Annotated in this window: 195 protein-coding genes, 1 tRNA gene and 49 pseudogenes (2 of these 245 cut by a window edge); 129 read left to right on the forward strand and 116 right to left on the reverse strand. The window is 69.3% G+C overall.

Going from position 1 to position 224694, the window contains the following annotated elements; genetic code table 11:
* On the forward strand, positions 1-54 hold the 3' end of the coding sequence (locus tag HK415_RS01105) for an MlaA family lipoprotein (protein ID WP_171556458.1). The gene continues 696 nt to the left of window position 1, outside the view; 54 of the gene's 750 nt are visible here — the last part of the coding sequence; the start codon falls outside the window, past its left edge; the stop codon is at positions 52-54.
* A gap of 20 nt (positions 55-74) precedes the next feature.
* Positions 75-629, forward strand: coding sequence for an NADPH-dependent FMN reductase (locus HK415_RS01110; protein ID WP_171556459.1), 555 nt, complete (start codon positions 75-77; stop codon positions 627-629).
* On the opposite strand, the gene HK415_RS01115 is transcribed toward HK415_RS01110, so the two are convergent.
* The 5 genes from HK415_RS01115 to HK415_RS01135 form a co-directional block, all read right to left on the reverse strand.
* The gene (locus HK415_RS01115; RefSeq protein WP_171556460.1) at positions 547-1647 is read right to left on the reverse strand and encodes an AI-2E family transporter; all 1101 of its coding nucleotides are present in this window, start codon (positions 1645-1647) and stop codon (positions 547-549) included. The two genes, HK415_RS01110 and HK415_RS01115, sit on opposite strands and share 83 nt — an antisense overlap.
* Before the next feature lie 147 nt (positions 1648-1794).
* On the reverse strand, positions 1795-2133 hold the full coding sequence (locus HK415_RS01120; RefSeq protein WP_171556461.1) for a hypothetical protein: 339 nt from the start codon (positions 2131-2133) through the stop codon (positions 1795-1797).
* A 9-nt stretch (positions 2134-2142) separates the two neighbouring features.
* Complete coding sequence (locus HK415_RS01125) at positions 2143-2919, reverse strand: SDR family NAD(P)-dependent oxidoreductase (RefSeq protein ID WP_171556462.1); 777 nt, start codon at positions 2917-2919, stop codon at positions 2143-2145.
* 13 nt (positions 2920-2932) lie between these two features.
* A complete protein-coding gene (locus HK415_RS01130) occupies positions 2933-3778 on the reverse strand; it encodes a GNAT family N-acetyltransferase (protein ID WP_171556463.1) in 846 nt (281 codons plus the stop codon).
* 41 nt (positions 3779-3819) lie between these two features.
* A complete protein-coding gene (locus HK415_RS01135; RefSeq protein WP_171563047.1) occupies positions 3820-4338 on the reverse strand; it encodes a MarR family winged helix-turn-helix transcriptional regulator in 519 nt (172 codons plus the stop codon).
* A 130-nt stretch (positions 4339-4468) separates the two neighbouring features.
* Between HK415_RS01135 and badH the strand changes: the two genes are divergently transcribed.
* The 10 genes and pseudogenes from badH to HK415_RS01185 all read left to right on the forward strand — a co-directional run bounded on the left by badH (position 4469) and on the right by HK415_RS01185 (position 15561).
* The gene (gene badH, locus HK415_RS01140) at positions 4469-5236 is read left to right on the forward strand and encodes a 2-hydroxycyclohexanecarboxyl-CoA dehydrogenase (protein ID WP_171563050.1); all 768 of its coding nucleotides are present in this window, start codon (positions 4469-4471) and stop codon (positions 5234-5236) included.
* Positions 5237-5273: 37 nt separating this feature from the next.
* Complete coding sequence (gene badI / locus HK415_RS01145) at positions 5274-6056, forward strand: 2-ketocyclohexanecarboxyl-CoA hydrolase (protein ID WP_171556464.1); 783 nt, start codon at positions 5274-5276, stop codon at positions 6054-6056.
* A gap of 16 nt (positions 6057-6072) precedes the next feature.
* Positions 6073-7228, forward strand: a pseudogene (gene aliB, locus HK415_RS01150) (cyclohexanecarboxyl-CoA dehydrogenase).
* 27 nt (positions 7229-7255) lie between these two features.
* Positions 7256-8898 (forward strand): annotated as a pseudogene (gene aliA, locus HK415_RS01155) (cyclohexanecarboxylate-CoA ligase).
* A gap of 305 nt (positions 8899-9203) precedes the next feature.
* Positions 9204-9935, forward strand: coding sequence for a tripartite tricarboxylate transporter substrate binding protein (locus tag HK415_RS01160; protein ID WP_309246535.1), 732 nt, complete (start codon positions 9204-9206; stop codon positions 9933-9935).
* Between the two features lie 19 nt (positions 9936-9954).
* Positions 9955-10746, forward strand: coding sequence for an enoyl-CoA hydratase (locus HK415_RS01165; RefSeq protein ID WP_253261719.1), 792 nt, complete (start codon positions 9955-9957; stop codon positions 10744-10746).
* Positions 10747-10802: 56 nt separating this feature from the next.
* Positions 10803-11987, forward strand: a complete 1185-nt coding sequence (locus HK415_RS01170) for an acyl-CoA dehydrogenase (RefSeq protein WP_171556465.1) — start codon at positions 10803-10805, stop codon at positions 11985-11987.
* Between the two features lie 44 nt (positions 11988-12031).
* Positions 12032-13996: an AMP-binding protein gene (locus HK415_RS01175; RefSeq protein ID WP_171556466.1), complete on the forward strand. Its 1965-nt coding sequence runs from the start codon at positions 12032-12034 to the stop codon at positions 13994-13996.
* A 44-nt stretch (positions 13997-14040) separates the two neighbouring features.
* A pseudogene (locus HK415_RS01180) lies at positions 14041-15170 on the forward strand (DSD1 family PLP-dependent enzyme).
* A gap of 1 nt (position 15171) precedes the next feature.
* Positions 15172-15561, forward strand: coding sequence for a RidA family protein (locus tag HK415_RS01185; protein WP_253261720.1), 390 nt, complete (start codon positions 15172-15174; stop codon positions 15559-15561).
* A 21-nt stretch (positions 15562-15582) separates the two neighbouring features.
* Here HK415_RS01185 and HK415_RS01190 read toward each other — a convergent pair whose 3' ends face one another.
* The 3 genes from HK415_RS01190 to HK415_RS01200 all read right to left on the reverse strand — a co-directional run bounded on the left by HK415_RS01190 (position 15583) and on the right by HK415_RS01200 (position 17449).
* Positions 15583-15915 (reverse strand): hypothetical protein, encoded by a 333-nt coding sequence (locus tag HK415_RS01190; protein ID WP_171556468.1) that lies wholly within the window; start codon positions 15913-15915, stop codon positions 15583-15585.
* Between the two features lie 141 nt (positions 15916-16056).
* A complete protein-coding gene (locus HK415_RS01195; RefSeq protein WP_171556469.1) occupies positions 16057-16665 on the reverse strand; it encodes a M15 family metallopeptidase in 609 nt (202 codons plus the stop codon).
* A 1-nt stretch (position 16666) separates the two neighbouring features.
* On the reverse strand, positions 16667-17449 hold the full coding sequence (locus HK415_RS01200; RefSeq protein WP_171556470.1) for a YecA/YgfB family protein: 783 nt from the start codon (positions 17447-17449) through the stop codon (positions 16667-16669).
* Between the two features lie 92 nt (positions 17450-17541).
* Here HK415_RS01200 and HK415_RS01205 point away from each other — a divergent pair, with 92 nt between their 5' ends.
* Positions 17542-17868, forward strand: a complete 327-nt coding sequence (locus HK415_RS01205; RefSeq protein WP_171556471.1) for a hypothetical protein — start codon at positions 17542-17544, stop codon at positions 17866-17868.
* A 57-nt stretch (positions 17869-17925) separates the two neighbouring features.
* On the opposite strand, the gene HK415_RS01210 is transcribed toward HK415_RS01205, so the two are convergent.
* A complete protein-coding gene (locus HK415_RS01210; RefSeq protein ID WP_171556472.1) occupies positions 17926-18102 on the reverse strand; it encodes a hypothetical protein in 177 nt (58 codons plus the stop codon).
* Between the two features lie 162 nt (positions 18103-18264).
* Between HK415_RS01210 and HK415_RS01215 the strand changes: the two are divergent.
* Positions 18265-19028 (forward strand): annotated as a pseudogene (locus tag HK415_RS01215) (SDR family NAD(P)-dependent oxidoreductase).
* Between the two features lie 378 nt (positions 19029-19406).
* A pseudogene (locus HK415_RS24280) lies at positions 19407-20113 on the forward strand (MBL fold metallo-hydrolase).
* Here the strand turns inward: HK415_RS24280 and wrbA are convergent.
* Positions 20110-20712: an NAD(P)H:quinone oxidoreductase gene (gene wrbA / locus HK415_RS01225; protein WP_171556473.1), complete on the reverse strand. Its 603-nt coding sequence runs from the start codon at positions 20710-20712 to the stop codon at positions 20110-20112. The pseudogene HK415_RS24280 and the gene wrbA sit on opposite strands and share 4 nt — an antisense overlap.
* Positions 20713-20773: 61 nt before the next feature.
* Complete coding sequence (locus tag HK415_RS01230) at positions 20774-21679, reverse strand: LysR family transcriptional regulator (protein WP_171556474.1); 906 nt, start codon at positions 21677-21679, stop codon at positions 20774-20776.
* A gap of 138 nt (positions 21680-21817) precedes the next feature.
* On the opposite strand from HK415_RS01230, the gene HK415_RS01235 reads away from it, so the two are divergent.
* Positions 21818-21958 carry a hypothetical protein gene (locus HK415_RS01235; RefSeq protein ID WP_171556475.1) on the forward strand — a complete coding sequence of 47 codons (141 nt, stop codon included), beginning with the start codon at positions 21818-21820 and terminating at the stop codon, positions 21956-21958.
* Positions 21934-22143: a hypothetical protein gene (locus HK415_RS01240; protein WP_171556476.1), complete on the forward strand. Its 210-nt coding sequence runs from the start codon at positions 21934-21936 to the stop codon at positions 22141-22143. Before HK415_RS01235 ends, HK415_RS01240 begins: the two co-directional genes overlap by 25 nt.
* Before the next feature lie 4 nt (positions 22144-22147).
* Here the strand turns inward: HK415_RS01240 and HK415_RS01245 are convergent.
* The 15 genes and pseudogenes from HK415_RS01245 to HK415_RS01315 form a co-directional block, all read right to left on the reverse strand.
* Positions 22148-23139: pseudogene (locus HK415_RS01245) on the reverse strand (NAD(P)-dependent oxidoreductase).
* 82 nt (positions 23140-23221) lie between these two features.
* Positions 23222-24005, reverse strand: a pseudogene (locus HK415_RS01250) (class II aldolase/adducin family protein).
* Positions 24006-24081: 76 nt separating this feature from the next.
* The gene (locus tag HK415_RS01255) at positions 24082-24717 is read right to left on the reverse strand and encodes a trimeric intracellular cation channel family protein (protein ID WP_171556477.1); all 636 of its coding nucleotides are present in this window, start codon (positions 24715-24717) and stop codon (positions 24082-24084) included.
* Positions 24718-24774: 57 nt separating this feature from the next.
* Positions 24775-25167: a hypothetical protein gene (locus HK415_RS01260; RefSeq protein ID WP_171556478.1), complete on the reverse strand. Its 393-nt coding sequence runs from the start codon at positions 25165-25167 to the stop codon at positions 24775-24777.
* Between the two features lie 13 nt (positions 25168-25180).
* Positions 25181-25255 carry a hypothetical protein gene (locus HK415_RS26780; protein WP_373684628.1) on the reverse strand — a complete coding sequence of 25 codons (75 nt, stop codon included), beginning with the start codon at positions 25253-25255 and terminating at the stop codon, positions 25181-25183.
* 109 nt (positions 25256-25364) lie between these two features.
* Positions 25365-25945, reverse strand: a pseudogene (locus HK415_RS01270) (NapC/NirT family cytochrome c).
* A 99-nt stretch (positions 25946-26044) separates the two neighbouring features.
* A pseudogene (locus tag HK415_RS01275) lies at positions 26045-26455 on the reverse strand (nitrate reductase cytochrome c-type subunit); the annotation flags it as partial.
* Between the two features lies 1 nt (position 26456).
* A pseudogene (napA, locus tag HK415_RS01280) lies at positions 26457-28964 on the reverse strand (periplasmic nitrate reductase subunit alpha).
* Positions 28936-29211 (reverse strand): chaperone NapD, encoded by a 276-nt coding sequence (locus HK415_RS01285; RefSeq protein ID WP_171556479.1) that lies wholly within the window; start codon positions 29209-29211, stop codon positions 28936-28938. Before HK415_RS01285 ends, napA begins: the two are co-directional and overlap by 29 nt.
* A gap of 547 nt (positions 29212-29758) precedes the next feature.
* Positions 29759-31126: a hypothetical protein gene (locus HK415_RS01290; protein ID WP_171556284.1), complete on the reverse strand. Its 1368-nt coding sequence runs from the start codon at positions 31124-31126 to the stop codon at positions 29759-29761.
* A gap of 26 nt (positions 31127-31152) precedes the next feature.
* A complete protein-coding gene (locus HK415_RS01295; RefSeq protein WP_171556480.1) occupies positions 31153-31539 on the reverse strand; it encodes a hypothetical protein in 387 nt (128 codons plus the stop codon).
* 23 nt (positions 31540-31562) lie between these two features.
* Positions 31563-32030, reverse strand: a complete 468-nt coding sequence (locus HK415_RS01300) for a BON domain-containing protein (protein WP_171556481.1) — start codon at positions 32028-32030, stop codon at positions 31563-31565.
* A gap of 19 nt (positions 32031-32049) precedes the next feature.
* Positions 32050-33036 carry a non-homologous end joining protein Ku gene (ku, locus tag HK415_RS01305; RefSeq protein WP_171556482.1) on the reverse strand — a complete coding sequence of 329 codons (987 nt, stop codon included), beginning with the start codon at positions 33034-33036 and terminating at the stop codon, positions 32050-32052.
* 41 nt (positions 33037-33077) lie between these two features.
* Positions 33078-33428: a hypothetical protein gene (locus tag HK415_RS01310; protein ID WP_171556483.1), complete on the reverse strand. Its 351-nt coding sequence runs from the start codon at positions 33426-33428 to the stop codon at positions 33078-33080.
* Between the two features lie 85 nt (positions 33429-33513).
* A complete protein-coding gene (locus HK415_RS01315) occupies positions 33514-33744 on the reverse strand; it encodes a KGG domain-containing protein (RefSeq protein WP_171556484.1) in 231 nt (76 codons plus the stop codon).
* A 210-nt stretch (positions 33745-33954) separates the two neighbouring features.
* Between HK415_RS01315 and HK415_RS01320 the strand changes: the two genes are divergently transcribed.
* On the forward strand, positions 33955-35370 hold the full coding sequence (locus HK415_RS01320; RefSeq protein ID WP_171556485.1) for a sensor histidine kinase: 1416 nt from the start codon (positions 33955-33957) through the stop codon (positions 35368-35370).
* On the opposite strand, the gene HK415_RS01325 is transcribed toward HK415_RS01320, so the two are convergent.
* The 7 genes and pseudogenes from HK415_RS01325 to pcp form a co-directional block, all read right to left on the reverse strand.
* Complete coding sequence (locus HK415_RS01325; RefSeq protein ID WP_171556486.1) at positions 35349-35942, reverse strand: response regulator transcription factor; 594 nt, start codon at positions 35940-35942, stop codon at positions 35349-35351. The genes HK415_RS01320 and HK415_RS01325 overlap by 22 nt on opposite strands.
* A gap of 78 nt (positions 35943-36020) precedes the next feature.
* Positions 36021-37311, reverse strand: a pseudogene (locus HK415_RS01330) (tryptophan--tRNA ligase).
* Between the two features lies 1 nt (position 37312).
* Positions 37313-37981, reverse strand: a complete 669-nt coding sequence (locus tag HK415_RS01335; protein ID WP_171556487.1) for a site-2 protease family protein — start codon at positions 37979-37981, stop codon at positions 37313-37315.
* Between the two features lie 22 nt (positions 37982-38003).
* Positions 38004-38639 (reverse strand): L-threonylcarbamoyladenylate synthase, encoded by a 636-nt coding sequence (locus HK415_RS01340; protein ID WP_171556488.1) that lies wholly within the window; start codon positions 38637-38639, stop codon positions 38004-38006.
* A 16-nt stretch (positions 38640-38655) separates the two neighbouring features.
* Positions 38656-39519: pseudogene (locus tag HK415_RS01345) on the reverse strand (DMT family transporter); the annotation flags it as partial.
* Positions 39520-39542: 23 nt separating this feature from the next.
* Positions 39543-40394: a 3',5'-nucleoside bisphosphate phosphatase gene (locus tag HK415_RS01350; protein WP_171556489.1), complete on the reverse strand. Its 852-nt coding sequence runs from the start codon at positions 40392-40394 to the stop codon at positions 39543-39545.
* 43 nt (positions 40395-40437) lie between these two features.
* Positions 40438-41105 (reverse strand): annotated as a pseudogene (gene pcp, locus HK415_RS01355) (pyroglutamyl-peptidase I).
* A gap of 28 nt (positions 41106-41133) precedes the next feature.
* Between pcp and ypfJ the strand changes: the two are divergent.
* On the forward strand, positions 41134-42003 hold the full coding sequence (gene ypfJ / locus HK415_RS01360; protein ID WP_171556490.1) for a KPN_02809 family neutral zinc metallopeptidase: 870 nt from the start codon (positions 41134-41136) through the stop codon (positions 42001-42003).
* Between the two features lie 89 nt (positions 42004-42092).
* Entirely contained in the window at positions 42093-43505 is a 1413-nt protein-coding gene (locus HK415_RS01365) for a DEAD/DEAH box helicase (RefSeq protein ID WP_171563054.1), read from the forward strand.
* Here the strand turns inward: HK415_RS01365 and HK415_RS01370 are convergent.
* Positions 43489-44346 carry a symmetrical bis(5'-nucleosyl)-tetraphosphatase gene (locus tag HK415_RS01370; RefSeq protein ID WP_171556491.1) on the reverse strand — a complete coding sequence of 286 codons (858 nt, stop codon included), beginning with the start codon at positions 44344-44346 and terminating at the stop codon, positions 43489-43491. The genes HK415_RS01365 and HK415_RS01370 overlap by 17 nt on opposite strands.
* A 2-nt stretch (positions 44347-44348) precedes the next feature.
* Positions 44349-45257 carry a DUF2971 domain-containing protein gene (locus HK415_RS01375; protein WP_171556492.1) on the reverse strand — a complete coding sequence of 303 codons (909 nt, stop codon included), beginning with the start codon at positions 45255-45257 and terminating at the stop codon, positions 44349-44351.
* An 85-nt stretch (positions 45258-45342) separates the two neighbouring features.
* Here HK415_RS01375 and HK415_RS01380 point away from each other — a divergent pair, with 85 nt between their 5' ends.
* On the forward strand, positions 45343-46647 hold the full coding sequence (locus HK415_RS01380) for a hemolysin family protein (RefSeq protein WP_171556493.1): 1305 nt from the start codon (positions 45343-45345) through the stop codon (positions 46645-46647).
* A gap of 25 nt (positions 46648-46672) precedes the next feature.
* Here the strand turns inward: HK415_RS01380 and HK415_RS01385 are convergent, their stop codons facing one another.
* The 5 genes from HK415_RS01385 to hppD all read right to left on the reverse strand — a co-directional run bounded on the left by HK415_RS01385 (position 46673) and on the right by hppD (position 49843).
* Positions 46673-46834 carry a hypothetical protein gene (locus tag HK415_RS01385; protein ID WP_171556494.1) on the reverse strand — a complete coding sequence of 54 codons (162 nt, stop codon included), beginning with the start codon at positions 46832-46834 and terminating at the stop codon, positions 46673-46675.
* A 269-nt stretch (positions 46835-47103) separates the two neighbouring features.
* The gene (gene crcB, locus HK415_RS01390; protein WP_171563057.1) at positions 47104-47481 is read right to left on the reverse strand and encodes a fluoride efflux transporter CrcB; all 378 of its coding nucleotides are present in this window, start codon (positions 47479-47481) and stop codon (positions 47104-47106) included.
* A gap of 11 nt (positions 47482-47492) precedes the next feature.
* A complete protein-coding gene (locus HK415_RS01395) occupies positions 47493-48176 on the reverse strand; it encodes a response regulator transcription factor (protein ID WP_171556495.1) in 684 nt (227 codons plus the stop codon).
* A 94-nt stretch (positions 48177-48270) separates the two neighbouring features.
* On the reverse strand, positions 48271-48486 hold the full coding sequence (locus HK415_RS01400; protein ID WP_171556496.1) for a hypothetical protein: 216 nt from the start codon (positions 48484-48486) through the stop codon (positions 48271-48273).
* A gap of 274 nt (positions 48487-48760) precedes the next feature.
* Positions 48761-49843, reverse strand: a complete 1083-nt coding sequence (gene hppD / locus HK415_RS01405) for a 4-hydroxyphenylpyruvate dioxygenase (protein WP_171556497.1) — start codon at positions 49841-49843, stop codon at positions 48761-48763.
* A 275-nt stretch (positions 49844-50118) separates the two neighbouring features.
* On the opposite strand from hppD, the gene HK415_RS01410 reads away from it, so the two are divergent.
* From HK415_RS01410 to rhmD, 11 genes and pseudogenes are all read left to right on the forward strand, one after another.
* Positions 50119-50700: a YitT family protein gene (locus HK415_RS01410; protein WP_256373077.1), complete on the forward strand. Its 582-nt coding sequence runs from the start codon at positions 50119-50121 to the stop codon at positions 50698-50700.
* Between the two features lie 34 nt (positions 50701-50734).
* A complete protein-coding gene (locus HK415_RS01415; RefSeq protein WP_171556498.1) occupies positions 50735-51409 on the forward strand; it encodes a response regulator in 675 nt (224 codons plus the stop codon).
* Positions 51396-52796 carry a sensor histidine kinase gene (locus tag HK415_RS01420; protein ID WP_171556499.1) on the forward strand — a complete coding sequence of 467 codons (1401 nt, stop codon included), beginning with the start codon at positions 51396-51398 and terminating at the stop codon, positions 52794-52796. The genes HK415_RS01415 and HK415_RS01420 overlap by 14 nt, the downstream gene beginning before the upstream one ends.
* Before the next feature lie 142 nt (positions 52797-52938).
* Positions 52939-53649 carry a TerC family protein gene (locus tag HK415_RS01425; RefSeq protein ID WP_171556500.1) on the forward strand — a complete coding sequence of 237 codons (711 nt, stop codon included), beginning with the start codon at positions 52939-52941 and terminating at the stop codon, positions 53647-53649.
* Positions 53650-53659: 10 nt separating this feature from the next.
* Positions 53660-54091, forward strand: a complete 432-nt coding sequence (locus tag HK415_RS01430) for a universal stress protein (RefSeq protein WP_171556501.1) — start codon at positions 53660-53662, stop codon at positions 54089-54091.
* A gap of 129 nt (positions 54092-54220) precedes the next feature.
* Positions 54221-55792 carry an acyl-CoA synthetase gene (locus HK415_RS01435; RefSeq protein WP_171556502.1) on the forward strand — a complete coding sequence of 524 codons (1572 nt, stop codon included), beginning with the start codon at positions 54221-54223 and terminating at the stop codon, positions 55790-55792.
* Positions 55789-57244, forward strand: a pseudogene (locus HK415_RS01440) (amidase). The gene HK415_RS01435 and the pseudogene HK415_RS01440 overlap by 4 nt, the downstream one beginning before the upstream one ends.
* A 91-nt stretch (positions 57245-57335) precedes the next feature.
* Entirely contained in the window at positions 57336-58313 is a 978-nt protein-coding gene (locus HK415_RS01445) for a Bug family tripartite tricarboxylate transporter substrate binding protein (protein WP_171556503.1), read from the forward strand.
* Between the two features lie 37 nt (positions 58314-58350).
* Positions 58351-59690 (forward strand): annotated as a pseudogene (locus HK415_RS01450) (acyclic terpene utilization AtuA family protein).
* A gap of 9 nt (positions 59691-59699) precedes the next feature.
* A complete protein-coding gene (locus tag HK415_RS01455) occupies positions 59700-60020 on the forward strand; it encodes an AtuA-related protein (protein ID WP_171556504.1) in 321 nt (106 codons plus the stop codon).
* 1 nt (position 60021) lies between these two features.
* A pseudogene (gene rhmD / locus HK415_RS01460) lies at positions 60022-61208 on the forward strand (L-rhamnonate dehydratase).
* Between the two features lie 3 nt (positions 61209-61211).
* Here the strand turns inward: rhmD and HK415_RS01465 are convergent.
* Positions 61212-61475 carry a hypothetical protein gene (locus tag HK415_RS01465; protein WP_171556505.1) on the reverse strand — a complete coding sequence of 88 codons (264 nt, stop codon included), beginning with the start codon at positions 61473-61475 and terminating at the stop codon, positions 61212-61214.
* Between the two features lie 255 nt (positions 61476-61730).
* Between HK415_RS01465 and HK415_RS01470 the strand changes: the two genes are divergently transcribed.
* Positions 61731-62000: a YkvA family protein gene (locus tag HK415_RS01470; RefSeq protein ID WP_171556506.1), complete on the forward strand. Its 270-nt coding sequence runs from the start codon at positions 61731-61733 to the stop codon at positions 61998-62000.
* Between the two features lie 76 nt (positions 62001-62076).
* A complete protein-coding gene (locus tag HK415_RS01475; RefSeq protein ID WP_171556507.1) occupies positions 62077-63045 on the forward strand; it encodes a Bug family tripartite tricarboxylate transporter substrate binding protein in 969 nt (322 codons plus the stop codon).
* 149 nt (positions 63046-63194) lie between these two features.
* Here the strand turns inward: HK415_RS01475 and HK415_RS01480 are convergent, their stop codons facing one another.
* A complete protein-coding gene (locus HK415_RS01480) occupies positions 63195-63698 on the reverse strand; it encodes a cupin domain-containing protein (RefSeq protein WP_171563065.1) in 504 nt (167 codons plus the stop codon).
* 25 nt (positions 63699-63723) lie between these two features.
* Here HK415_RS01480 and HK415_RS01485 point away from each other — a divergent pair, with 25 nt between their 5' ends.
* The 4 genes from HK415_RS01485 to HK415_RS01500 all read left to right on the forward strand — a co-directional run bounded on the left by HK415_RS01485 (position 63724) and on the right by HK415_RS01500 (position 65310).
* Positions 63724-64122 (forward strand): hypothetical protein, encoded by a 399-nt coding sequence (locus HK415_RS01485; RefSeq protein WP_171556508.1) that lies wholly within the window; start codon positions 63724-63726, stop codon positions 64120-64122.
* Positions 64123-64240: 118 nt separating this feature from the next.
* Positions 64241-64396 carry a hypothetical protein gene (locus HK415_RS01490; RefSeq protein ID WP_171556509.1) on the forward strand — a complete coding sequence of 52 codons (156 nt, stop codon included), beginning with the start codon at positions 64241-64243 and terminating at the stop codon, positions 64394-64396.
* 143 nt (positions 64397-64539) lie between these two features.
* Positions 64540-64740: a hypothetical protein gene (locus tag HK415_RS01495; RefSeq protein ID WP_171556510.1), complete on the forward strand. Its 201-nt coding sequence runs from the start codon at positions 64540-64542 to the stop codon at positions 64738-64740.
* A gap of 132 nt (positions 64741-64872) precedes the next feature.
* Positions 64873-65310, forward strand: coding sequence for a hypothetical protein (locus HK415_RS01500; RefSeq protein ID WP_171556511.1), 438 nt, complete (start codon positions 64873-64875; stop codon positions 65308-65310).
* Positions 65311-65340: 30 nt separating this feature from the next.
* Here the strand turns inward: HK415_RS01500 and HK415_RS01505 are convergent, their stop codons facing one another.
* Entirely contained in the window at positions 65341-65958 is a 618-nt protein-coding gene (locus tag HK415_RS01505) for a TetR family transcriptional regulator (protein WP_171556512.1), read from the reverse strand.
* Between the two features lie 107 nt (positions 65959-66065).
* Here HK415_RS01505 and HK415_RS01510 point away from each other — a divergent pair, with 107 nt between their 5' ends.
* The 5 genes and pseudogenes from HK415_RS01510 to HK415_RS01530 all read left to right on the forward strand — a co-directional run bounded on the left by HK415_RS01510 (position 66066) and on the right by HK415_RS01530 (position 74075).
* Positions 66066-67307: an efflux RND transporter periplasmic adaptor subunit gene (locus HK415_RS01510; protein ID WP_171556513.1), complete on the forward strand. Its 1242-nt coding sequence runs from the start codon at positions 66066-66068 to the stop codon at positions 67305-67307.
* A gap of 9 nt (positions 67308-67316) precedes the next feature.
* On the forward strand, positions 67317-70487 hold the full coding sequence (locus HK415_RS01515; protein WP_171556514.1) for an efflux RND transporter permease subunit: 3171 nt from the start codon (positions 67317-67319) through the stop codon (positions 70485-70487).
* Positions 70484-71864 (forward strand): annotated as a pseudogene (locus HK415_RS01520) (efflux transporter outer membrane subunit). Before HK415_RS01515 ends, HK415_RS01520 begins: the two are co-directional and overlap by 4 nt.
* A 479-nt stretch (positions 71865-72343) precedes the next feature.
* Positions 72344-72499 (forward strand): annotated as a pseudogene (locus tag HK415_RS01525) (Tar ligand binding domain-containing protein); the annotation flags it as partial.
* A 136-nt stretch (positions 72500-72635) separates the two neighbouring features.
* Positions 72636-74075, forward strand: a complete 1440-nt coding sequence (locus tag HK415_RS01530) for a methyl-accepting chemotaxis protein (protein WP_309246537.1) — start codon at positions 72636-72638, stop codon at positions 74073-74075.
* A gap of 7 nt (positions 74076-74082) precedes the next feature.
* Here the strand turns inward: HK415_RS01530 and HK415_RS01535 are convergent, their stop codons facing one another.
* Positions 74083-74379: a hypothetical protein gene (locus HK415_RS01535; RefSeq protein ID WP_216369705.1), complete on the reverse strand. Its 297-nt coding sequence runs from the start codon at positions 74377-74379 to the stop codon at positions 74083-74085.
* A gap of 108 nt (positions 74380-74487) precedes the next feature.
* On the opposite strand from HK415_RS01535, the gene HK415_RS01540 reads away from it, so the two are divergent.
* A complete protein-coding gene (locus HK415_RS01540; RefSeq protein WP_171556517.1) occupies positions 74488-74886 on the forward strand; it encodes a response regulator in 399 nt (132 codons plus the stop codon).
* A 10-nt stretch (positions 74887-74896) separates the two neighbouring features.
* Here HK415_RS01540 and HK415_RS01545 read toward each other — a convergent pair.
* The 3 genes and pseudogenes from HK415_RS01545 to HK415_RS01555 form a co-directional block, all read right to left on the reverse strand.
* Positions 74897-75681, reverse strand: a pseudogene (locus tag HK415_RS01545) (SDR family NAD(P)-dependent oxidoreductase).
* A gap of 10 nt (positions 75682-75691) precedes the next feature.
* Entirely contained in the window at positions 75692-76678 is a 987-nt protein-coding gene (locus tag HK415_RS01550; protein ID WP_171556518.1) for an NADPH:quinone reductase, read from the reverse strand.
* Positions 76679-76710: 32 nt separating this feature from the next.
* On the reverse strand, positions 76711-77925 hold the full coding sequence (locus tag HK415_RS01555) for an MFS transporter (protein ID WP_309246538.1): 1215 nt from the start codon (positions 77923-77925) through the stop codon (positions 76711-76713).
* Positions 77926-78019: 94 nt separating this feature from the next.
* On the opposite strand from HK415_RS01555, the gene HK415_RS01560 reads away from it, so the two are divergent.
* Genes HK415_RS01560 through glgX form a run of 3 tightly spaced genes read left to right on the forward strand, consistent with a single transcriptional unit; the run spans position 78020 to position 80543 of the window.
* Positions 78020-78391, forward strand: a complete 372-nt coding sequence (locus HK415_RS01560; RefSeq protein WP_253261722.1) for a DUF192 domain-containing protein — start codon at positions 78020-78022, stop codon at positions 78389-78391.
* A gap of 5 nt (positions 78392-78396) precedes the next feature.
* Positions 78397-78930, forward strand: coding sequence for a hypothetical protein (locus tag HK415_RS24285; RefSeq protein ID WP_253261723.1), 534 nt, complete (start codon positions 78397-78399; stop codon positions 78928-78930).
* Positions 78900-80543: a glycogen debranching protein GlgX gene (gene glgX / locus HK415_RS01565; RefSeq protein WP_309246539.1), complete on the forward strand. Its 1644-nt coding sequence runs from the start codon at positions 78900-78902 to the stop codon at positions 80541-80543. Before HK415_RS24285 ends, glgX begins: the two co-directional genes overlap by 31 nt.
* A gap of 3 nt (positions 80544-80546) precedes the next feature.
* On the opposite strand, the pseudogene HK415_RS01570 reads toward glgX, so the two are convergent.
* Positions 80547-81325, reverse strand: a pseudogene (locus HK415_RS01570) (alpha/beta fold hydrolase).
* Positions 81326-81349: 24 nt separating this feature from the next.
* On the opposite strand from HK415_RS01570, the gene HK415_RS01575 reads away from it, so the two are divergent.
* Positions 81350-82456, forward strand: coding sequence for a 3-deoxy-7-phosphoheptulonate synthase (locus tag HK415_RS01575; protein ID WP_309246540.1), 1107 nt, complete (start codon positions 81350-81352; stop codon positions 82454-82456).
* Between the two features lie 71 nt (positions 82457-82527).
* Here the strand turns inward: HK415_RS01575 and HK415_RS24290 are convergent, their stop codons facing one another.
* From HK415_RS24290 to HK415_RS01600, 5 genes and pseudogenes are all read right to left on the reverse strand, one after another.
* Positions 82528-82884 (reverse strand): SpoIIAA family protein, encoded by a 357-nt coding sequence (locus HK415_RS24290; RefSeq protein WP_171556520.1) that lies wholly within the window; start codon positions 82882-82884, stop codon positions 82528-82530.
* 23 nt (positions 82885-82907) lie between these two features.
* Complete coding sequence (gene icmF, locus HK415_RS01585) at positions 82908-86201, reverse strand: fused isobutyryl-CoA mutase/GTPase IcmF (RefSeq protein ID WP_171556521.1); 3294 nt, start codon at positions 86199-86201, stop codon at positions 82908-82910.
* Between the two features lie 115 nt (positions 86202-86316).
* Positions 86317-88336 (reverse strand): annotated as a pseudogene (locus tag HK415_RS01590) (TRAP transporter large permease).
* Complete coding sequence (locus HK415_RS01595) at positions 88336-88971, reverse strand: TRAP transporter small permease subunit (protein ID WP_171556522.1); 636 nt, start codon at positions 88969-88971, stop codon at positions 88336-88338. The pseudogene HK415_RS01590 and the gene HK415_RS01595 overlap by 1 nt, the downstream one beginning before the upstream one ends.
* 80 nt (positions 88972-89051) lie before the next feature.
* Positions 89052-90110, reverse strand: coding sequence for a TRAP transporter substrate-binding protein (locus HK415_RS01600; RefSeq protein WP_171556523.1), 1059 nt, complete (start codon positions 90108-90110; stop codon positions 89052-89054).
* 230 nt (positions 90111-90340) lie between these two features.
* On the opposite strand from HK415_RS01600, the gene HK415_RS01605 reads away from it, so the two are divergent.
* The 5 genes from HK415_RS01605 to HK415_RS01625 are packed head-to-tail and all read left to right on the forward strand — an operon-like array spanning position 90341 to position 94193.
* Complete coding sequence (locus HK415_RS01605) at positions 90341-91126, forward strand: fumarylacetoacetate hydrolase family protein (protein ID WP_171556524.1); 786 nt, start codon at positions 90341-90343, stop codon at positions 91124-91126.
* 35 nt (positions 91127-91161) lie between these two features.
* Positions 91162-91599 (forward strand): rhodanese-like domain-containing protein, encoded by a 438-nt coding sequence (locus HK415_RS01610; RefSeq protein ID WP_171556525.1) that lies wholly within the window; start codon positions 91162-91164, stop codon positions 91597-91599.
* Between the two features lie 34 nt (positions 91600-91633).
* Positions 91634-92860 (forward strand): bifunctional glutamate N-acetyltransferase/amino-acid acetyltransferase ArgJ, encoded by a 1227-nt coding sequence (gene argJ / locus HK415_RS01615; protein ID WP_171556526.1) that lies wholly within the window; start codon positions 91634-91636, stop codon positions 92858-92860.
* The gene (locus tag HK415_RS01620; RefSeq protein ID WP_171556527.1) at positions 92857-93729 is read left to right on the forward strand and encodes an ATP-binding protein; all 873 of its coding nucleotides are present in this window, start codon (positions 92857-92859) and stop codon (positions 93727-93729) included. Before argJ ends, HK415_RS01620 begins: the two co-directional genes overlap by 4 nt.
* Positions 93726-94193, forward strand: a complete 468-nt coding sequence (locus tag HK415_RS01625) for an NUDIX domain-containing protein (protein ID WP_171556528.1) — start codon at positions 93726-93728, stop codon at positions 94191-94193. Before HK415_RS01620 ends, HK415_RS01625 begins: the two co-directional genes overlap by 4 nt.
* A gap of 4 nt (positions 94194-94197) precedes the next feature.
* On the opposite strand, the gene HK415_RS01630 is transcribed toward HK415_RS01625, so the two are convergent.
* From HK415_RS01630 to HK415_RS01665, 8 genes and pseudogenes are all read right to left on the reverse strand, one after another.
* Complete coding sequence (locus tag HK415_RS01630; protein WP_171556529.1) at positions 94198-94404, reverse strand: DNA gyrase inhibitor YacG; 207 nt, start codon at positions 94402-94404, stop codon at positions 94198-94200.
* Between the two features lie 8 nt (positions 94405-94412).
* Entirely contained in the window at positions 94413-95165 is a 753-nt protein-coding gene (zapD, locus tag HK415_RS01635) for a cell division protein ZapD (protein WP_171556530.1), read from the reverse strand.
* Between the two features lie 45 nt (positions 95166-95210).
* Entirely contained in the window at positions 95211-95813 is a 603-nt protein-coding gene (coaE, locus tag HK415_RS01640; protein WP_171556531.1) for a dephospho-CoA kinase, read from the reverse strand.
* Between the two features lie 7 nt (positions 95814-95820).
* A pseudogene (locus HK415_RS01645) lies at positions 95821-96688 on the reverse strand (prepilin peptidase).
* Positions 96688-97902, reverse strand: coding sequence for a type II secretion system F family protein (locus HK415_RS01650; RefSeq protein ID WP_171556532.1), 1215 nt, complete (start codon positions 97900-97902; stop codon positions 96688-96690). Before HK415_RS01650 ends, HK415_RS01645 begins: the two are co-directional and overlap by 1 nt.
* Before the next feature lie 27 nt (positions 97903-97929).
* A pseudogene (pilB, locus tag HK415_RS01655) lies at positions 97930-99658 on the reverse strand (type IV-A pilus assembly ATPase PilB).
* A 241-nt stretch (positions 99659-99899) separates the two neighbouring features.
* Positions 99900-99976: transfer RNA gene (locus HK415_RS01660), tRNA-Pro, on the reverse strand.
* A gap of 42 nt (positions 99977-100018) precedes the next feature.
* Positions 100019-100948 (reverse strand): polyprenyl synthetase family protein, encoded by a 930-nt coding sequence (locus tag HK415_RS01665; RefSeq protein WP_171563073.1) that lies wholly within the window; start codon positions 100946-100948, stop codon positions 100019-100021.
* A 234-nt stretch (positions 100949-101182) separates the two neighbouring features.
* On the opposite strand from HK415_RS01665, the gene rplU reads away from it, so the two are divergent.
* The 4 genes and pseudogenes from rplU to proB all read left to right on the forward strand — a co-directional run bounded on the left by rplU (position 101183) and on the right by proB (position 104037).
* A complete protein-coding gene (gene rplU, locus HK415_RS01670; RefSeq protein WP_171556533.1) occupies positions 101183-101494 on the forward strand; it encodes a 50S ribosomal protein L21 in 312 nt (103 codons plus the stop codon).
* The gene (rpmA, locus tag HK415_RS01675) at positions 101458-101763 is read left to right on the forward strand and encodes a 50S ribosomal protein L27 (protein ID WP_171563075.1); all 306 of its coding nucleotides are present in this window, start codon (positions 101458-101460) and stop codon (positions 101761-101763) included. The genes rplU and rpmA overlap by 37 nt, the downstream gene beginning before the upstream one ends.
* A 65-nt stretch (positions 101764-101828) precedes the next feature.
* Positions 101829-102904, forward strand: a pseudogene (gene cgtA / locus HK415_RS01680) (Obg family GTPase CgtA).
* Complete coding sequence (gene proB, locus HK415_RS01685) at positions 102901-104037, forward strand: glutamate 5-kinase (RefSeq protein ID WP_171556534.1); 1137 nt, start codon at positions 102901-102903, stop codon at positions 104035-104037. Before cgtA ends, proB begins: the two are co-directional and overlap by 4 nt.
* Before the next feature lie 13 nt (positions 104038-104050).
* On the opposite strand, the gene HK415_RS01690 is transcribed toward proB, so the two are convergent.
* Both HK415_RS01690 and HK415_RS01695 read right to left on the reverse strand, forming a co-directional pair.
* Complete coding sequence (locus tag HK415_RS01690) at positions 104051-104566, reverse strand: CNP1-like family protein (RefSeq protein WP_171556535.1); 516 nt, start codon at positions 104564-104566, stop codon at positions 104051-104053.
* Positions 104556-105214, reverse strand: a pseudogene (locus HK415_RS01695) (RNA pyrophosphohydrolase). The gene HK415_RS01690 and the pseudogene HK415_RS01695 overlap by 11 nt, the downstream one beginning before the upstream one ends.
* Positions 105215-105307: 93 nt before the next feature.
* Here HK415_RS01695 and HK415_RS01700 point away from each other — a divergent pair.
* Positions 105308-107053 (forward strand): proline--tRNA ligase, encoded by a 1746-nt coding sequence (locus tag HK415_RS01700; RefSeq protein ID WP_171556536.1) that lies wholly within the window; start codon positions 105308-105310, stop codon positions 107051-107053.
* Positions 107050-107741, forward strand: a pseudogene (locus HK415_RS01705) (lytic transglycosylase domain-containing protein). The gene HK415_RS01700 and the pseudogene HK415_RS01705 overlap by 4 nt, the downstream one beginning before the upstream one ends.
* A gap of 57 nt (positions 107742-107798) precedes the next feature.
* Here HK415_RS01705 and HK415_RS01710 read toward each other — a convergent pair.
* From HK415_RS01710 to hemA, 5 genes and pseudogenes are all read right to left on the reverse strand, one after another.
* Positions 107799-108794, reverse strand: coding sequence for an AAA family ATPase (locus tag HK415_RS01710; RefSeq protein WP_171556537.1), 996 nt, complete (start codon positions 108792-108794; stop codon positions 107799-107801).
* Between the two features lie 149 nt (positions 108795-108943).
* Positions 108944-109273 carry a Grx4 family monothiol glutaredoxin gene (gene grxD / locus HK415_RS01715; RefSeq protein WP_171556538.1) on the reverse strand — a complete coding sequence of 110 codons (330 nt, stop codon included), beginning with the start codon at positions 109271-109273 and terminating at the stop codon, positions 108944-108946.
* A gap of 42 nt (positions 109274-109315) precedes the next feature.
* A pseudogene (gene prmC / locus HK415_RS01720) lies at positions 109316-110138 on the reverse strand (peptide chain release factor N(5)-glutamine methyltransferase).
* Positions 110135-111231: pseudogene (gene prfA, locus HK415_RS01725) on the reverse strand (peptide chain release factor 1). Before prfA ends, prmC begins: the two co-directional pseudogenes overlap by 4 nt.
* A 90-nt stretch (positions 111232-111321) precedes the next feature.
* Positions 111322-112593, reverse strand: coding sequence for a glutamyl-tRNA reductase (hemA, locus tag HK415_RS01730; protein ID WP_171556539.1), 1272 nt, complete (start codon positions 112591-112593; stop codon positions 111322-111324).
* A 112-nt stretch (positions 112594-112705) separates the two neighbouring features.
* Between hemA and HK415_RS01735 the strand changes: the two genes are divergently transcribed.
* Genes HK415_RS01735 through queF form a run of 5 tightly spaced genes read left to right on the forward strand, consistent with a single transcriptional unit; the run spans position 112706 to position 116361 of the window.
* Positions 112706-112954, forward strand: coding sequence for a hypothetical protein (locus HK415_RS01735; RefSeq protein WP_253261726.1), 249 nt, complete (start codon positions 112706-112708; stop codon positions 112952-112954).
* Between the two features lie 24 nt (positions 112955-112978).
* Positions 112979-113755: a peroxide stress protein YaaA gene (yaaA, locus tag HK415_RS01740; protein WP_171556541.1), complete on the forward strand. Its 777-nt coding sequence runs from the start codon at positions 112979-112981 to the stop codon at positions 113753-113755.
* Positions 113752-114618, forward strand: a complete 867-nt coding sequence (locus tag HK415_RS01745) for a 2OG-Fe(II) oxygenase (protein WP_171556542.1) — start codon at positions 113752-113754, stop codon at positions 114616-114618. Before yaaA ends, HK415_RS01745 begins: the two co-directional genes overlap by 4 nt.
* Positions 114619-114622: 4 nt before the next feature.
* On the forward strand, positions 114623-115504 hold the full coding sequence (locus HK415_RS01750; protein ID WP_171556543.1) for an alpha/beta fold hydrolase: 882 nt from the start codon (positions 114623-114625) through the stop codon (positions 115502-115504).
* 11 nt (positions 115505-115515) lie between these two features.
* Positions 115516-116361, forward strand: coding sequence for an NADPH-dependent 7-cyano-7-deazaguanine reductase QueF (gene queF / locus HK415_RS01755; protein WP_171556544.1), 846 nt, complete (start codon positions 115516-115518; stop codon positions 116359-116361).
* Between the two features lie 7 nt (positions 116362-116368).
* Here the strand turns inward: queF and HK415_RS01760 are convergent, their stop codons facing one another.
* The gene (locus tag HK415_RS01760; protein ID WP_171556545.1) at positions 116369-116632 is read right to left on the reverse strand and encodes a hypothetical protein; all 264 of its coding nucleotides are present in this window, start codon (positions 116630-116632) and stop codon (positions 116369-116371) included.
* A 98-nt stretch (positions 116633-116730) separates the two neighbouring features.
* On the reverse strand, positions 116731-117969 hold the full coding sequence (dinB, locus tag HK415_RS01765; RefSeq protein ID WP_171556546.1) for a DNA polymerase IV: 1239 nt from the start codon (positions 117967-117969) through the stop codon (positions 116731-116733).
* 133 nt (positions 117970-118102) lie between these two features.
* On the opposite strand from dinB, the gene HK415_RS01770 reads away from it, so the two are divergent.
* The gene (locus HK415_RS01770) at positions 118103-119074 is read left to right on the forward strand and encodes a BLUF domain-containing protein (protein WP_171556547.1); all 972 of its coding nucleotides are present in this window, start codon (positions 118103-118105) and stop codon (positions 119072-119074) included.
* Here HK415_RS01770 and HK415_RS01775 read toward each other — a convergent pair.
* Positions 119068-120216 carry an alpha-hydroxy acid oxidase gene (locus HK415_RS01775; protein WP_171556548.1) on the reverse strand — a complete coding sequence of 383 codons (1149 nt, stop codon included), beginning with the start codon at positions 120214-120216 and terminating at the stop codon, positions 119068-119070. The genes HK415_RS01770 and HK415_RS01775 overlap by 7 nt on opposite strands.
* A gap of 107 nt (positions 120217-120323) precedes the next feature.
* Positions 120324-121720: pseudogene (argH, locus tag HK415_RS01780) on the reverse strand (argininosuccinate lyase).
* A 108-nt stretch (positions 121721-121828) separates the two neighbouring features.
* On the opposite strand from argH, the gene HK415_RS01785 reads away from it, so the two are divergent.
* The 3 genes and pseudogenes from HK415_RS01785 (at position 121829) to HK415_RS01795 (ending at position 124882) form a co-directional block, all read left to right on the forward strand.
* Positions 121829-122866, forward strand: a complete 1038-nt coding sequence (locus tag HK415_RS01785) for a sensor histidine kinase (RefSeq protein ID WP_171556549.1) — start codon at positions 121829-121831, stop codon at positions 122864-122866.
* 25 nt (positions 122867-122891) lie between these two features.
* Positions 122892-123630: pseudogene (locus HK415_RS01790) on the forward strand (LytR/AlgR family response regulator transcription factor).
* A gap of 43 nt (positions 123631-123673) precedes the next feature.
* Positions 123674-124882 (forward strand): AI-2E family transporter, encoded by a 1209-nt coding sequence (locus HK415_RS01795; protein ID WP_309246541.1) that lies wholly within the window; start codon positions 123674-123676, stop codon positions 124880-124882.
* Here HK415_RS01795 and HK415_RS01800 read toward each other — a convergent pair.
* From HK415_RS01800 to HK415_RS01825, 6 genes are all read right to left on the reverse strand, one after another.
* Positions 124879-125349 (reverse strand): AAC(3)-I family aminoglycoside N-acetyltransferase, encoded by a 471-nt coding sequence (locus tag HK415_RS01800; protein ID WP_171556550.1) that lies wholly within the window; start codon positions 125347-125349, stop codon positions 124879-124881. The two genes, HK415_RS01795 and HK415_RS01800, sit on opposite strands and share 4 nt — an antisense overlap.
* A gap of 2 nt (positions 125350-125351) precedes the next feature.
* Positions 125352-125705 carry a hypothetical protein gene (locus HK415_RS01805; RefSeq protein WP_171556551.1) on the reverse strand — a complete coding sequence of 118 codons (354 nt, stop codon included), beginning with the start codon at positions 125703-125705 and terminating at the stop codon, positions 125352-125354.
* Positions 125706-125768: 63 nt separating this feature from the next.
* Positions 125769-126179, reverse strand: a complete 411-nt coding sequence (locus HK415_RS01810; protein ID WP_171556552.1) for a hypothetical protein — start codon at positions 126177-126179, stop codon at positions 125769-125771.
* A gap of 28 nt (positions 126180-126207) precedes the next feature.
* Positions 126208-126639, reverse strand: a complete 432-nt coding sequence (locus HK415_RS01815) for a DUF1579 family protein (RefSeq protein WP_171556553.1) — start codon at positions 126637-126639, stop codon at positions 126208-126210.
* A gap of 22 nt (positions 126640-126661) precedes the next feature.
* Positions 126662-126865, reverse strand: coding sequence for a hypothetical protein (locus tag HK415_RS01820; protein WP_171556554.1), 204 nt, complete (start codon positions 126863-126865; stop codon positions 126662-126664).
* Positions 126846-127061, reverse strand: coding sequence for a methyltransferase family protein (locus HK415_RS01825; protein ID WP_171556555.1), 216 nt, complete (start codon positions 127059-127061; stop codon positions 126846-126848). The genes HK415_RS01820 and HK415_RS01825 overlap by 20 nt, the downstream gene beginning before the upstream one ends.
* 105 nt (positions 127062-127166) lie before the next feature.
* Between HK415_RS01825 and HK415_RS01830 the strand changes: the two genes are divergently transcribed.
* Positions 127167-127817 carry a hypothetical protein gene (locus HK415_RS01830; protein WP_171556556.1) on the forward strand — a complete coding sequence of 217 codons (651 nt, stop codon included), beginning with the start codon at positions 127167-127169 and terminating at the stop codon, positions 127815-127817.
* An 11-nt stretch (positions 127818-127828) separates the two neighbouring features.
* Here the strand turns inward: HK415_RS01830 and HK415_RS26785 are convergent, their stop codons facing one another.
* The 6 genes from HK415_RS26785 to HK415_RS01855 all read right to left on the reverse strand — a co-directional run bounded on the left by HK415_RS26785 (position 127829) and on the right by HK415_RS01855 (position 130988).
* Positions 127829-128197: a 4-fold beta flower protein gene (locus HK415_RS26785; protein ID WP_373684521.1), complete on the reverse strand. Its 369-nt coding sequence runs from the start codon at positions 128195-128197 to the stop codon at positions 127829-127831.
* 24 nt (positions 128198-128221) lie between these two features.
* Positions 128222-128917, reverse strand: a complete 696-nt coding sequence (locus tag HK415_RS01835) for a HEPN domain-containing protein (RefSeq protein WP_171556557.1) — start codon at positions 128915-128917, stop codon at positions 128222-128224.
* Positions 128918-129014: 97 nt separating this feature from the next.
* A complete protein-coding gene (locus HK415_RS01840; protein ID WP_171556558.1) occupies positions 129015-129455 on the reverse strand; it encodes a hypothetical protein in 441 nt (146 codons plus the stop codon).
* Positions 129430-129915, reverse strand: a complete 486-nt coding sequence (locus tag HK415_RS01845; protein ID WP_171556559.1) for a hypothetical protein — start codon at positions 129913-129915, stop codon at positions 129430-129432. The genes HK415_RS01840 and HK415_RS01845 overlap by 26 nt, the downstream gene beginning before the upstream one ends.
* A gap of 36 nt (positions 129916-129951) precedes the next feature.
* Positions 129952-130200, reverse strand: coding sequence for a hypothetical protein (locus HK415_RS01850; RefSeq protein WP_171556560.1), 249 nt, complete (start codon positions 130198-130200; stop codon positions 129952-129954).
* Between the two features lie 263 nt (positions 130201-130463).
* Positions 130464-130988, reverse strand: coding sequence for a hypothetical protein (locus HK415_RS01855; RefSeq protein ID WP_216369706.1), 525 nt, complete (start codon positions 130986-130988; stop codon positions 130464-130466).
* 375 nt (positions 130989-131363) lie between these two features.
* Between HK415_RS01855 and HK415_RS01860 the strand changes: the two genes are divergently transcribed.
* Positions 131364-131654 carry a DUF3297 family protein gene (locus tag HK415_RS01860; RefSeq protein ID WP_171556561.1) on the forward strand — a complete coding sequence of 97 codons (291 nt, stop codon included), beginning with the start codon at positions 131364-131366 and terminating at the stop codon, positions 131652-131654.
* A gap of 6 nt (positions 131655-131660) precedes the next feature.
* Here the strand turns inward: HK415_RS01860 and ppc are convergent, their stop codons facing one another.
* Positions 131661-134405, reverse strand: coding sequence for a phosphoenolpyruvate carboxylase (ppc, locus tag HK415_RS01865; protein ID WP_171563083.1), 2745 nt, complete (start codon positions 134403-134405; stop codon positions 131661-131663).
* A 125-nt stretch (positions 134406-134530) separates the two neighbouring features.
* Here ppc and hemC point away from each other — a divergent pair.
* The 4 genes and pseudogenes from hemC (at position 134531) to HK415_RS01885 (ending at position 138532) form a co-directional block, all read left to right on the forward strand.
* Positions 134531-135432: pseudogene (gene hemC / locus HK415_RS01870) on the forward strand (hydroxymethylbilane synthase).
* Positions 135433-135440: 8 nt separating this feature from the next.
* Positions 135441-136195 (forward strand): annotated as a pseudogene (locus HK415_RS01875) (uroporphyrinogen-III synthase).
* A 52-nt stretch (positions 136196-136247) separates the two neighbouring features.
* A complete protein-coding gene (locus tag HK415_RS01880; RefSeq protein WP_373684522.1) occupies positions 136248-137276 on the forward strand; it encodes a uroporphyrinogen-III C-methyltransferase in 1029 nt (342 codons plus the stop codon).
* A 2-nt stretch (positions 137277-137278) separates the two neighbouring features.
* Positions 137279-138532 carry a heme biosynthesis HemY N-terminal domain-containing protein gene (locus HK415_RS01885; protein WP_171556562.1) on the forward strand — a complete coding sequence of 418 codons (1254 nt, stop codon included), beginning with the start codon at positions 137279-137281 and terminating at the stop codon, positions 138530-138532.
* A gap of 113 nt (positions 138533-138645) precedes the next feature.
* Here the strand turns inward: HK415_RS01885 and HK415_RS01890 are convergent.
* A pseudogene (locus tag HK415_RS01890) lies at positions 138646-141801 on the reverse strand (Rne/Rng family ribonuclease).
* A gap of 500 nt (positions 141802-142301) precedes the next feature.
* Here HK415_RS01890 and HK415_RS01895 point away from each other — a divergent pair.
* From HK415_RS01895 to HK415_RS01910, 4 genes and pseudogenes are all read left to right on the forward strand, one after another.
* Positions 142302-143292, forward strand: a pseudogene (locus HK415_RS01895) (RluA family pseudouridine synthase); the annotation flags it as partial.
* A gap of 9 nt (positions 143293-143301) precedes the next feature.
* Complete coding sequence (locus HK415_RS01900) at positions 143302-143970, forward strand: HAD family hydrolase (RefSeq protein WP_171563087.1); 669 nt, start codon at positions 143302-143304, stop codon at positions 143968-143970.
* Positions 143967-144349, forward strand: a pseudogene (locus tag HK415_RS01905) (Rieske (2Fe-2S) protein). Before HK415_RS01900 ends, HK415_RS01905 begins: the two are co-directional and overlap by 4 nt.
* Entirely contained in the window at positions 144346-145368 is a 1023-nt protein-coding gene (locus HK415_RS01910) for a S49 family peptidase (protein ID WP_253262021.1), read from the forward strand. The pseudogene HK415_RS01905 and the gene HK415_RS01910 overlap by 4 nt, the downstream one beginning before the upstream one ends.
* Before the next feature lie 3 nt (positions 145369-145371).
* Here the strand turns inward: HK415_RS01910 and HK415_RS01915 are convergent, their stop codons facing one another.
* Together HK415_RS01915 and HK415_RS01920 are read right to left on the reverse strand one after the other, a co-directional pair.
* Positions 145372-146133: an SAM-dependent methyltransferase gene (locus HK415_RS01915; protein WP_171556564.1), complete on the reverse strand. Its 762-nt coding sequence runs from the start codon at positions 146131-146133 to the stop codon at positions 145372-145374.
* Positions 146133-146738 carry a Maf family nucleotide pyrophosphatase gene (locus HK415_RS01920; protein WP_171556565.1) on the reverse strand — a complete coding sequence of 202 codons (606 nt, stop codon included), beginning with the start codon at positions 146736-146738 and terminating at the stop codon, positions 146133-146135. Before HK415_RS01920 ends, HK415_RS01915 begins: the two co-directional genes overlap by 1 nt.
* Before the next feature lie 25 nt (positions 146739-146763).
* Here HK415_RS01920 and HK415_RS01925 point away from each other — a divergent pair.
* The 23 genes and pseudogenes from HK415_RS01925 to nagZ all read left to right on the forward strand — a co-directional run bounded on the left by HK415_RS01925 (position 146764) and on the right by nagZ (position 166301).
* A pseudogene (locus tag HK415_RS01925) lies at positions 146764-147305 on the forward strand (YceD family protein).
* 149 nt (positions 147306-147454) lie between these two features.
* Positions 147455-147637 (forward strand): 50S ribosomal protein L32, encoded by a 183-nt coding sequence (gene rpmF, locus HK415_RS01930; protein ID WP_027101192.1) that lies wholly within the window; start codon positions 147455-147457, stop codon positions 147635-147637.
* A 112-nt stretch (positions 147638-147749) separates the two neighbouring features.
* Complete coding sequence (gene plsX, locus HK415_RS01935) at positions 147750-148802, forward strand: phosphate acyltransferase PlsX (protein ID WP_171556566.1); 1053 nt, start codon at positions 147750-147752, stop codon at positions 148800-148802.
* Between the two features lie 3 nt (positions 148803-148805).
* Complete coding sequence (locus HK415_RS01940) at positions 148806-149783, forward strand: beta-ketoacyl-ACP synthase III (protein WP_171556567.1); 978 nt, start codon at positions 148806-148808, stop codon at positions 149781-149783.
* A gap of 37 nt (positions 149784-149820) precedes the next feature.
* Positions 149821-150769 (forward strand): annotated as a pseudogene (gene fabD / locus HK415_RS01945) (ACP S-malonyltransferase).
* Positions 150766-151516, forward strand: a pseudogene (fabG, locus tag HK415_RS01950) (3-oxoacyl-ACP reductase FabG). The pseudogenes fabD and fabG overlap by 4 nt, the downstream one beginning before the upstream one ends.
* A 96-nt stretch (positions 151517-151612) precedes the next feature.
* Positions 151613-151852 (forward strand): acyl carrier protein, encoded by a 240-nt coding sequence (gene acpP, locus HK415_RS01955; RefSeq protein ID WP_055900628.1) that lies wholly within the window; start codon positions 151613-151615, stop codon positions 151850-151852.
* Positions 151853-151858: 6 nt separating this feature from the next.
* Positions 151859-153100 (forward strand): beta-ketoacyl-ACP synthase II, encoded by a 1242-nt coding sequence (gene fabF / locus HK415_RS01960; RefSeq protein WP_171556568.1) that lies wholly within the window; start codon positions 151859-151861, stop codon positions 153098-153100.
* A gap of 6 nt (positions 153101-153106) precedes the next feature.
* On the forward strand, positions 153107-153574 hold the full coding sequence (locus HK415_RS01965) for a hypothetical protein (RefSeq protein WP_171556569.1): 468 nt from the start codon (positions 153107-153109) through the stop codon (positions 153572-153574).
* Positions 153575-153623: 49 nt separating this feature from the next.
* Positions 153624-154210: pseudogene (gene rpoE, locus HK415_RS01970) on the forward strand (RNA polymerase sigma factor RpoE).
* Between the two features lie 7 nt (positions 154211-154217).
* Positions 154218-154700 (forward strand): RseA family anti-sigma factor, encoded by a 483-nt coding sequence (locus HK415_RS01975; protein WP_309246542.1) that lies wholly within the window; start codon positions 154218-154220, stop codon positions 154698-154700.
* A 91-nt stretch (positions 154701-154791) separates the two neighbouring features.
* Entirely contained in the window at positions 154792-155844 is a 1053-nt protein-coding gene (locus tag HK415_RS01980; RefSeq protein ID WP_253261727.1) for a MucB/RseB C-terminal domain-containing protein, read from the forward strand.
* Positions 155845-155981: 137 nt separating this feature from the next.
* Positions 155982-157508 (forward strand): DegQ family serine endoprotease, encoded by a 1527-nt coding sequence (locus tag HK415_RS01985; protein ID WP_171556570.1) that lies wholly within the window; start codon positions 155982-155984, stop codon positions 157506-157508.
* Positions 157509-158017: 509 nt separating this feature from the next.
* Positions 158018-159825 (forward strand): annotated as a pseudogene (lepA, locus tag HK415_RS01990) (translation elongation factor 4).
* Between the two features lie 8 nt (positions 159826-159833).
* Positions 159834-160799, forward strand: coding sequence for a signal peptidase I (gene lepB, locus HK415_RS01995; protein WP_171563092.1), 966 nt, complete (start codon positions 159834-159836; stop codon positions 160797-160799).
* Positions 160800-160819: 20 nt separating this feature from the next.
* Complete coding sequence (locus tag HK415_RS02000) at positions 160820-161176, forward strand: DUF4845 domain-containing protein (protein WP_171556571.1); 357 nt, start codon at positions 160820-160822, stop codon at positions 161174-161176.
* Positions 161177-161186: 10 nt separating this feature from the next.
* Positions 161187-161870, forward strand: a complete 684-nt coding sequence (gene rnc / locus HK415_RS02005) for a ribonuclease III (RefSeq protein WP_171556572.1) — start codon at positions 161187-161189, stop codon at positions 161868-161870.
* The gene (era, locus tag HK415_RS02010; protein ID WP_171556573.1) at positions 161867-162817 is read left to right on the forward strand and encodes a GTPase Era; all 951 of its coding nucleotides are present in this window, start codon (positions 161867-161869) and stop codon (positions 162815-162817) included. Before rnc ends, era begins: the two co-directional genes overlap by 4 nt.
* 17 nt (positions 162818-162834) lie before the next feature.
* Positions 162835-163323, forward strand: a complete 489-nt coding sequence (locus HK415_RS02015; protein ID WP_171556574.1) for a Crp/Fnr family transcriptional regulator — start codon at positions 162835-162837, stop codon at positions 163321-163323.
* Between the two features lie 9 nt (positions 163324-163332).
* Positions 163333-164076 carry a DNA repair protein RecO gene (gene recO, locus HK415_RS02020; RefSeq protein WP_171556575.1) on the forward strand — a complete coding sequence of 248 codons (744 nt, stop codon included), beginning with the start codon at positions 163333-163335 and terminating at the stop codon, positions 164074-164076.
* Positions 164073-164816 carry a pyridoxine 5'-phosphate synthase gene (locus HK415_RS02025; RefSeq protein WP_171556576.1) on the forward strand — a complete coding sequence of 248 codons (744 nt, stop codon included), beginning with the start codon at positions 164073-164075 and terminating at the stop codon, positions 164814-164816. Before recO ends, HK415_RS02025 begins: the two co-directional genes overlap by 4 nt.
* Positions 164813-165217: a holo-ACP synthase gene (gene acpS / locus HK415_RS02030; protein WP_171556577.1), complete on the forward strand. Its 405-nt coding sequence runs from the start codon at positions 164813-164815 to the stop codon at positions 165215-165217. Before HK415_RS02025 ends, acpS begins: the two co-directional genes overlap by 4 nt.
* A pseudogene (gene nagZ / locus HK415_RS02035) lies at positions 165214-166301 on the forward strand (beta-N-acetylhexosaminidase). The gene acpS and the pseudogene nagZ overlap by 4 nt, the downstream one beginning before the upstream one ends.
* On the opposite strand, the gene HK415_RS02040 reads toward nagZ, so the two are convergent.
* Positions 166271-167572: an Hsp70 family protein gene (locus HK415_RS02040; protein WP_309246543.1), complete on the reverse strand. Its 1302-nt coding sequence runs from the start codon at positions 167570-167572 to the stop codon at positions 166271-166273. The pseudogene nagZ and the gene HK415_RS02040 overlap by 31 nt on opposite strands.
* Positions 167572-169103: pseudogene (lysS, locus tag HK415_RS02045) on the reverse strand (lysine--tRNA ligase). The gene HK415_RS02040 and the pseudogene lysS overlap by 1 nt, the downstream one beginning before the upstream one ends.
* 90 nt (positions 169104-169193) lie before the next feature.
* Here lysS and HK415_RS02050 point away from each other — a divergent pair.
* From HK415_RS02050 to HK415_RS02110, 14 genes and pseudogenes are all read left to right on the forward strand, one after another.
* Positions 169194-170648 (forward strand): lipid II flippase MurJ, encoded by a 1455-nt coding sequence (locus HK415_RS02050; protein WP_171556578.1) that lies wholly within the window; start codon positions 169194-169196, stop codon positions 170646-170648.
* Positions 170649-170659: 11 nt separating this feature from the next.
* Positions 170660-171463, forward strand: coding sequence for an aldolase/citrate lyase family protein (locus HK415_RS02055; protein ID WP_171556579.1), 804 nt, complete (start codon positions 170660-170662; stop codon positions 171461-171463).
* An 8-nt stretch (positions 171464-171471) separates the two neighbouring features.
* Complete coding sequence (asnB, locus tag HK415_RS02060; RefSeq protein ID WP_216369707.1) at positions 171472-173796, forward strand: asparagine synthase (glutamine-hydrolyzing); 2325 nt, start codon at positions 171472-171474, stop codon at positions 173794-173796.
* Complete coding sequence (locus HK415_RS02065) at positions 173793-175040, forward strand: glycosyltransferase family protein (protein ID WP_171556581.1); 1248 nt, start codon at positions 173793-173795, stop codon at positions 175038-175040. Before asnB ends, HK415_RS02065 begins: the two co-directional genes overlap by 4 nt.
* Complete coding sequence (locus tag HK415_RS02070) at positions 175037-175723, forward strand: acylneuraminate cytidylyltransferase family protein (RefSeq protein ID WP_171556582.1); 687 nt, start codon at positions 175037-175039, stop codon at positions 175721-175723. Before HK415_RS02065 ends, HK415_RS02070 begins: the two co-directional genes overlap by 4 nt.
* A 25-nt stretch (positions 175724-175748) precedes the next feature.
* Complete coding sequence (locus HK415_RS02075) at positions 175749-176723, forward strand: Gfo/Idh/MocA family protein (protein WP_171556583.1); 975 nt, start codon at positions 175749-175751, stop codon at positions 176721-176723.
* A complete protein-coding gene (locus tag HK415_RS23710; protein WP_216369708.1) occupies positions 176720-177040 on the forward strand; it encodes a PLP-dependent aminotransferase family protein in 321 nt (106 codons plus the stop codon). Before HK415_RS02075 ends, HK415_RS23710 begins: the two co-directional genes overlap by 4 nt.
* A complete protein-coding gene (locus HK415_RS02080) occupies positions 177010-178074 on the forward strand; it encodes an aminotransferase class III-fold pyridoxal phosphate-dependent enzyme (protein WP_216369709.1) in 1065 nt (354 codons plus the stop codon). The genes HK415_RS23710 and HK415_RS02080 overlap by 31 nt, the downstream gene beginning before the upstream one ends.
* Before the next feature lies 1 nt (position 178075).
* Entirely contained in the window at positions 178076-178864 is a 789-nt protein-coding gene (locus HK415_RS02085; RefSeq protein ID WP_171556584.1) for an SDR family oxidoreductase, read from the forward strand.
* Positions 178865-178967: 103 nt separating this feature from the next.
* The gene (locus HK415_RS02090) at positions 178968-179888 is read left to right on the forward strand and encodes an N-acetylneuraminate synthase family protein (protein ID WP_309246544.1); all 921 of its coding nucleotides are present in this window, start codon (positions 178968-178970) and stop codon (positions 179886-179888) included.
* 3 nt (positions 179889-179891) lie between these two features.
* Positions 179892-181028, forward strand: a complete 1137-nt coding sequence (gene neuC / locus HK415_RS02095) for a UDP-N-acetylglucosamine 2-epimerase (protein ID WP_171556585.1) — start codon at positions 179892-179894, stop codon at positions 181026-181028.
* A 1-nt stretch (position 181029) separates the two neighbouring features.
* Entirely contained in the window at positions 181030-181647 is a 618-nt protein-coding gene (locus tag HK415_RS02100) for a NeuD/PglB/VioB family sugar acetyltransferase (protein WP_171556586.1), read from the forward strand.
* Between the two features lie 65 nt (positions 181648-181712).
* Positions 181713-182939 (forward strand): annotated as a pseudogene (locus HK415_RS02105) (aminotransferase class I/II-fold pyridoxal phosphate-dependent enzyme); the annotation flags it as partial.
* Between the two features lie 197 nt (positions 182940-183136).
* Positions 183137-184942 (forward strand): polysaccharide biosynthesis protein, encoded by a 1806-nt coding sequence (locus HK415_RS02110; protein ID WP_309246545.1) that lies wholly within the window; start codon positions 183137-183139, stop codon positions 184940-184942.
* Positions 184943-185033: 91 nt separating this feature from the next.
* On the opposite strand, the gene HK415_RS02115 is transcribed toward HK415_RS02110, so the two are convergent.
* Positions 185034-185666: an LON peptidase substrate-binding domain-containing protein gene (locus HK415_RS02115; protein ID WP_171556587.1), complete on the reverse strand. Its 633-nt coding sequence runs from the start codon at positions 185664-185666 to the stop codon at positions 185034-185036.
* Between the two features lie 48 nt (positions 185667-185714).
* On the opposite strand from HK415_RS02115, the gene HK415_RS02120 reads away from it, so the two are divergent.
* Positions 185715-186257, forward strand: coding sequence for a YggT family protein (locus HK415_RS02120; RefSeq protein WP_171556588.1), 543 nt, complete (start codon positions 185715-185717; stop codon positions 186255-186257).
* Here the strand turns inward: HK415_RS02120 and accD are convergent, their stop codons facing one another.
* The 12 genes and pseudogenes from accD to HK415_RS02180 form a co-directional block, all read right to left on the reverse strand.
* Complete coding sequence (gene accD / locus HK415_RS02125) at positions 186258-187130, reverse strand: acetyl-CoA carboxylase, carboxyltransferase subunit beta (RefSeq protein WP_171556589.1); 873 nt, start codon at positions 187128-187130, stop codon at positions 186258-186260. It lies immediately after the preceding gene.
* 11 nt (positions 187131-187141) lie between these two features.
* A pseudogene (gene trpA / locus HK415_RS02130) lies at positions 187142-187902 on the reverse strand (tryptophan synthase subunit alpha).
* A 140-nt stretch (positions 187903-188042) separates the two neighbouring features.
* On the reverse strand, positions 188043-189293 hold the full coding sequence (gene trpB / locus HK415_RS02135; protein ID WP_171556590.1) for a tryptophan synthase subunit beta: 1251 nt from the start codon (positions 189291-189293) through the stop codon (positions 188043-188045).
* Entirely contained in the window at positions 189271-189978 is a 708-nt protein-coding gene (locus tag HK415_RS02140) for a phosphoribosylanthranilate isomerase (RefSeq protein WP_171556591.1), read from the reverse strand. The genes trpB and HK415_RS02140 overlap by 23 nt, the downstream gene beginning before the upstream one ends.
* Positions 189975-190757: a tRNA pseudouridine(38-40) synthase TruA gene (truA, locus tag HK415_RS02145; protein WP_171556592.1), complete on the reverse strand. Its 783-nt coding sequence runs from the start codon at positions 190755-190757 to the stop codon at positions 189975-189977. Before truA ends, HK415_RS02140 begins: the two co-directional genes overlap by 4 nt.
* A 99-nt stretch (positions 190758-190856) precedes the next feature.
* Positions 190857-193811 carry a motility hub landmark protein FimV gene (locus HK415_RS02150; protein ID WP_171556593.1) on the reverse strand — a complete coding sequence of 985 codons (2955 nt, stop codon included), beginning with the start codon at positions 193809-193811 and terminating at the stop codon, positions 190857-190859.
* A 180-nt stretch (positions 193812-193991) separates the two neighbouring features.
* The gene (asd, locus tag HK415_RS02155; RefSeq protein WP_171556594.1) at positions 193992-195140 is read right to left on the reverse strand and encodes an aspartate-semialdehyde dehydrogenase; all 1149 of its coding nucleotides are present in this window, start codon (positions 195138-195140) and stop codon (positions 193992-193994) included.
* Positions 195141-195217: 77 nt separating this feature from the next.
* Positions 195218-196307, reverse strand: a pseudogene (gene leuB / locus HK415_RS02160) (3-isopropylmalate dehydrogenase).
* Positions 196308-196334: 27 nt separating this feature from the next.
* Complete coding sequence (gene leuD, locus HK415_RS02165; protein WP_171556595.1) at positions 196335-196985, reverse strand: 3-isopropylmalate dehydratase small subunit; 651 nt, start codon at positions 196983-196985, stop codon at positions 196335-196337.
* A 2-nt stretch (positions 196986-196987) separates the two neighbouring features.
* Complete coding sequence (locus HK415_RS02170) at positions 196988-197116, reverse strand: entericidin A/B family lipoprotein (RefSeq protein WP_171556596.1); 129 nt, start codon at positions 197114-197116, stop codon at positions 196988-196990.
* A 17-nt stretch (positions 197117-197133) separates the two neighbouring features.
* Positions 197134-198555 (reverse strand): 3-isopropylmalate dehydratase large subunit, encoded by a 1422-nt coding sequence (gene leuC, locus HK415_RS02175; RefSeq protein ID WP_171556597.1) that lies wholly within the window; start codon positions 198553-198555, stop codon positions 197134-197136.
* A 23-nt stretch (positions 198556-198578) separates the two neighbouring features.
* Positions 198579-199523, reverse strand: coding sequence for a LysR family transcriptional regulator (locus HK415_RS02180; RefSeq protein WP_171556598.1), 945 nt, complete (start codon positions 199521-199523; stop codon positions 198579-198581).
* A 315-nt stretch (positions 199524-199838) separates the two neighbouring features.
* On the opposite strand from HK415_RS02180, the gene HK415_RS02185 reads away from it, so the two are divergent.
* The 7 genes and pseudogenes from HK415_RS02185 to HK415_RS02210 all read left to right on the forward strand — a co-directional run bounded on the left by HK415_RS02185 (position 199839) and on the right by HK415_RS02210 (position 206551).
* Positions 199839-201575: a PQQ-dependent methanol/ethanol family dehydrogenase gene (locus tag HK415_RS02185; protein WP_171556599.1), complete on the forward strand. Its 1737-nt coding sequence runs from the start codon at positions 199839-199841 to the stop codon at positions 201573-201575.
* Positions 201576-201734: 159 nt separating this feature from the next.
* Positions 201735-202208, forward strand: coding sequence for a cytochrome c-550 PedF (gene pedF, locus HK415_RS02190; RefSeq protein ID WP_171556600.1), 474 nt, complete (start codon positions 201735-201737; stop codon positions 202206-202208).
* Positions 202205-203035 carry a substrate-binding periplasmic protein gene (locus HK415_RS02195; RefSeq protein WP_309246546.1) on the forward strand — a complete coding sequence of 277 codons (831 nt, stop codon included), beginning with the start codon at positions 202205-202207 and terminating at the stop codon, positions 203033-203035. The genes pedF and HK415_RS02195 overlap by 4 nt, the downstream gene beginning before the upstream one ends.
* A gap of 10 nt (positions 203036-203045) precedes the next feature.
* Positions 203046-205150 (forward strand): annotated as a pseudogene (locus tag HK415_RS26790) (TonB-dependent receptor family protein).
* A gap of 2 nt (positions 205151-205152) precedes the next feature.
* Positions 205153-205281: a hypothetical protein gene (locus HK415_RS25830; protein WP_256373035.1), complete on the forward strand. Its 129-nt coding sequence runs from the start codon at positions 205153-205155 to the stop codon at positions 205279-205281.
* Positions 205278-205682: a cytochrome b gene (locus HK415_RS02205; RefSeq protein ID WP_171556602.1), complete on the forward strand. Its 405-nt coding sequence runs from the start codon at positions 205278-205280 to the stop codon at positions 205680-205682. Before HK415_RS25830 ends, HK415_RS02205 begins: the two co-directional genes overlap by 4 nt.
* Positions 205679-206551, forward strand: coding sequence for a beta-propeller fold lactonase family protein (locus HK415_RS02210; protein WP_253261729.1), 873 nt, complete (start codon positions 205679-205681; stop codon positions 206549-206551). The genes HK415_RS02205 and HK415_RS02210 overlap by 4 nt, the downstream gene beginning before the upstream one ends.
* Before the next feature lie 91 nt (positions 206552-206642).
* Here the strand turns inward: HK415_RS02210 and HK415_RS27395 are convergent, their stop codons facing one another.
* The 3 genes from HK415_RS27395 to adh all read right to left on the reverse strand — a co-directional run bounded on the left by HK415_RS27395 (position 206643) and on the right by adh (position 210388).
* Positions 206643-208109, reverse strand: a complete 1467-nt coding sequence (locus HK415_RS27395) for a sigma-54-dependent Fis family transcriptional regulator (RefSeq protein ID WP_444965403.1) — start codon at positions 208107-208109, stop codon at positions 206643-206645.
* Positions 208097-208618 carry a GAF domain-containing protein gene (locus HK415_RS26105; RefSeq protein WP_309246548.1) on the reverse strand — a complete coding sequence of 174 codons (522 nt, stop codon included), beginning with the start codon at positions 208616-208618 and terminating at the stop codon, positions 208097-208099. Before HK415_RS26105 ends, HK415_RS27395 begins: the two co-directional genes overlap by 13 nt.
* A 249-nt stretch (positions 208619-208867) precedes the next feature.
* A complete protein-coding gene (adh, locus tag HK415_RS02220) occupies positions 208868-210388 on the reverse strand; it encodes an aldehyde dehydrogenase (protein ID WP_171556603.1) in 1521 nt (506 codons plus the stop codon).
* A gap of 251 nt (positions 210389-210639) precedes the next feature.
* On the opposite strand from adh, the gene HK415_RS02225 reads away from it, so the two are divergent.
* Both HK415_RS02225 and HK415_RS02230 read left to right on the forward strand, forming a co-directional pair.
* Positions 210640-211119, forward strand: a complete 480-nt coding sequence (locus HK415_RS02225) for a BON domain-containing protein (RefSeq protein ID WP_171556604.1) — start codon at positions 210640-210642, stop codon at positions 211117-211119.
* Positions 211116-212225: a serine hydrolase domain-containing protein gene (locus tag HK415_RS02230; RefSeq protein WP_171556605.1), complete on the forward strand. Its 1110-nt coding sequence runs from the start codon at positions 211116-211118 to the stop codon at positions 212223-212225. Before HK415_RS02225 ends, HK415_RS02230 begins: the two co-directional genes overlap by 4 nt.
* Here the strand turns inward: HK415_RS02230 and gltA are convergent.
* The 7 genes and pseudogenes from gltA to HK415_RS02265 all read right to left on the reverse strand — a co-directional run bounded on the left by gltA (position 212179) and on the right by HK415_RS02265 (position 218101).
* A complete protein-coding gene (gene gltA, locus HK415_RS02235) occupies positions 212179-213489 on the reverse strand; it encodes a citrate synthase (protein ID WP_171556606.1) in 1311 nt (436 codons plus the stop codon). The two genes, HK415_RS02230 and gltA, sit on opposite strands and share 47 nt — an antisense overlap.
* A 20-nt stretch (positions 213490-213509) precedes the next feature.
* Positions 213510-213791, reverse strand: a complete 282-nt coding sequence (locus HK415_RS02240; protein ID WP_171556607.1) for an FAD assembly factor SdhE — start codon at positions 213789-213791, stop codon at positions 213510-213512.
* Between the two features lie 14 nt (positions 213792-213805).
* A complete protein-coding gene (locus tag HK415_RS02245; protein WP_171556608.1) occupies positions 213806-214510 on the reverse strand; it encodes a succinate dehydrogenase iron-sulfur subunit in 705 nt (234 codons plus the stop codon).
* A gap of 54 nt (positions 214511-214564) precedes the next feature.
* Positions 214565-216372 (reverse strand): annotated as a pseudogene (gene sdhA, locus HK415_RS02250) (succinate dehydrogenase flavoprotein subunit).
* An 11-nt stretch (positions 216373-216383) separates the two neighbouring features.
* Positions 216384-216749, reverse strand: coding sequence for a succinate dehydrogenase, hydrophobic membrane anchor protein (sdhD, locus tag HK415_RS02255; RefSeq protein ID WP_171556609.1), 366 nt, complete (start codon positions 216747-216749; stop codon positions 216384-216386).
* Positions 216750-216772: 23 nt separating this feature from the next.
* Positions 216773-217194: pseudogene (gene sdhC, locus HK415_RS02260) on the reverse strand (succinate dehydrogenase, cytochrome b556 subunit).
* Positions 217195-217324: 130 nt separating this feature from the next.
* Positions 217325-218101 (reverse strand): GntR family transcriptional regulator, encoded by a 777-nt coding sequence (locus HK415_RS02265; RefSeq protein ID WP_171556610.1) that lies wholly within the window; start codon positions 218099-218101, stop codon positions 217325-217327.
* 189 nt (positions 218102-218290) lie between these two features.
* Here HK415_RS02265 and HK415_RS02270 point away from each other — a divergent pair, with 189 nt between their 5' ends.
* From HK415_RS02270 to HK415_RS02285, 4 genes and pseudogenes are all read left to right on the forward strand, one after another.
* Complete coding sequence (locus HK415_RS02270; RefSeq protein WP_171556611.1) at positions 218291-219277, forward strand: malate dehydrogenase; 987 nt, start codon at positions 218291-218293, stop codon at positions 219275-219277.
* Between the two features lie 7 nt (positions 219278-219284).
* On the forward strand, positions 219285-220268 hold the full coding sequence (locus tag HK415_RS02275; protein ID WP_309246549.1) for an HpcH/HpaI aldolase/citrate lyase family protein: 984 nt from the start codon (positions 219285-219287) through the stop codon (positions 220266-220268).
* Between the two features lie 19 nt (positions 220269-220287).
* Positions 220288-220809, forward strand: coding sequence for a hypothetical protein (locus HK415_RS02280; RefSeq protein WP_171556612.1), 522 nt, complete (start codon positions 220288-220290; stop codon positions 220807-220809).
* A gap of 46 nt (positions 220810-220855) precedes the next feature.
* A pseudogene (locus tag HK415_RS02285) lies at positions 220856-223445 on the forward strand (bifunctional aconitate hydratase 2/2-methylisocitrate dehydratase).
* Positions 223446-223500: 55 nt separating this feature from the next.
* On the opposite strand, the gene HK415_RS02290 reads toward HK415_RS02285, so the two are convergent.
* The 3 genes from HK415_RS02290 to HK415_RS23725 form a co-directional block, all read right to left on the reverse strand.
* On the reverse strand, positions 223501-223833 hold the full coding sequence (locus HK415_RS02290) for a hypothetical protein (protein WP_171556613.1): 333 nt from the start codon (positions 223831-223833) through the stop codon (positions 223501-223503).
* A gap of 368 nt (positions 223834-224201) precedes the next feature.
* Positions 224202-224456 (reverse strand): hypothetical protein, encoded by a 255-nt coding sequence (locus tag HK415_RS23720; protein ID WP_216369710.1) that lies wholly within the window; start codon positions 224454-224456, stop codon positions 224202-224204.
* Positions 224453-224694, reverse strand: the end of a protein-coding gene (locus tag HK415_RS23725) for a hypothetical protein (RefSeq protein WP_216369711.1). Its footprint extends 553 nt past the window's final position; 242 of the gene's 795 nt are visible here — the last part of the coding sequence; its start codon lies beyond the right edge, outside the window; the stop codon is at positions 224453-224455. The genes HK415_RS23720 and HK415_RS23725 overlap by 4 nt, the downstream gene beginning before the upstream one ends.

Below are 224694 nucleotides of genomic sequence, written 5' to 3' on the forward strand. Positions count from 1 at the left end.
GATGCAGAGCCGGTCGCCGCGGACGGCGCCGACCCGGACATCCAAGCCAACTGAATTGAAAAGGAGCCTGTAAATTGGAACAGCATGACGTCGCCCTCATCGTGGGCAGCAACCGCCGCGAGTCGATCAACGCGCAGCTCGCCCGCGCCCTGGTCGCGCTCGCACCTGCGCACCTGCGTTTCGTGCCGGTGCAGATCGACGACCTGCCCATGTACAACCCCGACCGCGACCCGGAGGGGGAAGCGGCCGTGCGGCGGCTGAAGACGGACGTGGGCCGTTGCTCGGGCCTGCTGGTCGTCACGCCGGAACACAACCGCTCCATTCCCGCGGTGCTGAAGAACGCGATCGACTGGGGCTCCAAGCCGATGCCCGCCAGCGTGTGGCGCGACAAGGCGGTGGCCATTGCGGGCACCAGCCCCGGCGCGATCGGCACGGCGGTGGGGCAGCAGCACCTGCGCCAGATCCTGGGCGTGTTGGGCGGCCTCGTGCTGGGTGGCGAGGCCTACGTGCAGTGCAAGCCCGGATTCTTCGATGCTTCCGGCGGGATCACGGATGAATCGACGGAGGCGTTCCTTCAGGCGTACATGGAGCGCTTCGGCGACCTGGTGCGGAAGATGGCGCGGAACTGAGTGCGTGCAGCCGCTGCTCCCCCATTTCCCTGGCGAGGCTGAGGACCACCGGGCCGACCACGAGGCCGGCCAGGCCCAGCATGCCGAAGCCGCCGAGGCAGGCCATCAGCACCCACACGAAGGGCAGGTGGACGCCCTCGCGCGCGACGAAGGGGCGCAGCAGCTTGTCCCCGCACAGGAGGACGGCGCATCCCAGGAGCAGCGAGGCGAGCGCGGGCGACGCCGCGCCTTGCAGCGCCAGCTGCAGCACCAGCGCACTGACCGCCAGGTAGCCCAGGAAGGGGACGGTGGCCAGGGCGCCCGTGATCGCGCCCCACACCAGCGCGCGCGGCGCGCCCGCGGCGGTGTACGCGCCCGCGGTCATGACGGCATCGAACAGGCCCACTGCCAGCATGCTGTGAACCGAGGAGCGCACCGCCCGGCTCGCCACTTCCATGTAGCGATCGGCCCCGCCGCCCACCAGGCGCCGCAGGGCGCCCGCGAGCGCGCCCGCGAGCGCCGCACCCTGGCGGTAGAGGAAGCAGAGCAGCAGGATGGTGAAGACGATGGTGAGCAGGTGCCGCATCGTGAACTCCCCGAGCGACTGGGCCCAGCCCAGGACCGCCTGCGGCGTTGCGTGCTGCGTCAGCAGTCCCAGCGCTCCCGGCTGCCAGCGCGCGGCCAGCCACGGCCCCACCACAGGAGCCTCGGCCAGCCACGCAGGCACGCCGATGCCCGCGCGATCCGCCGCGGCCAGTCCCACAAGCAGGGCATGCGCTTCGGTGAGCAGCGCCCAGCACGCGAAGACGAGGGGCGCGAGCACGAAGACCGTGAGCGCGCTCGTGAACAGCACCGGCGCGGCGGCCCGGACGGTGCCGCGTGGCAGGCGCGCCGCGAAGCGCGCATAGAGCGGCCAGCTCGCGGTGGCGATCACGCACGCGGCCAGGATCGCTTCCAGGAACATGTGCAGGACCCACAGCGAGAGGACCGCGAGCAGGGCGCCGAGGATGCGCGCCGGCGTGAGTCGGAGGTCGGTCATGGTTGCGGCATCGCCTGGTGTTCCGGAAGCCAGGAAGCGTAAGCCGCGACGGTGGCCGCGTCGTCCGGAAACCGTCCCTGTTCGGTCCGGATCGCGGCCGGACCGAAGCGGTCAACCCCAGGGCGCTGATCGAGCGTATCCGGGGCGCTACCTGAACTCCTCGCACTTGCGCGCCATCTCCGGCGTGCGTTGCAGCCGCGCGTTCGCGCACACCGACTTCGCCGCTGCCTGGCAGGCGCGGGCGGCCACGTCCTGTTCTTCCTTGTTCTGTCGCTTCAGTCCCGGGATGACGAAGGGGCGGAAGGTCCTGCCGCATTCGCCGCCGAGGCCGGCATCGCGGTTGTGCCGCGCGATGTCGGTCACGGCGTCCCAGGCGCGATAGGCCACGTCGAACGGGGGTGCGGGCGATGCCGGCTGCGCGGTTGCTCCCTGCACGAGGACGGCAGCGAAGCAAGTCAGCGCCACGAAGAACAGGGCGGATCTCATGACGCCTGCCTACTGCGCGAGATACCCACCATCCACCGCAAGCACGTGCCCGGTGACCATTGCGGCGGCGGGACTGGCCAGGAACAGGATCGCGTTGGCCACTTCCTGCGGCTGCGCCAGGCGGCCCAGCGGCGTGACGCTGCGGATGCGGTCCATCAGCTCGGGGTTGGCTTTCAGGCTGCCGATGAAGTCCGTGTCCACCCAGGTCGGCGCCACCGCATTGACGCGGATGCCGCCGCCGGCCCATTCGACGGCCAGCGCCCGCGTCATGTTCACCACCGCGCCCTTGGTCGCCTGGTAGGAGATGTTGGGGTAGAGCCCGCCGCCCGACACGCCCATGATGGAGGCGGTGTTGACGATCGCGCCGCCGCCGCTGCGCAGCATGTGGCCCGCCGCCGCGCGGGCGCACAGGAACACGCCGGTCATGTTGACGTCGACCACGCGCTGCCAGTCGGCAAGCGACAGTTCGGTGCTGGGGCGGCGCAGCGCCATTCCGGCGTTGTTCACGAGGATGTCGATGCGGCCGCGCGCGGCCGCGATCTCGCCGAACACGCGGTTCACGTCACCTTCCACGGAGACATCCAGCTGCATCGAGGAGGCCAGCGGTCCCAGCGTGGCAGCGGCCTGGGCGGCGGCCGCTTCGTCTACGTCCAGCAGCACCGTTCGCGCGCCGGCGGCAGTGAACAGCTGTGCCGTCGCGTAGCCGATGCCGCGCGCGCCGCCGGTGACGACGGCCACGCGGCCGTCGAGGCGGAAGGCGTCGAGCAGGGAGGCTTGTTCTTTCATGGCGATGCTTCCTTCAGGCCAGGGGACGCCGCAGCCAGAGCTGGTGCAGCGCCAGGCGCTCGAAGCCCAGGCTTTCCAGGGCGGCGCCGCCCACCACCTGCCTCTGCAACTGCGGCACGTGGATGGCCTGGCGAGGGTAACGCGAGAAGAGGGCCGCGACCAGCGCGCGTGCGTCCTCTTGCGCCGGGTCGCGGTCGACCAGGCTGTGCACCTGGAGGCGCGTGTCCGCGCTTTCGGAGAAGACGATCTGTGCGTCGCCGCGGCGCCAGGCCTGCAGCGTGACCGGCAGGGCGCGCAGCGAACGCGGCGTGACCTGCAAGGGCAGGGCGATGCCCGCGGCGGGGCACGCGCCCAGCCAGGCGAAGGCATCCGGCAGTTCGATCGGCGCAGGGATGTCCGTGGATCCGTTTGCCGAGCCGCCCGCGTGCCGCCAGCCGTGGAGCGCATCGACTTCGCGGAAGCCGCGGCCCTCGTACAAGCGCAGGGCCCGCGTGTTCTGTGCGAAGCACTCCAGTTCCACGCTGCCCACGCCCGCCGCCTGTGCCCGCGCAACGAAGTCGTCGAGCAAGGCCGGCGCGGTCCCACTGCCGCGCGCCGCCGGCAGCGCGCCCATGGTGCCCAGCCGCCAGCTGTCGGTTTCCGGCCGCGGCGCCGCGAGGCAGAAGGCGATCGGTTCGCCACGCTGCACCGCGACCCGGCTCTCGGCGAGCTCCACGCCCTGCCGCGCGAGGAACTGCGGCCACTGGGCCGGCGCGAGTTCGAAGGGGCCGATCAGGTAGTCGGCGAAGGCGGCGGTGAAGGCCGCGTGCAGGCGTGCCGGATCCAGGGCCCCGGCCGCGACGATCTCGAAACTGGACATGCGGTGAGTATCCCGCAGGGGCGGCCAGCGGGCCGCGAGCGCTACGCCGCCCCGTCCTCCTCCTCGCCCGCCCCCATCCAGGCCTCGTCCAGCCGCTGCATGTTCTCCAGCATCTTGAGCATGTAGTGCAGCATGTGGGTGAGGTCGTTGACCGAGAAGTCGCCCAGGATCTCTTCGTAGTAGGCGCGGATCTTCGGCAGCGCCAGCGCATGCCACACATGCCGGCCCGACTTGGTCATGGTCACCACGCGCGAGCGGCGGTCCTGCCCGTCGGGCGCGATCGCCACGTGCCCGTCGCGTTCCATGCGGCCGATCAGGCCCGACAGGTTCTGCCGGCTCACCATCAGGTACTTGGCGAGGTCGCCGATGCTCATGCCGGCCTCCGCCTTCTCCCGCGACAAGGCTCCCAGCACCGCCCACTGCTGCGTCGTCAGGCCCTCGGCTTCGACGGCCCGAGAGCCCGTTTTATGCAACATATTGGCGCATTGGTACAGCCGGAAGAACAGGCGGTTGGCCAGTTCCGTCCGCGCCTCGGCCGTAGATTCATTGGGGTAAACCATCATGTTTCCAAGGATATCGCACTTGCGCCCGCCGCGGCAAACGCTTAAACTTGCGTAAACATATTGACCTATTCCAGATCCGAGGCCCGGCTGGAGGCGGTCCGCAACGCAACCCATCGAAAGGATCATGATGCAACGCTTCCAGGACCAGACCGTGGTCGTCACCGGCGGTGGCGGCGGAATCGGCGGCGCCACCTGCCGGCGCTTCGCCGGCGAGGGCGCCCGCGTGGCGGTCTTCGACCTCAACCTCGACGCCGCGGAGACGGTCGCCGCCGCGATCCGTGACGCGGGCGGCCGCGCGCAGGCCTTCCGCTGCGACATCACCGACCGTGCCAGCGTCGACGCGGCGGTGGCCGAAACCGAGAAGGCGCTGGGCCCGATCGACGTGCTCGTCAACAACGCGGGCTGGGACGTCTTCAAGCCCTTCACCAAGACCGAGCCCGCGCAGTGGGACAAGCTGATCGCGATCAACCTGACCGGCGCGCTGCACATGCACCACGCGGTGCTGCCCGGCATGGCCGCCCGCAAGAAGGGGCGCATCGTCAACATCGCCTCCGATGCGGCGCGCGTCGGCTCCTCGGGCGAGGCGGTCTACGCGGCCTGCAAGGGCGGCCTGGTGTCCTTCTCCAAGACCATCGCCCGCGAGCACGCGCGCCAGGGCATCACCGTCAACGTGGTCTGCCCGGGCCCGACCGACACCGCCCTGTTCGCCGACTACAAGGAAGGCGCGGGCAATCCCGAGAAGCTGGTGGAGGCCTTCACGCGCTCCATCCCGCTCGGCCGCATCGGCCAGCCCGGCGACCTGCCGGGCGCCGTGCTCTTCTTCGCCAGCGAGGACGCCGCCTTCGTCACCGGCCAGGTGCTCAGCGTCTCCGGCGGCCTGACCATGAACGGCTGAAGCCGTTTCCCACCTCCCCACTTCCTGGAGACGACCCATGAACTTCGAAGACATCCTGTACGAGGTCCGCAACGGCGTGGCCTGGATCACCATCAACCGCCCGGAGAAGATGAACGCCTTCCGCGGCACCACCTGCGACGAGCTGATCAAGGCGCTGAACAAGGCCGGCTACGACCGCGACGTGGGCTGCATCGTGCTGGCCGGCGCCGGCGAGAAGGCCTTCTGCACGGGCGGCGACCAGTCCGCGCACGACGGCAACTACGACGGCCGCGGCACCATCGGCCTGCCGATGGAGGAACTGCACACCGCCATCCGCGACGTGCCCAAGCCGGTGATCGCGCGCGTGCAGGGCTTCGCCATCGGCGGCGGCAACGTGCTGTGCACCATCTGCGACCTGACCATCTGCTCCGACAAGGCCGTGTTCGGCCAGGTCGGCCCGAAGATGGGTTCGGTGGATCCCGGCTACGGCACCGCCTTCCTGGCCCGCGTGGTGGGCGAGAAGAAGGCGCGCGAGATCTGGTACCTGAACAAGCGCTACTCCGGGCAGGAAGCGGTGGCGATGGGGCTGGCCAATGTCTGCGTGCCGCACGAGCAGCTCGACGCCGAAGTGCAGCAGTGGGCCGAGACGATCTGCGAACGCAGCCCCACGGCCATCGCCATCGCCAAGCGCAGCTTCAACATGGACACGGCGCACCAGAGCGGCATCGCCGGCATGGGCATGTACGCGCTCAAGCTGTTCTACGACACCGAGGAATCCCGCGAAGGCGTCGCCGCCTTGAAGGACAAGCGCAAGCCCGATTTCCGCAAGTACGCGAAGTGAGCCGGAGAGCGCAACGATGAACCCGAACCCCTACATCGACGAGGACCTGCAGGCGCTGGCGGAGACCGCTCGCCGCTTCGCTGACGAGCGCGTCAAGCCCGGTTTCCAGGAACGCGACAGGACGCGCGTGCTGGATCGCGCGCTGCTGCGCGAGATGGGGAAGCTCGGGTTCATCTGCCCCGAACTTCCCGAGCAGTTCGGAGGCATGGGCCTGGGCTGCCTGGCCGCGGGTGTGATCCACGAGGAAATCGCCCGTGCCGACCTGAGCTTCTCGTACCTCAATCTGCTGGCTTCCCTGAACAGCCAGATCCTGTCGAAGTACGGACAGCCGGAGGTCGTCGGCCCCTGGCTGAAGAAGATCGTCCAGGGCGAGGCGATATGCGCCATCGCGCTCACCGAACCGCGTGGCGGCTCGGACGCCGCCAACCTGCGCCTGCGCATCGAGCGTGACGGGGAGTTCCGTCATCAACGGAGAGAAGACCTCCATCTCCGCCGCCGATCAGGCCGACATCACCGTGGTGTTCGGCCGTACCGGAACGCCCGAGTCCGCGGCGCACGGCGTGACCGCCCTGCTGGTGCCCATGGACGCTCCGGGCCTCACCACCAATCGCTTCGATTGCCACGGCCAGCGCGCCATCGGCCGCGGGTCGATCTTCTTCGAGAACGTGCGCGTGCCGGTGAACCACCGCCTCGGCGAAGAGAACAAGGGCTTCGTTCAGGTGATGCACGGCTTCGACTTCTCGCGCTCGCTGATCGGCCTTCAATGCCTGGCGGTGGCGCGCGTGGCGCTGGAAGAGACCTGGGAGTACATCACTCAGCGCCAGGCCTTCGGCCAGCCGCTGTCGGCCTTCCAGGGCGTGACGCACCCGCTCGCGCAGTTTGACACCGAGGTGGAAGGCGCGCGCCTGGTCTGCCTGCAAGGGCTGTGGCTCAAGGACAAGGGTCTGCCGCACTCCGCCGAGGCCGGCATGGCCAAGTGGTGGGGCCCCAAGCTGGCCTACGACGTGATCCACCAGTGCCTGCTTTGCTTCGGCCACGGCGGCTACGACCGCGGGCCCATGGAACAGCGCCTGCGCGACGTGCTGGGCTTCCAGATCGGCGACGGTACCGCCCAGATCATGAAAACCATCATCGCCCGCACCCGTGCCGGACGCAAGTTCGTACCGGCCTGACCACAACAAGACACCTGGAGACAAACCATGGAGTTCGACGCCGTCCTTTTACCCCCCGCCGTGCGGAAAGCATCGCCCGCGGCTGGTGGCATGACCGCACGATCAACGACGACCTGGACGCCTGTGTCACCGCCTGTCCGGACAAGCTCGCGCTGACAGCTGTGCGCGTCGATTCGGGCGAGGTGCGCCGGTTCAGCTACAGCGAACTTGCGGCGCTGGCCGACCGCGTGGCGGTGGGTCTGGCGCGCCTGGGTGTGGGCCGCAACGACGTCGTGGCCATGCAGTTGCCGAACTGGTGGCACTTCAGCGTGCTGTACCTGGCCTGTTCGCGCATCGGTGCGGTGCTCAATCCATTGATGCACATCTTCCGCGAGCGCGAGCTGTCCTTCATGCTCAGGCATGGCGAGGCCAAGGTGCTCGTGGTGCCGAAACTGTTCCGGGGCTTCGATCACGAAGCCATGGCCCGCGGCCTCAAGCACAGTCTCCCGCATCTGCAACGCATCGTCGTGGTCGGCGGCGACGGCGCCGATGACTTCGACGCCCTGCTGACGGAGCCAGCGTGGGAGAGCGAGCCGGATGCGCGCGAGATCCTGGCGCGCCACCGCCCCGGCCCGGACGACATCACACAGCTGATCTACACCTCCGGCACGACCGGCGAGCCCAAGGGCGTGATGCACTCTGCGAACACGCTGAGGGCCAACATCGTGCCGTACGCCGAGCGCCTGGGCTTGCGGCACGACGACATCGTTCTCATGGCTTCGCCGATGGCACACCAGACCGGCTTCATGTACGGCCTCATCATGCCTATCATGCTGCGCGCGAGCGTGGTGCTGCAGGACCAGTGGGAGCCGAAGAAAGCGATCGAGCTCATCCGGGCTGAGCGAGTGAGCTTCTCCATGGCCTCGACGCCGTTCCTGACCGACTTGACCAAGGGCGTGCAGGAGGCCGCAACGGCGGTCCCCACCCTGAGGACTTTCCTGTGTGCCGGCGCACCGATCCCGGGGCCGCTGGTCGAGCAGGCGCGCAAGGTGCTCGGCAGCAAGATCGTATCGGCCTGGGGCATGACGGAAAACGGGGCCGTCACGCTCACCAAGCTCGACGACGACGACCAGCTCGCCTGCAGCACGGACGGTTGCCCGCTGCCCGGCGTCGAGGTCAAGGTCGTCGACTTCGACGGCCTGCAGGTACGCACGGACGAAGTCGGCAAGCTGCTGGTGCGGTCCTGCTCCAACTTCGGCGGCTACCTGCGCCGCCCGCAGTTGAACGGCACCGATCACGAGGGCTGGTTCGACACCGGCGACCTGGCCACGCTCGACGCGAAGGGCTACATCCGCATCAGCGGCCGCAGCAAGGACGTGATCATCCGCGGCGGCGAGAACATTCCGGTCTTCGAGATCGAGGTGCTGCTCTACAAGCACCCGGCCGTCGCGCAGGCCGCGATCGTCGCCTACGCCGACGAGCGCCTGGGCGAACGCGCCTGCGCCGTGGTGGTGCCCAAGGCCGGCCAGACGCTGGACCTGGCCGGCATGGTCATGTTCCTGAAGTCGCAGAAGGTCGCGTTGCAGTACATCCCCGAGCGCCTGATCGTACGGGACGCGATGCCGGCCACCCCGTCCGGAAAGATCCAGAAATTCAAGTTGCGCGAGATGCTGCGCGACGGCAGCTTGTGATCCCCCACACAGCAGGACCAACGGAGACAACCCCATGAGCCACCCCATCCACAGCGCCGCCACCCCGTGGCGCCGAGCCTTCCTCGCTGCCGCCTGCTCTTTCAGCCTGATGGGCGCCAGCAGTCCTGCCTTGGCGCAAGCCGCCTGGCCGGCCAAGGGCGTGCGCATCGTCGTCGGTTTCGCCCCCGGCGGCACCACCGACGTGATGGCACGTGTCGTTGCGCAGGGACTGTCCGAGGCACTGGGCCAGACGGTGATCGTCGACAACAAGCCGGGCGCCAGCGGCAAACATTGCCGCCGGCGAGGTGATCAAGGCGGCACCGGACGGCTACACGCTGTTTGTCGCACCCACCTCCGTGGAGACGGCCAACCCGTCGCTGTTCAAGTCGAACATCCTGCCGTCGCGCGACCTCACTCCGGTCACTACCATCGGGCGCACGCAGATGTACCTGATCACGCGCCCGGGCCTCGAGGTCAAAGACGCGAAGCAGCTCATCGCGATGGCCAAGGCCAACCCGGGCAAGCTGTCCTACGCATCGTCGGGCACCGGCACGCCGCCGCAACTGGCAGGCGAACTCTTCAAACAGAGCACCGGCACGTTCATCACCCACGTGCCTTACCGCGGCTCCGCGCCTGCCTTGCAGGACGTGATGGCCAGCCAGGCCGACATGGCCTTCGACCCGGGCATCGCGTTTCCGCATATCAGGTCGGGCAAGGTCAAGCTCCTCGCAGTGGCCAGCGACAAGAAGTCTCCGTTCTTTCCCGACGTGCCAACCTATGCCGACCTCGGCATCAAGGACGCCAGCCTCGACATCTGGTTCGGTCTCTGGGTGCCGAACAACACGCCCGCGGAGGTCACCGCGCGACTGACGCGGGAACTGGCCAAGGTGCTGGCCACCCCGCTGGTGAAGCAGCGCTTCGGCCAACTCGGTGCCGAGCCAGTGATGCTGGAGAGCGCCGAGTTCAAGAAATTGCTGGCGCAGGAGGGCAAGACCCTTTCCACGCTGATCCGCGACCGCAAGATCGTCGTCGAGTGAAGGGGCTGCCGGAGTGACGATGAGCGATGCGATGACCACCGACGCCCCCATCCTGACCGAGACGGTCGGCCGTGTCGGCGTGATCACGCTGAACCGTCCGCAGCAACTCAATGCGCTCAACGACGCCCTGATGGACGCGCTGGGCGAGGCTCTGCTCGGTTTCGACGCGGACGCCGGCATCGGCGCGATCGTGATCACGGGCAGCGCCAAGGCTTTCGCGGCGGGGGCCGACATTGCGGCCATGGCCGATTGGACCTACATGGATGTCTACCGCAGCGAATTCGTCACGCGGAACTGGGAAACCATCCGACGCGTGCGCAAGCCGGTGATCGCCGCGGTGGCGGGTTTCGCGATGGGCGGCGGCTGCGAACTGGCGCTCGCATGTGACATCGTCCTCGCGGCAGACACTGCGAAGTTCGCCCTGCCGGAAATCAAGCTCGCCATGATGCCGGGCGCCGGCGGAACGCAGCGGCTGCCGCGGGTGGTCGGCAAGGCCAAGGCAATGGACATGTGCCTGTCGGCGCGCACGCTCGACGCCGCCGAGGCGGACCGCTACGGGCTGGTCTCACGCGTCGTGACCAGCGAACGGCTGCGCGATGAGGCCCTGGCCCTCGCCACCACGATCGCAGGCTTCTCGCTGCCCGCGCTGATGGCCATCAAGGAGTCCGTCAACCGTGCCTACGAGGGCTCGCTGGCAGAGGGCATCGGCTTCGAGCGCCGCCAGTTGCACGCCCGTTTCGCCAGCGACGACGCCCACGAAGGCATGAAGGCCTTTCTCGAGAAGCGCAAGCCCGTCTTCGGGCATCGCTGAGGCCGAAAACCGGCCGCGCCCAAGCCCCCGACAACATGGCACTCGATCGGACATCCATGGCTCTCAACCGCACCCCCTTTTCTTCCGATGACCCGCTCGCCCTGAGTGAACAGCTCACCGCCGACGAACGCGCGATCGCCGACGCGGCACGCTCGTACTGCCAGGGCCAGCTGCTGCCGCGCGTGCAGGACGCCTTCCGGCACGAGCAGACCGACCCCGCGATCTTCCGCGAGATGGGTGAGATCGGCCTGCTGGGGCCGACCATTCCCGAAGCCTACGGCGGCTCGGGCCTCAACTACGTGAGCTACGGCCTGATCGCGCGCGAAGTGGAGCGCGTGGACTCCGGCTACCGCTCGATGATGAGCGTGCAGTCCTCGCTGGTCATGGTGCCGATCAACGAATTCGGCACCGAGGCGCAGAAGCAGAAGTACCTGCCCAAGCTCGCGTCGGGAAAGTGGATCGGCTGCTTCGGCCTGACCGAACCCAACCACGGCTCGGACCCCGGCAGCATGATCACCCGCGCCCGCAAGGTGCCCGGCGGCTACAGCCTCACGGGTTCCAAGATGTGGATCACCAACTCGCCGATCGCCGACGTGTTCGTGGTCTGGGCCAAGGACGACGAGGGCGCCATCCGCGGCTTCGTGCTGCAGAAGGGCGCCAAGGGCCTGAGCGCGCCGGCCATCCACGGCAAGGTGGGCCTGCGCGCCAGCATCACCGGCGAGATCGTGATGGACGAGGTGTTCTGTCCCGAGGAAGATGCCTTTCCGGAAGTGCGCGGACTCAAGGGCCCGTTCACCTGCCTGAACAGCGCGCGCTACGGCATCGCCTGGGGCGCACTCGGTGCCGCCGAGGACTGCTACCAGCGAGCGCGCCAGTACGTGCTGGACCGCAAGCAGTTCGGCCGGCCGCTGGCGGCCAACCAGCTGGTGCAGAAGAAGCTGGCCGACATGCTGACCGACATCTCGCTGGGCCTGCAGGGCTGCCTGCGGCTCGGGCGCATGAAGGACGAAGGCCATGCACCGGTGGAGGTCACCTCGATCATGAAGCGCAACAGCTGCGGCAAGGCGCTGGACATCGCCCGCGTGGCGCGCGACATGATGGGCGGCAACGGCATCAGCGACGAGTTCGGCGTGGCCCGCCACCTGGTGAACCTGGAGGTGGTGAACACCTACGAAGGCACCCACGACGTGCACGCGCTGATCCTCGGCCGCGCCATCACCGGCATCGCCGCGTTCAACTGAAGCGGGTCACCGGGGCGCTTCGCCCCACCGAGAGGAGCGCGTACATGCAAGCCGAACTTCCCGCGTCCGCCGCCGTCGTGTGGCGCCCCGACGCCGCCATGGTCGAAGGGGCCAACCTCACCCGCTTCATGCGCGCGCTGGGCGTGGCGAGCTTCGAGGCACTCAATGCCCGCGCTGCGCAGGACCCGGCCTGGTTCCACGATGCACTGATCCGCTTCCTGGACTACCGCTTCGAGCGTCCCTACGAGCGCGTGCTGGACCTCTCCGAGGGCCAGCCCTTCGCGCACTGGTGCGTGGGCGGCGTGACCAACGTGGTGTCCAACTGCATCGACCGCCGGCGCGGCACGCCGCGCTACGAGCAGGAGGTGCTGGTGTGGGAAGGCGAAGACGGCGCGACCACCCGCTGGTCCTTCGCCGACCTGGACCGCGAGACCTGCCGCCTCGCCTGGGGCCTGCGGCGCCTCGGCCTCGGCCGCGGCGACGTGGTCGGCATGGTCCTGCCCAACCTGCCGCACGCGGCCGCCGCGATGCTGGCCGTGGCGAAGGTCGGCGCGATCGTGCTGCCCATGTTCTCTGGCTTCGGCGCGGACGCGATCGCGCAGCGCGTGAACGACGGCCACGCCAAGGCGCTGATCACGGTCGATGGATCGCTGCGCCGCGGCAAGCCGGTCGGCGCCAAGTCCGTGGTCGACGAAGCGCTGGCCCACTGCCCCGGCGTGCGCCACGTGATCGTCTTGCAGCACCTGGAAACCCGCCACGAGTGGACGCCGGGGCGCGACCACTGGTGGCACGAGCTCACCGCCGGCGCCCCCGCCGACGTCGCCGCCGTGCCCACCGAGCCGATGCCGGCCGACGATCCCTTCCTGCTGATGTTCACCTCGGGCACCAGCGGCAAGCCCAAGGGCGTGGTGCATTCGCATTGCGGCTTCCCGGTGAAGACGGCGCTGGACCTGTCCATCTGCATGGACCTCAAGCCCGAGGACCGCTTCCTGTGGATGTCGGACATGGGCTGGCTGGTCGGGCCCATCCTGGTGTTCGGCGGCCTGCTGGTCGGCTCCACGGTGATGCTGGCCGAAGGCGCGCCCAACTATCCCGAGCCGGACCGGCTGTGGCGGCTGGTCGAGCGCCACCGCGTGACTTACCTGGGACTGGCGCCGACGGTCGCGCGCCTGTCGATGTCGCAGGGCGAGGACGCGCTGGCCGGCCGCGACCTCTCCTCGCTGCGCGTGATCATCTCCACCGGCGAGCCCTGGACGCCCGAGGCCTGGCACTGGACCTTCGAGCGCGTGGGCCGCGGCCGCGTGCCGCTGCTCAATTACTCCGGCGGCACGGAAGTCGGCGGCATCCTCACCGGCACCGTGATCCATCCGCTCAAGCCCTGCGCCTTCGCAGGCCCCGTGCCCGGCACTGGCGCCGACGTGGTGGACGCGGACGGTGGGTCGGTCGGACCTGGCGTCACCGGCGAACTCGTGATGCGCACGCCGAGCATCGGCCTCACGCGCGGCCTCTGGCACGACCGGGAGCGTTACCTCCAGAGCTACTGGTCGCGCCTGCCGGGTGTCTGGGTGCACGGCGACTTCGCCAGCCGCGATGCCGACGGCATGTGGTACGTGCACGGCCGCTCGGACGACACGCTCAAGATCGCCGGCAAGCGCACCGGGCCTTCCGAGATCGAGGCGCTGCTGATGGCCACCGGCCTGCTGGTGGACGCCGTTGCCGTGGGAACGCCCGATCCGGTCAAGGGCACGGCTGTCGTCTGTGTCTGCGTCCCGCGGCCCGGCATCGACGAGGCCGCGGCGGTGAAGGCGCTGTCGGCGGCGGTCGTCGCGGGCCTGGGCGGCGCGTTCCGGCCGGCCGAGGTGGCGCTGGTGGCCGACCTGCCGCGCACCCGCAACATGAAGGTGATGCGGCGCGTGATCCGCGCGGCCTGGCTCGGCGAGGATCCGGGCGACCTCAGCACCCTGGTGAATCCGGAATCCGTGCAGGCGGTGCGGGCCGCGCGCCACTGAGGGCATCGCCGGTCGGGCGCCCGGCGATGCCGGATACTGTGGCCATGACGCTCGACCAACTCAACACCCCCGCGGCGCTGGTGGACGTGGACCGCATGCAGCGCAACATCGCGCGCATGCAGGAGCAGCTCGACCGCCTCGGTGTCCGTTTCCGCCCCCACGTCAAGACCTCCAAATGCGTGCAGGTGGTGGAGATGCAGCGCGCCGCCGGCGCCCGCGGCATCACCGTGTCCACCCTGCGGGAAGCCGAGCAGTTCTTCGCCGCCGGCGAAACAGACATCCTGTACGCCGTGGGCATGGTCCCGTCAAGTTGCCGCAGGCGCTGGCCCTGCGCCGCAAGGGATGCGACCTCAAGCTGGTCACCGACAACGTGGACGGCGCGAACGCCATCGCAGCCTTCGGCCGCGAACAGGGCGAGACCTTCGAGACCTGGATCGAGATCGACTGCGACGGCCATCGCTCCGGCATCAAGCCGGAAGCACCGCTGCTGCTGGAAGTCGGCGCCGCGCTGGCGCAGCCTGGCGCGTGGCTCGGTGGCGTGATGACGCACGCCGGCGCCAGTTACGACCTCAACGAGCCCGAGGCGCTCGCCGCCATGGCGGAACAGGAGCGCTCCGCCTGCGTCCGCGCGGCGGAGCGCCTGCGCGCGGCCGGCCATGCCTGCCCCAACGTGAGCGTGGGTTCCACCCCCACGGCGCTGTCGGCGCGATCGCTGGCGGGCGTCACCGAGGTGCGCGCCGGCGTCTACGTGTTCTTCGACCTGGTGATGGCGAACGTCGGCGTGTGCAGCCTCGGCGACATCGCGCTGAGCGTGCTGACCACCGTGATCGGGCACCAGGCCGAGAAGGGCTGGGCGATCGTGGATGCGGGCTGGATGGCGATGAGCCGCGACCTGGGCACGCAGAAGCAGCGGCGCAACTACGGCTACGGGCAGGTGTGCGCCCTCGACGGCACGCCGCTGGAGGGCTACATCCTCAGCGGGGCGAACCAGGAGCACGGCATCCTGTCGCACCCGGGCGAACCGGATCCCGGGATCGTGCAGCGCTTCCCGGTGGGCACGCGCCTGCGCGTGCTGCCCAACCACGCGTGCGCCACGGCGGCCCAATTCCCCGAATACCAGGCCGTTGCCGCAGACGACTCGGTGTCGGCCTGGCCGCGCTTCTATGGATGGTGAGATGAAGCCGCCGCAACGCGTGGACCCGGACACCGTCGCCCGGCCGGGCGGCCACTACAGCCATGCGACCGTCGCGCAGGGCCTGGTGTTCGTTTCCGGCCAGCTGCCGATCACGGCGGAGGGCGTGAAGCTGGTCGATGCCGGCTTCGAGCAGCAGGCGGAACAGGTGCTGGCCAACGTGCGCAACATCCTGCTGGCCTGCGGCAGCGACGTGGACCGCCTGGTGCAGGTGCGCGTCTACATCGACGACATGGCGAACTGGCCGGCCTTCAACGCCGTCTATGCGCGCTGGGCCGGCGACACGAAACCGGCCCGCGCGGTGGTGCCCACCGGCGCCTTGCACTTCGGGCTGAAGCTGGAGGTGGAGGCGGTCGCCCAGGTGGGAGCCTAGGCGCGCCTCCTGCCACCTGCGTCAGCGATAGCGCGCGTCCTGCGGATAGCGATCGTACTGGTTGGCGATGCCGTCGCCGTCGAGGTCGTACGAGGGAGCCACGGCATAGGTGCCCGGCACGGTGGCATACGGGTCCAGCGGGATGTGCCGGCCGGCGGCATCCACCTGGAAGCGTCGCCCGTAGGCATCGGTGTAGACGTGCGTGATGGGCGCGGCGACCGACGGATACGGGTTGTACGGCACGCCGAAAATGCGCGAGATGGTGTTCCCCACGCTGTCGATCACGTCGGCCTGCGCACCGCCGCCGATGGCGAGCGCCGCCACTGTCATTGCGGACAAGATGAACTTCTTCATGAGCTACTCCTGCGCGGATCTTTTTCCGCTTGCAGTCATTGCAGCGCGAAGCGCGCACCGAGGGCAGCGGTGCTGTGGCCGACCGCCTGTGCGCCGATTCCCGCTCGGCTGTAGGCCTCGCCGCCTGAGCGCTGGCGCGGCTCAGTCCACCCGCGTGAAGGTCTGCCGCACGTGCCGGCGCTCCAGCATGTCGAAGTGCCACCACTCGTTGTCTATGCCCTGGAAGCCGCTGCCCACCAGCACCTCGCGCAGCAGCTCGCGGTGGCGGTGCTGCCGGGGCGTGAGTTCGCCGGTGGCGAGATGGTGCGCATCGAGCCGGGGATGCGAGAGCTCGCGCATCTCGTCGTAGCCGGTCCCCATGTCGAGCTCGCGCCCGTCCGGGCCCAGCAGCGTCACGTCCAGCGCCATGCCGAAGGAATGGATGGAACCGAGGGCCGGGTCGGCGACGTACTGGCGCAGGTCCGTGCCTTCGAGGTAGTCCCACAGCTCGATCTGCACGCGGTGCGGCCGCAGCGCGTCCAGCACCAGCAGGCGATGGCCCGGCGCCGCTTGGGACAGCAGCTTGGACGCGTTCTCCAGCCCCGTGGCGGCCAGGTGATGCAGCCAGGCGCAGTCGAGCGTGCCGTACAGGTCGCGCCCGACGAAGTTGTCCACGCCGGCATAGCGCAGGTCCACCGCGATGTCGCGCAGGGTCGAAAGGTGCCGGAATTCGGCGTGGGTGGCGACGTCCTCGCAGCGTACGGAGTTCATGTCAGCCCGCCCCGTGGCACTTCTTGTACTTCTTCCCGCTGCCGCAGGGGCAGGGGTCGTTGCGGCCCGGCTCCTCGGGCTTGCGCACGGGGTCCACGCGCGGGCCCAGGCTGCGCCAGAGCTGGCGCATGTCGTACACGGCCCAGATGCCCGCGGCCAGCGCGTCCAGGCGCTCGTTGCTCACACTGGGCGGACCGTCCTCGGTGTACATCGACAGGGCCGGCAGGCCCGCATCGTCCTCGGTGAGCGCGACGATGTCCTGCAGCGCCGCGTCCAGCATCTGCGCGCCCTCGGGGTCGCGCGGCGGCAGCCAGTCCTCGGGCCAGGATTCCACGGCGTACATGAAGCCCAGGGCCCACACCTGCGCGTAGGCCGGCAGGCTCGCGATGTCGCCCTCGATGCGCTCCTCGGCGGGCAATGACAGCATGGCGCCGCGCGTGTCGATCGCTTCCGGGTGGTAGGTGCGCTCGTCCTCCAGCACGTCCACCGGCTGGTCGAGCGCGAACGCGATCTCCTGCCAGCGGCGGCGCCAGCGCCAGACGAACTCCATGTGCTCCATCGGCCGGAAGTCCTCGCCCAGCAGCACGGGCCAGTATTCCTCGGGCGGCACCTCGCGGCGCATGCACACGAGCGCGGCGAGGAAACCCTCGCAGAATTCCCACTGCGGGATTTCCTCGTCCTGCTGGCGCAGCAGGTCGAGTTCGTCGTCGAGCGCGTCGAAGTCTTCGGGGGTCAGGGGGCCGGACGGCGGGGCGGTGGCGGCGGAAGGCGGGGTGGGGGTCATCGGGGAGAAACGCGCGCGGCGGGGCTGGTCAGGGATTATCAGGCCCGCACCCCCGTCGTCGCGGCCGGGGCTGGCTGCGCTAGAGTCGCCCCATGAACTGGCTGCGCGCGCGCATCGCACGATCCCCGAGGCACGCCCTCATCCTCGGCAAGGTGCTGTTCCTGGCCGGCGCCATCGCGATCGTGGGCGCGGTGTTCGCGCGCGCCGCGCTGATGAACGTCAATGCCGTGCGCAGCGAGGCCAGGCTGGAGCCGCTGCGGACCCTGGCGCAGGCCTATCCGCAGTACGCGACGTGGATCGTGCCGGAAGGGCCGGTCGGCTACACGATTTGCGCGCTCCTGGTTCTCGTCGGCATGGCCCTGACGGTGATGGCTTCGGAGGCGCAGAAGCAGGAGGAGGCTCGCAAGCGCGGCTGGTGACGAAGCCTCGGCGGGACCTGTACGCGACCCGATGCTTCCCCTCGCCTCGGCCGCGCCTCACTCCTGCTGCCGCTTGTTGTCTTCCGTCTGGTCGCCCTGGTCGCGCGCCTGGCCGCTCTCGGAATCTTCGTCGTCCGTGTTCAGCGGCTCGGGGCGCTTGTCGAGCTTGTCCTGGCGTTGCGCGCTGTCGGGATTCGTGGGATCGCTGCGGTCGTCACTCGTTGGGCGGGTCATGGCCATCTCCGGAGGTGGATGGCCAGTGTCGGACAACTCGCGCGCAATGGGGGCCCGCTGTAACGGACGGCCTCCGCCCGGCAGGCGCGGGATAATCCGCGCGGCCGGCCCCCCACGCGCCAGGCAAGGAGACGACATGCCTGACCCCACCCCCGCGTCGCGGTGGTCACCGGCGCCGCGCGCGGCATCGGGCTGGCGATCGCCAGCATGTTCCTGGCGCGCGGCGACACTGTCGTGCTGCTCGACATCGACGCGCCCGTGCTGGCCGACGCCGGTGCCGCGCTGGCGCGCGAACATGGCGAGCGCGTGCTGGCGATCACCTGCGACGTCTCGGACCCGCAGCAGGTCTCCCGGGCCTTCGCGCAGGCGGCGCAGCGCTTCGGCCGCATCGACGCGCTGGTGAACAACGCCGGCGTCGCCGTCTTCAAGCCGCTGACCGAAACCAGCTTCGAGGAATGGCGCCACGTCATGGCCACCAACCTCGACGGCGTCTTCCTGTGCAGCCAGGCCTGCGTGCCCCTCATGCGCGCAAGCGGGGGCGGCAGCATCGTCAACATCGCTTCGATCTCGGGCCTGCGGGCCAGCACGCTGCGCGTGGCCTACGGCACCAGCAAGGCCGCGGTCGTGCACTTCACCAAGCAGCAGGCGGTGGAACTCGCGATGCACGGCATCCGCTCCAACGCGGTGGCGCCGGGACCGGTCGAGACCGCGATGGCGAAGAAGGTGCACTCCGCGGCGATCCGCAAGGACTACCACGATGCCGTCCCGCTCGCGCGCTACGGCACCGAGGAAGAGATTGCCGAAGCGGTCTTGTTCCTCTGCTCCGACCAGGCGCGCTACGTGACGGGCCAGGTGCTGGCGGTCGACGGGGATTCGACGCGGCCGGTGTCGGCCTGCCGACGCTGCGCGAGCAGGCCGGCCGATGAGGCGGCTTGCGATCGCCTGCCTGCTGGCGCTGCCCGGCGTCCTGGTGGCGCCGGCTGCATCGGCGGAAGAATGCGACCCCCGCTTCCTGAAGTCGCCGCAGTTCATCGCCGAGGACTGCACCTTCCGCAACCCGCCCAATCCCGATGCCAAGCCTGGCCTCTCCAGCTGGCAGAACTGGCGGCGCTTCCTGCTGCAGAAGAAGGAAGGCACGGTGCCGGTGGACCCGATCCCGGTGCGCATGCTGGAACGCGCGGCGCTGGACGCGCTCGATCCCGCGGCCAACCACATCATCCGCCTGGGGCACTCGTCGCACCTGCTGAAGCTTGCGCGGCAAGTGGTGGCTGGTCGACCCCGTGTTCGGCCAGCGTGCCTCGCCAGTGTCCTTCGCGGGACCCAAGCGTTTCCATCCGCCGCCGCTGGCACTGGAGGACCTGCCGCCGATCGAGGCCATGATCCTCTCGCACGACCACTACGACCACCTCGACGTGCCGACCATCGAGGTGCTGAAGGACCGCGTGCAGCGCTACTTCGTGCCGCTGGGCGTCGGCGCGCACCTGCGCCGCTGGGGCGTGCCGGCCGAGCGCATCGAGGAGTTCGACTGGTGGCAGCAGGGGCAGTGGGGCGAGGTCGTGGTCACGGCCGCGCCCGCGCAGCACTCTCGGGCCGCACCCTGTGGGACCGCAACAAGACGTTGTGGGCCTCTTGGTCCATCGCGAGCGGCGCCGAACGCATCTTTTTCAGCGGCGACACCGGCTACTTCCCCGGCTTCCGCGAGATCGGACAGCGGCTGGGCCCGATCGACATCGCCTTGCTGGAGAACGGCGCCTACGACAGCGGCTGGCCCACCGTGCACCTGACGCCCGAGCAGACGGTGCAGGCTTTCGAGGAACTCGGCGCGCGCACGCTCTACCTGGTGCACAACAGCACCTTCGACCTGGCCTTCCACGGCTGGCGCGAGCCGCTCGAGCGCGTGGCCGCGATCGCCCTGGCCAAAGGGATCGCGCTGGCCACGCCGGAGATCGGCGAGGTGCTGACGCTCGGCAAGCCGCGCGTCAACCGTCGCTGGTGGGAAGGCCTGCGCTAACCGAACAGCTTGGTGGCGATGGTCGTGACGTGCTTGCCCTGGAAGGCGGCCATCCCGAGTTCCTGCTCGCTGGGCATGCGCTCGCCGCTGGCGCCCGCGATGGTGGATGCGCAGTAGGGACTGCCGCCCTTGATCTCGTCCAGGCCCATCTGCCGCTGCTCCGCGTAGGGCAGGCCGACGACGATCATGCCGTGGTGCATCAGCGTGGGGATGAAGGTGAGGATGGTGCTTTCCTGGCCGCCGTGCTGCGTGGCCGACGAAGTGAAGACCGAGCCCACCTTGCCCACCAGCGCGCCCGACATCCACAGCGCGCCGGTCTGGTCGAGGAAGTTGCGCATCTGGCCCGTCATGTTGCCGAAGCGCGTGGGCGTGCCGAACACGATCGCGTCGTAGTTGGCCAATTCCGCGGGCTGCGCGATCGGCGCGGCCTGGTTGGCCTTGCCGCCCGCCTTCGCGAACACGTCGGCCGGCATGGTCTCGGGCACGCGCTTGATCTCCACCTTGGCGCCGCCGACTTCGCGCGCGCCTTTCGCGACCGCCTCCGCCATCGCCTCGATGTGACCGTAGAAGCTGTGGTACAGCACAAGGACCTTTGCCATCGCGTTCTCCTGAAGGGGTCCGTCCAATATAGCGACAAGCCTGCGCGCGGGGGAGCCCGGATCAGCGCTTGCCTGCCGCTGCCTCGCGGCCGAGCGCCGCCGCGAGGTAGTCGATGAGCAGGCGCACCTTGGGCAGCAGGTGCTTGCGCGAGGGGTACACCGCGTACACGCCCAGCTCGTGCGACCTGTATTCGGGCAACAGCTCCACCAGCCGGCCGGCACGCAGCTCGTGTTCCACCAGGAACAGGGGCTGCAGCACGATGCCCTGGTGGGCCACGGCGACTTCGCGGCAGGTGTCGCCGCTGTTGGTCTTCATGCGCGGCTGCACCTTCACCGACACGGGTCCGTCGGGACCCTGGAACTCCCAGGTGTCGCCCACCGCGAGCAGGCTGTAGGCCAGCACGGTGTGGGCCGCCAGGTCCGACGGATGCTTCGGCTTGCCGTGCGCCTTCAGGTAGCGCGGCGACGCGCACAGCACCATGCGCGTGGAGGACAGTCTGCGGCTCACCAGCGAGGAGCTCTCCAGCCGCGCGATGCGCACGGCCAGGTCGAAGCCTTCGTCCACCAGGTCCACGAAGCGGTCCGACAGCGTGATCTCCAGCTGGATCTGCGGATGGGCCGCGAGGAAGTCTCCCCACAGCGGAGCCAGTCGCAGCACGCCGAAGGAGAAGGGCGCGCTCACCTTCAGCACGCCGACGGCGTGGCCGCTGCGTTCGGTGATCTCGGCCTCTGCCTCCTCGACGCCGGCCAGCAGCTCCTTGCAGCGCGCGAAGAACACCTCGCCTTCCGCCGTGAGCGACAACCTGCGCGTGGTGCGATGGAGCAGCCGCACGCCCAGCCGCAGTTCGAGTTCGGAAACGAGGCGGGACACCGCGGCCTTCGACAGGTCCAGTTCGTCGGCCGCGCCCACGAAGCTGCCGGCGTCCACCACGGCGGCGAAGACACGCATCTCCTGGAAGCGATCCATGGCAGGCCCTTCGATTGTTCAGGATCCGTTGATAGTCAATCAAACTGAGCCTAGTTTATCCCGGGAGCAATGAACAATACATTCGAATCACGGTGCAGCGATGGCGCTGCCCCGAACCGACCCACCAAGGAAACCACCATGAACCGCAAGTCCCTGATCGCCGCCCTCGTCCTCGCCGCCACCGCCGCCGGCGCCTCCGCCGAGAGCTATGAGGAGTACAACACCCCTTCGTGTCCGCCGCGCCCGGCGCCGTCGTGGAATACGTGCGAGGCGGCGTGAATCCCTGGTCCACCAGCTACAACCCGCTGGCGCAGTTCCGCAGCACGACGACGCGCGACCAGGCCACCGCCGACTACATCTCGGCGCGCGAAGTGGTCAACGCCTTCACCGGCGAAGACAGCGGCTCCGGCTACCTGGCCGGCCGCCCGGCCGCCGCCGGCGAAACCCGCCTGGCCGGCAAGTGATCGCTCAGGCGAGGTTCGCCAGGACCTCGCCGCGCGTCCACCTGGCGAGGTTGTCCAGGAACATGGCCGCGACCCGTTCCTCGTTGCCGTCCGAAAAACCCGCGCTGTGCGGTGTCGCGATCACGTTGGGCAGCTCCCACAGCGGCGAGTCCTCAGTCAGCGGTTCCTGCGCGAACACATCCAGGTAGGCGCCCGCGAGCCGCTGCCCGCGCAGCGCCTCGATCAAGGCCGGCTCGTCCACGATCTCCCCGCGCGCGACATTCACCAGGCCGCAGTGTGCCGGCAGCAAGGCCAGTTCCGCCGCACCGATCAGGCCGCGCGTGCGATCGGTGAGCGGGCAGGCGAGCAACAGCCAGTCGGCTTGCGGCAGCACCGTGCGCAAGTCGGTGTCGGCCACCGTGCGGATGCCTTCGGCGGCCGCTGCGGCACTGCGCCGCACCACCACCACCTGCAGGCCCAGCGCCTGCAGCAGGCGCGCCAGTTCCCGTCCCACCGGGCCCCAGCCGACCACCACCGCCGTCTGCCGCTGCAGGTCGCGCGGCAGGCCGCTCGCGATCAGCGGCGACCAGCGCCGCTCCGCTGCGCGCGCAACAGCAGCGGCCACTGGCGTGCCAGTGCCAGCAGCCCGAGCAGCGCGGTCTGCGCCACGACCGGTGCGTTCGCGCCGGAGGAAGTACAGACCTGCACGCCGCGCGCGATCAGTTCCTGGTAGATGGCGCGGTCCGCGCCGGCGGAATGGATGTGGATCCAGCGCAGGCCGGGCGCGGCGCGCAGCGCGTCGTGCATGCGCTGCGTGTCGGGCAGCACGCGGTGCTTGGTCGACAGGCCGGTGACGTCGCGCGATACGAAGGCGATGTCCGCGCCGGCCGCGTCGGCGTCTTGCGGGGCGAGCAGCACGTGCGGGCGCTGCGCCAGCACGCGCGCGATCTCCGGCGCCAGCGTTCCGGCCGCCTCCCGCGACAGCAGGATGCGCAGGGGCGCGTTCTGCGCATTCAAGGGGCGCTGGCTCCGGAAGCTCGCAGCACCAGCAGGCGCCACTTCCCGTATCGCGTACCGCGTCCCATGCCCGTCTCCTTCCTCAGCGGCGGTAGCCCGGATCCAGGCGATCCAGCTTGCGCAGCAGCGCCGGCCACTCCATCACCCCATAGGGGCGGCGGGTGCCGGGCTGGTAGTTGTTCCAGGTCTCCTCCAGCACTTCCGGCGGCACGGGGCGCAGCTTCGTGTTGCAGGACATGGCGGCGATCTGCGAGCGGCAGGCCAGTTCGAGCCGGTGCGTCCAGTTGAAGGCCTCGCCCACCGTGCGCCCGACCACCAGCGCGCCGTGGTTGCGCAGGATCAGCGCCTCGCCCTGGCCGAGGTCGCGCACCCAGCGACGCCTTCTCGCCGTCATCCAGCACGACGCCCTCGTACTCGTGGTAGCCGATCTTGAGGAAACGCATGGCGGTCTGCGTGATCGGCAGCAGCCCGCAATCGAGCGCGGAGACCGCCATCGATGCCCAGCTGTGCGTGTGGATCACGCAGCCGACCTCGGGCCGCGCCTCGTGCACCGCGCTGTGGATCACGTAGCCGGCCTTGTTGATGCCGTAGTTGAGCGCACCGAAGTCCGGTTTCGCGAGGATGTTGCCGGCCAGGTCCACCTTGACCAGGCAGGAGGCGGTGATCTCCTCGTACATCATCCCGTAGGGATTGATCAGGAAGGCTTCCGCGCCGGGAACGCGCGAGGAGATGTGGTTGGCCATCATGTCGGACATGCCGAACAGGTCCACGAGCCGGTAGCAGGCGGCCAGGTCCACGCGCGCCTGCCACTCCTCGGGCGAGCACCTGCCCTGCATGGATGGGATCTTCAGCACGCCTTCGCTCATCGAATCGCCTCCAGGGTTTTCAGTCGATTCCGGCATGCAGCCGGTCCGGCCACGGCGCAGCAGCCGATGGCGCGGTTCACGACGACCACCGCGGCAAGCTGAAGCCGGTGGCCAGCGCCAGCGCGCGCAGGCCGGTGGCCGTGGCCGCGGCCAGCACCAGCGCCGCCCCCGCCGGCATGTCCGCCTGCTGCGCGCCCACCAGCACCCAGCCGCCGGCGAAGGCGCACACCGCATAAGGCTGGTGGTCGCGCAGCGCCGTGGGGATCTCGTTGCAGACGATGTCGCGCAGCACGCCGCCGAAGGTCGCGGTGATCACGCCCATCAGCACGGCGACGATGCCGGGCAGGTCCTGCGCCAGCGCGAGCTGCGTGCCGCTGGCGCTGAACAGGCCCAGGCCCAGCGCGTCGGGCCACTGCATCGCGCGCTCGGTCGGCGCGAAGTGGCGCGCGCGCAGGAAGGCCATCGCGGCGATGCACAGGGCCAGCAATCCCCACAGCCATTCCGGATGCGCGACCCAGAAGAAGGGCCGGCGGTCCAGCAGCACGTCGCGCAGCGTGCCGCCGCCGTAGGCCGCGAGGCCGGCCACGACGCAGACGCCCACGGCATCGAGCTTCTTGCGCGCGGCTTCGAGCAGGCCGGACAGGGCGAAGGCGAGGGTGGCGCCGGCCTCGACGAGGGTCTGCAGCAAAGGCAGCAGGGAGGTGTTAGCCATGCAGGGATTGTCCCTGCTCCGCGAGCCGGCGCCGGAACACGCGCGCCGACGGGCGTTTCAGGGCCGCCGCGGCGTGCTCGCCGCGCCGGCCGCGCCGGGCGCGTTCCCGCTCACCGCCGGTTGCCCCGGACCACCGGCGCCGCCGCCGGCGTCCGGCCCTTGCAGTCCGCCGACCTCGGTGCCCGAGCCGGCACCGGTGCGCGCGGGATCGCCGCCCACCGAAGGCCCGCTCGGCACGTTGGCCACCGGCGCCCCGGTGCCCGGGCGCGGTTCGCTGGGCACGCCGGACATCGCTTCGGACTGCTGCGCCGGCGCGGTGCTGGTCTCCGCGGGGGCGAGCGGGGCTGCCGGAGGGGCCGCGGTCGAAGGCGCGGGTTCGGTCTTCGGGCCGCAGGCCGCGAGCGCCAGTGCCGCGAACAGGGCCAGCGCCAGGGATGCAGTCTTCGCCATGGTGTTCCCCTCGCTAGTGGTAGGTGGGCGGGCCGACGACCATCTGGGTGATCCAGACGATGAAGCCGAAACCGGCCACGATCACCACGGCGAGCAGGGGGCCATCACCACGGTGAGGAAGAACCAGGTGCGGAACTCCTCCTTGCGGCGCTGGCGGTCCTCCAGCACGGGCATGCGCGGGTCTACCGGTTTTTCCCTCATGGAACCTCCGCCATGTTCGGCAGTCGATGGGCGATGCCCTTGTGGCAGTCGATGCAGGTCCTGGTGCCCTGTTCGAGCGCGGTGGAGTGCGCGAACTGCGCGCGCCGGGTCTGGCGCGTGAAGTCCATCGAGTCGAACAGGTGGCAGTTGCGGCATTCCAGCGAGTCGTTGGCCTTCAGCCGCGCCCATTCGCGCCCGGCCAGCTCAGGCGCTTGTCGAGGAACTTGTCGCGCGTGTTGATGGTGCCGAAGACCCAGCCCCACACTTCCTTGGACGCCTGCATCTTGCGCGCCATCTTGTTCGTCCAGTCGTGCGGCACGTGGCAGTCCGAGCACTTCGCGCGCACGCCGGAGCGGTTGGTGAAGTGGATGGTGGGCTGCAGTTCCTGGTAGGGGTTGTCGCGCATCTCGTGGCAGGAGGTGCAGAACCGCTCGGTGTTGGTGAACTCCAGCGCGGTGTTGAAGCCGCCCCAGAACAGGACGCCGCCGATGAAGCCGCCGATGGTGAGGAAGCCCAGGCTGTAGTGCACGCTGGGGCGCCACAGGGTGCGCCAGTAACGCCGCAGGAGGTCGATCATCGCGCGCTTACTTCCTCGGCGCCGGAGCCGCCGGATTCGCGCGCGCGCGCGCGCCTCGGCGCGGGTGCGCGGCACCAGCGCGTCCACGTCCTCGAAGCGGTTCTCCACGACCGGGTTCACGTCCATCTGCACGACATGGCAGGTGTCGCAGAAGTAGCGCCGTGGCGCGACGTCGGCCAGGAAGTTGTTGCCCCGGTCGGTGTAGTGCGTGATGCTGATCGGCGTGGCCTGGCTCTCGCCGGCGCGGGTGCGCGCGTGGCACATCAGGCACTTGTTGGCGAAGCGGTCGATCTGGTAGTTGTCGATCGCGTGCGGGATGGTCGGCGGCTGCATCGCATAGGAGCGCACGCGCCGCACGTCGCGGTTTTCGGCGCCCACCAGCGGCGGCGGGCGCGGCTGGTCGCTGAAGGCGGAGTCGCCACGGAACGGGTCCTTGTGCGGCACGGGATCGGCGGCGGATGCCGCGGTGACGCAGCACAGGGCGAGCAGGAGGGTGAGCAGGGCGCGCATGTCAGGCCACCTTCACGATCCGGCAGCCGCACTTCTTGAAGTCGGTCTGCAGCGAGATGGGATCGGTCGCGTCCAGAGTCAGCTTGTTGATCAACTGGCTGGAGTCGAACCAGGGCACGAACACGACGCCCGGCGGCGGCCGGTTGCGCCCGCGCGTTTCCACCCGCGTGCGCATGGCGCCCCGGCGGGACTGCAGCTCCACCTCGGAGCCGCGCCGCACGCCCAGCGCCTTCGCATCCTCGGGGTGCATGAAGACCACCGCGTTCGGCACGGCGCGATGCAGCTCGGGCACGCGCCGCGTCATCGAACCCGAGTGCCAGTGTTCCAGCACGCGGCCGGTGACCAGCCACAGGGGGAAGTCCTTGTCCGGCGACTCCGCCGGCGGCTCGTAGGGGAAGGCGAAGATGTTGGCCTTGCCGTCCGGGTTGCCGTAGAACTGGAAGCCGGTGCCGGCCTTGACATAGGAGTCGGTCCCTTCGCGGTAGCGCCAGAGCGTCTCCTTGCCGTTGACCACCGGCCAGCGCAACCCGCGCACCTGGTGGTAGGTGTCGAAGGGGCGCGAGGTCGTGGCCGTGGCCGCGGCCGAAGCCGGCGTATTCCTCGAACAGGCCCTTCTGCACGTAGAAGCCGAAGTGCTTCGATTCGACATTGTTGTAGGTGGGGTCGGTCTGCGACAGCGGGAACTGGTCCACCTGGCCGTTGCGGAACAGCACCTCGTACATGGTCTTGCCGCGGTACTCCGGTTTCTGGTCCAGCAGTTCCTTGGGCCAGACCTCCTCCATCTTGAATCGCTTGGTGAACTCCATGACCTGCCACAGGTCGGAGCGCGCCTCGCCGGGCGCGTCCACCAGCTGCCGCCAGAACTGCGTGCGGCGCTCCGCGTTGCCGAAGGCGCCTTCCTTCTCCACCCACATCGCCGCCGGCAGGATCAGGTCCGCGGCCGCGGAGGTGACCGTGGGGTACACCTCGGAGACGACGATGAAGTTGGCGGGATTGCGGAAGCCCGGCAGGCCTTCGTGGTTCAGGTTGGCCGCGGCCTGCAGGTTGTTGGTGGTCTGCGTCCAGTAGCAATTGAGCTTGCCGTCTTTCAGCATCCGGCTTTGCAGCACGGCGTGGTAGCCGGGCTTGTCGGGGATGGTGCCGGGCGGCAGCTTCCACGCCTGTTCCACGGTGGCGCGGTGCTTGGGGTTGGTCACCACCATGTCGGCGGGCAGGCGGTGCGCGAAGGTGCCGACCTCGCGCGCGGTGCCGCAGGCGGAGGGCTGCCCCGTGAGCGAGAAGGGGCTGTTGCCCGGCGTGGCGATCTTGCCGGTCAGCAGGTGCAGGTTGTAGATCTGGTGGTTGGCCCAGACGCCGCGCGTGTGCTGGTTGAAGCCCATCGTCCAGAAGGACATCACCTTGACCTTGGGATCCGCGTACAGGCGCGCCAGCTTCTCCAGCTTGTCCTTGGGCACCCCGAGATCTTCGTCGTGTACTCGGCGTCGAAGCGCGACACGAAGCGGGCGAACTCGTCGAAGCTCATGGGCCTGGAGCCGCCCGCGTCCGCGGCGTTCTTCGCCGCCTTCTGCAGCGGGTGGTCCGGACGCAGCCCGTAGCCGATGTCGGTGTTGCCCTGCTTGAAGTTGACGTGCTTCGAGATGAAGTCGCGGTTGACCGCCTTGTGGGTGATCAGGTAGTTGGCGATGTAGTTCAGGATCGCCAGGTCCGACTGCGGCGTGAAGATCACGGGCACGTCGGCCAGTTCGAAGCTGCGGTGCTCGTACGTGGACAGCACCGCCACCTGCACGTGCGGCGCGGCCAGGCGGCGTGCGCCGATGCGCTGCCACAGGATCGGGTGCATCTCCGCCATGTTCGAGCCCCACAGCACGAAGGCGTCGGCCTGCTCGATGTCGTCGTAGCAGCCCATGGGTTCGTCCATGCCGAAGGTGCGCATGAAGGCCACCGCGGCCGAGGCCATGCAGTGGCGCGCGTTCGGGTCCAGGTTGTTGGAGCGGAAGCCCGCCTTCATCATCTTGACGGCGGCGTAGCCTTCCCACACCGTCCACTGGCCCGAGCCGAACATGCCGATCGCGCTGGGGCCCTTGTCGCGCAGTGCCTGCTTCCACTTCTGCGCCATCAGGTCGAAGGCCTGGTCCCAGCTGATCGGCGTGAAGTCGCCGTCCTTGTGGTACTGGCCGTTCTTCATGCGCAGCAGCGGCGTGGTCAGCCGGTCCTGCCCGTACATGATCTTGGACAGGAAGTAGCCCTTGACGCAGTTCACGCCGCGGTTCACTTCCGCATCGGGGTCGCCGTGCGTGGCCACCACCTTGCCGGCCTTCACCGCCACGCTGACGCCGCAGCCGGTGCCGCAGAAGCGGCAGGGCGCCTTGGACCAGCGCAGCTGGCTGGACTCCGCGTCCATCATCACGTTCTGGGCCGCCGCGGGCAGCGCGATGCCGGCGGCCGCGGCGGTGGCGGCCGCGGCCGACTCCCTCATGAAGTCACGGCGGGTCTTGGGGGAGCAGGTCATGCGGGATCACCTCATTGGCCGCCGCGAGCGGCGTCGAGTGTTCGGAGACGAGGACGGCGGAGACGACGCCCTCCATGTGCTGCAACCGGGTGATCCGGTCGACGATGAACGAGGGGTCTTCGGATTCGAGGGTGACGACGAGCTTGCCGCCTTCGCACGCGTGGACCTGGGAACCGGGCCAGCCGAGGATCTCGCCGGTGACTTCCTCGGTGGCGGCCGCAAGCGCCTGCACCAGCACGCCGGCCACGTGGAAATGAGGAGCTGGGGTCCCTGCCATGCGCTGCGTGCTCTGGATGGATGCTTCTTTGCGGGGCATTCTAGGAGTCATCGCGCGTACGGGGCGATGGGAACCTGTGCACGGGCCCAAAAAAGAAACCCGCCCCCAGGCGAGTTTCTCCATGTTTCCGTCCCGCCGGCCTCGGCGACCCTTCAGGACCGCCGTCGGCACGCCTTCACCATTCAGCCCGCGCGTCCGGCAGGAAAAAGAGCCCCGCTCGCGCGGGGCTTCCCCTCAAAGACCCTGCTTGCACTCAGGGTCGTTCCCCAACGACGTTCCGGCTGGCGCTTGCGACGCCGGGGCCGGAAACCCACTTGCCCCCAACTACCTGTCCTGCCGCACCTTGCGTGCCTGCAAGTGTTTCAAGAAGTATCCAGCACCCTCCGTTTCCGGCCAAGCCCGCCCGCCTGCCCCCTCGGGCCGTTCGTCGTGGTGGCCGCACGCCAGCGTGAAGAAGTTGCGGGCGCGCATGAAAAAGCCCCGCCGAAGCGGGGCCTGGAGGAAGGACTTGCTCGCGTCAGCCCTGGCGCTGGATCAGCGTGAGCCGTTCCTCGGCGGTCTGGCCGCCGCTGGTCGACGTCAGCTTCACGTCGTAGCGGCTGCCGGGAATCGGCAGGCCGCGCGGGGCGAGGTTGACGCTGAAGTTGCCGTTGCCGTCGGCCTGCACGGTCTGGTCGAACACCGGCTGGCTCACGCCCAGCAGGCCGCCGACGTTGGCCACCGACTCGACCTGCACGCGCACGCTGGCGAAGGGGACCGTGCGGCCCTGGATGCTCAGGTTGCCGCGGGCATCGACCACCGCGTTGTCGCGATGGCTGGTCACGGTCAGCGGCAGCGGGCCGGCGCCGACGCGGTCGGCCATCACGTCGAAGGACCAGGTCTTGGTGGTGGAGTTGCCGGCGCGGTCACGCACCGTCAGTTCGGCGGTGTGGCGGCCGGCCGGGAGGTCGGCGCGGAAGCGCACGTCTTCCTCGGACACGCGCAGCTCGGGGCCCGCGTCGCGGCCGTTGATGCGCAGGCGCACGCTGTCGCGGTCGATGCCGGTGCCCTGGTCGGCCAGGCGGGCCGAGATCAGCGTGCGGCCACGCTCGCCCACGCGCTCGCCGTTGGCCGGCGTCATGTCGGTGATCTGCGGCGACACGGCATCGCGGCCGGGAACCGGCGCGGGCGCGGGCGCCTCGCCGAAGTCCTGGTCGCGGCCGCGGATGTCCACGCGCTGGGTGGCGGTCTGGTTGCCGCTGCGCAGGGTGGCCCTGGCGCGGCTGAACGCGTTCACGTCGTCACGGCGGCGCACGGTGTAGGTGCCTTCGTAGACGCCGGGTCGCACTTCGACCAGGTCGACACCGCGGATCACGCCGGGGATGTCGAGCCAGGCGTCGGCGCCGGGCGTGCCGACCAGGCGGAAGCGCAGTTCGCGGCCGGCTTCGAGGCGGCCCATCGGTCGCATCACGAAGCGCTCGATCGCCATGCTGGAAGGTGCCGACCCCATGGCCAGGGCCTGGAACGCCGTCGGGTAGTTGAATTGGCGCGAGTAGGTGCGCTCGCCGAAGGTCACGCGCGCGGTCAGCAACTGCGTGGGATCGATGCGGTCCGCGCGGCGCACCACGTAGGAGCCGACGTACTTGCCGGGGGTCTGCTGGCGCAGCGTCATGGTGACGCCGCTGTCGCCCAGCGTGAGCGTGGAGCGGCGCGCGTTCGGCGTGGCGATCACTTCGGCGCGCAGCGTGGCGCCGGCGGACAGGCCGGCGTCCGAGTTCAGCGCCATGTTGGTGATGGAGGGCGTGGCGACGGTGGCGCGGGTCTGCGCCTGCACCGGCTGTGCGAGGAAGGCGACGGGCGCCAGCAGCATGGCCGCGGCGACGGTCGATCGGATTTTTGCTTGCATGCAGATCTCCCCAAACGTTGAATGGATCACTGCAACATAGGTTCGCCAGCTGATCTGCTGTGTAGGCGGCGAGTGCCGTCCCGGGTCGGAGGGCACCGGCAGTGCGGGGCGCACCGCCGTGGCTGATCAGTGCCGCGGGTCCTGCGACTCGCGCGGGGGATGGTGCGATCGACCGGCATCTCGCTCGGGGAGCCGACGTGGAAGCTGGTCAGGCGCGTGTCCTCGCCCAGGTCGCCGAAGAACTTCTCGGCCGCCTCGCCGCGCGCCACCTGCACGCGGTACCAGGCGTAGCCGCCCGCCGCCAGCGCCAGCAGCGCGAAGCCGCCCCAGGAGTGCAGGTACAGCGACAGCGCGACGACCCCCAGCGCGCCGATGGCGGCGGCGGCGATCAACAGGGTCCTGGTGTGTTTCATGGCGGCAGTCGGGCCGCCTGATCCTAACGGTTCGTGACCTCTTGCGAAACGGCCGGATCGCTGCGCGCCGCGATTTCCTGCGGGTTGTCGTGCGCCGTCATCGCGTTCACCAGTTTCTGCACGCCGGGCATCTCGTGCACCTGCGCCAGCAGGTCGTCGCGTTCCTTGGCGAGCACGCCGCCGCTGAGGCGCACCACGCCGTTGTCCACGTCGACGCTGATGGCGCCGGGATGGCTCACCATCCGGCCCAGGCGCTGCTGGATGCGATCGCGCAGTTCGGCGTCGCTGCGCGGATCGGCGTGCGTCGCGCGCAGGTAGGCGCGGCGGGCCTGCCGCGAACGCGCCGCGGCCTGGCGTCGCTCGCCGGGCAAGCCGCTGCGCAGCAGGTCGGCCAGCAGCGCGCGCCGGCGGGCGCCGAGCTCGGGGTCGAGGTAATACATGGCCAGGGCGCCGGCGGCAAGCGCGCCGAGGGTGTTCAGGGGCCTGTTCATGGTGTCCTCCGGTTCATTGTCAATCCTCAGGCCGCGCGGCGGGCGCGCGGCTTGTTGGTCTTGTTGGTCTTGGTGGCCGTGCCGCTGCGTTTGCGGGGGCGGCAGCGACCGCGCGCTCCTCGTTCGCCTTGCGGCTGCGGGTGTTCTTGCCGGCGGTGGCTCGGGTCGCCGCCGGTGCGGTGGCCTTGGCGCCGCCCTTCAGGCTGCGGCGCAGCAGTTCGGTCAGGTCGATCACGTCGGCCCCCTGCATCTGCGGCGCTTCCTCCAGCGGTGCCACGGTCTCCGTGCCGCCCGCCCTGGCCTTGGCCTCCACCAGCTTCATGATGGCGTCGTGGAAGTCGTCGCGGAAGTCGCTGGCGCTCCACTTGCCGCTCATTTCCTCGATCAGGTGCCTGGCCATCTTCAGTTCGGCATCCTTGATGCCGGCCTTGCCGGCGGCAGGCAGCGGCAGGTCCGCCCAGGAACGGACCTCGCCGCCCCAGCGCAGCAGGTTCAGCACCAGCGCCGGGCCGCAGGGCAGCACCACCGCCAGGTGCTGCTTGCCGTGGATCACCACGCGCGCCAGGCCGGCCTTGCCGGTTTCCTTCAGCGCCTCGCGCAGCAGCGCGTAGACCTTCTCGCCCTTGTTGATCGGGGCTGTGTAGTAGGGCTTCTCGAGGTAGACGAAGGGGACCTCGCCGACATCGATGAAGCTTTCGATCTCGATGGTCTGCGTCGTGCGCGGATAGGCCTCGGCGATCTCCTCCGGCGTGAGCACCACGTAGTGGCCCTTGCCGTGCTCGACGCCCTTGACCACGTCTCCCTTGTCGATCTCGCGGCCGGTGCGCTTGTTGATGCGCTTGTAGCCCACCGGGTCCATGGTCCGCCGGTCCAGCCAGTCGAAGTCCACGTCGGTCTCCTCGGTCGCCGAGTAGAGGCCGATCGGGATGTGCACCAGCCCGAAAGTGATGGCGCCCTTCCACAAGGAGCGCGTGGAGGTTTTCGCCATGCCCTTGGTGTCAGCCATGGATTCCGCGTATGGATGTTTTCCGGCAGTTTGCGACGGTGTCAGGAGAACAGGTCGAACAGGCCGGCGCGCGCGGGCTTCGGGGTGGGGGACAGCTGCTCGGCGCGGGCCTGCCAGCGGGCGGCCAGCCGGGTGAAGCTGGAACGGCAGCCGGTGTCGAAGCAGTCCTGCCGCGAAAGGGTGTCGAAGTTGCGGGAAATGCGCCGCGCCAGCAGGTAGCGGTGGGCGGGGGCCTGGGTCTGCATGAACGCGGTCATCAGTGACAGGGTGGCGGCCCAGAGGGCGCGGTTGGCTTGCGCCAGCTGAAACGCCGGCGAGACGTGGGTCCCGGCCGGCGTGTGTTCGTTCGCGCGATGCGCGGGCGTTCCCGCGGCGACCTCGGTGGATGGCATGGAGCCATCCTAGCCAGCGTGGACGGCGGGACCTGTCAGCCCCGTGGCCCAGCCAGGGACCGCCGCGTCCTACGCCCGGCGGGTTTCAGGCGCGGGGAGCTTCGCTCTGCGCGGCGGCGCGGGCGTGGCGCTTCTTGCCGGCGGCGCGGGCTTCCTCGCTGGTGAACTCGTGGGCATGGCCGCTCTGGTGGGCCGCACGGCCGCCCAGGGAGGCGATTTCACGCTGGCGCTGCGGGTCCATTGCAGCGAAACCGCGCAGGGACTTCTTGGGGGCGGGCTTGACGTTGTCGGTGTCGTGGGCGGTCTGGGAATCCATGGGGTCCTCGTCTAGGTTGGTCTGCGAACATCAAGGGCAGCTGCCCGTGTCCAGGGTGTGCGCTGCCGGCTTGTAGGCGTCAGGTCAACGCAACGGCAGAGTCTGTTCGCATTGGCCAGCCCGGCTTGTAGGACGATGCCCATAGCTGTGTCGGCGTGGTCCTTCCTTCGCGCGGGCCCTGTCGGAAGTGGTGTTCTAGACTCCCGGCGCATGAAACCCGAGATGCTTCCGGCCCCGACGCCGTCCGCCGAGGCCCACTGGGTGGAGGGGGAGCTGGTACGCAGCCTGATGCGCACGCAGCGCGATACCCAGTGGGTGGGGCTGCTGTTGATGGCGGTGATCGTCGGCGTCCTGTGGGGGGATGCCTCGCCACCGCTGCTCGCCGCGTGGGTCCTGCTCGGAGCCGCGGCCGCCGGCTGGCGCTACTGGATCCTGCGCCGCTACGAGCGCGAGGTGGTGCACCAGGGCAGCGACGAACACCTCGCCTTCCTGCGCCGCTACCAGCTCGCCTTTCCCTTGTCGGCGCTGGTGTGGGGCCTGACCACCTTGCTCTATTTCGACCGCTCGTCGCTGGCCGACCAGTTCATCTGCTGGCTGATGATGGCGGGCCTGGCGATGTACTCCGTCAACGGCCTCTCCAGCCAGCTGCCGACCCTGCGCGCCTACCTGGACACCCTGGCGGTGACGGCGCTGGCGGTGCTGGCCTGGCGCATGGGCGTGGAGCTGCGCCTGCAGGGGCCGGCCTACCACTGGTGGCTGGTGGTGCTGCTGCTGGTGTTCTGGCAGGTGCTGCGCCACGCGGGGCTGCGGCTGCACGAGACCTACAGGCGCAACTTCGAGCTGCAGTTCCGCAACGCGCAGCTGATCGAGTCGCTCACCCGCCAGACGCAGGCGGCGCTGGACGCGGTGGAGATCAAGAACCGCTTCCTGGCGAGCGCGGCGCACGACATCCGCCAGCCGGTGCACGCGCTGGGCCTCTATGCCGACTGGCTGGGGACCGAGCCGGAACTGGTGCACGAACTGGCGCCCAAGATCGTCGAATCGACCAAGGCGGTGAACCAGCTGTTCGACTCGCTGTTCGACCTGGCGCGGCTGGACTCCGGCAAGATCCGCCTGAACATCGAGCCGGTCGACGTGGCCAAGCTGCTGCGTGACCTGGAACTGCAGTACCGGCCGCTGTGCGAGGCACGCGGCCTGCAGTTCCGCGTGCGGGTGCGGCCCGGGACGGCGGTGACCGACCCGATCCTCCTGCAGCGCATCCTGGGCAACCTGATCTCCAACGCGGTGAAGTACACGCAGCAAGGCGGCATCCTGCTGGCCGCGCGCACGACGCGCGAAGGCCTGCGGGTGGAGATCTGGGACACCGGCGTGGGCATCGCGCCGGTGCACCAGCGCGAGATCTTCCGTGAGTTCTACAAGGTCCCCAGCCACCCCGGCACCGAGGACGGCTTCGGCCTGGGCCTGTACATCGTGGGGCGCCTCACGCACATCCTGGGCCACCCGCTGTCGCTGCAGTCGCGCGTGGGCCGCGGCACCGTGTTCCGGCTGGCGCTGCATCCCACCGACCCAGCGGCGGCGGCCGACCGCGCCGTCGCCTCGATCGCTCAGCTTGTCAGCAGGCCGTGAACGCGCGCGTAGTGGATCGTCTGCGTGCGGCTCTTGACGCCCAGGCGGCGGAACAGCCGCCACAGGTGCACCTTCACGGTGTGCTCGCTGATCCCCAGTTCGTCGGCGATCTCGCGGTTGGACAGGCCGCGATCGAGCATCACGATCAGCTGCTTCTGGCGCTTGGACAGCTTGTTGTCGGTGGGCGCGAGTTCCTCGAACTGGCCGTCGGCCGAGAGCAGGGCGCGCAGCGCGTTGCCGATCTCCTGCCCGCCCGAGGACTTCTCGATGTAGATGTCGGCGCCGGCCTCGATGCACTGCTCCTCCGCGTCGGCCGCCGGCGAGGCGGAGAGCACGGCCAGCGGCGTGTCGGGGAAGCGCTTCTTCAGTTCGTGCACGCCGGAGGTGCCGGTCGTGTCCGGCAGCTTCAGGTCCAGCGTGATCAGGTCGGGAGTGCCGTGCTGCTGCACCGCCGCCTCGACGCCGCCCATGCGGTCCAGTTCGACGATGTTGGCGCCCGGGCGCATGCGTCGCAGCAGCATCACCACGGCCTCGCGCATCAGCGGGTGGTCGTCGATGACGTACACGTTCATGTTTTTTGACAAATGTTGTTCCGCGGAAATGACAGCAAAGGATACCGCGTCGGACATGAAGTCCTACGCGCTAACTCCTTAGTTTCCGCTGTCGGACAGATCGCGCAGGGCCTGGACCACCTGATCCGCCGACACCCCATCCGCGGGCACGGCCGGGCCACCCGCGGGCAGGGACTGCGACTGCTTGAGGGTGGCGATGCACTGTCCCGCCTCCTTCGGCGAAGCGAAGCCGGTGCTTTGCAGCAGCAGCCGGCCCTGGGCATCGACGAACTTGAAATAGAACAGGCCATCCGCTTCGCGGTACTGCTTGAAGCTGGGCAGGGCCGTCTTCGCCTTGTCCTTCTTGCCGGCGCTCGCCACGCTGGACAGCTTGCGCAGGCCGACCGCATGGCGCATCTCGCGCAGCAGCGGCGTGGCGCGGCCGCGGGCCTTGGCGGCGCCGGCCTGCAGGATGGCCTCCAGTTCCTGCGGGTGGTCCACCAGGTGCTGGTAGCGCTCGCGCATGGGCGCGATCTCGCGGTCGATGCGCTCGAACAGCAGCTGCTTGGCATCGGCCCAGGAGATGCCGCCGGCATAGGCCTGGCGCAGCCTGGCCGTCTCTTCGGCGGAGGCGAAGGCCTGGTAGATCTGGAACAGGGCCGAGCCTTCCACCTGCTTGGGCTCGCCGGGCGCGCGCGAATCGGTGACGATGGAGAAGATCTGCTTGCGGACCTGCTCGCGCGGCGCGAACAGGCCGATCACGTTGTCGTAGCTCTTGCTCATCTTGCGGCCGTCCAGCCCCGGCAGCAGCGCCACCGACTCGTCCACGGCCGCCTCCGGCAGCACCAGGTGCTCGCCGTACAGGTGGTTGAAGCTCTGCGCCATGTCGCGCGCCATCTCGATGTGCTGGATCTGGTCGCGCCCCACCGGGATCTTGTGCGCCTTGAACATCAGGATGTCGGCCGCCATGAGCACCGGGTACATGAAGAGGCCCATGGTGACGTCGGCGTCGACGTCCACGCCGGCCGCGGTGTTCTTGTCCACCTGCGCCTTGTAGGCATGCGCGCGATTGAGCACGCCCTTGCCGGTCGCAGGTCAGCAGCCAGGTCAGCTCGGTCACCTCGGGGATGTCCGACTGGCGGTAGAAGAACACCTGCTCCGGGTCGAGTCCCGCGGCCAGCCAGCAGGCCGCGATCTCCAGCGTCGAGCGCTGGATGCGCGCCGGCTCGTCGCACTTGATCAGCGCGTGGTAGTCGGCCAGGAAGTAGAAGTTTTCGGTGCCGGGGCGGCGGCTCGCCTGCACCGCGGGGCGGATCGCGCCCACGTAGTTGCCCAGGTGCGGCGTGCCGGTGGTGGTGATGCCGGTGAGGTAGCGGACGACGGGGCTCATGTCAGGTCAGGAGGGATTGCAGGGGCGCCAGAATCATGCGCAGCACCCAGTAGCCGAAGGCCATCAGCGGACGCAGCCAGTAGGTGCTGACGATGCCGAGCAGCACCAGGCCCAGCACGATGAAGAAGCCCCAGGGTTCGATGCGCGAGAGCGCATAGGCGGGCCGCGGCGGCAGCAGGCCGACCAGCACGCGCCCGCCATCCAGCGGCGGCAGGGGGAACAGGTTGAAGGCCCACATCACCAGGTTCACCAGCACGCCGGCCTTGGCCATCTCGAGGAAGAAACGCTCGTTCACGCCCGTGCCCACCAGGAGGGCGTACAGCAGGGCCCACAGGATCGCCTGGATGAAGTTGGAGGCGGGGCCGGCCAGCGCCACCCAGATCATGTCGCGCTTGGGGCGCTTCAGGTGGCCGAAGTTCACCGGCACCGGCTTGGCATAGCCGAAGAGGAAGGCGCCGGAAGTGGCGAAGTACAGCATCAGCGGCATCAGGATGGTGCCGATGGGATCGATGTGCTTGAAGGGGTTGAGCGTGACGCGGCCCATCATGTAGGCCGTGTTGTCGCCGAAGTGGCGCGCCACGTAGCCGTGGGCCGCCTCGTGCACGGTGATCGCGAAGAGCACCGGCAGGGCGAAGATCAGGATGGTCTGGATCGTCTGTTCGAAGTTCACGCGGGCATTTTGTCAGACGGTGTCACAGCCCCACGAGCACGGGGTCTCCGCGCCCCTGGCGCACCAGCACCGCGTCGCCACCGGTGCCCATGGGCGTGAGGTCCACCACCGTGGTCGGCTGGTCCGGGCAGGGGCCGGCGCCGATCACCGCGTCGAGCACCTTCTGGAAGCGCTCGCGGATGCGGTCCGGGTCGTTCAGCGGCTCGGTGTCGCTCGGGTCGATCAGCGTGGTGGCCAGCAGCGGCGCGCCGTGCAGCGCCAGCAGTTCCTGCAGCACCTTGTGGTCCGGCACGCGCAGGCCGATGGTCTTGCGCTGCGGATGGCTCACCCGCCGCGGCACCTCCCGCGTGGCGTCCAGGATGAAGGTGAAGGGGCCGGGCGTCGCCGACTTCAGCAGCCGGTACTGCTTGTTGTCCACGCGCGCGTAGTTCGACAGCTCGCTCAGGTCGCGGCACAGGAGCGTCAGGTGGTGCTTCTCGTCGACCCGGCGGATCAGCCGCAGGCGGTCGGCCGCGGCCTTGTCGTCCAGGTGGCAGGCGATGGCATAGCTGGAGTCGGTGGGCACCGCCACCACGCCGCCGGCGTCTAGGATGGCCGTCGCCTGTTTCAACAGGCGCGGCTGCGGGTTTTCCGGATGCAGTTCGAAGTATTGAGCCATGTTTCGCCAGCCCGCGGCGCCGCTCGCGCACCGTGAGCCAGGCACCCGCCGCGCCGCAGAACGCGATCATGACGATGCCGGCCAGCGAGAGATGGTCCGGCACGTGCGAGAACACGATCGCCCCGCCCAGCATGGCGAAGGCGATCTGGCTGTACAGGTAAGGCGTGAGCGTGGCCGCCGGCGCGCGGTAGTAGGCCAGGATCAGCATGAAATGGCCCACGGTGGCCATCAGGCCCATGAAGAACAGGCCGGCCCACAGCCAGGGATCCGTCAGCGTGGTCCACACGAAGGGCAGGGCCAGCGAGGCGATCAGGGTGCCGGTCCAGCCCGTGTACAGGTGCATGGTCACCGGGTCCTCGGTGCGCGCGAGCTTGCTGGTGAGCACCTGGAACCAGGAGTTGCTGGCCACCAGGGCGATCGGCAGCAGGCTGCTCCAGCCGAAGCTGCTGCCGCCCGGGCGGATGATGATCAGCGTCCCGAGGAAGCCGCCGGCCACCAGCAGCCAGCGCAGCAGCGACACCTGCTCCTTGAGCATGGTCGCGGCCAGCAGCGTGATCGCCAGCGGCGTGATCATCACGATGGCGGTGAACTCGCCCACCGGCATGTAGCGCAGGCTCAGGAAGGCGAGGAAGCTGCTCGTGAGCAGCAGCACGCCGCGCAGCAGGTGCCAGGGCATGCGGTGCGTGCGCCAGACGGCGCGTCCGCGCTGCGGCAGCACGATCGCGGTGGTCGCCACCGCCTGGAACAGGTAGCGGAACCACAGCGCCATCAGCAGCGGCACGGCGGCGCTCACGTACTTGGTGGTGGTGTCCAGCGCGGCGAAGCAGGCGCCCGCCGCGATCACCAGCGCGATGCCGGCGAGCGCGTGCGGCTGGCGCAGCGGGAGCGCGGCCGGCTCGCTGCTCACTGGATGCGGTCGGCCAGCAGTTCCCACACCGGCGTCAGCTCGCCGGGCAGGTAGGGCAGCTTGCCCAGGTCGGTGTGGCTCTCGTCCGGGCTGTGGAAGTCGCTGCCGCGCGAGGCGGCCAGGCCGAATTCGCGCGCGGTCTCGGCGTACTTCACGTATTCGGCGGCGGTGTGGCTGCCGGTCACCACTTCGACGCCGCGGCCGCCGTGGGCCTTGAACTCGGTGAAGAGGGCATATTCCTCGTTGGCCGTGAACTTGTAACGGGCCGGATGGGCGATCACGGCGATGCCGCCGGCGTCCGCGATCCAGTTCACTGCGTGCTTCAGCGACGCCCAGCGATGGGGCACGTAGCCGGGCTTGCCTTCGGTGAGGTAGCGGCGGAACACCTCGCTGGTGTCCTTGCAGGCGCCGATCTCCACCAGGAAGCGGGCGAAGTGCGTGCGCGAGATCAGTTCCGGGTTGCCGACGTACCTCAGCGCGCCCTCGTAGGCGTCCTTGATCCCCACCTGCCCCAGGCCGGCGGCGATTTCCTTCGCGCGCTCACCCCGGCCGCCCCGCGTTTCTTCCAGGCCGCGCTTCATCTGTGCATCGTCCGCATCGAAGCCCAGGCCGACGATGTGCACCGTCTCGCCCGCGAAGGTGACCGAGATCTCGGTGCCCGTGAGGTAGCGCATGCCGTGCGCGCGGGCCGCGGCGGCCGCGCGGTGCTGGCCGCCGATCTCGTCGTGGTCGGTCAGGGCCCAGAGCTCGACGCCGTTGGCCGCCGCGCGCGCCGCCAGCACCTCGGGTTCGAGCGTGCCGTCGGAGACCACGGAGTGGCAGTGGAGGTCGGCGTTGAGGATGGACACGCCTCGATTCTAGGCGTGGGGGTGCGCGCTCGCCCGCGCAAGGTCAATTCAGGGCGCCTGCTTCCTTGCGGATGTCGTGGTGCGTGGACAGCGCGCAGGAGATCGCCAGTTCGAGCCCGCGCACGATCTCCTCCACGCGCATCGAGGGCTGTCCCTGTTCCGGCAGCCAGGGCACGTGGATCAGGCCGCCGCGCACCCCCTGCCACCTCGGCTGGGCCAGAAGGTGCATCAAACCGTAAAAAGTCTGGTTGCAGACGAAGGTGCCGGCCGTCTGCGAAACCTCGGCCCGCACCCCGTTGTCCAGGAGGATCTGCAGCATGGCCTTGATCGGCAGGCTGGTGAAGTAGGCCGCCGGACCGTCGGGCACGATGGGCACGTCGATGGGCTTGGCGCCCATGTTGTCCGGAATGCGTGCATCGTTCACGTTGATCGCCACCCGCTCCAGCGAAATCGAGCCGCGGCCCCCGCCTGGCCGGTACAAATCACGAGCCGGGGCTGGTACTCTTCCACCAGCGCCTCCAGCCGCCGCAGCGAGGCGCCGAACACGGTCGGGATCTCGCCGCCGATGACGGCGTGGCCCGAGATGGTGCGGCCGTGCAGGGCATGGACGGCATCCCAGCTGGGGTTCACCGGGCTTCCGCCGAACGGGTCGAAGCCCGTGACCAAAACCGTTCCCGGCTTACGTGCGGAAGTGCTGGGGTTGGCTAGCATCGGATCACTCTACAGCAGGAGACACACCATGCGTTGGGAAGGTAACCGGACATCGTCGAACGTCGAGGACCGCCGCGCCGGCGGGGGCGGCGGCATCGGCATCGGCGGCGGCACCATCGGCATCGGCACGATCGTGATCGCGCTGATCGGCGGCGCCGTGCTCGGCGTCAACCCGCTCACCATCCTGGGCATGCTGACCGGCGGCGGCGCGCCGCAGGTGCAGCAGCAGGGGCCTGCACCGGCGCCGCCGGCGAACGACAAGATGGGCCAGTTCGTCTCCACCGTGCTGGCCGACACCGAGGACGTGTGGAAGCAGCAGTTCCAGCAGGGCGGCGCCACCTATGTGGAACCCAAGCTGGTGCTGTTCCGCGGCGCGGTGCGCACCGCCTGCGGCGCGGGCCAGGCCGCCATGGGGCCGTTCTACTGCCCGGCGGACCAGAAGGTGTACATCGACCTGAGCTTCTACGAGACCATGAAGACCCGCATGGGCGCGGGCGGCGACTTCGCCCAGGCCTATGTGATCGCGCACGAGGTGGGTCACCACGTGCAGAACGTGCTGGGCATCAGCGAGAAGGTGCAGCGGGCCCAGGCCAGCGGCAGCCGCGCCGAAGGGAATGCGCTGAGCGTGCGGCTGGAGCTGCAGGCCGACTGCTTCGCCGGCGTCTGGGGCCATCACGCCCACAACCAGCGCCAGATCCTGGAGCAGGGCGACGTGGAAGAGGCGATGAACGCCGCGGCCAAGATCGGCGACGACGCGCTGCAGGCCAACGCCGGCCGGGCCGTGGTGCCGGAGAGCTTCACCCACGGGACCAGCGAGCAGCGCCAGCGCTGGTTCGCCACCGGCCTGAAGACCGGCAGCGTCAAGTCCTGCGATACGTTCAGCGCGCGCAACCTCTGAGGGTGGCGCGCCCCGGCGGGCACCGCTGAGCCAGCTCCCGAAACCCGGGACTGGCCCGGTTTTTGCGGCGGTGCGACAATAGCAGGTTGATGTCCGAATCCGCCTTCTCCCACCTCTCGCTGGCCGAACCCCTTGCCCGGGCCGTGGCCGAAATGGGCTACGAGTCCATGACGCCCATCCAGGCGCAGGCCATCCCCGTGGTCCTGCAGGGCCGGGATGTCATGGGCGCCGCCCAGACCGGCACCGGCAAGACGGCCGCCTTTTCGCTGCCGCTGCTGCAGCGCCTGCTGAAGCACGAGAACGCCTCCACCTCGCCCGCCCGGCACCCGGTGCGCGCGCTGGTGCTGCTGCCCACGCGCGAGCTGGCCGACCAGGTGGCCCAGCAGGTCAAGCTCTATGCCAAGTTCACCAACCTGCGCAGCGCGGTGGTGTTCGGCGGCATGGACATGAAGCCGCAGACCGCGGAACTCAAGCGCGGCGTCGAGGTGCTGGTCGCCACGCCCGGCCGCCTGCTGGATCACATCGAAGCCAAGAACGCGGTGCTGAACCAGGTCGAGTACGTGGTGCTGGACGAGGCGGACCGCATGCTGGACATCGGCTTCCTGCCGGACCTGCAGCGCATCCTGTCCTACCTGCCCAAGCAGCGCACCACGCTGCTGTTCTCCGCGACCTTCTCGCCCGAGATCAAGCGCCTGGCCTCGAGCTACCTGCAGGACCCGGTGACCATCGAGGTCTCGCGGCCCAACACCACCGCCTCCACGGTGGAACAGCACTTCTACAACGTGGTGGACGACGACAAGCGCCGGGCGGTCAAGCAGATCGTGCGCCAGCGCGGGATCACGCAGGCCTTCGTGTTCGTGAACAGCAAGCTCGGTTGCGCGCGGCTGGCGCGTTCGCTGGAGCGCGAGGGCCTCAAGACCACCGCGCTGCACGGCGACAAGAGCCAGGACGAACGCCTGAAGGCCCTCGACGCCTTCAAGAAGGGCGAGGTCGACCTGCTGGTGGCCACCGACGTCGCGGCGCGCGGCCTGGACATCAAGGACGTGCCGGCGGTCTTCAACTTCGACGTGCCCTTCAACGCCGAGGACTACATCCACCGCATCGGCCGCACCGGCCGTGCCGGCGCCTCGGGCCTGGCGGTCACGCTGGTGTCGCCCAGCGACACCCGGCTGATGGCGGACCTGGAAAAGCTGCTGAAGCGCAAGATCGAGATCGAGCCGCTGGAGTTCGACGACGAGCGCCCGCGCGGCCGCATCAACGACGGCCGCCGCGCCTGGCGCGAGCAGGACGAGGACCGCGCCCCGCGCTTCGAGGAACGCCGCCGTGAAAGCCGCAGTCCCGCGTCCGCGCCCAGGGACCCCTTCTTCGAGCAGCCCTACGAGCCGCCCCAAGGCGAGGAAGTGCCCGCCTGGGAGGCCAACGTCAAGCCGGCCGGCGCGCGGATCTCGGCCAACATCAAGCCCAAGCGCAAGGTCGCGGCGCTGTTCAAGTCGACGCAGTGAGCGCCCGGGGGCTATTCCCCGGCACCTGCGCCTGCTCGCATTCCACCTGGATCAATTCGTGGTTGCCATCGGCAGCGAGCTTCAGCGCGCTCAGGCAGCCGCCCCACACGCAGCCCGTGTCCAGTGAAATGATGTCCGGCCGGCGCAGGTAGCCCAGCGTGGACCAGTGGCCGAAGGCGATGGGCGTGCCCGCGCTCCGGCGGCCCGGCACGTCGAACCACGCGTGCATGCCCGGCGGCGCCTGCTCCAGCTTGCCCGCGGCCTTGAGGTCCATCACGCCGTCGGCCGTGCAGAAACGCAGCCGCGTCAGCGCGTTGACGATCACGCGCAGGCGGTCGGCGCCGGCCAGGCTCTCGTCCCACCGGTCCGGCTGGTTGCCCCACATGTGCGCGAGGAAGCCGGTGAGGTCCGGCCCGCGCAGCACCGATTCCAGTTCGCCGGCCAGCGCCAGCGTCTGCTCCAGGTCCCATTGCGGCAGCACGCCGCCGTGCACCATCAGGATCCCGTGCGCGTGCAGCGCCATGGCGCGGTGGCGCAGCCAGTCCAGCATCGCCTCGCGGTCGGGTGCCGCCAGGATGTCGTCCATGGTGTCGTTGCGGTGCGGCGCGCGGTGTCCGTGCGCCACGGCCAGCAGGCTCAGGTCGTGGTTGCCCAGCAGGCTGTGCGCGGCATCGCCGTACGCCATCAGCCGCCGCAGCACCGCCGCCGACTGCGGCCCGCGGTTTACCAGGTCGCCCAGCAGGTAGAGGGTGTCGCGGCTGGGCGAGAAGGCGATCTTCTCCAGCAGCCTTGCCAGCGGTGCGTCGCAGCCCTGGATGTCGCCGATCAGGTAGCGCGCCATCGTCAGCGCTGCGCGCGGTAGGGCGTGCTGGAGCGGGCCACGCGGTCGGCCCAGGCAGGCTGGTACAGCTCCAGCATCCGGACCACAGAGCGCAGCGCCAGCGGCGTCGCCAGCACCGGGCCGAGGATGATCCGCCGCACCATGTGCTCCAGGCTCGGGCGGGTCTCCGGCGTGCCCAGCGCCTCGGTGATGAAGCGCAGGCGCGGCTCGATGCCGCGCGGGCCGATGGCGTAGTGCAGCTGCTGCGTGAACAGGCCGTCGCGGTCCTGTTCGCGCAGGTACACGATGCGCCACTCGCGCTCCTCGTGGAAGCCGCGGTGCTTGGTGAACAGGGCGAACAGCTTGATGCGCTCGAACAGCAGCGCCGCGGCCTGCTTCATGTCCTCGACCGGCCCGCCGACGCGCTGCAGGGCCTGCGCGAAGTGCTGCAGCTTGTCCTCCATCCAGGCCTCGCTCGCCTCGTACGACAGGTACTGCACCTGCCGCACCAGCAGCGGCGAATGCGCCAGCAGCAGCGGTCCCATGTCGAACACGATGGCCACGCCGTTGCCGTCGCCACCGTAGCCGCGCCACATGGACAGCAGGCCGTCGTCGCCGATGTTGTCGTCGTGCTCCGAGCAGCTGAAGACGTACACGTCGAAGGCGGAGTCGCCGTCGAAGGCCGTGTAGAGGCCGTCGAAGGCGTCGAGCAGCGCGTTGTAGTGCGCCGGCGGGCAGGCCTGGCGCAGGCCGGCGTGGCTGCGCACGGCGTGCAGGCCGAGGTTCATGCCGTAGCGCAGCTCGTCCACGTCGTTCATGTACAGCGGGTTGGAGAACCAGATCTCGCCGGTCTGCGCGATGCGCTCCAGCGTCCCGATGGACGTGTAGTGCGCCAGGAGCGGCAGCTCGCCGGCGGCGGGCTCGCGTTGCATGTCGGACCAGAGTACCTGGGCCAGTGATTCTTCAGGCACGGTGGCGTTGCAGTAAAGTGCAGTCCCTGCGATTCTGTCCTGTTTCATGGATTTCCTGCTGATCGCGTTCCTGACACTGCTCAACGGCCTGTTCGCCATGTCCGAGATGGCGCTGGCCTCGACCCGCAGGGCGCGGCTCGCCGCGATGGCCGAAGAGGGCGACGGCGGCGCGCAGGCGGCGCTGAAGCTGCTGGAGCAGCCCACCCAGTTCCTGTCCACCGTGCAGGTGGGCATCACCTCCATCGGCGTCATCAACGGCATCATCGGCGAGGCCGCGTTCAGCGCCGACCTGGCCCAGTGGCTGCGCGAGACGGGCGTGCCGCCGCGCTTTTCCGCGGTCACCGCCACGGCCATCGTCGTGGCCATCATCACCTACATCACCATCATCTTCGGCGAGCTGGTGCCCAAGCGCATCGGCCAGATCTACCCGGAGCAGATCGCGCGCTGGATGTCGCGGCCCATGCGCTGGCTGTCCAAGGCGGCGGGCCCCTTCGTGAGGCTGCTGTCGGCCTCCACCCAGGCGATCCTGAAGGTGCTGGCGATCGACACGCGGGCGCGCCTCATGACCGAGGAGGAGATCGCGCACAGCCTGGAGGAGGGCGTGGAGGCCGGCGTGATCGAGCAGCACGAGCACCAGATGGTGCGCAACGTGTTCCACCTGGACGACCGGCCGCTCACTTCCATGATGGTGCCGCGCTCGGACGTGCAGTGGCTCGACGCCGCCACCACCGTGCGCGAGGCGCTGCGGCGCGCGGGCGAGGGCGAGGTGCATTCCTGGTACCCGGTGTGCCGCGGCTCGCTCGACGACGTGGTGGGCATCGTCAGCGTCGCCAAGCTGATCTCGCTGGGGCCCGACCACGAAGGCGTGCTGGAGCCGCACGCGCAGTCCGCGCCCTTCGTGCCCGAGACCCTCAGCGGCATGGAGCTGCTGGAGCAGTTCCGCATCCGGTCCGCCCGGCTGGTGTTCGTGGTGGACGAATACGGGGTCGTGCAGGGCCTGATCACGCCGCACGACCTGCTGGAGGCGATCACGGGCGAACTGCAGCCGGCGGAGCAGACCGAGGCCTGGGCGACGCAGCGCGAAGACGGCTCCTGGCTGCTGGATGGCCTGATGCCCGTGTCCGAGCTCAAGGCGCGCCTGGAGATCCGCGACCTGCCGGAGGAGGACAAGGGCCGCTACAACACGCTGGCGGGGCTGCTGATGGCCGTCTCGGGCCACCTGCCGGGGCCGGGCGAGCGCATCGACTGCGGCGAGTGGGTGTTCGAGGTGGTGGACCTCGACGGCCGGCGCATCGACAAGGTCCTCGCGCAGGCGGTGCGCGAGCCGGCCGACGCGGCCGCCGGCGACTGAGCGCGCGGGCCCTAGGCGGCCACCTTCAGCACCCCCGCGGGGGGGCTTCGCGCTCCGCGAAGCGGGCGGGGTCGATCACTTCCAGCGCGCCTTCGCGCACCAGCTGCACCAGCAGGGCATCGAGCTGCTGCGTCGGCAGCCGGCTGCGTTCCACCAGCCACCGGCGGTTGACAGGCTGGCTGCTCATGACGGAGAGCATGCGGTAGATCTCCGCGGTGCGGCCGGACTCGGGCAGTTGCGGCCAGGCTTTCAGGCGGAAGATGAGGTCAGCGCCGCGGACGTGCGCGGCGGGACCGGCCGGCCGGGTAGCCAGGAAATGGGGGAGCGGGCTTCCTTGCGCTTGGCCCCCAACAACCTGCGAAGCGTCAATGTAAGCATGCGTACAGTGTCCATCGCGGATGAGCACGGCTTCTAGGTGAAAGGGTTGCCCAACCTTAGTTCGTTTGCCTAAACGTCCTATGACAAGGCGCGGACCGTCGCCAGCCCCAGGCCGGTGAGCACGACCGAGCCCAGCAAGTGAGCACCGGCTACCAGCAGCGCCCATCCCATGCGCCCGCCTTCCAGGTGCGAGAACACTTCGGCGGAAAAGGTGGAGAAGGTCGTGAGGCCGCCCAGCAGGCCCGTCACGAGGAACAGGCGCACCTGCGGCGGCAGCTCCGGATGCTGCGACAGCCAGCCCAGCACGAGGCCGATCGCATAGCCGCCCACGAGGTTCGCGGCCAGGGTTCCCAAGGGGAGCGCCGGCAGCAGCGGGTTCAGCCGCAGGGCCAGCAGCCAGCGCAGCAGGGCGCCGAGGGACGCCCCCAGGCTGATGGCCGCGACCGACGCCAGCAGGCCGGCGCCGTTCAAGGCTTGCCGTCCTCCGGGATGCGGTAGCCCACGCCGCGCACCGTCTGGATGATGTCGTCGCCGAGCTTCTTGCGCAGGTGGTGCACGTGCACTTCCACCGCGCCGCCTTCGCCCACGCGGTTGCCGGTGCGCGCCTGGATGTCGGCCCGGCTCAAGGCGCGGGGCCGGTCCTCCAGCAGCGCCAGCAGCACCGAGAATTCCTGTTCCGTCAGTTCGATGGTGGTGCCCGCGCGCTGCACGAAGCGGCTGTTGGGGTCCAGCACCAGGTCCCTGTACAGGATCTGGCCGGCCGACAGGGTGGTGCGGCGGCGCAGGAAGGCGCGCATCACCGCGCCCACTTCGTCCAGGTGCACCGGCTTGATGACGTAGCCGTCGGCGCCCAGGTCCAGCGCGCTCAGGCGCGAGCGCAGCTGGGAGCGCGCGGAGATCACCAGCACCGGGGTCTTGGGGTCGGGAAGTTCGCCCGCCGGCGTGCGGCGCAGCTTCTGCAGCAGGTCGGTGCCTTCGCCATCGGGCAGGCTGAGATCGAGCAGCAGCATGTCGAAGGGGCCGCCGCGCAGTGCGGTCCAGGCCGACGCGAGGTCTTCCCGGACTTCGGCCTGCCAGTTCTGCTTCCTCACCAGCCCGGAGAGTGCGGTGGAAGTGGTGGGGTCATCCTCGACGATCAGCACGCGGTTCATGTCATCCGTGGGTTGCGCCCCGGAGGATAGTGCATGCCGCGACGGGCAGTCGGCGGTCAGGCTCCGCGCATGCGGCGCCTGCCGGTGGCGTGGCTCAGGCGGACAGTTCGGGCTTCAGCTCGTGGGCGGGGATGATGCCCTGGTCGCCGTCCTCGTACACGAGGTAGGCGGCGTTGCCCATCATGCGCCAGCAGGCCTGGAAACGCTGGCCCTGGAACACGGCGGAGGCGGCGCGGAATTCCTTCGCCACGGCCGGCTCGAGGCGGCTCAGCACGAGTTCGCTCTTGCAGTTGGCTTCGGACAGGCGCACGGAATCGTCCCCTGGCGGGCGATCAGATCCTGGGCGAAAGCAGGTGCCACCGCGAAAGTGGCAAGGGCGGCACAGAACACGACGGCTTTCATCACGATCTCCATGAGAGGTGAGCGCGATCAGCGTCTTCGGGATGAGGACTGGAGTTCTGCGCTACTGGGGCCCATGGTGGGGCCCAGCCGCGAATGGCCCTGTAGGAAAGGCGGCGCGGACCTCGTCCGCCAAGTCCGTGTTGCCGCCTAGTCGGCACGGAAGCAGTGCCAGCGCTGGCCGCTTACGCCTGCGCCACCGTCAGCGCGCCGCGCCGGATCTGGTCGCGCTCCAGCGACTCGAACAGGGCCTTGAAGTTGCCCTCGCCGAAGCCGTCGTCGCCTTCGCGCTGGATGAACTCGAAGAACACCGGGCCCAGCAGGGTCTGGGAGAAGATCTGCAGCAGCAACCGCTTCCTGCCCCCTTCGGTCGAGCCATCGAGCAGGATGCCGCGCGCCTGCAGCTCAGGCACGGGCTGGCCGTGCCCGGGCAGCCGCTCCTGCAGCATCTCGTAATACACCTCGTTGGGCGCGGTCATCAGCGGGATGCCGCTCATCTGCAGTTCGTCCACGGTCTTCAGGAGGTCGTCGGTGAGCAGCGCCACGTGCTGGATGCCCTCGCCGTTGAACTTCATCAGGAACTCCTCGATCTGCCCGGCGCCCTGCGAGGATTCCTCGTTCAGCGGGATGCGGATCCGGCCGTCCGGCGCGGTCATGGCCTTGGAGGTGAGGCCCGTGTACTCGCCCTGGATGTCGAAGTAGCGGATCTCGCGGAAGTTGAACAGCTTCTCGTAGAACGCCGCCCAGAAGGCCATGCGCCCGCGGTACACGTTGTGCGTGAGGTGGTCCACCACCTTCAGGCCCACGCCGCGCGGATGCCGGTCCACGCCCTCGAGGAACTCGAAGTCGATGTCGTAGATCGACTTGCCGTCCTCGTAGCGGTCGATCAGGTACAGGGGCGCGCCGCCGATGCCCTTGATCGCCGGCAGCCGCAGCTCCATCGGGCCGGTGGGAATGTCGATCGGCTGCGCCCCGAGCTCGAGGGCGCGGTAGTACGCCTTGTGCGCGTCGCGCACGCGGAAGCCCAGCCCGCAGGCGGAAGGCCCGTGCTCCGCGGCGAAATAGGCCGCGAGGCTCTTCGGTTCGCGGTTGACGATGAAGTTGATGTCGCCCTGCCGGTACAGCAGCACGTCCTTGGACCGGTGGCGCGCCACCAGCGAGAAACCCATCTTCCCGAACAGCGTCTCCAGCTGGTTGGGAACGGGGGAAGCGAACTCGACGAACTCGAACCCCATCAGGCCCATGGGGTTGTCGAACAGATCAGCCATGCGAAGCTCCTGCAAAAACGAAAGCGAACGGGAAGAAGACGAACCGGGGCGCGCGCGGGTGCGCGGTGTCGTCAGGCAGGAGGGGCGCCGGGGATGCCCCGCACGCTGCGTGCGAGGTGGTCGCCCATGAAGAGTGCGAAGCACATGGAAGGCCGATTGTCGGGCCTGCCGGGTTTTGCGGCAAGCGTCCCTGACCTGGGTCAAGGCCGCGGCGGCGGCTGCACGTTATCGTTCGCGCCCATGGCAGCCGTCTTCCTCCCCGGCCGCGCAGCCACCTGCAGGACGACGCGCAGGGGCTGCTGACCGGCACCCTGTTCGCCGCCCTCGGCGTGTTCCTCATGCAGCACGCCGGGCTCGTTCCCGGCGGCACCGTCGGCATCGCGCTGATGCTGCACTACGCCTCGGGCATCGACGTGGGCCTGGCGCTGTTCCTGGTGAACCTGCCTTTCTACCTGCTCGCCTGGATGCGCCTGGGCAAGGCCTTCACCATCCGCACCGCACTCGCCGTCAGCCTGCTGTCGCTGCTGTCCTGGTGGCTGCCGCGCGCGATCTCGCTGCAGCAGATCGACGGCGTGCTGGCCGCCGTGCTCGGCGGGCTGCTGTGCGGAGCGGGCATGCTGTTCCTGTTCCGGCACGGGGCCAGCCTGGGCGGCCTCAACGTGCTGGTGCTGCGGCTGCACGACCGCTTCGGCTGGTCCACCGGCAAGGTGCAGTTCGTCTTCGATGCCCTGATCGTGCTGGCCGGCGCCCTGGTCACGGCCGACCTGCGCCGCCTGGGCCTGTCGGTGCTGGCGGTGGTGGCGCTCAACCTCGTGCTGGTCTTCAACCACCGCAAGGGCAGCTACCAGCCTTCGTGAGGCGCGCACGGAGGACGCGTTAGCATCCCCTCCCATGCGCATCCTGCTGGTCGAAGACGACAAGGTCCTGGCCGACGCGCTTTCCCGCGCGCTGGTGCAGTCCGCCCATGCCGTGGACATCGTGTCCACGGGGGAGGAGGCCGACCACGCGCTGGCGCTCGCCATCTACGACCTCTGCATCCTCGACATCGGCCTGCCGGGATTGAGCGGCCTGGACGTGCTCAAGCGCCTGCGCGGGCGCAAGTCCACCATGCCGGTGCTGATGCTCACCGCCTTCGACACGCTGGAAGACCGCGTGCGCGGCCTGGACCTGGGCGCCGACGACTACCTGGCCAAGCCCTTCGACCTGCCGGAGCTGGAGGCGCGCGTGCGCGCCCTGCTGCGCCGGGGCACCAACTCCACGCCCTACCTGGAACACGGCCTGCTGCGCTTCGACACGGTCGGCCGGCGGGTCTTCTACGACAAGAAGCCGCTGGAGCTGTCGCCGCGCGAACTGGCCGTGCTCGAATTGCTGCTGATGCGCGAGGGCCGCGTGGTCAGCAAGGAGCAGATGGTCAACCACCTCTATGGCTGGGGCGACGAGGTGGGCGACAACGCGATCGAGGTGTACGTGTACCGCCTGCGCAAGAAGTTCGAGCCGCTGGGCATCGAGATCCGCACGGTGCGCGGCATGGGCTACCTGATGGAACGCGGCGATGCGGAAGGCTGAGCCGCGCCTGCAGCGCAAGCTGCTCGCCTGGCTGCTGGGTCCGCTGCTGCTGCTGCTGGTGCTGGACACCGCGGCCGCCTACTGGGTGTCGCAGCGTTTCGCCAACCTCGCCTACGACCGCGCGCTGCACGAGATCGCGCGCGAGATCGTGCTGCACGCGCGCCCCGGCGAGGCGGGCCGGCCGCGCCTGGAGATGTCGGAGGCGACGGCCAACGTGCTGCTGACCGATGCGCAGGACCGCCTGTTCTTCCGCGTGGACGCGCCCGACGGCGGGCTGCTCGGGGGCGACCCCTCGCTGCCGCGCGCGCGCCTGGCCCCGGGGCGCGGCGCCGACCCGCGCTTCTACGAGGACAGCGTGCGCGACGAGCGCGTGCGCATGGTCGCTGCCTGGATGCCGATCAACGAGGCGGCGGGCGCGCCCATGGTGCAGGTGCAGGTGGCCGAGACCCTGAACAAGCGCAAGCGCCTGGCCCTGGAGATGCTGGCCAGCGTGGTGGTGCCGCAGCTGCTGCTGATCCTGCTGGCCACCGCGGTGGTCTGGATCGGCGTGTCGCGCGGCCTGCAACCGCTGCAGCGCCTGCGCCACGCGGTGTCCGACCGCTCGCACCTGGACCTGAGTCCCATCGACACCCACGACGTGCCCGGCGAAGTCCGCCCGCTGGTCGACGAGGTCAACGAGCTGATGGCCCGCCTGGGCAAGACCTTCGACTTCCAGAACCGCTTCGTGGCCGACGCCGCGCACCAGCTGAAGACGCCGGTCAGCGGGCTGAAGGCGCAGATCGAACTGGCGCTGCGCGAGAGCGATCCGGAGCGCGTGCGCCACTCGCTGGCGCAGCTTTACATCAGCGCCGACCGCCTGTCGCGCCTGGTGCGCCAACTGCTTTCGCTGGCGCGCAACGAGCCGGGGGCGCTCGACACCGTGCAGCTGCAGCCGCTGGACCTGAACGCCTTCGCGCTGGAAGTCGGCATGGACTGGGTGCCGCATGCGATCAAGCGCAGCATCGACCTGGGCTTCGAGGGCGTGGAGCACCCGCTCATGATCGCCGCCGACCGCGACCGCCTGCGCGAGTTGATCAACAACCTGGTGGACAACGCGATCCGCTACAGCCCGCCGGGCGGCCGGGTGACGGTGCGCGCCAGCGACACGGGCGACGGGCACGCGCGGCTGGCGATCAGCGACGACGGCCCCAGCATCCCGGTGGAGGAGCGCCAGCGGATCTTCGAGCGTTTCCACCGGCTGCTGGGGACGCAGGAGGACGGCAGCGGCCTGGGGCTGGCCATCGTCAGCGAGATCGCCACCCTGCACGAGGCGCGCATCGAGCTGGAGGAGGACGTCGACGGGGTCGGCAACACCTTCAGCGTGCTGTTCCGGCTGCGCCACGCCTGACCCGCGCGCCGCACCTGACGGCGCCGTCACCCGGCGTTCAGCTGGCCGACAGCTGGCGTCCATGAAGGCGACAGCGCGCCTGCGTAGCCTCCCGGAGGTCGGAACCGAAACCGGATTCCGCATCCATCGAGGAGACAAACCAATGGCCTTCCTGTCCAGCCCGGAGTTCTGGGTTGCCCTTTCGCAGATCATCCTGATCAACATCGTCCTGTCGGGGGACAACGCGGTCGTGATCGCGCTGGCCTGCCGTTCGCTGCCGCCGAAGCAGCAGCGCAACGCGATCATCTTCGGCAGCGTCGGCGCGATCGTGCTGCGCGTGATCCTGACCTTCTTCGCCGTCTACCTGCTCACGCTCCCCTACCTGAAACTGATCGGCGCGGCGCTGCTGCTGTGGATCGGCGTCGGCCTGCTCAAGGGCGAGGACGAGGAGGAGCACATGGACGACAACTCCAACCTCGCCGCCGCCATCAAGACCATCATCATCGCGGACCTGGTGATGAGCCTGGACAACGTGATCGGCGTGGCCGCCGCGGCCAAGGGCAACGTGCCGCTGCTGGTGTTCGGCTTGGTGATCAGCATCCCGCTGATCATCTTCGGCAGCAAGATCATCCTGAAGCTGATGAACCGCTTCCCGGTCATCATCACCCTGGGCGCGGGCCTGCTCGGTTGGGTGGCCGGCGAGATGTTCCTGACCGATCCCGCGATCCACGACTTCATCGAGAAGCATCACTACCTGCACAACATCCTGCCGGCGCTGGGCGCGGCGATGGTGGTGGGCGTCGGCAAGTACCTGGGCAGCCGTGGCCGCCGGGAAGGCGCCCGGGAAGGTGCTCCCGCCGACCAGGCCGCGTGAGGGGGCTGCCATGAGGCAAATCCTGATCGCCGTGGACCCCCACAGCCCGGCGCGGACCCGGTCGGCCGTCGAACAGGCGGTGCGCATCTGGCGCGAGGAATTCGTGGGCATCCGCCTGGTGCGCGTGCAGCCTCGCCTGTCGGGCCACGTGTCCATGTTCTTCGGCACCCGCGAGCTGCAGAAGATGCAGCTGGAGGAGGGCGCCGAGGAACTGAAGTTCGCGCAGGGCCTGCTGGATGCGGGCGGCGTGCCCTACACCAGCACGGTGCTGATCGGCCGCAGCGCCGAGACCATCGCGCAGGCCGCGCGCGAGTTCGGCTGCGACCGCATCCTGTTCGGCGAGGAAGGTCCCAGCCTCGCCGGCCGGATGTTCGGCTCGCTGGCGGAGCAGGTGCGCCACCTGCTCGGCCCGGGAACGGCCTACCAGGTGCTCGGTTCCTGAGTCGCGCCCGACCGGATGAAGGCGGCCTGCGGGCCGCTTTTTTTTTCTTGCGCGGCGCCGCCATGGGGAAGTCCATGGCCCCGCGGCGGCGGCGCCTGGGGCACCATACGGCGACACCAAGGAGATCCCGTGGACACCGCCATCCGCCGCCAGACCCTGGCCGACCTGCTGCGCCGCAGTGCCAAGCGCTTTCCCCGCAAGACCGCGATCGAGTGCGGCGCCACGCGCTGGAGCTTCGCCGAATTCGATGCGCTCACGGACCGGCTGGCGGCGGGGCTCGCGCGCATGGGCATCGCCAAGGGCGCGCGCGTGGCCGTGCTGGCGCGCAACTCGCACGGCTTCGCCGCGCTGCGCTTCGCGCTGGCGCGCCTCGGGGCCGTGCTGGTGCCGATCAACTTCATGCTCAAGGCCGAAGAGGTCGCCTACATCCTGCGGCACGCGGGCGCCGCGGTGCTGGCCACCGATTCGGGACTGGCCGAGCTCGCGCGCAGCGCCGCTGCGCTGGACACGCGGGTGCGGCAGTTCATCTGGCTGCCCTCGGAAGATCCCACGCAGCCGGTCGCCGGCATGACGGGCTTCGACGAACTGGTCGAGACGCGTGAGACGCCGCCGCCGGTGGACCTGAAGGGCGAGGACCTCGCGCAGATCGTCTACACCAGCGGTACCGAGTCCATGCCGAAAGGGGCGATGCTCACCCACGATGCGGTGATCTGGCAGTACGCGAGCTGCGCGGTCGACGCCAGCATCGCGTCCGGCGACATCATGCTGCATGCGCTGCCGCTGTACCACTGCGCGCAGCTCGACGTGTTCCTGGGACCCATGATCTATGTCGGCGGCACCAGCATCGTCACCGCCAAGCCGACGCCGGAGAACCTGCTGCCGCTGATCGCCAAGCACCGCATCACCTCCTTCTTCGCGCCGCCCACGGTGTGGATCTCGCTGCTGCGCTCGCCGCTGTTCGACCAGGTGGACCTGTCCTCGCTGCGCAAGGGCTATTACGGCGCATCGATCATGCCGGTGGAGGTGCTGCGCGAACTGGCGCGCCGCCTGCCGGACGTGGGCTTCTGGAACCTCTACGGCCAGACCGAGATCGCGCCCCTGGCCACCATGCTCGGCCCCGAGGACCAGCTGCGCAAGCCCGGCTCCTGCGGCCGCGCGGTGCTCAACGTGGAGACGCGCGTGGTCGACGACGCCATGCGCGACGTGCAGCCGGGCGAGATCGGCGAGATCGTGCACCGCTCGCCGCACCTGATGCTGGGCTACTTCCACGACGACGAGCGCACGCGCGCCGCCTTCGAGGGCGGCTGGTTCCACTCGGGCGACCTCGCCACCATCGACGATGAAGGCTTCATCACGGTGGTGGACCGCAAGAAGGACATGATCAAGACCGGCGGCGAGAACGTGGCCAGCCGCGAGGTGGAGGAGGCGATCTACCGGCTGCCGCAGGTGTCGGAAGTGGCGGTGGTCGGCGTGCCCCATCCGCGCTGGGTGGAAGCCGTGGTGGCGGTGGTCGTGCCCAAGCCGGGCCAGGCGCTCAGCGAGGACGAGGTGCTCGCGCATTGCCGCAACGCGCTCGCGGGCTTCAAGGCGCCGAAAGCAGTGGTCTTCACCGACGCGCTGCCCAAGAATCCCAGCGGCAAGCTCCTCAAGCGCGAGCTGCGCCAGCGCTACCAGCAACGTTTCGCGGAGGGCAGCGCGTGACCACTGCCGCCGGCCTGCTGCTGCTGGATGCCACGACCCTGTCGCGCCGCGTCGCCGCGCGCGAAGTGTCCTGCCGCGAACTGATGCAGGCGAGCCTCGCCCGCATCGCCGCCCTGAACCCCGTCCACAACGCCATCGTGTCGCTGCGCGACGGCGAGGAACTGCTGGCGGAGGCGGACGCCTGCGACGCGACGCTCGCGCGTGGCGAGATCACCGGCTGGATGCACGGCTTCCCGGTGGCGGTGAAGGACCTGAGCGACGTGGCCGGCCTGCCGACGACGCAGGGCTCGCTGGCCATCGGCAAGCGCGTCCCGACGGCCGATGCGCTGTTCGTGCAGCGCATGAAGAAGGCCGGCGCGATCGTGATCGGCAAGACCAACACGCCGGAGTTCGGGCTCGGATCGCACACCTTCAACAACGTGTTCGGCATCACGCGCAACGCCTGGGACGCCACGCGATCCGCCGGCGGCAGCAGCGGCGGTGCCGCCGTGGCGCTGGCGCTGGGCATGGTGCCGGTGGCCGACGGCAGCGACATGGGCGGTTCGCTGCGCAATCCCGCCGCCTTCAACAACGTGGTGGGCTTCCGGCCCTCGCGCGGCCGCGTGCCGGCGGTCCCAGCGGAAGACGCCTTCTTCCAGCAAGCTGGGCACCGAAGGGCCGATGGGCCGCACCACCGAGGACGTGGCTCGCCTGCTGTGCACCATCGGCGGCTGGGACGAACGGGCGCCGCTGTCGCTGGCCGACGTGCTGCCGGACCCGGCGGGCGAGGACCCGATCGGCTGCGAGCCGGGCAGGCGTATCGGCTGGTTGGGCAGCCTCTGGCCGGACCTGCCCCTGGAGCCCGGCATCCGCGAGCTGTGCGAAGCGGCGCTGCGCAGGCTGGAAGGCGAGGGCTTCACCGTGGAGCCGTGCACGCTGGACGTCGCGCGCGAAGTGAACTGGAGCGCCTGGCTGCGCCTGCGCCAGATGCTGGTGGGCGGCAAGCTGGGCGCGATCCACGCGCAGCCGCGCCTGCGCGCACTGATGAAGCCGGAGGCGCAGTGGGAGGTCGAACAGAGCTTCCAGCTCACCGCCGCGCACTTGTACCAGGCGACCGTGCAGCGCACCGCGGTCTACCATGCGTTCCGCCGGCTGTTCGAACGCTACGACTACGTGGTGGCGCCCACCGCGCAGGTCTTTCCCTTCCCTGCGGAACAGCACTGGCCGCACGAGATTGCCGGGGTGGCGATGGACACCTACCACCGCTGGATGGAGATCGTCACGCCCTTCACGCTCGCGGGCCTGCCCGTGGCCAGCGTGCCCGTGGGCTTCAACGGCGAGGGCCTGCCCATGGGCATGCAGCTCGCGGGCCCGGCGCGCTCCGACCTGCGCGTGCTGGCCCTGGCGCGCGCCTGGGAGCGCATCGCGCCCTGGCATGGGCAGCGGCCGCCGGCCGTCGCGCGGCTGGCCTGAGCGCGGTCGCGCGGGACGCGGGTTGCCTCGGAGGCGCCCGGGCCCGTACAGGAAGCACAATGCGGGGCTCCAGCCATTGAGGAGACTTCGCATGAACAAGCGCCAGCTGCTGCGCGCCGGCCTGTTGGGACTGTCCGCCCTTGCGCTCGCGGGCGCCGGCCACGCCCAGGACTTCCCGCCGAAGAAGGCGGTCACCATGATGGTGGGCTTCGCTCCCGGCGGTGCCGCCGATGCCGCCGCACGCCTGATCGCCAAGAAGCTCGGCGAGAACGTCGGCCAGACCATCGTGGTGGACAACAAGGCGGGCGCGGGCGGCAACATCGCGCACCAGCTCACGGCCAACGGGCCCACCGACGGCTCCATGCTGCTGTTCGGATCGATCGGCCCGCTGACGATCGCGCCGCACATGATGAAGCTGCCCTACGACCCGTTCAAGGACCTGGCGCCGGTGTCGGGCGGCGTGCACTTCCCCAACGTGCTGGTGGTGAACGCCAATTCGGGCATCAAGTCGCTGGCCGACTTCGTGGCGGCCGCGCGCAAGCAGGCCGATGCGGTGTCCTTCGCCTCCACCGGGTCCGGCTCGGCCTCGCACCTCACCGGCGAACTGTTCGCGCAGGCGATCAAGGCGGAGATGCTGCACGTGCCCTACAAGGGCGGCGCGCCCGCCATGCAGGACCTGCTGGCCGGCCGCTTCACCGGCTACTTCGCGGCGCCGCCGACGGCGCTGCCGCACATCGAAAGCGGCAAGCTCACGCCGCTGGCCACCACCGGCCTCGTGCGGCCGGCCTACATGCCCAGCATTCCCACCGTCGCCGAGTCGGGCTACCCGGGCTTCGAGGCGCTGAACTGGTACGCCTTCGTCGCCCCGGCGAAGACGCCCACGCCCATCCTGGACCGCTGGAACCAGGAGATCGTGAAGGTCCTCAACGACCGCGAGGTGCGCGAGGCCCTCGGCAAGCTCGGCCTCACGCCGCATCCCACGGCGCGCAGCGAGCTGACCGACTTCATGCGCAAGGAGTCGGCCAAGTGGGGCGCGATCGTGCGCGAACGCAAGATCACGGCGGAGTAAGGGAGCGCGCGCGCCGCCCGCAAGCGAGAATCGCTGCATGGAAACACTCGCAGTGGGTTGCGGCGCCGGCTTCTCCGGTGACCGCACGGACGCCGCGCCGCCCGTGGTGCGCACGCTGGTCGAACGCGGCGGGCCGGCCGCGCTGATCTTCGAGAACCTGGCGGAGCGCACGCTGGCCCTGCAGCAGCTGGCGCGCCGCCGGGATGCGGCGCTGGGCTACGAGCCGCTGCTGCAGCAGGAGCTGCGTCCCATCCTGGCCGACTGCCTCGCGCACGGCATCACCATCGTCGGCAACTTCGGCGCGGCGAATCCCGCGGCGCGGCCGACGCGATCCGGCGCCTCGCCGCGGAGCTCGGGCTGGCCGCGCCCCGCATCGGCGTGGTCGAGGGCGACGACCTGTCCGGCGAGGAGGCGCGCGGCATCGTGCGCGAGCGCCTGGGCGCGGACTTCGACGCGGCGCGCTTCGTCTGCGCCAACGCCTACCAGGGCGCGATGGAAATCGCCGCCGCCATCCGCGCCGGTGCCCAGGTGGTGGTGACCGGGCGCGTGGCCGATCCCTCGCTGGTGCTGGGCCCGGCCGTCGCCCATTTCGGCTGGAGCGCCACCGACTGGGACCGCCTGGCCGGCGGCACGATGGCGGGGCACCTGCTGGAGTGCGGCGCCCAGGTCACCGGCGGCTACTTCGCCGATCCCGGCCGCAAGGACGTGCCCGGCACCGAGAACATCGGCTTCCCGATCGCGGAGATCGCCGCCGACGGCAGCTGCATCGTCGGCAAGGCCGCGGGCACCGGCGGGCTGGTGGATTGCCGCACGGTCAAGGAGCAGCTTTTGTACGAGGTGCACGACCCCGCTGCGTACGTCACGCCCGACGTGGTCGCCGACATCACGCAGGCCTCGGTGGAGCAGGTGGGGCCGGACCGTGTTCGCCTCTCGGGCGTGAAAGGACATCCGCGCACGACGACGCTCAAGGTGCTGGCCTTCTTCGACGGCGGCTGGCTGGGCGAGGCGGAGATCTCCTATGCCGGCCCGAACGCGGAAGCGCGCGCGCGCCTGGCCATGGACATGATGAAGAAGCGGCTGGGCGCGGACATGCCGCTGCGCTGCGACCTGATCGGCGTCAGCAGCATCTTCGCGGACGACGATGGCGAGATGCTCGCGCGCCAGCCGCGCGGGCAGGCGATGGACGTGCGCCTGCGGGCGGCGAGCCGCCACGGGGACATGGAGCGCATCGACCGCCTGCTGCGCGAGGTCACCGCGCTGTGGACCGGCGGGCCGGCGGGCGGCGGCGGCGTGCGCACGGCCAAGCGCCAGCGCCTGTCCAGCCGCGCCTGCCTGGTGCCGCGCGAGCTGGTCCCCGCCAGCTGGCAACTCGCCTGAGGAGACGCGATGGCGCAGATCCCGCTCTACGACCTGGCCCATGCGCGCACCGGCGACAAGGGCAACACCATCAACATCAGCCTGATCGCCTACCGCGACGAGGACTACGCGCTGCTGGCAGAACAGGTGACGCCGGAGCGCGTCGCCGCCTGGTTCGCGCACCGCCATCCCACCGGCGTGCGGCGCTACCTGCTGCCCAGGCTGGGCGCGATGAACTTCGTGCTGGACGAGGTGCTCGATGGCGGCGTCAACGATTCGCTGAACCTGGACATGCACGGCAAGGCCCTGTCCTTCCACCTGCTGGCCATGACGATCCCCGGGCAAGGCTGACATGAACACACCCACCATCCGCCACGTGCGCGCCTTCACCCTGCGCGGCGCAGGGGCCGACTACCACGACCAGGACGCCGGCCACTGGATCGACGACCACATCGCCACGCCGATGGCGAAGTACCCGCAGTACCGGCAGAGCCGCCAGAGCTTCGGCCTGAACGTGCTGGGCACGCTGGTGGTGGAGATCGAGGCCAGCGACGGCAGCGTCGGCTTCGCCGTCACCACCGGCGGCGAGATCGGCTGCTGGATCGTGGAGAAGCACCTGGCGCGCTTCCTCGAAGGCCAGAAGGTCACCGACATCGAGAAGATGTGGGACCAGATGTACCACGCCACGCTGTTCTACGGCCGCCGGGGCATCGTGCTGAACACGATCTCCGGCGTGGACCTCGCGCTGTGGGACCTGCTGGGCGTGGTGCGGCAGGAGCCGGTGCATGCGCTGCTGGGCGGGCCGGTGCGCGACGAACTGCAGTTCTACATGACGACCGCGCGGCCGGACTTCGCCAGGGAGCAGGGCTTCCTGGGCGGCAAGATGCCGCTGCACCACGGGCCCGCCGAAGGCGACGAGGGCCTGAAGAAGAACCTGGCGCAGCTGGCCGACATGCGCGCGCGCTGCGGCCCCGACTTCTGGCTGATGCTCGATTGCTGGATGAGCCTGGACGTGGAGTACGCGACGCGCCTGGCGCATGCGGCCTGGGAACAGTCCGGCCTCAAGTGGATCGAGGAGGCGCTGCCGCCCGACGACTACTGGGGCTACGCGGAGCTGCGGCGCAAGGTGCCGCCCGGCCTGCTGGTGACCACCGGCGAACACGAAGCCACGCGCTGGGGCTTCCGCATGCTGCTGGAGATGGGCTGCTGCGACATCCTGCAGCCCGACGTCGGCTGGTGCGGCGGCATCACAGAGCTGCTGAAGATCTCGGCGCTGGCCGACGCGCACGGCAAGCTGGTGGTGCCGCACGGCTCCTCGGTCTACAGCTACCACTTCGTCATCACGCGCCACAACAGCCCGTTCGCGGAGTTCCTCAACATGTCGCCGGCCGCCGACCGCATCGTGCCCATGTTCCACCCCAGCTGCTGGACGAACCGGTGCCGGTCAACGGCCGCATGAAGGCCTCGGCACTGGACAAGCCGGGCTTCGGCGTGCGCCTGAACCCCGACTGCCAGCTGCACCGTCCCTATCCGCGCTGACGCTCAGCCGAAGCGCCGGTTGATCGCCAGCTCGATCACCACGTCGTCCACGAAGTTGCGCAGCAGCACGGGCTCGCCGGAGCGCAGGTCGCACTCGATCACCAGCCGGCGCGGCGTGAACCAGCGCGGCGTGATCGCGTCGCAGGAGGCCACGAAGACCAGTCCCGGCTTCAGGCTGCGCAGCTGCGTCCCGGCCCGGCCGACGAACACGCCGTGCGCGCCCTCGGCCAGCACCTGCGCTTCCGGCACCTCGCGCACCTCCGCCACCCAGGCGCCGTCGCCGGACGCGGCGGCAGGCTGGACGAGCGCGTGGGTCGATCGCCAGCGCCACTCGGCAGCCAGCAGGCCCCCAGCGCCAGCAGGAGCACGACCGCCAGGGCGGCCAAGGCGCGAATTTTCACGTTACCGGACTTCGTCATGGGCAGGGGAATGTAACGCCCCCTTGCGCCCCTTGCAGCGCGGCGCGACGATGGCATGTACGGACCGCACGGCCCCGCCGGGGCCACACTGGAGAAGCTGCCCATGTTCAAACGCCTGACGCTGCTGTGGACTGTCGTGCGCGGTGACGCGCGGCAACTGTGGGCGGCGCTGCGCCATCCGGCGGCGCCCGGCTGGCTGAAGCTCGGTGCGGCCCTGATCGTCATCTACGTGGTCTCGCCGATCGACATCATCCCGGACTTCATCCCGGGACTGGGCGTGGTGGACGACATCGTGCTGGTGCCGCTGGCGATCCGGGCGCTGCTCAAGCGGCTGCCCGTGGAGATCGCGCGCGCCGTCGGCCGCGTGCGCTGACCGCGGGGGAGGGGGCTTCCGGGGGCGGACGGGGTCCGCCCTAGAATCGCGGGCGATACCCATAAGGAGACCACCCGTGCGCCGCAGCTTCCTCTCCCTGGCCGTCCTGGCCGCCGCGTCCCTGTTCGCCAGCGCCGGCTTCGCGCAGGCCTGGCCGAGCAAGCCGATCCGCGCGGTGGTCCCCTTCGCCCCGGGCAGCGCCACCGACCAGATCGGCCGCGCTTTCGTCGCCGAGATGTCCAAGACGCTCGGCCAGACCATCATCGTCGACAACAAGCCGGGCGTGAACGGCATGCTGGGCGCGGCGGAAGTGGCCAAGGCGGCGCCCGACGGCTACACGATCCTGATCGGCACCAACAGCACCAACGCGGCGCTCAAGAGCCTGATGAAGCAGCTGCCCTACAACCAGGACACGGCCTTCGCGCCGCTGGGCTACATGGGCTCGGTGCCGCTGATCGTGGCGGTGAACAACGACGTGCCGGCCAAGAACCTGCGCGAGCTGGTGGCGCTGGCCAGGAGCAAGGCCGGCCACGTCACCTTCGCCAGCGCGAGCACCTCGCAGCTGGTGTCCACCGAGATGCTGGCCAGCATGGCCGGCGTGCAGATGACCAACGTGCCGTACAAGAGCGGCCCGGCCGCCATGACCGACCTGATCGGCGGCCAGGTGATGCTGTTCACGGCGGACTTCGCGGTGATGCTGCCGCAGGTGAAGGCCGGCAAGATCCGTGGCCTGGCCGTCACCTCCACCAAGCGCTCGCCCGCGATTCCCGAACTCCCCACGGTGAACGAGGCACTGGGCCTGAAGGACTACGAACTGATCGCCTACTTCGCCATGTTCGCGCCGGCGGGCACGCCGCCCGACATCGTCGCCAGGCTGAACCAGGCGATCAACGCCGCCGCCAGCAGCAAGGAACTGCAGGAAAAGTTCGCCCCCATCGGCTTCGCCGTCGAACCCGGCACCCCGGAATCCCTGGCACGCCGCACGCAGCTGGAAACGGCCAAGTGGGCGAAGGCGATCCGGGACGCGAAGATCGAACCGCAATAGGGCCTCGTGCCTGAGAACCGGATCGGGACGAGACTGTCCGCCTCTGCGAATGTCCCCCGGCGCGGGCAAGCCCGCGCCTCCTCCTTTACTTCGCCGAGTCGGACAATCTCGTCCCGATCCTGCACCGTCGGTCCGGATGCACCCGACGTTCAAACCCCGCCATGCGGATGCGTGGGATCCACCCACAGCACCTGCTCCGGCTTTTCCACCGGCTCGATGTCCAGGTTGATCGCCACCGCCTGGCCGTCGCTGCGGCACAGGACGCACTCCAGCGCCTCGGTGGGGCTGGCGTTGATCTCCTGGTGCGGGACGTAGGGCGGCACGTAGATGAAGTCGCCGGGCCCCGCCTCCGCCGTGAATTCCAGGTGCTCGCCCCAGCGCATGCGCGCGCGCCCCTTCACCACGTAGATCACGCTTTCCAGGTGGCCGTGGTGGTGCGCGCCGGTCTTGGCGTTGGCGTGGATGGTGACGGTGCCGGCCCAGAGCTTCTGCGCGCCGACCCGCGCGAAGTTGATGGCGGCCTTGCGGTCCATGCCCGGGGTCTGCGCGGTGTTGGGATCCAGCTGGTTGCCGGGGATCACGCGCACGCCGTCGTGCTTCCACCTGGCGTCGTGTTCGTGGGGATGGTCGTGGTCGTGGTGCGGATCGCTCATGCGGGCAGCGTACGACAATGCGGTCATGACTGACAACTCCGTGCCGCTGCTGGACGCGGCGGGCCTGAAGCGGCTGGGCGAAGGCCATTCCCGCGCGGCCTGCGCGCAGTGCGCTGCCATCCGGGCGCCCGGCTGGGAGGCGATGCCCGGCGGCTTCGAGCGCGACGGGTTGCGCAAGGTCGGGACGGTGCGCCGGCCCGAGGTCGAGGACCCGACGCTGGCCGAATACCACCCCGGCGGTACCAACGGCTGGTCGGCCGAGGCACCGATCGCGCCGGCCTTCTTCCCCTACAACCGCTGCGACGCCTGGCAATGCGTGCAGTGCGGCCGGCCCTTCCTGCGCTACACCGAATACGGCGGCTACTACGTGGAAGAACGCATCCGCGAATTGCGCCCGGAACTGGTGGTGGACACACAGCCCTGAAGGACCTGTCGTCCGGGCCGCACGCGGACACTGCGTTCCTTCCTACATGCCGAACCGTCGCCGTGCCGCCTGCGCGGCCATGCCCGCGGCCCTAGGCTTGCGGCAGAGAGGAAGTTCCGTGAACAGGTTTTTCATGAGCGGGGCCGCGGCCCTGTGCTTCGCCTTGTCCGCCGGCGTCCTGGCGGCACCCGGCAACCCGGCATTGGGCAAGTCCGCCGCGCCGATGGGCAAGCAGCAGTACGAGGCCGCCAAGGCGCGCATCGAGGCGCGCTGAAGGCCGACCAGAAGCTGTGCCAGTCGCTCAAGGGCGACAAGCGCGAGGTCTGCGATGCGCAGGCCGAGGGCCGCGAGAAGGCGGAGAAGGCCCGGCTCGAGGCGCGCTACAAGCCGAGTCCCGAAACCGTTGCCGAGGCGAAGGTGGCCACGGCGGAGGCGCACTACGAAGTCGCGCGGGCCAGGTGCGACCTGCTCAAGGGCAAGGCGGAAAAGCGCTGCGAGAAGGACGCCAAGGCCGCCAGGGAAGCGGCGATCCGCCAGGCGCGCGTGGAGAAGGTGGACGCCACCGGCGGCATCTTCGGCGAAGGCGCCAAGGGCAAGGCTGCGGCCGGCAAGTCCTGATCGCCGCTGGGCCGTTGCACCCCGTAGTCCATCGCCGACAAGCCCTGCGCAATGCGGATGACAGTCCGCAGGCGGCTGCGATCCGTTGCTAGGGATGCAGCTTCCGCTGCTCTCACAGAAAAGGACTCCAGCATGAGCAAGCACCTGATCGCACTCGCGCTCACCCTCTCGTTCGGTTTCGCCGGCAGCGCGGCCGCCGCCGACGCGATGAGCAAGGATGCGTACAAGAGCGCCAAGGACAAGATCGAGGAAACCGCCAAGGCCGACAAGAAGGCCTGCCTGGCGATGAAGGACAACGCCAAGGACATCTGCCAGGCCGAAGCGAAGGCCAAGGAGAAGATCGCCAAGGCCGAGCTCGATGCGCAGAACAAGCCCGGCCCGAAGGCCGACGAGAAGCTCGCACTGATGAAGGCCGAGGGGACCTACGAGGTCGCCAAGGAGAAGTGCGAAGACCAGAAGGGCAAGGCCATGGCCGATTGCAAGAAGGACGCCAAGACGGCCCACAGCAAGGCCAAGGCGGACATCCGCGCCGCGGCCAAGCCGGCCAAGGAAGCCGCCAAGAAGTCCTGACCCTGGCCCAGCGGCGGCCCCTTGCCGCCGCTAGTCGAGCCCCAGCCCGTGCAGGTAGGTGTCCACCGCGCGGGCGCCGGTGCTTTCCAGGTCGAAGGCGGCCGGGTCCAGCAGCCAGTTCTGGATCAGGCCGTTCACCAGGGCATGCAGCCCATGGGCCGCAACGGAGGCCGGGACCGGCAGGCGCACGCCGCGTGCCGCCGCGCTCCTGAGCAGCACCTGGCGGAACTGCTCCGTGTGCAGGTCGCGCGTCTGCAGGTGCCGCATGCGCACCGCGCACAGGCTGTCCACGTATTCCACCTTGTGCGTCGCCACCTCGAAGACGCGGCGCGTCTGCGGATCGGTCGCCGTCTGTCGCATCGCGTAACGCAGGGCGCGCTTGAGCCCGGGCAGCGGATCCTCATCGGCCGACTCGCCGACCAATTCCATGGCGCTCTGCAGGGGCATCACCACCCGGTCCATCATCGCGTTGAACAGGTCGGCCTTGTCCTTGAAGTGCCAGTAGATGGCGCCGCGGGTGGTGCCGGCCGCTTCGGCGATGTCGTTCAGCGAGGTCCCGGCGACCCCCTGCGCCAGGAACACGCGCTCCGCCGCATCCAGCAGCTGGCTGCGGGTGGCGAGGGCGTCTTCCTTGGAGCGTCGGACCATGGGGGCGACTATACATTCAATCCTGTATGTATACTACGCCGCTTGCTCCGGGCCGCGGTACGGGCCTTCGTCGTCTTTTCCTTTCCTCACAGCAAACAGGCAATCCCATGGCTGTCCGCGTGCCGCACGCTCTCGCATTCGTCCTCGTCCCGCTGCTGCTGGCCGCATGCGGGCAGGGCAACAGCACCGCTTCCCAGCAGGCCGGCGCGGCGCCGCCGCCGCCGGAAGTCGGCGTGGTCACCGTCGCCATGGGGGACATCGGCCTGGTCACCGAGCTCCCCGGCCGGCTCGAGCCCTCGCGCGTGGCGCAGGTGCGCGCCCGCGCGGCGGGCATCGTGCAGCAGCGCCTGTTCCGCGAAGGCAGCGACGTGCGCGCGGGGCAGGTGCTGTACCGCATCGATTCGTCTTCGCTTGCCGCGTCCACCGCCAGCGCGCAGGCCAACGTCGCCAAGGCCCTGGCCAGCCATGCGCAGGCCGCGGCGCTGGCGCAGCGCTACCGCCCGCTGGTGGAGGCCAACGCGATCAGCAAGCAGGAATACGCCAACGCGGTCGCCGCCGAGAAGCAGGCCGAGGCCGACGTCGCCGCCGCCCGCGCCGCGCTGCGCAGCTCGGAGATCAACCTCGGCTACGCCTCCGTCACCTCGCCGATCTCCGGCCGCATCGGCCGCTCGCTGGTCACGGAGGGTGCGCTGGTGGGCCAGGGCGAAGCGACGCCGCTGGCCGTGGTGCAGCAGATCGATCCGCTGTACGTGAACTTCACGCAGCCGGTGGGCGAGGTGATGAACCTGCGGCGCGCGCTGGAGCAGGGGCGCCTGAAGCGCGCGGGTGCCGAAGGCGCGCAGGTGCGCGTGATGCCGGAAGACGGCACCGAGCACAGCATGCCCGGCAAGCTGCTGTTCGCGGACCTGAGCGTGGACCAGGCCACCGGCCAGGTCACGCTGCGCGCCGAAGTGCCCAATCCGCGCGCGATGCTGCTGCCCGGCATGTACGTGCGCGTGCGGCTGGAACAGGCCAAGGCTTCCAACGCGATGCTGCTGCCGCAGCAGGCGGTGACGCGCTCGCCCCAGGGCGACAGCGTGATGGTCGTCGCCGCCGACGGCAAGGTGAGCCCGCGCCCGGTGAAGGTGGGCGGCTCGCAGAACGGCCAGTGGGTCGTGCTCGAAGGCCTGCAGCCCGGGGAGAAGGTGATGGTCGACGGCTTCCAGAAGCTGCGTCCCAACGCGCCGGTCAAGCCCGTGCCCTGGGTGGCGGCAGGGGCCGCCGCACCGGCCGCGAGCGCGCCGGCACCGTCCGCGGCGGCTGCGGCCTCCGCGCCTGCCTCGGCCGCGTCGCAGGCGAAGAAGGGCTGAGGACGCCGCATGGCCAAGTTCTTCATCGACCGCCCCATCTTCGCGTGGGTGATCGCGCTGTTCATCATCGTGCTGGGCAGCGTGGCGATCACGCAGCTGCCCATCTCGCAATACCCGCCGGTGGCGCCGCCCGCCATCGTGGTGTCGGCCGCCTACCCCGGCGCCTCCGCGCGCACGCTGGAGGAAAGCGTCATCAGCGTGATCGAGCAGGAGATGAACGGCTCGCCCGGCCTGATCTACATGGAGTCGGTCACGCAGGCCAACGGCACCGGCCAGATCACCCTGAGCTTCCAGCCCGGTACCAATCCGGACCTGGCGCAGGTGGACGTGCAGAACCGGCTCTCGCGCGCGACGCCGCGCCTGCCGTCCGCCGTGACGCAGCAGGGCGTGCGGGTGGAGAAGTCGCGCTCCAACTTCCTGCTGTTCACCATCCTGTCCTCCGACGATCCCAACTTCACGCCGGTGGACCTGGGCGACTACGCCTCGCGCAGCGTGCTGCCGGAGATCCAGCGCATCCCGGGCGTCGGCCAGGCGCAGCTGTTCGGCACCGAGGCGGCGATGCGCGTGTGGATCGATCCGGAAAAGCTGGTCGGCTTCAACATGTCGGCGGCCGAAGTCACCGCGGCCATCCGCGCGCAGAACGCGCAGGTGTCCTCCGGCTCGATCGGCGAACTACCGAACGTGGCCGGGCAGGGCATCGCCGCCACCGTGGTGGTGAACGGCCAGCTGGGCACCGTGGAACAGTTCCGCAACATCGTGCTGCGCGCCAACACCGACGGCTCCACCGTGCGCCTGAAGGACGTCGCGCGGGTGGAGCTCAACGCGCAGAACTTCGCGACCTCCGCGCGCCTGAACGGCAAGCCGTCCACCGGCATCGGCGTGCAGCTGGCGCCCAGCGGCAACGCGCTGGAGACCGCCGACGCGATCCGCAAGCGCATGGGGGAACTCGCACCCTACTTCCCGCGCGGCATGAAATGGGACATCCCCTACGACAGCTCGCGCTTCGTGCGGATCTCCATCACGCAGGTGGTGGTGACGCTGCTGGAAGCGGTGGCGCTGGTGTTCCTGGTGATGTTCCTGTTCCTGCAGAACTGGCGCTACACCATCATCCCGACGCTGGTGGTGCCGGTGGCCTTGCTGGGCACCTTCGCGGCGCTGCTGTCGCTGGGTTTCTCGATCAACGTGCTGACCATGTTCGGCATGGTGCTGGTGATCGGCATCGTGGTGGACGACGCGATCGTGGTGGTGGAGAACGTCGAGCGGATCATGAGCCACGAGGGCCTGCCGCCGCGCGAGGCGACGCGCAAGGCCATGGGCCAGATCCAGGGCGCCATCATCGGCGTGACCGTGGTGCTGATCTCGGTGTTCGTGCCGCTGGCCTTCTTCGCGGGCTCCACCGGCAACATCTACCGCCAGTTCGCGGCGGTGATGGTGGCGTCGATCGCCTTCTCCGCCTTCATGGCGCTGTCGCTCACGCCGGCGCTGTGCGCGACGCTGCTCAAGCCGGTGGCCGCCGGCCACCACGAGGAAAAGCGCGGCTTCTTCGGCGCCTTCAACCGCTTCTTCCTGCGCACGGCCAAGGGCTACGAGATGGTGGTGGCGCGGATGCTGCGGCGCGCGGCACGCTACCTGATCATCTATGGCGTGATCGCTGCCGTCGCGGCGCTGATCTACACGCGCCTGCCCACCTCCTTCCTGCCACAGGAGGACCAGGGCAACATGCTGGTCAACGTGCAGCTTCCGCCGGGCGCCACCGTGGAGCGCACGCGCGCCGTGATGGAGCAGGTGGAGGCCTGGGTGCTCAAGCAGCCGGAAGTCCAGAGCATGGTCGGCGTGCTGGGCTTCTCCTTCTCGGGCCAAGGCCAGAACGCGGCGCTCGCCTTCGTGACGCTGAAGCCCTGGGACGAACGCACCGGGGACGGCCAGTCGGCGCAGGCACTGGCGGGTCGCGCTTTCGGCGCGCTCTCCGGCATCCGCGACGCCTTCATCTTCCCGCTGTCGCCACCGCCGATTCCCGAGCTGGGCACGGCTTCGGGCTTCACCTTCCGCCTGCAGGACCGCGGCGGCAACGGCCGCGAGGCATTGATCGCCGCGCGCAACCAGCTGCTGGGCCTGGCGGGCCAGAGCAAGGTGCTGGCACAGGTGCGGACCGACGGCCTGGAAGACGCGCCGCAGCTGCAGCTGGACATCGACCGCGACAAGGCCAATGCGCTGGGCGTGAGCTTCGACGCGATCAACAGCACGCTGTCGACGGCGCTCGGCTCCTCCTACGTCAACGACTTCCCCAACCGCGGACGGCTGCAGCGCGTGGTGGTGCAGGCCGACGCGCCGGCGCGCATGCAGCCGGAGGACCTGCTGCGCCTGAATGCCGTCAGCAGCCAGGGCCGGCCGGTGCCGCTGTCGGCCTTTGCGTCCACCCGCTGGGTGAACGGCGCGATGCAGACCATCCGCTACAACGGCTATCCGGCCATGCGCATCTCGGGCGCGCCGGCCCCGGGCTACAGCACGGGCGCCGCGATGCAGGAGATGGAGCGCCTGGCGGGACAGCTGCCGCAGGGTTTCGGCTACGAATGGACCGGCCAATCGCGCGAGGAGAAGCTCGCCGGCGCGCAGGCGCTGATCCTCTACGGCTTCGCCATCCTCGCCGTGTTCCTCTGCCTGGCCGCCTTGTACGAGAGCTGGTCGATCCCGCTGGCGGTGATCCTGGTCGTGCCGCTGGGCGTGCTGGGCGTGCTGCTGGCGACATTGCTGCGCGGCTACGCCAACGACGTGTACTTCCAGGTGGGCCTGATCACCATCATCGGCCTGTCGGCGAAGAACGCGATCCTGATCATCGAGTTCGCCAAGGACCTGCAGGCGCAGGGCAAGAGCGTGATCGAGTCGGCGCTGGCGGCCGCGCACCTGCGGTTCCGCCCCATCATCATGACTTCCATGGCCTTCGGCCTGGGCGTGCTGCCGCTGGCCATCGCCACCGGCGCCGGCTCGGCCAGCCAGCGCGCCATCGGCACCGGCGTGATCGGCGGCATGCTCACGGGCACCGGCCTGGCCGTGTTCTTCGTGCCCATCTTCTTCGTGGTGGTGCGCGGCTACTTCCAGGGCAGCGAGCGCCAGCGCAAGCTCTACACCCACGAACTGCAGCGCGAGATGCCCGCCGGCGCGACGGCCGGAGACCAGGTATGAGTTCCCGCATGCGCACGCTCTCCACGCTGGCAGGCGCCTTGCTGCTGGCCGGCTGTTCGATGATCCCGAAGTACGAGCGCCCCCGGCGCCCGTGGCGCCGGCCTTTCCCTTTCCCTCGGCGCAGCAGGGCACGCCCGCGTCCGAGCTGGCCTGGGACCAGTTCTTCGCCGACACGCGCCTGCGTTCGCTGATCGCCAGCGCGCTGCGCAACAACCGCGACCTGCGCGTGGCGGTGCTGAACATCGCGCAGGCCCGCGCGCAGTACGACATCCGCAACGCCGACCGCTTCCCCACCGTGGGGGCAGGGCTCAGCGCCACGCGCGCGCCCGACACGCAGGGCAACCAGGCGACCACGCTGCAGGCCAGCGTGGCCTTCAGCAGCTGGGAGCTGGATTTCTTCGGCCGCATCGCCAGCCTGGGCGAAGCGGCGCTCGCGCAATACCTGGCGACCGAGGAAGGGCGCAAGGCGGCGCAGATCACCCTGGTGGCGAGCGTCGCCAACACCTGGCTGAACCTCGCGGCTGACGAGGAACTGCTGGCGCTGACGCGGCAGACGCTGGCCACGCGCGAGGAGTCGTTGCGCCTGACGCGCATGCGCTTCGAGGCGGGCGCTTCCTCGGAGATCGACTTCCGCCTCGCGCAGTCGCTGTTCGAGACCGCGCGGGCGACGCTGGCGCAGGTGCAGCGTCAACGCGCGACCGACCTCAATGCGCTCGCCCTGCTGGTGGGCGAGCCGGTGGCACCGGACTTCCAGGTCGGCATCACCACCGAAGGCGTGCAGTTGCCGGACGTGCCGGCCGGATTGCCGTCCGAGGTGCTGGTGCGCCGGCCGGACGTGCGTCAGGCGGAGCAGCAGCTGGTCGCGGCCAACGCCAACATCGGCGCGGCGCGGGCAGCCTTCTTCCCCGCATCAGCCTGACGGCGGGCATAGGCACGGCCAGCCGCGACCTGGCGGGGCTGTTCACGGGAGGGTCGTGGGGCTACACCGTGGCGCCTTCGCTGCTGCAGCCGATCTTCGACGCCGGGCGCAACCGCGCGGGCCTGGCTTCTGCCGAAGCTTCGCGCGACATCGCCGTGGCGCAGTACGAGCGGGCGGTGCAGCAGGCCTTCCGCGACGTGGCGGATGCCCTCGCCGGCCGCGCGACCTATGGCGACCAGGTGCAGGCGCAGGCCAACGTGGTCGAGGCGGAGTCCGTGCGCTACCGGCTGGCGCGCCTGCGCTACGACAACGGCGTGGCCAGCTACCTGGACCTGCTGGATGCGCAGCGTTCGCTGTTCAACGCGCAGCAGGCGCTGGTGCAGGCACGGCTGGCGCGCCTGCAGAACCAGGTGCAGCTGTACCGCTCGCTGGGCGGCGGCTGGACGACGACGCCTTAGTCGCGCGCGAGCCGCTGCGCCGACATGGCCGCGGCGCGCACCCATTGGCCGATGCGGGACTGGGCGATGGAGGAGAGCAGGGAGACTGCGAGCAGCATTTTCTTTTCCGTCCGGGAAGTCGTTGGGGAACGGCGTGATCTTGGCGCGTGCGCCGGCCCAGGCTCGTCAGTGTTCTGCGCTGTTCGCAGTCGCATGGTGCGCACTCCCGTAGGACGCGAGCTGACGAATCGCCACGGATTCCCTGCCATCCGGCGGCGCGAAGATGCCGTTTGACGGGTCGCGCCGAGCTGCTCCAAGGTTGCGCTGCACCTGGCTGGTGCAGCAATGGTCCGTTCGTCCGCCAAAGCCGACCGTCCATGGATGTAATAGGACAGAGTTGGTGCAGACAAGCGCCGTTCGCACCGCTGGCGACTGTCATATTTATTCGGATTACATCCGGTAACGTTGCGCAGGCACACAACAAGTGACGAGGGGCCGCCATGTTTTCGGGATTCAGGATTTCCACCAAGCTGCTCTTGCTGATCGGCGCATTGCTGGCCGGCATGCTGTTCGTCGGAAGCTACGGCATCCACGCCCTCCAGGGCGAACACGAGCGCGCCGCGCAGGCGCTGCAGCGCGAGCAGCAGTCCGCGCTGGCGGTGGACACCGCGCGCGAGGCGGCGGTCTCGTTCAAGATCCAGGTGCAGGAGTGGAAGAACATCCTGCTGCGTGGCCATGAAGCCGCCGACCATGCGCGCTACCTCGCGGGCTTCGACAAGCGCGCCGCCCTTGGTGGTCAAGGACCTCGAGCAACTGGAGAAGGCGATGCAGGCGCTGGACGTCGATCCCGCACCCGTCGCGGACGCGCGCCGCATGCACGCGGAGCTGGGGCGCCAGTACCAGGAGGCCCTCCGGCAGTTCGAGATCGGCAACCTGGCGAGCACCCAGGCCGTGGACCGCGCGGTGCGCGGCAAGGACCGCCCGCTGGACGAAAAGCTCGATGCGATCGTGGACAGCCTGCAGCAACTCGCGGCCAAGGAGCGCGCGCGCGTGGCCGAGGAAGCGGCGCAACAGGAGCGTACGGCGCTGCTCGTGATGGGCAGCGTGATGGCCGCCGTGCTCGTGGCGGGGCTGGCGCTGGGCCTGTGGATCGCCCGCGGCATCACGCAGCCGCTGCAGCAGGCCGTGCGGCTGTCGCGCCGGGTGGCCGACGGCGACCTGACGGTGGACCTGCAGGCGAGCGCGCGGGACGAGGTGGGCCTGCTGCTGCAGGCCATGTCCGAGATGACGGCCAACCTGCGTGGCGTGGTGGGCGAGGTCGTGGCCGGCGCCCATGCCGTGGCGGACAGCAGCGGGCAGATCGCCCAGGGCAACCTGGACCTGTCGCAGCGCACCGAGGAACAGGCCAGCACCCTGGAGGAGACGGCCAGCCAGATGGAGGAACTCACCACCACGGTGACCCAGAACGCCGACAACGCCAGGCAGGCCAGCCGAGTCGCCGTGGACGCGGCGGAGGTGGCGCGCAAGGGCGGCCGCGCGGTCGGCGAAGTGGTGCAGACCATGGACGGGATCTCCGAGGCCTCGCGCCGCATCGCCGACATCATCGGCGTGATCGACGGCATCGCCTTCCAGACCAACATCCTGGCCCTCAATGCCGCCGTGGAAGCCGCGCGGGCCGGCGAGCAGGGGCGCGGCTTCGCCGTCGTCGCCACCGAGGTGCGCAACCTCGCGCAGCGCAGCGCGGCGGCGGCCAAGGAGATCAAGGGATTGATCGGCGACTCCGTCGGCAAGGTCGACGCCGGCGCACGCCAGGTGGGCGAAGCCGGCCGCACGATGGAGGAGATCGTCGCTTCCGTGAAGCAGGTGAGCGAGCTGATCGCCGAGATCGCGGCGGCCAGCCAGGAGCAGAGCGCCGGCATCGAGCAGGTCAACACCGCCGTCACGCAGATGGACCAGGTCGTGCAGCAGAACGCTTCCCTCGTGGAAGAGGCGACCGCCGCGACCGAATCCATGAAAGCGCAGGCCGGCGCGTTGCTGCAGGTCGTGTCGCGGTTCCGCCTGCGGAAGGACGACGCCGTGCAGCGCGCCGAATCCCGTCCGCATCAGGCCTCCGCCGCGCCTGGGACCTTGCGCGCGGGACGGCCCCTGGTGGCCATGGCTGCGATGCCTGCGCCCGCGCTGGCCGCGCAGGGCGGCGGCGCGACGGCCGGCGGCAACTGGCGGGAGTTCTGACCGCCGGCTACAGCAGCTCGGTCACATGCGCCCGCACGACCAGTTCCTGCTGGCGGAAACGGGCGCAAAGCTGCGCGCGGTAGCCGGCCCACCACGGGCGGTCCAGCTGGTCGACCATGACCTCGTAGACGACGATGTCGTCGCGCTCGACGCCGCCCCCGTCGTCCCACAGGCCCCTGGCCGGCGCCCGGGTGTAGGCGGTGAGGCCGCCGAAGCGATCCACCAGTTCCTGCCGGACGGCGTCGAACAGCGCCTGCGGCAGCCGGGTGCCGTCGGGTGCGGCCAGCGGGAGCAGGATCTGCACGAGGTGCATGTTGCAGCCAGCATAAGCGAACGACTGAAACCGGTGGTACTTTCGCCCCGCGAGCTCGGGTATTACACTCGACCTCCCCAAGCACCACGGTGCCATTCCATGATCGACCGGACCCAGCACAGCGTCGTCCTGGTGGTGGACGACAACGAGGCCACCCGGTACTCGACCGCCCGCAACCTCCGCGCGGCCGGATTCAACGTGGTGCAGGCTTCCGCCGGCGCGGAAGCCCTGGAACTGGTGGAGTTCGTCTCCGCCGTCATCCTGGACGTGCACCTGCCCGACCTGCTGGGCTTCGAGGTCTGCCGGCTGCTGCGCAGCAAGGCGACCACCGCCGACCTGCCCGTGGTCTATGTGTCCGCGATGTACGTGTCCGAGTCGGACCAGCAGGCCGGCATGCAGGCAGGGGGCAATGCCTACCTGGTATCGCCGGTCGACCCGGAGGCCATGCTGGCCACGCTGGACCACCTGATCGGCGACCGGCCCACGGTCACCCACTGAGCGCAGGCTCCTAGACGACCATCGGGGTGCTCGCCCCGTCCATGGAGATCACCGCGCCGGAGACATAGGACGCGCGCGGCGAAGCCAGGAACACCACCACCGCCGCCACTTCCTCGGGTTGCGCAGCCGCCCCAGCGGCAGCTTCTGCTGCGCCTGCTGCAGCACCTCCTCGGGCGTGCTGTTGCGCAGGCGCGCGTCGGCGGCCAGTCCCTCGGCCAGCCGGTCGGTGAGCGTCAGCGTCGGGTTCACCGCGTTCACGCGCACGCCGCTCGGGCCCCAGGCAGCGGCGAGACCTGCACTGGCCAGCATCAGCGCCGCGTTGGCCGCGCCGCCCGGCAGGTGCGTGGGCGTCGCGACCTTGCCGCCCATGCCGATCACGTTGACGATCACGCCGCGGCCGCGCGCGCCCATGCGCCGCACCACCGGGTCCATCACGTGCACGTAGGTGAAGAACTTGGCCTCCATGGCTTCATGCCAGGCCTGTGGCTCCAGTTCCGCGAACGGCGTGCGGCGGGCGGCGCCGGCGGAGTTCACCAGCACGTCGATCGGTCCGTGGGCGCGCTCGGCTTCCTCCACCATGCGCAGAGCCGCGGCCGGATCGCGCAGGTCCGCGCAGAGGCCGGCCACGGCCGCCTGCGCACCGAGGCCGGTGCGCGCCTGTTCCATGCGGGCGGGGTCGCGCCCGACCAGCGTCACCTTGCAGCCCTCGCGCAGGAATTCGCGGGCGCAGGCCAGGCCGATGCCGCGGCTGCCGCCGGTCACCAGCACGTGCTGGCCTTGGAGGTGCAGGTCCATGTCTTGTCCTTCAGGGAATGTCGAGAACCACGTTGCCCAGCACGGTGCCCTGTTCCACCAGCTCGTGGGCGCGGGCGATGTCGGCCAGCGGCAGGCGCTGTGCCACGGTGTGCTGCAGCGCGCCTTCGCGCAGCAGCGCGTCGAGTTCGCGCAGGCCGGCGGCGCGGTCCTCCTCGCCGATCTCGTAGATGAAGACGAACTTCAGCGTGATGCGGTTGCGCATGAACCACCAGGTGGGCAGGGTCGCTTCCATCGCACCCATGCCGTAGACGACGATGGTCGCGCCCGGACGCACGCAGGCGGGGTACAGGCCGACGTTCGCCGTGAGGTCCATCTCGATCACGGCATCGACGCGGCGGCCGCCGGTGAGCGCCTTCACCCGCGCACCCACGTCCTCGCTGCGGTAGCGGATCACGTGGTCGGCGCCGGCGCGGCGTGCGTGTTCCGCCTTGGCGTCGGTGCTGACCGTGGTGAGCACGGTGGCGCCCTTGCGCTTGGCGAGCTGGATCGCATAGTGGCTCACCGAGCCCGCACCGCCTGCGACCAGCACCGTCGTGCCGGGCGCGATCTGCGCCTGGCGTACCGCCTGCAACGCGGTGAACGCGGGGATGCCCAGGCAGGCGGCTTCGGCGTCGCCCAGGGCATCGGGCATCTTCACCGCCAGCGCGGAGGGCAGGGCGATGTATTGCGCGGCCGTGCCGAAGGGGCGGTTCCACTGCCCGTTCCAGATCCACACGCGCTCGCCGACGCGGCTGGCCGGCACGCCCTCGCCGACCGCATCGATGGTGCCGGCGCCGTCGCTGTGCGGGATCACCAAGGGCCAGGCGAGCGGCGGCCGCCCGGGGCCGCCCCGGCGCGTCTTGTAGTCGGAGGGATTGACGCCCGAGGTGCGCAGCCGCACCCGCACCTCGCCGGGACCCGGCTGCGGCATGGGCTGCTCGCCGACCACCAGCACTTCGGCCGCGGGACCTTGCCGGGTATAGAACGCTGCCTGCATGCGGGGACCTCCTTGGTGGCCGCTAGGTTACGTCAAGCCTGCGCGCGGCGCAGCAGGGCGCGCGCGAAGCCCCAGCACACCAGCGGCAGCGCGACCGCCGGCACCAGCAGCAGCGGCAGCGCCCCGGCATGGTCGTAGGCGAAGCCGGCCAGCGAGACGCCGATGGCCTGGCCGTTGAACAGGGCGAAGGCGAACAGGGCCATCGCCGTGCCGCGCATCGAAGGGGCCATCTGGGTGGCATTGGTCTGCAGCGTGTTGTGGACCAGGTAGGTGCCGAAGCCCACCACCAGCGCCACCGGCGCCGCCAGCCAGGCCACCGGCGAGCCCCACCAGGCGAGGAAGCCCAGGCCCATCACGATGCCGCCGGTGAACACCATGCGGCGCTCGCCGAAGCGGCGCACCACATGGGCGGCGACCATCGCATAGAACAGTCCGCCGACGGCGTACAGCGCGATCAGGGCGGAGGCCGTGGACAGCGCGAGGCCAAAGCGCTGGTGCAGGTAGGTCGGCAGGAAGGCCAGCGGCCCGAGCAGCAGCAGGCCCTCTGCGAACACGGTGGCGATCACGATGCGCGCCCAGGGGATGGCGAGCACCGAGCCGAGCTGCGTGACGAAGGCGAAGCGGCCCTTGCCGCGCAGCGGCGGCGCCGACGGGATGTGCCGCAGGCGCGCCAGCAGCAGCAGCGACACCACCACGTAGCCCGCGCACAGGGCCGCGAAGGCGCCGCGCCAGCCCAGGGGCGTGTCGGCGAACAGGCCACCGGCCAGCTGCCCGGCCGCCATGCCGGAGAGCGTGCCCATCAACAGGCGGGCCAGCGTCGCCTGCCGCTGCTCGTAGTGCACGGCGTCGCCGATCCAGGCGATCGCCAGCGGGATCACGCCGGCCGCGGCCATGCCCCAGAGCACGCGCAGGCGCACCAGCGCGTCGAAGCCGGGCGCCAGCGCGCAGGCCAGCGAGGTGAGGGCGCAGGCGAACAGCGCCGCGCACATCACGCGCGCCTTGCCGTAGCGGTCCCCCAGCGGCCCGAACAGCAGTTGCGAGACGCCATAGGCGACGGCGAAGGTCAGCACCACCTGTCCGGCGGTCCCGGGCGTGATCGCGAAGTCGCTGGCCAGCCGGGGTAGCAGCCCGTCGCAGATGCGCAGGGCGGCGCCGCTGAAGAAGCTGGCGATGGCCAGCAGGGTGACGGCGGCGCGGGTCGCGGCCTGGGTGTCGGTGGCGGGGGAAGCGGCTGCGGGGGAGGTCACGGGCGATCCTACAACGCGCCAGCAGCGCCTGCCGGCACAGCAATTGGCGCCGTCCTACGAAGCGTCCTGCGCGGCCGCGCGACCATTGCAACCCATGAATCTTCCCCGCGTCCAGCTCATCGCCGGTGAGCACGAGATCCAGGTGTACGTGGCCCGCAGCCGGGAGGAACGGGCCCTGGGGCTGATGCACCGCCGCGAACTGCCGGAAGACGAGGGCATGCTGTTCATGACCGACCGCTGCGCCGTGCAGCGCTTCTGGATGAAGGACACGCCGCTGCCCCTGTCGATCGCCTTCCTGCAGGAGGACGGCACCATCCTGAAGATCGCCGACCTGGAGCCGCACGACCTGGAGGCGGAGTCCTCTGAGCACCCGGTGCGCTTCGTGCTGGAGATGAACCGCGGCTGGTTCGACGAGCGCGGCATCCGCCCGGGAACGCGGTTGGCCGGTCCGGTCTTCCTGGAGTGAACGCCATGCAGGGAACCCCCGACACGGCGGCCATCGCCGGCGCGCTGGTGCATCCGGGCGAGCCCTATCCGCTGGGGGCGCACTGGGACGGCGAGGGCGTCAACTTTGCGCTCTATTCGGAAAACGCCACGGGCGTGGAGCTCTGCCTGTTCGATGGCGAGGGCCGCGAGACGCGCGTGCGGCTGCGCGAGCAGACCGCCTTCGTCTGGCACGGCTACCTGCCCGGCCTTCGGCCGGGGCAGCGCTACGGCTACCGCGTGCACGGCCCCTACGAGCCGGACCGCGGCCTGCGCTTCAACCCGAACGTGATCCTGCTCGATCCCTATGCCCACGCGCTGGACAACGTGGAGAACTTCGGAGGCGGCGTGTTCGCGTACGAGGTGGGCGGGGAGCGCGAGGACCACGCCGCCGTGCAGCAGGACCAGCGCGGCGTGCCCCTGGGCGTGGTGGTCGACCCGGCCTTCGACTGGGGGAGGACCGCCGGCCGAACCGGCCGCTGCACGAGACCGTGCTGTACGAGGCGCACGTCAAGGGTCTGACCATGACGCACCCCGAGGTGCCCGAGGAACTGCGCGGCACCTACGCGGGCCTGGCGCATCCGGCGATGCTCGCCTATCTGAAGGACCTGGGCGTGACGGCGGTGGAACTGATGCCGGTGCACGCGCACCTGGACGACCCCTTCCTCCTGGACAAGGGCCTCACCAACTACTGGGGCTATTCGACGCTGAACTTCTTCGCGCCGGAGTTGCGCTACAGCGCCGCCTTCCGGCGCGGCGACGCAGTGGGTGCCGTGCGCGAGTTCAAGGAGATGGTGCAGGCGCTGCATGCGGCGGGGCTGGAGGTGATCCTCGACGTGGTCTACAACCACACCTCCGAAGGCAACCACCTCGGCCCGACCCTGAGCTTCAAGGGCATCGACAACCCGACCTACTACCGGCTGGTGGCGGACAGCCCGCGCTTCTACTTCGACTACACGGGCACCGGCAACACGCTCAACGTGCGGCATCCGCAGACGCTGCAGCTGATCATGGATTCTCTGCGCTACTGGGTGCAGGAGATGCACGTGGACGGCTTCCGCTTCGACCTGGCCAGCACGCTGGCGCGCGGGCTGCACGAGGTGGACCAGCTCTCGGGCTTCTTCACGATCATCCACCAGGACCCGGTGCTGAACAACGTCAAGCTGATCGCCGAGCCCTGGGACGTGGGCGAGGGCGGCTACCAGGTGGGCAACTTCCCGGTGAAGTGGGCGGAGTGGAACGGCGTGTACCGCGATTCGATCCGCGCCTTCTGGAAGGGCGAGGGCGGGCAGGCCAGCGACCTGGGCTACCGGCTCACCGGCTCCAGCGACCTGTACCAGGGCGACGGCCGCAAGCCCTCGGCCAGCATCAACTTCGTCACCGCGCACGACGGCTTCACGCTGCGCGACTCGGTGAGCTACAACGACAAGCACAACGAGGCGAACCAGGAAAACAACCAGGACGGCCACAACGACAACAAGTCCTGGAACTGCGGGGCCGAAGGACCGACCGACGACGAGGGGGTCAACCGGCTGCGCGCGCGCCAGCAGCGCAACTTCCTGGCCACGCTGCTGCTGTCGCAGGGCACGCCGATGCTGCTGGGAGGCGACGAGTTCGGCCGCACCCAGGGCGGCAACAACAACGCCTATTGCCAGGACAACGCCATCAGCTGGTTCGACTGGGCGAGCGCGGACCGCGAACTGCTGGCATTCACCCGCCGCCTGATCGCGCTGCGCAAGCACCACCCGGCGCTGCACCGGCAGAAGTTCTTCTCCGGCCGCCCGATCCGCGGCAGCGACATCCACGACGTGATGTGGTTCCGCCATGACGGCGAGCAGATGACCGACGAGGACTGGCAGAACGCGCACACGCAGTCGCTGGCGATGTTCCTGGCCGGCAACGGCCTGAAGGAAACCGACCGCCAGGGCCAGCGCCTGCAGGACGACCACCTGCTGCTGATGCTCTCGTCCTCGCACGAGGACCTGGAGTTCACGCTGCCGCCGGTGACGGGGTGCACGCAATGGGAGCTGCTGGTGGACACGAGCGACGACCACGCGCGGGAGACGCATGCGGCGGGGGAGAGGACGCTGCTGGTGGGGCGGTCCTTGAAGTTGTTCCGGTGTCCGCTGGAATGACGGCTAGGTGAGGAAACGCGTCACCGCTTCGATCACCACCTTCGGCTGGTCCTTGTGCGGAGAATGCCCGCACTGCGGAATCTCCAGCAACTGCGCCTGCGGCACCCGCCGGGCGATGCCGCGGATCTGCTCCAGCGTGCCGTATTCGTCGTCCACCCCTGGATCGCCAGCAGCGGACAGCGGATCGCGCGAATCTCCTCCTCGATGGACCAGTCGCGGAAGGCGGCGTCCAGCCAGACCTCGTTCCAGCCCCAGAAGGCCGAATCGGGATCCTCGTGGTAGCGGCCCAGGCGCTGTTTCAGGTCCGTCTCGAGATACACCCGCCGCGCTTCGCGGATGCTGGAGACCGAAATGTCCTCCACCAGGATGTGCGGCGCGAGCACGACCGCGCCGCGCAAGGCCTCGGGGAAGAAGGAGGCGTACAGCAGTGCGATCGAGCCGCCATCGCTGTGCCCGAACAGCCAGGGCCGCTCGATGCCCAGCGCGCGCAGCAGCGCGGGCAGCACCTCGCGCGCCTGCCGGTGCATGAAATCGGGAGCCCACTTCTCGCCCGCCGGCCGCGGCGTGGAGCGGCCGTAGCCCGGGCGCGAATACACCAGGCCGCGCACGCCCGCCGCGTCGCACAGGCGCGCCGGGAAGTCGCGCCACATCGCGACCGAGCCCAGGCCCTCGTGCAGGAAGACCAGCACGGGCGCGTCCTCGGCGGCGCGGCCGGTCCATTCGTATTCGATGCGCAGGGGGCACTGTCGACGGTCAGGGAAGCGAATGCCATGGACAGCCAATATAGTGCAGGCCAGGAGAACGCCATGAGCCCCACCACCGCCGCGCGCCCGGAAGGCGCCGAGGAAATGCCCCAGGCCACCCGGCTGGACGACGTGCGCATCCGCGAGGTGCGCCCGCTGATCTCGCCGGCGCTGCTGCAGTACGAGCTGCCGGCCGACGATGCCGTGCAGGCCTTCGTCGAGCGCAGCCGCAACGAAGTGGCCGCCGTCGTGCACGGCACCGACCCGCGCCTGCTGGCCGTGGTCGGGCCGTGCTCGATCCACGACCACGAGCAGGCACTCGAATACGCTCGACGGCTGCGGGCGCTGGCCGACGAACTGCGCGAGGACCTGCTGCTGGTGATGCGCGTCTACTTCGAGAAGCCGCGCACCACGGTCGGCTGGAAGGGCTTCATCAACGACCCGCGGCTGGATGGCAGCTTCCGCATCAACGAGGGCCTGCGCCTGGCGCGCCAGCTGCTGCTGGAGGTCGCGCAGCTCGGGCTGCCCGCGGGCACCGAGTTCCTCGACCTGCTCAGTCCCCAGTACATCTCGGACCTGATCAGCTGGGGCGCGATCGGCGCCCGCACCACCGAGAGCCCGAGCCACCGCCAGCTCGCCTCCGGCCTGAGCTGCCCGATCGGCTTCAAGAACGGCACCGACGGCAGCGTGCAGATGGCGGCCGACGCGCTGATCGCCTGCCGCGCGCCGCACGCCTTCATGGGCATGACCAAGATGGGCCAGGCGGCGGTGTTCGAGACCACCGGCAACGAGGACTGCCACATCATCCTGCGCGGCGGCTCGCGCGGGCCGAACTACGGCGCCGCGGAGATCGAGTCGGCCTGCGCGCTCCTGCGCAAGAGCGGCGTGAGCGAGCGCGTCATGGTCGACTGCTCGCACGCCAATTCCGCCAAGGACTGGCGCCGGCAGGTGGAGGTCGCGCGCGATCTCGCGCGGCAGGTCGCGGCGGGGGACAGCCGCATCATGGGCACCATGATCGAGAGCCACCTGGAGGCGGGGCGGCAGGACCTCAAGCCCGGCGTGCCGCTGGCGCGCGGCGTGTCCATCACCGATGGATGCATCGGCTGGGGGCAGACGGAGGAGGTGTTGCGGGAGCTGGCGGGGGCGGTGCGAATTCGCAGGGGCTCGTAGGCTGGCGGTGCGAGCGCAGCGGCACCCCAGCGATACGCGAAGCGCTGGGGTTCGCCTCGCTCACCACCAGCCTACTTCACCAGCCAGTCCAGCGCATCCATCAGCTGCGTGAACACCCGCAGCTCCATGCCCTGCGACCGCGCCGCCGCCTCGCTCACCCGCGTGAGCTTGTCGGGCGGCACCAGCGAAGCCACCTTCTCCAGGTGCGAAAGATGCCGGTACGCCATCAGCCCGATGGCATGGTGCTGCTCGGGGCCGAAGGTGCCGACCACGTCGACCAGGTTGATCAGCAGGCGCCGCGTGCCCGTCTCGCGGGTGCGCTGCGCGATCTCCAGCAGGGCGGGCTCCGCGTCTTCCAGGAAGGCCAGGGCGGTGACTTCCACCACCGAGAACGAGGGGCCGTGGGTGAAATGCAGGGATGCGGTCACCGGCGGGAGTATGCCCGCTCCGCTCACATGTTGCGCCGGTATTGGCCCCCGACCTCGAACAATGCGTTGGTGATCTGCCCCAGCGAGCACACGCGCACGGCGTCCATCAGCACTTCGAATACGTTCCGGTTATCGATCACGGCCTGCTGCAGGCGCTTGAGCATGGCCGGCGCCTTGTCGGCATTGCGGGCATGGAAGTCGCGCAGGCGCTTGAGCTGGCCCTGCTTTTCCTCGTCGGTGGATCGGGCGAGCTCCAGCTTCTCCAGCACCGTGTCGCCGTGCGGATTGCGGAAGGTGTTGACGCCGACGATGGGCAGCTCGCCGGTGTGCTTCTGCATCTCGTAGTGCATGCTCTCGTCCTGGATGCGGCCGCGCTGGTAGCCGGTCTCCATCGCGCCCAGCACGCCGCCGCGCTCGGCGATGCGCTCGAACTCCGCCAGCACCGCTTCCTCCACCAGCTCGGTGAGCTCGTCGATGATGAAGGCGCCCTGGTTCGGGTTCTCGTTCTTGGCCAGCCCCCACTCGCGGTTGATGATCAGCTGGATCGCCATCGCGCGCCGCACGCTGTCCTCGGTCGGCGTGGTGATCGCCTCGTCGAAGGCGTTGGTGTGCAGCGAGTTGCAGTTGTCGTAGATCGCGATCAGCGCCTGCAGCGTGGTGCGGATGTCGTTGAACTGGATCTCCTGCGCGTGCAGGCTGCGGCCCGAGGTCTGGATGTGGTACTTGAGCTTCTGGCTGCGCTCGTTGGCGCCGTACTTGTCCTTCATCGCCACCGCCCAGATCCGGCGGGCGACCCGCCCCATCACCGTGTACTCCGGGTCCATGCCGTTGGAGAAGAAGAAGGACAGGTTGGGCGCGAAGTCGTCGATGTGCATCCCGCGCGCGAGGTAGGCCTCGACGAAGGTGAAGCCGTTCGACAGCGTGAAGGCCAGCTGCGAGATCGGGTTCGCGCCCGCCTCGGCGATGTGGTAGCCGGAGATGGACACCGAGTAGAAGTTGCGCACGTCGTGGTGCACGAAGTACTGCGCGATGTCGCCCATCACCTTGAGCGAGAACTCGGTGGAGAAGATGCAGGTGTTCTGGCCCTGGTCTTCCTTCAGGATGTCGGCCTGCACCGTGCCGCGCACGTTGGCCAGCACCCATTCGCGGATCTTGGCCGTCTCCGTCTCGGTCGGCTCGCGGCCGTTGTCGGCCTTGAACTTCTCGATGTTCTGGTCGATGGCGGTGTTCATGAACATCGCCAGGATGCTGGGCGCCGGGCCGTTGATGGTCATCGACACCGAGGTCGCCGGGTCGCACAGGTCGAAGCCGGAGTACAGCACCTTCATGTCGTCCAGCGTGGCGATCGACACGCCGGAGTTGCCCACCTTGCCGTAGATGTCCGGCCGCGGATCGGGGTCGTTGCCGTACAGCGTGACCGAGTCGAAGGCGGTGGACAGACGCTTGGCCGGCATGTTGGCCGACAGCAGCTTGAAGCGCTTGTTGGTGCGGAAGGCGTCGCCTTCGCCCGCGAACATGCGCGTGGGGTCCTCGTTCTCGCGCTTGAAGGCGAAGGTGCCGGCCGTGTAGGGGAAGCTGCCCGGCACGTTCTCCAGCATCAGCCACTTGAGGATCTCGCCGTGGTCCTCGTACTGGGGCAGGGCGACCTTGCGGATGGTGGTGCCGGAGAGCGACTTGTAGGTCAGGCTGGTGCGGATCTCCCGGTCGCGGATCTTCACCACGTACTCGTCGCCGGCGTAGGCCTTCTGCATGGCCGGCCACTGCGCCAGCAGCTTCTGCGCGGCGCCGTCCTGCTCCAGCTCGCGCTGCATGGCCAGGTCCTCGGCGGCTTCGGCCGCGCGCGCCTTGTCGGGCTTGCCGACGCGCAGCATGCGGCCGGCTGCGCGCAACTGCTGGATCTCGCGCGCCAGCGTCGCTTCCTTGCGCACGTCGGCCTTGTAGCCGCGCACGGTGTCGGCGATCTCGGCCAGGTAGCGCGTGCGCGCCGCCGGCACCACCGGGCTCTGGTTGGTGCTGTGGCGCACGTTCACTGCCGGCAGGCGGCCGTCCTTCAGCTTCAGGCCGAGCTCCGCCAGGCGGGGCTTGAGCGCCTGGTACAGCGCCGTGACGCCATCGTCGTTGAAGCGCGCGGCCATCGTGCCGAACACCGGCATGGTCTCCGGCGCGCGGTTGAAGGCACCGCGGTTGCGCTGCACCTGCTTGGCCACGTCGCGCAGCGCGTCGGCCGCGCCCTTGCGGTCGAACTTGTTGATCGCCACGAACTCCGCGAAGTCCAGCATGTCGATCTTTTCCAGCTGGCTGGCGGCGCCGAACTCCGGCGTCATCACGTACAGCGGCACGTCCACATGCGGCACGATCGCCGCGTCGCCCTGGCCGATGCCGCTGGTCTCCACGACCACCAGGTCGAAGCCGGCGGCCTTGCAGGCGGCGATGACGTCACCGAGCGCGGCCGAGATCTCGCTGCCGAAGTCGCGCGTGGCCAGCGAACGCATGAAGACGCGCGGACCCTGCCGCCAGGGGCCGATCGCGTTCATGCGGATGCGGTCGCCCAGCAGGGCGCCGCCGGTCTTGCGACGCGAAGGATCGATGGAGACGATGGCCACCCGCAGGCTGTCGTCCTGGTCCAGCCGCAGGCGGCGCACGAGTTCGTCGGTCAGCGAGGACTTGCCTGCGCCGCCGGTGCCGGTGATGCCCAGCACGGGAATGTGGCGCTGGTCGGCCGCCTTGCGGACCGCCTGCACCAGCGCCGGCTCGGCACTGCCGTTCTCCAGCGCGGTCACCAGCTGCGCCAGCGCCCGCCAGCTCGCCTCGTCCTGGCCCTGGATGGCGGCCAGCTCGCGCGGCGCGTGCGGCGACAGGTCCTGGTCGCAGCGCATCACCATCTCGCCGATCATCCCGGCCAGGCCCATGCGCTGCCCGTCCTCGGGGCTGTAGATGCGCGCCACGCCGTAGTCCTGCAGCTCCTTGATTTCCGCCGGCACGATCACGCCGCCGCCGCCGCCGAACACCTGGATGTGGGCGCCGCCGCGCTCGCGCAGCAGGTCCACCATGTACTTGAAGTACTCGACGTGCCCGCCCTGGTAGGAGCTGACGGCGATGCCCTGCACGTCTTCCTGCAGGGCGGCCGTGACGACGTCGTCGACGCTGCGGTTGTGCCCGAGGTGGATCACCTCGGCGCCCATGCCCTGCAGGATGCGGCGCATGATGTTGATGGCGGCGTCGTGCCCGTCGAACAGGCTGGCGGCGGTGACGAAGCGGACTTTGTTCGTGGGGCGATAGTTCGCCAGCGCCTTGAATTCGGCGGACAGGTCGGTCATTTGGGGCGGGTCTCCAGGAACCGGCAAGCCTAATTGACGTTTACGTCAACGTCAATGGCTGCCGCCAACGGAAAGGGCGCCCGGAGGCGCCCCTTGCCGTCGGCTGACGCGCCGCTTACCGCGAATACAGCATCTGCGGCAGCCACAGGCCGATGCCCGGGAACATGTAGAGCAGGATGATCGCGATCACCTGGATGCCCATGAAGGGCAGCATCCCCAGGAAGATCTGGTTGAGCGACACGTGCGGCGGACTCACCCCTTCAGGTAGAAGGCCGCCATCGCCACCGGCGGCGACAGGAAGGCCGTCTGCAGGTTCAGCGCCACCAGCAGGCCGAAGAACAGCGGGTCCACGCCGAAGTTGTCGAGCAGCGGGATGAAGATGGGCATGAAGATCACGATGATCTCGGTCCACTCCAGCGGCCAGCCCAGCACGAAGATGATCACCTGCGACAGCACCAGGAACTGCGTCTTCGACAGGTTCATCGACAGCACCCAGCGCTCCACCAGCTCCTGCCCGCCCAGCAGCGCGAAGGCCGCCGAGAAGATTGCGGAGCCGACGAACAGCCAGCAGACCATCGCCGAGGTCTTGGCGGTGAGGAACACGCTTTCCTTCACCACGTCCAGGGTGAGCTGGCGGTAGGCGATGGCCAGCAGGAAGCCGCCCAGCGCACCCACCGCCGCCGCCTCCGTGGGCGTCGCCAGCCCCAGCACGATCGAGCCCAGCACCGCCAGGATCAGGATCATCAGCGGGAAGAAGCTGGTCAGCAGCATCTTGAACACTTCCAGCCGGGTGAAGCTGAGGAAGGCGTAGAAGAGGGCGATCATCGCGCCGAACACGCCGAGCGTGACCCAGAAGCCGGTGCCCGCCGCCACGCGCTCGCCTGCGGGCTTGGCCGCCGTGCCGACGCCGGGAGGCTCCTGCACGCCGCCGGCCGCCCGGGGTTCCGGCACGCCCGCGGCGCCGGGCGGTTCCTTGACGCCTTCCGCGCCGGGAGGCTCCTGCACGCCGCCGGCAGACGGCGGCTCCGCGAGGCTGGCACCGGCGGCCGGGGCTCCGCCAGCCCGCCCGAGGCCGAATCGGCCGGCACCTTGAGCGCGCCGTCGGATGGTGGCTCCGCCAGGCTGCTCGACGCCGAGGTGCTCGCCGACGATTCGCCCATCTTCTGCAGCGTGTTCGCCTCTTCCGCGGGCGAGCCCGCGGTCGCCGCCTGGTAGCCCCACAGCCCGAGGAAGGCGAAGATCACCAGCGGCATGGCGACGATGCCCAGCTGCTTGAGGATGTAGGAGGTGGGGACGTCCTGGTTGGCGCGGCCCTTCAGCGCGCCCAGCATCGCCGGCAGCACGTGCGCGGAAGGGGAGGGCGCGAAGCGTTGCGTGAGCGGCGGCAGCGGCACGAAGCGGTCGGCGGCGGACAGCGGGGGCGCCATCTTCGGCTTGATCTTGGCCAGGATGATCACGTACAGGATGTACAGGCCCGCCAGCATGATCCCGGGGAAGAAGGCGCCGGCATAGAGTTGCACCACCGAGACGCCCGCCGTCGCGCCGTACACGATCAGCAGCACCGACGGCGGGATCAGGATGCCCAGGCAGCCGCCGGCGGTGATGGTGCCGGCCGACAGCTGCACGCTGTAGCCCGCGCGCAGCATCGCGGGCAGCGCCAGCAGGCCCATCAGGGTCACCACCGCGCCGACGATGCCGGTGGCGGTGGCGAACACCGCGCAGGTCACCAGCGTCGCCACGCCCAGGGCGCCCGGCACGCGCGCGAGCGCCAGGTGGATCGAGCGGAACAGCTTCTCGATCAGGTTCGCGCGCTCCACCAGGTAGCCCATGAAGACGAACAGCGGGATCGAGATGAGCACGTCGTTGCCCATCACCTTGTAGGCGGCCTGCACCATCAGGTCCAGCGTGCGGTGCCAGTCCCGGTCGTAGGCGAGCCAGGTGAAGATCATGCCCATGCCCATCAGCGTGAAGGCCGTGGGGAAGCCGAGCATGATCGCCACCACCACCAGCGACAGCATCAGCAGGCCGACGTGGCCGCGCTCGATCTGCTGCACGCTCACCAGCATGTAGAGGGCGGCGCTCACGATGATCGCCATCAGCGAGAAGCCGAACCAGAGTTCCTTGCGGATCTTCATCACAGGTTCCCCTTCTCGGCCGGCGGCATCGCCAGCGCGCCGCCCGGTTCCGCGGGGTTCACCACCGCGTCATCGGCGTGCACCATGGCCTTGAGCTTCTCGACGTCCACTTCCTCGACGTCCTGTTCGCGCGAGGGCCACTCGCCGTCGCGGAGGCAGATGATGCAGCGCGCGATCTCGACGAATCCCTGCAGCAGCAGGATGCCGCCGGCGAAGGGGATGAAGAACTTGAAGGGGTACACGGGGATGGGGTCGGCGTTGAACGTGGTCTCGCGGATCGCGAGCGACTCGCCGAAGTAGCGCCAGCCGGCCCAGGTCAGCGCGAACACGCCCGGCAGGAAGAACAGGATGTAGAGGATCAGGTCCAGCGTCGCCTGCGTGCGCGGGCGGAAGAACCCGTACAGCACGTCGCCGCGCACATGGCCGTTCTTGGACAGGGTGTAGGCCCCCGCCATCATGAACAGGACGCCGTACAGCATGATCTGCGCGTCCAGCATCCATCCATGGGGCTTGCCCAGCACGTAGCGGGAGAAGACCTCCCACGAAATCAGCACCGTCAGCCCGACGATGGCCCAGGCGAACAACTGCCCCAGCCAGGTCGACAGGCGATCCACCGCCAATAGCACTTTCTGCATCGTTATCCTTTATGCCTCATTTCCCCTCCGGGCCAAAAAAGGGCGGCTGTGCAGCCGCCCCTTGCATCCGGCCCCGGGCTTCAGGCCTTCTTGGGAGCCGCCCCCTTGGCGAAGTAGCGGTTCCAGGCCATCTTGAAGTCGACCATGTAGTCGTTCTGCCACTGGCCCGCGCGCTGCGCGAAGGCCTTCTGCGAGTCCAGCACCTTCTTGAAGTGCGGGTTCTCGGCCTGCTTCTTGGCCGTCACCTTGTCCCACGCATCCAGCTGCGCGCGCAGGATGGCATCGGGCGTCTTGTAGAACTGCACCTTGTGCTGGCCCTTGAGCTCGATGTAGTCCTTGGAGTTGCGATCGATCGCCTTCCAGCTCATGTCGGCGCTGGAGGCCTGCACGGCGTAGTCGATGATGGCCTTGAGGTCCGGAGCCAGCGCGTTGTACTTGGTCTTGTTGAACAGGATCTCGAACTGCTCGCCGGACTGGTGGAAGCTTTGCAGCATGCAGTTCTTCGCCACGTCGGGGAAGCCCAGCACGCGGTCGGACGAGGCGTTGTTGAATTCCGCCGCATCGAGCAGGCCGCGGTCCAGCGCAGGGACGATCTCGCCGCCGGGCAGCGGGTTCACCGCGGCGCCCAGCTCGTTGAAGATGTCCACCGAGAGGCCCACGGTGCGGAACTTCAGGCCCTTCAGTTGCGCGACGTTGGAGATCGGCTTCTTGAACCAGCCCAGGGGCTGCGTGGGCATCGGGCCGTACAGGTACGACACCACGTCCATGTTGATCGCCTTGTAGATCTCGTCCAGCAGCGCCTTGCCGCCGCCGTAGTTGTGCCAGGCCAGCACCATGTTCGGGTCCATGCCGTAGGCCGGGCCCGAGCCCCACAGGGCCAGCGCGGAGTTCTTGCCGTAGTGGTAGGCCACCACGCCGTGGCCGCCATCGAGCGTGCCCTTGTTCACCGCTTCCAGCAGCTGGAAGGCCGGGACCACCGCGCCGGAGGGCAGCACCTCGATCTTCAGGCGGTTGCCCGCCATGTCGTTGACCTTCTTGGCGAAGTCCTGCGCGTACTCGTGGAAGATGTCCTTCGCCGGCCAGGTGCTCTGGAAGCGGAACGACGTGGTCTGCGCCACGGCGACCATCGGGGCCGACATGGCGGCGCCGGCAACGGCTGCTCCCTTGAGCAAGCTGCGGCGGCGGGGGTCTTCGGATCGGACATCGTGGTCTCCTGTTGCGTTGGAATCGTTAGCAAGCTATCTTTGATTCCACCCTCTGAAGGTAGTAATAGGGTTTTCACCGAGCGGCCCCGTCCGGGAGCCGCTATTTGCTGACGAATAGCTGTCGCACTCATTTCGGGAAAGCGACAGGCCAGGAGACATAAACGATGGACAGGCGTCATTTCTTCCATGGATCGGCCGCGGCTGCGGCTGCCGGGCTCGCGGGCTGCGCGGCCACCGGTTCCACCGCGGGCGGCTCGCGCATGCCCTTCACGCTGGCGGGCGCCAGCGTGCCGGTGGTGGGTTCGGACATGGTGTTCCCCGTGCGGCGGATCTACTGCATCGGGCGCAACTACCGCGCCCATGCCATCGAGATGGGGTCCAACCCCGACCGTGAGCCGCCGTTCTTCTTCCAGAAGCCCACGGACGCGATCCAGAACGTGGTGCCGGGCGTGGTCGCCGACCATCCCTACCCCTCTCTGACGAAGAACTACCACTACGAGGTGGAACTGGTGGCCGCGATCGGCCGCGGCGGCCGCAACATCCCGGTGGCGAGCGCGCTCGACCACGTGTGGGGCTACACGCTGGGCCTGGACATGACGCGCCGCGACCTGCAGCGCGCCATGGGCGACCAGAAGAAGCCCTGGGAGATCGGCAAGAGCTTCGACCACTCGGCGGTGATCGGCCCGATGCACCGCGTCGAGCAGACCGGCCACTTCCGGGAAGGTTCGATCTGGCTGAAGGTGAACGGCCAGACCAAGCAGAACGCCAACCTGAACCAGATGATCTGGTCGGTGGCCGAGCAGATCAGCAACCTGTCGCAGGCCAACGAGCTCTTCCCCGGAGACATCATCTACTCGGGCACGCCCGAGAATGTCGGCCCGGTGGTGAAGGGCGACGTGATCGAGATCCACATCGACAAGCTGCCGAACCTCAGCGTCAGGATCGTCTGAGGACCGGGAGGCGCCACGCTGGCAAAATCGCCGGCATGAGCGCCTCCGCCCCTTCCCCCGACCGCGACCAGCCCCGGCCTGCCCAGGGCTACGCGGGCGACGTCACGCCCGAACTGGCGCACCGCTGGTGGCAGTCCGGCGAGGCCGTGCTGGTGGACATCCGCACCGACGCCGAGCGCGACTGGGTGGGCTTCATCCCCGGCGCCGCGGCGCTGGAGTGGAAGCACTGGCCTGGAATGCAGGTCGACGCGGACTTCGGCGACAAGCTGCGCGCGATCGTGCCGCCCGGCAAGAAGGCGGTGCTCCTGTGCCGCAGCGGCATCCGTTCCATCGCGGCGGCCAAGCGCGCCACCGAGGTCGGCATCGAGGCATACAACATCCTCGAGGGCTTCGAGGGCGACCCCGACGAACAGGGCCACCGCGGCGGCAAGGGCGGCTGGCGCATGCGCGGGCTGCCCTGGCGGCAGACCTGAAGCGCTTTTCCATTTCTTTCGACAAGGGCTATCCATGGCAGTCAACCTGAGCGCCCCGGGCGCGGACTCGCTGCACCCCGTCCCCGGCGTGCGCATCGGCGTGGCGGAAGCGGGCGTGCGCAAGGCCAAGCGCAAGGACCTCACCGTCTTCCTGCTCGACGAGGGCGCTGCGGTCGGCGGCGTGTTCACGCAGAACCGCTTCTGCGCGGCGCCGGTGCAGGTCTGCCGCGAGCATCTCGTGCGCGGGGACATCCGCGCGATGGTGATCAACACCGGCAACGCCAACGCGGGCACCGGCGAGGACGGCCTGGTGCGCGCACGCACCACCTGCGTGGCCGCCGCGCGGCTGCTGAACCTCGCGCCGGAACAGGTGCTGCCGTTCTCCACCGGCGTGATCATGGAACCGCTGCCGGTGGACCGCATCCAGGCGGGCCTGCCGGCGGCGATCGCCGATGCCAAACCGGAGCACTGGCTCAAGGCGGCCGAAGGCATCATGACCACCGACACCCTGCCCAAGGCCTTCAGCCGGCAGGTGAAGATCGAGGGCGCCACGGTGACGATCACGGGCATCAGCAAGGGCGCCGGGATGATCCGCCCCAACATGGCGACCATGCTGGGCTTCCTGGCCACCGACGCGAAGGTGGACGCGAAGCTGCTGCCGGCGCTGGCCTTCGAACTGGCCGAAGGCTCCTTCAACCGCGTCACGGTGGACGGCGACACGTCCACCAACGATTCCTTCGTGGTGCTGGCCACGAACAAGGCGCAGCACGCGGCGATCGCTTCGCTGGACAGCGCTTCCGGCCGCGTGCTGAAGGACGCCATGCTGGAAGTCGCGCGCCTGCTGGCGCAGGCCATCGTGCGCGACGGCGAGGGCGCCACCAAGTTCATCACGGTGCGCGTGGAAGGCGGCAAGACCGCGGCGGAGTGCCGGCAGGTCGCCTACGCGATCGCGCATTCGCCGCTGGTGAAGACGGCCTTCTTCGCGAGCGACCCGAACCTGGGCCGCATCCTGGCCGCGGTCGGCTACGCCGGCATCGCCGACCTGGACCAGACGAAGATCGAGCTGCACCTGGACGACGTGCACGTCGCCACGCGCGGCGGCCGCAATCCGTCGTACCGCGAGGAAGACGGGCAGCGCGTGATGAAGCAGTCGGAGATCACGGTGCGCGTCGGGCTGGGCCGCGGCACCGCGGCCGACCAGGTGTGGACCTGCGACTTCAGCCACGACTACGTCACGATCAACGCCGACTACCGCTCATGAGCGCGAAACTGGAACAACTGATCGAGCGCGGCATGCAGCTGCTGACGCGCATCGAGGCCATCCTGCCGCAGCCGCTCACTGCACCGGACTGGAACGCCGGCATCGCCTGGCGCTACCGCAAGCGCTCCAGCGGCCACGGCACGCTGGAGCCGGTGAAGCACGTCGCGGACATCTCGCTCGACGACCTCAAGGAGATCGAGCCGCAGAAGGAGAAGATCCAGCGCAACACGCTGCAGTTCGTGCAGGGCCACCCGGCCAACAACGTGCTGCTCACCGGCGCGCGCGGCACCGGCAAGTCCTCTCTCATCAAGGCCTGCCTGAACGCGTATGCGAAGCAGGGCCTGCGCCTGATCGAGGTGGACAAGGCCGACCTGGTGGACCTGCCGGACATCATCGACGTGGTCGCGGGCCGGCCCGAGAAGTTCATGGTGTTCTGCGACGACCTGAGCTTCGAGGAGGGCGAGCCCGGCTACAAGGCGCTCAAGTCCATCCTCGACGGCTCGGTGGCCGCGTCCACGCCCAACGTGCTGATCTACGCGACCAGCAACCGCCGCCACCTGCTGCCCGAGTACATGAAGGAGAACCTCACGTACACGCACACCGAGGACGGCGAGGTGCATCCCGGCGAGGTGGTGGAGGAGAAGATCTCGCTGTCCGAGCGCTTCGGGCTGTGGGTGAGCTTCTATCCCTTCAGCCAGGAAGAGTACCTGCACATCACGGCCACCTGGCTGGAGCACTTCGGCGTCAAGCAGGATGCGATCGAGGCCGCGCGCCCGCAGGCGCTGGTGTGGGCGCTGGAGCGCGGCTCGCGCAGCGGCCGGGTGGCCTACCAGTTCGCGCGCGACTACGCGGGGCGGCACCACGCATGAAGGGCAAGGTGCTCGTCGCGGACGGCGAGCGTCCGCGCGAGGGCGGGCCGGACCGCAAGGAAGTGGAAGTCGCCGTCGGCGTGCTGATCCGCCCGGACGGGGCCTTCCTGCTCACGTCGCGGCCGCCGGGCAAGGTGTACGAGGGCTACTGGGAGTTCCCGGGCGGCAAGGTGGAGCCGGGCGAGACCGTCGAACAGGCGCTGCGCCGCGAGCTGCAGGAAGAGATCGGCCTGACCATCGGCCCCGTGCATCCGTGGCACGTCGAGCGCGTCGACTATCCGCATGCGCTCGTGCGGCTGAACTTCTGCAAGGTCTACGAATGGACCGGCGAGCTGCACATGCACGAGGGCCAGCAGTTCGCCTGGCAGCAGCTGCCGGTGGCGGTGCAGCCGGTGCTGCCGGGGACGGTGCCCGTGCTGCGGTGGTTCGCGGAGGAACGCGGGTTCACGCGGCCGACGCACTGACTGCTCACTGTTCCTTCGGATCCCCGAAGGGCACGTCGTCCGGCGGCGTCTCGTCCGGCACGCGGAAACTCTCGCTGGCCCAGGCGCCCAGGTCGATGCTGCGGCAGCGCTCGCTGCAGAAGGGCCGGTAGGGATTGCTGGGGGCGTACACGCTGTCGCCCTCGCAGGAGGGGCAGCGCACGATGCGGGGCTTGTCGGCGCGGTTCGCCATGCGGGACCTCAGGCGCAGAGGGTCAGTTCGAAGGGGGTGTTCTCGTTGCTCGCCTGCATGCGGTCGCTTTCCTGGCGCATCAGCCGCACGGAGACGATCAGGCGGTTGCCGCTGATCTCGGGCACCAGCCCCATGGACGGGTCGATGCGCAGGCGCAGCAGCTGGAAGGTGCGGCCCTGGGGCAGCGTCTGCTGCAGCTGGCCGCCGGTCGCCATCACCTTCTGCGGCGCGCCGGAATCACGCAGCATCCGCAGCAGCAGGTGGATCGATTCGGCCAGCGGCGCCAGCGTGTTGGCCCAGCGCTCCAGGTCGGCGCGGCGCTGTTCCGCCGGCAGGTGCTGCCAGGCGTAGTAGCCGGGGAGGTCGAACTCGCAGGTGCCGCCCGGGATGCCGGCGCGGCTGCGGATGCTCATCAGCCACTCGTTCTCGGTGAGCGACTGGCCGGCCTTGCCGGCGGTGCCGTTGACGGCGCTGAAGCAGGATTCGACCTGGCGCACCACGTCGTCCAGCACCTTCTCGGCGATCGCCGGGTTGCCGCGGTAGCCATTGAGCACCTGCTTCTGGCGCTCCAGGTCCTTCAGCACGTCGGACTTCAGGTCCGCGCGCGCGGCGACGTCCATGATCTCGAAGATCGTGGCGAGCGCATAGTGGTGGTCCAGCGGGTGGCTGCGCGGGATCAGCTCGCCCAGGCGGCGGAACAGGTGTTCCAGCCGCAGGTAGGTCCGGATGCGTTCGTTGAAGGGATATTCGTAGAGGATCACGCGCTGGCGCCGGGGAGCCGGCGACGGGCAAACGGCAGGGCGCCATCATAGCCCGAAGGATCGCGCGGCCTGTTCCACTTCGTAGCGCAAGGCTTCCAGCGTCAAGCCCTCGTTGCAGATCACGAGGTCGGCGGCTGCCAGGCGCAGGGCGCGGGGCGCCTGGGCCGCGATGATGGCGCGCACTTCCTCGGGCGCCAGTCCGCTGCGTGCCGTGACCCGCGCCACCTGGGTTTCCGGTTCGCAGTCGACCACCAGCACGCGATCGACCTGCCGCCGCCAGCGGCCCGATTCGACCAGCAGGGGAATGTCGAACACGATGCAGCGCGCCCCGGCCGCGAGCGCGGCCTCGACCTGGCGCGCGCTCTCCTGGCCCACCAGCGGATGGATGATCTGTTCCAGCTCGCGCCGAGCCTCGGGGTGGGCATAGGCGCGTTCGCGCATCTTCGCGCGGTCCAGCGCGCCGTCGGGGGCGATGAAGTCGGCGCCGAACTTCTGCGCGATCAGCGGGATCGCCGCGCCGCCCGGTGCCGTGGTGGCGCGCGAGATGGCGTCGGCGTCGATGGCGGTGGCGCCCAGCTCCTGCAGCATCGCCAGCACCGTGCTCTTGCCGCTGCCGATGCCGCCGGTGAGCCCGATGCGCACCGCCATGGAAGTCCTAGCGGGCGCCGAAGGGGAAGGCGAAGGGCAGCAGGGCCGGCAGCGTGGCCGGCGTCAGCGCCAGGGCCAGCAGGCCCGCGCCCGCGAGGTAGGGGCCGAAGGGCATGGGGATGTCCTTGTTCGCCAGCCGCCCCACGACGATCAGCAGCACGCCGATCACGGCGCCGACGATCGAGGACAGCAGGATGATCGCCAGCAGGTATTCCGCGCCCAACCAGGCGCCGAGCGCCGCCAGCAGCTTGAAGTCGCCGTAGCCCATGCCCTGCTTGCCGGTGGCCAGCCGGTACAGCTGGAAGATCACCCAGAACACGCCGTAGCCCAGGGCCGCGCCCCACACGGCGGAGGCGAGCGGAACGGTCCATCCCACCGCGGCGGCCAGCAGCCCCAGCCACAGCAGCGTGTAGTTCAGGTCATCGGGCAGGATCTGCGTGTCCATGTCGATCAGGAACAGGCAGATCAGCAGCGCGGCGAAGGCGGCCCAGGCGGCGGCCTGCAGCGTGAGGCCCCAGCGCCATCCGCACAGCGCGAAGAAGCCGGCGGTGACCAGTTCCACCAGCGGGTAACGCAGGCCGATCGGCGCCTTGCACTGCGAGCACTTGCCGCGCAGCGCCAGCCAGCTTCACGACCGGGATGTTCTCGTACCAGCGGATCACGTGCCCGCACTGGCGGCAGCGCGAACGCGGCACCACCAGGTTGAAGGGCTCCTCCTCCTTGACCGGCTGGCCGCCGAAGTCGGCGCAGTCGGCGGCCCACTGCCGCTCGAGCATCTTCGGGAAGCGGTAGATGACGACGTTGAGGAAGCTTCCGACCAGGAGGCCGAGGACGCCGGCGATGGCCGCCGCGTCCCATCCCGCAGCGAATCCCATCAGACGACCGAACCCAGCTTGAAGATCGGCAGGTACATGGAGACCACGATGCCGCCGATCAGGCCGCCCAGGAACACGATGATGATCGGCTCCATCAGGCTGGAAAGGCCCGCCACCATGTCGTCCACCTCGGCCTCGTAGAAGTCCGCGGCCTTGCCCAGCATGTGGTCGATCGAGCCGGACTCCTCGCCGATGGCGCACATCTGCAGGACCATCGAGGGGAACACGTTCGCGTTGGTCATCGCCGCGGTCAGGCTGGTGCCGGTGGACACCTCCTGCTGGATCCTCAGCGTGGCCGACTCATACACCGAGTTGCCGGAGGCGCCGCCCACGGAGTCGAGCGCTTCCACCAGCGGCACGCCGGCGGCGAACATGGTCGCCAGCGTCCGGGTCCAGCGCGCGATCACCGACTTGTAGACCAGGTCGCCGAACACCGGCAGCTTGAGCATCAGCCGGTCCATGAACTGCTGCACCTTCACGTTGCGCTTCCACGCCTGCATGAAGAAGTAGAAGGTGCCGCCGATGCCGCCGAAGATCAGCCACCACCACTTGACGAACACCTCGCTCAGCGCGATCACGAACAGCGTCGGGGCCGGCAGGTCGGCGCCGAAGGAGGTGAACACCTCCTTGAACGCCGGGATCACGAAGATCATGATCACCGAGACCACCACGAAGGCCACCACGACCACCGAGATCGGGTACATCAGCGCGGACTTGATCTTGGACTTGATCGCCTCCGTCTTCTCCATGTAGGTGGCCAGCCGGTCCAGCAGGCTTTCCAGGATACCGGCCTGCTCGCCCGCTTCCACCAGGTTGCAGTACAGGTTGTCGAAGTACATCGGGTACTTGCGGAAGGCGGAGGAGAGGGACGTGCCGGTCTCCACGTCGGTGCGCACGTCGTTCAGCAGCTTGGTGACGCTGGCGTTCGCGTTGCCGCGGCCGACGATGTCGAAGGCCTGCAGCAGGGGCACGCCGGCCTTCATCATGGTGGCGAGCTGGCGGGTGAAGATCGCGATGTCCTTCGGCTTGATCTTCGCGCCGGAGCGCATCCGGCGCTTCTTGATCTTCGTGGGCGACACGCCCTGGCGCCGGAGCGACGCCATGACCTGGTTCTCGCCGGCGGCGCGCGTTTCTCCGCGCACCTGCTTGCCGTTGCGGTCCCGGCCCTCCCACTCGAAGACGAATTCCTTGGTTGCTGCTGCTGCGGTCGCCATGGTGGCTCCTCTTTGCGTCTTGCGCTTTTATTCGTTCGTCACGGCCAGCACTTCCTCGAGGGAAGTCAGCCCCAACTTGACCTTGCTCAGGCCGGATTCGCGCAGGCTGCGCACCCTTCCTTGCTCGCCTGGCCGGCGATCTCGAGCGCGCTGCCGTCGGCCAGGATGATCCGCTGCATGTCCTCGCTGATCGGCATCACCTGGTAGATGCCGACCCGGCCCTTGTAGCCGTTGTTGCAGGCGGAGCAGCCGACCGGCTGGTAGGGGTCCAGGTGCCGTCGACGTGCTCCTCCTTGAAGCCCGCGTCGATCAGGGTTTCATAGGGGATGTCGATCGGCTTCTTGCACTGCGGGCACAGGCGCCGTGCCAGGCGCTGCGCGGTGATCAGGATGACGGACGACGCGATGTTGAAGGGCGCGATGCCCATGTTGCGCATCCGCGTGAGCGTGGTCGGCGCGTCGTTGGTGTGCAGCGTGGACATGACCAGGTGGCCGGTCTGGGCGGCCTTGATGGCGATGTCGGCCGTTTCCAGGTCGCGGATTTCGCCGACCATGATGATGTCCGGGTCCTGCCGCAGGAAGGCCTTCAGCGCGACCGAGAAGGTGAGGCCCGCCTTGTCGTTCACGTTCACCTGGTTGACGCCGGGCAGGTTGATTTCCGCCGGGTCCTCCGCGGTGGAGATGTTCACGCCCGGCTTGTTCAGCAGGTTCAGGCAGGTGTACAGCGACACCGTCTTGCCGGAGCCGGTGGGGCCGGTCACCAGGATCATGCCGTAGGGGCGGGCGATCGCCGTGAGCAGGCGTTCCTTCTCCTCCGGCTCGTAGCCCAGGGCGTCGATGCCCAGGCGGGCGCTGCTCGGATCCAGGATACGGATCACGATCTTCTCGCCGAACAGCGTGGGCAGCGTGGAGACCCGGAAGTCGATCACCCGGTCGGCGCTGACCTTGAGCTTCATGCGCCCGTCCTGCGGCACCCGCTTCTCGGAGATGTCCATGCGGGAGATCACCTTGATGCGGGACGCCAGCTTTTCCTTGATGGCGGCCGGCGGCGAGGCGATCTCGCGCAGTTCGCCGTCGATGCGGAAGCGCACGCGGTAGGTGTGCTCGAAAGGCTCGAAGTGCAGGTCCGAGGCGCGGGCGCCGATGGCGTCCAGCAGCATCTTGTGCAGGAACTTGACGACGGGCGCGTCGTCGACGTCCGAAGTGGCACCCTTGTCCTCGTCGTCGGCGGAGGACGCATCGATGCTCGACTCGTCGAACTCGAAGTCGTCGCCGATGATGCTGTCCATCGCCTCGGTGGCGGAGGTCCCGAGGGTCTCCACCATCTTGGTCAGCTTGTCGTACTCGGCGATCACCCAGTCCACGCCCATCTGGGTGGCGAACTTGATCTTCTCGGCGGCGCCCTGGTCCGACGGGTCCGCGGTGGCGACGATCAGGCGGTTGTTCCGCTTGGACAGCACCACGATCCGGTAGTCCTGGCAGATCTTCCCGTCCAGGAGCCCCTTGGGCAGGCGGTTGGTGTCGATCGCGTCCAGGTCGAGCACCGGCGCGCCGAAGGCCGTCGACATGGTGTGCGCCAGGTCCGCGGCCGACACCGCGCCCGAACCGGTCAGTTCGGCGATGAAGCTGGTGCGGTTGGTCTTGGCCTTGCGGTAGATGTCCTCGGCCGCCTTCTGGCCGAGCTTGCCCGCCGACACGAGCGCACGACCCAGGCCGGGCAGGGCGACGGAGGCTTCGACGGGATCTACAGCAGCCATGGGCGAAAGTTCAGGAAGCCGGATGCATGCCGGCCAAGGCAAAAGTCAGTGCCCATCATCCCGAAAAGCCGAGTTGGTGTAAATGTGAATGGCGGCCACAACTCCCCGGCGTTGGTAGGAAGTCACGTCCGGACGCAGGATGGCCCGATTTTGCAATGCCTTGTTACCTCGGCGTGTTGCATGGCGTCCCGGGCCGCGCAATGGAAAACAGCACCGCGAGGGTGCTGTCTCCATGTGGTCCTGGTCGGGGTGAGAGGATTCGAACCTCCGGCCTCTACGTCCCGAACGTAGCGCTCTACCAGGCTAAGCTACACCCCGATGTCCGTTGCCCCTGTCGCAATACCGAGTGCCGAAGTGGCCTCAGTTGCGACGCTGCAGCAGCGAAGCCGCCAATTGTAGCAAAGCCTGGGCATGCTCATTCGCGGGCAGCTGTGCGCCGGCTGACATCGCGCGCTGCGCCTCCGCGGAAGCGGCCTCGCGCGCCACCTGCAAGGCGCCCGTCTGCCGCACGATGGCGATGACCTGGTCGAGTTCGTCGGTGGCGCCGTGCTCGATGGCGCGCCGCATCAGCGCGCGCTGTTCGTCGGTGCCGCGGCGCATGGCGGCGATCAGGGGCAGGGTGACCTTGCCTTCGCGCAGGTCGTCGCCCAGGTTCTTGCCCATCTCGCCGGCGTCGCCCGCGTAATCGAGCACGTCGTCGATCACCTGGAAGGCCGTGCCCAGGGCCTGGCCGAAGTCGGCGCAGGCCTGTTCCAGCGCCGGCGGCGCCTTGGCCAGCACCGCGCCCAGGCGCGCGCTGGCCTCGAACAGCTTGGCCGTCTTGGAGCGGATCACCTGCAGGTAGGCGGCCTCGTCCAGTTCGGGGTCGTGCATGTTCATCAGCTGCATGACCTCGCCCTCGGCGATCACGTTGGTCGCGTCGGCCAGGATCTCCATGATGCGCATGTCGTGCGCGTCCAGCATCATCTGGAAGGCGCGCGAATAGAGGAAGTCGCCCACCAGCACGCTGGCCGGGTTGCCGAAGTTCTCGTTGGCGGTGGCGCGGCCGCGGCGCAGCGTGGACTCGTCCACCACGTCGTCGTGCAGCAGCGTGGCGGTATGGATGAACTCCACCACCGCCGCCAGGTTGAAGCGCTGGTCGCCGCGGTAGCCCAGGGCGCCGCAGATCAGCAGCAGCAGGGCCGGGCGCAGGCGCTTGCCGCCGGAGTTGATGATGTAACGCGAGACCTCGGCCACCAGGGGCACGCCGGATGCGAGCCGGCGGGCGATCACGGCGTCGACCGCGCGCATGTCGTCCGCGATCAGGGAAAGTACGGAGCCGGCGCTCGGGGAGGAATCGGTCAAGGCGAGAAAACCTGCAGAGTTGCAGGATTATAGGAAGCGCCCATCCCCCTCCCGGGCGGCCCCCGGCCCGGTCTTGTGAGCGACCACCAACTATGCTATAGTCGCGGGCTTTCCGGAAATCCGTCCGGGAAACATGTCAATGAGCCTGTCGAAGGCTCGTTCCATTTGTGAGGTCAAACCATGTACGCGGTCATAAAAACCGGTGGCAAGCAGTATCGCGTTGCTTCCGGCGACAAGATCAAGGTAGAACAGATTGCTGCGGACATCGGCCAGGAAATCACGATCGACCAGGTTCTCGCGCTCGGAAACGGCGGCGACCTGAAGATCGGCGTCCCCCTGGTGTCCGGTGCCACGGTGAAGGCGACGATCGTCGCGCACGGCAAGCACGAGAAGGTCCGCATCTTCAAGCTGCGCCGCCGCAAGCACTACCAGAAGCACCAGGGCCATCGCCAGCAATACACCGAACTGCAAATCGGTGCCATCGCCGGCTAAGGAGAACGGGAAATGGCACAGAAAAAGGCGGCGGCTCTACGCGAAACGGGCGGGATTCCCAGCCCAAGATGCTCGGCGTGAAGGCCTTCGGCGGCGAACTCATCACTGCCGGCTCCATCATCGTGCGCCAGCGCGGCACCAAGTTCCACCCCGGCACCAACGTCGGCGTGGGCAAGGACCACACGCTGTTCGCCCTGGTGGACGGCCACGTGAGCTTCAAGGTCCAGGGTTCGCTGAACAAGCACACGGTCAACGTGATCCCGGCCTGAGTTAATCTCAGCCCGCAGGTCTGAGAAGCCCCGACTTGTCGGGGCTTCGTCCTTTGGAAACGCAAATGAAGTTCGTAGACGAAGCATTCATCGACATCGCCGCGGGCGATGGGGGAACGGCTGCGTCTCGTTCCGCCACGAGAAGTACAAGGAATTCGGCGGCCCCAACGGCGGCGACGGCGGCCGCGGCGGCCACGTCTGGGCGATCGCGGACCCGAACCTCAACACGCTGGTGGACTACCGCTTCTCGCGCCGCCACGAGGCGGGGCGCGGCGAGCACGGCATGGGCTCGGACATGTTCGGCCACGCCGGGCACGACATCACGCTGAAGATGCCGGTGGGCACCATCGTCACCGACGCCGAGACCGGCCAGGTGCTGTACGAGCTGCTGGTGCCGGGCGAGAAGATCCTGATCGCCAAGGGCGGCGACGGCGGCTTCGGCAACATGCGCTTCAAGAGCTCGATCAACCGCGCGCCGCGGCAGAAGACGCCCGGCTGGCCCGGCGAGAAGAAGAACCTGAAGCTGGAGCTGAAGGTGCTGGCCGACGTCGGCCTGCTGGGAATGCCGAACGCCGGCAAGTCCACGCTGATCGCCGCCGTGTCGAATGCGCGGCCCAAGATCGCGGACTACCCGTTCACCACGCTGCACCCGAACCTGGGCGTGGTGCGCGTCGGCCCGGAGCAGAGCTTCGTGATCGCCGACGTGCCGGGCCTGATCGAGGGCGCCGCCGAAGGCGCGGGCCTGGGCCACCAGTTCCTGCGCCACCTGCAGCGCACGCGCCTGCTGCTGCACGTGGTGGACATCGCCCCCTTCGACGACAACGTGGACCCCGTGGCGCAGGCCAAGGCCATCGTCGCGGAGCTGAAGAAGTACGACCAGTCGCTGTACGAGAAGCCGCGCTGGCTGGTGCTGAACAAGCTGGACATGGTGGCGGCGGACGAGCGCGCCGCGCGCGTGAAGGACTTCGTCAAGCGCTTCAAGTACAAGGGCCCGGTGTTCGAGATCTCCGCGCTCACGCGCGAGGGCTGCGAGCACCTGGTGCAGGCCATCTACCAGCACATTCGCGCGCAGCAGGTCGCCGAGCAGCCGCCGGTGGACGTCGACCCGCGCTTCGCGGGGAGCGACAATCCCGGTCCATGAGCGACAGGACAGATTCGGCGGCGCTGCGCGAGGCGCGGCGCATCGTCGTGAAGGTGGGTTCCAGCCTGGTCACCAACGACGGCCGCGGGCTGGACGAACGCGCCATCGGCGAGTGGAGCCGGCAGCTCGCCGGCCTGGCGGCGCAGGGGCGCGAGGTGATCATGGTGTCCAGCGGCGCCATCGCCGAAGGCATGAAGCGCCTGGGCTGGGTCACCCGCCCGCATGAACTGGACAAGCTGCAGGCGGCCGCCGCCGTCGGCCAGATGGGCCTGGCCCAGATGTACGAGACCAAGCTGCGCGAGCACGGCATGGCCTCGGCGCAGGTGCTGCTGACGCACGCCGACCTGGCGGACCGCGAGCGCTACCTCAATGCGCGCTCCACGCTGCTGACGCTGCTGTCGCTGCACGTGGTGCCCGTGATCAACGAGAACGACACGGTCGTCAACGACGAGATCAAGTTCGGCGACAACGACACCTTGGGCGCGCTGGTGGCCAACCTGGTCGAGGCCGACCTGCTGGTGATCCTGACCGACCAGAAGGGCCTGTACAGCGCCGACCCGCGCAAGGACCCGCAAGCCCGCTTCATCCGCGAGGCGCGCGCCGGCGAGGCCTCGCTGGAGCAGATGGCGGGCGGCGCCGGCTCCAGCATCGGCAAGGGCGGCATGATCACCAAGGTGCTGGCGGCCAAGCGCGCGGCCGGCTCAGGCGCGTCGACCGTGATCGCCTGGGGGCGCGAACCTGACTGCCTGCTGCGCCTGGCGCAGGGCGAGATCATCGGCACGCTGCTGGTGGCGCCCACGCAGAAGAGCCAGGCGCGCAAGCGCTGGATGTCGGACCAGCTGCAATTGCGCGGCGCGGTCACGGTGGACGCGGGCGCGGCCGGCAAGCTGCGCACCGAAGGCAAGAGCCTGCTGCCGATCGGCATGGTCGCCGTGGAAGGCGACTTCTCGCGCGGCGAGGTGATCGCGGTGCGCGACCCGGCAGGGCTGGAGATCGCGCGCGGCCTGGCGAACTACGCAGCGGCGGAAGCGCGGCTCCTGTGCCGCAAGCCTTCCGGCGAAATCGAGAAGCTGCTCGGTTACGTGGCGGAGCCGGAGATGATCCACCGCACGAACCTGGTGGTCACGCGCTAGGACCGGCGCGCGCCTACTGGTTGACCCCGCCGCGCTCGTAGCGCCGGTCCGCGGTGGCGCGCAGGTCCTGCGCGATCTGCTTCGGGCCGCCGTTCGGGGCCTGTTCCATGCACGCGCCGTTGCGCGCGATGGTGAAGCTGTAGCGGGAGTTCGGCATCGTGCGCATAGGGCGCCAGTCGCTGTCCTTCACCGGCACCCAGCCGCTGCCCGGGGTGTGGCGCGCGTACACCTTCACTTCGCCCGTGTTGCAGCGGATGCCTTCGTAGATGCCGTTGACGGCGCCCGAAGTGCTGCTGGCGACAACGACGTAGCGCACCACCGAATCCTTGCCCACGGTGATGGACGCCGGGTCGACGCCGAAATTCAGCGTGCCGCCCGGAACCTCGATCGGGATCAGGCCCTGCGTGCGCAAGGCCGGCGGCGGCGGGGCGTCCGCCTCCTGCCAGTTCGTGAGGACGTCGGGGATGAGTTGGGCCGATGCGGCGGCCGCGGCGCCGGCGAGCGCCAGCACCAGGATGCTACGAAGCATGTTTTCCCTTGGCAGCGGACAGCGGCTGCGCGCGTCCCTGCGGATTCGGTTCGAAAGTGGCGCCCGGCGGCAGTTCCATGCCGGGGCGGGCAGGCCGCCACCGCCGTGGTCCAGGCCACCGTGGTCGCCGTCGCGCGTGCGCATGCCGCTGCGCAGGTAGCGGTTGCGGTGGTCGTTGCGCGGAAGGTAGCGCGCCAGCTCGCGCAGCGCCATCTCGTACACCCCGCGCTTGAATTCCACCACCACGTCGAGCGGCACCCAGTAGTCGTTCCAGCGCCAGGCGTCGAACTCCGGATGGTTGGTCGCGCGCAGGTTCAGGTTGTGGTCCTGCCCGATCAGTTGCAGCAGGAACCAGATCTGCTTCTGGCCTTTGTAGTGGCCACGCGCGTCGCGGCGGATGTAGCGCTCCGGCACTTCGTAGCGCAGCCAGTCGCGGGTGCGCGCGACGATGCGCACATGCTCCGGCATCAACCCGATTTCCTCGTGCAGTTCCCGGAACATGGCCTGTTCGGGGCTTTCGCCGCGGTCGATGCCGCCTTGCGGAAACTGCCAGCTGTGCGTCCTGATGCGTTTGCCCCAGAACACCTGGTTTCTCTGGTTGAGCAGGATAATGCCGACGTTGGGCCTGAAGCCGTCCCGGTCCAGCATAATCACACCCCAAATCTTTGAACTGAGTCCATTATGCATGGCGCCCTCGTGCGCTGGAAGGGCTCAGCAGTCGCCACCTCCCCGCCCAATTTGATGAGAGCCTCCCAGTTCCTGATTTCGACCCTGAAGGAAGCCCCCGCCGACGCTGAAGTGGCCAGCCACAAGCTCATGATGCGGGCCGGCATGATCAAGAAGCTGGGCGCCGGCATCTACACGTACATGCCCATGGGCCTGCGCGTGATCCGCAAGGTCGAAGCGATCGTGCGCGAGGAGATGGACCGCGCCGGCGCCGTCGAATGCGCGATGCCGGTGGTGCAGCCGGCCGAACTCTGGCAGGAAAGCGGCCGCTTCGAGAAGATGGGCCCCGAGCTGCTGCGCATCAAGGACCGCCACGACCGCGACTTCGTCGTGCAGCCCACCAGCGAGGAGGTCGTCACCGACATCGCCCGCCAGGAGCTGCGCAGCTACAAGCAGCTGCCCAAGAACCTGTACCAGATCCAGACCAAGTTCCGCGACGAGCGCCGTCCCCGCTTCGGGCTGATGCGCGGGCGCGAGTTCACCATGAAGGACGCGTACAGCTTCGACCGCGACCAGGCGTCCGCCAAGAAAAGCTACGAAGCCATGGCGCAGGCCTATCGCCGCATCTTCGACCGCTTCGGCCTGCGCTACCGCGCCGTGGCGGCGGACAGCGGCGCCATCGGCGGCGACCTGTCCGAGGAGTTCCAGGTGATCGCCGCCACCGGCGAGGACGCCATCGTCTACAGCCCCGAGAGCCAGTACGCGGCCAACATGGAGAAGGCCGAGGCGCTGGCGCCCAAGGGCCCGCGCAAGGCCGCCGCGCAGGCGATGCAGAAGGTGCCGACGCCGGGCAAGAGCACCTGCGAGCAGGTCGCCGAGCTGCTGAAGGTTCCCCTGGACACCACGGTGAAGTCGCTGGTGCTGGCCACCGACCGCATGGACGCGCAGGGCGGCATCGTCGGCACGCAGGTCTGGCTGCTGCTGGTGCGCGGCGACCACGACATGAACGAGATCAAGGTCGGCAAGGTGCCGGGGCTGGACGTCGGCTACCGCTTCGCCACCGTGCCGGAGATCGAGGCGCACTTCGGCACCAGGCCCGGCTACCTGGGCCCGATCGCGCTGAAGCAGAAGGTGAAGATCGTCGCCGACCGCGAAGTGGCGCTGATGGCCGACTGGATCTGCGGCGCCAACGAGGAGGGCTTCCACCTCACCGGCGTGAACTGGGGCCGCGACCTGCCGGAACCCGACGCGGTGGCCGACCTGCGCAACGTGGTCGAGGGCGACCCGTCCCCGGACGGCAAGGGCAGGCTGGCCATCGAGCGCGGCATCGAGATCGGCCACATCTTCTACCTCGGCACCAAGTACAGCAAGGCGATGAACGCCACCTTCCTCGACGAGGACGGCAAGCCCAAGGTGTTCGAGATGGGCTGCTACGGCATCGGCATCACGCGCCTGCCGGCGGCAGCCATCGAGCAGAACCACGACGAGCGCGGGATCATCTGGCCCGACGCGATCGCGCCCTTCACGGTGGTGGTCTGCCCCATCGGCATGGACCGCAGCGCGGAAGTGAAGACCGCGGCGGAAAAGCTGCACGACGAGCTGGTGGCTGCCGGCATCGACGTGATGCTGGACGACCGCGGCGAGCGCCCCGGCGCCATGTTCGCCGACTGGGAGCTGATCGGCGTGCCGCACCGCGTGGTGATCTCCGACCGCGGCCTCAAGGAAGGCCAGGTCGAGTACCAGCATCGCCGCGACGCGGCCGCCACCAAGACGGCCGTGGCCGACATCGCCGCCTTCCTGAAAGGGCGGCTGGCAGCGTGATCACCCGCCGGGCCTGCCTGCTGCCGGCGCTGGCCGGCGCGGGGCTCGGCCTCGTGGGGCTGCCGCGCGCGCGGGCGGGCAGATCGAGGAGCCGCTGGCGGACTCGGTGCGCACGGCGCTCACTTCCGCCATCGCCAACAGCGCGCCGCCGGTACCCGAGTTCGGCGACATCGACGCGCGCCTGAAGTACCTGCGCTGGCTGGGCGCGATGAGCAACCGCCTGCACAGGCGCAAGCAGGACTGGACCGAGCGCAAGGAATTCCTGCAGACGGTCTGGTACGAGTCGCGGCGCGCCGGGCTCGACACCGGGCTGGTGATGGGGCTGATCCAGGTGGAGAGCGCCTTCCGCAAGTTCGCGGTGAGCCCGGTGGGCGCGCGCGGCTACATGCAGGTGATGCCCTTCTGGACGCGCCTGATCGGCAACGGCGACCCGTCCAGCCTGTTCCACATGCAGACCAACCTGCGCTTCGGCTGCGTGATCCTGCGCCACTACCTCGATCGCGAGCGCGGCGACCTGTTCATGGCGCTGGGCCGCTACAACGGCAGCCGTGGCCGGCCGCAGTACCCGAACGCGGTGTTCGCGGCGAGCCGCACCTGGGAGTGGAAGGAGCACGGGCCGGCGCCGGTGTCGCCGGTGCCGGGGTCCCATCCGAGCGTGTTCCGGGTGGTCCGTCGTAGGCCGGGGTGACGAAGGAACCCCAGCGATGCCGCAAGCGCCGGGGTTCACCTGCGGTTCACCACCAGCCTACTGCATGAACCCCATCTTCGGTTTGTTCCCGCCGCACTTCGGCAGGTCTTCCGCCTCGATGCTGCCGCGGTGCGCCAGGCGCGCGTTGCCGAAGCCGGTCATGAGGGCGCGCCGCATCTCGCGCGGCGCCAGTTCCGCCAGGGAGTCGAGCACGTCGTCGCCCGGCTCCTCGTCGAAGCGGCGGCCCCAGCCGTGCTCCGCGCGGATGGACCGATAGAGGTTGCGGGCGATCGCGCGCGCCTGCTCCGGCGAAGGTGCGTCGATCTCGAACACGTTCATGCGGTTGAGGATAGGCTCGGGGATGCAGCGCTCGTCGTTCGCCGTCATGATCCAGATCACCTGGCTGGCGTCGATCGCCACCTCGGCGAATTCGTCCATGAAGGCTTCCGCCGTGTCGTGTTCCAGCAGGCTGTACAGCGACCCCAGCGGGTCGTACTGCGCATCGGCGCTGGCCTTGTCGATCTCGTCGACCACCAGCACCGGGTTGGCGTACTGGCCGTCGACCAGCGCCTCGAACACCTTGCCCGGCTTGGCACCCTTCCACTGCGAGGACGCGCCGGACAGCAGCCAGCCGGCGGTCATCGAGCTCATGGGAACCAGGCTCATGCCGGTGCCCAGGAGTTCGGCGAGCTGCCGCGCGAAGTGGGTCTTGCCGATGCCGGGCGGGCCCAGCAGCAGCATCGGCGTGATCTCGATGCCGTCGCCGGAATCCTGCGACAGCGCGACGTGGCGCTTGATGTCGTCCAGCGCGTCGGCGAAGTTGGGGAGCTGCTCGTAGAGGTCGGCCATCTCGGGCACGCCGCTGGGCTTGACCTGGAACCGTTCGGGTCCCCGCTCGAGCATGCGCTCGTAGGTGGCACGCAGGTTCTCGTGGTCGCGGGCGGCCAGCTTGGCCAGCTTGCGCTCCACGTCGTGGGGACGGAACACGTTGCGCAAGTTGGCGATCGGCAACTTGAGGCCCGGGCTGTGCGGAACGAGGCTGCGTGAGTGCATGGTCCGACTCCTTCAACGACTGTGGTTTATTCCAGCATAGGTCGAAGGCCCGGGCAATCCGTGGCCGCCCGTTCGCACGAGCTTGTCAGCAGGAGCCGACAGTAGAGGCAAGAGGAACGGCTGCTGTTGGCAGCCGTCGCCGGCGAGTGCTACGACTGCGCGGGGGTGCCGAGCACCTGCTGCAGCTCGCCGCTCTGGTACATCTCCATCATGATGTCCGAGCCGCCGATGAATTCGCCGCGCACATAGAGCTGCGGGATCGTCGGCCAGTTGCTGTATTCCTTGATGCCCTGGCGGATGCCGTCGTCCTCCAGCACGTTCACGGTGGTGAGCTGCTTGGGATCGACGCCGCAGGCCTTGAGGATCTGCACCGCGCGGCCGGAGAAGCCGCACATGGGGAAGGACGCATTGCCCTTCATGAACAGGAGGATGTCGTTCTTCTTGACGAGGTCGTCGATGCGTTGCTGGGCGTCGCTCATGGGTGGGTCTCCTGGGCAGGATATGCAATAGCTTGAGCCGGATTATCCCAGTTCAAGCCAGCGGCCGCCGGAGCACCGGCTGATGCCCGCCAGGTCCTGCCGGCTGGCGACTTCGCAGAAGCCCGCCGCGTGCAGCAGGCCGCGCACCGCCGCGGCCTGGTCCCAGCCGTGTTCCAGCAGCAGCCAGCCGCCCGGCAAGAGGTGCTCGGGCGCCTGCGCGACGATCACGCGGACGTCGTCCAGCCCGTCGGCGCCGGCGACCAGGGCCGCCCGCGGTTCGTGTGCCAGGTCCGGCAGGTGCGGATCGGCCTCTGCAATGTAGGGGGTTGCTGGCGATCAGGTCGTAGCGGCCGGCGCCCTGCAGCCAGTCGGCCTGGCGCAGCTGCACGGGCAGGCCCAGGCGCTGCGCGTTGCCGCGCGCGACCTCCAGTGCGTCGGCGCTGCGGTCCACCGCTTCCACCTGCGCATCCGCACGGCTGGACTGCAGGGCCAGCGCGATCGCGCCGCTGCCGGTGCCCAGGTCGATCACGCGCGGCGCCGGCCGGTCGCGCAGCAGCTCCAGCGCCCCCTCGACCAGCGTCTCGGTGTCGGGGCGCGGGACCAGCACGCGCGCGTCGACTTGCAGCGGCAGGCCGAAGAATTCCTTCTCGCCGGTGAGGTAGGCCAGCGGCTCGCCCGCGGCGCGGCGGCTGCAGGCGGCGAGATAGGCCTCCTGCTTCGCCGCGGGGAGTTCGTCCCCGTCGTGCGCGATCAGCCAGCCGCGCTCGCTGCCCGGCCGGCCCAGCACGTGCAGCAGCAGCAACTGCGCATCCAGGCGCGCGACGCCCAGCGCCCCTGCCGCCGCCAGCGCGTCCTGCAGCCTCATGCGCGGCCCGCACCCATCCCGACCTCGAGTTCCTCCAGCTGTTCGGCCTTGCGCGCCAGCAGCAGGGCCTGCACCACTTCGTCCAGGTCGCCTTCCATCACCGCGCCCAGCTTGTACAGCGTGAGGTTGATGCGGTGGTCCGTCATGCGGCCCTGCGGGAAGTTGTAGGTGCGGATGCGGTCGGAGCGGTCGCCGCTGCCGATCAGACCCTTGCGCGTCGCGGCTTCCTTGGCGGCGCGTTCCGAGCGTTCCTTCTCCTGGATGCGCGCGGCCAGCACCTGCATGGCCTTGGCCTTGTTGCGGTGCTGCGAGCGGTCGTCCTGGCACTCGGCGACGATGCCGGTGGGAATGTGCGTGATGCGCACGGCGGAGTCCGTCTTGTTCACGTGCTGGCCGCCGGCGCCGGACGCGCGGTAGGTGTCGATGCGCAGGTCCGCGGGGCTGATCTGCACGGCGGCGGCTTCGTCGGGCTCGGGCAGGGCGGCCACGGTGCAGGCGCTGGTGTGGATGCGGCCCTGGTTCTCTGTGGCCGGCACGCGCTGCACGCGGTGACCGCCCGATTCGAACTTCAGCCGCCCATAGGCGCCGTCGCCGACGATGCGGATCACGACTTCCTTGAAGCCGCCGACCTCGCCTTCGCTTTCGCTCACGATCTCGCTGCGCCAGCCCTGGCGCTCGGCATAGCGCGTGTACATGCGCAGCAGGTCGCCCGCGAACAGCGCCGACTCGTCGCCCCGGTGCCCGCGCGGATTTCCAGGAAGACGTTGCGCACGTCGTCCGGGTCCTTGGGCAGCAACAGGCCCTGCAGCTCGCCTTCGAGCTGGGGCAGTTCGGTGTCCAGGCCGGCGATCTCCTCCTTGGCCATGTCCGCCATCTCGGGGTCGTCCATCATTTCGCGCGCCTGCGCGAGGTCGCGCTCGCGCTGCAGGAAGCGCTGGTACACGCCGTTGATGGTGCTGACTTCGGCGTGCTCGCGGGTGAGCTCGCGGAAGCGCTCCATGTCCTTGACCACGTCGGGCTGCGAGAGGAAGAAGTCGAGTTCCTGCAGGCGGACGGGGAAGCGCTCGAGTTGCTGGCGGAGGAAGGGTTTCATGCCAAGGATGTCATTGCGGGCTGGACCCGCAATCCACCGTGGCGGGCCGACACGTCAGGGTGCCGGTTTCCCGGCACGACGCGGGCGCCGCTAACGCTCCTTGCGCAGGAAGAAGTGCTCGATCGCCGCGCTGGCGCGCTGGCGCGACTCGGCGTCGCCGGCGCGCAGTTCGGCCATCGCGCCGTGCAGCATCTTCTGGGTGAGGCCGCGCGAGAGGGCCTCCAGCACCGCGTCGACGTCCTCGCCGCGGGCCAGCAGCTTCCTGGCGCGCGCCAGTTCGGCGGCGCGCCATTCGTCCGCCTGGGAATTGAGCTGCTGGATCAGCGGCACCACGTGGCGCTGGTCCAGCCAGTGCACGAAGCTCTGCACGCCGGCGTCGATGATCGCCTCGGCCTGCGCCACGGCGGCCTGGCGGTTGGCGTGGCCGGCCTGCACCACGTGGGCGAGGTCGTCCACGGTGTACAGGTACACGTCTTCCAGCGCCTTGACTTCCTGCTCGATGTCGCGCGGCACGGCCAGGTCCACCATGAACATGGGGCGGTGCTTGCGGGCCTTGAGCGCGCGTTCGACCGCGCCCAGGCCGATGATCGGCAGCTGGCTGGCGGTGGAGCTCACCACCACGTCGAATTCATGCAGGCGAGAGGGCAGGTCGGCCAGGCGCATCACCTCGCCGCCGAAGCGCGACGCCAGCTTCTCGCCGCGTTCCAGCGTGCGGTTGGCGATGGCGATCGCCTTGGGGCTCTTGGCGGCGAAATGGGTCGCCGCCAGTTCGATCATCTCGCCGGCGCCGACGAACAGCACCTTGACCTTGGTGAGGTCCTCGAACAGCTGGCCGGCCAGGCGCACGGCGGCGGCCGACATGCTGATCGAATGCGCGCCGATCTCGGTGGAGGTGCGGACTTCCTTGGCGACCGCGAAGGAACGCTGGAACAGCTGGTTGAGCGTGGTGCCCAGTGCGCCCGCTTCGTCGGCCACGCGCACGGCGTCCTTCAGCTGGCCCAGGATCTGCGCCTCGCCCAGCACCATGGAGTCGAGGCCGCTGGCGACGCGGAAGGCATGGCGGGCCACGCCCGCGTCCTGCAGCATGTACGAGTGGCTGCGCAGCAGGCCGGCATTGACGCCGCCGGACTGGGCCAGCCACTCCACCGTGCTGTCGATGTCGTGCTGCGCACCGGCGCAGTAGATCTCGGTGCGGTTGCAGGTGGACAGGATCGCGGCCTCGGGCGCGCGGCCGATGCGCGAGCCCACGCTGTCGCGAAGGGCATGCAGCGTGGGCGCGATCTGGTCGATCGCGAACGCGAAGCGGCCCCGCAAATCCAGCGGTGCCGTCGTGTGGTTGATCCCCAGTGCCCAGACTGCCATCCGCCGAATTATAAAATTCGATCCAGATCAAGCACTTAGCCTTGCGTCAATTCCACTTGTTCCAGATCAACTGCAGGTGACCGTGGGCCCCCTCGACTTCTTGATACATCTGTTGGGCTTCATTGCCCCGGCCCTCGTGGTGGCGGCCCTGGTGGCCCTCGCCGGCAGGGTGGTGCTTTCGCGCAACAACCGGCCCCAGCGCTGGTGGATACCCCTGTTCCTCAACTTCCTGGTCGGCGTCGCGGTGCTGGTGGGCGGGCTTTTCGTGTTCGGCCGCGACGGCAAGATGCTCACCTACGGGGTGCTGGTGGTGGCGGTGGCCACCACCCAGTGGCTCAGCGGGCGCGGCTGGCGCACCTAGTCGCACCTAGTATCCTCCGCCCCCATGCTGTTCCTGCTCTCCCCGGCCAAGACCCTCGACTACGCGTCGCCGGTCCCGGACCTGCCGCACACCCTGCCGGCCTTCCTGGAGGACTCGGCGCGGCTGATCGAGGTGCTGCGCCGCAAGTCGCCGCAGCAGCTGGCCACGCTGATGGAGATCAGCGATCCGCTGGCCGCGCTCAATGCCGCCCGCTACCAGGACTGGACGCCCAAGTTCACGGCCCGCAACGCCCGGCAGGCGATCCTCGCCTTCGACGGCGACGTGTACGACGGCCTGCAGGCCAGGCAGCTGCAGCCGGCGGACCTGGAGTGGGCGCAGCAGCACCTGTGCATGCTCAGTGGCCTGTACGGGGTGCTGCGGCCGCTGGACTGGATGCAGCCCTACCGGCTGGAAATGGGCACCGCGCTGAAGGTCGGCGCAACGGCCAACCTGTACCAGTATTGGGGCAGTCGCATTGCCGAGCACCTCAACGGGCTGCTGGCGGCGGACAAGACGCCGGTGGTGGTCAACCTCGCGTCGCAGGAATACTTCAAGGCGGTCGACCGCAAGGCGCTCAGGGCGCGCGTGATCGACTGCGTGTTCGAGGAATGGAAGCCGGGCGGCTGGAAGATCGTCAGCTTCTCGGCCAAGAAGGCGCGCGGGCTGATGGCGCGCTACGCGATCATGAAGCGGGTGGAGACCCCGCGCAAACTCGAGAACTTCAACCTCGAAGGCTATGCCTTCGACCCGGCCGCCTCGCACGCCGAGCGGCTGGTGTTCAGGCGCAGGATGGCAGCATGAGTACGACGACGAAGCAGCCGCAGCAGGTCACGCCCGAGCTGCGCAAGTGGATCGTGGAACAGGCCGAGGCGGGGCATAGCGCGGACTCGGTGCTCAAGGCGATGCTCGCCTCGGGCTGGAGCGAGGACGTCGCCGTGGAGGCGATGGAAAGCACGCTGCGCACCCACCTGGAAGGCAAGGCACAGATGCAGGGGCTGCCGCCGGCGGTGCCGGTGCCCGATCCCAGCCTGGAGGAGTCGCCGCTGTACCTCGACGCCGGCGACCGCCGCGTGGCGGTGCTGCAGTCCATGTACAACCCGCGCGTGGTGGTGTTCGGCGGGCTGCTGTCGGACGAGGAGTGCGAGCAGCTGATCGCGCTGGCCCAGCCGCGGCTGGCGCGCTCGCTCACCGTCGCCACCAAGACCGGCGGCGAGGAAGTGAATGCCGACCGCACCAGCTACGGCATGTTCTTCCAGCGCGGCGAGAACGAGCTGGTGCGCCGCATCGAGCAGCGCATCGCGCGCCTGGTGAACTGGCCGGAGGAAAACGGCGAGGGCCTGCAGATCCTGCAGTACGGCCCGGGCGCGGAGTACAAGCCGCACTACGACTACTTCGACCCGGCGGAGCCCGGCACGCCCACCATCCTGCGACGCGGCGGCCAGCGGGTCGGCACCATCGTGATGTACCTCGCCGAGCCGGCCAAGGGCGGCGGCACCGTGTTCCCCGACGTCCACATGGAAGTGGCGCCCAAGCGCGGCAACGCGGTGTTCTTCAGCTACGAGCGCGCCCACCCGTCCACGCACACGCTGCACGGCGGCGCGCCGGTGCTGGCGGGCGAGAAGTGGATCGCGACCAAGTGGCTGCGCGAACGGCGCTTCGAATGAGCCGATGAAGGTCCAGGCGAACGGCCTCGCGATCGAGGTCGAGGACACGGGCCCGGTGGGCGACCGGCCGCCCGTGCTGCTGGTCATGGGCCTGGGCATGCAGCTCACGGCCTGGCCGCAGCCGCTGGTGGACGCGCTGGTGCGGGCGGGCCACCGCGTGGTGCGCTTCGACAACCGCGACATCGGGCTGTCGGCGCGCTTCGACCACCTGGGCGCGCCCAACCTCCGGTGGGAGAGCATGAAGCTGCGCTTCGGCATGTCCGTGCGCGCGCCCTACACGCTGGCCGATCTCGCTGCCGATGCCTTCGGCGTGCTCGATGCGCTCGGCATCGCGCAGGCGCACGTGGTGGGCGCCAGCATGGGCGGCATGATCGCGCAGCGCATGGCGCTGGCGGCGCCGCAGCGCGTGCTGACGCTCACCAGCATCATGAGTTCCAGCGGCGCGCGTTCCCTGCCGGGTCCGCAGCCGCGCGTGCTGCAGGTGCTGCTGAGCCGCCCGAAGGACCGCAGCGAGCCCACCGTGCTCGCGCACTACGTCCGCGTGTTCCAGGCGATCGGCAGCCCCGGCTATCCCACCAGCGCCGAGGACCTGCGCCAGCGCATCCTGGAATCGGTGCGCCGCGGCGGCTACCGGCCCGCGGGCAGCGCGCGGCAGCTCGCGGCGGTGGTCGCCGACAGCACGCGCGCGGAGGAACTGCGGCGGATCCGCACGCCCACTCTGGTGCTGCATGGCGCCGACGATCCGCTGGTGCCTGTGGCCTGCGGCGAAGACACCGCGCGGCGCATTCCCGGCGCCCGCTTCGTCGCCATTCCCGGCATGGGCCATGACCTTCCGCCAGCCGTGGTCGAGCGCCTGCTGGACCCCTGCTGCCGCATCTGGCGCTAGGCTAGGACCCGATGACCTCTCCCGACCAGTCGCAGCTCGGCAAGCCCGTGCGCTATGCCGACCAGTACGACGCGAGCCTGCTGTTTCCCATCGCCCGCGCCGCCAAGCGCGAGGAGCTCGGCGTCTCCGGCCCGCCGCCCTTCTTCGGTGCGGACCTGTGGACGGCCTTCGAGCTGAGCTGGCTCAACAAGCGGGGCAAGCCGCAGGTCGCCATCGCCCACTTCACCGTTCCCTGCGAGACGCCCAACATCATCGAGAGCAAGTCGCTCAAGCTCTACCTGGGAAGCTACAACGGCACCGTGTTCGCCAGCGCCGACGAAGTGCGCGAGCGCCTGCGTGCGGACCTGAGCGAAGCGGTGTGGCGCGGCGCGCCCGCGCCCTCGACCATCGGCGTGCGGCTGCTGCTGCCGGAGCTGTTCGACCAGGAGCCGGTGCACGAACTCGATGGCTTGAGCCTGGACCGGCTGGACATCGAGTGCACGCACTACACGCCGGCGCCGGAGCTGCTGCGCGCGGCGGAGGGCGAGCAGCCGGTGGAGGAAGTGCTGGTGAGCAACCTGCTGAAAAGCAACTGCCTGGTGACGGGGCAACCCGACTGGGGCTCGGTTCAGATCCGCTACACCGGGGCGCAGATCGACCAGGAGGGGCTGCTGCGCTACCTGGTGAGCTTTCGCAACCACAACGAGTTCCACGAGCAGTGCGTGGAACGCATCTTCATGGACATCTGGCGGCGCTGCCGGCCCTCGCGGCTGGCGGTCTATGCGCGCTACACGCGCCGGGGCGGCCTGGACATCAACCCGCTGCGCACCAGCCATCCCATGGCCTTGCCGGCGAACATCCGCACGGCGCGCCAGTGAAGCTTCGCTAGCGGACGCCGATCCAGTCGCAGCGCAGGCGCCGGGACTGGTGCGCCTTCACGCGCCAGGTGACATAGAGCGTGGGCGCGAACATGGACAGGGCCAGCAGCGGCGCGGCCCAGAGCGCGTCGAAGGTGAAGGCCGGCACCCAGCCCACCCAGCCCACCAGCCAGAGCGTGAGCATGGTGTCCCACGCGTGGTATTCGACGGGATGGTCCCCCTGGTGGCGCACGGTCCACCGCTTGATGCGCTGAAGCGAATCCAGGTCCATGTGGCCTCCGCAGGTGGCCCCCGGCACGGCGGGGGCTTGCGGTTCACTGTAAGTTCCGCGTAAGCCCCTGTCCATCGGGCAAAGGGCGTAGGGCGCTGTCAGCCGGCGTCCCGGGCGGCCTGGGTCCCGTGAAAAAGGTCCGGGGTGTGCTCGGCCGCCAGCGGCGGGGCGGCCGGGGCCTCCGGCGCCGTGGCCGGCACGGCGTCGGCTTTCGCCAGCTTGCCGACCCGCACCCCGAGCAGCCGCAGCCGCTGGTCCAGGTCCACCCGTTTCAGGCACTGGCCGGCCGCCCGCCGGATCGTGCCGGGGTCCGCGGTGTAGTGGTCCAGCGTTTGGTCGCGGGTGGCGGTGCGGAAATCGTCGTAACGCAGCTTGATGCCGATGGTGCGGCCCACGTAGCCCTTGCGCCGCAGGTCCTCGGCCACGCGCGTGCACAGGTCGGTGAAGATCGCGCCCAGCTCCGCCCGGTCGCGCACCGCGTGCAGATCGCGGTCGAAGGTGGTTTCGCGGCTCATGGAGACCGGCTCGCTCTCGGTGACCACCGGCCGGTCGTCCCGGCCCCAGGCGGCGTCGTGCATCCAGGCGCCGTAGGCCTGGCCGAAGTTGTCGACCAGCCATTCGCGCGACTGCGCCGCGATGTCGCCGATGGTGTGGAGGTGCAGCTTGTGCAGCTTTTCCTCGGACTTGGGCCCGATGCCGTTGATCTTGCGCACCGGCAGCGGCCAGATCTTCGCCTGCACGTCCGCCTCGTGCACGATCGAGATGCCGTTGGGCTTGTTGAATTCGCTCGCCATCTTCGCGATCAGCTTGTTGGGCGCGACGCCGATCGAGCAGGTCAGCCCCGTGGCCTCGAAGATGGATTTCTGGATCAGGCGCGCCAGCACGCGCCCGCCTTCACGCTGGCCGCCGGGGACCTCGGTGAAGTCGATGTAGACCTCGTCGACGCCGCGGTCTTCCACCACCGGCGCGATCTCGCGGATCACGGACTTGAAGCTGCGCGAATAGCGGCGCACCTCGTCGAAGTCCACCGGCAGCACGATCGCCTGGGGGCACAGCCTGGCGGCCTTCATCATGCCCATGGCGGAGCCCACGCCGAACTGGCGGGCCGGATAGGTCGCCGTGGTGATCACGCCGCGACCCACGTAATCTCTCAGGAGTGGGAATGCATCGACCGGGATTTGGGAAACCGGCCGGTCCGCGAACCGCCGCAGCAGCAGGTCGTCCACCGACCGCCGGCCGCCGCCTATCACCACAGGAAGACCTTTCAGCTGCGGATAGCGGAGAAGTTCGACGGACGCGAAGAAGGCGTCCATGTCCAGGTGTGCGATGCGGCGCATGGGTTTCCAGACAGCATTCTGCTATCGAAGGCGGCCCGACCCGGCGGCATGGAAGTTGCAGTTGCTTACGTCCATGCACGCTTGGGAAGAAATCCACGGAGCGGCGAGCGGCGAAGGCCCGGTCGCCCGGATCATGTACGCGAGCCAGGCCCGCATCACGCAGTCCGTCTACTCCGAAATGGAGAAGATCCGCCACAGTGCCCTGAAGCACAACGAACCGGCGGGCATCGCCACCGCGCTGCTGTACCAGTCCGGCTGGTTCGTGCAGTGGAAGGAAGGCCCCGGCCCCGAGCTGCTGAAGATCATGGACCGCGTGGCCGGCGACTCCCGCCACCACGACCTGCGCGTGGTGCACCGCAGCCGCGGCCCGCGCATGCTCGCCGGCCCCTGGTCGATGGCGGTCGTGCAATGCAACGAAACCCCGGCCGACATGGAAGACCGCGTGCGCATCCTGAAGGAACAGGTGGACGACGGCCGCGAGTTCTCGCCGGCCGCGATCTGGCGGCGCCTGTCCACGCCGATGGAACACCCCGGCGCCATGCGCCAGGAAGACCCGGATGCCTTCCAGCGCGTGCTGGTGTGCTCCGCCGCCGGCACCAGTTCCTTCGACCTGGTGAACTGGCTCGGTGAACACCACGAAACCGAAGTCGTGCACCGCCGCTTCGCCGGCGCGCACGCGCTGGACGTCGGCACCAACTACGTGGACTTCGAGCAGGGCGGCCGCGTGCTGCGCGTGATCGCGATGGCGCGCCACGGCCTGAGCGTGCCGCTCACGCGCGCTTTCATGTCCGACTACTCGCACTTCGTGCTGCTGCTGTCGGTGGACGGCGACCGCAACCTGGAGCTGATGGAAAGGGTGCTGCGCGCCTATTCGACGCTGTCGCACCCGCCCGTCATCGTGGGCGTGGCCAGCATGCCGGAGATGCACACCCTGCCCAACACGCTGGCGCGGCGCTTCCGCATCCCCTACCAGCTGGCGATCGCCGACTCGCGCGAGTGGGAGTCGAGCTGGCACGCGATCGAGCCGCTGCTGGCCTGCTGGCAGCAGGCGGCCAACAGCTCCAACGTGGGCGACTCGCTGCGCTCCGCGCTCGGCGCTCAGTAGGTCCCGGGCAGCAGGATGCTGCGGTCCACGTCGCGGATGTTGGTGCGGCCGCAGAAGGCCATCGACAGGTCCAGCTCGTTGCGGATGATCTCCAGCGCGCGCTCCACGCCCGGCTGCCCCATGGCGCCCAGCCCGTACAGCATCGCCCGGCCGATGTAGGTGCCGCGCGCGCCCAGCGCGATCGCCTTGAGCACGTGCTGGCCGGAGCGGATGCCGCCGTCCATGTGCACCTCGATGCGGTCGCCCACCGCGTCCACGATCTGCGGCAGCGCCGAGATGGAGGAGGGCGCGCCATCGAGCTGGCGGCCGCCGTGGTTGGACACGATCACCGCGTCGGCGCCGGAGTCGGCCGCGAGCTTCGCGTCCTCGATGTCCTGCACGCCCTTGAGGATCAGCTTGCCGCCCCAGCGGTCCTTGATCCACTGCACGTCGTTCCACGACAGGCGCGGGTCGAACTGCTTGGCCGTCCACTCCGACAGCGAGCCCATGTTCTCCACGCCCTTGACGTGGCCGACGATGTTGCCGAACTGGCGGCGCTTGGTCCCCAGCATGCCCAGGGCCCAGCGCGGCTTGGTTGCGATGTTCAGGATGTTGGGCAGCGTGAGGCGGGGCGGCGCCGACAGGCCGTTCTTCAGGTCCTTGTGGCGCTGGCCGAGGATCTGCAGGTCCAGCGTGACCACCAGCGCGGAGCAGTTCGCCGCCTTCGCGCGGTCGATCAGCGCCTCGATGAAGCCGCGGTCGCGCATCACGTACAGCTGGAACCAGAAGGGATGGCGGCCGGTCGCCTCGGCCACGTCCTCGATCGAGCAGATGCTCATGGTGGACAGCGTGAAGGGGATGCCCATCTTCTTGGCCGCCTGGGCCGCGAGGATCTCGCCGTCGGCGTGCTGCATGCCGGTCAGCCCCGTGGGCGCGATCGCCACCGGCATGGCGACCTCCTGGCCGACCATGGTGCTGCGCGTGCTGCGGTCCTCCATGTTCACCGCCACCCGCTGGCGCAGCAGGATGCGCTCGAAGTCCGCCTCGTTCGCGCGGTAGGTGCTCTCGGTCCACGAGCCGGAGTCGGCGTAGTCGTAGAACATGCGCGGCACGCGCTTCTTGGCGAGGACGCGCAGGTCCTCGATGTTGGTGATGACGGGCAAGAGAGGTCTCCTCGGCTATGGCGGGGAATCGTAGCGGCTCCAGCGCGCGCCCCTGAAGTTTCTTGGCGGGCGCAGGACGATTTCTCGTCCGCGCCCGGACATCGCCCTCAGGCGCCCAGGCGCTTGTGGTGCCGCGCGATCTGCGCGCGCACCTGCGCCGGGGCCGTGCCGCCGAGCGTGTTGCGCGCATTCAGCGAACCCCGCAGCGACAGGGCGTCGTAGACGTCCTTGCCGATCGCCGGGTTGAACTGCTGCAGCAGCACCGCCAGCGGCAGCTCCGACAGGTCGCAGTTGTGCGAGACGGCGGCCTTGACCGCGTGCGACACCGTCTCGTGCGCATCGCGGAAGGGCAGGCCCTTCTTCACCAGGTAGTCGGCCAGGTCGGTGGCGGTGGCGTAGCCCTTGAGGGCCGCCTGCTCCATGGCCTGTGGCTGCACGGTGATGCCGCCGGCCATCTCGGCGAAGATGCGCAGCGTGTCCTTGAGCGTGTCGACCGTGTCGAACAGCGGCTCCTTGTCTTCCTGGTTGTCCTTGTTGTAGGCCAGGGGCTGGCCCTTCATCAGGGTGATCAGCGCCATGAGGTGGCCCACCACCCGGCCGGTCTTGCCGCGCGCGAGTTCCGGCACGTCCGGGTTCTTCTTCTGCGGCATGATCGACGAGCCGGTGGTGAAGCGGTCGGCGATCCTGATGAAGCCGAAGTTCTGCGACATCCACAGGATCAGTTCCTCGGACATCCGGCTCACGTGCACCATCACCAGCGAGGCGGCGGCGGTGAACTCGATGGCGAAGTCGCGTCGCTCACGGCGTCCAGCGAGTTCTGGCAGACGCCGTCCATGCCCAGCTCCCTGGCCACGAATTCGCGGTCCAGGGGATAGCTGGTGCCGGCCAGCGCCGCGGCGCCCAGGGGCAGGCGGTTCAGGCGCTTGCGCACGTCCAGCATGCGCTCGTGGTCGCGGGCGAACATCTCCACGTAGGCGAGCATGTGGTGGCCGAAGCTCACCGGCTGCGCCACCTGCAGGTGGGTGAAGCCCGGAAGCACCACGTCCACGTTCGGTTCGGCGATCTTCAGCAAGGCCTTCTGCAGGTCCACCAGCAGGTCGGCGATCAGGTCGATCTCGCCGCGCAGCCACAGGCGCACGTCGGTGGCGACCTGGTCGTTGCGGCTGCGCCCGGTGTGCAGGCGCTTGCCGGCGTCGCCCACCAGCTGGGTCAGGCGGGCCTCGATATTCAGGTGCACGTCCTCCAGGTCCAGCTTCCATTCGAAGCCCCCGGAAGCGATTTCCTGACGGATTTGCTCCATTCCGCGGCGGATGTCGGCCAGATCCGTTGCGGAAATGACACCCTGCTTTTGCAACATGGCGGCGTGCGCCAGGGAGCCCGCGATGTCCGCCTGCCACAGCCTCTTGTCGAAGAACACACTGGCGGTGTAGCGTTTCACGAGGTCGCTCATGGGCTCGCTGAACAGGGCGGACCACGCCTCGGATTTGTGATCGAGTTGGCTCATAGGGGTTGCACGTATGCGCTGGCGGGTGGGCAGGAGGGTCGATTCACCGAATAATGAAGGCCGAAGGAGGGCCGGAGCAGGCGCGCGCGAGCGTTGCCTGAAGGTCTGATGGACGACTCGCAACTATTATCCGCGTTCCAGGAACTGAACCGCCCCGCGAAGGCAGCCCCGCCGCGCCCGGTGATGCTGTTCGACGCCTGCCATGTGGGCGTGGTGCTGCGCACCGTGCTGTTCGTCGAGGCGGTGATGGCCATCGGCGCGATGTTCTCCGGCCCGAGCCTGGAAGCCTGGGTCGAACGGGTGGCCGTGCTCAGTGGGGCGGCGCTGCCGGCCACCCTGGGCTGGCTGGCGATCGCCTGCGGCGGCAAGAACGTGTTCGCGCGCCTGCCCGCCTTCGGCCAGCAGGTCGCGGGCGTGCTGCTGGGGGCGCTGGCGGGCCTGGCGGGCTGCGGCCTGCTGGCCCTGGTGCTTCCGCCCCGGCCCATGCCCTGGGTGGCCTCCGCCCTGGCGGGCGCCTTCCTCTCCGGCATCGTGGTGTCCGCCCTGGTGCTGCGCGCCAAGGGCCGCATGCCGGCCGAAACGGCGGCGCGGCTGGCGGAACTGCAGGCGCGCATCCGCCCCCATTTCCTGTTCAACAGCCTCAACAGCGCGATCGCACTGGTGCGCGAGGACCCGGCAAGGGCCGAACACCTGCTGGAGGACCTGAGCGAGCTGTTCCGCCACGTCCTGGTCGCCAAGGCCGATTCGGCGACGCTGGCGGAGGAAGTGCAGGTGGCCCGCCACTACCTGGATATCGAGCAGGTGCGCTTCGGCGAGCGCCTGCGGGTGGAGTGGGCGATCGATCCGGATGCGGGCAAGGCGAAAGTGCCTGCTTTGTTTTTGCAGCCCTTGGTGGAGAATGCGGTCAAGCACGGCGTGGAGCCGAGTCCGACCGGGGCCGACGTGAAGGTCACGACGCAGCGCCGGGGCAGCACGGTCGTCATCAAGGTGACGAACACGGTTCCCTCGGGGCAGGGACGCCCCGGGCACGGCGTGGCGCTGGACAACGTGAGGGACCGGCTGCGGCTGCTGCACGACGTGCAGGCGCAGTTCCAGACGGCACTGATCGATGGGCGTTACCAGGTGCGGATGGAGGTTCCGGCATGAACAATAACGAGGACGGAGGGCAGAGATGGGCCTGAAGATGTTGTTGGTCGACGACGAACCGCTGGCGCGTTCGCGATTGCGTACGCTGCTGGCCGAATGCAAGGCGCCGGCGGCGGAAGTGGCGGGGGAAGCGGCGAACGCGGCCCAGGCCATGGAGCACCTGCGGCGCCAGGGATACGACGGTGTGTTGCTGGACATCCACATGCCCGGCGCGGACGGACTGGCGCTGGCGCAGGTGCTGCGCACGCTGCCCGAGCCGCCGGCGGTGGTGTTCGTGACGGCCTATGCCGAACACGCCGTCACGGCATTCGAGCTGGAGGCGGTGGACTACCTGACCAAGCCGGTGCGGCTGGAGCGGCTGGAGCAGGCCCTGGGCCGGGTGGAGAAGGCCCGCCAGGGGGCGCGCCGGCGGGCCCGAGCCGGAACAGGAAGTGCTGGTGATCCAGGACCGCGGCCGCACGGAGCGCGTGCCGGTCAACGAGGTGCTGTATTTCAAGGCCGAATTGAAGTACATCACCGTCCGCACGGCCGCCAGAAGCTATATCCTTGACGGTTCGCTCAGCGACCTCGAGGAGCGCCACAGCGGCCAGTTCCTGCGGGTGCACCGCAATGCGCTGGTCTCCAGGCGTGCCGTCCGCGCGCTCGAAAAGCATTTCGACGCGGAGGAGGGCGAGGGCTGGGCCGTGCGCCTGAACGGGGTCGAAGAATCCCTGTCGGTGTCGCGCCGCCAGCTCAGCGCAGTGCGGGAGGCACTGGCGAGCTGATTTCAACAGAGGAACGGGGACTCGCAGCAGGCATGATGCAAACGTGAGTTCCGAACCTTCCGCTCCTTCCGCTCCTTCCGAATCCGTCGATCCGTCCGAGATCGACGACCTCCCCCGCACCCCCGTGGACCCGCGGCAGCCGCCGCACGTGCTGCTGCACATGCCGGCCAACGTGCGCAGCGCGGCCTTGGGCGTCCTGATGGTGCTGGCCGTGCTGGCCGTCCTGAAACTCGCCAGCGGCTTTTTCATCCCGCTGATGGTGGGCATGGTCCTGAGCTACGCCCTGTCGCCGCTAGTGGACTGGCTGCAACGGATGAAGATCCCTCGCGTCGTCTCCGCCGGCGTCCTCATCCTCGGCATCCTGGGCGGCCTCGGCGCCTCCGTCTACTCGCTCTCCGACGACGCCAACGAGCTGGTCGAATCCCTGCCGGACGCGGCGCGCAAGGTGCGCGATGCCATGCAGCAGGGCAAGCGCAAGAAGCAGGACAGCACGCTGGAAAGCATGCAGAAGGCCGCCACCGAACTGGAGAAGGCCGCGGAGGAAGCGGGCGGCAACACGCCCGCCACGCGCGGCGTGCAGCGGGTGGTGGTGGAAAAGCCGCGCTTCGACCTGCGCGAGCACCTCTGGAGCGGCACGCTGGGCTTCGCCAGCATGGTGGGCCAGACGGTGATGGTCACCTTCCTCACCTACTTCATGCTGATCTCGGGCGACACCTTCCGGCGCAAGCTGGTCAAGATCGCCGGGCCCGGCCTGGCGGAGAAGAAGCTCACGGTGCAGGCGCTCGACGAGATCAACGCGCAGATGCAGCGCTACCTGCTGGTGCAGCTGGTGGCCAGCATCGCCGTCGGCATCGCCACCGGCATCGCCTTCGCCATCCTCGGCGTGAAGCACGCCGCGGTGTGGGGCGTGGCGGCCGGCATCCTGAACCTGGTGCCTTACGTGGGCTCCGTCGCGGTGACCGGCGGGGCCGCGCTGGTGGCCTTCCTGCAGTTCGGCAGCGTGAACATGGCGTTGCTGGTGGGCGGCATCTCGCTCCTGATCAACACCATCGAGGGCTACCTGCTGGTGCCCTGGGCCACCAGCAAGGCCAGCAGCATGAACCCGGTGGCGGTGTTCATCGGCGTGCTGGCCTGGGGCTGGCTGTGGGGCGTGTGGGGGCTGCTGCTCGGCATCCCGATCCTGATGGCCGTCAAGGCGGTGTGCGACCGCGTGGACCACCTCAAGCCGATCGGCGAGCTGCTGGGGACCTAGCGAGGAGCCACCGGCAGGTCGAAGTGCAGGACGTCCTCTCGGGCGCCCAGCTTCCCATAGAGCGCGATCGCGGGGTCGTCGCCATGGTCGGCCTGCACGAAGATCACCCAGGCGCCGCGCTGCGCCGCGATCTCCTGCAAGTGCCGGATCAATGCCGTGGCGATGCCCTGCCGCCGGTGCGCGGCGGCGACGGCCAGGTCGTAGATGTAGATCTCGCTGCGTTCCTGCTCGAACTTCGGCAGCTCGTAGGCGGCGAGGCCGCCCACCACCTCGCTGCCCTGCACGGCGGCCAGCGCGATGAAGGTGTCGCGTCCGAGCAGCTGCCGCAGGTAGGCGCTGCCCGGCTGCCTGCGGCCGTAGGTGTCCGGCTCGTCGAAGGCCCCGCCGAACATGCGCAGCATCGCCCGCATGAGGGACTCGTCCTCGGGCGCGAGCTGGCGGACGGTGGGGGAAGGCGTCGGGGGCATGTTCATTCCTTGTGGGCAGCGCGCCGGCCGAGGCGCGTCAGCAGAACGCCGAGCACGAGGCCCACGGCGAGCGCGCCGCCTGCGAGGGCGAGGTCCTGCGTTCCGAAGGCGTTCGATGGTGGTGCGGCGGGACGGAGCGCCTGCTGCACCGCCTGCCAGTCCGTGGTCGAGAGCTGCGTCATGCGCGGGGCGTCCGCCAGGCCATAGACGCAGACCTCGCCGCCGGGCAGCTTGCAGAAGCGCGCGGGTGGACACTGCGTGAGGATGGCCTGCGGCGCCCCTTCGCCGCACTGGGCGCCGGCGCTGCGCAGCACCTGCAGCGTCACTTCCGGATGCTTGGTAAGTTGCTCGGGCATGGCGGGCTCCTGGGGGTTCCAGGGAGGAAGCGTAGCGCGGACGCGACTGCGCCTCCTTGCTGACTACAGGCGCGCCGCGGTCAGGCTCCACACGATCACCGCCAGTTGCAGGATGTTCACCAGGATCGCCGCGACGTGCGTCCTGCGGAATCCGGCGATGGCGGCGAGATCGCTGGACTCGATGGCTGCCGCCAGTGCGTCCATCCTGGGAATGATCATCCTGCGCAACGCAAGCGCGAGCAATGCGAGCAGGGCGGCTCCCGTGGCCAGTGCGGGCCGTCCGGCGAACGCATAGCTGATCGCAGTTCCGCCGGCGGTGACGACCGCCGCGACGTAGTAGATGTTGAAGAAGCCGCGCACGAAGCGGGCGTCCAGCGGCGTGTCGTGCTTCAGGACGAGCAGCGGGATGGAGCCGAGGATGAAGTAGGTCGTGGTGACCAGCAAGGCCACGGTGAAGGACAGGGCGGCGATCATCCGTCTTCCTTTCTATCGCGAGATGTGGCTACGTGCGGACCAGTTCGAGCTGGATCCACGGCTGCCAGCCCGCTTTCCTTGCCTTGAGTTCCCAAAGCCCACCGAGGCGATTCTTCCGGGCATCGAAGCTGCCATGGAACCGGACGGTCTTTCCCTCGATGCTCCAGCGCCGGCCGTCGAGGGCAAGCACGAAGACTTCGGTCGTTCCCTGGTCGTCGAACGACCTGGCGAAATGCTGCTGCTTGATTGCGTCGAACCCCATGACTTCCATGGAACGCGTGGGCTGGTTGTCGAAGCGCGCGTCGACGTCATGGACGATGAAATGCCTGCCCGGCAGCCAACGGTAGGTGTCGGTGGCGTACAGGGTGCCGGCAGGGCCGGCTTCCGTCTCGAGGACTTCGCCGTTGGTGTTCCAGGTGCCGATGAAGACTTCGAACCTGGACATGCGGTTGGCGGGCATGGCTTCTCCGTGGGAGTTTGTGCTACGTTGCGGCGCCAATCCGTTGCGTGCCGGTTTCGACCGGCCGGCCAGGGCTCGACACGTCCTCCAGCCGTTCGGCGAAAGCGAGCAGCAGCGGCGCCGCCTCGATCGGCGCGAAAGCGGCATGCAGCTCGTCGCACAGCCTGTACAGGCGCTCCATTCCATCGGCGGACGAGTCGCCCTCGTCAAAATCGGCCGCGCGCAAGGCGGCGAGTTCGTGGGGCCAGCCACGGCTCCTCACCCAGGACCACCCGCAGATGGAACGCCGCGACGGCGATGACCAGTGCGTAGATGAGCAAGCCCTTGGACCCGAACGAAATGGCCCAGCCCGCAAGGATCAGGGCGACCGATACGTACATCGGATTGCGACTGTAGCGGTAGAGCCCGACGACCGCCAGCATCCTGGGGGCGCCCAAGGAGCGAGGGTACACCCAGAGACGTAGAAGTCCCGGACGCACCAGAGCAACCCGAGGATTCCCAGGGCGAACGCACAACGGCCGAAAACCTTGACGCAGGTCAAAGCCGAACGGCCAAACGCGTTGACAGCATTCGCCTTTGTCCACTATTTTGAGATTCCACTTCAAGGGACCAAATCCATGAAAGCCATCAAAGCCATCGGCAGCGCAATCGCCATCGGTTTGCTCCTCATAGCCACGGCGCAGGCGGCCAACGTCTACAAGTTCACGTTCGCAGACATCGAATATCCTGACGGCACATTCGGTACTGTTCGAGCAGGCGTCAAGATCGTGAAGCGGTCCAACGTCACTGTGTGCGACTATTTCGGCCCGAGCGATCAATACTTGGGCCAGTATCAAAATACGGACAATTCATCCACCGATGCGCCTGTCGTGAAGCCTATTGTCTTTCTCGTTACCCGAGCCGCGTGGTTCGCTAGTCATTCGTCGCCCCATCGCGGGAACCGGCGCGGGCCCATCGGCGTGCGAGGCGCGAAGAGAGCAATATCTCGTGGCGCGCCACTTCCTCCACGCGGCCACTCAGGCCGTTGGTGTGTGAAGCACAATCTTGCGCGAGTAGGTCATGTGCGCTGTAGCGTGAAGGTGACCGGCACGTTGCGGCAAGGGGCCGCGCGGTGCACGATTTCAAACGGCACCGTGCGACCCCTTGCCGCAACGTGTCCGAGTCGACCGACCTGTTAGACAGCACCGGCTCAGCTCTCAAACGGATCCTCCCAGCCTGGCCGCGGAATTCTCGGAATGCGAGGTATCGGCGGAATTGGAGGAATCGGAGGTATGGGTGGAATGCGAGGGATTCTCGGAATCGGCGGCACTCGCATGGCGTTCCGGAGAATGTACTCCCCGTCGACAAGTTCGCCCACGTACTGGCCGTCGTGGCCCCACACGCTTCCGTCTTGTTCTACCCACCCCAGATACTCGCTGCTCGGGCCAAAAAACGATCCGTTTCTCAGGAAGCCCACAGGCGCGCCGTTCCACCGAAAGATGTGTGTCAAAGCTGTCTCCTCTGTGCTGTCTGACGTAGGAATGACCGTCGCGCGGTTAGCGGGCGGACGCCCACCCATAGGACCCCGGCATCGCTTGCCACTCTAGGCCGCATAGGCGACTTGATTGAGACGGTTCACCAAAGACCCCACGAACTCGCGACACTCGATGGCGTAGTCCGGCTGCATTGGACGCTGCTGTCCATTTGCTTCGAGGTCTCCCTCGTGGGCAATCTGATTGCGTCGCTGCACAAAGCCCGCAAGCCGGCGCTTCAAGTGTTCAGCGGTCGTATTCGGCCCGGGCCACAGATCGGAGACTGGCTCGAACACGTTGTCGAAGCCAATCAGGCGGTACGCCTCGATGATCTTGTCCGGCGCCTGGAAGGACTGGAACTGCAGGTAGTTGTCTTCAAGCTTCTTCAAGAGTTGACCCACGGTGTCTTGCGCGAGAAGAATCGGCACCGCCTGCCGGAATGTGTTCGCATTCCGCACGGGCATGAGCAAGGCCAGTTGCTCCGCGAGCGATTCTGGAACCACCTTATTTGGCCCGAACAGGTGCGGCAGTCTTTCTTTCACGACGCTATGCACGTATGTGTCCAGCGCGGAAATGGCCGCAACCACAGCAGAACGCGGCAGCCACAACAGGTCCTGATTCTGCGCGTCGAGACGGCCGCGCGCCCCAAGATTCCGGAAGCCTCGCAACTGACGGTACATGCCTACGAGCTTGTCTGAGGCGTCGACATTGCGGTTGAACTGCTGCAGGGCGGTCATTGTGCGGTCTAACGTGAAGGTGACCGACACGTTGCGGAAAGGGGCCGCACGGTGCGCGATTTGAAACGGCACTGTGCGGTCCCTTGCCGCAACGACTCCGAGTCGACGGACCAGTTAGACCGCACCCTCACTGCGCATCTCCGAGGAGACCAATCTGACTTCCTCTCGGCCCCCTCACAACTCCATGCACCTTCTGAACCTCATAATCGGTGTGCACGACTTCGCCGTCGTACCCATAGGAAACTTCTTCGCTCAGCGTGACGCGCAGAGAGTCTCCCGGTGCAAGATTCACTTCGCCATTCTGGAAGTCTTGGAGCCACTTGACGTCTCCAAGCTTCGCCTCAATCATCTGTGCGCCATACCTGAACGCCCACTTTGATGTGCCCAGGTAGTCCGGCTTTTTCACCTTCAGGATCCGTTCCCCTGTGTTCTGAAGGCGCTCCTTAGTCACGATCTCCCGGATTACTTCTCCGGAAACGACAAGTTCCGGGTTGAAGGTCGACTTGCCCTCGGCGGAGGCGAACGACGCCCGGTCCCGCGGCTCAAGCGGCGCCATGGCTTCGTTCACCGCGGCGATATCCGAAAGCAGGGAAGGTGTGTCGATGGGTGCGTAAGCCGGTAGCAATTTTAGGTCGGTGTCTTGCGCAAGCTTGTTGAGTTCTCCCTCCAGCAACTTTCACTTCGTTTCGGTCAGAGATCTCCTTTCGATCGGCACACCAATCAAGGATCTTGTGCTTTCCCTGTAGCAGGAAATGGCCGATCAACTTCTTAATTTCACCTTGCTTAAGCGGCTCGTCCGGAATCGCTTCGATGACCGTTCGCAAACGAGACTTTAGTGAGGCCGCCTCGATGTCCTGAAGAACGAGGCTGGTCCGCACGGTGGCGCCTAGCATCGGGGCTAGATGAGTGTCCAATCTTTGGAACGCTTCAATTAGTCCGGCCATTGAACGGAAGACCCTGGTCGGATCTCCCTCGCCACGAACGAATTCGATCCGAACATCGAAGTCGACGAATTCCGGATCACCCATGATGTTCCCCGTTCAAAGTGATTGAGTCGACCACCCTCATAGATTCTTCGGTGTACCCAGCGCCTTGTAGGTCGCCCAGTCGTTCGCCTCCACCACGCTCAGACCATCGTCTGCGTCGATGAACTGCTTAAAGTGGTCGCGGAGCCCAGCGCAATTTGTATTGAATCGATTGAAGCACCACGACGACTCTAGTACGCGGACCGCTTGGAACCTTGCGAGTTCGTCGTACAACGTCTGATAGTCCCGAGCCTTTCGAAGGTCGTAGTCCAGGAAGTACAAGGCCATCCCTGCGTCTCCTCATCAGGATGGCCGAGAGTGTCCCTCTCCCTTCTACACCTCGGCCTCCGCCGAACGGGCGAATACGAAAGCCCACATTGCGGCTAGTGCGGTCTAACGTTGGAGTTGACCGGCACGAAGCGGCATTGCGCCGCAAGACGTATGCTCACGTGCACGGCTTGCGGCGCAATGCCGTTTCGTGTCCGCGTCGAACGACCTGTTAGACCTCATCGCCTCGTCCCTCAATGGTTAGAAAGGCAGTCCGATCGCCATTACCAGTAGTCGGACAGCAGCTCTTTGGCCTTCAACGTTCGATCCACGATCTTCCCCAAAGACTCAGCGGAGAACTGCGCGTACTCCTGCAGCATGCCGGTCTTTGACGCCTTCAGCCGGACAAACGTGTACCCCTCGTGATCCGTGCTATTCCAGTCCGCGTGTACCACCAGATTCCGCAGACTCGCGACCTCGCCTAGTTCAGCGATCAGATTTTCAAAGCCTCGCGGATTCAAGGTACTAGAAAGGTGGAAATCCTCGCTGAAACGCTTGAACAAGTCCACCTTGGCGGAGTAAGAGAGCTTTTGAATAACGATCAAACCGGGAGCGTCCGTACGATCGCTGATGATCTCGCAGAGGAAGGAGTCGAGCAGTTTCTCTAGCGAGTTAAAGAACATGATCACCAGCCCAATGAGCGGAAGGGATTCGTCCAGGTACTCCTGCGCCAGGCTCTCATCCTCAATGTCGTGCGACAGGTGTTGGATGAACTGGGTTGTGCGGGTCTTCATGTCGCTGCGCGCCACGTGAGGTCTAACTTGATTTAGTCCGCATCCCCGCGGAATAACATCCCTGCCAGCTCCCCATCGAGTCCTCCACTTTCGGCCACAACTTCAAGCTTTATAACAACTTGCGCGATTCCACGACATACCGAGCCTTCGCTAAAAAGCCATGAAAGTCCGCAATGCTGCGGAATAACATCGAACCTCCGTGGCCGGGCTGAAGAGGCGGCCTTTTGTAGGTACCCGTAGCCGTTGGTTTTGTTCATTCCGGCGCGAAGCGGGCTTCCCTAACAACGCAGCCAAACCCCGCACAGGTATCCTGCCCGCCGACCCCGGTAAGGCACCGAAGCCCTGAGAGCCTCTAACCACCGCCCCTCCGGATTTCACGACAATACCCCCATGAGCGAACCGAGCACCCCCAAGCCGCCCCTTCCCGACCACCTCTCGGTCGATCCGCGCAGCCCGCATTTCAACAAGGAAGTCTGCGAGCACGACATCGGCATCCGCTTCAACGGCAAGGAGCGCCAGGACGTCGAGGAGTACTGCATCAGCGAAGGCTGGATCCGCGTGCCGGCCGGCAAGACGCTGGACCGCAAGGGCAAGCCGCTGCTGATCAAGCTGAAGGGCAAGGTCGAGCCCTTCTACGAGGACGCCGCTGCCGCCGGGGAAGCGCCGCCCTCCGTCAGCTGACGCGCCTCAACCCGTGTTGCGCAGGCCCGCGGCGATGCCGTTGATGGCCAGGTGGATGCCGCGCCGCTCGCGCTCGTCCGCCTGCCCCTCGCGCCAGCGCCGCACCAGTTCCACCTGCAGGTGGTGCAGGGGATCGATGTAGGGGAAGCGATGGCGGATGGAGCGCGCCAGGGCCGCGTTGCCGGCCAGGCGCTGCTTTTCGCCCGTGATCAGGGCCAGCGCGTCCACCGTGCGCTGCCACTCCGCTTCCATCGCACCGAAGATGCGGCGGCGCAGGCGGGCGTCGGGTACCAGCCCGGCGTAGCGCGAGGCCAGCGCCAGGTCGCTCTTGGCCAGCACCATGTCCACGTTGGACAACAGGGCCCGGAAGAAGGGCCACTGGCGGTACATGCGCTGCAGCAGCGCCACCTGCTCCTTGCGCTCTCCCGCGCCCAGGAATTCCTCCACCGCCGAACCGAAGCCGAACCATCCGGGCAGCGTCAGGCGGCACTGACCCCAGCTGAAGCTCCAGGGGATGGCGCGCAGGTCCTCGATGCGCTGCGTCGCCTTGCGCGAGGCGGGCCGCGAGCCGATGTTCAGTTCCGCGATCTCGCGGATCGGGGTGGCGTTGAAGAAGAAATCGACGAAGCCCGGCGTCTCGTACACGAGGGCGCGGTAGGCGCGCATGCTCGCCTGCGACAGCGTCTCGGCCGCCTGCAAGAAGGCCTTGGTCGCGGGCTTGGTGGGCTGCAGCAGCGTGGCTTCCAGGGTGGCCGCCACCAGCGTTTCCAGGTTGCGGCGGCCGATCTCCGCGTTGGCGTACTTGGAGGCGATCACCTCGCCCTGCTCGGTCAGGCGGATCTGGCCGCGCACGGTGCCGGGCGGCTGCGCCAGGATGGCCTGGTAGCTCGGGCCGCCGCCGCGTCCCACCGTGCCGCCGCGGCCGTGGAACAGGCGCAGCTGGATGTTGTGCGTGTTGGCCAGCTGGTCGAACAGCTGCACCAGCGCGATCTCCGCGCGGTACAGCTCCCAGTTGCTGGTGAAGATGCCGCCGTCCTTGTTGCTGTCGCTGTAGCCCAGCATGATGTCCTGCTCGGCGCCCGAGCGCTGCATCATCTTCGCGATGCCGGGCAGACCATAGAACTCGCGCATGATGGGCGCGGCATTGCGCAGGTCCTCGATGGTTTCGAACAGCGGCACCACGATCAGGTCGATGCCGGCGTGGTCGTCCAGCGTGCCGTGCATCAGGCCCACTTCCTTCTGCAGCAGCATGACCTCCAGCAGGTCGCTCACCGCTTCGGTGTGGCTGATGATGTAGTGGCGGATCGCCTGCGCGCCGAAGCGCCGCCGCATCGTCACCGCCGTCTCGAAGATCGCCAGTTCCTTGCGTGCGTGCTCGCTGTATTCGGCGCCCAGCACGCGCAGCGGACGGGCGTCGCACAGCAGGCGCAGCAGCACCTCGCGCTTGCCGGCCTCGTCGAGCTTGCGGTAGTTGGCTTCCACGCGGGCCTTCGAAAGCAGCTCCGCGACCACTTCCTCGTGCTGCTCGGAGTTCTGCCGCAGGTCCACGGTGGCGAGGTGGAAGCCGAACACCTCCACCGCGCGGATCAGCGGCTTCAGGCGCTGCTGCACCAGGGCGCTGCCGTGGTGCGCGAGCAGCGAATCGCGGATGGTGCGCAGGTCGGCCAGCAGTTCCTCCGCGTGCTGGTAGGGGTTCTGCGGCGGTACGGCGTGGCGCGCGGCCTCGCCGCCGGTGAGTTCCTTGAGCGTGGCCGCCAGGCGCGCATACATGCCGGTCACCGCGCGTCGGTAGGGTTCGTCCATGCGGTGCTCGCCGCGGTCCGGCGAGCTGTCCGCCAGCGCCTGCATCTCCGGCGTCACCTGCACCAGCAGGGCCGACATGGAGAAGTCGCTTCCCAGCCAGAACAGCTCGGTGAGGTAGTGGCGCAGCGCCACCTCGCACTGCCGGCGCAGCGCGTAGGCGAGCGTGTCGGCGCTGACGTTGGGGTTGCCGTCGCGGTCGCCGCCGATCCACTGGCCCATGCGCAGGAAGCTGGCCACCGGGTGGTTGCCCAGCTCGCGTTCCAGTTGCCCATAGAGCTTGGGGATCTCGCGCAGGAAGGTCGCTTCGTAGTAGCTCAGGGAGGTCTCGATCTCGTCGGCCACCGTGAGCTTGGTGAAGCGCAGCAGGCGCGTCTGCCACAGCTGAAGCACCCGGGCCCGCATCTGCACCTCGTTGGCGGCCAGCTCGCGCGGCGCCAGGGCGTCGCGGGGCAGGGCGCGGGCGCGGATCTCGTCGCGTTCGGTGAGCAGGCGGGCGAGGTCGCGTTCCGCATCCAGGATGCTCTTGCGCTGCACTTCGGTGGGGTGCGCCGTCAGCACCGGCGACAGGTAGCTGTGGGCCAGGGTCTGCGAGACGGCCTTGGCGCCGATGCCGGCCCAGCGCAGGCGGGCCAGCGCCACCTCGATGCTGCCTTCCTGGGTGTCGCCGGCGCGCTCGTGCACTTCGCGGCGGCGGATGTGGTGCCTGTCCTCGGCCAGGTTGGCCAGGTGGCTGAAGTAGGTGAAGGCGCGGATCACGCGCACGGCCTGCGTGCCCGAGAGCGACTTCAGCAGCGACTTCAGCGCGCGGTCCGCCTCGTGGTCCTGGTCGCGGCGGAAGGCGACCGACAGCTTGCGGATGCGCTCCACCAGCTCGAAGGTCTCCACGCCTTCCTGTTCCCGGATCACGTCGCCCAGGATCCGGCCCAGCAGGCGGATGTCTTCGACCAGGGGGCGTTCGTTGTCCTTGGCACGCCTGACGGGGGCTGCTCGGAAGGCGGCATGGGGGCTCTCGTTTCTGGGAACGCGGGGATGCTAGCATCGACCTTCCCCATGGATTACAAGCAGGTTACGACGTGAGCCAGTTCACCATCGCGACGCGCGAAAGCCGGCTCGCCCTCTGGCAGGCCGAACATGTCAAGGCCCTGCTGGAACAGCGCGGACACGGCATCGCGCTGCTCGGGATGACGACCAAGGGCGACCAGATCCTGGATCGCTCCCTCAGCAAGGTCGGCGGCAAGGGCCTGTTCGTCAAGGAACTCGAGGTCGCCCTCGAGGAAGGCCGGGCCGACCTGGCCGTGCACTCGCTCAAGGACGTGCCGATGGACCTGCCGGAGGGCTTCGAGCTCGCCTGCGTGATGGAGCGCGAGGATCCGCGCGACGCCTTCGTCTCCAACAAGTACGACAAGCTGGCCGACCTGCCGCAGGGCGCGGTGGTGGGCACCTCCAGCCTGCGCCGCGTGGTGCTGCTGCGCGCGCTGCGTCCCGACCTGAAGATCGAACCGTTGCGCGGCAATCTCGACACCCGCCTGCGCAAGCTGGACGACGGCCAGTACGACGCCATCGTGCTGGCGGCCGCCGGCCTCAAGCGCCTGGGCCTGGGTTCGCGGATCCGCGCCGTGTTCGAGGCTACCGAGATGCTGCCCGCCGCAGGGCAGGGCGCCTTGGGCATCGAGTCGCGCACGGCGCGGCCCGACGTCGCCGCGGCGCTGGCCCCGCTGGCCCACCAGACCACCTGGCTGTGCGTGGCCGCCGAACGCGCGGTCAGCCGCGCCATGGGCGGCAGCTGCTCCATGCCGCTGGCGGCCCACGCGCGCATGGAAGGCGAATACCTGCAGCTGGAAGCCGCCTGGGGGACCCGGACCAGGCCGGCGTGCTGGTGCGCGCCAAGGGCGCCGAAGTCATCGCCGACCTGGCGCAGGCCGCGGCCCTGGGCGAACAGGTCGCGGCACGCCTGCGCGCCGGCGGCGCCCGCTGAAGGCCGCCATGGCGGTGGTCCTGACGCGGCCATCGCAGGAAGCGCAACGCTGGGCCGCGCGCCTGCGCGAACACGGCCTCGAACCCCTGGTCCTGCCCCTGCTGGCCATCGCCGGCCCGCCGGACCCCGCCGTGCTGCAGCGCGCGGCCGCCGATGCCGACCACTACGCCGCCGTGATGTTCGTCAGCGCCAATGCCGTGCAGGGCTTCTTCGCCTGCCAGCCGCCCTTCGCCCGCGCCCGGGCCTGGGCGCCGGGGCCGGCGACCGGTGAGGCGCTGCGCGCGGCCGGCGTGCCCGCCGAACGCATCGACGCACCGGCGGCCGACGCCGGCCAGTTCGATTCCGAAAGCCTCTGGGACCAGGTGGGCGGCCAGCTCCATGCCGGCGACCGCCTGCTGCTGGTGCGCGGCGCCGACAGCGAGGGCCGCAGCCAGGGCCGCGACTGGCTCGCGCAGCAGCGGCGGCGCGCGGCGTCGCGGTCGACACGGTGGTCGCCTACACCCGGCAGGCGCCGCACTGGACGCCCGCGCAGCAGGCCGCCGCCCGCCAGGCCGCCACCGACGGCTCCACCTGGCTGTTCAGCAGTTCGGAGGCGGCCGGCAACCTGCAGCAGGTGCTGCCCGGGCAGGACTGGTCGCGGGCCCGCGCGCTGGCGACGCATCCGCGCATCGCCGCGGCAGTGCGCGCGCTCGGTTTCGGCGAGGTGCGGGAGTCCCGTCCGGCCTTCGAGGACTTGTTGGCGTCGATAGAATCGCGCCGATGAGTTCGCTGCCGCCTTCGCCGCCTGCATCTTCCGAGCTTCCCCGGCGCTGCCGGTGGGGCCAGCGGTGCCGGCCACGGTGGACGCGGCGCAGGTGCGTTCGGCCACGGTCTCGCGCGGCACCTTGCTCGCGCTGGCGCTGCTCTCGGGCGCCGCGCTGCTCTCCAGCGTGATGCTGTGGCAGCGCCTGTCGGCCATCCAGGAACAGCTGGCCCGCCAGAGTGCCGACACCGGCGCCAACGCCATCGAAGCACGGGCGCTGGCCCGCCAGGCGCAGGACATCGCCCGCGACGCCGCCGCCCGCCAGCTGGTGCTGGAGTCGCGCCTGTCCGAAGTCGCCCTGCAGCGCACCCAGCTGGAAGACCTGATCCAGAGCCTTTCGCGCTCGCGCGACGAGAACCTGGTGGTCGACATCGAGTCGGCGCTGCGTCTGGCGCAGCAGCAGACGCAGCTCACCGGCAGCCCTGAACCGCTGCTGGCCGCCCTGCGCACCGCGGACCAGCGCCTGGCCCGCGCCGCGCAGCCTCGGCTGGCGCGCCTGCGCGCCTCGATCGCCCGCGACATCGACCGCATCCGCGCCGCCACCGTGACCGACGTGCCCGGCCTGCTGGCGCGCATCGACGACATCGTGCGCCAGGTGGACGAACTGCCGCTGGCCAACGCCGTGCCCGCGCGCGCGGTGGTGGAGCCGACTCGCAAGCCGCCGACCACCGCCGCCGGCGTGTGGTGGCAGCGCTGGCGCGACGCGGTGGCGGAGGAGGCGCGCGGCCTGGTGCGCGTCAACCGCATCGACCAGCCGGAAGCGATGCTGGTCGCGCCCGAGCAGGCCTTCTTCCTGCGCGAGAACATGAAGCTCAAGCTGCTGAACGTGCGGCTGTCGCTGCTGGCGCGCCAGAACGACGCGGCCCGGGCCGACGTGGCAGCGGCCGGCGCGGCGCTGAACAAGTACTTCGACCCCAGCTCGCGCCGCACGCAGGCGGTGGCCACGCAGCTGCAGCAGGTGCAGGGCCAGGTGCGCAGCTCGGAGCTGCCGCGCATCGAAGAAACGCTGGCCGCGCTGGTGACGGCCGCCGGCGGGAAATAGCCGTGCGCGCCGCGCTCTGGCTGCTGGTCCTGTTCGCGATCGCGGTCGCGGGGGCCTTGTTCGCGGGCAACAACCAGGGCTCGGTCACGCTGTTCTGGCCGCCCTACCGCATCGATCTCTCGCTCAACCTGGTGCTGCTCCTGCTGCTGGGCGCCTTCCTCGTCGTGCACACGGCGATGGGCGCGCTCTCGGCGCTGTTCGACCTGCCGCGGCAGGCGCTGCGCTGGCGCACGCAGCAGAAGGAACGCGCGATGCACGCGGCGCTGCTGGACACGCTGTCGCACCTGCTGGCCGGGCGCTACATCCGCGCCCGCAAGGCGGCCGAAGCGGTGCTGGACCAGGAGGCCTCGCTCACGTCGTCCGGCCACCGACCCGGCAACGCCAGCCAGCTGCGCGCGATCGCGCACATCCTGGCGGCGGAAGCGGCGCAGGCGCTGCAGGACCGCGGCGCGCGCGAGGACCACCTGCAGCGCGCGCTGGAGCAGGCGTCCGCGCGCGACGCCCAGGAAACGCGCGACGGCGCCCTGCTGCGCGCGGCGCGCTGGGCGCTGGAGGACCGCGACCCGGAAGCGGCCATGCTGCTGCTCAAGGGCCTGCCGGTGGGCGCGGGCCGCCGCACGGTCGCCCTGCGCACCAGGTTACGGGCCTCGCGCCAGGCCGGCCAGCCGCTGGAAGCGCTGGAGACCGCGCGCCTGCTGGCCAAGCACCATGCCTTCTCGCCGGTGGCCGCGCGCAGCATCGTGCGCGGGCTGGCCATCGACCTGCTCAATGGCGCCTACGACGTGGCGCAGCTGCAGCGCGCCTGGGGCGCACTGGAACCTTCCGAACAGCTGATGCCGGAAGTGGGGATCCACGCGGCGCAACGGCTGATGTCGCTGCGCGGCGATGCGCGCATCGCCCGCGAATGGCTGCTGCCGGCGTGGGAAGCGCAGGCCGAGCTGGGCGAATCGCTGCGCGTGAAGCTGGTCTGCGCGCTGGAAGACGGGCTCGACTCCGTGGACGGCGGCTGGCTGGCGCGCATCGAAGCGGCGCAGAAGGCGAATCCGCGCGATGCCACGCTGCAGTACCTGGCCGGGATGGCGTGCATGAAGCGGCAGCTGTGGGGCAAGGCGCAGCAGTTGCTGACGCAGGCGGCGCTGGGCCTGCAGGACCGCAAGCTGCACCGCAATGCCTGGCGCGCGCTGGCGGAGCTGGCGGAGCAGCGTGAGGATGCGCCGGGGGCGGCGCTGGCATGGAAGAGGGCGGCGGAGGAGTAGTTCCCTACGAATTGCCGTGGGGCTGTCCCTGTAGGTCGTGGTGAGCCCGAAGGCGAACCGCGACACCAAAAAAAAACGGCGCCCGCAGGCGCCGTTTTTCATTCCGCCATCCCTCAGAACGGCAGCTGCAGGTTCCGCAGATCCCGCTTGGTCTCCACCAGCACCAGCGGACCTTCATCGGCCACCGCCACCGGCGGCCGCTCGCGCGGGACGTGCACCGGTTTCGGTTCCGCGGCCATCGCGGCCTGGGCGGCAGCGATCTTCTCGGCGTCCGACATCACCCACTGCAGGCCCGAGCCTTCGGCGACGTTCTTCAGTTCGTCCACCGGCAGCTGGAAGGGCTGCACGCTGGGCACCGCGCGCGTCTCGATGGGCGCCGCAGCAGCGGGCGCGGCCTTGGCCTGCGTGCCGCCGGCATGGTGCTCCTGCGGCAGCGGCGCGTGGCCGGCGAACACTTCCATCTCCGCGGGCGAGACTTCGGCGCCGGTGGCGACGATCGCCTCGTTCGGGCGCTCGGAGCGCTCGCCGCGTTCGCGGCGGTCCCGGCCGTAGCGGTCGCGCGAGCGGCGCTCGCGGTCGCGGCGGCCCTCGCCGGACTCGGCTTCCGGCTGGCGGTCGCCATCGAAGTGCGTGTGCGACTCCAGCACCGGGTTGGCCGCGGGCGGCTGGTCACCGGCCGATTCGGTCACGTCACCGACGGAACCGGCGGCACCCGCCAGCGCATCGGCCTCGACGTTGGCGTCCTGCGGCTGGCCTTCGCGCGGGCCGCGCTCGCCGCGGCGCTCGCCACGGTCCCCGCGCTCGCCACGCTCGCGGCGTCCGCCGCGGTCGCCCCGTTCACCGCGTTCGCCACGCGGGGCGCGGTCCTCGCGCTGCTCGCCGCCAGGGGCGGCTTCGCTGCCCGCCTCGGGCGCCGGCACCATGCCTTCCGGCATGCTGCCGCGGGCTTCGATCGCCTCGCGGTCGCGCTGCGCGCGCTCGGCTTCGCGGCGCAGGCGCGCCTCGTGCCGCTCGCGGCTCTCGCGCGGCTCGCGGTCGTCGCGCTGCTCGCGCTGCTCGCGCGGTTCCCTCGGCTCGCGCACTTCGCGCGGCTCACGGTTGTCGCGGGCCTCGCGCGGCTCGCGCGCTTCCCTCGGCTCGCGGTTGTCGCGTGCTTCGCGCGGCTCGCGCTGCTCGCGGCCTTCGCCCCGGCCACCGCGGTCCCCGCGTTCGCCCCGCTCGCGCCGGCCTTCGCCGCGGCCCTGCTGGCCGTCACGCGGCTGTCCTTCCGGACGCTGCGCCTGGCCCTCGGCGCCCTCGGCGGCCACGCGCTCGCGGCGCGGCTCGCCGTCGCGGCGGCCTTCGCCCCGGCGGTCGCGTCCGCCGCGGTCGCCGCGGCCATCGCCCCGGCGGCCATCGCGCCGGCCTTCGCCGCGTTCACCGCGACCCTCGCCGCGGCCTTCGCGGCGCTCTTCCTTCTTCGCTTCCTGCACGGGCACGGCGGCTGCGCGCGGCGGCTCGGCCGCGGGCGCCAGGCCGAATGCGCTCTTGAGCCAGGAGAAGAAACCCTTCTCCGCGGGCTGCACGGGCGCAGCGACCGGGGCGGGGGCGCGTGCGGCGACCGGCGCCGGCGCGGCCTTGGCCACGGGCTCCGGCGCCGGCGGCTTGGCCACCGGCATCGGCGCCGGCAGGTCCGGCAGCACGCCCTTGATCACCGGCTCCTGCTTGTTCACGCGCTCGTGCGAGCGGCGCGTCACGCCGGTCGGGTCCTCGACTTCCTCGGCCATGTGGTAGCTGGCCTTGATGTTGTCCAGGCGCGGGTCGTCGTGCTTCAGGCGCTCCAGCCGGTAGTTCGGCGTCTCCAGCGTCTTGTTCGGGATCATCAGCACGCTGATGCGCTGCTTCAGTTCGATCTTGGCGATCTCGGTGCGCTTCTCGTTCAGCAGGAACGAGGCGACGTCCACCGGCACCTGCACCAGCACGGAGGCGGTGCTGTCCTTCATGGACTCTTCCTGGATGATCCGCAGGATCTGCAGGGCGGAGCTTTCCGTGTCGCGGATGTGGCCGTGGCCGCCGCAGCGCGGGCAGGGGATGGACGCGCCTTCGGACAGCGCCGGGCGCAGCCGCTGGCGGCTCATCTCCATCAGTCCGAACTTGGAGATCGAGCCGAACTGCACGCGGGCGCGGTCCTGCCGCAGCGCGTCGCGCAGGCGGTTTTCCACTTCGCGGCGGTTCTTCGACTCCTCCATGTCGATGAAGTCGATGACGATCAGGCCGCCCAGGTCGCGCAGGCGCATCTGGCGCGCCACTTCGTCGGCGGCTTCCAGGTTGGTGCGGGTGGCGGTTTCCTCGATGTCGCCGCCCTTGATGGCGCGCGCCGAGTTGACGTCGATGGAGACCAGCGCCTCGGTGTGGTCGATCACCACCACGCCGCCGGAGGGCAAGCTTCACCTCGCGGGCGTAGGCGGACTCGATCTGGTGCTCGATCTGGAAGCGGGAGAACAGCGGCGCGTCGTCGCGATAGCGCTTCACGCGGGCGGCATGCTCCGGCATCACGTGCGCCATGAACTGGTGCGCCTGGTCGTAGATGTCGTCCGTGTCGATCAGGATGTCGCCGATGTCGTGGTTGAAGTAATCACGAATCGCGCGGATCACGAGGCTGGATTCCTGGTAGATCAGGAAGGCGCCCTTGCCGCCCTTGGCCGCGCCGTCGATGGCGGTCCACAGCTTGAGCAGGTAGTTCAGGTCCCACTGCAGCTCGGGGCGCTGCGGCCGATGCCGGCCGTGCGGGCGATGATGGACATGCCGTTGGGGTACTCCAACTGGTCCATGTTCTCCTTGAGCTCCTGCCGGTCCTCGCCCTCGATCCGGCGGCTGACGCCACCGCCGCGCGGGTTGTTCGGCATCAGCACGACGTAGCGGCCGGCCAGCGAGATGAAGGTGGTCAGCGCCGCGCCCTTGTTGCCGCGCTCTTCCTTTTCCACCTGGACCAGCAGTTCCTGGCCTTCCTTGATCACCTCGTTGATGCGGGCCTGCGAGACCGACACGCCCGGGGCGAAGTACTGCCTGGAGATTTCCTTGAACGGCAGGAAGCCGTGGCGGTCCTCGCCGTAGTCCACGAAGCAGGCCTCAAGCGAGGGCTCGACCCGCGTCACGACCGCCTTGTAGATGTTGCCCTTGCGCTGTTCGCGCCCTTCGATCTCGATCTCGTAGTCGAGGAGCTTCTGCCCGTCGACGATCGCCAGCCTGCGTTCTTCCGCCTGCGTGGCGTTGATCAGCATCCGCTTCATAGCGTGGTCCTTCAAACTTCAAGCGCGCCCCCTGCGGGTGCGCGAATTTCAATGCCGGACTGACGCTTCGAAACGGGATGGAATTGCCGGAGTGCGAACAGGCGTGCCGGAGCTTGCTAGCTCAGCAACCGTCGCAATGGCACAGGGATGGGGGCGAGGAGGCGACGGCGCTGCACCGCAAGTGCTGCGATGGGAAGGGCGCCGAAGAGGGCCATGGGACCTGCATGGCGGGCGCGGGCAGGAGCCAGCGCCAGATTGCCAGGAGGAGAACCATCAGCACCGTTGTCTCGCTTTGATCCGTCTGACAGCCGAGGGGCTGCCTGACTCGTATTCCGTTCAGTGTTTCGAAGAGCCGGACCCTGCCTGCAACGCACGCGCCATGACGGGCTTTGGCCCGGAATCTGCGCGGCACGTTGCCGGTGGCATCGACCTGCCAGGAGGCCGGGTGGGAGGCGTGGACTAAACTGCCAGCCAAATCAACCACTTACGGCGTAACTCTGGTGAAACAGATTATAGGGGGCGTCCCGTCCCCCGCAAGTGGCTCGGTCCAATTTCTGACAGTTGGGGAGGAATCGGCGGGCCAGCGCCTCGACAATTTCCTCATTCGCGTCCTCAAGGGGGTGCCGAAGACCCATGTGTACCGGATCATCCGGTCCGGCGAAGTCCGGGTGAACAAGGGCCGGGCCTCCGCGGATTCACGGGTGGAGGAGGGCGACGTCGTGCGGCTGCCGCCGGTGCGCATCGCCGAGAGCGTGGTGGCCAGGGCGGACAAGCCCGCGCCGGCGCGCGAATTCCCCATCCTGTTCGAGGACGAACACCTGCTGGCGATCGACAAGCCGGCCGGCGTCGCCGTGCATGGCGGCAGCGGCGTGAGCTTCGGCGTGATCGAGCAGCTGCGCCAGGCCCGTCCCACCGCGAAACTGCTGGAGCTGGTGCACCGGCTGGACCGCGAGACCTCGGGCATCCTGCTGGTGGCCAAGAAGCGCTCGGCGCTCACCAAGCTGCAGGACCAGTTCCGCGACCGCGAAACCGGCAAGACCTACCTGGCCCTGGTCACGGGCGCCTGGCCCGCCAACAAGAAGGTGATCGACCAGCCGCTGCACAAATACTTGCAGGCCGACGGCGAACGCCGCGTGAAGGTCGTGGCCAAGGACGACCCGGACGGCATGCGCTCCATCACCCTCGTGAAAGTCGCCGAATTCCTCCCTCCCCCTGGGGGAGGGCCGGGGTGGGGGCGTTGCGCCCGCCGGTTTCACCTTGCTCGAAGTCACCATCAAGACCGGCCGCACCCACCAGATCCGCGTCCACCTCGCCAGCGCCGGCCACCCCATTGCCGGGGACGACAAGTACGGCGACTTCGAGCTGAACAAGGCGCTGCAGAAGCAGGGCCTCAAGCGCATGTTCCTGCATGCGTGGCGGTTACAGTTCGACCACCCCGCCACCGGCGAACGCATCGCCTTGCAGGCCCCCTGCCCGCAGAGCTGCACAGATTCACAGACCATGCCCGCCAGCCGACCCCGCCAGTTCGACCTGATCGCCTTTGACTGGGACGGAACGCTCTTCGACTCCACCGCGATCATCGTGCGCTGCATCCAGATGGCGGTGGCCGACGTCGGCGGCGCCGTGCCGAGCGACCGCGACGCCGCCTACGTGATCGGCATGGGGCTGATGGAGGCGCTGGCCCATGCCGCGCCCGACGTGCCGCGCGAGCGCTATGCGGAACTGGGCGCGGCCTATCGCCGCCATTACATCAACCACCAGGACGACCTGAGCCTGTTCGAGGGCGTGCTGCCCATGCTGGCCGACCTGCGCGCGCGCGAGCACCGGCTGGCCGTGGCCACCGGCAAGTCGCGCCGTGGCCTGGACGACGTGCTGCGCACCGTGCAGCTGGCCGGCGTGTTCGACGGCTCGCGCACGGCGGACGAAACGGCCGGCAAGCCGGACCCGCGCATGCTGCACGAGCTGATGGAGGAGTTCGGCACGGAACCGCAACGCACGCTGATGATCGGCGACACCACGCACGACCTGCAGATGGCCTTGAACGCCGGCTGCCCCAGCGTGGCCGTGAGCTACGGCGCCCACCTGCCCGACGGCTTCGAGGCGCTGCAGCCGCGCGCCATCGTGCACTCGGTGCAGGAACTCCACCGCTGGCTGCTGGGGAACGCATGACCGCACCGGACGACGAGGGCGAAGCCGTGCCGCTGTGCAACTCGCGCGAGCTGGTCGACGGCGGCCTGGCCGTGCCCTTCGACGTGCTCTATGCCGGCCAGACCTGCCGCGCCTTCGCCATCCGCTACCAGGGCCAGGTGCATGCCTACCTGAATCGCTGCACGCACGTGGCCATGGAGATGGACTGGCAGCCGAACCGCTTCTTCGACGACACCGGCCGCTGGCTGCTGTGCGGCACGCACGGCGCGGCCTACCAGCCGGACACCGGTGCCTGCGCGGGGGGCCGTGCCGCGGTTCCCTGATCCGCATCAAGCTCTCGGAGCGCGATGGCGTCGTGCACTGGCATACTGGCTGGAACCTGCAACCCGTGGCCTTCTGAGCTGCCCCCATGAACGACACCCTGCCGCCGGATGCTCCGGCCGAACCCCTGCGCCCACACCCTCTTCCCGTACGCCCGCCGTCGCCGGCGCGCCCGGCTGGGAGCGCGCCACCATGGAGAAGCTGCTGTTCGCGACGCTGGAGGAACAGCGCCTGCGGCGGCGCTGGCGCACCTTCGTGCGCCTGGCGTGGCTGGCCTTCTTCATCTTCCTGGTCTGGGCGCTGACCTCGCGCGGCAGCGTGGGCACCGACAAGCTCGCGCCGCACACCGCGGTGGTCGAGATCAAGGGCGAGATCGACTCGGGCAACGAGTCGAGCGCCGAATTCGTGATCGCCGCGGCCAAGGCGGCCTTCGAGGACCCGAGCGCCCAGGGCGTCGTGCTGCTGATCAACTCGCCGGGCGGCAGCCCGGTGCAGGCCGGCATCATCAACGACGAACTGCGCCGGCTGAAGGCCAAGCACAAGAAGCCGCTGTATGCCGTGGTGGAGGAGTCCTGCGCCTCGGCGGCCTACTACATCGCCGTGTCGGCCGACCGCATCTTCGTGGACAAGGCCAGCATCGTCGGCAGCATCGGCGTGCTGATGGAAGGCTGGGGCTTCACCGGGCTGATGGAGAAGATCGGCGTGGAGCGCCGCCTGCTCACCGCGGGCGAGAACAAGGGCTTCCTCGATCCCTTCAGCCCGCAGACCGAGCGGCACCGGCTGCACGCGCAGCAGATGCTGGACGTGGTGCACAAGCAGTTCATCGAAGTGGTGAAGACCGGCCGCGGCAAGCGCCTGAAGGCCGACATGCCGGAGCTGTTCAGCGGCCTGTTCTGGACCGGCCAGCAGGCGGTGGAACTGGGCCTGGCCGACCAGATCGGCAACCTGGACTTCGTCGCCCGCGAGGTGGTGAAGGCCGAGGAACTGGTCGACTACACGCGCCACGAGAACATCGGCCAGAAGCTGGCCAAGCGCTTCGGCGCGGCGATCGGCGAGGGGGCGGTGAAGGCCTTGCGGGCGACGCAGCCGCTGCGCTGATCGTCAGGGGCCGATCGCGAACACCGCCGGCACGTCGTTGGCGACCGGCACCCCTTCCTTCTTCCACCCCGCGACGCTGGCGCACCGGCACTTCGCCGCCGGCAGGGTGAGGGCCGACGCCACCGCGACCCGCGTCCCCGGCTTCAGCGCCTGCAGCATCGCCTGCCACACCGCCGCATTGCGGTACGGCGTCTCGATGAACATCTGGGTCTGCCCCGTGCGCAGGGCCAGCGCCTCCAGCTCGCGCAAGCGCTGCGTGCGCTGCGCCGCGTCCTGCGGCAGGTAGCCCACGAAGGCGAAGTTCTGGCCGTTCAGGCCGCTGGCGGCCAGCGTCAGCAACAGCGACACGGGCCCCACCAGCGGCACCACCTCCAGCCCCAGTTCGTGCGCCGCCCGCACCACGGAGCTGCCGGGGTCCGCCACCGCCGGCATGCCGGCTTCGCTCAGCAGACCGACGTCGTTGCCTTCGACAGCCGCCTGCAGCAGCGGCCGCGCGTCGAAGGACGCCGGCAGGTGATCGCCCTTCTTGTGGACCTCTCGCGGCAACTCCACGATCTGCTGCTGCTGCAGCGGCACCGCCAGCGGCTGCACTTCGCCGACCCGCTTGAGGAAGGCGCGCGCCGACTTGGCGTTCTCGCACACCCAGTGCGTCAGGCGGGCGGCCTGGGTGATGGTGCCGGCGGGCAGCACCTCGGGCAGCGGCACCGTGGCCTCGCAGCCGAAGTCCAGCGGCGTGGGCACCAGGAACAGGCGGCCGGACGGCATCAGAACACGGACACGCCGGCGGCGCGCAGCATGCGGCAGGTGCGGATCAGGGGCAGGCCGACCAGCGCGGTCGGGTCATCGCTGTCGATCGCGTCCAGCAGCGCGATCCCCAGGCCCTCGCTCTTGGCGCTGCCCGCGCAGTCGTAGGGCTGCTCCGCGCGCAGGTAGGCCTCGATCTCGTCGTCCTGCAGCGCGCGGAAGCGCACCCGCACCGGGGCCAGGTCGTGCTGCACGAACCCGCTTTCCTGGCACATCACCGTCAGCGCGGTCTGGAACACCACCGTCCGCCCGCTCATGCGCCGCAGTTGCGCGACCGCGTTCGCATGGTTGCCGGGCTTGCCCAGGGGCTCGCCGTCCAGGTCGGCCACCTGGTCGGAGCCGATCACCACCGCCGCCGGATGCAGGCGGGCCACCGCGGCCGCCTTGGCCGCTGCCAGCCGCCGCGCCAGCTCCGCGGGTGCCTCGCCGGGCAGGGGGTCTTCGTCCACGTGTGGGGGCTCCACCGCGAAGGGCAGCCGCAGGCGCGACAGCAGCTCGCGGCGGTAGACCGAGGTGGAACCCAGGACCAGTGCGCGGGGGATGGGGACGGCGGGAGCAGGGGGCATCCGCGGATTCTCTTACACTGAATTCATGGCCAAGGACTTCGACCCGCACCGACTCGACGTGCGCCGCTTCGCCGAGGAAGGCGCCGAGCTCGCTGCGAACGACAGCCTGCAGAGCTTCCGCCGGCTGGCGGCCGAGACCCAGCAGCCCGGCGAGGCCGCGCCCGTGCAGTGGCAGGCGCGCGGCGAACTGCTCAATCCGCGCCACGTCCACCCCGAAGTCTGGGTGCACGTCGCGGCGGAGACGGTCCTGCCGCTGGTCTGCCAGCGCTGCCTGCACCCGGTGGACGTGCCGCTGGCCGTGGACCGCTCCTTCCGCTTCGTCTCCGACGAGGCGACGGCGGCCGCGGAGGACGACGTGTCCGAGGAGGACCTGCTGGCGCTGAGCCGCAGCTTCGACCTGGTGGAGCTGGTGGAGGACGAGCTGCTGATGGAGCTTCCGGTCGCCCCCGGCACGAGACCTGCCCCGAAGCCGTGAAAATGTCGGCGGTGGATCCGGACTTCGAGGCCGCCGAGGCGGAAAAGGAGCATCCCTTCGCCGCCCTCGGCCGCCTCAAAACGGGGAAGTAGCAGGGGCAGCCACTTGGGCTATAATCGTCGGCTTCGCGCCAACAGGGCACCCGCAGGCACTGCCTGGGGACCGACATCCGGGCGCTTTCGCCAACCATCCAACCTGCTTGCGGCCCTGGCCGCGGGCAACACGAATCCAGGAGCCCGTCATGGCCGTCCAGCAAAACAAGAAGTCGCCTTCCAAGCGCGGCATGCACCGTTCGCACAACGCGCTGACGGTGCCGGGCATCGCGGTGGAACCCACCACCGGCGAAACCCACCTGCGCCACCACATCAGCCCCACCGGTTTCTACCGCGGCCGCAAGGTGCTGAAGACGAAGAACGACGCCTGATCGCCGATCACGCACCAAGGCCCGGCTGCGCACTGCAGGCCGGGCCTTTTTCTTGCCCTTCCTTGACCCGTCCGCACCTGCCGGCACGCCGTTTGCCTCTACAGTTGACGCCATGACGACCACACTGGCTGTCGATTGCATGGGCGGCGACCATGGCCCGCGCGTCACGCTGGCCGCCTGCCGCAACTTCCTGGAAGCCCACCCCGAGTCCCAGCTGCTGCTGGTGGGCGCGCCGGACGCGCTCGCGCCCCTGAAGCATCCCCGTGCCCGCATCGTCGCCGCCTCCGAGGTGGTGACGATGGACGACCACGTCGAAGTGGCCCTGCGCAAGAAGAAGGATTCGTCCATGCGCGTGGCGATCCAGCAGGTCAAGGACGGCCAGGCGCAGGTCGCGATCTCCGCCGGCAACACCGGCGCGCTGATGGCGCTGGCGCGCTACCTGCTCAAGACGGTGGAGGGCATCGACCGCCCCGCCATCGCCACGCACCTGCCCAATGCCAGGGGCGGCGACACCACCGTGCTGGACCTGGGCGCCAACGTCGACTGCAACGAGCAGCACCTGCTGCAGTTCGCCGTGATGGGCTCCGCGCTGGTGTCGGCGCTGCACGAGGGACACGAGAGTCCCTCGGTGGGCCTGTTGAACATCGGCGAGGAAGTGATCAAGGGCAACGAGGTGATCAAGCGCGCGGGCGAACTGCTGCGCGCCGCCGCCGCGGCCGGCGACCTGAACTTCTACGGCAACGTCGAAGGCAACGACATCTTCAAGGGCACCACCGAGATCGTGGTGTGCGACGGCTTCGTCGGCAACGTGGCGCTCAAGACCAGCGAGGGCGTGGCATCCCTCATCAGCGGCTTCCTCAAGGAGGAGTTCGCGCGCAATGCGCTGACCAAACTTGCCGCCATCGCTGCCTATCCGGTGCTATCTGCGCTCAAGAAGCGCGTGGACTACCGCCGCTACAACGGCGCTGCCCTGCTGGGGCTGCGCGGACTGGTGTTCAAGAGCCATGGCTCGGCCGACGAGTTCGCCTTCGAGCAAGCCCTCAACCGCGCGTATGATGCGGCCCGACACAATTTGCTGGACCGTGTCCAGAGCCGCATCGCCCATGCGCGGCCGCTCCTGGCGGGCGCGGGCGGCGATGCGCAGCTCGAAGCGGCCACGAACTAGACAATGAGCAGATATTCCCGGATCACGGGGACGGGCAGCTTCCTGCCGCCCCGTCGCGTGACCAATGCGGACCTGGCGGCGCAGCTCGCCGCCGAAGGCGTGGAAACCTCGGACGAGTGGATCGTGGAGCGCACGGGCATCCGCGCGCGCCATTTCGCCGAACGCGACGTCTCCACCAGCGACCTCGGCCTCGAAGCCGCGCGCAACGCGCTCGAAGCGGCCGGCCGCAAGGCCTCCGAGATCGACCTGATCATCGTCGCCACCTCGACGCCGGACATGGTGTTCCCGTCCTCGGCGACCATCCTGCAGAACAAGCTGGGCATCGCCGGCTGCCCCGCCTTCGACCTGCAGGCGGTGTGCAGCGGCTTCGTCTACGCGCTGACCGTGGCCGACTCGATGATCAAGAGCGGCGCGGCGAGCAAGGCGCTGGTGATCGGCGCCGAAGTGTTCTCGCGCATCCTCGACTTCAAGGACCGCACCACCTGCGTGCTGTTCGGCGACGGCGCCGGCGCGGTGGTGCTGGAAGCGTCCGACACGCCCGGCATCCTCTCCAGCGACCTGCATGCCGACGGCAAGCACGTGGAGATCCTGTGCGTGCCCGGCACGGTGTACGGCGGCAAGGTGCACGGCAACCCGCTGCTGCGCATGGACGGCCAGGCCGTCTTCAAGCTGGCGGTGGGCGTGCTGGAAGAGGCCGCCCGCACCGCGCTGAAGAAGGCTGGCAAGACCGAGGCCGACATCGACTGGCTGATCCCGCACCAGGCCAACATCCGCATCATGCAGGGCACGGCCAGGAAGCTGAAGCTGCCGATGGACAAGCTGGTGGTGACGGTGGACCAGCACGGCAACACGTCGGCGGCCTCGATCCCGCTGGCGCTGGATGCGGCCGTGCGCGGCGGCAAGGTGAAGAAGGGTGACACGCTCATGCTCGAAGGCGTGGGCGGCGGCTTCACCTGGGGTGCCGTCCTCCTCGATTTCTGAAGCCCCGCGGCTTCCCACCACCACAAGAGACAAAAGCATGAAACCGTTCGCTTTCGTGTTTCCGGGCCAGGGCTCGCAGTCCGTCGGCATGCTCGATGCCTGGGGCGACCATCCTGCGGTGCGCGAGACGCTGAAGGAAGCCTCCGATGCGCTGGGCGAGGACGTCGCCCGCCTGATCCGGGAAGGCCCCAAGGAAGCGCTCGCGCTGACCACCAACACCCAGCCCGTGATGCTTGTGGCGGGCATCGCCGCCTACCGCGCCTGGCGCGCCGAGGGCGGCGCGGAGCCGGCGGTCGTGGCCGGCCACTCGCTGGGCGAGTACACGGCGCTGGTCGCCGCCGGCGCGCTGAGCCTGGCCGATGCCGCGCCCCTGGTGCGCTTCCGCGCGCAGGCGATGCAGGAAGCCGTGCCCGTGGGCACCGGCGCCATGGCCGCCATCCTCGGCCTGGAAGCGCAGAAGGTGGTCGAGGGCTGCGCCGAGGCGCTGCGCGCTCGGCACCAACAGCGGCGAGACCGTGGAAGCCGCCAACTACAACGATCCCGCGCAGACCGTGATCGCCGGCAGCAAGGCCGCCGTCGACAAGGCCTGCGAAGTGCTCAAGGGCATGGGCGCCAAGCGCGCGCTGCCGCTGCCGGTGTCGGCTCCCTTCCATTCCAGCCTGATGAAGCCGGCGGCCGAGAAGCTCAGGCAGCGGCTGGCCGCCACCAGCATCCAGTCGCCGCGCATCCCGGTGGTGAACAACATCGAGGTGAAGGTCGAGACCGATCCGGACCGCATCCGCGCCGCCCTCTACGAACAGGCCTTCGGCCCGGTGCGCTGGGTCGAGTGCGTGCGCGCCATCCAGGGCCGCGGCATCACCACCCTCGTCGAATGCGGCCCGGGCAAGGTGCTGGCCGGCCTGGTCAAGCGCATCGACCCGGCGCTGACCGGCGTCGCCCTGTACGACCCGGCCACGCTGGCCGAAGCGAAGGGAGCCCTGGCATGACAGCCCACGTCGACATGCACGGCCAGGTCGCACTGGTCACCGGTGCCTCGCGCGGCATCGGCGCGGCCATCGCCCACGAACTCGCCATGCGCGGCATGAAGGTCGTCGGCACCGCCACCACCGACGAAGGCGCGGAGAAGATCACCCAGGCGATGGCGCAATTCGCCGGCTGCCGCGGCGCCAAGCTGGACGTGAACGACGCGAAGTCGGCCGAAGCGCTGGTCGACGCCATCGCCAGAACATGGCGGCCTGCACGTCCTGGTCAACAACGCCGGCATCACCCGCGACAACCTCTCCATGCGGATGAAGGACGAGGAGTGGGACGCCGTGCTGGACACCAACCTCAAGGCCGTCTTCCGGATGAGCCGCGCCGTGATGCGCACGATGATGAAGCAGCGCTACGGCCGCATCGTCAGCATCACCAGCGTGGTGGGATCCTCGGGCAACCCCGGCCAGGCCAACTACGCGGCCGCCAAGGCGGGCGTGGCGGGCATGACCCGCGCGCTGGCGCGTGAGCTGGGGAGCCGCGGCATCACCGTCAACTGCATCGCGCCCGGATTCATCGAGACCGACATGACGGCGGCCCTGCCCGAGGAACAGCAGAAAGCACTGCTGGGGCAGATCCCGCTGGGCCATCTCGGCAAGCCCGCCGACATCGCGCATGCGGTCGCGTGGCTGGCGTCGCCCCAGGCGGGCTACGTCAGCGGCCAGGAGATCCACGTCAACGGCGGGATGTTCATGGCCTGAGCGGCCCTTCGGTCGCGGCAGCCAGCACCTTACCCAGCCGGACCCTCCGCCCGGCTTAAAATCGCGGATTCAAGTCAACAACCCTTAGAGGGAACCATGAGCGATATCGAAGCACGTGTCAAGAAAATCATCGCCGAGCAACTCGGCGTGGAAGAGTCCCAGGTCACCAACGAGAAGGCCTTCGTGGCCGACCTCGGCGCGGACTCGCTCGACACGGTGGAACTGGTCATGGCCCTCGAAGACGAATTCGGCATCGAGATCCCGGACGAAGACGCCGAGAAGATCACGACGGTGCAGAACGCCATCGACTACGCCAACGCCAACCAGAAGGCCTAAACCAGCATGCGTCGCCGCGTCGTCGTGACGGGACTGGGCTGCGTCAGCCCCGTGGGGAATTCAGTCGCCGACTCCTGGGCCAACCTGCTGGCCGGGAAGAGCGGCATCGACCTGGTCACGTCCTTCGATACGGGCGCCCTCTCGGTGAAGTTCGCCGGCGAGGTCAAGGGCTTCAACGTGGCCGACTACATGCCCGAGAAGGAAGCCCGGCACATGGACCGCTTCATCCACCTCGGGCTCGCCGCGGCGGCCCAGGCGGTGCAGGATGCGGGCCTGCCCACGGGCGATCAGCTCGACCCCGAACTGGCCACCCGCATCGGCGTGAACATCGGCTCCGGCATCGGCGGCCTGCCGATGATCGAGGAGACGCACTCCGAGCTGGTCAACCGCGGCCCGCGCCGCATCTCGCCCTTCTTCGTGCCCGCGTCGATCATCAACATGATCTCCGGCCACGTGTCGATCCGCTACGGCTTCCAGGGCCCGAACATCGCGATCGTGACGGCCTGCACGACCGGCCTGCACGCCATCGGCGTGGCCGGGCGCATGATCGAGTACGGCGATGCCGACGTCATGGTCGCCGGCGGCGCCGAGTCCTGCGTCTCCATGCTGGGCATCGGCGGCTTCGCCGCGGCCCGCGCCCTGTCCACCCGCAACGACGACCCCAAGACCGCGTCCCGCCCCTGGGACAAGGACCGCGACGGCTTCGTGCTGGGCGAAGGCGGCGGCGTGATGGTGCTGGAGGAGTACGAGCACGCGAAGAAGCGCGGCGCCAAGATCTATGCGGAGCTCGCGGGCTTCGGCATGAGCGCCGATGCGTACCACATGACCGCGCCCAACGTGGACGGCCCGCGCCGCTCCATGCAGGCGGCCCTGAAGAACGCGGGCGTCAACCCGGACCAGGTCCAGTACCTCAACGCGCACGGCACCTCCACGCCGCTGGGCGACGTGAACGAGACCAACGCGATCAAGAACACGCTGGGCGAACACGCGAAGAAGACGGTGGTGAACTCCACCAAGTCGATGACCGGCCACCTGCTGGGCGGCGCCGGCGGCATCGAGTCCGTCTTCACCGTGCTGGCCATCCACCACCAGAAGAGCCCGCCGACCATCAACATCTTCAACCAGGATCCCGAGTGCGACCTGGACTACTGCGCCAACGAGGCGCGGGACCTGAAGATCGACGTGGCGCTGAAGAACAACTTCGGCTTCGGCGGAACCAACGGCTCGCTGGTCTTCAAGCGCATCTGAGCCCCCATGCACTCCGCCCCATCGGTGAACTATCCGGTGGGGCGCAGCGCGTTCGCTGTGCGGGCGGCGCTGGCCCTGGCCGCGGCCTGCCTGGCCGTGATCGCTCTCTGGAGCGTGCAGGCTCCCTTCGGCTGGCGCCAGCTCGCCGCGCTGGCGGCGGTGCTGGCCTGCGCCGTCCTGGCCTGGGACGCCTGGCGCCGTTCGCCCGCGGGCGTCCTGCGCTGGGACGGCCGGGAATGGACCTGGGAAACCTGGGAAGAGGGCGGCCGGGTCGCGGGCGGCCAGCCGGCGATCGCCCTGGACCTGCAGTCCCGCCTGCTCCTGCGCTGGCGCCCGGAGCAGGGCGGTGCGCGCTGGCTGTGGGTCGAACGCGAGGCGGCGCCGTCCCACTGGGACGCGCTGCGCCGTGCTGTATATTCGCGCGCCAGCACGCAGGTGCCTGCCGCCGGCAAGCCTCCCGCGGCCGAACAATGACCAAGACGCCTCCCGCCGCCCCGCCCCCTCGCCCGGCGACACCGACCTGATGCTGGTGGAACGCACCGTCGCCGGCGACCAGAAGGCGTACGAGCTGCTGGTGATCAAGTACCAGCGCCGCATCGAGCGGCTGATCGGCCGCATGGTGCGCGACACCGACCTGATCGAGGACATCGCCCAGGAAACCTTCATCCGGGCCTACCGGGCACTCTCCCAGTTCCGCGGCGAGGCCCAGTTCTATACCTGGCTGTACCGGATCGCCGTCAACACCGCGAAAAAGCCCTGGTCGACCTCAAGCGCGACCCGGTCGTCTCGGAATCCTCACTTCGTGGCGGCGGCGACGATGAAGAAGAAACTTCCGGCGTCGAGAACGAACTAACTTCCGCCGAGACCCCGGAAACGGTGCTGGCGGCCAAGGAAATCGCCCACGCCGTGAACTCTGCCATGGAGGCGCTGCCCGACGAATTGCGCCAGGCGGTCACCCTGCGCGAGATCGAGGGCCTGAGTTACGAGGAGATCGCGGAAGTGATGAACTGCCCGATCGGCACCGTCCGCTCCCGGATCTTCCGGGCGCGGGAGGCGATTTCGGCCAAGGTGAAACCCCTGCTGGAAAACCAGTCGGGCAAGCGCTGGTAAGGCGCGGATGGACAAGATGGACAAGATGGACAACCAGGAACTGATCTCGGCGCTGGCCGACGGGCAGCTGCGCGGGGACGAGTTCGCCCGCGCGATCGACGTGGCCGCCGCGGATGCGCGCGCGCGGCAATCCTGGTGTGCCTACCACGTGGTGGGCGAGGTGCTGCGCACCGGGCGGGCCTCGACCGGCACCCCGCCGGAGGTCTTCCTCTCGCGCCTGCAGCAGAAGCTGCGGCAGGAACAGGCTGCGGCGCTCCCGGTCGTGCAGCCGGTGGTCTTGCGCAAGCCGCAGGCACCCGCCGCGAACGACTGGGCCTGGAAGCTCGCCGCCGGCGTCGCCTCCGTCGCGGCCGTGGCCGCCGTGGGCTGGAACCTGTGGGGCGGCGCGGCCCCAGCGGCCAGCCGCAGCTGGCCGCCGTGCCGGCCGCCGCGTCGGTGGTCGAAGCGAGCGCCACGCCGATGCTGCGCGACCCGAACCTGGACAAGCTGATGGCCGCGCACCGCCAGTTCGGCGGCGCCACCGCCCTGGGCACCAGCTCGGGCTTCCTGCGCAACGCCACCTTCGAGGGGCCGGCCCGCTGATGGCCCCGGGCATGGCGCGCCGGTTCCCGGGCAATGCAGGCCTGCGCGTCGCGCAGGGAGTGCTGGCGTTCTGGGCCGCCACGGCCATGCTGCTGGCGGCCTCGCAGGCCAGCGCCGCCGGGCCGGGCAAGCTGGCCGATCCCCGGCCGGGCGACGGCCGCGCCGAACGCACCGTCGGCGAGTGGCTGGCGCGCATGCACGACGCCTCGCGCCAGCGCAACTACATCGGCACCTTCGTGGTGTCCTCCAGCAACGGCTCGATGTCGAGCGCGCGCATCTGGCACGCCTGCGACGGCGTGCGGCAGGTGGAGCGCATCGAGGCGCTCTCGGGCGAACGCCGCTCGACCTTCCGTCGCGACGAGGAGGTGCTCACCTTCTTCCCCGAGACGAAGACGGTGCGCAGCGAGCGGCGCGAGGCGCTGGGCCTGTTTCCCGAGCTGCTGAAACCCGACGAGACGGCGATCCCCGAGTTCTACAAGGCCAAGCGGGTCGGCAGCGACCGCGTGGCCGGCTTCGACGCCGACATCGTGCAGGTCCTGCCCAAGGACGCGCTGCGCTTCGGCTACCGGATCTGGAGCGAGAAGAAGAGCGGCCTGGTGGTCAAGCTGCAGACGGTCGACGAGGCCGGCCGGGTCCTGGAGCAGGCGGCCTTCTCCGAGCTCCAGCTGGACGCCCCCGTGCGCATGGACAAGCTGGCGCAGATGATGGCCGTGCCGGACGGCTGGCGGGTCGAGAAGAGCGACGCGGTCAAGACCACGGCCGCCGCCGAAGGCTGGGGGCTGAAGACGCCCGTGGCCGGCTTCAAGCCCACGAGCTGCTACAAGCGGACGGCCGAGGGCATCGTGCAGTGGATCTTCTCCGACGGGCTGGCTTCGGTCTCGCTCTTCGTCGAGGAGTACGACCGCCAGCGGCACCTGCAGGAGGGCTCGTTCGCCAGCGGCGCCACCCACACGGTGACGCGCCGCGTGCAGGACTGGTGGGTCACGGCGGTGGGCGAGGTGCCCCCGCAGACCTTGCGCGCCTTTTCGCTCAGCCTTGAGCGCCGCAAGTAGGCCCCCATCTTCTCTGCGCCGCCGGTCGTGTCCGGCGCGTAAATCAACGTGTGCGTCATTGGCTGACGCGCAACTTTGGCGCGCGGCCGTATTCTCAGCTATACCCTTGTCTGTCTGACCCTTCTGGAGAGGTCTGTATGTTCCGCCTGGATTCCCTGAACCTGCGCAGCTGCGGACTGGCGGTGGCGCTCGCCATCACCGGCGTCGCGGCCTTCACGCCTTCGTCGCCCGCCTTCGCGCAGTCGGCGCCGCAGCCGCGGTCGCTGCCCGACTTCACCGACCTGGTCGACCAGGTCGGCCCCGCCGTCGTCAACATCCGCACCGTCGAACGCGGGCGCGGTACGCCGCGCAACCCCCATGGCGGCGGTGGTGGCGGCAGCGGCGAAGGGCAGATGGACGAGGAGATGCAGGAGTTCTTCCGGCGCTTCTTCGGCGTGCCCATGCCCAACGTGCCGCGCGGCCAGCAGCGGCCGAGCCCGCGCGGCGAGCGCGATGAGGAAGCGCAGCCGCGCGGCGTCGGCTCCGGCTTCATCCTGACGCAGGACGGCTTCGTGATGACCAACGCCCACGTGGTCGAGGGCGCCGACGAGGTGCTGGTCACGCTGCCGGACAAGCGCGAGTTCAAGGCCAAGATCATCGGCGCGGACAAGCGCACCGACGTCGCGGTGGTGAAGATCGACGCCACCGGCCTGCCGGCCGTGCGCGTGGGCGACGTGAGCAAGCTCAAGGTCGGCGAATGGGTGATGGCCATCGGCTCGCCCTTCGGCCTGGAGAACACCGTCACCGCCGGCATCGTCAGCGCCAAGGGGCGCGACACCGGCGACTACCTGCCCTTCATCCAGACCGACGTGGCGATCAACCCGGGCAACTCCGGCGGCCCGCTGATCAACATGCGCGGCGAGGTGGTGGGCATCAACAGCCAGATCTACTCGCGCTCCGGCGGCTTCATGGGCATCTCCTTCGCGATCCCGATCGACGAGGCGAGCCGGGTGGCCGAGCAGCTGCGCGTGAGCGGCAAGGTGCAGCGCGGGCGCATCGGCGTGCAGATCGACCAGGTCACGCGCGACGTCGCCGAGTCGATCGGCCTGGGCCGTCCGCAGGGCGCCCTGGTGCGCAGCGTGGAAACCGGCTCGCCGGCCGAAAAGGCAGGCCTGGAGGCGGGCGACATCATCACCAAGTTCAACGGCCAGCAGATCGACCGCGCGTCCGACCTGCCGCGCCTGGTGGGCAACACCAAGCCCGGCGCCCGGGTGAACCTCACCGTGTTCCGCCGCGGCGGCTCGCGCGACCTGGCGGTCACCGTCGCCGAGTTCGAGCAGGAGCAGGCGCGCGCGCGGCCCACGCAGGCGCCCGAGCCCAAGCCGCAGGCGGCGTCGCCCGCGCAGCAGTCCATCGGCATCGTGGTGAGCGAGCTCACCGCGGCGCAGAAGCGCGAGGCCAAGGTCAAGGGCGGCGTGCGCGTGGAGTCGGTCACCGACGGCGGTGCGCAGCGCGCCGGCGTGCGCGAGGGCGACATCATCGTGGCCATCGGCAACACCGAGATCAACAGCGTCAAGGAGTTCGAGGCCGCCATCGCCAAGGTGGACAAGAGCAAGGCGATCCCGGTGCTGCTGCGCCGCGGCGAGCTGGCCAGCTACCTGCTGATCCGCCCGGCACGCGGCTGACCGACCGCCCCTGCTGGAAAGCCCCATACCCTTGCGGGGGCGTGGGGCTTTTCTTCAGCGATGGTCAAAAAAGACAGGCGGTCGAAGTTTTTGAGCTGGACGGTCGGGAGCCCCCTGGAGTTGGCGTCTGCTAACTTCCGACCGCTTTAAGAACCGGATTCGGTAGAATCCCACCACCTCAGCGGGCATTCGGGGCATATCGGAGGGGCGAAGCACCACCATGCGGGATGACTACAGGTGCCCCACGCCCGATCCACAACTGGCCCACATGTTGTCCCAAGCAACCCTTCCCAGAATTGTTGAAAAGCTGTGAACAAGATGCGCGTCGCGGACCCGCAACGGCCGGGTTGGGCTGAGCTCGAGTCTGTACGCCCGGCGCGTTTTGCCTACAATGAAGCTCCAACTATCGCAGTTGCCATAGATTGTTGGTTCAGGGCGCGTCACCTTCTTGACGCGCCCTTTTTTCTTTGTGCGCGGCTTTTGAATCAATCACTTATCTGTTCCCGTTGATGAATCACATCAGAAACTTTTCGATCATCGCGCACATCGACCATGGCAAATCCACGCTCGCCGACCGCCTGATCCAGCGTTGCGGCGGACTCTCCGATCGCGAGATGGAAGAGCAAGTCCTGGACTCGATGGATCTCGAAAAGGAGCGTGGGATAACCATCAAGGCGCAGACCGCCGCACTCAAATACAAGGCGCGCGACGGACAGGTCTACAACCTGAATCTGATCGACACGCCGGGCCACGTCGACTTCTCCTACGAAGTGAGCCGCTCGCTGTCCGCGTGCGAAGGTGCACTGCTGGTGGTGGACGCCAGCCAGGGCGTCGAAGCGCAGACGGTCGCCAACTGCTACACGGCGCTGGACCTCGGCGTCGAGGTGGTGCCGGTCCTGAACAAGATGGACCTGCCGCAGGCCGATCCCGAGAACGCGAAGGCGGAGATCGAGGACGTGATCGGCATCGACGCCGCCCACGCGATCCCGTGCTCCGCCAAGACGGGCATGGGCATCGACGAGATCCTGGAGGCGATCGTCGCGCGCATCCCCGCGCCCCGGGGCAATCCCGACGCGCCGACGCGCGCGATGATCATCGACAGCTGGTTCGACAGCTACGTCGGCGTGGTCATGCTGGTGCGCGTGGTCGACGGCCGCCTGGCCAAGGGCGACCGCATCAAGCTGATGGCCAGCGAGGCGACCTACGACGCCGACCAGCTGGGCGTGTTCACGCCGGCCAACGTCTCGCGCGATTCGCTGGAAGCCGGCGAAGTGGGCTACGTGATCGCGGGCATCAAGGAACTGCAGGCCGCCCGCGTGGGCGACACCATCACGCGCATCCGCGCCGGCGGCAGCAACGTGGCGCCGGCGGCCGAGGCCCTGCCGGGCTTCAAGGAGATCCAGCCGCAGGTGTTCGCCGGGCTGTACCCGGTGGAGGCCAACCAGTACGACTCGCTGCGCGACAGCCTGGAGAAGCTCAAGCTCAACGACTCCTCGCTGCACTACGAGCCCGAGGTGAGCCAGGCCCTGGGCTTCGGCTTCCGCTGCGGCTTCCTCGGCCTGCTGCACATGGACATCGTGCAGGAGCGGCTGGAGCGCGAGTTCGACCAGGATCTGATCACGACCGCGCCCAGCGTGGTCTACCAGGTGCTCAAGGGCGACGGCGAGGTCATCATGGTGGAGAACCCCGCCAAGATGCCGGACCAGGGCAAGATCGAGGAGATCCGCGAGCCGATCGTCACCGTGCACCTGTACATGCCGCAGGAATACGTGGGCGCGGTCATGACGCTGGCCAACCAGAAGCGCGGCGTGCAGATGAACATGGCCTACCACGGCCGCCAGGTCATGCTCACCTACGAGCTGCCGCTGGGCGAGATCGTGCTGGACTTCTTCGACAAGCTGAAGTCCGTCAGCCGCGGCTACGCCTCCATGGACTACGAGTTCAAGGAGTACCGGCCCTCCGACGTGGTGAAGGTGGACATCCTGCTCAACGGCGAAAGGTCGATGCCCTCTCGATCATCGTGCACCGCACCCAGGCGCAGTACCGCGGGCGGGCCGTGGTGGCCAAGATGCGCGAGATCATCAGCCGCCAGATGTTCGACGTCGCCATCCAGGCGGCGATCGGCGCCAACGTGATCGCCCGGGAGACGGTGAAGGCGCTGCGCAAGAACGTGCTGGCAAAATGCTACGGCGGAGACATCACCCGCAAGAAGAAGCTGCTCGAAAAACAAAAGGCTGGCAAGAAGCGCATGAAGCAGATCGGCGCCGTCGAGGTGCCGCAGGAAGCGTTCCTGGCCATCCTCCAAGTAGAAGAATAGAAACGATGATGCCTTTCCTGACGGCCGCGGTCCTCGCGGCCTTCGTCGGTTATGCCGGCGCGTGGTACTTCGAGCTCGTCGAAGGCAACTTCGCCCTGCTGCTGTTCCTGGCCACCATCGTCACGGGCCTGTACTGGCTGGCCGAACGGCTGTGGTTCCTGCCGCGCCGGCGCGCGGCCGCCGCCGTCCTGGAGCAGAACGCCGCGGAGCGCAACGCCGGCCTCACCGCGCGCGGGATCGTGGCCGACGACCCCAAGCTCGCCGACGCGAAGCAGCGGGTGCTGCAGCAGCCCTGGTGGCTGGACTGGACCGCCGGCCTGTTCCCGGTGATCCTGGCCGTGTTCGTGCTGCGCTCCTTCCTGTTCGAGCCCTTCAAGATCCCTTCCGGCTCGATGATCCCGACGCTGCTGGTGGGCGACCTCATCCTCGTCAACAAGTTCACGTACGGCCTGCGGCTGCCGGTGCTCAACACCCGGCTGACCGAGGGCACGCCGCCGCAGCGCGGCGACGTCATGGTGTTCCGCTACCCGCCCAAGCCCACGCTGGACTACATCAAGCGGGTGGTCGGCGTGCCGGGCGACGAGGTCGCCTACTTGAACAAGAAGCTCACCATCAACGGGCAGCCGGTGCCGGTGTCGCGTCTTGCCGACTACTTCGACCGCGACGCGATGCGCTACTTCCGGCACTTCGAGGAGCGCTTCGGGGAGAGGCGGCACCGCCTCCTGAACGACGACGAGCGCCCCGCCTTCATCCCCGGCGCGGAGGACTTTCCCTTCAAGCAGAATTGCCGCTACAGTGTCGAGGGGGTCGTCTGCAAGGTGCCGGAGGGGCACTATTTCATGATGGGCGACAACCGGGATAATTCGCTGGACTCGCGCTACTGGGGATTCGTGCCGGACAAGAACATCGTCGGCAGGGCATTCCTGATCTGGATGAACTTCGGGGACTTCGGGCGGGTCGGCAAATTCGAATGACGATCGGACGGAGGACTTCCATGGCGTTGAAATCGCGGCAGGCGGGGATGTCGATCATCACGCTGATCCTGCTCCTGGCCCTGCTGGGGGCGATCGGTGCGGTGGCGCTCCAGGCGTTCCCCTCGGTGCTGGAGTACCAGGCGGCGCTCAAGGCGATCAACCGCGCGAAGAACGAGGCGACCGTGGGCGCCGCCCGCGCCGCGTTCGACCGCGCCGCGGACATCGACAACATCACGTCCCTGAAGGGCCGCGACCTCGAGGTGACCAAGAACGGCGACCAGATCAACATCTCCTTCGCGTACCAGAAGGAGTTCCACATGTTCGGCCCGGCCTGGCTCACGCTCAAGTACGTCGGCCAGTCGCAGACCGGAAGGTAGTTCCCCGCCCGTGGCTGATGCGCTCGCGGCGCTGCAGGAGCGCCTGCAGCACCGCTTCCAGGACCCCCGGCTGCTCGCGCGTGCCCTCACGCATCGCAGCTTTTCCTCCGAACACAACGAGCGCCTGGAATTCCTGGGCGACTCGGTCCTGAACCTCGCCGTCGCGGGCCTGCTCTACCAGCGCCTGAAGGACCTGCCGGAGGGCGAGCTCTCCCGCGTGCGCGCCAACCTGGTCAAGCAGGACACCTTGCACAAGCTGGCGCTGGACCTCGGCCTGTCGGGCCTGGTGCGGCTGGGCGAGGGCGAGGCGCGCTCCGGCGGCCACAAGCGCCCCTCCATCCTGGCCGATACCCTGGAAGCCGTGATCGGCGCCGTGCACCTGGACGCCGGCTACCCCGCCGCGGAAGCGCTGGTGCACCGGCTGTTCGGCAGCCTGGACATCAAGCCGGAGATGCCGGCGGCCGCCAAGGATGCCAAGACCGAGCTGCAGGAGTTGCTGCAGGGCCGCAAGATGCAGCTGCCGGTGTACCGGGTGGTCGCCACCCTGGGCGCGGCGCACAAGCAGACCTTCGACGTGGAATGCGAGGTGGCCGAGCTCGGCCTTGTGGAGCGCGGCATCGGCGCTTCGCGGCGGGCCGGCGAACAGGCGGCCGCAGCGGCTATGCTGATCGTGCTCAAATCCAGGCTGAAATGAATACCGAAGGCGAAGCGGGCGCCCCCGCGACGGGCGAGGAGCCACAGTCCGCCGGCCAGCGCTGCGGCCTGGTGGCCATCGTCGGCAAGCCCAACGTGGGCAAGTCCACGCTGCTCAATGCCCTGGTGGGGCAGAAGATCAGCATCACCTCGCGCAAGGCGCAGACCACCCGCCACCGCATCACCGGCGTGCGCACCGAGGGCGACACGCAGTTCGTGTTCGTCGATACGCCGGGCTTCCAGACGAAACACAGCTCTGCGCTGAACCGCTCGCTGAACAAGACCGTGACCGGCGTGATCGGCGACGTGGACGTGGTGCTGTTCGTGGTGGAAGCCGGCAGCTTCACGCTGGCCGACGCCAAGGTGCTGGCGCTGCTCAAGCCGGGCATCCCGGCCATCCTGGTGGCCAACAAGCTGGACATGGTGCACCGGCGCGAGGAACTGGCGCCCTGGCTGCGCGACATGCAGCAGCGCCACGCCTTCACCGAGTTCATGCCGCTGTCGGCCAAGCAGCCCAAGGACATCGCGCGCCTGCTGGAAGTCTGCGCGAAGTACCTGCCCGCGCAGCCCTGGTGGTACAGCGAGGACGAACTCACCGACCGCAGCGAACGCTTCATGGCCGGCGAGATGATCCGCGAGAAGCTGTTCCGCCTGACCGGCGACGAACTGCCTTACACGTCCACGGTGGTCGTGGACAAGTTCGAGGAAGAGCCCAGCCCCAAGTTCAAGCGCATGGTGCGCATCGCCGCCACCATCGTGGTCGAGCGCGACAACCACAAGGCGATGATCATCGGCGAGGGCGGCGAGAAGTTGAAGCGCATCGGCACCGAGGCGCGCCAGGAACTCGAGCAGCTGTTCGACGCCAAGGTGTACCTGCAGATGTTCGTGAAGGTCCGCTCCGGCTGGGCCGACGACGAGTCGCGCGTGCGCAGCTTCGGCTACGAGTGAAGGCAGGGGGTGACCCCATGAACCCGCGGATCGAGCTTCTCCAGGCCATGCCGGTCTTCGGCGCCCTGCGCGAGGAAACCTTGCAGTTCCTGCTCGGCCTGGCGACGACCGTGTCGCGCGCGCCGGGTGAGTTCTTCTTCCGCGAGGACGAGGAGGCCCAGTCGCTGTTCGTGCTGGAGGAAGGCCGGGCGGCGGTCGTCAAGCACTGGAGCGGCCACCAGTATGTGCTGGCGCACCTGGCCAAGGGCGACTGCTTCGGGGAGATGTCGATCATGGACCTGCGGCACCGCAGTGCTTCGGTCGTGGCGCTGGAGCCCTGCCGGGCGCTCGAGCTGTCCAGCGCGAACCTGATGGAGGTGTACCGCAAGGACCTGGAGCAGTTCACCCTGATGCAGATGAATATGGGACGCGAAGTCAGCCGCCGCCTGCGGGATGCGGACGAGCGCCTGTTCCAGGCGAAGGTGGGTGCGGAGTTCCTGGCCGAATACGTGATCCGCAGCACCTGACGGCCGTCCATGAAACGCATCGCCGACGAGCCCGCCTACGTCCTGCACCGCTACGACTGGAGCGAGTCCAGCCTGATCCTGGAGGTGCTGACGCGCCACTTCGGCCGCATCGCCGTGGTGGCCAAGGGCGCGAAGAAGCCCAGCTCCAACTTCCGCCCCGTGCTGCTGCCGCTGCAGCCGCTGCACATCGCCTTCGGCGGCGACGCCGAGATCCGCACGCTGAAGTCCGCCGAATGGCTGGGCGGGCAGGTGATGCCCACCGGCGACGCGCTGCTGTCCGGCTATTACCTCAACGAACTGCTCTTGCGCCTGCTGGCGCGCGACGACCCGCACCCGGCGCTGTTCGACGTCTACGGGGCCACCGTGCGGGTGCTGGCGCACGACGACCCGCAGGTGCTGCAGCCGGCGCTGCGGGCCTTCGAGCTGCTGCTGCTGCGCGAGATCGGCCTGCTGCCCTCGCTGGACCTGCAGACCGGCACGCTGGCGGCGCTCTCCGCCGGCGAGCGCTACAGCCTGCGCCCCGAGGGCGGCCTGGTCGAATCGCACGACCCCGAAGGCCGCGGCAGCCTCACGGGCGTCCAGTGGCAGGCGCTGCAGGCCGCGCTGGACGACCCCGCGTCCTTCAACGCCACGCTGCAGGCCGCCGCGCCCCTGGGCGAGCTCAAGCCGCAGCTGCGCGCGCTGCTGCACTACCATTGCGGCGTGAGCACGCTGCGCACCCGCCAATTGATGATCGACCTGCAAGCCTTATGACCACGGCGCTTTCGGTGAACCTGAACAAGGTGGCGCTGGTGCGCAACACGCGCCACCTCGGCATCCCCAGCGTGACGCGCGCCGCCACGATCTGCCTGGAGGCGGGCGCCCACGGCATCACCGTGCATCCCCGGCCCGACGCGCGCCACATCCGCGCCGACGACGTGCGCGAGCTGCATGCCCTGCTGAAGCAGTGGCCGCAGGCCGAATTCAACATCGAAGGCAATCCCTTCCACAACCTGATGGACTTCGTGCGCGAGCTGCGCCCGCAGCAGGCGACCTTCGTCCCCGACAGCGAAGGGCAGTTCACCAGCGACCATGGCTGGAACCTGGCGGTGGACGGCGAGCGGGTGAAGCCGCTGATCGCGCAAGCGAAGGCCCTCGGCGTGCGCGTGAGCCTGTTCATGGACGCGGATCCGGCCGCGATGCCGCTTGCGAAAGCCGTGGGCGCCGATCGGGTGGAGCTCTATACCGAGCCCTACGCCGCCGCGTGGGGCACGCCGCGCCAGCAGGACGAGCTGCAGCGCTTCGCCGCCGCCGCCAAGGCGGCGCAGGCCGCGGGCCTGGGCGTCAACGCGGGCCACGACCTCAGCCGCGACAACCTCACGGACTTCCTGCGCGCCGTCCCCGGCGTGCAGGAGGTCTCGATCGGCCACGCGCTGATCTCCGACGCGCTCGAACTGGGCTACGCCGCCACCATCCGCGCGTACCTGCAGGCGATGGGACGCGCAGGCCAGTGATCTACGGCATAGGCACCGACATCTGCGACGTGCGGCGCATCCGCGCGTCGCTGGAGCGGCACGGCGACCGCTTCGCGCTCAAGGTCCTGAGCGAGGCCGAATTCAAGACCTGGAAGGCGCGCAGCGCCCGCTGGCCCGAGCGCGGCGTGCGCTTCCTGGCCACGCGTTTCTCGGCCAAGGAGGCCTTCAGCAAGGCCATCGGCCTGGGCATGCGCATGCCCATGACCTGGCGGCTGTGCGAGGTGGGCAAGCTGGCCAGCGGCAAGCCGGTGATCGTGCTGCACGGCGTGCTGAAGGACTGGTGCGAGGCGCGCGGCCTGGTCGCGCAGGTGAGCGTGACGGACGAAACGGATTACGCGGCGAGCTTCGTCGTGGTGGAACAGAAAGAGAAGAACCCATGAGTGAACATGCACCGGTGATCTTGGACGTCGCCGGCCTGAGTCTTTCGGACGACGACCGGCGCCGCCTGGCGCACCCCTGGTGGGCGGGATGATCCTGTTCGGCCGCAACTGGGAGAGCCGCGAGCAGCTCTCCGCCCTGTGCGCCGAGATCAAGGAGGTGCGCGGCGACCTGCTGGTCTGCGTGGACCACGAGGGCGGCCGCGTGCAGCGCTTCCGCAGCGACGGCTTCACCCACCTGCCGCCCATGCGCCGCTTCGGCGAGCTCTGGATGAAGGACGGCAAGGGCCGCCAAGGTTCGGGCGCGATGAAGGCGATGGCGGCGGCCACCGCGGCCGGCTACGTGCTGGGCGCCGAGCTGCGGGCCTGCGGCGTGGACTTCAGCTTCACGCCGGTGCTGGACCTCGACTTCGGCGCCAGCTCGGTGATCGGCGACCGCTCCTTCCACCGCGACCCGCGCATCGTGACGCTGCTGGCGCGCAGCCTGATGCAGGGCCTGCTGCAGGCCGGCGTGGCCAACTGCGGCAAGCATTTCCCGGGGCATGGCTACGTGAAGGCCGACTCGCACCTGGAGATTCCGGTGGACGAGCGCAGCCTCAAGGCGATCCTGGCGGACGACGCGATCCCCTACGAGTGGCTGGGGACGACGCTCACCAGCGTGATGCCGGCACACGTGATCTACCCGAAGGTGGACAAGCTGCCGGCGGGCTTTTCGCCGCGCTGGCTCAACGAGATCCTGCGCGATCAGCTGCAGTTCCAGGGCGCGATCTTCAGCGACGACCTGAGCATGGCCGGCGCGCGCAAGATCGAAGGGCGCGACGTCACCTTCACCGAAGCCGCCGTCGCGGCGCTGCGTGCGGGCTGCGACATGGTCCTGTTGTGCAACGAGTCGGTGAACAGCGAGGGTGGGAAGGCTATCGACGAGATGCTCGAAGGGCTGGACGCGGCGCGCGAGCGGGGTGAGTGGCAAGCCAACGAGGTGAGCGAGCACCGGCGCCTGGCCTTGCTGCCCTGCGGGCCGTCGACCTCGTGGGACGCGCTGATGACGGAGCCGCGCTACATGCGCGCGCTGCAGCTGCTGCCCTGAGCGCTTTTCAGCGGCGGGTCGCCACGTACGAGAGGCCCGACGCCACCCCGCCGAACAGGTCGCCCTCCACCACGGGTGTCCCCGGGAAACGCTGCCGCAAGGCATCCTGGAACGGCCGCAGCGCCGACGAGCCGCCGGTCAGGTAGATCGCATCGATCCCTCCGGCCTTCAACCCGGCGCGGACGATGCATTCCTGCGCGCAATCCAGCACGCGCGCGAGCAGCGTCCAGGTCCTGCGCCATCTCCTGCGACGCGATCCGCGCCTGCAGCCCCGCTTCGACGCCGGCAAGATCGATCAGGGCCTCGCCCCCGCGCCCCGACAGCTCGATCTTTGCCTGTTCCACTTTACTGGCCAGCAGGTGCCCCAGGCGCTGCTCCAGCACCGTCATCAGCCGGTCGTGCAGGCGCAGGTCCGCATAGCTGCTGCGCAGGTCGCGCGCCTCGCGCAGCTTCTTCGCGGTGGTCATGCGGTGGATCAGGTGCCAGCTCGCCAGGTCGAAGAAGGGCCCGCTCGGCACCTCGCGGCCGCTGGGGCCGATATGCCGCAGTCCCAGCAGCGGCATGACGCGCTGCAGGCTCAGCTGCCGGTCGTAGTCGGTGCCGCCGATGTGCACGCCCGCGGTGGCCAGGATGTCGCGGCTGCGGTCCTTCTTCGCGATGTGCGCCGGCCCCAGGCGCACCACCGTGAAGTCGGAGGTGCCGCCGCCGATGTCGACGATCAGCACCAGCGAGTCGCCGTCCAGCCGCCGCTCGTAGTCCAGCGCCGCCGCGATCGGCTCCAGTTCGAAGGCCACCTCGTCGAAGCCGGCCGAGGCAGCGGCCTGCGCCAGCACCTCCTGCGCGCGCCGGTCGCGCTGCGCCTCCTCGTCCACGAAGTGCACCGGCCGGCCGATCACCACGCGGCGCGTCTCGCGTCCCAGGTGACGGTCGGCGCGCTCGCGCAGTTCGGCGAGGAAGAGGGCGATGATGGCCTTGAAGCTCAGGGTGCCGCGGCCGACCGCGGTTTCCTCCTCCACCAGGCTGCTACCCAGCAGGCTCTTGAGCGAGCGCAGCAGGCGCCCCTCCACTCCCGCGAGGTACAGGCCCACCGCCTCCCGGCCGAAATGGGTGCCGGCTTCCTCGGTGTTGAAGAACACCGCCGTCGGCATGCCGGTGGCCTCGCCTTCCAGCGGCACCAGCCGCGCCACGCCGTCGGCCGCGATGAAGGACACCGCGGAGTTGGACGTGCCGAAGTCGATGCCGAGGGCGGGCTCGCTGCGCGAGCGGCGCATCAGCCCTCGCGGCGCAGCGCCGGGAACAGGATGATGTCGCGGATGCTGGCGCTGTCGGTCAGCAGCATCATCAGGCGGTCGATGCCGATGCCGCAGCCGCCGGCCGGCGGCATGCCGTATTCCAGTGCGCGGATGAAATCATGGTCGTAGAACATGGCCTCGTCGTCGCCCGCGTCCTTGGCGCTCACCTGCGCCTGGAAGCGCGCGGCCTGGTCCTCGGCGTCATTGAGCTCCGAGAAGCCGTTGGCGATCTCGCGGCCGGTGATGTACAGCTCGAAGCGCTCGGTCACCTCGGGCCGCTCGTCGTTGGCGCGCGCCAGCGGAGAGATCTCGGTCGGGTGTTCCATGATGAAGGTGGGCTGCCACAGCTTCTCCTCCACCTTCTCCTCGAAGTACATCACCTGCAGCGACGCCAGCGAGCGCGCGGACAGGCGCTCCTTCTCCTCGCTCATGCCCAGCTTCTTCAGCTGGTTGGTGAGCCAGTCGCGGTTGCCGACGTTGTCGCCCGCATCGGTGTGGCGCACGATCGCCTCCGGAATGGTCAGGCGCTCGAAGGGCTGGCCCAGGTCGACCTCGCGGCCGCTGTAGGAAACCTTCAGCGTGCCCACCGCCTTCTGCGCCGCGTCGCGCAGCAGCGCCTCGGTGAAGTCCATCAGGTCCTGGTAGTTCCAGTAGGCCGCATAGAACTCCATCATGGTGAACTCGGGGTTGTGCCGCACCGAGATGCCTTCGTTGCGGAAGTTCCGGTTGATCTCGAACACCCGTTCGAAGCCGCCCACCAGCAGGCGCTTGAGGTACAGCTCCGGCGCGATGCGCAGGTACATCTCCTGGTCCAGCGCGTTGTGGTGGGTGATGAAGGGCTTGGCGTTGGCGCCGCCCGGGATCGGGTGGAGCATGGGCGTCTCCACCTCCAGGAAGCCGTGGTCCACCATGAACTCGCGGATGCCCGACATCGCGCGGCTGCGGGCCACGAAGCGCTTGCGCGCCTCCTCGTCGGTCATCAGGTCCACGTAGCGCTGGCGGTACTTGGTCTCCTGGTCGCTCATGCCGTGGAACTTGTCCGGCATCGGCCGCAGGCTCTTGGTCAGCATGCGGATCGAGGTCGCGTGCAGCGAGAGTTCGCCGGTGCGCGTCTTGAACATCCTGCCCTCGGCACCGACGATGTCGCCCAGGTCCCAGTGCTTGAAGGCGGCATAGGCCTCCTCGCCCACCGCGTCGCGCGTCACGTAGATCTGGATGCGGCCGGTCTGGTCCTGCAGGGTGGCGAAGCTGGCCTTGCCCATGACCCGCTTGAGCATCATGCGGCCGGCCACGCTGGCCGTGGCGCCTTCGGCTTCCAGCTGTTCGGCCGCCTTGGCACCGTGGTGCGCGTGCAGCTTTTCTCCGCGTGGTGCGCGGGCTTGTAGTCGTTCGGGAAGGCCGGTGCGCCGCCGCCGCTGCGATGGGCCTCGCGCAGGGCCTTGAGCTTCTCGCGGCGCTCCGCGATCAGCTGGTTCTCGTCGGTCGGCGGGGTCTTCTGGTCTTGGGACATGGGGCGGGCGCTCGCGCGCTGCAGGGGCGAAACCCTCCATTGTAGGTTTCGCGGGCAAGCCCGGCCGTGGCGCCGCGATAATGCCCGACCATGTTCCTCCGGGCCGGCATCGTGTCCCTTGCATTGCTCCTCGCCAGCCGGGTCCTGGGACTGGTGCGCGAGTCGGCCCAGGCGGCCGCCTTCGGCGCCAGCGCGATGGGGGACGTGGCCGTCCTGATGCTCACCCTGCCGGACTGGCTGACCGGGGTGCTGGCCAGCGGCGCGCTGGCCTACGTGCTGATGCCGGCCTGGGCCCACGAGGAACGGGCCCGCATCGCCGCCAGCCAGCGGCGCGTCGCCCACGTCCTGCTGGCGGGTGGGATCGTGCTGGCGCTGCTGCTGGCCCTCGCGCGCGGGCCCGTGCTCGGGTGGCTGGCCGCGGGCTTGCCGGAAGGCGTGCGGGACGCCGCCGGCCTGGGCCTGGCCTGGAGCGCCGCCGCCATCCCGCTGGCGCTGCTGTCGGCGCTGTGGGTGACCCGCCTGCAGCACGAACGCGACTTCGTCGGCATGTATTCGGCCAACCTGGTGGTGAACGTGCTGCTGATCGCCGCCCTGGTCGTCGCGGGCCTGGCGTTCGACACCGCGCTTTCGGACGTCATCGTGCTCGGGGCCGGCCTGTTGCTGGCGATGGCGGCGCGGCTGGCCTGGCTGCACTGGCGCCAGCGCCCCTTTCGCGCGGCGGCGGCGCCGGCCGACGAGCCCGCGCTGCCCGGCGCGCCGGTGTGGGCCTGGGCCGCTGCCGCTGCCGGACTGCCGCTGGCGCTGCCCTTTGTTGCCCGTTCGCTCGCCTCGCAGGAGGCGGAGGGCGCGCTGGCCACCTTCAACTACGCCTGGAAGCTGGTCGAACTGCCGCTGGTGCTGGCCATCCAGCTGGTTGGCATGCTCGCCCTCGGCCCGATCTCGCGCGCGCTGCGCGGTGCCGTCTCGCCCCAGGAGAGCGCCTTGCCGCTGCGGCGCGGCTTCGCACTGGCCTGGACGCTGGCCTGCGCCTGCGTGGCCGGCCTGCTGGTCGCATCGCCCGCGATCGCGCAGCTGCTGTTCGGGTGGGGGCGGATGCAGCCCGAGGCGCTGGCCGACGTGGCGCGCTGGGGCCGGCTCGGTGCCTGGAGCCTGCTGCCGCAGGCGGTGATCGCCATCGCTCTGGCGGCGCTGGCCGCGCAGGACCGGCTGCGGGTGGCGGTGCTGGCGCACGCGCTGGCGCTGCTGGTGCTGCTGCTGGCCGGGGCCCGCGAGGGTGCTGCGCTCATGGTCTGGCTGGACCTGCTGTGGGTCGGCATCGCGCTGCTGCTGTTGCGGGCGCTGCGGCCGGCGCGGCACGGCTGGCTGCCCTGGCGCGCGTTCGCCGCGGCGGGCGGCGGGCTGGCCCTGCTGCAGGCCGTGCTGCTGATGACTGGCATCCCGTCCAGCTTCGCCGCGCAATGGGCCGCGGCCCTCGCCGCAGGGGCGGCCCTGTTCGGGATCACCTGGTGGGCCAGCGCCGACCTGCGCGCCGCGCTGGCGCGATAATCCGGGCGGGCATGCTCGAGCTGATACAGATCACCAACGATCCGGCGTTTGCCCAACGCTGCGATGCGTTGGGCGGCTTCCGCCTGTTCGTCGATCTCGAGCGCCTGGGCAAGGCGGAACGCCAGGCCGGCCGCAACACCTTCATCAGCGTCCACCAGCTCGAAGACGTCGCGCGCATCCGCGCAGTGCTGCGACGCTCGCCGCTGATGGTGCGCGTCAATCCGCTGCACGAGGGCACGCGGGCCGAGGTGGATGCGGTGCTGGCTGCCGGCGCCGACAGCGTGATGCTGCCCATGTTCACCACCGCCGGCGAGCTGCGCGCGTTCTCCGATCTCGTGGCCGGCCGGGCGCCCATCGTGCCGCTGCTGGAGACCGCGGGCGCGCTGCGCGAGGTCGCGTCGTGGGCGGGCACGCCCGGCCTGCAGGAAATCTTCGTCGGCCTCAACGACCTGCACCTGTCCCTGGGCTGCCGCTTCATGTTCGAGCCGCTGGCCGACGGCAGCGTGGAACGGGTCGCACAGGCCGCGAAGAGCCATGGCCTGCCCTTCGGCTTCGGCGGCATCGCCCGCCTGGACGAGGGCCTGCTGCCAGGCCGCGACGTGCTGGCGGAGCACCTGCGCCTGGGCTCCGGCGCGGTGATCCTCTCGCGCACCTTCCACCGCGCCTCGGAGATGGATTTCGAGCGCGAGGTCGCGGCGCTGCGGCAGGCCGAGAGCGAACTCGCGGCCCGCACGCCCGCGCAGGTGCAAGCGGATGCCGTGCGCATCCACGCGCGCATCCGCGAGATCGCCGCGGGGCTCGCCGCCCGCCCATGAAGCGCGCCATGGACATCGCGCTCTCCGCCCTCGCGCTGCTGGTCCTGGGTCCCGTGCTGGCGGCGACGGCGCTGGCGGTGGCCATCGACAGCGGCCTGCCGGTGCTGTTCCGCCAGGTGCGCGTGGGCCGCCATGGCCAGACCTTCGGCATGTTCAAGTTCCGCAGCATGGTGCGCGATGCCGCGGCCATCGGCCCCTTCAACACCGCCGCCAAGGACCCGCGCATCACGCGCGTGGGCCGCTTCATCCGCCGCACCAGCCTGGACGAACTGCCGCAGCTGCTGAACGTGCTGCGCGGCGAGATGAGCCTGGTCGGCCCGCGACCGGACGTTCCGCTGCAGCGTTCCCTCTACAGCGATGCCGACTGGGCGCTGCGCTGCAGCGTGCGCCCCGGCATCACCGGGCTGGCGCAGGCCCTGCTGCGTTCCGAAGGGACGGAGGACGATCGCCGTGCGCTGGACCTGCGCTACGTGCGTGAGCAGAGCCTCTGGCTGGACTTGAAGATCCTCGCCTGGACCCTGGGCCGCCTGACCGGGCGCGGAGCAACTGAGATGTGCGGCATCTTCGGTTACTGGGACCGCGAGCGCCGCGCGCTGGCGCCGGAGGCGCTGGCGACCATGGCGCGCAGCCTGGTGCACCGCGGCCCCGACGACCAGGGCATCCACCACCAGCCGCTGCGCGGCGTCGCCGTCGGCAACCGGCGCCTGTCCATCATCGACATCGCCGGCGGCCACCAGCCTTTCATGTCGGACGACGGCCGCATCGCGATCGTGCAGAACGGCGAGATCTTCAACTTCGTGGAACTGGCCGACGAACTGCGGGCGCAGGGCGTGCGGCTGGACACGCACTCGGACACGGAGGTGCTGCTGCGCCTCTACGAGCGCGAGGGCCTGGCCTTCGTGCACCGCCTCAACGGCATGTTCGCCATCGCCATCGACGATGCGCGCGAGGACGCGCTGCTCCTGGTGCGCGACCGCATCGGCGTCAAGCCGCTGTACGTCGCGGAGCAGGGCGGGCTCTGGCTGTTCGCCTCCGAGATCAAGGCGATCCTGCAGGCGCTGCCCGCGCAGCCGTGGATCGACCTGGAAGCCATCCACCACTACCTGAGTTTCAACTACATCCCCGCGCCATGGACGGTGTGGCAGGGCATCCGCCACGTGATGCCGGGGTGCTGGATGAAGTTCACGCGCCAGGGCGTGGAGCAGGGGCGCTGGTGGGACCTCTCGGTGCAACGCGAGACCGAGGTTCCATTTGAGGACTGGTCGCGCGAGTTCCTGCAGATCCTGGACGATGCCACCCGCATCCGCCTGCGCGCGGACGTGCCCTGGGGCGCCTTCCTCTCCGGCGGCGTCGATTCCAGCACCATCGTCGCGCTGATGGCGCGGCACGTGCAGCAGCCGGTGCGCACCTTCTGCATCGGCTTCGCGGATCCGCGCTTCGACGAGTCGGCCTACGCGGCCCAGGCCGCGCAGCGCTTCGGCTGCGCGCACACCAGCGAGGTGGCGGAGCTGAACATGCTGGACCGCTGGCCGCAGGTGCTGCACCACCTGGACCAGCCGCACGGCGATGCGTCCTTCATGCCGACCCTGCGCGTGAGCGAGCTGGCCGCGCGCCACGTGAAGGTGGTGCTGACCGGCGACGGCGGCGACGAGCTGTTCGCGGGCTACGAGAAGTACGCCGAATATTTTGCGCGGCCCGACGCGTTCACGCAGGACGACGCCGGCTTCCAGCGCAGCTACTTCGACGCGATCTCTCTGTTCACGCCGCAGGCCAAGCAGGCCTTGTACCGGCCGGAGGTCGCCGCGCGGCTGCGCGATATCGACAGCTTCGACACCGCGGCCCGACCCTGGTTCGCGCAATGCGCGCATTTCGACCGCGTGAACCAGGCGCTGTACCTGGACATGCAACTGCTGCTCTCGGGCAACAACCTGGTCAAGCCCGATCGCATGGGCATGGCGGTGTCGATCGAGGCGCGCACGCCCTTCCTCGACTGGCGGATGATGGAGTTCGCCTTCCGCTCGCCGGGGCACACCAAGCTCTCGGCGGCGGACGGCGACAAGAAGCACTGGTACAAGCGAGCGGTCACGCCCCTGATCGGCGAGGACCTCGCGTATCGCCGCAAGCAGATGTTCACCGTGCCGGTGGGCGAGTGGTTCCGCAGGGAAAGCCATGGCTGGCTGCGCCAGGTGCTGGCCGGCAGCGTACTGGTGCAGGAGTTGTTCGCGCCGGCGGAGGTGGAGCGAATGCTGGTGCAGCACCGCGAGGGCAGCGCGAACTACACGCGCAAGCTGCGCGCGCTGGCGGCGGTGGCGCTCTGGGACGCGCAGCGATGAAGGTGCTGTTCGTCACCTACGGCGGCGGCCATGTCGAGATGTGCCTGCCGGTGATGCGGGCGCTGCGCGAGCGCATCCCCGGCTGTGATGCGCAGATCCTGGCGCTGACGACCGCGAGCGGCGTGGCGCGGCGCGCGGGGGAGGCGCCGCTCGGCTTCCTGGATTTCTGCACGGGCGCGGAGGGCGAACGTGCGCTGCGTTACGGTGAACGGCTGGTCGAGGGCCAGCAGCATCCCGACGTGACCCGCGAGGAGTCCCTGGCCTACCTGGGCCTCAACTTCCTGGAATGGGTCGACGAGATGGGCGAACAGGCCGCCTGGCAGCGCTGGCGCGATGTCGGCCGCCAGGGCTTCCGACCGCTCAAGCTGTTCCAGCGCATCCTCTCGCAGGTCCGACCCGACGTCGTGGTCGCGACCAACTCGCCGCGCAGCGAGCAGGCGGCCATCGAGGCGGCCCATGCGCTCGGCATCCCCACCTTGTCGATGGTGGACCTGTTCGCGCTGCCGGGCGACCCCTACCTTTCTCGCAAAGTGCACGCCGATCTCATCACGGTCCTGTCCGATGCGACCCGCGACAAGCTCGCGGCTGCCGGCGTTCCGCGCGAACGGATCGTCGTGACCGGCAACCCGGCCTTCGACCAGCTCTCCGGCGAAGACGCCCGCAATGCCGCCGTGCACTTCCGCGCCGAACGCGGCTGGGGTGAGCGGCCGCTCGTGCTCTGGGCCGGCCACATGGAACCCGCCGATGCCGACCCGCGCTGGGCCGGCGCCGCGCTGGGCGATGCGGTGCTGGAGACGCTGCTCCGGTGGACGCTCTCGCACGACGACGCCTGCCTGGCCGTGCGCTACCACCCCAACGAATGGCACCAGTTCCGCCAGCCCGCGCCGCACCCGCGCGTGCACTGGAGCCAGCCCGATCGCGAGACGCTGCTGCCGGTGCTGGCCGCGGCGGACGTGGTGGTCGTGCAGGCCACCACGGTCGGCGCCCAGGCGCACGCGGCCGGCAAGCAGGTGCTGGGCCTCGCCTTCTCTCCGCTGGTGCAGCGCTCCGGCATGGACTACGAGCGACTGGGCATGGGCGTGTCGGCGAAGGACATCGCATCGCTGCCCACGCTGCTGGAACGGCAGCTCGCCTCCGTCCGTCGCGACCGGTCCCCCGCCGGGCCGAGGGGCCAGGCGGCACATCGCGTCGCGCTTGAAATTGCAGGGCTGGCCGCACGCCGGCCGGAAGGAAACCGCGCATGAAGGCGCCGCGCATCCTCGGTCTCATCCTCGCCCGCGGCGGCAGCAAGCGGCTGCCGGGCAAGAACGTCCGCCCGCTCGCGGGCAAGCCGCTGGTGGCCTGGAGCGTGGGGGCGGCGCGCGCCTGCGCGGCCATCCAGGACGTGGTGGTCTCGACCGACGACGCCGCCATCGCCGACGCCGCACGCCAGGCCGGCGCGCGCGTGCCCTTCCTGCGTCCGCCGGCCCTGGCCGCGGACACCAGCACCTCCGCCGACGCGGCGCTGCACGCGCTGGCCTTCCTGCGCGAGCAGGAAGGGCGCAGCTACGACGCCGTCATCCTGCTGGAGCCGACCTCGCCCCTGCGCGCCAGCGGCGACCTCCCGGGCGTGGCAGACCTGCTGGCGCGCCGCTGGGACGAGACTGACGCCGTGGTCACGGTGGGCCGCGTGCAGCTGGAGCAGCCGGCGGTGATGAAGCGCATGGACGCCGACGGGCGCCTGTCGCCCTGGGTCGCGCCCGAGGCCCAGGGAGCCGGCGAGCCGCCGCCGGCCTGGTTCCCCTACGGCGTGGCCTACGCGGTGAAGACCGAGGCGCTGGAGCGCTGGCGCAGCTTCTATCCCCGAGGGTGCTCGGGTACACAATCGAACGCTGGCAGAACTACGAAGTCGACGACCTGTTCGACTTCCTCTGCGTGGAAGCCGTGATGCAACATTTCAAGGGAAGGCTGCCGTGAAGGCGCTGGTGATCGGACTGGGCTCGATGGGACGGCGGCGCGTGCGCTGCCTGCAGCAGCATGGCGTGGACGCGGTCGCCGGTTTCGACACGCGCGCGGACCGGCGCGAGCGGGCGGCCAAGGAATACGGGATCTCCGTCCGCGACCAGCTCGCGGCGGACGACCTGCGCGGCTTCGACGTGGTGGTGATCTCCACGCCGCCCGACCAGCACCACACGGCCATCGAGTGGTCCATCGCCGCCGGCAAGCCCTGCTTCGTGGAGGCCAGCGTGATCCGCGCTCCGCTGCCCGCGCTGGACGAGCGCGCCCGCGCCAAGGGCGTGCTGGTGGCGCCGTCCTGCACGCTGCGCTTCCATTCCGCCATCCGCGACATCACGCAGGCCGTGCAGTCGGGCCGCTACGGCAAGCCCTGCAACTTCTCCTACCACTGCGGCCAGTACCTGCCGGACTGGCATCCGTGGGAGAAGGTCACCGACTACTACGTCTCCAACCCGCTCACCGGCGGCGCGCGCGAGATCGTGCCCTTCGAGCTGACCTGGATGGTCGACGCCTTCGGCTGGCCGCAGCAGGTGCAGGGCATGAAGCTGCGCACCGCGGACGTGGGCGCTCCGATCGACGACACCTACGCGGCCCTGCTGCGCTTCGACGGCTTCGTCGGCAGCCTGGTGGTGGACGTGGTCGCGCGCCAGGCCGTGCGCAAGCTCACGCTCAACTTCGAGCGCGCCTCGCTGTCCTGGGACTGGGACAGCGGCACCGTGCGCATCTACGAAGCCGACGCGGCGCGCTCGGTGGAACTGCACCAGCCACGCAGCAGCGCGCATGCGGGCTACCACCAGAACATCGGCGAAGCCATGTACGTCGCCGAGATCGGCAGCTTCCTGGCCGCTGCGCAGGGCAAGGCCAGCTTCCCGCACAGCCTGCAGGACGACATCCGCGTGCTCTCGCTGCTGGAAGCGATGGAGGCGGCATGAGCAAGAGCTACAGCGAGCGCCTGCACCGCGTCATCCCCGGCGGCGCGCACACCTATTCGCGTGGCGACGACCAGTACCCGGCGAACGCGCCCGACATCCTGGTCAGCGGCAAGGGCGCCTACGTCAGCACCGCCGACGGGCGCACGCTGCTGGACTACGGCATGGGACTGCGGGCCGTGACCCTGGGCTATGCCGACGAGCGCATCAACCGCGCCGCCATCCGCGGCATGGAGCTGGGCGTGAACCTCACGCGCGCTTCCGTGCTGAGCTGGAGGCGGCGGAGAAGATGGTGGAGATCGCCGGCACCGACATGGTGAAGTTCGCCAAGAACGGATCCAACGTCACGACGGCGGCGGCCAAGGTGGCGCGCGCCTTCACCGGCCGGCCCCTCATCTGCGTGCCGCGCCAGCATCCCTTCTTCTCCTTCGACGACTGGTTCATCGGCGCCACCGCCATCAAGCGCGGCATCCCCGAGGTGCACCACGCGACCACGCTGCTGTTCGACTACGGCGACCTGGCCAGCCTGCAGGCGCTGTTCGCGCAGCACCCGGGGCAGATCGCCGGCGTGATGCTGGAGCCGGCGACGACCGTGGGACCCTGCGATGGCGCGCCGGGCTACGACCGGCTGCGGCCGCCGACAGCTGTCGTCGCGCAATGGCCGGGCAACTTCCTGAAGCTGGTGCAGGACCTGTGCCGCCGCGAGGGCGCGCTGTTCATCCTGGACGAGATGATCACCGGCTTCCGCTGGGACCTGCACGGCGCGCAGAAGCTGTTCGGCGTGCAGCCGGACCTGAGCACCTTCGGCAAGGGCATGGCCAACGGCTTCGCGGTCGCCGCGCTGGTGGGACGGCGCGAGGTGATGGAAGTCGGCGCGATCAACCGGCCCGGGCAGGAGCGCACCTTCCTCGTGTCCACGACGCATGGCGGCGAGATGGCCAGCCTGGCCGCCTTCCGGGAAACGGTCGCGGTGTACGAGGAGCAGGACGTGGTCGGGCACCTGTGGAACTACGGCGGCAAGCTGATGACGGGGCTGGAGGAGGCCGCGCGCGAGGCGGGCGTAGGCTCCGCCTTCCAGTTGCAGGGCAATGCGATCTCCATGAACTACCTCACCTTCGATGCGCAGGGCCAGCCCAGCCTGCCGCTGCGCACGCTGTTCTCGCAGGAAATGATCCGCCACGGCGTGCTGATGCCCTGGATCGCACCGAGCTTCGCGCATCGCGACGGCGAGCTGCAGCGCACGCTGGAAGCGGCGCGCAAGGCGCTGGCCGTGTACGCGCAGGCGCTGGAAGCCGGCGCCGAGCGTTTCCTCGAAGGCCCCGCGATCAAGCCGGTGTTCCGGCAATTCAACTGACATGGCCGGCGCCAACATCCGCCTCGACGGCAAGACCATCGCCATGACCGGCGCCGCCGGCATCCTGGGGCAGGGCGCCGTCGCCGCCTTCCTGCAAGCCGGCGCCCGCGTCTGTGCGCTGGACCGCAGCACCGAGGACCTCGACAAGCTGGGCCCCGACAGCGACTGCCTGCTGAAGATCGCCACCGACGTCAGCGACCGGGCCAGCGTGCGCGCGGCCGCCGACCGCCTGCACGCCGCGTGGGGCGTGGCCGACGTCCTGTTCAACAACGCCGCGACCAAGAGCGAGAACTTCTTCGCCCCTTTCGAGGAATTCCCGCTGGAGGACTGGAACCAGGTGATGGCGGTGAACCTCACCGGCGCCATGCTGTGCGCGCAGGCCTTCGGCGCCCCGATGGCGCAGCGCGGCCGCGGCGCCGTGGTCAACACGCTCTCCATCTACGGCATCGTGGCGCCGGACCAGCGCATCTACGAAGGCTCGGAGTACCTGGGGCGGCCCATCAACACGCCGGCGATCTATTCGGCCAGCAAGGCGGGCCTCTGGGGGCTCACCCAGTACCTCGCCAGCTACTGGGGCGCCCAGGGCGTGCGCGTCAACGCGATCACGCCGGGCGGCGTGTTCAGCGGCCAGAACGAGACCTTCGTTCGCAACTACTCGCAGCGCGTGCCGCTCGGCCGCATGGCCACGCGCGAGGACATCGTCAACGGCATGCTGTTCCTGGCCAGCGACGCCTCTTCCTATCTCAACGGCCACAACCTCGTGGTGGACGGCGGCTGGACGGTCTGGTGATGGAAGCCGTGTTCGTCATCGCCGAGGCCGGCGTCAACCACAACGGCGATCTCGCGCTGGCCCTGCGCCTGTGCGACGCCGCGCGGCCGCCGGTGCCGACGCCGTGAAGTTCCAGACCTTCCGCGCCGAGGACCTGGTGGTGCCCGGCGCCCCCACGGCGGACTACCAGAAGCGGCAGACCGGCGAGCAGGACCAGTTCAGCATGCTGCGCAAGCTGGAGCTTTCACGCGAGCAGCACGAGCGCATCCGCGACCACTGCGCGGCCATCGGCATCGAGTTCTTCTCCACGCCCTTCTCCGTGGACGCGGTGGACCTGCTGGTCGGCCTGGGCGTGCGCCGCATCAAGATGCCTTCGGGCGAACTCACGCACCGCGCGCTGGTGGAGCATGCCTGCGCCACCGGCCTGCCGGTGCTGCTGTCCACCGGCATGGCGACGATGGCGGAAGTGCAGGAGGCCCTGGGCTGGGCGCAAGCGGTGCGCGGCTCGCTCGCCGGCATCTCTGTGCTGCATTGCACCTCCGCCTATCCCGCGCCGGACGAAGCGCTCAACCTGCGCGCCATCGCCACGCTGCGCGAGGCGCTGCGCCTGCCCGTGGGCTACTCCGACCACAGCCTGGGCATCGAGGCCTCGCTGGCGGCCGTGAGCCTGGGCGCGACGGTGATCGAGAAACACCTCACGCTGGACCGCACGCTGCCGGGGCCGGACCATGCGGCTTCGCTGGAGCCGGCCGAATTCGCCGACCTGGTGCGCGGCATCCGCCGCATCGCGGCCATGCTGGGCGACGGCGTGAAGGAGCCGCAACCGCAGGAGCAGGACGCCGCGCGGGTCGCCCGCCGCAGCATCGTCGCCGCCGTCGACATCGCGGCCGGTGCGACCCTGCAGCCGGCCATGCTGGCCTGCCGGCGCCCCGCCACCGGCATCCCGCCGCGCGACTGGGACCGCGTCGTCGGCGGCACCGCCCGCACCGCCATTCCCGCGGGCACCGTGCTGCAGTGGGAGCAGCTCGCTGCTTCCAGGGGCTGACGCATGCCGCCGCGCCGCATCCTCTACCTCAGCGGAACGCGGGCCGATTTCGGCCTGATGCAGTCCACGCTGCAACGCATCCACCAGACGCCGGGCCTGCAGGTGCAGGTGGCGGTGACCGGCACGCACCTGAGCCCGCAGCATGGCCACACGGTTGACGAGGTGCGCGCCAGCGGCCTGCCGATCGCGGCGGAGATCCCGGTCGACGTGCTCACGCGCACCGGCGCCAGCATGGCGATCGCCATCGCCGACGTGGTGCGCGGCATGACGGCCTTGCTGGAACGCGAGCGGCCCGATGCCCTGCTGCTGCTGGGTGACCGTGGCGAGATGCTGGCCGGCGCGATCGCGGCCCTGCACGTCGGCGTGCCCACCGTGCACGTGCACGGCGGAGAGCGCTCCGGCACGGTGGACGAGCCGGTGCGCCACGCGATCAGCAAGCTGGCCAGCTACCACTTCGTCGCCACCGAAGGCGCGCGCGAACGCCTGCGCAAGATGGGCGAAGCTGCCGACCGGATCTTCCTGACCGGCGCGCCCGGCATCGACGGCCTGGCGGCCATGGACACGGGCACGCACGAGCAGTGCCTGCAGGACCTGGGACTGCCGCCGCAGGCGGACTTCGTGCTGGCGCTGTTCCACCCGGTGGTGCAGCAGGCCGATGACGCCGCGGCGCAGGCGCGGACGGTCATGCAGGCCTTGACGGCGCTCGGCCTGCCGGTGCTGTGGCTGGATCCGAATGCCGACGCCGGCTCGCGCGAGATCCTGCAGGCGCTGCAGCAGGATGCGCTGCCCGCAGGCTCGCGCCGCGCGACCCACCTGCCGCGCGCGCAGTTCTTCGCCGCCATGCGCCATTGCGCGGTGATGGCGGGCAATTCCTCCTCCGGCATCATCGAGGCCGCGAGCTTCGGCACGCCGGTGGTGAACATCGGCAGCCGGCAGCACATGCGCGAGCACGGGCCCAACGTGGTGGACGTGCCGGTGGAGGCCGCGGCCATCGAACAGGCCTTGCGCGCGCAGCGCAGCCACAGCCGCTGGCCGTGTGAAAATCCCTGGGGCGACGGCCAGGCCGGCGAGCGCATCGCGCAACTCCTGGCGCAACTGCCGCTGGGCCCCACCGTGCTCGAAAAGACCAACAGCTACTGACGTGAGCGCACTTTCCCGCACCCTCCTGATCCTCGGCGCCGGCGGCCATGGCCGCGTCGTGGCCGATGCGGCGATCGCGCAGGGCTGGAAGCGCATCGTGGTGAGCGACCGCGACCCGGCGCGCGTGGGCCAGCAGCTGCTGGCCGGCGTGGCCGTGCTGCCGCTGGACGAGGCGGTGGCGCAATCCGACGCCGTGCACGTGGCGATCGGCTCCGCGGCCGCGCGCGAACGGGAAGCCAAGGCGATCGGCCTGCCGCTCGCCACCGTGACCCATCCGCGCGCCAGCGTTTCCACGCACGCCGAGGTCGGCGCCGGCTGCCTGCTCACCGCGCAGTGCGTGGTCGCGCCGGGCGCGCGCCTCGGCACCGGGGTGATCGTCAACCACGGCGCCGTGGTGGACCACGACGTGCAGGTCGGCGACTTCACCCACGTCGCGCCGCTGGTGGCGCTGGGCGGCGCCGCGCGCATCGGCAGCCGCGTGCTGCTCGGCTCGGGCAGCAAGGTACTGCCCGGCGTGCGCATAGCCGACGATATCGTGGTCGGTGCCGGCGCGGTCGTGCGCGGAAACCTCGAGGTGCCCGGCGTGTACGCCGGCGTGCCGGCGCGGAGGGTGCGGTGAACGAGCAGCAGTTCCGCGCGCTCTGCATTCCCGCCACCTGCACGGTGCGCGAGGCGCTCGACACCATGGAGCGCACGGCCAAGAACATCCTGCTGGTCCTGGACAGCAAGGGCCGGCTGCGCCGCACCCTGAGCGACGGCGACCTGCGCCGCGCCATGCTGGCGCACGCGCCCGAATCCGCCTTCATCGCCACGCTGCCGGGGCAGGCGCCGGTCACGATGACCGAGCAGGAGCCCGTGGCCCTGGCGCTGGCGCTGATGGACAAGCACCTGATCGACCACGTGCCGGTGGTCGATGCCGCCGGCCGGCCGGTGGACATCGTGATGCGGCGCGAGCTGTCGCAGCGCATCTGGCTGTCCTCGCCGCACCTGGGCGAGGAGGAAACCGCCTTCGTGGAGGACGCCTTCCGCACCAACTGGATCGCGCCGCTGGGCCCGCACGTGGACGGCTTCGAGCGCGAGCTGGCCGCCTACGCGGGCGTCGGGCACGCAGCGGCGCTCAGCTCGGGTACCGCCGCGATCCACCTGGGCCTGCTGCTGCTCGGGGTGCAGCCGGGCGACACGGTGTTCTGCTCCTCGCTCACCTTCGTGGGCAGCTGCAACCCGATCCTGTACTGCGGCGCGCGGCCGGTGTTCATCGACTCCGAGCCTGGTTCCTGGAACATGTCGCCGCAGGCGCTGGAGCGCGCCTTCGAATGGGCGCGGCGCGAGAACCGGCTGCCGCGCTGCGTGATCCTGGTGAACCTGTACGGCCAGAGCGCCGACATGGACGCCCTGCTGCCGATCTGCGAGCGCTACGGCGTGCCGGTGCTGGAAGACGCGGCCGAATCCCTGGGGGCCACCTACAAGGGACGCGCGAGCGGCAGCTTCGGCCGCATCGGCATCTATTCCTTCAACGGCAACAAGATCATCACCACTTCCGGCGGCGGCATGCTGGTGTCGGACGACCCGGACCTGGTCGTGCGTGCGCGCAAGCTCGCCACGCAGGCGCGCGAGCCGGCGCCGCACTACGAGCACGCCGAAGTCGGCTTCAACTACCGCATGAGCAACGTGCTGGCCGGCATCGGCCGCGGCCAGCTCAAGGTGCTGGACCAGCGGGTCGAACGCCGCCGGCAGGTGTTCGAGATCTACCGCCAGGCATTGTCCGAGGTCGGCGAGGTGCAGTGGATGCCGGAGCCGGTCGGCATGCGCTCGACGCGCTGGCTCACCTGCATGCTGATGCAGGGCGCGGACGCCGCCCAGCGCCGCGACCACGTGCTGCGCAGCCTGGAGCGCCATTCGATCGAGGCGCGGCCGGTGTGGAAGCCCATGCACCTGCAGCCCCTGTTCCGCGGCGCGGAGTATTTCCCGCATGCGGAAAGGCGACGACGTGTCGGCGCGCCTGTTCGATGCGGGCCTGTGCCTGCCTTCGGGCTCCAACATGGCGGACGAACAGCTGGATCGCGTGATCGACCACCTGCGGCGCGCCCTGCAGCGCGCGGAGGCCCTGGGTGCGGCTGCTGTCTAGGAGCGCGCTGCCGCTCCTCGCGCTGGACGTCGCACTGGGCCTGGCGGCCTGGTGGGCCGCGTTCTGGCTGCGCTTCAACCTCGACGTGCCGCCGGAGTTCGCGCGGCTGGCGCTCGTCTCCAGCCCGTGGTGCGCGCTCGGCACGGCCGCCGGCCTGGTGCTGCGGCGCGTGGACCGGCAGGTGTGGACCTACATCGGCCTGCCCGAATTCCGCCAGCTTGCCGGCGGCGTGGTGCTGGGCGGCCTGGTCACCGCGGCGATCGTGCTGATGCTGCGCCTGCCGGAGTTCCCGCGCTCGGTGCTGCTGCTGTACCCGCTGCTGGCCTTCCTGCTGATGGGTGCGGCGCGCGGCGCCTGGCGCAGCTTCGCCGAGCAGCGCCACCAGGTGCAGGGCGGCACGCCGGTGGTGATCGTCGGCACGCTCGACGAAGCGGCCGGTGCACTGCGGGCCCTGCGCGGATCGCAACGCTGGCGCCCCGTAGGCATCGTCTCGCCGCTGGCGCCCGAGCGCGGGCGCACCCTGCAGGACGTGCGCGTGCTCGGTTCCATCGAGGACCTGCCGGAGGTCTGCGAATCCGTCGATGCCCGCACGGCGCTGGTGGCCAGTCCGCCGGGGTCGGAGCAAAGGCGGCAGGCCCTGCTGCTCGCGTCGGAGTCGCACATCACGCTGCTCACGCTGCCGCGGCCGGACGAGTGGCTGAAGGCGGAAAGCAGCGGCCCGCGCCGCATCGAACTGGAAGACCTGCTCGGCCGCGCGCCAGTGGCGCTGGACGTGGCCGGCCTGGCCGAACTCTTCTCGGGGCAGGTGGTGGTGGTCACCGGCGCCGGCGGCTCCATAGGCTCCGAGCTGTGCCGGCAGATCGCGCGCTTCGGCGTCGGCCGGCTGGTGTGCATCGACGTTTCCGAGTACGCGATCTACCAGCTGGAACAGGAGCTGCGCCAGGCGCATCCGCAGATGCACGGTGCCTACTACACCGCCAACGTGCGCGAGTACGAACGGCTGCATGCCATCGTCTGCCAGCACAAGCCGGCCGTGGTGTTCCACGCGGCGGCCTACAAGCACGTGCCGCTGATGGAGGAGCTCAACGAAGTGGAGGCGCTGCGCACCAACGTGCTGGGCACCTGGAACGCCGCGCGCGCCGCCTCGGCCTGCGGCGCCCGCCGCTTCGTGATGATCTCCACCGACAAGGCGGTGAACCCCACCAACGTGATGGGCGCGAGCAAGCGCCTGGCCGAACTGGTGGTGCAGGCGGTGGCGGCGCAGGAGCCGCGCACGCAGTACGTGTCGGTGCGCTTCGGCAACGTGCTGGGTTCCAGCGGCTCGGTGGTGCCCCTGTTCACGCAGCAGATCGAGCGCGGCGGCCCGGTGACGGTGACGCACCCGGAGATCGTGCGCTACTTCATGACCATCCCGGAGGCTGCGCAGCTGGTGCTGCAGGCGGGGCTGATGGGCCAGTCGGGCCAGATCTTCGTGCTGGACATGGGCGAGCCGGTGAAGATCGTCGAACTCGCGCGCATGCTGATCCGCCTCTCGGGGAAGACCGAGCAGGAGGTCCCGATCAGCTACACGGGCCTGCGGCCCGGCGAGAAGCTGTACGAGGAACTGCTGGCGAACGACGAGACCACCGAGCCGACGCCGCACGAGAAGCTGCGGATCGCGAAGACGGCGGGGCCCTTGCCGGATGTGGAGGCGGTGGTGCGGTGGATCGCCGATGCCGGCGCCTTGCCGGCGTCGGATGCGTTGCGGCAGTGGCTGAAAGGGCAGGTGCCAGAGTACGGGCCGCGGTGAACCGCTGGGGTTCGGCCTGCGGCGCTCACCGCCAGCCTACAGCGGCATCGTAGGCTGGCGGTGAGCCCGAAGGCGAACCCCAGCGTTGGAGCTACCCCATGATCCCCGTGCGCGTGAGCACGTCGCTCACCAGCTCCAGCCGCACCAGCGGGTTGTCCAGCTCCATCAGCCGCTGCTTCAGCGCCACCGGCAGCGGCAGCAGCTCGCACCAGCGGTTGGACACCCAGCCGCAGTCGTCCAGCTTCCAGGGCGGCATCAGCGGCGTCTGCCCGGTCTGGCCGGGCTTGAGCTGCAGCGACTGGATCAGGCGATGCAAGGCATCGGCGGTGGGTTGCAGGTCGTCCGGAATCGGCACCGCCATGTCCGCGGGCAGCCGCTCGACGTCGGCGACCCACAGGCCGTGCTTCAGCTGGTCGCTGGAGGTGATGCGAAAGCGCTGCGCACCGGTGGCGCGCACCAGCATCAGGCCCGGTTGCGGCTGTTCGAATTCATGGATGTTGGCCAGCGTGCCGACCCGCGAGAAGGCCTCGGTGCTGCCCGGCTGGCGCACTTCGTTGCCCTGCGTGAGCGACACCACGCCGAAGGGCGCGCCGGCCTTGCGGCACTTGCTCATCATGTCGAGGTAGCGCACCTCGAAGACGCGCAGCGACAACAGTCCGTCCGGAAACAGCACCGCGCTCAGCGGAAAGAGGGGCAGGGACTGCAGTGTGAGGGTGGACTGCACGGGTGGTTCCAGTGGCTGCCGCTATCATCCCACGACTCCACCTGATCCATGTTCTTCCAGATCACCGCCTTCCTGCTCGACGTTGCCGCCGGCCTGCTGGGCGGCGCCTGCCTGTTGCGGCTTTACATGCAATACCAGCGCATTCCTTTCGGCAATCCGGTCGGGCGATTCGTTTTCGCGCTCACCGACTGGATCGTGCTGCCGCTGCGCAAGGTGCTGCCGGGGTACAAGCGATGGGATTTCGCCAGCCTGGTGGCGGCCTACCTGTTCGAGCTGGCGCAGTTCGGCATCCTGGCGCTGATGATCGGCCGCGGCTACAGCATGGTGCCGGCCGTCGCCGCCTTCGGGCTGCTGAGGTTGCTGATCTCGGGGATGATCGGCCTCGTGATCGTGTACGCCATCCTGTCCTGGGTGCGGGCCGATTCGCCGATCACCGACGTGATCGACCGGCTCACGGCGCCCATGCTGCGGCCCTTCCGCAAGATCATCCCGCTGGTGGGCGGCTTCGACCTCTCGCCGCTGGCGCTGCTGGTGCTGCTGCAGGTGGCGGCGATCATCGTCGCCAACCTGCAGGGCGCGATCCTGCGCTGATCAGTCGACGGCGTCGGCCGACTGGCGCGTCAGCATCGCCAGCACGCTGGCCACGGTCTTGCGCAGTTCGCGGCGGTCGCAGATCAGGTCCACCGCGCCCTTTTCCTGCAGGAACTCCGCGCGCTGGAAGCCTTCCGGCAGCTTCACGCGCACCGTGGACTCGATCACGCGCGGGCCGGCGAAGCCGATCAGCGCCTTGGGCTCCGCGATCACGACGTCGCCCACGAAGGCGAAGCCGGCGCTGACGCCGCCCATGGTGGGGTCGGTCAGCACGCTGATGTAGGGCAGGCCCTTCTTCGCCAGGCGCGTGAGCGCCGCGTTGGTCTTGGCCATCTGCATCAGCGACAGCAGGCCTTCCTGCATGCGCGCGCCGCCGGTGGCGGTGAAGCACAGGAAGGGCACCTTCTGCTCGATGGCGGTGTGGACGCCGCGCACGAAGCGCTCGCCCACCACGCTGCCCATGGAGCCGCCCATGAAGTCGAACTCGAAGCAGGCGGCCACCAGGTTGATGCTGTGCACCGAGCCGCCCATGACGACCAGCGCGTCGGTCTCGCCGGTGTTCTCCAGCGCTTCCTTCAGGCGCTGCGGGTACTTGCGGCTGTCCTGGAACTTCAGCGGGTCCACCGGGATGACTTCCTGGCCGATCTCGTAGCGGCCCTCGGGATCCAGGAAGGCGTTCAGGCGCGCGCGCGCGCCGATGCGGTGGTGGTGGCTGCAGGTGGGGCAGACGTTCTGGTTCTGCTCCAGGTCGGTCTTGTACAGCACCGTCTCGCAGCTCGGGCACTTGATCCACAAGCCTTCCGGCACGCTGCGCCGCTCGTTCGGATCCGTGGGCTGGATCTTCGGGGGCAGCAGTTTTTCCAACCAGCTCATCTGTGTGCTCCTCAACGAATGCGAGAGTCTAGCGCGGCGCGGATGTCGGCCAGGAAGGCGGACAGGGCGGGCACGGCCCGCTCGCGCGGCAGGTCTTCCACGACCTGGATGACCTTGGTGCCGATCACCACGGCGTCGGCGACGCGACCGATCGCCTTGGCGGTGGCCGCATCGCGGATGCCGAAGCCCACGCCGACCGGGATCTTCACGTGCTTGCGGATGCGCGGCAGCGCTTCCTCGACGGCGGCCGTGTCCAGGTGGCCGGCGCCGGTGACCCCCTTGAGCGACACGTAGTACACATAGCCGCTGGCCACGCGCGCCACCTGCTGGATGCGCTGGTCGGTGCTGGTGGGGGCCAGCAGGAAGATCAGGTCCAGGCCGTGGGCCTTCAGTTGCGCGGCGAAGGCCTCGCATTCCTCCGGGGATAGTCGACGATCAGCACGCCGTCCACGCCCGCGGCCGCGGCATCGCGCGCGAAGGCGGCCTTGCCGTGCGTGAGTTCGTAGCGCTCCACCGGATTGGCGTAGCCCATGAGGACCACCGGCGTGTCCGCGTTGCCTTGCCGGAAGGCCTTCACCATCGCGAGCACCTGCGCCAGGCCCACGCCCAGCGCCAGCGCCTTCTCGCCGGCCTTCTGGATCACGGGGCCGTCGGCCATCGGGTCGGAGAAGGGCACGCCCAGCTCGATCACGTCGCTGCCGGCGGCGACCATCGCGTGCATCAGCTCCGGCGTGATGTCGGCATAGGGGAAGCCGGCGGTGATGTAGGGGATGAGGGCCTTGCGCTGCTCGCGCGCGCGAGCCGCTCGAAGGTGGGCTGGATCCGGCTCATTCTGCCTCCCGACGAGCCGCCGCTAGGGAGGCAGACGCCCCCTCGGGGGCAGCGACGACACGTAGTGCGGAGCGTGGGGGCTCATTTTTTCGGCCCTCCCTTGAGCTGGAGGCCGCGCATGGAGGGGCGGTCGTAGAACTCCACGCCCGCGAGGTCGGCGACGGTGCCGATGTCCTTGTCGCCGCGGCCGGAGAGGTTGACCAGGATGTGCTGGTCCGCCTTCATGGTCCGGGCCAGCTTCATCGCGTAGGCGATCGCATGGCTCGATTCCAGCGCGGGGATGATGCCTTCGGTGCGGCACAGGTAGTGGAAGGCTTCCAGCGCCTCCTTGTCCGTGATGCCGACGTATTCGGCGCGGCCGGTGTCCTTCAGCCAGGAGTGCTCGGGGCCCACGCCGGGGTAGTCGAGGCCGGCGCTCACGCTGTGCGTCTCGATGATCTGGCCGTCGGGGTCCTGCAGGATGTAGGTGCGGTTGCCGTGCAGCACGCCGGGGCTGCCGCGCTGCAGCGAGGCCGAGTGCTTGCCGCTGTCCAGTCCTTCGCCCGCCGCTTCCACGCCGATCAGGCGCGTCTTCTCGTAGGGGATGTAGGGGTGGAAGATGCCCATGGCGTTGCTGCCGCCGCCCACGCAGGCGATCACCGCATCGGGCTGGCGGCCGGCCATCTCCGGCATCTGCTCCAGGCATTCGTTGCCGATCACGCTCTGGAAGTCGCGCACCATCATCGGGTAGGGGTGCGGGCCCGCCACCGTGCCGATGATGTAGAAGGTGTTCTCGACGTTGGTGACCCAGTCGCGCATGGCCTCGTTCAGCGCGTCCTTCAGCGTCTTGCTGCCGGACTCCACCGGCACCACGCGGGCACCCAGCAGGTTCATGCGGTACACGTTGGGGCTTTGCCGCACGACGTCGTTGCTGCCCATGTAGACGACGCACTCCAGGCCGTAGCGCGCGCAGATCGTCGCCGTGGCCACGCCGTGCTGGCCGGCGCCGGTCTCGGCGATCACGCGCGGCTTGCCCATGCGGCGGGCGAGCATCGCCTGGCCGATCACGTTGTTGATCTTGTGCGCGCCCGTGTGGTTCAGGTCCTCGCGCTTCAGGTAGATCTGCGCGCCGCCCTGTTCGCGGCTCATGCGCTGCGCGTGGTAGATCGGCGAGGGCCGGCCGACGAAGTGCTTGAGCTCGTACGCGAACTCGCGCAGGAACTCGGGATCGTGCTGGTACTTCGCGTAGGCGTCGCGCAGCTCGGAGATGGCGTGGGTCAGCGTCTCGCTGACGAAGCTGCCGCCGTAGATGCCGAAATGGCCGCTGGCGTCAGGTTGCTGGTAACTGGACATGGGAGGACCTTGCAAGGCGTTCGTCCGCGGAGCGCACCGCGGCCACGAACTGATGGATCTTGGCGGCGTCCTTGACTCCTTTCGAAGCCTCGACGCCCGAACTCACATCAACGGCCAGCGTCCGGAAACGCGGCCGCACTTGCACGATGCCATCGGCCACGTTTGCAGGTGTGAGCCCACCAGACAAAACGGCGTGAAAGCTGGCGCTTGGAGGAAGGCGTGACCAAGGGAATGTCCTGCCGGCGCCGCCATAGCCCTCGACATGCGCGTCGAGCAGCAGGGCCTGCGCCTCTGGGTAGTCTGCGGCGAATTTTAGCAAGTCGAAGGGCTGGGCCGCGTCGAGCGGGATGCGGGCCGCCCGGAGGTAGGGGCGGGTGCCGCCGGTGGCCTTGCGGCAGTAGTCCGGCGTCTCGTCGCCGTGGAACTGCAGCAGGGCGTTGGGCACCAGGTCGCAGGCCGCGCGCACGCCCTCCAGGGGCTCGTTGACGAACAGCAGCACCGGGGAGACGAAGGGCGGCAGGCATTGCACCAGCTGCGCCGCGCGTTGCGCGTTCACGTGCCGCGGGCTCTTCGCATAGAGCACGAAGCCGACCGCGTCCGCGCCGGCCTCGACGGCCGCGTCCACGTCCTGCTCGCGCGTCAGGCCGCAGATCTTGATGCGGGTGCGCAATGCATCTGGGCTCATGGGAGCCAATCATACGCAGCCGGATGGCTCGGCAGCTCCCAGTGCGGCTCGTACACGGGACCCAGGAAATAGAGGCCGTCGGGGGAGAAGGTGGGGGCGGCGGCGTCGCGGCTGCGCGCCTGCAGCACCTCGCGCATCCAGCCCGGCGCCTGCAGCCCCTGGCCCACGGCGACCAGGCAGCCCATGATGTTGCGGATCATGTGGTGCAGGAAGGCGTTGCCCTCGAACTCGAAGCGCCAGTAGGGACCGCGGCGGGAGATCGCGATCGGCGCCAGCGTCTTCACCGGCGTGGGCGACTGGCAGGAGGAGGCACGGAAGGACGTGAAGTCGTGTTCCCCCACCAGGTGCGCGGCGCCGGCGCGCATCGCGTCCGCGTCGAGCGGGCGGAAGACCCAGCCCACCCGGCCGGCCTCCACGCTGGGGCGCACGGGCGACTCCAGCAGCACGTAGGCATAGCGGCGCGCGCGTGCGCTGTTGCGGGCATGGAAGGCGTCGGGCACGTGCCGCGCCCACTGCACGGCGATGTCGGGCGGCAGGAAGGTGTTGGTGCCGCGCACCCAGGAGAACTCCTCGCGCTGCAGCTCGGTGTCGAAGTGGACCACCTGCATCAGGCCGTGCACGCCGGCATCGGTGCGGCCGGCGCAGGTGGTGGAGAGGCGGACGGTGGCGAAGCGCCCGAGGGCGGCTTCCAGCTGGTCCTGCACGGTGCGGCCGGACGGCTGGCTCTGCCAGCCGTCGTAGGGCTGGCCGCTGTAGCTGATGCCGAGGGCGATCCTCACGAGGGCGATCGTAGGCTGGTGGTGAGCGGAGCGAACCCCAGCGCTGCGCTGCGCCGAAAGCTGGGGTTCGGCTGCGCCTCACCACCAGCCTACGGGTTCTTATCCGATTTCCGCCAGCAGGCGCTGCGCGCGCGACTTCAGGTCGCCCGAGGCCTCGGCCAGCACTTCCTCGGCCAGGCTGCGGGCGCCGTCGGCGTCGCCGATCGCGTTGAATTCCTCGGCCAGCGCCAGCTTGGTGGCCAGCGGGCCTTCGGCTTCCGCCGGGACGTCGCCTGCGCTGCTGGCCGCGGGCGGCGGCATGTCCAGGCTGAGCGCGGACGCGTCGAGGTTCATCGCCGGGGCCGGGCGGGTCGCGGCGGGCGCGGGTGCCGGCGCCGGTGCGCTGCTGCCAGGCAGGTCGAGCGAGAGGCCGCCCAGGTCGAATTCCAGCATGTCGCCCTTGGGGGCTGCGGCCGGCGCGGCCGGGGCCGCCTTGGGCGCGGCGGCGACCGGTTCGAAATCCAGGCTGTTCCCGACGTTGAGCGAGGGCGCCTCCAGGCGCACCGGCTGCGTCTGCATGGCGGACGGCGGGGCGCTGAAGTCCATCTCCATCGGCGGCAGTTCCAGCGAGGGCGCCGGCGCGGCGGCCATCGGTGCCGGGGCGGGACGCGCCACCGGCGCCTGCACCGCGGGGGCATGGGGCTGCAGCGTGTCCGGCTCGTCGCCGAGGGAGAAGTCGAGGTCGAGGTCCAGGTCGGCACCGGCGGGCGGCACCGGCGGCTGGGCAGGTGCGCGGGCGGCATGCGCCACGGCAGCACCACCGACGGCGGCGGCGGCCATCGCGGCGCCGGCGCCCGGCTGGCCGCCGGGACGGTACATCGGGTTGGCGGGATCCAGGTCGCGGCCCAGGTCGCAGATGTGGTCCCACTCGGGGCCGGCGCCCTGCGTGAGGCTGTAGGCCTCGGCGGCCACCGCCTCGAAGGCCTTCACGTCGCGGCGCTTGGCGTAGATCTCCAGCAGCTTGCCGTGGATCGCCACGCGCTGCGGGTTGATGCGCAGTGCTTCCTTGAGGATTTCCTCGGCCTGCAGGTCGCGGCCGTAGGCCAGGTACACGTCGGCTTCGGCGACGGGGTCCACGTCGCCGGCGGCATCGAGCTGGCTCGGCGAATAAACCATCGACGAGCCCGTCGGATTGTTGGTCTCAGCGGTGTCGATGCGTTGTCCGCCGCTGGCGCCGAAGAAAGAATCCGGCTGCAACCTGGACTCGAGGAAGGAACTGTCGACGGCAGCGGTCTTGCGCTTCTGCCGCATCTTGTAGAAGCCGAAGCCCAGGAGCACCGCGAGCAGGCCGACGCCCAATGCGGGGATCAGCGGATTCTCGAGCACGTCGTCCAGCAGGCTGGGCTCGGGCGGCGGCGGCGCCGGCCGCTTGATCGCGGGCCTGGCGGCGGCGACGGCGGCTGCGGTGCTGGAGGCGGCTTGCGGCGCGGACGCGGCCGATGCACTGGCGACGGCGGCGGAAGCGGCGCCGGCGGCAGGCGCGGCGCTGGCCGCCGGCGTGGCCGTCGTCGCCGCGGCCACCGGGGCGGGTGCGGGCGTGGGTGCAGGAGTCGGTGCGGGCGTCGGCGCCGGGGTGGGCGCAGGCGTCGGCGCGGGCGTCGGGGCCGGCGTGGGCGCCGGGGTCGGTGCCGGCGTGGGCGCCGGTGCAGCGGCGACGGTGGTCGCGGGTGCCGGTGCCGGCTTGGCGGCGGCTGCAGCGGTCGCGGCGGACGGTGCGGCGGCGGCCGCCGGCGCGGAAGCCGGACGCGTCGCGGTCGTGGGCGGCGTCACGCCGGGCGGGGCGCTGATGCCCGGGCCGGCCTTGGTCGTGCCGGTGCCGGCGGTACCGCCGCCGGTGAGCTTGTTCAGGTCCGCCAGGTTCTTGTTCAGCTCGGCCACGCGGGTCTGCGCGTCCTTGGCCGCACGGTCGCGGGCGATCTGGTCGGCCGTCGAGGCCTTGCCCTGCACCGCGCCCTTGGACAGCTGCAGGCGGTCCGGCGTGCTCGCCGCGGCCTTCTTGTCCTCGACCTGCGCCTGCACGCGGCCGGAAGTCTGGCGGCTCGTGCCCGGCGTGGCCGCGGCCGGCACGCCCTCGGCGAGGCGGCGGCGGAATTCGTTGAAGTCGCGGCTTTGCGCCACGACGGTCTGCTTCGCCTCGTCGGACGGAACGCCGCCGGCCTGCTCGCCGCTCGGGATCTCGACGACGGCGCCGGCCTTCAGGCGGTTCACGTTGCCGTCGACGAAGGCGTCCGGGTTGGCGCGCAGCATGGCCACCAGCATCTGGTCCAGCGAGATGCTGGCCGGCTTGTTGGCCGCGGCCAGCTTGCCGGCGGTGTCGCCGGCCTGCACGGTCACGCGCTTGCCGGCATCTCCGGATGCGGGCGTGGATGCGGAAGGAGTCGGGGCCGCCGTCGCCGGGGCGGGCGCGCGTGCCGTGGCCGGCGGCGCGGCGGGCGCGGCGGGAGCCGCAGGCGCGGGACGCGGGGCCGCCGCTGCGGGCGCGGACGGCGCCGGGCGCTGGCTGCCGGCGGAAGGCGCGACCTGCGCGGTGACCGGGGCGCCGGGCTGGCGCAGCGCCGGCGGGTCGAACAGCATCGTGAAGTCGCGCTGCACGCGGCCGGACGACCAGTTGGCCTCCAGGATCACGTCCACGAAGGGCTCGTTGACCGGGCGGTCGCTCGCGAGGTGCAGGAAGTAGCCGCCGTTGGGACGGCGCTGCAGGGTGATGGTGACGTTGGACAGCGCCTGGCTGTACTCGAGGCCCTGGGTGCGGAAGGTGGCGGGCGAGGCGATCGAGGCGCGCAGCGAGGAGACTTCCTCGGGCGTGATCTCGGGCACGTCGATCTCGGCCCGCAGCGGCTCGCCCAGCGCCGATTGCACGGTGACACGGCCGAGCGCCAGCGCGAGCGCGTCGGGCGAGGCCAGGCCGAAAGTGACTGCGGCCGCCAGTGCCAGCGTCGACAGCCGGAGCTTCGGCAGGCTCTTCTGTGATGGCGTCCCTACTCCTCGGTCGGGAGGCAGTCTTTTTCTCTTCATGCGGCCCATTGCCTTCGAGGCTTAATTCGAAAAAGGACCATAACAGCAACGTCTTAGACTGACAAGCTGAGACACCGCTTAACGTCCGTGGAACGCTTGCACACAGCTTGATGCGCCCATGCTTGTTGCCGAGTCACAACGCGCGGTAACTTGTGGATACACGCGCGGTGGGGCGTGACTTCAGGCGTCCAGCAGGATCCGCAGCATCCGGCGCAGCGGCTCCGCTGCGCCCCACAGCAGCTGGTCGCCGATCGTGAACGCGCCGACGTACTCCGGGCCCATGGCCAGCTTGCGGATGCGGCCCACCGGGATCTCCAGCGTGCCGGTCACGGCCACGGGCGTGAGGCCTTGCAGCGTCGCCTCGCGCGTGTTCGGCACGACCTTGACCCACGGGTTGTCGGCGGCGATCAGCGCCTCGAGGTCCGCCACCGGCACGTCCTTCTTCAGCTTGAAGGTCAGGGCCTGCGAGTGGCAGCGCATGGCGCCCACGCGCACGCAGAAGCCGTCGACCGGGACCGCCTTGCTGCCGAAGCCTTCGCCCTGGCCCAGGATCTTGTTGGTCTCGGCGCCGGCCTTCCACTCCTCGCGCGACACGCCGCCGCCGAGGTCCTTGTCGATCCAGGGGATCAGCGAGCCGCCCAGGGGCACGCCGAAATTGGTGGTCTCTTCGCCCGTCATGGACTGCTGGCGGGCCAGCACCTTGCGGTCGATCTCCAGGATGGCCGACTTCGGGTCGTCCAGCAGCGAGCGCACTTCGGCGTTGAGCGTGCCGAACTGCGTGAGCAGCTCGCGCATGTGCTGGGCACCGCCTCCGGAGGCGGCCTGGTAGGTCATGCTGGTCATCCACTCGACCAGGCCGGCCTTGTACAGCGCGCCCACGCCCATCAGCATGCAGCTGACCGTGCAGTTGCCGCCGATCCAGTTGCGGCCGCCCTTGGCGAGCGCATTCTTGATGACGGGCATGTTCACCGGGTCGAGGATGATGACCGCGTCGTCCTTCATGCGCAGGGTGGAGGCCGCGTCGATCCAGTGGCCGTTCCAGCCGGCGGCGCGGAGCTTGGGGAACACCTCGGTGGTGTAGTCGCCGCCCTGGGCGGTGATGACGATGTCGCACTTCTTCAGCGCCTCGATGTCGAACGCGTCCTTGAGCTTCGACTCGTTCTTCGCCATGGCGGGCGCCTTGCCGCCGGCGTTGGAGGTGGAGAAGAAGACCGGCTCGATCAGGCCGAAGTCGCCTTCGGCCTGCATGCGGTCCATCAGGACCGAGCCGACCATGCCGCGCCAGCCGACGAGGCCGACCATCGGTTGTTGTCCGTTCGAGAGTTTCATCGGTGCGCCTTTCAGTTCAAGTTGAATCTGGTTCCCCGGCTCGTCCGGCCGGGGAGGGCGCGACGAACCGGAGCTGTCTAGCTCTTGGTAATCGTCTTCTTGGTGATGGCAGCCACGACCGCGTCGCCCATCTCACGCGTGCCGACCTTGCGGGTGCCTTCGCTGTAAATGTCCGCCGTCCGCAGGCCCTGGGACAGCACGTCCTTCACCGCGGACTCGATGCGGTCGGCGGCGGCGGGCTGGTTGAGGGAATAGCGGAGCATCATGGCGGCAGACAATATTGTAGCCAAGGGGTTTGCAATTCCCTTACCGGCAATGTCCGGCGCGCTGCCGTGGGACGGTTCGTACAGGCCCTGGCTGGACGCTTCATGCTGCCGGAGGGCAGCATGCCGATGGAGCCGGTCAGCATGGCGGCCTCGTCCGAGAGGATGTCGCCGAACATGTTGCCGGTGACCACAACGTCGAAGGACTTGGGCTGTTTGACCAGCTGCATGGCGGCGTTGTCCACGTACATGTGGTCCAGCTTCACGTCCGGGTACTGCTGGCCCACCTCGGTGACCACGTCCTTCCAGAACTGGAAGGTCTCCAGCACGTTGGCCTTGTCCACGCTGGTCACCTTCTTGCTGCGCTTGCGGGCGGCCTGGAAGGCGACGTGGGCGATGCGCTCGATCTCCGGGCGCGTGTAGCGCATGGTGTCGAAGGCCTCCTCGGCGCCCGGGAAGTTGCCGCCGGGGAGGTACGGCGGCCGCGCGGCTGGCCGAAATAGATGTCGCCGGTCAGCTCGCGGATGATCAGGATGTCCAGGCCGGACACCAGTTCCGGCTTCAGGCTGGAGGCGTGCGTGAGCTGCTCGTAGCAGATCGCCGGGCGGAAGTTGGCGAACAGGCCCAGGTTCTTGCGCAGGCCCAGGATGGCCTGCTCGGGGCGGAACTGGCGTTCCAGCTTGTCGTACTTCCAGTCGCCGACGGCGCCGAACAGCACCGCGTCGGCTTCCTTGGCGAGCTTCAGGGTCGCCTCGGGCAGCGGGTGGCTATGCTTGTCGTAGGCCACGCCGCCGACGTCCGCGGTTTCCATCTCGAACTTCAGGTCCAGGACCTTCAGGATCTTCACCGCCTCGGCGACGATTTCGGTGCCGATGCCGTCACCCGGCAGGACTGCGATCTTCATGTGCGTTCTTCGTTCTTCGTTCGGCGTTCAGCGGGGCATGGTGTGCGCGAGCCAGGGCTTGGTGGCCAGGCGCTGGGCTTCGAAGGCCTTGATCTTGTCGGACTTCAGCAGGGTCAGGCCGATGTCGTCGAAGCCGTTCAGGAGGCAGTACTTGCGGAAGCCCTGCACCTCGAACGGGATCTCCTCGCCCTGCGGCTTGACGACCACCTGGCGCTCCAGGTCCACGGTCAGCTCGTAGCCGGGGAAGGCCAGCACTTCGTCGAACAGCTTCGCCACCGTCGCTTCCGGCAGCACGATGGGCAGCAGGCCGTTCTTGAAGCAGTTGTTGAAGAAGATGTCGGCGAAGCTGGGCGCGATCAGCGCGCGGAAGCCGTACTGCTGGATCGCCCAGGGCGCGTGCTCGCGCGAGGAGCCGCAGCCGAAGTTCTTGCGCGCCAGCAGCACCGAGGCCGTGCGGTAGCGCGGCTGGTTCAGGATGAAGTCCGGATTCGGCTTGCGCGTCGCGGGGTCCTGCCCCGGCTCGCCGTGGTCCAGGTAGCGCCACTCGTCGAACAGGTTGGGGCCGAAGCCGGTCTTGCGGATCGACTTGAGGAACTGCTTGGGGATGATCGCGTCGGTGTCGACGTTCTCGCGGTCGATGGGCGCGACCACGCCCTTGTGCACGGTGAACTTGTCCATCTCTACTTCTTCGCTTTTTCTTCGATCTTGTCCCCGACCTTCTGGACGTCCTGGCCGAAGCCGCGCATCGTGTTGCAGCCGGCGAGCAGGACGGCGAAGGCGATCAGGGTGGCGGTGGTGATGGTTTTCATGAAGGCGCTCCTCTGGGCTAGGCGAACTGCCGGACGTCGACGAAATGACCATGGACTGCGGCAGCGGCAGCCATGGCGGGACTCACGAGATGGGTGCGGCCGCCGGCACCCTGGCGGCCTTCGAAATTGCGGTTGCTGGTGGAGGCGCAGCGCTCGCCCGGCTCCAGCCGGTCGGCGTTCATCGCCAGGCACATGGAGCAGCCCGGCTCGCGCCATTCGAAGCCCGCGGCCTTGAAGATCTCGTGCAGGCCTTCGCGCTCGGCCTGCTCCTTGACCACGCCGGAACCCGGCACGACCAGCGCCGCCTTGATGTTGGGCGCGACCTTGCGACCGAGCTTCTTCACCAGCGCGGCGGCTTCGCGCATGTCCTCGATGCGGCTGTTGGTGCAGGAGCCGATGAACACCTTGTCCACGTAGATGTCGTTCATCGGCTTGCCGGGGGCCAGGCCCATGTAGGTCAGCGCGCGCTCGATCGCGCCGCGCTTGTTGGCGTCCTTTTCCTTGTCCGGATCGGGCACGCGGCCGTCGATCGAGGTGACCATCTCGGGCGAAGTGCCCCAGGTGACCTGCGGGACGATCTGCGAGGCATCGAGCTTCACCACCGCGTCGAACTTCGCGTCCGGGTCGGAGAACAGCGTGCGCCAGTAGGCCACGGCCTGTTCCCACTCCACGCCCTTGGGCGCGAGCGGCCGGCCCTTGATGTACTCGAAGGTCTTCTCGTCGGGCGCCACCATGCCGGCGCGGGCGCCCGCCTCGATGGCCATGTTGCACACCGTCATGCGGCCTTCCATCGACAGCGCGCGGATCGCCGAGCCCGCGAACTCGATGGTGTAGCCGGTGCCGCCGGCCGTGCCGATCTTGCCGATGATGGCCAGCACGATGTCCTTGGCGGTCACGCCCGGGGCAAGCTTGCCGTCGACCTGCACCAGCAGGTTCTTCGCCTTCTTGGCCAGCAGGGTCTGGGTGGCCAGCACGTGCTCCACCTCCGAAGTGCCGATGCCGTGCGCCAGCGCGCCGAAGGCGCCGTGCGTGGAGGTGTGCGAGTCGCCGCAGACCACCGTCATGCCGGGCAGCGTGGCGCCCGACTCCGGGCCGATCACGTGCACGATGCCCTGGCGCTTGGACAGGAAGGGGAAGTAGGCGGCCGCGCCGAACTCGCCGATGTTCTTGTCCAGCGTGGTGACCTGCTCCTTGGAGATCGGGTCGGTGATGCCGTCGTAGCCGCGCTCCCAGCCGGTGGTGGGCGTGTTGTGGTCGGCGGTGGCCACCACCGAGCTGATGCGCCAGACCTTGCGGCCGGTCTCGCGCAGGCCCTCGAAGGCCTGGGGGCTGGTCACTTCGTGCACCAGGTGGCGGTCGATGTAGAGGATGGCGGTGCCGTCTTCCTCGGTGTGGACGACGTGCTCGTCCCAGATCTTGTCGTACAGCGTGCGGGGCATGGGGCTTCCTTGGGCTTGAAATTCTATGCGGCCAGCTCGACCGCGCCTGTTTCAGCGCGTGTGCGCAGGTGGTCGACGAGCAGGCGCGCGGTGAGCGGCAGGGTGGAAAAGTCGCGGGCGACCAGCCGGATGTCGCGCATCGCCCAGGCATCGGTGAGGCGCACGCACTCCAGGTCGCCCACGCCGTGCATCAGCGTGAAGGCGCGCTGGGGCATCACGCCCACGCCCAGGCCGTTGTGGATCATGCGGCACATGGCGTCCAGGCCGGTGACGTGGATGCGCAGGCGGATGGTGCGGCCGGCGGCGGCGGCGGCCTCGCGCATTGCCAGGTGGATCGAGCTGTTGGAGTGCAGGCCCACGTGGTCGAAGTCCAGCGTGTCCTCGAAGGCGACGGCCTTGCGTTTCGCCATCACGTGGCCGCGCGGCACGATCAGCACCAGCTCGTCGCGCCGGTAGGGCAGCGTCTGCAGCTCGTGGCCCGCGGCGGCCGACACGTTGCAGATGCCCAGGTCGGCCGCGCCTTCCTGCACCGCGCGCAGCACCTCGGTGGACAGGTGCTCCTCCAGGTCGATCTTCACCTGCGGGTGCGCCTGGCTGAAGGCGCCCAGGTCCTCCGGCAGGAACTGCACGATCGCCGAGATGTTGGCGTGGATGCGCACGTGGCCGCGCACGCCCTCGGCGTATTCGGACAGCTCCGCCTGCATCTTCTCCAGGCTGAACAGGACCGAGCGCGCGTGGTGCAAGAGGCTTTCGCCGGCCGGCGTGAGCTTCACGCCGCGCGTGTGGCGATAGAGCAGGGGCGTCTCCAGCGTCGCTTCCAGGTCCGACAGGCGCTTGCTCACCGCGGAAGCGGCGATGAACTCGCGCTCCGCGGCGCGGCCGATCGAGCCGAGCTCGCAGACAGCGACGAACAGCTGCAGCGAGGTCAGGTCGATCCGGCGGGCGAAGGAGCGTTCGGTGGTGCGCATCGGGATTGGCCATCGCGGGTGGCGATGGCATGGCCCGATTTTCCCAAAGAAAGCGGATGCCAGCCATCGCCATGCGCGATGCCCCCGCTTCCGGGTCGGCTGGCGCCGCGGTCGAGCCAGGGCGGTGTGCCGTGTTGCTTTCTGCAACGCGCGCGCTGTGGTGCTTCGCAACACGGGACCCCCGGCTGCGGGTTCACCCGCACCTGCGCTGCCCAAAGCGCGGGTCCCGCCTGGGCACAGGCCTTGCGCTGGAGGCCCGCCCGCGCTTTCGGAGCGCGCGGCGACTTCACGTCCATATCCACAGAGGAGACCTCCATGCGCCTTCACGCCCTGTCCCTTGCCGCCCTGCTGGCGTTCACCCCCTTCGCCGGCCAGGCCGTCGTGACGGACCAGATGATCGGCGACGACGCCGCCAGCACCGGCGACGTGCTCACCTGGGGGCTCGGCACCCAGGGACAACGCTATTCCCCGCTGAAGCAGGTCAACACCCGCACGGTGTCGCGGCTGGTGCCGGCCTGGGCCTTCTCCTTCGGCGGCGAGAAGCAGCGCGGCCAGGAATCGCAGCCCGTCATCCACAAGGGCAAGATGTTCGTCACCGCTTCCTACTCCCGGCTGTTCGCGCTCGACGCGGCGACCGGGCGCAAGCTGTGGCGCTACGACCACCGCCTGCCCGAGGGCATCATGCCCTGCTGCGACGTCGTCAACCGCGGCGCCGCCCTCTACGACAACCTGGTCATCTTCAGCACGCTGGACGCGCAGCTGGTGGCGCTGGACCAGGACACGGGCGAAGTGGTGTGGAAGGAGAAGATCGACGACTACCGCGCCGGCTACTCCAGCACCGCCGCGCCGATCATCGCCGAGGGCCTGCTGCTCACCGGCGTCTCCGGCGGCGAGTTCGGCGTGGTCGGGCGGGTGGAGGCACGCGACCCGAAGACGGGCCGGCTGGTGTGGACGCGGCCCACCGTCGAGGGCCACATGGGCTACACCTACGACGCCGACGGCAAGGAGAAGGAGAACGGCGTGTCCGGCGCCACCGGCGCCAGCTGGCCCGGGGACCTGTGGAAGACCGGGGGCGCGGCCACCTGGCTGGGCGGGAGCTACGACCGCAAGACCGGCCTGGCCTATTTCGGCACGGGCAACCCGGCGCCGTGGAACAGCCACCTGCGCAAGGGCGACAACCTGTACTCGTGCTCCACGGTCGCAATCGACGTGAAGACGGGCCAGATCCGCTGGCACTACCAGGGCACGCCCAACGACGGCTGGGATTTCGACGGCGTCAACGAGTTCGTCACCTACGACGCGGGCGGCAGGCGCCTGGGCGGCAAGGCGGACCGCAACGGCTTCTTCTACGTGCTGGACGCGGTGACCGGCAAGCTGGAGAACGCGTTTCCCTTCGTCCGCAAGATCACCTGGGCCAGCGGCGTCGACCTGAAGACGGGCCGGCCGCAGTTCGTGGCGGACAACCGCCCGGGCGACCCGACGGCAGGCGACGGCAAGAAGGGCCAGTCGGTGTTCTCCGCACCCTCCTTCCTCGGCGGCAAGAACCAGATGCCGATGGCCTACAGCCCCGACACCGGCTATTTCTACGTGCCCGCCAACGAATGGGGCATGGACATCTGGAACGAGCCCGTGGCGTACAAGAAGGGCGCGGCCTACCTCGGCGCCGGCTTCACGATCAAGCCCTTGCACGAGGACTACATCGGCGCGCTGCGCGCGCTCGATCCGAAGACCGGCCGCATCGTCTGGGAGGTGAAGAACAACGCGCCGCTGTGGGGCGGCGTGCTCACGACCGCCGGCAACCTGGTGTTCTGGGGCACGCCCGAGGGCTACCTGAAGGCGGCCGACGCGAAGACCGGCAAGGTCGTGTGGCAGTTCCAGACCGGCTCGGGCGTGGTGGCCCCGCCGGTCACCTGGAGCCAGGGCGGCGAGCAGTACGTCGCGGTCGTCTCGGGCTGGGGCGGCGCCGTGCCGCTGTGGGGCGGCGAAGTCGCCAAGCGCGTGAGCTATCTCGAGCAGGGCGGCATGGTCTGGGTGTTCAAGCTGGCGCGCTAGCGCGCACGCGCTTGTGACAGCGGGAACACCCGCTGTCACAACGTGGAGCAGTGCCGTCGATGTTTCCCCGCACCGGGATGGCGGCAACGGCAGCTTCCACGCATGGCACATCGCTTGCGATGAAAGCCCCGCGATCCCACCCCCACCGAGGAGACAGACATGACGAGACCCTTCCCCTGGCGCGCGCCCGTGCTGGCGCTCTTCACCCTGGCCGCGGCCGGCCTCGCGCACGCGCATGGCGACGTGACGCCGCAAGCCGTGGACACGCGCGAGCTGCCCGCCCTGGGCGACGACTGGCGCGACGAAAACCCGTACCGCGCCAACGGCGCGGCCGTGCGCATCGGCAGTTCCGCCTTCAACCAGAACTGCGCCCGCTGCCACGGACTGGAAGCCGTGTCCGGCGGCATCGCGCCGGACCTGCGCCGCCTCGACAACGACTGCGCGGCGCAGCGCGACGCGCGCAGGAAGGCGGGCTGCGTGAAGGACAACGACCAGTTCTTCAGCACCACCGTGCGCAACGGCCGCACCCGCAACGGCGCCGTCTACATGCCTCCCTTCGCCGGCGTGCTCAGCCAGGAGGCGGTGTGGGCGATCAAGAGCTACCTCGAAACCCGCCGCGAGAGGCCGCTGTGAGGCGCGCGTTCCTTCGACGTGGCGCCGCCGCCGCCCTGGCCCTCGCGCTGCCGGCGGCGCGGGCAGCGCAGGGTGGCGACTGGGCGCGGATCCGCCAGCGCGGCAGCCTGGTGGTCGGCCTCTACCAGGAGATGCCGCCCTTCCACGACGGCGGCCGCGGCATCGACGCGGACCTGGGGCGCGCGCTCGCGGCGGAGATGGGGCTGGGCTTCTCGGCCCTGCCGTTCGCGGCCGGCGAGAACATGGGCGACGACCTGCGCAACATGGTGTGGAAAGGCCACTACCTTGGCTGGGGTCCGGCCGACGTCCTGCTGCACGTGCCGCTGGACCCGCCCCTGCTGCGCGACAACCCGCAGGTCCGCGTGCTGGCGCCCTACTACCGCGAGCGCGTGCTGATCGCGTTCGACCGGCGCAGGCTGCCGGCGCTCGATGCCATCAGCGCGCTGCGCGGGCAGCCGGTGGCGGTCGCGGGCCTGTCACTGGCGGGCTGGCTGCTGATCGGGGCGGAAGGCGGCCTGCTGCGCGAGCACCTGCAGACGCGCATGGCCGACGGCGTGGCGGCCGCGGCGGCGCTGCAGCGCGGCGAGGTCGTTGCCGCCGCGGGGCTGGCGTCGGAGCTCGAGTCCGTGCTGGGCGGCGACGAGCGTTTCGCGCTGCAGCCGCTGCCTTTGCCCCGCGCGCCGCGCGACGGTTGGGCCGTCGGCTGCGCCGTGCGGAAGGACGCGACCGAACTCGCCACCGGACTGCAGCAGGCGATGGCCGCGCTGCGCGCCGACGGCCGGCTGCAGGCGATCTTCCGCCGGCACCGCGTCGAGCCGCTGCTCTGAAGGGGACGCCATGACACCCCGACGTTTCCTGCTGGCCGCGCTGCCGGCGGCACTGCTGCCGGTCGCCGTGGCCGCGCAGCCCAGCCTCGCACCCGTGGTGGTCACCGCCACCCGGGTCCCCGACCGGCCGATCGACGTGCCGGGAGCCATAGACCGCGTCGACGTCCAGGAGGCCGGCGAGGGCAAGCTGCTGGTGAACATCTCGGAGCTGCTGGGGGGCGTGCCGGGCCTGCTGGCGCGCGACCGGCAGAACTTCGCGCAGGACGTGCAGCTGTCGGTGCGCGGCTTCGGCGCGCGCGCCAGCTTCGGCATCCGCGGCGTGCGGCTGTACGTGGACGGCATCCCGGCCACCTTGCCGGACGGGCAGGGCCAGATCTCGCACGTGGACCTCGCGTCCGCCGAGCGCATCGAGGTGCTGCGCGGGCCCTTCTCGGCCCTGTACGGCAACTCCTCGGGTGGCGTGCTGCAGGTGTTCACCGAGGAGGGCGAGGGTCCGCCGACGCTCAGCGCCGGCGCTGCCGTCGCCGCCGACGGCGTGCGGCGCTACTCCGCCAAGGCCAGCGGCGGCCTGGACTCCTTCGGCTACGTGGTGAGCGCGAGCCACTTCGAGACCGATGGCTTCCGCCGCCACAGCGCGGCACGCCGCGACCTCGCCAACGCCAAGCTGGCATGGCGGCAGGGCGACGGCCGCTGGACGCTGGTGGCCAACGGCGTGGACGTGCCCAGGGCCCAGGACCCGCTCGGCCTCACCCGCGCGCAGTTCGAGGCGGACCCGCGCGCCGTCGATGCGGCGGCGCTCGCCTTCGACACGCGCAAGAACTTCCGCCAGGCACAGCTCGGGCTCACGCACGAGCGGACCGTCGACGCACGCCACAGCCTGTCCCTGATGGCCTACGGCGGCACGCGCGACACGCAGCAGTTCCAGGCGATTCCCACGGGGTGCAGGCCAACGCGTTGCATCCCGGCGGGGTGATCCAGATCGGACGCGACTACCGCGGCCTGGACACGCGCTGGACCGTGCGGGACCCGCAGGCGGCGTGGCCCTTCAGCGTGGTGGCCGGCGTGGCCTACGACGAGATGGACGAGCACCGCCGGGGCTTCCAGAACTTCCTGGGTTCCACCACCGGCGTGCAAGGCGCGCTGCGGCGCGACGAAGACAACCGCGCGAGCAGCTTCGACCAGTACCTGCAGGCGAGCCTCACGCCGGCGCCGCGCTGGCGGCTCGATGCGGGCGTGCGGCACAGCACCGTGCGCATGCGCAGCACCGACCGGTTCATCGCCGGGGCGAACCGCGACGACAGTGGCGCGACGCGCTTTTCCGCCACGACACCGGTGGCGGCGGTCCTGTTCAAGGCGAGCCCCAGCGTGCACCTGTACGCCGCCGCGGGGCGCGGTTTCGAGACGCCGACCCTCAACGAACTGGCCTATCGCCCGGACGGCAGCGCCGGCCTGAACCCCGCGCTGCAGCCGGCGCGCAGCCGCAACCTGGAAGTGGGCGCCAAGGGCCGCTTCGGTGCCCACGAGGTCGACCTCGCCGTCTTCGACACCCGCACCCGCGACGAGATCGTGACCTTGCGCAACAGCGGCGGCCGCGCGAGCTTCGGCAACGCGGGGCGCACGCGGCGCCACGGCGCCGAGCTCTCCTGGTCCGCTCGCTTCGCCGGCGACGGCCGGGTGCAGCTGGCGCTCGCGCACCTGGATGCGCGCTACCGAGAGAGCTTTCGCACCTGCACCGCGAGCCCCTGCACCGTGCCCAACGTCATCGTTCCGGCGGGCAACCGCATCCCCGGCGTGGCGGATCGCAGCGCCTATGCGGCCGTGGGCTGGTCGCCGCCGGCCGGCTGGCGCGGCAGCGTCGAAGTGCGCGCACTGGGCCGGGTGCCGGTGAACGACCTCAACACCGACGCGGCGGGCGGCTTCGCCACCGTCGGCGCGAGCGTCGGCTATGCGGGACGCGCCGGGCGCTGGGACTGGAGCGCGTTCGTGCGCGGCGACAACCTGGCCGACCGCCGCTACGCCGGCTCGGTGATCGTCAACGAGGGCAATGCCCGCTACTTCGAGCCGGCGGCCGGGCGCACCTGGCTCGTCGGCTTCAACGCTGCCCTGAGGTTCTGACCATGCGCAAGTACGACCCCGTCGCCGTGGCCCTGCACTGGGCCATCGGCCTGGCCCTGATCGGCCAGATCGCCTTCGGCTTCCTGCTCGACGACCTCGCCCCCGCGGCACGCCGGCCCGCGCCGGCGTGATCAACCTGCACAAGTCCCTCGGGCTGGTGCTGCTGGCGCTGGTCGCCGCCCGGCTCGGCTGGCGGCTGGCGCACCGGCCGCCGCCCTGGCCGCCCGCCATGCCGCGCTGGCAGCGAGGCGCGGCGGAGTGGGGGCACCGCGCGCTGTACGCCTGCATGCTGCTCATGCCGCTGTCCGGGTACGTGGCATCCAACTTCAGCCGGCACGGCGTGAAGTTCTTCGGGCTCGCGCTAGCGCCCTGGGGGCCCGACCTGCCCGCCGTCTACCGCTTCCTCGTCGGCGTGCACGACGCCACCGCAGTCCTCTTCGCCGTCCTCATCGCCGGCCACATCGCCGCTGCCGCCTGGCACCGGCGGCACGGCGCGGCCCTGGCATCCCGCATGAACTGGAGTTCCCCATGAAGCGAATCACCGTCCTCTTCGCCGCCTTCGCCGCCTTCGCTGCCTTCGGCGCCTGCGCGGCCCCCTTCGCCTACGTGCCCAACGAAGGCTCCGGCACCCTGAGCGTGATCGACACCGCGACCGACCAGGTGGTGGGCGAGATCCCCGCCAGCGGCAAGCCGCGCGGCACGGTGGTCGACCCGAAGGGACAGATGGCCTACGTCAGCGAACAGACGGGCAACCGCCTGCTGGTGGTGGACCTGGCGCAGCGCCGCGTCGCCGCGGAGGTGGTGCTGGGCGAGTCGCCGGAAGGCCTGGGCCTGTCTCCCGACGGCAGCCTGGTGGCCGCCGCCGTGGAGGAGGGCAACGAGGTCCTGTTCATCGACACCCGCACGCGCAGGAAGGCCTTCTCGGTGCGCGTGGCCGGCAGGAACCCGGAACATGCGGTGTTCTCGCCGGACGGCAGGCTGGTGTTCGTGAGCGCGGAGGAGGGCGCGGCGGTCGACGTGATCGACGTCGGTGCCCAGCGGCAGGTGGCGCAGGTCCCGGTGGGCGCGCGCCCGCGGGGCATCGGGTTCTCGCCGGACGGCCTGCGCGCGTACGTCGCGGCCGAACTGGCCGACGAGGTCTACGTCGTCGACGTCCCGCGGCTGGCGGTGCTGGGCCGCGTCAAGGCGGGCGTGCGCAGCAACGGCATCGCCGTGCATCCGGATGGCAAGCGGGTCTACGTGTCCAACGGCGGCGCGGCCTCGGTCTCCGTCATCGACGCGCAGACCCTCCAGGTGAAGGCCACCATCGGCGTCGGCCAGCGGCCCTGGAACATGGCGCTGTCGCCGGACGGCAGGAAGCTCTCTACGTCGCCTGCGGCCGCTCCGGCGTGGTCTCGGTGATCGACACCGAACGGGAAGTGAAGGTCGGCGACATCGCGGTCGGCAAGCTGCCCTGGGGCGTCGCCATCCGCTAGCGCAGGCGTCCAGGGTGCTAGGAGCGCGGCGGCCCGTCGCCGCGCCAGCGCAGCCGGCGGTAGATCGTGTTGCGGCTGATCCCCAGCCGGCGCGAGGTGACCGAGATGTTCCCGCCCGATTCCTCCAGCGCGCGGCGGATCGTGGCCAGCTCCAGGTCGCCCAGCGTGGACGCGGGGCCTGCGGGCTCCGGTTCGGGCGGGACCGCCGGGGCCGCCGGCAGGGCGCGCTGCGCATCCTCCAGGAAGTCGTCCGACAGGTGCTCGCGCCGGATCGTCCCCTCGCCGCCCGCCATCACCGCCGCCGTCCGCAAGGTGGTGGCCAGCTGGCGGATGTTGCCCGGCCAGCGGCAGGCGCGCAGCAGCGCCACCACCTCGTCCTCCAGGCCGGGCGCACGGCCCTCGGTCTCGGCGCGCAGGATCTTGTGCGCGATCTCCATGAGGTCGGTGCGGTCGCGCAATGCGGGCAGCCGCACCACCAGCCCGTTGACCCGGTAGTACAGGTCCTCGCGGAAGGCCTGCGCCGCGATCATGGCGCGCAGGTCCCGATGCGTCGCGCTGACGATGGCGACGTCCACCGGCACCGACTTCATCCCGCCCAGCGGCGTCACCTGGCGCTCCTGCAGCACACGCGCAGCAGGCGGGCCTGCAGCGGCAGGGGCATGTCGCCGATCTCGTCGAGGAACAGGGTGCCGCCATTGGCCTGCAGGATCTTGCCGGGAGAGCCCTTGCGCCGGGCACCCGTGAAGGCGCCGTCCTCGTAGCCGAACAGCTCCGACTCGATCAGGTTCTCGGGAATCGAGGCGCAGTTCACCGCCACGAAGGGCTGCCGCGCGCTGCGAGTCCTGGTGGATGGCGCGTGCGAGCAGCTCCTTGCCGGTGCCGGTTTCGCCCAGCACGAGGATCGAGATGTCCCGATCGAGCACGCGGCGCACCTTGGCGACCACGGCTTCCATCTGCGGATCGCCGGTCTGCAGGTAGTGCAGGCCGGACATGCCGTTGTTGCCGTTGCCGCTCACGCGCAGGCCCGCCGCGGCGGCGTACAGGCTGCGTCCCGCCGCCACCGGAGGCGCGATCTCCAGCGGGCGCTGCCCCGTTTCCTGCACATTGCCGCCGACGGAGCCCAGCGCGTGCCAGGTCGGCCAGTTGAAGGCCGCGCGCATGTGCAGCGTCTCGCCGTTCGGCAGGTTCAGCAGCATGGGCGGCGCGATCGGCGAGCGGAAGTGGTCGACGATCGCGCCGACCGCCACGCCGAACAGCGAGACCGTGCTGCGCATGCGCAGCGCCGCGCCACTGCAACCCAGCTGCTCCAGCGCGCTGCGGTTGGCGCCCTGGAAGCGGCCGTCGCGGTCCACCGCGACGATGCCCTCGGCCAGGGTGCCGATGAATTCGGGCCGGCCGTGGAAGTGCAGCCGCAGCGCATGGCGGAAGTCGTCCGACAGCCAGTGGTTCTCGATCATGCGGGCCGACATCTTCACCAGCCCCATGGTGTGCAGGTGGTAGGAGTGGTGCTCCCCGAGACGTCCAGCACGCCGAGCAGGTTGCCGCGCGGATCGAGGATGGGCGCCGCGGAACAGGTCAGGAAGCCGTTGGCGTGCATGTAGTGCTCGCCCGCGTGCACCACCGTCGGCGCCTCGTGGATCAGCGCCGTGCCGATCGCGTTGGTGCCCTTGCTCGACTCCGACCAGTTCGCCCCGGGGGCGAGCGCCACCCGCGAGGCGCGCTGCAGGAAGGAATCGTGGCCGACCGAATGCAGGACCGTGCCCTGGGCGTCCGTGAGCAGCACCATGCTCTGCGTCGCCATGATCTGCTCCAGCAGGATTTCCATCAGGGGCGCCGCATGCAGGTGCAGGCGCAGGTTGCGCTCGCGGGCGGCGGCCAGGTCGCTGCGCACCAGCCGTGCATGGTCGGGGCGATCGACGCGCGACAGGCCCAGCGCCTGGCAGCGCTCGTGCGAGCGGGCGATGGCTTCCAGGTGGCGCGGCTCGGCCAGCACCGGCGGCGCGCCGGGAGTTCGGGGCCCTCGCGGGCCAGGGGGTGACTGCCATGGCGGCCGTCCTTTCACGGGATGGATGAACTATCTGCCCGGGCGGAGCCGCGCGCATCGCGAAATTCCCTGAACTTTCGTTTGCGGGAAGAAGGTGCGCGGCCCGCGAGTGCGCCAAATTGGCACAGTTCGCGGGCCGCCATTTGATCCAGCGCAAGGACGCCCGGCAATCGCCGGCCGGCCGGGCGCTGCGAGCCGTCAGAAGAAGCCGAGGGCCTGCTCGCTGTAGCTCACCAGCATGTTCTTGGTCTGCTGGTAATGGTCGAGCATCATCTTGTGCGTTTCGCGGCCGATGCCGGACTGCTTGTAGCCGCCGAAGGCCGCATGCGCGGGGTACGCGTGGTAGCAGTTGGTCCAGACGCGGCCCGCCTGGATGCCGCGGCCCATGCGGAAGGCGGTGTTCATGTCGCGCGTCCACACGCCCGCCCCCAGCCCGAACAGCGTGTCGTTGGCGATGGCCAGCGCCTCCGCCTCGTCGCGGAAGGTGGTCACCGACACCACCGGACCGAAGATCTCCTCCTGGAAGATCCGCATCTTGTTGTGGCCCTTGAACACCGTGGGCTTGACGTAGTAGCCGCCCTTGAGGTCGCCGGGCAGCTCGTTGCGTTCGCCGCCCGCCAGGCACTGCGCGCCTTCCTGGCGGCCGACGTCCAGGTAGCCCAGGATCTTCTGCAGCTGCTCGTGGGAGGCCTGGGCGCCGATCATGGTGGCCGGGTCGAGCGGGTTGCCCTGCACGATGGCCGCCACGCGCTTGAGCACCCGCTCCATGAAGCGCTCGTAGATCGACTCGTGGACCAGCGCGCGCGAGGGGCAGGTGCACACCTCGCCCTGGTTGAGCGCGAACATCACGAAGCCCTCGATCGCCTTGTCCAGGAAGCCGTCGTCCCGCGCCATGACGTCGGGGAAGAAGAGGTTGGGCGACTTGCCGCCCAGCTCCAGGGTGACGGGGATCAGGTTCTGGCTGGCGTACTGCATGATGAGCCGGCCGGTGCCGGTCTCGCCGGTGAAGGCGATCTTGGCGATGCGCTTGCTGCTGGCGAGCGGCTTGCCCGCTTCGAGGCCGAAGCCGTTGACGACGTTCAGCACGCCAGGGGGCAGCAGGTCGCCGATCACCTCCATCAGCACGAGGATCGACGCGGGCGTCTGCTCCGCCGGCTTGAGCACCACGCAGTTGCCGGCCGCGAGCGCCGGCGCCACTTTCCACGCCGCCATCAGCAGCGGGAAGTTCCACGGGATGATCTGGCCGACGACGCCCAGGGGCTCGTGGAAGTGGTAGGCCATGGTGTCGCGGTCGATCTCGCCCACCGTGCCTTCCTGCGCCCGCACGCAGGCGGCGAAATAGCGGAAATGGTCGATCGCCAGCGGCAGGTCGGCGGCGCGCGTCTCGCGGATCGGCTTGCCGTTGTCCCAGGTCTCGGCCGTGGCCAGCAGGTCCAGGTTCTGCTCCATCCGGTCGGCGATGCGCAGCAGGATGTTGGCGCGCTCCGTGCCGGACGTGGCGCCCCAGCGCGCGCGGGCGGCATGGGCGGCGTCGAGCGCGCGCTCGACGTCTTCGGCGGTGGAACGCGGGATCTCGCAGAACGCCTGGCCGGTCACGGGCGTGACGTTCTCGAAGTATTCGCCCTTGGCGGGGGCCACCCATTCGCCGTTGATGTAGTTGCCGTAGCGCTTCTTGAAGCTGACGGGAAAGCCGAAGCGGCCGGGTTCGAGCATGTCCATGCGGGTATCTCCATGTTGGCGCCCCATCGTCGAAAGCAGCCGGGGCAGGAAAGGGGTGCTGCGGAGCGACGCGTTGCGAGCGGCGTGCCAACCCGGTCCGATGGCCTTGCGGGCGCGCCGCACGAGGGCAAACACCGAGCGCGGGCAGGCGCGAGTGCTCCAGCGCGGGACAGTCGGCCGGCGCAGTGTGCCGGGGAGATCGCCGCGGGCGCTTGCCGCGGGCGCGGTTCCGCGCGAGGATCGCGCCCTCTATGCGACGCGCGGCCTGGCTGCTCTTGACGGTGCTCGCGGCGGCTTCGGCAAGCGCCGAGCAGCGCCGCAACGCCTTCGGCGACCCCTTCCTGCAGGTGAGCTCCGCGCTCGCGGGCTGCCCCGTGCCGCGCCCTCCCGGCTACACCGAGGAGGAAGTCCGCCAGCAGGCCCACGTGCGCTCCCAGCATGGCACCAGCTGCTACCGCGTCGGCCGCTGCCGGCTGCCGAACTCGTATCTCTACGACAAGGAGATCATCCCGCGCGTGCATCAATACATCCGCATGGACGGGCGCTTCGACGACACCACCGTGTGGGTGCTGGGAGAGCGGAGGATCGTCACGCTCATGGGCTGCGTGCGGACGAAGGAGCAGTCCGAGCAGATGGAAAAGGCGGTGCTGCTGGTGGACGATGTCATGGGCGTGGTCAACCTGCTGATGGTGGGCACGCGCGGCAAGCCCGGGTACGCTGTCGCTCCATGAACCAGCGCGCCGAGACCGATCCCCTGCGCCGCCGCCTCGTCGCGGCAGGCTTGTCGACGTTGCTGCTGCCGCGGGCGATGGCTTCCGACCCCGTCGAGGCCGTGCTCGCGGACGCTGGCTCGCTGCCCCCGCTGCGGGCCGTGCTCGTCGCGCGCCATGGCGCGCTGGTGGCGGAGCGCTACTACGGCGATGCTTCCGCCGGCCAGCTGCGTCGCATCAATTCGGCGACCAAGAGCGTGGTTTCGATGCTCGTGGGGCAGGCGCTGGTCCAGGGCAGGCTGTCCGGCCTGTCGCAGACGGTCGCGCAATTGCTGCCCGATCAGGTCGCGCGCGCGCCGGACAGCCCCGCCGCGCAGCTCACCCTGCGCCAGATCCTCACCGGGACGACGGGGCTCGCCTACGACTTCACGCGCGACATGGACCCGCTGGCGCGCGCCCGCGATCCCGTGCAGCACGTGCTGGCGCTGCCGCGCAACGATGCGCCGGCGGGCAGCTGGTCGTACAACGATGCCGCCATTTCGCTGCTGGCCCCCATCCTCGAACGCGCTTACGGGATGAAGCTGCCGGAGATCGCGCGGCAAGGCCTGTTCGCGCCGCTGGGCATCGAGAGCTTCCACTGGCGCACCGACCGCTCGGGCCAGGCGACCTCGTACATGGGCCTGGGAGCTGCGCCCGCGCGACTTTATGCAGCTCGCCGCGATGGTGGCCGATGGCGGCCGCGGCATCGTGCCCGCGGACTGGCTGGCCGACAGCCTGAAGCCGCAGGCGGCCGGCGCCTGGTCGCTGCCGCAGGTGGCGGGCGGCAACTACGGCTACCTGTGGTTCAACGGCATGCTGCATGGACGGCCGGTGGCCTGGGCCTGGGGCTATGGCGGGCAGCTTGGCGTCGTGGTGCCGGCGCAGCGGCTGGCGATCGTCACGCTGGCGGTGGAGCCGCCGCCGGCGGCGCTGCAGGCGCAGAACCGGGCGGTCGGCGCGCTGGTGGAGCGGATCGTCGCGGCGGCGGCCTGAAAGAAAAAAGGCCCGCGACAGCGGGCCTTCTTCATGCGCGGGAGGCGATCAGCGCTGGGCGATCGGCTTCACGTCGCGCTTGGGCGAGCCGGTGAACAGCTGGCGCGGGCGGCCGATCTTGTACTCGGGGTCGCCGATCATCTCGTTCAGCTGCGCGATCCAGCCGACCGTGCGGGCCAGCGCGAAGATCGCCGTGAACAGGCTGACCGGAATGCCGATCGCGCGCTGCACGATGCCGGAGTAGAAGTCCACGTTCGGGTACAGCTTGCGGGAGACGAAGTACTCGTCTTCCAGCGCCACCTTCTCCAGGGCCATCGCCAGCTTGAACAGCGGGTCGTTCTGCAGGCCGAGTTCCTGCAGCACTTCGTGGCAGGTCTCGCGCATCAGCTTGGCGCGCGGGTCGTAGTTCTTGTACACGCGGTGGCCGAAGCCCATCAGCTTGATGCCGCTGTTCTTGTCCTTCACCTTGGACACGAACTCGCCGATCTTGGCCACGCCGCCCATCTTCTGGATGTCTTCCAGCATGTTCAGCGCCGCCTCGTTGGCGCCGCCGTGCGCCGGGCCCCACAGGCAGGCCACGCCCGCCGCGATCGCCGCGAACGGGTTGGTGCCGGAGGAGCCGCACAGGCGCACCGTGGAGGTGGAGGCGTTCTGCTCGTGGTCGGCGTGCAGGATGAAGATGCGGTCCATCGCGCGCACGAGCACGTCGTTCGGCTCGTACTCCTCGCAGGGCGTCGCGAACATCATGCGCATGAAGTTCGAGGTGTACGACAGCGAGTTCTTCGGATAGACGTAGGGCTGGCCGACCGTGTACTTGTACGCCATGGCCACGAGCGTCGGCATCTTGGCGATCAGGCGGATCGCGGAGATCTCGCGGTGCTCGGGATTGTTGATGTCCGTGCTGTCGTGATAGAAGGCCGACAGGGCGCCCACCAGGCCGGTCATCACGGCCATCGGGTGCGCGTCGCGGCGGAAGCCGCGCAGGAAGAACTGCATCTGCTCGTTGACCATGGTGTGGTTGGTCACGCGCGAGACGAAGTTTTCCTTCTGGCTCGGGTTGGGCAGCTCGCCGTACAGCAGCAGGTAGCAGGTCTCGAGGTAGTCGCAGGAGGTCGCCAGCTGCTCGATGGGGTAGCCGCGGTACAGCAGTTCGCCCTTGTCGCCGTCGATGTAGGTGATGGTGGACTGGCACGAGGCCGTCGACATGAAGCCGGGGTCGTACGTGAACATGCCGGTCTGCGCATACAGCTTGCGGATGTCGATCACGTCCGGGCCGATGCTGCCGTGGTAGACCGGCATCTCGACACTGGGGCTGCCGTTGCTGAAGGATAGCGTCGCCTTGTTGTCCGCGAGTTTCATAGGTGTGTCCTCTAGATGTTTCAGTTCAGCGGCGACGCCGGCTTGCGCAGCATCTCCAGCACTCGTCTCACGTCCGGCCGATCGAGTTCGCCTGTGGCTTCCTTGCGCCGCAGCAGCAGGTCCAGCAGGTCGTTGTCGGCCAGGTCCATCAGCTCCCCGAGCGCCTCTGCCTGACGGATCGTCAGGGTCGGCGCGTACTGGTCGAAGAACCGCTCGATGAGCAGGTCGTTCTCCAGCAGGCCGCGGCGGCAGCGCCACCTCAGCTTGCTCAGACCGCGCTCGTCCAGCGGAACGTCTTCCATTGTCTCTCCAGTGCTCAGACCGCGCGGCGGACGAGCAATTCCTTGATCTTGCCGATCGCCATGGTCGGGTTGAGGCCCTTGGGGCACACGTCCACGCAGTTCATGATCGTGTGGCAGCGGAACAGGCGGTACGGGTCTTCCAGGTTGTCCAGGCGCTCGCCCGTGGCCTGGTCGCGGCTGTCGGCGATGAAGCGGTAGGCCTGCAGCAGGCCGGCCGGGCCCACGAACTTGTCGGGGTTCCACCAGAAGCTGGGGCAGCTGGTCGAGCAGCTGGCGCACAGGATGCACTCGTACAGGCCGTTGAGCTCCTCGCGCTCCTCGGGCGACTGCAGGCGCTCCTTCTCGGGCTTGATGCTGTCGTTGACGAGGTAGGGCTTGATCGAGTGGTACTGCTTGAAGAACTGCGTCATGTCCACGATCAGGTCGCGGATGACGGGCAGGCCCGGCAGCGGCTTCAGGACGATCGGGTCCTTCAGCGTCAGCAGGTTCGCCAGGCAGGCCAGGCCGTTCTTGCCGTTGATGTTCATCGCGTCCGAGCCGCAGACGCCTTCGCGGCAGGAGCGGCGGAAGGCGATGGTGGGGTCGATCGCCTTGAGCTTCATCAGGGCGTCGAGCAGCATGCGCTCGTTGCCCTCGAGCTCGATCTCCACCGTCTGCATGTACGGCTTGGCGTCCTTGTCCGGGTCGTAGCGGTAGATGTGGAACGTACGCTTTTGCATGGGGTCTTCCGTCTCTTTAATCTAGGCGCAGTGGCAGTCCGCAGGAGTACGTAATCAGAAGGTCCGCACCTTGGGCGGCACCGACTCCACGGACAGGGGCTTGAGCTTGACCGGCTTGTAGGCCAGGCGGCTGCCCTGGCTGTACCACAGCGAGTGCTTCATCCAGTTGGCGTCGTCGCGGCCCAGCGGCGCGACCGGGTCGCTGGCGGGGCGCTCGTAGTCGTTGACCGTGTGCGCGCCGCGGCACTCCTTGCGGGCGGCGGCCGAGACGATCGTGGCCTGCGCGGCCTCGATCAGGTTCTCCACTTCCAGCGCCTCGATGCGCGCGGTGTTGAACACGCGCGACTTGTCCTTCAGCTCGATGCTGCCCACGCGCTGGCGGATCTCGGCGATCTTGCGCACGCCCTCGTCCATGCTGGCCTGCGTGCGGAACACGCCCGCGTGCTTCTGCATGCTGGCGCGGATGTCGTTGGCGACGTTCTGCGAGTACTCGCCGGACGTGGTGTTGTCCAGGCGGTTCAGGCGCTCGAGCGAACGGTCGGCCGCGTCGGCCGGCAGCGGCTTGTGCGACTTGGTGCGGCTGGCGAACTCGACGATGTGGTTGCCGGCGGCCTTGCCGAACACCAGCAGGTCGAGCAGCGAGTTGGTGCCCAGGCGGTTGGCGCCGTGCACGCTCACGCAGGAGCATTCGCCCACCGCGTACAGGCCGTTGAGCGGGTCGTTGTCGCCCCGTTGCGCTGGAGCACGACCTGGCCGTGGATGTTGGTCGGGATGCCGCCCATCTGGTAGTGGATGGTGGGCACCACGGGGATCGGCTCGCGGGTGATGTCGACGTTCGCGAAGTTCACGCCGATCTCGTACACCGAGGGCAGCCGCTTCATGATGTCCGCGGCGCCGATGTGCGTCATGTCCAGCATGATGTAGTCCTTGTTCGGACCGCAGCCGCGCCCTTCCTTGATCTCCTGGTCCATGGAGCGCGAGACGAAGTCGCGCGGCGCCAGGTCCTTCAGCGTGGGCGCATAGCGCTCCATGAAGCGCTCGCCGTTGGCGTTGCGCAGGATCGCGCCTTCGCCGCGGCAGCCTTCGGTCAGCAGCACGCCCGCGCCGGCCACGCCGGTGGGGTGGAACTGCCAGAACTCCATGTCTTCCAGCGGGATGCCGGCGCGCGCCGCCATGCCCAGGCCGTCGCCGGTGTTGATGAAGGCGTTGGTGGAGGCCTGGTAGATGCGGCCCGCGCCGCCGGTGGCCAGCAGCACGGTCTTGGCGTGCAGCACGTGCAGGTCGCCGGTTTCCATCTCCAGCGCGGTCACGCCCACCACGTCGCCTTCGGCGTCGCGGATCAGGTCCAGCGCCATCCACTCCACGAAGAAGCTGGTGCGGGCCTTGACGTTCTGCTGGTACAGCGTGTGCAGCATGGCGTGGCCGGTGCGGTCGGCCGCGGCGCAGGCGCGCTGCACGGGCTTCTCGCCGTAGTTGGCCGTGTGGCCGCCGAAGGGCCGCTGGTAGATCGTGCCGTCCGGGTTGCGGTCGAAGGGCATGCCGAAGTGCTCGAGCTCGTACACGACCTTCGGCGCTTCGCTGCACATGAACTCGATGGCGTCCTGGTCGCCCAGCCAGTCCGAACCCTTGACGGTGTCGTAGAAGTGGTAGTGCCAGTTGTCCTCGGACATGTTGCCCAGGGACGCGCCGATGCCGCCCTGCGCCGCCACCGTGTGCGAGCGGGTGGGGAACACCTTGGACAGCACGGCCACGTTCAGGCCGGCCAGGGACAGTTGCAGGGAGGCGCGCATGCCGGAGCCGCCGGCGCCCACGATGACGACGTCGAACTTGCGCGTCGTGATGTTGCTCTTGGTGTATGCCATTGTCCTGTTCCTCAGACGCGCCAGAGCGCCTGGATCGCCCAGCCGGCACAACCGACCAGCCACACGATCACGATGATCTGCAGCGCCAGGCGGATGCCCACGGGCTTCACGTAATCCATCAGCACCTCGCGCGCGCCCACCCAGGCGTGGTAGACGAGGGCGATGACCGTCGCGAAGGTCAGCGCCTTCATCCACTGCGGATGGAAGATGGCCGCCCAGCTGTCGTAGCCGATCGGCCCGCGGGAGAAGATGACCTGCGCGAGCACCACCAGGGTGAACAGCGCCATCAGGACCGCGGTGACGCGCTGCGCGAGCCAGTCGCGCGTGCCGTAGTGGGCGCCGACGACGGTGCGCCGGGAGCCGTAGTTGACTGCCATGGTTCTGGACTCCTCTGTTGTTCTTAGTACAGGCCGAACAGCTTGGCGCCCAGGATCACGGTCAGCACCAGGCTGATCACGAGCGTGACCTTGGCGGTGAGGGCGCCGCGCTGCTTGCTGACGGCGGCGTGGCTCACGTCCATCCAGAGGTGGCGCAAGCCGGCGGTGAAGTGGTGCAGGTAGGCCCAGATCAGCGCGAGCGCCACCAGCTTGAGCAGCACGCCGGAGGCGCCCGTGTTGAAGGCCGCGCGGAAGCGCGCGAAGGAGATCTCGGAGGACACCGAGGTGTCGAACATCCAGATGATCAGGGGCAAAAGCAACAGCATCAGCACGCCGCTGGCGCGGTGCATGCCCGAGACCAGGAGGCGACCGGCCAGCGGTAGCCGGGCAGGTCGGTGACGTTGATGTTGCGGAATTCCGGCCGCTTGCGGGCGAGCTCTGTCATGGGGTTTCTTTCAGGAGGGCTGCGCTGGGGATGAAATGCGTCCTAGGGGACAACCCTAAATTCTATTTCAACGCAACAAGCTGACACCGGGGTTGCAAAACGGCCTTGCGCCGCCATCGCGAAGATTGCTCTAGCTCAAGTCGTTGCGATAGTGGTGCGTGTCGGTGCGATAGAGGCCGCGGCGCAGTTCCATCGGCACGTCGTTGTAGGTGTACGAAAGCCGCTCCACCGAGAGCAGCGGCGCGCCTTCGTCCACCGCCAGCAGCTGCGCCTGCTGCGCGTCCGCCGCGACGGCGCGGATCTTTTCCTCGGCGCGCACCATGCGCACGCCGAACTCCAGTTCGAACAGCGCGTAGGTCGGACCCTGGTGGGCCGCCATCTGCTCCGCGGTGAGGCCCTTGAACGTGTTCCCGGGCAGCCACATGTCCTCGAGGATGGTGGGGACACCGCCGAAGGAAAGCACGCGGCGCACCTGCAGCACCGGGTCGCCGGTGCGCAGCGCGAGCGAGCGCGCGACCTCGGCGCTCGCGCGCAGGCGGCGGCAGTCGAGGATGCTGCGCTGCGCCGGCCCCTCGTCGCCGCTGTCGGGCACCAGCTTCAGGAAGCGGTAGCGCACGTGCTGCTCGGAGTGGGTGGCGACGAAGGTGCCCTTGCCCTGGCGGCGCACCACCAGGTTCTCGGCGGCGAGTTCGTCGATGGCCTTGCGCACGGTGCCCTGGCTCACGCGGAAGCGCGCGGCCAGGTCCATCTCGCTGGGGATGGCCTCGCCGGGCTTCCATTCGCCCGCCTCCAGGCTCTGCAGGATCAGGCCCTTGATCTGCTGGTACAGAGGGCTGAACGCCGGGGTCGCCGAAGGCGCCTGGTCGGCGGTGGCGAGGTCGGCGGAGGAGGGTGTGGAGGTGGCCATGCGGCGCGGTGCGTTCTGCACCTTTCTTGACCTCAATCATATCTTATATAAGACATAAGACAAATTGACCCTGCGGGTTTCTACGGGTAAACTCCCGCGCTGTCCACGCAGGGCCAACTCCGGCAGATCCCCTCCCGCGCGCCCCACGCCGACTCCCCTTTCGCATCCACTTTCCATTCGGAGATTTCCATGAGCAAGAAGCCCGTTCGCGTCGCCGTCACCGGCGCCGCTGGCCAGATCGGTTACGCCCTGCTGTTCCGCATCGCCTCCGGCGAGATGCTGGGCAAGGACCAGCCCGTGATCCTGCAGCTGCTGGAGATCCCCGACGAGAAGGCCCAGAAGGCGCTCAAGGGCGTGATGATGGAACTGGAAGACTGCGCCTTCCCGCTGCTGGCCGGCATGGAAGCGCACAGCGACCCGATGACCGCCTTCAAGGACACCGACTACGCGCTGCTGGTCGGCGCCCGTCCGCGCGGCCCCGGCATGGAGCGCAAGGACCTGCTGTCCGCCAACGCCGCCATCTTCACCGCGCAGGGCAAGGCCCTCGACAAGGTCGCCTCGCGCAACGTCAAGGTGCTGGTGGTCGGCAACCCCGCCAACACCAACGCCTACATCGCGATGAAGAGCGCGCCCAGCCTGCCGCGCAAGAACTTCACCGCCATGCTCCGCCTGGACCACAACCGCGCGCTGTCGCAGGTCGCCGCCAAGACCGGCACCCAGGTCAGGGACATCGAGAAGCTGACCGTGTGGGGCAACCACTCGCCCACCATGTACGCGGACTACCGCTTCGCCACCGTCGGCGGCAAGGCGGTCAAGGACCTGATCAACGACCAGGTGTGGAACAAGGACGTGTTCCTGCCCACCGTGGGCAAGCGCGGCGCCGCCATCATCGAGGCGCGCGGCCTGTCGTCCGCCGCCTCCGCCGCCAACGCCGCCATCGACCACATGCGCGACTGGGCCCTGGGCTCCAACGGCAAGTGGGTCACCATGGGCATCCCCTCGGACGGCCAGTACGGCATCCCCAAGGACACCATGTTCGGATTCCCGGTCACCACGCAGAACGGCGAGTACAAGGTCGTCGAAGGCCTGGAGATCGACGCCTTCTCGCAGGAACGCATCAACCTCACGCTCAAGGAACTGCAGGAAGAGCAGCAGGGCGTGGCGCACCTCCTGTAAGGCGCACGTGGCGCATCCCCGCGACATCCTCCTCGGCGCGCAGGCGCGCACCGGCGCGCTGCCGGTGTGCGACCACTACAGCGGCGTCGAAGCGCGCATGCGCAAGAGCCTGCAGCTGCAGGAGGAGATGTCGCAGGAGTTCGGCGCCTGCGTGTTCGACGTCACGCTCGATTGCGAGGACGGCGCGCCGGTGGGCGGCGAGGCGGAGCATGCCGCGCTGGTGGTGGAACTGGCGCTGGCCGCGAAGCCGAATGCGCGCGTCGCGGTGCGCGTGCACCCGGTGGACCATCCGGCCTTCGAGCAGGACATCGCCACCATCGCCGGCAAGGCGGGCCATCGCCTGGTGCACGTCATGCTGCCCAAGGTGGAGCGCCCGCAAGACGTGGAGCGCGCCGCGCGCGCGCTCGATGCCGCGGGCGCGAAGGACCTGCCGCTGCAGGGCCTGATCGAGTCCCCGGCCGCCGTTCATCGCGCTTTCGACATCGCTGGTCACCCGCGCATGCAGTCCTTGAGCTTCGGGCTGATGGACTTCGTGTCGGCCCACGGCGGCGCCATCCCCTCCGATGGCATGGGCGTGCAGGGGCAGTTCACGCACCCGCTGGTGGTGCGCGCCAAGCTGGAAATCTCCTCCGCCTGCCATGCCCACGGCAAGGTGCCTTCGCATGGCGTGGTGACGGAATTCAGGGACCAGGCCGCTTTTCGGGCCGCGGCGTCGCGTGCAGCCAACGAGTTCGGTTACACGCGCATGTGGAGCATCCACCCTGACCAGATCAGGCCCATCGTGGAAGTGTTCGCTCCCAGCGCCGACGAAATTCACAAGGCGTCACAGATTCTGAGGGGTGCCGAGGCGGCAAGCTGGGCACCGATCAGCTTCGACGGCAAACTCGAGGACAGGGCGAGCTACCGCTACTACTGGCAGGTCCTGGAAAGGGCCCACCAGACCGGACGGAAGCTCCCCGAAGAAGCGCGCGCATGGTTCGCGCGTCCCTAGTCCAGAGAGGAGAGACGTCATGAAGGTTCTGTTTGCCAGCATCCTGATCGCTTCGCTTGCCGCCACGGCGCAGGCGCAGACGGCGGAAAAACCGGTCAACCCGAAGAAGCCGGTCGCCGTGAGCAAGTCGCCCGCGCCGACCAAGCGGCAGGCCATCGAGGAGGCGACGCCGGTGTCGGAGCCCGATCCGCGCATCAAGCTGAGCGAGGCGCAACTCGCGATCGCCAGGACGGTGTTCGTCGGCGAGATCCAGTGCGAGCTGGGCGAGAAGGTCACCATCAAGCCGATGAAGCGCGAAGGCTTCTTCTTCGTCTCGCGCGGCGTGCACAAGTTCGTGATGCACCCCGAGGAGAGCCGCACCGGGGCGATCCGCCTGGAGGACAACGCGCGTGGCGCGCTGTGGCTGCAGCTGGCCAACAAGTCCATGCTGATGAGCCAGAAGGAAGGCAAGCGCCTGGCCGACGAATGCAAGAGCCCCGAGCAGGTGGCCTATGCGAAAGACATGAAGCCGGTGAACCTGCTGGAGCCGGCGCCCAAATGAACCACGGCGCCTGAGGGCGCCTTTTGATTGAACGGAGAGAACCCCCATGTTGCAAGCCTACGTTGAACACGTTGCCGAGCGCGCCGCGCTCGGCATCCCCCGCTGCCGCTGTCCGCCAAGCAGACCGCCGACCTGATCGAGCTGATCAAGTCGGCCCCGGCCAAGGAAGAAGCCTTCCTGCTGGAGCTGCTGACGAACCGCGTGCCGCCGGGCGTGGACGACGCAGCCAAGGTCAAGGCCAGCTTCCTGGCGGCCGTTGCGCATGGGGACCTCTCCGTTCCTGCCATTTCAAGGCCAAGGCGACCGAGCTGCTCGGCACCATGGTCGGCGGCTACAACGTCAAGCCCCTGATCGACCTGCTGGACGACGCCGAAGTCGCGCAGATCGCGGCCAACGGCCTGAAGAAGACGCTGCTGATGTTCGACTACTTCCACGACGTCGCGGAGAAGGCCAAGGCCAACAACGCGTTCGCCAAGGAGGTGATGCAGTCCTGGGCCGATGCCGAGTGGTTCACCAGCCGCCCGGAAGTGCCGCAGAAGATCACCGTCACCGTGTTCAAGGTGCCCGGTGAAACCAATACCGACGACCTGTCGCCCGCGCCGGACGCCTGGTCGCGTCCCGACATCCCGCTGCACACGCTGGCGATGCTGAAGAACAGCCGCCCGGGTGCCGCGTTCAAGCCGGAAGAAGAGGGCAAGCGCGGCCCGATGAAGTTCATCGAGGAGCTCAAGGCCAAGGGCCACCAGGTCGCCTACGTGGGTGACGTCGTGGGCACCGGCTCCTCCCGCAAGTCCGCCACCAACAGCGTCATCTGGGCCACCGGCCAGGACATCCCCTTCGTGCCGAACAAGCGCTTCGGCGGCGTCACGCTGGGCGGCAAGATCGCCCCGATCTTCTACAACACGCAGGAAGACTCCGGCGCGCTGCCGATCGAAGTGGACGTGTCGAAGCTCGAGATGGGCGACGTGATCGACATCTTCCCCTACGAGGGCACCATCGAGAAGGGCGGCAAGGTGGTCGAGCGCTTCGCACTGAAGTCCGACGTGCTGCTGGACGAAGTGCGCGCCGGCGGCCGCATCAACCTGATCATCGGCCGCTCGCTGACCGCCAGCGCGCGCCAGTTCCTGGGCCTCGCCGCCTCCACCACCTTCCGCCTGCCCAAGCCCCCGGTCGATTCCGGCAAGGGCTTCACGCTGGCGCAGAAGATGGTCGGCCGCGCCTGCGGCCTGCCCGAAGGCAAGGGCGTGCGTCCCGGCACCTACTGCGAACCGCGCATGACCACCGTCGGCAGCCAGGACACCACCGGCCCGATGACCCGCGACGAACTGAAGGACCTGGCCTGCCTGGGCTTCAGCGCCGACATGGTGATGCAGTCCTTCTGCCACACCTCGGCCTACCCGAAGCCCGTGGACGTCAAGACGCACCGCGAGCTGCCCGCCTTCATCTCCAACCGCGGCGGCGTCGCCCTGCGCCCGGGTGACGGCGTGATCCACAGCTGGCTGAACCGCCTGCTGCTGCCCGACACCGTGGGCACCGGCGGCGACAGCCACACGCGCTTCCCCATCGGCATCAGCTTCCCGGCCGGTTCCGGCCTGGTGGCCTTCGCCGCAGCCACCGGCGTGATGCCGCTGGACATGCCCGAGTCGGTGCTGGTGCGCTTCAAGGGCAAGATGCAGCCCGGCATCACGCTGCGCGACCTGGTGCACGCGATCCCCTACTTCGCGATCCAGCAGGGCCTGCTGACCGTGGCCAAGGAGAACAAGAAGAACGTGTTCTCCGGCCGCGTGCTCGAGATCGAGGGCCTGCCGGACCTGAAGGTGGAACAGGCTTTCGAACTGTCCGACGCCTCGGCCGAGCGCTCCGCCGCCGGCTGCACCGTGAAGCTGAACGAGGCGCCGGTCGCCGAGTACCTGCGCTCCAACGTGGTCCTGATGAAGAACATGATCGCCCAGGGCTACGCGGACAAGCGCTCGCTGGAGCGACGCATCAAGGCCGTGGAAGCCTGGCTGGCCAAGCCCAGCCTGCTGGAAGCGGACAAGGACGCCGAGTACGCGGCCGTGATCGAGATCGACATGAACTCGATCACCGAGCCGCTGCTGTGCTGCCCCAACGACCCGGACGACGTGAAGCCGCTGTCGGCCGTGCAGAACACGAAGATCGACGAGGCCTTCATCGGTTCCTGCATGACCAACATCGGCCACTTCCGCGCCGCGTCCACGCTGCTGGAAGGCAAGCGCGACATCCCGGTGAAGCTGTGGGTGGCGCCGCCGACCAAGATGGACGCCGAGCAGCTCACGCGCGAAGGCCACTACGCCAACTTCGGCGGCGCCGGCGCGCGCACCGAGTCGCCCGGCTGCTCGCTGTGCATGGGCAACCAGGCGCAGGTGAAGGAAGGCGCGACCGTGGTCTCCACCTCCACCCGCAACTTCCCGAACCGCCTGGGCAAGAACACGCAGGTGTTCCTGGCGTCCGCGGAACTCGCGGCGATCGCGTCCAAGCTGGGCCGCCTGCCGACGGTGGCCGAGTACGCCGCCGACATGGGCGTGATCAACCAGCAGGGCGACAAGGTCTACCGCTACATGAACTTCGACCAGATCGAGGAGTACGCGCAGACGGCCAGGGAAGTCGCGGTCTGAGCGGCTTGCGCTGAACGAGAAAAAGCGGCCCGAGGGCCGCTTTTTCATCTGCAGGTCAGCGACCGGCGGGAACCGCCACGCCGGCGCCCAGGCGCGCGTCGATGGCGGCGCCGGCCTCGGTGCCGTTGACGGATGCGCTGGTGCTGCCGCCCACGGCGGCATTGCCCGAGATCGTGGTCGCCGGCCGCAGGATCCGCACGGCGGCCCGTCCGCCTGCCGCGGCATCCGCCCTGGCATTGGCCGCCGCGGCGGTCTCGGGCAGGGTGACCGTGCCTTGTGCGCGCTCGGCTGCATGTGCCGACGCCGGCGCCGTGCCAGCACCCACGCCCAGGAGCGCGTCCACGCCGGCCTGCGCCGGCGCGACGGTGGCGCGGACCGCGCCACCCACGGTCGCGCCCGTGCTGGCGGCGGCGCCTGCGCCGCTCGCACCAACGCCGAGGCCGGCCCCCACGTTCACCCCCAAGCCCAGCAGCTGGGCGGAGGCGAGACCGGCGGCGCCGGCAGGGAGCAGGCGAACAGCGAGGTGCGAAGACGGTTACGGATGTTGTTCATGAAAACTCCTCATGAAAATAGAAAAACCGACGCTGGGCCGGCCTCGTGGGCCGCCATGCTGTCGGGATGGACGGACATCCTTGCCGGGCAGGATGCTGCCCATCGTGGGACTGGGCGCCGCACGGATGTCGGACGGGTCCGACGTCCGGACCGTGACAAAAAAGGGCGGCCCGCCAAAGGCCGCCCTTTCCTTGCCGGCGCCGCTCAGTTGCGGTCCGCCTTGGCCGGGAGCACCGCAGTGTTGTTGCCGCTGGGGCCCGCGCCCATCGTGCTGCTGCCGGCACCGCTGCCCATCGCCGTGCTGCCCGTGGCCGGGCCGGCACCGATGGCGGTGCCGCCGATGGCCGGTCCGCCCAGCGTGACCGCACCGGCCGGCGCGCCCGCCGTGGCGCTCGGCCCGCGGATGATGACCTCAGGCGAGAACGCCAGCGCGGGCGCCGACTGCGGCGTCACGCTCACGACGCCGGGGCCCGTGGCGCCGATCGCACCGGGAGCAGCGACCGCCCCTGCGGTGCCTGAGGTGCCTGCGGTGCCTGCGGTGCCGCCCACGGCCGCCGTGCCTCCGGTCGAACCGCCGACCGTGCCGCCGCTCGTGCCACCCACAGCTGCACCGCCACCCACGGCGCCACCGCCGCCCGCCGTTCCGCCGTTGCCCCCGGTGCCGCCGTTGCCCGGGCTGCCGCAGCAGGCGTTGCCG

The sequence above is a fragment of the Ramlibacter montanisoli genome, from assembly GCF_013087525.1.
Lineage (GTDB): Bacteria > Pseudomonadota > Gammaproteobacteria > Burkholderiales > Burkholderiaceae_C > Ramlibacter > Ramlibacter montanisoli.

What these genes read in the sequence shown, in the direction of transcription:
- HK415_RS02120 (WP_171556588.1), top strand. Translation starts at nt 185,715, where the DNA reads ATGTTCTTCCAGATCACCGCCTTCCTGCTCGACGTTGCCGCCGGCCTG.
- rplU (WP_171556533.1), top strand. Translation starts at nt 101,183, where the DNA reads ATGTACGCGGTCATAAAAACCGGTGGCAAGCAGTATCGCGTTGCTTCC.
- HK415_RS01815 (WP_171556553.1), bottom strand. Translation starts at nt 126,639, where the DNA reads ATGCCCGCCAACCGCATGTCCAGGTTCGAAGTCTTCATCGGCACCTGG.
- HK415_RS02050 (WP_171556578.1), top strand. Translation starts at nt 169,194, where the DNA reads ATGTTCCTCCGGGCCGGCATCGTGTCCCTTGCATTGCTCCTCGCCAGC.
- HK415_RS27395 (WP_444965403.1), bottom strand. Translation starts at nt 208,109, where the DNA reads ATGGGGCTGGTGAAGATGTCGGCCCGCATGATCGAGAACCACTGGCTG.
- pedF (WP_171556600.1), top strand. Translation starts at nt 201,735, where the DNA reads ATGACGAGACCCTTCCCCTGGCGCGCGCCCGTGCTGGCGCTCTTCACC.
- yaaA (WP_171556541.1), top strand. Translation starts at nt 112,979, where the DNA reads ATGCTGTTCCTGCTCTCCCCGGCCAAGACCCTCGACTACGCGTCGCCG.
- HK415_RS01620 (WP_171556527.1), top strand. Translation starts at nt 92,857, where the DNA reads ATGAGCGCGAAACTGGAACAACTGATCGAGCGCGGCATGCAGCTGCTG.
- HK415_RS01595 (WP_171556522.1), bottom strand. Translation starts at nt 88,971, where the DNA reads ATGCAGAAAGTGCTATTGGCGGTGGATCGCCTGTCGACCTGGCTGGGG.
- wrbA (WP_171556473.1), bottom strand. Translation starts at nt 20,712, where the DNA reads ATGGCAAAGGTCCTTGTGCTGTACCACAGCTTCTACGGTCACATCGAG.
- HK415_RS01940 (WP_171556567.1), top strand. Translation starts at nt 148,806, where the DNA reads ATGAGCAGATATTCCCGGATCACGGGGACGGGCAGCTTCCTGCCGCCC.
- HK415_RS01540 (WP_171556517.1), top strand. Translation starts at nt 74,488, where the DNA reads ATGATCGACCGGACCCAGCACAGCGTCGTCCTGGTGGTGGACGACAAC.
- HK415_RS01975 (WP_309246542.1), top strand. Translation starts at nt 154,218, where the DNA reads ATGGACAAGATGGACAAGATGGACAACCAGGAACTGATCTCGGCGCTG.
- HK415_RS01750 (WP_171556543.1), top strand. Translation starts at nt 114,623, where the DNA reads ATGAAGGTCCAGGCGAACGGCCTCGCGATCGAGGTCGAGGACACGGGC.
- HK415_RS01310 (WP_171556483.1), bottom strand. Translation starts at nt 33,428, where the DNA reads ATGCCATCCACCGAGGTCGCCGCGGGAACGCCCGCGCATCGCGCGAAC.
- HK415_RS02140 (WP_171556591.1), bottom strand. Translation starts at nt 189,978, where the DNA reads ATGAGCCCAGATGCATTGCGCACCCGCATCAAGATCTGCGGCCTGACG.
- hppD (WP_171556497.1), bottom strand. Translation starts at nt 49,843, where the DNA reads ATGGCTGATCTGTTCGACAACCCCATGGGCCTGATGGGGTTCGAGTTC.
- HK415_RS01290 (WP_171556284.1), bottom strand. Translation starts at nt 31,126, where the DNA reads ATGCAAGCAAAAATCCGATCGACCGTCGCCGCGGCCATGCTGCTGGCG.
- HK415_RS01235 (WP_171556475.1), top strand. Translation starts at nt 21,818, where the DNA reads ATGAACCGCAAGTCCCTGATCGCCGCCCTCGTCCTCGCCGCCACCGCC.
- HK415_RS01455 (WP_171556504.1), top strand. Translation starts at nt 59,700, where the DNA reads ATGGCGCAGATCCCGCTCTACGACCTGGCCCATGCGCGCACCGGCGAC.
- HK415_RS26785 (WP_373684521.1), bottom strand. Translation starts at nt 128,197, where the DNA reads ATGGGTGGGCGTCCGCCCGCTAACCGCGCGACGGTCATTCCTACGTCA.
- HK415_RS02230 (WP_171556605.1), top strand. Translation starts at nt 211,116, where the DNA reads ATGAACCAGCGCGCCGAGACCGATCCCCTGCGCCGCCGCCTCGTCGCG.
- grxD (WP_171556538.1), bottom strand. Translation starts at nt 109,273, where the DNA reads ATGAGCGACGCCCAGCAACGCATCGACGACCTCGTCAAGAAGAACGAC.
- recO (WP_171556575.1), top strand. Translation starts at nt 163,333, where the DNA reads ATGAAACGCATCGCCGACGAGCCCGCCTACGTCCTGCACCGCTACGAC.
- sdhD (WP_171556609.1), bottom strand. Translation starts at nt 216,749, where the DNA reads ATGGCAGTCAACTACGGCTCCCGGCGCACCGTCGTCGGCGCCCACTAC.
- HK415_RS02170 (WP_171556596.1), bottom strand. Translation starts at nt 197,116, where the DNA reads ATGAAAACCATCACCACCGCCACCCTGATCGCCTTCGCCGTCCTGCTC.
- HK415_RS01205 (WP_171556471.1), top strand. Translation starts at nt 17,542, where the DNA reads ATGAACTGGCTGCGCGCGCGCATCGCACGATCCCCGAGGCACGCCCTC.
- HK415_RS01135 (WP_171563047.1), bottom strand. Translation starts at nt 4,338, where the DNA reads ATGGTTTACCCCAATGAATCTACGGCCGAGGCGCGGACGGAACTGGCC.
- HK415_RS02210 (WP_253261729.1), top strand. Translation starts at nt 205,679, where the DNA reads ATGAAGCGAATCACCGTCCTCTTCGCCGCCTTCGCCGCCTTCGCTGCC.
- HK415_RS01700 (WP_171556536.1), top strand. Translation starts at nt 105,308, where the DNA reads ATGAGAGCCTCCCAGTTCCTGATTTCGACCCTGAAGGAAGCCCCCGCC.
- ku (WP_171556482.1), bottom strand. Translation starts at nt 33,036, where the DNA reads ATGGCTGACACCAAGGGCATGGCGAAAACCTCCACGCGCTCCTTGTGG.
- gltA (WP_171556606.1), bottom strand. Translation starts at nt 213,489, where the DNA reads ATGAAACTCGCGGACAACAAGGCGACGCTATCCTTCAGCAACGGCAGC.
- HK415_RS01195 (WP_171556469.1), bottom strand. Translation starts at nt 16,665, where the DNA reads ATGAACTCCGTACGCTGCGAGGACGTCGCCACCCACGCCGAATTCCGG.
- HK415_RS02000 (WP_171556571.1), top strand. Translation starts at nt 160,820, where the DNA reads ATGGCGTTGAAATCGCGGCAGGCGGGGATGTCGATCATCACGCTGATC.
- HK415_RS01710 (WP_171556537.1), bottom strand. Translation starts at nt 108,794, where the DNA reads ATGCACTCACGCAGCCTCGTTCCGCACAGCCCGGGCCTCAAGTTGCCG.
- trpB (WP_171556590.1), bottom strand. Translation starts at nt 189,293, where the DNA reads ATGTCCAGTTACCAGCAACCTGACGCCAGCGGCCATTTCGGCATCTAC.
- HK415_RS01425 (WP_171556500.1), top strand. Translation starts at nt 52,939, where the DNA reads ATGGCCTTCCTGTCCAGCCCGGAGTTCTGGGTTGCCCTTTCGCAGATC.
- queF (WP_171556544.1), top strand. Translation starts at nt 115,516, where the DNA reads ATGACCTCTCCCGACCAGTCGCAGCTCGGCAAGCCCGTGCGCTATGCC.
- accD (WP_171556589.1), bottom strand. Translation starts at nt 187,130, where the DNA reads ATGAGCTGGTTGGAAAAACTGCTGCCCCCGAAGATCCAGCCCACGGAT.
- HK415_RS01850 (WP_171556560.1), bottom strand. Translation starts at nt 130,200, where the DNA reads ATGGCCTTGTACTTCCTGGACTACGACCTTCGAAAGGCTCGGGACTAT.
- HK415_RS01120 (WP_171556461.1), bottom strand. Translation starts at nt 2,133, where the DNA reads ATGAGATCCGCCCTGTTCTTCGTGGCGCTGACTTGCTTCGCTGCCGTC.
- rpmF (WP_027101192.1), top strand. Translation starts at nt 147,455, where the DNA reads ATGGCCGTCCAGCAAAACAAGAAGTCGCCTTCCAAGCGCGGCATGCAC.
- HK415_RS01420 (WP_171556499.1), top strand. Translation starts at nt 51,396, where the DNA reads ATGCGGAAGGCTGAGCCGCGCCTGCAGCGCAAGCTGCTCGCCTGGCTG.
- HK415_RS02085 (WP_171556584.1), top strand. Translation starts at nt 178,076, where the DNA reads ATGGCCGGCGCCAACATCCGCCTCGACGGCAAGACCATCGCCATGACC.
- HK415_RS01600 (WP_171556523.1), bottom strand. Translation starts at nt 90,110, where the DNA reads ATGTCGGCCCCGATGGTCGCCGTGGCGCAGACCACGTCGTTCCGCTTC.
- leuD (WP_171556595.1), bottom strand. Translation starts at nt 196,985, where the DNA reads ATGGACAAGTTCACCGTGCACAAGGGCGTGGTCGCGCCCATCGACCGC.
- HK415_RS01470 (WP_171556506.1), top strand. Translation starts at nt 61,731, where the DNA reads ATGTTCAAACGCCTGACGCTGCTGTGGACTGTCGTGCGCGGTGACGCG.
- HK415_RS02270 (WP_171556611.1), top strand. Translation starts at nt 218,291, where the DNA reads ATGAGCAAGAAGCCCGTTCGCGTCGCCGTCACCGGCGCCGCTGGCCAG.
- HK415_RS01165 (WP_253261719.1), top strand. Translation starts at nt 9,955, where the DNA reads ATGAGCGATGCGATGACCACCGACGCCCCCATCCTGACCGAGACGGTC.
- dinB (WP_171556546.1), bottom strand. Translation starts at nt 117,969, where the DNA reads ATGCGCCGCATCGCACACCTGGACATGGACGCCTTCTTCGCGTCCGTC.
- HK415_RS02015 (WP_171556574.1), top strand. Translation starts at nt 162,835, where the DNA reads ATGAACCCGCGGATCGAGCTTCTCCAGGCCATGCCGGTCTTCGGCGCC.
- HK415_RS01560 (WP_253261722.1), top strand. Translation starts at nt 78,020, where the DNA reads ATGAATCTTCCCCGCGTCCAGCTCATCGCCGGTGAGCACGAGATCCAG.
- HK415_RS25830 (WP_256373035.1), top strand. Translation starts at nt 205,153, where the DNA reads ATGCGCAAGTACGACCCCGTCGCCGTGGCCCTGCACTGGGCCATCGGC.
- HK415_RS01415 (WP_171556498.1), top strand. Translation starts at nt 50,735, where the DNA reads ATGCGCATCCTGCTGGTCGAAGACGACAAGGTCCTGGCCGACGCGCTT.
- HK415_RS01260 (WP_171556478.1), bottom strand. Translation starts at nt 25,167, where the DNA reads ATGGCGAAGACTGCATCCCTGGCGCTGGCCCTGTTCGCGGCACTGGCG.
- ypfJ (WP_171556490.1), top strand. Translation starts at nt 41,134, where the DNA reads ATGCGTTGGGAAGGTAACCGGACATCGTCGAACGTCGAGGACCGCCGC.
- neuC (WP_171556585.1), top strand. Translation starts at nt 179,892, where the DNA reads ATGCCGCCGCGCCGCATCCTCTACCTCAGCGGAACGCGGGCCGATTTC.
- HK415_RS02185 (WP_171556599.1), top strand. Translation starts at nt 199,839, where the DNA reads ATGCGCCTTCACGCCCTGTCCCTTGCCGCCCTGCTGGCGTTCACCCCC.
- HK415_RS01255 (WP_171556477.1), bottom strand. Translation starts at nt 24,717, where the DNA reads ATGGCTAACACCTCCCTGCTGCCTTTGCTGCAGACCCTCGTCGAGGCC.
- HK415_RS02245 (WP_171556608.1), bottom strand. Translation starts at nt 214,510, where the DNA reads ATGCAAAAGCGTACGTTCCACATCTACCGCTACGACCCGGACAAGGAC.
- HK415_RS01665 (WP_171563073.1), bottom strand. Translation starts at nt 100,948, where the DNA reads ATGCGCGCGGTCGACGCCGTGATCGCCCGCCGGCTCGCATCCGGCGTG.
- HK415_RS01505 (WP_171556512.1), bottom strand. Translation starts at nt 65,958, where the DNA reads ATGGTCCGACGCTCCAAGGAAGACGCCCTCGCCACCCGCAGCCAGCTG.
- HK415_RS01860 (WP_171556561.1), top strand. Translation starts at nt 131,364, where the DNA reads ATGAGCGAACCGAGCACCCCCAAGCCGCCCCTTCCCGACCACCTCTCG.
- HK415_RS01980 (WP_253261727.1), top strand. Translation starts at nt 154,792, where the DNA reads ATGGCCCCGGGCATGGCGCGCCGGTTCCCGGGCAATGCAGGCCTGCGC.
- HK415_RS01315 (WP_171556484.1), bottom strand. Translation starts at nt 33,744, where the DNA reads ATGGATTCCCAGACCGCCCACGACACCGACAACGTCAAGCCCGCCCCC.
- HK415_RS01985 (WP_171556570.1), top strand. Translation starts at nt 155,982, where the DNA reads ATGTTCCGCCTGGATTCCCTGAACCTGCGCAGCTGCGGACTGGCGGTG.
- HK415_RS02265 (WP_171556610.1), bottom strand. Translation starts at nt 218,101, where the DNA reads ATGGCCACCTCCACACCCTCCTCCGCCGACCTCGCCACCGCCGACCAG.
- HK415_RS02280 (WP_171556612.1), top strand. Translation starts at nt 220,288, where the DNA reads ATGAAGGTTCTGTTTGCCAGCATCCTGATCGCTTCGCTTGCCGCCACG.
- HK415_RS01810 (WP_171556552.1), bottom strand. Translation starts at nt 126,179, where the DNA reads ATGATCGCCGCCCTGTCCTTCACCGTGGCCTTGCTGGTCACCACGACC.
- HK415_RS01605 (WP_171556524.1), top strand. Translation starts at nt 90,341, where the DNA reads ATGGACAGGCGTCATTTCTTCCATGGATCGGCCGCGGCTGCGGCTGCC.
- plsX (WP_171556566.1), top strand. Translation starts at nt 147,750, where the DNA reads ATGACGACCACACTGGCTGTCGATTGCATGGGCGGCGACCATGGCCCG.
- HK415_RS01170 (WP_171556465.1), top strand. Translation starts at nt 10,803, where the DNA reads ATGGCTCTCAACCGCACCCCCTTTTCTTCCGATGACCCGCTCGCCCTG.
- HK415_RS24285 (WP_253261723.1), top strand. Translation starts at nt 78,397, where the DNA reads ATGCAGGGAACCCCCGACACGGCGGCCATCGCCGGCGCGCTGGTGCAT.
- HK415_RS01175 (WP_171556466.1), top strand. Translation starts at nt 12,032, where the DNA reads ATGCAAGCCGAACTTCCCGCGTCCGCCGCCGTCGTGTGGCGCCCCGAC.
- HK415_RS01900 (WP_171563087.1), top strand. Translation starts at nt 143,302, where the DNA reads ATGCCCGCCAGCCGACCCCGCCAGTTCGACCTGATCGCCTTTGACTGG.
- HK415_RS02055 (WP_171556579.1), top strand. Translation starts at nt 170,660, where the DNA reads ATGCTCGAGCTGATACAGATCACCAACGATCCGGCGTTTGCCCAACGC.
- HK415_RS23710 (WP_216369708.1), top strand. Translation starts at nt 176,720, where the DNA reads ATGAGCAAGAGCTACAGCGAGCGCCTGCACCGCGTCATCCCCGGCGGC.
- HK415_RS01190 (WP_171556468.1), bottom strand. Translation starts at nt 15,915, where the DNA reads ATGAAGAAGTTCATCTTGTCCGCAATGACAGTGGCGGCGCTCGCCATC.
- HK415_RS01210 (WP_171556472.1), bottom strand. Translation starts at nt 18,102, where the DNA reads ATGACCCGCCCAACGAGTGACGACCGCAGCGATCCCACGAATCCCGAC.
- HK415_RS02180 (WP_171556598.1), bottom strand. Translation starts at nt 199,523, where the DNA reads ATGCGCACCACCGAACGCTCCTTCGCCCGCCGGATCGACCTGACCTCG.
- HK415_RS01800 (WP_171556550.1), bottom strand. Translation starts at nt 125,349, where the DNA reads ATGCCCCCGACGCCTTCCCCCACCGTCCGCCAGCTCGCGCCCGAGGAC.
- hemA (WP_171556539.1), bottom strand. Translation starts at nt 112,593, where the DNA reads ATGGCAGTCTGGGCACTGGGGATCAACCACACGACGGCACCGCTGGAT.
- HK415_RS02025 (WP_171556576.1), top strand. Translation starts at nt 164,073, where the DNA reads ATGACCACGGCGCTTTCGGTGAACCTGAACAAGGTGGCGCTGGTGCGC.
- HK415_RS01690 (WP_171556535.1), bottom strand. Translation starts at nt 104,566, where the DNA reads ATGCTTCGTAGCATCCTGGTGCTGGCGCTCGCCGGCGCCGCGGCCGCC.
- HK415_RS01500 (WP_171556511.1), top strand. Translation starts at nt 64,873, where the DNA reads ATGAGCAAGCACCTGATCGCACTCGCGCTCACCCTCTCGTTCGGTTTC.
- HK415_RS01485 (WP_171556508.1), top strand. Translation starts at nt 63,724, where the DNA reads ATGACTGACAACTCCGTGCCGCTGCTGGACGCGGCGGGCCTGAAGCGG.
- HK415_RS01185 (WP_253261720.1), top strand. Translation starts at nt 15,172, where the DNA reads ATGAAGCCGCCGCAACGCGTGGACCCGGACACCGTCGCCCGGCCGGGC.
- HK415_RS01575 (WP_309246540.1), top strand. Translation starts at nt 81,350, where the DNA reads ATGAGCCCCACCACCGCCGCGCGCCCGGAAGGCGCCGAGGAAATGCCC.
- HK415_RS01610 (WP_171556525.1), top strand. Translation starts at nt 91,162, where the DNA reads ATGAGCGCCTCCGCCCCTTCCCCCGACCGCGACCAGCCCCGGCCTGCC.
- proB (WP_171556534.1), top strand. Translation starts at nt 102,901, where the DNA reads ATGAGCGACAGGACAGATTCGGCGGCGCTGCGCGAGGCGCGGCGCATC.
- HK415_RS01325 (WP_171556486.1), bottom strand. Translation starts at nt 35,942, where the DNA reads ATGAACGTGTACGTCATCGACGACCACCCGCTGATGCGCGAGGCCGTG.
- HK415_RS01760 (WP_171556545.1), bottom strand. Translation starts at nt 116,632, where the DNA reads ATGGACCTGGATTCGCTTCAGCGCATCAAGCGGTGGACCGTGCGCCAC.
- HK415_RS01115 (WP_171556460.1), bottom strand. Translation starts at nt 1,647, where the DNA reads ATGACCGACCTCCGACTCACGCCGGCGCGCATCCTCGGCGCCCTGCTC.
- argJ (WP_171556526.1), top strand. Translation starts at nt 91,634, where the DNA reads ATGGCAGTCAACCTGAGCGCCCCGGGCGCGGACTCGCTGCACCCCGTC.
- lepB (WP_171563092.1), top strand. Translation starts at nt 159,834, where the DNA reads ATGCCTTTCCTGACGGCCGCGGTCCTCGCGGCCTTCGTCGGTTATGCC.
- HK415_RS01430 (WP_171556501.1), top strand. Translation starts at nt 53,660, where the DNA reads ATGAGGCAAATCCTGATCGCCGTGGACCCCCACAGCCCGGCGCGGACC.
- coaE (WP_171556531.1), bottom strand. Translation starts at nt 95,813, where the DNA reads ATGGCGGTGCGCATCGGGCTCACCGGCGGCATCGGCAGCGGCAAGAGC.
- leuC (WP_171556597.1), bottom strand. Translation starts at nt 198,555, where the DNA reads ATGCCCCGCACGCTGTACGACAAGATCTGGGACGAGCACGTCGTCCAC.
- HK415_RS01480 (WP_171563065.1), bottom strand. Translation starts at nt 63,698, where the DNA reads ATGAGCGATCCGCACCACGACCACGACCATCCCCACGAACACGACGCC.
- HK415_RS01320 (WP_171556485.1), top strand. Translation starts at nt 33,955, where the DNA reads ATGAAACCCGAGATGCTTCCGGCCCCGACGCCGTCCGCCGAGGCCCAC.
- HK415_RS01920 (WP_171556565.1), bottom strand. Translation starts at nt 146,738, where the DNA reads ATGCCCCCTGCTCCCGCCGTCCCCATCCCCCGCGCACTGGTCCTGGGT.
- HK415_RS01630 (WP_171556529.1), bottom strand. Translation starts at nt 94,404, where the DNA reads ATGGCGAACCGCGCCGACAAGCCCCGCATCGTGCGCTGCCCCTCCTGC.
- HK415_RS01365 (WP_171563054.1), top strand. Translation starts at nt 42,093, where the DNA reads ATGTCCGAATCCGCCTTCTCCCACCTCTCGCTGGCCGAACCCCTTGCC.
- HK415_RS01825 (WP_171556555.1), bottom strand. Translation starts at nt 127,061, where the DNA reads ATGCTGGCGGTCGTCGGGCTCTACCGCTACAGTCGCAATCCGATGTAC.
- HK415_RS01300 (WP_171556481.1), bottom strand. Translation starts at nt 32,030, where the DNA reads ATGAACAGGCCCCTGAACACCCTCGGCGCGCTTGCCGCCGGCGCCCTG.
- HK415_RS01200 (WP_171556470.1), bottom strand. Translation starts at nt 17,449, where the DNA reads ATGACCCCCACCCCGCCTTCCGCCGCCACCGCCCCGCCGTCCGGCCCC.
- badI (WP_171556464.1), top strand. Translation starts at nt 5,274, where the DNA reads ATGAACTTCGAAGACATCCTGTACGAGGTCCGCAACGGCGTGGCCTGG.
- HK415_RS01510 (WP_171556513.1), top strand. Translation starts at nt 66,066, where the DNA reads ATGGCTGTCCGCGTGCCGCACGCTCTCGCATTCGTCCTCGTCCCGCTG.
- HK415_RS01230 (WP_171556474.1), bottom strand. Translation starts at nt 21,679, where the DNA reads ATGGATCGCTTCCAGGAGATGCGTGTCTTCGCCGCCGTGGTGGACGCC.
- fabF (WP_171556568.1), top strand. Translation starts at nt 151,859, where the DNA reads ATGCGTCGCCGCGTCGTCGTGACGGGACTGGGCTGCGTCAGCCCCGTG.
- acpP (WP_055900628.1), top strand. Translation starts at nt 151,613, where the DNA reads ATGAGCGATATCGAAGCACGTGTCAAGAAAATCATCGCCGAGCAACTC.
- HK415_RS01965 (WP_171556569.1), top strand. Translation starts at nt 153,107, where the DNA reads ATGCACTCCGCCCCATCGGTGAACTATCCGGTGGGGCGCAGCGCGTTC.
- asnB (WP_216369707.1), top strand. Translation starts at nt 171,472, where the DNA reads ATGGACATCGCGCTCTCCGCCCTCGCGCTGCTGGTCCTGGGTCCCGTG.
- HK415_RS02065 (WP_171556581.1), top strand. Translation starts at nt 173,793, where the DNA reads ATGAAGGTGCTGTTCGTCACCTACGGCGGCGGCCATGTCGAGATGTGC.
- HK415_RS01650 (WP_171556532.1), bottom strand. Translation starts at nt 97,902, where the DNA reads ATGGCGACCGCAGCAGCAGCAACCAAGGAATTCGTCTTCGAGTGGGAG.
- HK415_RS02080 (WP_216369709.1), top strand. Translation starts at nt 177,010, where the DNA reads ATGGTGGAGATCGCCGGCACCGACATGGTGAAGTTCGCCAAGAACGGA.
- HK415_RS02040 (WP_309246543.1), bottom strand. Translation starts at nt 167,572, where the DNA reads ATGCGCCGCTCGCGCAGCGAGCCCGCCCTCGGCATCGACTTCGGCACG.
- HK415_RS01295 (WP_171556480.1), bottom strand. Translation starts at nt 31,539, where the DNA reads ATGAAACACACCAGGACCCTGTTGATCGCCGCCGCCGCCATCGGCGCG.
- HK415_RS02240 (WP_171556607.1), bottom strand. Translation starts at nt 213,791, where the DNA reads ATGGAAGACGTTCCGCTGGACGAGCGCGGTCTGAGCAAGCTGAGGTGG.
- HK415_RS01380 (WP_171556493.1), top strand. Translation starts at nt 45,343, where the DNA reads ATGGATTTCCTGCTGATCGCGTTCCTGACACTGCTCAACGGCCTGTTC.
- HK415_RS01745 (WP_171556542.1), top strand. Translation starts at nt 113,752, where the DNA reads ATGAGTACGACGACGAAGCAGCCGCAGCAGGTCACGCCCGAGCTGCGC.
- HK415_RS01515 (WP_171556514.1), top strand. Translation starts at nt 67,317, where the DNA reads ATGGCCAAGTTCTTCATCGACCGCCCCATCTTCGCGTGGGTGATCGCG.
- HK415_RS01125 (WP_171556462.1), bottom strand. Translation starts at nt 2,919, where the DNA reads ATGAAAGAACAAGCCTCCCTGCTCGACGCCTTCCGCCTCGACGGCCGC.
- HK415_RS01445 (WP_171556503.1), top strand. Translation starts at nt 57,336, where the DNA reads ATGAACAAGCGCCAGCTGCTGCGCGCCGGCCTGTTGGGACTGTCCGCC.
- icmF (WP_171556521.1), bottom strand. Translation starts at nt 86,201, where the DNA reads ATGACCGACCTGTCCGCCGAATTCAAGGCGCTGGCGAACTATCGCCCC.
- era (WP_171556573.1), top strand. Translation starts at nt 161,867, where the DNA reads ATGAATACCGAAGGCGAAGCGGGCGCCCCCGCGACGGGCGAGGAGCCA.
- HK415_RS01395 (WP_171556495.1), bottom strand. Translation starts at nt 48,176, where the DNA reads ATGAACCGCGTGCTGATCGTCGAGGATGACCCCACCACTTCCACCGCA.
- HK415_RS01770 (WP_171556547.1), top strand. Translation starts at nt 118,103, where the DNA reads ATGTACGCGAGCCAGGCCCGCATCACGCAGTCCGTCTACTCCGAAATG.
- HK415_RS02070 (WP_171556582.1), top strand. Translation starts at nt 175,037, where the DNA reads ATGAAGGCGCCGCGCATCCTCGGTCTCATCCTCGCCCGCGGCGGCAGC.
- HK415_RS02225 (WP_171556604.1), top strand. Translation starts at nt 210,640, where the DNA reads ATGCGACGCGCGGCCTGGCTGCTCTTGACGGTGCTCGCGGCGGCTTCG.
- HK415_RS01130 (WP_171556463.1), bottom strand. Translation starts at nt 3,778, where the DNA reads ATGTCCAGTTTCGAGATCGTCGCGGCCGGGGCCCTGGATCCGGCACGC.
- HK415_RS02150 (WP_171556593.1), bottom strand. Translation starts at nt 193,811, where the DNA reads ATGAAGAGAAAAAGACTGCCTCCCGACCGAGGAGTAGGGACGCCATCA.
- HK415_RS01845 (WP_171556559.1), bottom strand. Translation starts at nt 129,915, where the DNA reads ATGGGTGATCCGGAATTCGTCGACTTCGATGTTCGGATCGAATTCGTT.
- badH (WP_171563050.1), top strand. Translation starts at nt 4,469, where the DNA reads ATGCAACGCTTCCAGGACCAGACCGTGGTCGTCACCGGCGGTGGCGGC.
- HK415_RS01805 (WP_171556551.1), bottom strand. Translation starts at nt 125,705, where the DNA reads ATGCCCGAGCAACTTACCAAGCATCCGGAAGTGACGCTGCAGGTGCTG.
- HK415_RS01915 (WP_171556564.1), bottom strand. Translation starts at nt 146,133, where the DNA reads ATGCCGTCCGGCCGCCTGTTCCTGGTGCCCACGCCGCTGGACTTCGGC.
- HK415_RS01550 (WP_171556518.1), bottom strand. Translation starts at nt 76,678, where the DNA reads ATGCAGGCAGCGTTCTATACCCGGCAAGGTCCCGCGGCCGAAGTGCTG.
- HK415_RS01385 (WP_171556494.1), bottom strand. Translation starts at nt 46,834, where the DNA reads ATGAGCAGCCAGCCTGTCAACCGCCGGTGGCTGGTGGAACGCAGCCGG.
- HK415_RS01785 (WP_171556549.1), top strand. Translation starts at nt 121,829, where the DNA reads ATGGACGACTCGCAACTATTATCCGCGTTCCAGGAACTGAACCGCCCC.
- adh (WP_171556603.1), bottom strand. Translation starts at nt 210,388, where the DNA reads ATGGACATGCTCGAACCCGGCCGCTTCGGCTTTCCCGTCAGCTTCAAG.
- HK415_RS01370 (WP_171556491.1), bottom strand. Translation starts at nt 44,346, where the DNA reads ATGGCGCGCTACCTGATCGGCGACATCCAGGGCTGCGACGCACCGCTG.
- HK415_RS01625 (WP_171556528.1), top strand. Translation starts at nt 93,726, where the DNA reads ATGAAGGGCAAGGTGCTCGTCGCGGACGGCGAGCGTCCGCGCGAGGGC.
- HK415_RS01340 (WP_171556488.1), bottom strand. Translation starts at nt 38,639, where the DNA reads ATGGCTCAATACTTCGAACTGCATCCGGAAAACCCGCAGCCGCGCCTG.
- HK415_RS01375 (WP_171556492.1), bottom strand. Translation starts at nt 45,257, where the DNA reads ATGCAACGCGAGCCCGCCGCCGGCGAGCTGCCGCTCCTGGCGCACTAC.
- asd (WP_171556594.1), bottom strand. Translation starts at nt 195,140, where the DNA reads ATGAAACTCTCGAACGGACAACAACCGATGGTCGGCCTCGTCGGCTGG.